At 44.7% G+C, this 226182-nt stretch carries 252 protein-coding genes, 2 tRNA genes and 1 pseudogene (2 of these 255 running past the window's edge); 90 read left to right on the top strand and 165 right to left on the bottom strand.

The window, feature by feature from the left end:
- The 3 genes from aceA to clpB all read right to left on the bottom strand — a co-directional run.
- On the bottom strand, positions 1-486 hold the 5' end (the start) of the coding sequence (gene aceA / locus ICE90_RS03735) for an isocitrate lyase (RefSeq protein WP_072583092.1). 813 nt of this gene lie to the left of the window's left edge; only the first 486 of its 1299 coding nucleotides appear in the window; its start codon is at positions 484-486; its stop codon lies beyond the left edge, outside the window.
- Between the two features lie 272 nt (positions 487-758).
- A complete protein-coding gene (locus ICE90_RS03730) occupies positions 759-1994 on the bottom strand; it encodes an MFS transporter (RefSeq protein WP_216190955.1) in 1236 nt (411 codons plus the stop codon).
- 62 nt (positions 1995-2056) lie between these two features.
- On the bottom strand, positions 2057-4660 hold the full coding sequence (gene clpB / locus ICE90_RS03725) for an ATP-dependent chaperone ClpB (protein ID WP_216190954.1): 2604 nt from the start codon (positions 4658-4660) through the stop codon (positions 2057-2059).
- A gap of 93 nt (positions 4661-4753) precedes the next feature.
- Between clpB and ICE90_RS03720 the strand changes: the two genes are divergently transcribed.
- Both ICE90_RS03720 and ggt read left to right on the top strand, forming a co-directional pair.
- A complete protein-coding gene (locus tag ICE90_RS03720; RefSeq protein WP_216122157.1) occupies positions 4754-5023 on the top strand; it encodes a GIY-YIG nuclease family protein in 270 nt (89 codons plus the stop codon).
- A gap of 70 nt (positions 5024-5093) precedes the next feature.
- Positions 5094-6692: a gamma-glutamyltransferase gene (gene ggt / locus ICE90_RS03715; RefSeq protein WP_216190953.1), complete on the top strand. Its 1599-nt coding sequence runs from the start codon at positions 5094-5096 to the stop codon at positions 6690-6692.
- 100 nt (positions 6693-6792) lie between these two features.
- Here the strand turns inward: ggt and oxlT are convergent, their stop codons facing one another.
- The 7 genes from oxlT to ICE90_RS03680 form a co-directional block, all read right to left on the bottom strand.
- Complete coding sequence (oxlT, locus tag ICE90_RS03710) at positions 6793-8061, bottom strand: oxalate/formate MFS antiporter (protein WP_215321624.1); 1269 nt, start codon at positions 8059-8061, stop codon at positions 6793-6795.
- 183 nt (positions 8062-8244) lie between these two features.
- The gene (gene moaE, locus ICE90_RS03705) at positions 8245-8700 is read right to left on the bottom strand and encodes a molybdopterin synthase catalytic subunit MoaE (RefSeq protein ID WP_215321623.1); all 456 of its coding nucleotides are present in this window, start codon (positions 8698-8700) and stop codon (positions 8245-8247) included.
- Between the two features lies 1 nt (position 8701).
- Positions 8702-8959, bottom strand: a complete 258-nt coding sequence (gene moaD / locus ICE90_RS03700; RefSeq protein WP_215321622.1) for a molybdopterin converting factor subunit 1 — start codon at positions 8957-8959, stop codon at positions 8702-8704.
- Positions 8960-8977: 18 nt separating this feature from the next.
- Positions 8978-10201 (bottom strand): gephyrin-like molybdotransferase Glp, encoded by a 1224-nt coding sequence (gene glp / locus ICE90_RS03695; RefSeq protein WP_215322261.1) that lies wholly within the window; start codon positions 10199-10201, stop codon positions 8978-8980.
- Positions 10202-10255: 54 nt separating this feature from the next.
- Complete coding sequence (gene thrC / locus ICE90_RS03690; protein ID WP_216190952.1) at positions 10256-11698, bottom strand: threonine synthase; 1443 nt, start codon at positions 11696-11698, stop codon at positions 10256-10258.
- 19 nt (positions 11699-11717) lie between these two features.
- Positions 11718-13028, bottom strand: coding sequence for a homoserine dehydrogenase (locus ICE90_RS03685; protein ID WP_216190951.1), 1311 nt, complete (start codon positions 13026-13028; stop codon positions 11718-11720).
- Entirely contained in the window at positions 13025-14281 is a 1257-nt protein-coding gene (locus ICE90_RS03680; protein ID WP_215321619.1) for a pyridoxal phosphate-dependent aminotransferase, read from the bottom strand. The genes ICE90_RS03685 and ICE90_RS03680 overlap by 4 nt, the downstream gene beginning before the upstream one ends.
- Before the next feature lie 79 nt (positions 14282-14360).
- On the opposite strand from ICE90_RS03680, the gene ICE90_RS03675 reads away from it, so the two are divergent.
- The 11 genes and pseudogenes from ICE90_RS03675 to ICE90_RS03625 all read left to right on the top strand — a co-directional run bounded on the left by ICE90_RS03675 (position 14361) and on the right by ICE90_RS03625 (position 24790).
- On the top strand, positions 14361-14738 hold the full coding sequence (locus tag ICE90_RS03675; protein ID WP_216190950.1) for an Mth938-like domain-containing protein: 378 nt from the start codon (positions 14361-14363) through the stop codon (positions 14736-14738).
- Complete coding sequence (locus ICE90_RS03670) at positions 14738-16420, top strand: glycosyltransferase family 39 protein (protein ID WP_216190948.1); 1683 nt, start codon at positions 14738-14740, stop codon at positions 16418-16420. The genes ICE90_RS03675 and ICE90_RS03670 overlap by 1 nt, the downstream gene beginning before the upstream one ends.
- An 11-nt stretch (positions 16421-16431) precedes the next feature.
- Positions 16432-17586: a DegT/DnrJ/EryC1/StrS aminotransferase family protein gene (locus tag ICE90_RS03665; RefSeq protein WP_216157474.1), complete on the top strand. Its 1155-nt coding sequence runs from the start codon at positions 16432-16434 to the stop codon at positions 17584-17586.
- Between the two features lie 41 nt (positions 17587-17627).
- Positions 17628-18590, top strand: a complete 963-nt coding sequence (locus ICE90_RS03660; protein ID WP_216157478.1) for a glycosyltransferase — start codon at positions 17628-17630, stop codon at positions 18588-18590.
- Positions 18591-19460, top strand: a complete 870-nt coding sequence (locus tag ICE90_RS03655) for a formyltransferase (protein WP_215321614.1) — start codon at positions 18591-18593, stop codon at positions 19458-19460.
- 47 nt (positions 19461-19507) lie between these two features.
- Positions 19508-20554: a bifunctional UDP-4-keto-pentose/UDP-xylose synthase gene (locus ICE90_RS03650; protein WP_215321613.1), complete on the top strand. Its 1047-nt coding sequence runs from the start codon at positions 19508-19510 to the stop codon at positions 20552-20554.
- 22 nt (positions 20555-20576) lie between these two features.
- The gene (locus ICE90_RS03645; RefSeq protein WP_215321612.1) at positions 20577-21494 is read left to right on the top strand and encodes a polysaccharide deacetylase family protein; all 918 of its coding nucleotides are present in this window, start codon (positions 20577-20579) and stop codon (positions 21492-21494) included.
- 41 nt (positions 21495-21535) lie between these two features.
- On the top strand, positions 21536-22003 hold the full coding sequence (locus ICE90_RS03640) for a peroxiredoxin (protein ID WP_215321611.1): 468 nt from the start codon (positions 21536-21538) through the stop codon (positions 22001-22003).
- 232 nt (positions 22004-22235) lie between these two features.
- Positions 22236-23897 carry a PhoH family protein gene (locus ICE90_RS03635; RefSeq protein WP_215321610.1) on the top strand — a complete coding sequence of 554 codons (1662 nt, stop codon included), beginning with the start codon at positions 22236-22238 and terminating at the stop codon, positions 23895-23897.
- A 124-nt stretch (positions 23898-24021) separates the two neighbouring features.
- Positions 24022-24405: pseudogene (locus tag ICE90_RS03630) on the top strand (C40 family peptidase); the annotation flags it as partial.
- Positions 24406-24523: 118 nt separating this feature from the next.
- A complete protein-coding gene (locus ICE90_RS03625) occupies positions 24524-24790 on the top strand; it encodes a hypothetical protein (RefSeq protein WP_215321608.1) in 267 nt (88 codons plus the stop codon).
- 110 nt (positions 24791-24900) lie between these two features.
- Here the strand turns inward: ICE90_RS03625 and dnaB are convergent, their stop codons facing one another.
- From dnaB to ICE90_RS03595, 6 genes are all read right to left on the bottom strand, one after another.
- Positions 24901-27351 (bottom strand): replicative DNA helicase, encoded by a 2451-nt coding sequence (gene dnaB, locus ICE90_RS03620; protein ID WP_370624646.1) that lies wholly within the window; start codon positions 27349-27351, stop codon positions 24901-24903.
- A 69-nt stretch (positions 27352-27420) separates the two neighbouring features.
- Positions 27421-27873, bottom strand: coding sequence for a 50S ribosomal protein L9 (rplI, locus tag ICE90_RS03615; RefSeq protein ID WP_072583119.1), 453 nt, complete (start codon positions 27871-27873; stop codon positions 27421-27423).
- Positions 27874-27886: 13 nt separating this feature from the next.
- A complete protein-coding gene (rpsR, locus tag ICE90_RS03610) occupies positions 27887-28159 on the bottom strand; it encodes a 30S ribosomal protein S18 (RefSeq protein ID WP_011902267.1) in 273 nt (90 codons plus the stop codon).
- Between the two features lie 13 nt (positions 28160-28172).
- Positions 28173-28466 (bottom strand): primosomal replication protein N, encoded by a 294-nt coding sequence (gene priB, locus ICE90_RS03605; RefSeq protein ID WP_215321607.1) that lies wholly within the window; start codon positions 28464-28466, stop codon positions 28173-28175.
- A gap of 59 nt (positions 28467-28525) precedes the next feature.
- Entirely contained in the window at positions 28526-28900 is a 375-nt protein-coding gene (gene rpsF, locus ICE90_RS03600; RefSeq protein WP_072583121.1) for a 30S ribosomal protein S6, read from the bottom strand.
- A 134-nt stretch (positions 28901-29034) separates the two neighbouring features.
- Positions 29035-30111 carry an asparaginase gene (locus ICE90_RS03595; RefSeq protein ID WP_216190946.1) on the bottom strand — a complete coding sequence of 359 codons (1077 nt, stop codon included), beginning with the start codon at positions 30109-30111 and terminating at the stop codon, positions 29035-29037.
- A gap of 59 nt (positions 30112-30170) precedes the next feature.
- Here ICE90_RS03595 and lexA point away from each other — a divergent pair, with 59 nt between their 5' ends.
- Positions 30171-30890, top strand: a complete 720-nt coding sequence (gene lexA / locus ICE90_RS03590) for a transcriptional repressor LexA (RefSeq protein WP_215362769.1) — start codon at positions 30171-30173, stop codon at positions 30888-30890.
- A 75-nt stretch (positions 30891-30965) separates the two neighbouring features.
- On the opposite strand, the gene ICE90_RS03585 is transcribed toward lexA, so the two are convergent.
- From ICE90_RS03585 to uvrC, 5 genes are all read right to left on the bottom strand, one after another.
- Positions 30966-31427, bottom strand: a complete 462-nt coding sequence (locus ICE90_RS03585; RefSeq protein ID WP_215321604.1) for a hypothetical protein — start codon at positions 31425-31427, stop codon at positions 30966-30968.
- Between the two features lie 85 nt (positions 31428-31512).
- Positions 31513-31586, bottom strand: a tRNA-Cys gene (locus ICE90_RS03580).
- A gap of 49 nt (positions 31587-31635) precedes the next feature.
- A tRNA-Gly gene (locus ICE90_RS03575) sits at positions 31636-31711 on the bottom strand.
- Between the two features lie 116 nt (positions 31712-31827).
- Positions 31828-32403 (bottom strand): CDP-diacylglycerol--glycerol-3-phosphate 3-phosphatidyltransferase, encoded by a 576-nt coding sequence (gene pgsA, locus ICE90_RS03570; protein ID WP_215321603.1) that lies wholly within the window; start codon positions 32401-32403, stop codon positions 31828-31830.
- A 33-nt stretch (positions 32404-32436) separates the two neighbouring features.
- Positions 32437-34347 (bottom strand): excinuclease ABC subunit UvrC, encoded by a 1911-nt coding sequence (gene uvrC / locus ICE90_RS03565; protein ID WP_215321602.1) that lies wholly within the window; start codon positions 34345-34347, stop codon positions 32437-32439.
- Here uvrC and earP point away from each other — a divergent pair.
- Together earP and efp are read left to right on the top strand one after the other, a co-directional pair.
- A complete protein-coding gene (gene earP / locus ICE90_RS03560; protein WP_215321601.1) occupies positions 34346-35416 on the top strand; it encodes an elongation factor P maturation arginine rhamnosyltransferase EarP in 1071 nt (356 codons plus the stop codon). The genes uvrC and earP overlap by 2 nt on opposite strands.
- Positions 35417-35503: 87 nt before the next feature.
- Positions 35504-36064 (top strand): elongation factor P, encoded by a 561-nt coding sequence (gene efp / locus ICE90_RS03555; RefSeq protein WP_072583128.1) that lies wholly within the window; start codon positions 35504-35506, stop codon positions 36062-36064.
- Between the two features lie 68 nt (positions 36065-36132).
- Here the strand turns inward: efp and nagZ are convergent, their stop codons facing one another.
- The 17 genes from nagZ to ICE90_RS03470 form a co-directional block, all read right to left on the bottom strand.
- Complete coding sequence (gene nagZ, locus ICE90_RS03550; protein ID WP_216190944.1) at positions 36133-37212, bottom strand: beta-N-acetylhexosaminidase; 1080 nt, start codon at positions 37210-37212, stop codon at positions 36133-36135.
- 30 nt (positions 37213-37242) lie between these two features.
- Positions 37243-37635, bottom strand: coding sequence for a holo-ACP synthase (gene acpS, locus ICE90_RS03545; protein WP_216190942.1), 393 nt, complete (start codon positions 37633-37635; stop codon positions 37243-37245).
- A gap of 41 nt (positions 37636-37676) precedes the next feature.
- Positions 37677-38420, bottom strand: coding sequence for a pyridoxine 5'-phosphate synthase (gene pdxJ / locus ICE90_RS03540; RefSeq protein ID WP_216190940.1), 744 nt, complete (start codon positions 38418-38420; stop codon positions 37677-37679).
- Between the two features lie 12 nt (positions 38421-38432).
- Positions 38433-39167 carry a DNA repair protein RecO gene (gene recO, locus ICE90_RS03535; protein ID WP_215321597.1) on the bottom strand — a complete coding sequence of 245 codons (735 nt, stop codon included), beginning with the start codon at positions 39165-39167 and terminating at the stop codon, positions 38433-38435.
- A 5-nt stretch (positions 39168-39172) separates the two neighbouring features.
- Positions 39173-40066, bottom strand: coding sequence for a GTPase Era (era, locus tag ICE90_RS03530; protein WP_216863838.1), 894 nt, complete (start codon positions 40064-40066; stop codon positions 39173-39175).
- Positions 40067-40110: 44 nt separating this feature from the next.
- Positions 40111-40902: a ribonuclease III gene (rnc, locus tag ICE90_RS03525; protein ID WP_215321595.1), complete on the bottom strand. Its 792-nt coding sequence runs from the start codon at positions 40900-40902 to the stop codon at positions 40111-40113.
- Between the two features lie 5 nt (positions 40903-40907).
- Positions 40908-41714: a signal peptidase I gene (gene lepB / locus ICE90_RS03520; RefSeq protein WP_216190938.1), complete on the bottom strand. Its 807-nt coding sequence runs from the start codon at positions 41712-41714 to the stop codon at positions 40908-40910.
- The gene (lepA, locus tag ICE90_RS03515) at positions 41714-43519 is read right to left on the bottom strand and encodes a translation elongation factor 4 (protein WP_215321593.1); all 1806 of its coding nucleotides are present in this window, start codon (positions 43517-43519) and stop codon (positions 41714-41716) included. Before lepA ends, lepB begins: the two co-directional genes overlap by 1 nt.
- A 136-nt stretch (positions 43520-43655) precedes the next feature.
- Positions 43656-45104: a DegQ family serine endoprotease gene (locus ICE90_RS03510; protein ID WP_255533283.1), complete on the bottom strand. Its 1449-nt coding sequence runs from the start codon at positions 45102-45104 to the stop codon at positions 43656-43658.
- A gap of 50 nt (positions 45105-45154) precedes the next feature.
- Positions 45155-46402 (bottom strand): beta-ketoacyl-ACP synthase II, encoded by a 1248-nt coding sequence (fabF, locus tag ICE90_RS03505; RefSeq protein ID WP_215321592.1) that lies wholly within the window; start codon positions 46400-46402, stop codon positions 45155-45157.
- 21 nt (positions 46403-46423) lie between these two features.
- On the bottom strand, positions 46424-46663 hold the full coding sequence (gene acpP / locus ICE90_RS03500; protein WP_011902246.1) for an acyl carrier protein: 240 nt from the start codon (positions 46661-46663) through the stop codon (positions 46424-46426).
- Positions 46664-46763: 100 nt separating this feature from the next.
- Positions 46764-47507, bottom strand: coding sequence for a 3-oxoacyl-ACP reductase FabG (gene fabG, locus ICE90_RS03495; protein ID WP_215321591.1), 744 nt, complete (start codon positions 47505-47507; stop codon positions 46764-46766).
- A 40-nt stretch (positions 47508-47547) separates the two neighbouring features.
- On the bottom strand, positions 47548-48483 hold the full coding sequence (fabD, locus tag ICE90_RS03490; RefSeq protein ID WP_215321590.1) for an ACP S-malonyltransferase: 936 nt from the start codon (positions 48481-48483) through the stop codon (positions 47548-47550).
- Between the two features lie 59 nt (positions 48484-48542).
- Complete coding sequence (locus tag ICE90_RS03485) at positions 48543-49529, bottom strand: beta-ketoacyl-ACP synthase III (RefSeq protein WP_215321589.1); 987 nt, start codon at positions 49527-49529, stop codon at positions 48543-48545.
- Entirely contained in the window at positions 49526-50539 is a 1014-nt protein-coding gene (plsX, locus tag ICE90_RS03480; RefSeq protein ID WP_215321588.1) for a phosphate acyltransferase PlsX, read from the bottom strand. The genes ICE90_RS03485 and plsX overlap by 4 nt, the downstream gene beginning before the upstream one ends.
- 83 nt (positions 50540-50622) lie before the next feature.
- Positions 50623-50802, bottom strand: a complete 180-nt coding sequence (gene rpmF / locus ICE90_RS03475; RefSeq protein WP_011902241.1) for a 50S ribosomal protein L32 — start codon at positions 50800-50802, stop codon at positions 50623-50625.
- Between the two features lie 105 nt (positions 50803-50907).
- Positions 50908-51372 (bottom strand): DUF177 domain-containing protein, encoded by a 465-nt coding sequence (locus ICE90_RS03470; RefSeq protein ID WP_255533282.1) that lies wholly within the window; start codon positions 51370-51372, stop codon positions 50908-50910.
- A 152-nt stretch (positions 51373-51524) separates the two neighbouring features.
- On the opposite strand from ICE90_RS03470, the gene ICE90_RS03465 reads away from it, so the two are divergent.
- Together ICE90_RS03465 and ICE90_RS03460 are read left to right on the top strand one after the other, a co-directional pair.
- Positions 51525-52133: a Maf family nucleotide pyrophosphatase gene (locus tag ICE90_RS03465; RefSeq protein WP_216190936.1), complete on the top strand. Its 609-nt coding sequence runs from the start codon at positions 51525-51527 to the stop codon at positions 52131-52133.
- Between the two features lie 40 nt (positions 52134-52173).
- A complete protein-coding gene (locus ICE90_RS03460; protein ID WP_216190935.1) occupies positions 52174-52944 on the top strand; it encodes an SAM-dependent methyltransferase in 771 nt (256 codons plus the stop codon).
- 35 nt (positions 52945-52979) lie between these two features.
- On the opposite strand, the gene sppA is transcribed toward ICE90_RS03460, so the two are convergent.
- Genes sppA through ICE90_RS03445 form a run of 3 tightly spaced genes read right to left on the bottom strand, consistent with a single transcriptional unit; the run spans position 52980 to position 55645 of the window.
- Positions 52980-53927, bottom strand: coding sequence for a signal peptide peptidase SppA (gene sppA, locus ICE90_RS03455; protein WP_215321584.1), 948 nt, complete (start codon positions 53925-53927; stop codon positions 52980-52982).
- Positions 53928-53939: 12 nt separating this feature from the next.
- Positions 53940-54620: an HAD-IA family hydrolase gene (locus ICE90_RS03450; RefSeq protein WP_216190933.1), complete on the bottom strand. Its 681-nt coding sequence runs from the start codon at positions 54618-54620 to the stop codon at positions 53940-53942.
- An 8-nt stretch (positions 54621-54628) separates the two neighbouring features.
- Entirely contained in the window at positions 54629-55645 is a 1017-nt protein-coding gene (locus ICE90_RS03445; protein WP_216190924.1) for an RluA family pseudouridine synthase, read from the bottom strand.
- A gap of 463 nt (positions 55646-56108) precedes the next feature.
- On the opposite strand from ICE90_RS03445, the gene ICE90_RS03440 reads away from it, so the two are divergent.
- The 5 genes from ICE90_RS03440 to ICE90_RS03420 all read left to right on the top strand — a co-directional run bounded on the left by ICE90_RS03440 (position 56109) and on the right by ICE90_RS03420 (position 62167).
- Positions 56109-58733 carry an Rne/Rng family ribonuclease gene (locus tag ICE90_RS03440; protein WP_216190922.1) on the top strand — a complete coding sequence of 875 codons (2625 nt, stop codon included), beginning with the start codon at positions 56109-56111 and terminating at the stop codon, positions 58731-58733.
- Positions 58734-58827: 94 nt separating this feature from the next.
- A complete protein-coding gene (gene moaA / locus ICE90_RS03435) occupies positions 58828-59943 on the top strand; it encodes a GTP 3',8-cyclase MoaA (RefSeq protein WP_215321580.1) in 1116 nt (371 codons plus the stop codon).
- Positions 59943-60548, top strand: a complete 606-nt coding sequence (gene mobA / locus ICE90_RS03430) for a molybdenum cofactor guanylyltransferase MobA (protein ID WP_215321579.1) — start codon at positions 59943-59945, stop codon at positions 60546-60548. The genes moaA and mobA overlap by 1 nt, the downstream gene beginning before the upstream one ends.
- On the top strand, positions 60545-61861 hold the full coding sequence (gene glp, locus ICE90_RS03425; RefSeq protein ID WP_215321578.1) for a gephyrin-like molybdotransferase Glp: 1317 nt from the start codon (positions 60545-60547) through the stop codon (positions 61859-61861). The genes mobA and glp (ICE90_RS03425) overlap by 4 nt, the downstream gene beginning before the upstream one ends.
- Before the next feature lie 12 nt (positions 61862-61873).
- Positions 61874-62167, top strand: coding sequence for a hypothetical protein (locus tag ICE90_RS03420; protein ID WP_072583151.1), 294 nt, complete (start codon positions 61874-61876; stop codon positions 62165-62167).
- A gap of 62 nt (positions 62168-62229) precedes the next feature.
- Here the strand turns inward: ICE90_RS03420 and ICE90_RS03415 are convergent, their stop codons facing one another.
- Positions 62230-63243 (bottom strand): D-glycerate dehydrogenase, encoded by a 1014-nt coding sequence (locus ICE90_RS03415; RefSeq protein ID WP_216190920.1) that lies wholly within the window; start codon positions 63241-63243, stop codon positions 62230-62232.
- A 118-nt stretch (positions 63244-63361) separates the two neighbouring features.
- Here ICE90_RS03415 and fdxA point away from each other — a divergent pair, with 118 nt between their 5' ends.
- Genes fdxA through ICE90_RS03395 form a run of 4 tightly spaced genes read left to right on the top strand, consistent with a single transcriptional unit; the run spans position 63362 to position 66092 of the window.
- Positions 63362-63685: a ferredoxin FdxA gene (gene fdxA / locus ICE90_RS03410; RefSeq protein WP_215322258.1), complete on the top strand. Its 324-nt coding sequence runs from the start codon at positions 63362-63364 to the stop codon at positions 63683-63685.
- Between the two features lie 20 nt (positions 63686-63705).
- Positions 63706-64752 carry an FAD-dependent oxidoreductase gene (locus ICE90_RS03405; RefSeq protein ID WP_216190918.1) on the top strand — a complete coding sequence of 349 codons (1047 nt, stop codon included), beginning with the start codon at positions 63706-63708 and terminating at the stop codon, positions 64750-64752.
- 45 nt (positions 64753-64797) lie between these two features.
- A complete protein-coding gene (locus ICE90_RS03400) occupies positions 64798-65592 on the top strand; it encodes a thymidylate synthase (protein WP_216190916.1) in 795 nt (264 codons plus the stop codon).
- A gap of 11 nt (positions 65593-65603) precedes the next feature.
- Positions 65604-66092 (top strand): dihydrofolate reductase, encoded by a 489-nt coding sequence (locus ICE90_RS03395; protein WP_216157540.1) that lies wholly within the window; start codon positions 65604-65606, stop codon positions 66090-66092.
- A gap of 37 nt (positions 66093-66129) precedes the next feature.
- On the opposite strand, the gene ICE90_RS03390 is transcribed toward ICE90_RS03395, so the two are convergent.
- Positions 66130-66972: a peptidylprolyl isomerase gene (locus ICE90_RS03390; RefSeq protein WP_216190915.1), complete on the bottom strand. Its 843-nt coding sequence runs from the start codon at positions 66970-66972 to the stop codon at positions 66130-66132.
- Between the two features lie 84 nt (positions 66973-67056).
- On the opposite strand from ICE90_RS03390, the gene ICE90_RS03385 reads away from it, so the two are divergent.
- A complete protein-coding gene (locus tag ICE90_RS03385; RefSeq protein WP_216190914.1) occupies positions 67057-67677 on the top strand; it encodes an SOS response-associated peptidase in 621 nt (206 codons plus the stop codon).
- Here the strand turns inward: ICE90_RS03385 and ICE90_RS10810 are convergent.
- On the bottom strand, positions 67674-67856 hold the full coding sequence (locus ICE90_RS10810) for a hypothetical protein (RefSeq protein ID WP_255533281.1): 183 nt from the start codon (positions 67854-67856) through the stop codon (positions 67674-67676). The genes ICE90_RS03385 and ICE90_RS10810 overlap by 4 nt on opposite strands.
- 174 nt (positions 67857-68030) lie before the next feature.
- Positions 68031-68666, bottom strand: coding sequence for a sulfite oxidase heme-binding subunit YedZ (locus ICE90_RS03375; RefSeq protein WP_255533280.1), 636 nt, complete (start codon positions 68664-68666; stop codon positions 68031-68033).
- A gap of 120 nt (positions 68667-68786) precedes the next feature.
- On the opposite strand from ICE90_RS03375, the gene ICE90_RS03370 reads away from it, so the two are divergent.
- Positions 68787-69002, top strand: coding sequence for a hypothetical protein (locus ICE90_RS03370; RefSeq protein WP_068322043.1), 216 nt, complete (start codon positions 68787-68789; stop codon positions 69000-69002).
- Here ICE90_RS03370 and ICE90_RS03365 read toward each other — a convergent pair whose 3' ends face one another.
- Positions 69003-69290 (bottom strand): 4a-hydroxytetrahydrobiopterin dehydratase, encoded by a 288-nt coding sequence (locus ICE90_RS03365; RefSeq protein WP_216863820.1) that lies wholly within the window; start codon positions 69288-69290, stop codon positions 69003-69005. It lies immediately after the preceding gene.
- Between the two features lie 13 nt (positions 69291-69303).
- Positions 69304-70029, bottom strand: a complete 726-nt coding sequence (locus ICE90_RS03360) for a pseudouridine synthase (RefSeq protein WP_216190912.1) — start codon at positions 70027-70029, stop codon at positions 69304-69306.
- A gap of 100 nt (positions 70030-70129) precedes the next feature.
- Here ICE90_RS03360 and ICE90_RS03355 point away from each other — a divergent pair, with 100 nt between their 5' ends.
- Positions 70130-70672: a DUF2889 domain-containing protein gene (locus ICE90_RS03355; RefSeq protein ID WP_216190911.1), complete on the top strand. Its 543-nt coding sequence runs from the start codon at positions 70130-70132 to the stop codon at positions 70670-70672.
- On the opposite strand, the gene ICE90_RS03350 is transcribed toward ICE90_RS03355, so the two are convergent.
- Positions 70669-71439 (bottom strand): SDR family oxidoreductase, encoded by a 771-nt coding sequence (locus ICE90_RS03350; RefSeq protein ID WP_215321568.1) that lies wholly within the window; start codon positions 71437-71439, stop codon positions 70669-70671. The two genes, ICE90_RS03355 and ICE90_RS03350, sit on opposite strands and share 4 nt — an antisense overlap.
- Positions 71440-71495: 56 nt before the next feature.
- Here ICE90_RS03350 and ICE90_RS03345 point away from each other — a divergent pair, with 56 nt between their 5' ends.
- Positions 71496-72293 (top strand): hypothetical protein, encoded by a 798-nt coding sequence (locus ICE90_RS03345; protein WP_255533279.1) that lies wholly within the window; start codon positions 71496-71498, stop codon positions 72291-72293.
- A gap of 29 nt (positions 72294-72322) precedes the next feature.
- Here ICE90_RS03345 and ICE90_RS03340 read toward each other — a convergent pair whose 3' ends face one another.
- From ICE90_RS03340 to ICE90_RS03320, 5 genes are all read right to left on the bottom strand, one after another.
- On the bottom strand, positions 72323-73246 hold the full coding sequence (locus ICE90_RS03340; RefSeq protein WP_216190910.1) for an MBL fold metallo-hydrolase: 924 nt from the start codon (positions 73244-73246) through the stop codon (positions 72323-72325).
- A gap of 18 nt (positions 73247-73264) precedes the next feature.
- Entirely contained in the window at positions 73265-73825 is a 561-nt protein-coding gene (locus ICE90_RS03335) for a lipocalin family protein (protein ID WP_216157570.1), read from the bottom strand.
- Between the two features lie 2 nt (positions 73826-73827).
- Entirely contained in the window at positions 73828-74790 is a 963-nt protein-coding gene (gene msrP, locus ICE90_RS03330; protein ID WP_216190908.1) for a protein-methionine-sulfoxide reductase catalytic subunit MsrP, read from the bottom strand.
- 55 nt (positions 74791-74845) lie between these two features.
- Entirely contained in the window at positions 74846-75253 is a 408-nt protein-coding gene (locus tag ICE90_RS03325) for a BLUF domain-containing protein (protein ID WP_216190906.1), read from the bottom strand.
- Between the two features lie 99 nt (positions 75254-75352).
- Complete coding sequence (locus ICE90_RS03320; protein ID WP_216157579.1) at positions 75353-77587, bottom strand: NADP-dependent isocitrate dehydrogenase; 2235 nt, start codon at positions 77585-77587, stop codon at positions 75353-75355.
- A gap of 236 nt (positions 77588-77823) precedes the next feature.
- Between ICE90_RS03320 and ICE90_RS03315 the strand changes: the two genes are divergently transcribed.
- On the top strand, positions 77824-79020 hold the full coding sequence (locus tag ICE90_RS03315; protein ID WP_216157582.1) for an MFS transporter: 1197 nt from the start codon (positions 77824-77826) through the stop codon (positions 79018-79020).
- Here ICE90_RS03315 and ICE90_RS03310 read toward each other — a convergent pair.
- Positions 79017-80033, bottom strand: coding sequence for a DUF6352 family protein (locus ICE90_RS03310; protein WP_216190904.1), 1017 nt, complete (start codon positions 80031-80033; stop codon positions 79017-79019). The two genes, ICE90_RS03315 and ICE90_RS03310, sit on opposite strands and share 4 nt — an antisense overlap.
- Before the next feature lie 87 nt (positions 80034-80120).
- Between ICE90_RS03310 and ICE90_RS03305 the strand changes: the two genes are divergently transcribed.
- Positions 80121-80468, top strand: a complete 348-nt coding sequence (locus ICE90_RS03305; RefSeq protein ID WP_215321560.1) for an FKBP-type peptidyl-prolyl cis-trans isomerase — start codon at positions 80121-80123, stop codon at positions 80466-80468.
- A gap of 80 nt (positions 80469-80548) precedes the next feature.
- Here ICE90_RS03305 and ICE90_RS03300 read toward each other — a convergent pair whose 3' ends face one another.
- Positions 80549-81541, bottom strand: a complete 993-nt coding sequence (locus ICE90_RS03300) for a transglycosylase SLT domain-containing protein (protein ID WP_216157586.1) — start codon at positions 81539-81541, stop codon at positions 80549-80551.
- Between the two features lie 506 nt (positions 81542-82047).
- Here ICE90_RS03300 and ICE90_RS03295 point away from each other — a divergent pair.
- Positions 82048-83070: a DNA/RNA non-specific endonuclease gene (locus ICE90_RS03295; RefSeq protein ID WP_216190902.1), complete on the top strand. Its 1023-nt coding sequence runs from the start codon at positions 82048-82050 to the stop codon at positions 83068-83070.
- On the opposite strand, the gene ICE90_RS03290 is transcribed toward ICE90_RS03295, so the two are convergent.
- Positions 83062-83304 carry a DUF3820 family protein gene (locus tag ICE90_RS03290; protein ID WP_215321557.1) on the bottom strand — a complete coding sequence of 81 codons (243 nt, stop codon included), beginning with the start codon at positions 83302-83304 and terminating at the stop codon, positions 83062-83064. The genes ICE90_RS03295 and ICE90_RS03290 overlap by 9 nt on opposite strands.
- A 152-nt stretch (positions 83305-83456) precedes the next feature.
- Between ICE90_RS03290 and ICE90_RS03285 the strand changes: the two genes are divergently transcribed.
- The 5 genes from ICE90_RS03285 to ICE90_RS03265 are packed head-to-tail and all read left to right on the top strand — an operon-like array spanning position 83457 to position 86390.
- A complete protein-coding gene (locus ICE90_RS03285; protein ID WP_216190900.1) occupies positions 83457-84371 on the top strand; it encodes a DUF6662 family protein in 915 nt (304 codons plus the stop codon).
- Positions 84372-84383: 12 nt separating this feature from the next.
- Complete coding sequence (locus ICE90_RS03280; protein WP_215321555.1) at positions 84384-84563, top strand: hypothetical protein; 180 nt, start codon at positions 84384-84386, stop codon at positions 84561-84563.
- Positions 84564-84586: 23 nt separating this feature from the next.
- The gene (locus ICE90_RS03275; protein WP_215359299.1) at positions 84587-85144 is read left to right on the top strand and encodes an FMN-binding protein; all 558 of its coding nucleotides are present in this window, start codon (positions 84587-84589) and stop codon (positions 85142-85144) included.
- A gap of 2 nt (positions 85145-85146) precedes the next feature.
- Entirely contained in the window at positions 85147-85968 is an 822-nt protein-coding gene (locus ICE90_RS03270) for an FAD:protein FMN transferase (RefSeq protein WP_216190898.1), read from the top strand.
- Complete coding sequence (locus ICE90_RS03265; RefSeq protein ID WP_216190896.1) at positions 85965-86390, top strand: hypothetical protein; 426 nt, start codon at positions 85965-85967, stop codon at positions 86388-86390. Before ICE90_RS03270 ends, ICE90_RS03265 begins: the two co-directional genes overlap by 4 nt.
- 24 nt (positions 86391-86414) lie before the next feature.
- Here ICE90_RS03265 and ICE90_RS03260 read toward each other — a convergent pair whose 3' ends face one another.
- Both ICE90_RS03260 and ICE90_RS03255 read right to left on the bottom strand, forming a co-directional pair.
- Complete coding sequence (locus tag ICE90_RS03260) at positions 86415-86696, bottom strand: metalloregulator ArsR/SmtB family transcription factor (RefSeq protein WP_369411868.1); 282 nt, start codon at positions 86694-86696, stop codon at positions 86415-86417.
- A 44-nt stretch (positions 86697-86740) separates the two neighbouring features.
- The gene (locus tag ICE90_RS03255; protein ID WP_215321550.1) at positions 86741-87601 is read right to left on the bottom strand and encodes an MBL fold metallo-hydrolase; all 861 of its coding nucleotides are present in this window, start codon (positions 87599-87601) and stop codon (positions 86741-86743) included.
- A gap of 146 nt (positions 87602-87747) precedes the next feature.
- Here ICE90_RS03255 and ICE90_RS03250 point away from each other — a divergent pair, with 146 nt between their 5' ends.
- The 3 genes from ICE90_RS03250 to ICE90_RS03240 all read left to right on the top strand — a co-directional run bounded on the left by ICE90_RS03250 (position 87748) and on the right by ICE90_RS03240 (position 90393).
- A complete protein-coding gene (locus ICE90_RS03250; RefSeq protein ID WP_216190895.1) occupies positions 87748-88992 on the top strand; it encodes an FAD/NAD(P)-binding oxidoreductase in 1245 nt (414 codons plus the stop codon).
- Between the two features lie 3 nt (positions 88993-88995).
- Positions 88996-89811: a sulfite exporter TauE/SafE family protein gene (locus ICE90_RS03245; protein WP_215321548.1), complete on the top strand. Its 816-nt coding sequence runs from the start codon at positions 88996-88998 to the stop codon at positions 89809-89811.
- 81 nt (positions 89812-89892) lie between these two features.
- Entirely contained in the window at positions 89893-90393 is a 501-nt protein-coding gene (locus ICE90_RS03240; protein WP_216190893.1) for a hypothetical protein, read from the top strand.
- A gap of 55 nt (positions 90394-90448) precedes the next feature.
- Here the strand turns inward: ICE90_RS03240 and ICE90_RS03235 are convergent, their stop codons facing one another.
- From ICE90_RS03235 to ICE90_RS03210, 6 genes are all read right to left on the bottom strand, one after another.
- A complete protein-coding gene (locus ICE90_RS03235) occupies positions 90449-91177 on the bottom strand; it encodes an ABC transporter ATP-binding protein (protein ID WP_215321546.1) in 729 nt (242 codons plus the stop codon).
- A 30-nt stretch (positions 91178-91207) separates the two neighbouring features.
- Positions 91208-93136 (bottom strand): ATP-binding cassette domain-containing protein, encoded by a 1929-nt coding sequence (locus ICE90_RS03230; protein ID WP_215321545.1) that lies wholly within the window; start codon positions 93134-93136, stop codon positions 91208-91210.
- Positions 93136-94014, bottom strand: coding sequence for a branched-chain amino acid ABC transporter permease (locus ICE90_RS03225; protein WP_072583996.1), 879 nt, complete (start codon positions 94012-94014; stop codon positions 93136-93138). Before ICE90_RS03225 ends, ICE90_RS03230 begins: the two co-directional genes overlap by 1 nt.
- 141 nt (positions 94015-94155) lie before the next feature.
- Positions 94156-95340, bottom strand: a complete 1185-nt coding sequence (locus tag ICE90_RS03220) for an ABC transporter substrate-binding protein (RefSeq protein WP_216157620.1) — start codon at positions 95338-95340, stop codon at positions 94156-94158.
- Positions 95341-95475: 135 nt separating this feature from the next.
- Positions 95476-96393: an EamA family transporter gene (locus tag ICE90_RS03215; RefSeq protein ID WP_216190891.1), complete on the bottom strand. Its 918-nt coding sequence runs from the start codon at positions 96391-96393 to the stop codon at positions 95476-95478.
- Positions 96386-98011 carry a GMC family oxidoreductase gene (locus tag ICE90_RS03210; RefSeq protein WP_216190889.1) on the bottom strand — a complete coding sequence of 542 codons (1626 nt, stop codon included), beginning with the start codon at positions 98009-98011 and terminating at the stop codon, positions 96386-96388. Before ICE90_RS03210 ends, ICE90_RS03215 begins: the two co-directional genes overlap by 8 nt.
- 114 nt (positions 98012-98125) lie before the next feature.
- Between ICE90_RS03210 and ICE90_RS10875 the strand changes: the two genes are divergently transcribed.
- The 3 genes from ICE90_RS10875 (at position 98126) to yjgA (ending at position 99343) form a co-directional block, all read left to right on the top strand.
- Complete coding sequence (locus tag ICE90_RS10875; RefSeq protein WP_216190887.1) at positions 98126-98290, top strand: type II toxin-antitoxin system RelE/ParE family toxin; 165 nt, start codon at positions 98126-98128, stop codon at positions 98288-98290.
- Positions 98291-98466: 176 nt separating this feature from the next.
- Positions 98467-98784 (top strand): helix-turn-helix domain-containing protein, encoded by a 318-nt coding sequence (locus ICE90_RS03200; RefSeq protein ID WP_216157632.1) that lies wholly within the window; start codon positions 98467-98469, stop codon positions 98782-98784.
- A gap of 31 nt (positions 98785-98815) precedes the next feature.
- Positions 98816-99343: a ribosome biogenesis factor YjgA gene (gene yjgA / locus ICE90_RS03195; protein WP_215321539.1), complete on the top strand. Its 528-nt coding sequence runs from the start codon at positions 98816-98818 to the stop codon at positions 99341-99343.
- Here the strand turns inward: yjgA and ICE90_RS03190 are convergent.
- The 3 genes from ICE90_RS03190 to ICE90_RS03180 are packed head-to-tail and all read right to left on the bottom strand — an operon-like array spanning position 99340 to position 101217.
- The gene (locus tag ICE90_RS03190; RefSeq protein WP_216190885.1) at positions 99340-100428 is read right to left on the bottom strand and encodes an acyltransferase family protein; all 1089 of its coding nucleotides are present in this window, start codon (positions 100426-100428) and stop codon (positions 99340-99342) included. The genes yjgA and ICE90_RS03190 overlap by 4 nt on opposite strands.
- On the bottom strand, positions 100428-100604 hold the full coding sequence (locus ICE90_RS03185; protein WP_215321537.1) for a hypothetical protein: 177 nt from the start codon (positions 100602-100604) through the stop codon (positions 100428-100430). The genes ICE90_RS03190 and ICE90_RS03185 overlap by 1 nt, the downstream gene beginning before the upstream one ends.
- A 34-nt stretch (positions 100605-100638) precedes the next feature.
- The gene (locus tag ICE90_RS03180; RefSeq protein WP_215321536.1) at positions 100639-101217 is read right to left on the bottom strand and encodes an HdeD family acid-resistance protein; all 579 of its coding nucleotides are present in this window, start codon (positions 101215-101217) and stop codon (positions 100639-100641) included.
- A 186-nt stretch (positions 101218-101403) separates the two neighbouring features.
- Here ICE90_RS03180 and ICE90_RS03175 point away from each other — a divergent pair, with 186 nt between their 5' ends.
- Positions 101404-101628: a hypothetical protein gene (locus tag ICE90_RS03175; RefSeq protein ID WP_216190883.1), complete on the top strand. Its 225-nt coding sequence runs from the start codon at positions 101404-101406 to the stop codon at positions 101626-101628.
- Positions 101629-101642: 14 nt separating this feature from the next.
- The gene (locus ICE90_RS03170) at positions 101643-102002 is read left to right on the top strand and encodes a hypothetical protein (RefSeq protein ID WP_255533278.1); all 360 of its coding nucleotides are present in this window, start codon (positions 101643-101645) and stop codon (positions 102000-102002) included.
- 27 nt (positions 102003-102029) lie between these two features.
- On the opposite strand, the gene ICE90_RS03165 is transcribed toward ICE90_RS03170, so the two are convergent.
- Together ICE90_RS03165 and ICE90_RS03160 are read right to left on the bottom strand one after the other, a co-directional pair.
- A complete protein-coding gene (locus ICE90_RS03165; RefSeq protein WP_216190879.1) occupies positions 102030-102410 on the bottom strand; it encodes a type II toxin-antitoxin system death-on-curing family toxin in 381 nt (126 codons plus the stop codon).
- A gap of 3 nt (positions 102411-102413) precedes the next feature.
- Positions 102414-102662: a hypothetical protein gene (locus tag ICE90_RS03160; RefSeq protein ID WP_216190877.1), complete on the bottom strand. Its 249-nt coding sequence runs from the start codon at positions 102660-102662 to the stop codon at positions 102414-102416.
- A gap of 134 nt (positions 102663-102796) precedes the next feature.
- On the opposite strand from ICE90_RS03160, the gene ICE90_RS03155 reads away from it, so the two are divergent.
- The 5 genes from ICE90_RS03155 to cobA all read left to right on the top strand — a co-directional run bounded on the left by ICE90_RS03155 (position 102797) and on the right by cobA (position 106686).
- Complete coding sequence (locus tag ICE90_RS03155) at positions 102797-103027, top strand: ribbon-helix-helix protein, CopG family (protein ID WP_370624634.1); 231 nt, start codon at positions 102797-102799, stop codon at positions 103025-103027.
- Positions 103011-103280: a type II toxin-antitoxin system RelE/ParE family toxin gene (locus tag ICE90_RS03150; RefSeq protein ID WP_215278261.1), complete on the top strand. Its 270-nt coding sequence runs from the start codon at positions 103011-103013 to the stop codon at positions 103278-103280. Before ICE90_RS03155 ends, ICE90_RS03150 begins: the two co-directional genes overlap by 17 nt.
- A gap of 260 nt (positions 103281-103540) precedes the next feature.
- On the top strand, positions 103541-105265 hold the full coding sequence (locus tag ICE90_RS03145) for a nitrite/sulfite reductase (protein WP_216190869.1): 1725 nt from the start codon (positions 103541-103543) through the stop codon (positions 105263-105265).
- Positions 105262-105840, top strand: coding sequence for a DUF934 domain-containing protein (locus ICE90_RS03140; protein ID WP_216190867.1), 579 nt, complete (start codon positions 105262-105264; stop codon positions 105838-105840). The genes ICE90_RS03145 and ICE90_RS03140 overlap by 4 nt, the downstream gene beginning before the upstream one ends.
- A 12-nt stretch (positions 105841-105852) precedes the next feature.
- Positions 105853-106686: a uroporphyrinogen-III C-methyltransferase gene (gene cobA, locus ICE90_RS03135; RefSeq protein ID WP_216190864.1), complete on the top strand. Its 834-nt coding sequence runs from the start codon at positions 105853-105855 to the stop codon at positions 106684-106686.
- Positions 106687-106696: 10 nt separating this feature from the next.
- Here cobA and ICE90_RS03130 read toward each other — a convergent pair whose 3' ends face one another.
- From ICE90_RS03130 to ICE90_RS03120, 3 genes are all read right to left on the bottom strand, one after another.
- Entirely contained in the window at positions 106697-107020 is a 324-nt protein-coding gene (locus ICE90_RS03130) for a HigA family addiction module antitoxin (RefSeq protein ID WP_215322255.1), read from the bottom strand.
- An 11-nt stretch (positions 107021-107031) separates the two neighbouring features.
- Complete coding sequence (locus ICE90_RS03125; RefSeq protein ID WP_216190862.1) at positions 107032-107310, bottom strand: type II toxin-antitoxin system RelE/ParE family toxin; 279 nt, start codon at positions 107308-107310, stop codon at positions 107032-107034.
- Between the two features lie 107 nt (positions 107311-107417).
- On the bottom strand, positions 107418-107780 hold the full coding sequence (locus ICE90_RS03120) for a sirohydrochlorin chelatase (protein ID WP_216190860.1): 363 nt from the start codon (positions 107778-107780) through the stop codon (positions 107418-107420).
- Between the two features lie 75 nt (positions 107781-107855).
- Here ICE90_RS03120 and ICE90_RS03115 point away from each other — a divergent pair, with 75 nt between their 5' ends.
- Both ICE90_RS03115 and ICE90_RS03110 read left to right on the top strand, forming a co-directional pair.
- Positions 107856-108875 (top strand): calcium:proton antiporter, encoded by a 1020-nt coding sequence (locus tag ICE90_RS03115; RefSeq protein WP_216190858.1) that lies wholly within the window; start codon positions 107856-107858, stop codon positions 108873-108875.
- A 502-nt stretch (positions 108876-109377) separates the two neighbouring features.
- Positions 109378-110466, top strand: a complete 1089-nt coding sequence (locus tag ICE90_RS03110) for a glycosyltransferase family 4 protein (protein WP_216190856.1) — start codon at positions 109378-109380, stop codon at positions 110464-110466.
- A gap of 88 nt (positions 110467-110554) precedes the next feature.
- On the opposite strand, the gene ICE90_RS03105 is transcribed toward ICE90_RS03110, so the two are convergent.
- The 22 genes from ICE90_RS03105 to ICE90_RS03000 form a co-directional block, all read right to left on the bottom strand.
- Complete coding sequence (locus ICE90_RS03105) at positions 110555-111283, bottom strand: sugar transferase (protein WP_216190854.1); 729 nt, start codon at positions 111281-111283, stop codon at positions 110555-110557.
- A gap of 193 nt (positions 111284-111476) precedes the next feature.
- Positions 111477-112607 (bottom strand): glycosyltransferase, encoded by a 1131-nt coding sequence (locus tag ICE90_RS03100; RefSeq protein WP_216190852.1) that lies wholly within the window; start codon positions 112605-112607, stop codon positions 111477-111479.
- 120 nt (positions 112608-112727) lie between these two features.
- On the bottom strand, positions 112728-113951 hold the full coding sequence (locus tag ICE90_RS03095; protein ID WP_216190850.1) for a glycosyltransferase family 4 protein: 1224 nt from the start codon (positions 113949-113951) through the stop codon (positions 112728-112730).
- A 45-nt stretch (positions 113952-113996) separates the two neighbouring features.
- Positions 113997-114929, bottom strand: coding sequence for an NAD-dependent epimerase/dehydratase family protein (locus tag ICE90_RS03090; RefSeq protein WP_216190848.1), 933 nt, complete (start codon positions 114927-114929; stop codon positions 113997-113999).
- Positions 114930-114939: 10 nt separating this feature from the next.
- On the bottom strand, positions 114940-116040 hold the full coding sequence (locus ICE90_RS03085) for a hypothetical protein (RefSeq protein WP_216190846.1): 1101 nt from the start codon (positions 116038-116040) through the stop codon (positions 114940-114942).
- Between the two features lie 38 nt (positions 116041-116078).
- Positions 116079-117149 (bottom strand): glycosyltransferase, encoded by a 1071-nt coding sequence (locus ICE90_RS03080; protein ID WP_216190844.1) that lies wholly within the window; start codon positions 117147-117149, stop codon positions 116079-116081.
- A 4-nt stretch (positions 117150-117153) separates the two neighbouring features.
- Complete coding sequence (locus ICE90_RS03075) at positions 117154-118059, bottom strand: NAD-dependent epimerase/dehydratase family protein (RefSeq protein ID WP_216190842.1); 906 nt, start codon at positions 118057-118059, stop codon at positions 117154-117156.
- Between the two features lie 23 nt (positions 118060-118082).
- Complete coding sequence (locus ICE90_RS03070; protein WP_216190840.1) at positions 118083-118922, bottom strand: alpha-1,2-fucosyltransferase; 840 nt, start codon at positions 118920-118922, stop codon at positions 118083-118085.
- A 129-nt stretch (positions 118923-119051) separates the two neighbouring features.
- On the bottom strand, positions 119052-120053 hold the full coding sequence (locus ICE90_RS03065; RefSeq protein ID WP_216190839.1) for a hypothetical protein: 1002 nt from the start codon (positions 120051-120053) through the stop codon (positions 119052-119054).
- 20 nt (positions 120054-120073) lie between these two features.
- Complete coding sequence (locus tag ICE90_RS03060; protein WP_216190837.1) at positions 120074-120937, bottom strand: DUF3431 domain-containing protein; 864 nt, start codon at positions 120935-120937, stop codon at positions 120074-120076.
- 51 nt (positions 120938-120988) lie between these two features.
- On the bottom strand, positions 120989-121756 hold the full coding sequence (locus ICE90_RS03055; RefSeq protein ID WP_216190835.1) for a bifunctional 2-polyprenyl-6-hydroxyphenol methylase/3-demethylubiquinol 3-O-methyltransferase UbiG: 768 nt from the start codon (positions 121754-121756) through the stop codon (positions 120989-120991).
- Positions 121757-121799: 43 nt separating this feature from the next.
- A complete protein-coding gene (locus ICE90_RS03050; RefSeq protein WP_216190833.1) occupies positions 121800-122777 on the bottom strand; it encodes a hypothetical protein in 978 nt (325 codons plus the stop codon).
- A complete protein-coding gene (locus ICE90_RS03045; RefSeq protein WP_216190831.1) occupies positions 122774-124393 on the bottom strand; it encodes a DUF5672 family protein in 1620 nt (539 codons plus the stop codon). Before ICE90_RS03045 ends, ICE90_RS03050 begins: the two co-directional genes overlap by 4 nt.
- Position 124394: 1 nt before the next feature.
- The gene (locus ICE90_RS03040; RefSeq protein WP_216190823.1) at positions 124395-126161 is read right to left on the bottom strand and encodes an ABC transporter ATP-binding protein; all 1767 of its coding nucleotides are present in this window, start codon (positions 126159-126161) and stop codon (positions 124395-124397) included.
- A gap of 34 nt (positions 126162-126195) precedes the next feature.
- Positions 126196-127113, bottom strand: coding sequence for an NAD(P)-dependent oxidoreductase (locus ICE90_RS03035; RefSeq protein WP_216190822.1), 918 nt, complete (start codon positions 127111-127113; stop codon positions 126196-126198).
- The gene (gene rfbC, locus ICE90_RS03030; RefSeq protein WP_216190820.1) at positions 127106-127651 is read right to left on the bottom strand and encodes a dTDP-4-dehydrorhamnose 3,5-epimerase; all 546 of its coding nucleotides are present in this window, start codon (positions 127649-127651) and stop codon (positions 127106-127108) included. The genes ICE90_RS03035 and rfbC (ICE90_RS03030) overlap by 8 nt, the downstream gene beginning before the upstream one ends.
- A 3-nt stretch (positions 127652-127654) precedes the next feature.
- Positions 127655-128998 (bottom strand): lipopolysaccharide biosynthesis protein RfbH, encoded by a 1344-nt coding sequence (rfbH, locus tag ICE90_RS03025; RefSeq protein ID WP_216190818.1) that lies wholly within the window; start codon positions 128996-128998, stop codon positions 127655-127657.
- A gap of 2 nt (positions 128999-129000) precedes the next feature.
- The gene (gene rfbG, locus ICE90_RS03020; RefSeq protein ID WP_370624645.1) at positions 129001-130083 is read right to left on the bottom strand and encodes a CDP-glucose 4,6-dehydratase; all 1083 of its coding nucleotides are present in this window, start codon (positions 130081-130083) and stop codon (positions 129001-129003) included.
- A complete protein-coding gene (rfbF, locus tag ICE90_RS03015; RefSeq protein ID WP_216190816.1) occupies positions 130077-130847 on the bottom strand; it encodes a glucose-1-phosphate cytidylyltransferase in 771 nt (256 codons plus the stop codon). Before rfbF ends, rfbG begins: the two co-directional genes overlap by 7 nt.
- 84 nt (positions 130848-130931) lie before the next feature.
- Positions 130932-131795, bottom strand: coding sequence for a Wzz/FepE/Etk N-terminal domain-containing protein (locus tag ICE90_RS03010; RefSeq protein ID WP_216190814.1), 864 nt, complete (start codon positions 131793-131795; stop codon positions 130932-130934).
- 105 nt (positions 131796-131900) lie between these two features.
- Entirely contained in the window at positions 131901-133355 is a 1455-nt protein-coding gene (locus ICE90_RS03005) for a hypothetical protein (RefSeq protein ID WP_216190812.1), read from the bottom strand.
- A gap of 61 nt (positions 133356-133416) precedes the next feature.
- On the bottom strand, positions 133417-134064 hold the full coding sequence (locus tag ICE90_RS03000) for a class I SAM-dependent methyltransferase (protein ID WP_216190810.1): 648 nt from the start codon (positions 134062-134064) through the stop codon (positions 133417-133419).
- A 111-nt stretch (positions 134065-134175) separates the two neighbouring features.
- On the opposite strand from ICE90_RS03000, the gene ICE90_RS02995 reads away from it, so the two are divergent.
- Complete coding sequence (locus ICE90_RS02995) at positions 134176-135237, top strand: glycosyltransferase 61 family protein (RefSeq protein ID WP_216190808.1); 1062 nt, start codon at positions 134176-134178, stop codon at positions 135235-135237.
- Here ICE90_RS02995 and ICE90_RS02990 read toward each other — a convergent pair.
- From ICE90_RS02990 to ICE90_RS02965, 6 genes are all read right to left on the bottom strand, one after another.
- Complete coding sequence (locus ICE90_RS02990; protein WP_216190806.1) at positions 135234-135782, bottom strand: hypothetical protein; 549 nt, start codon at positions 135780-135782, stop codon at positions 135234-135236. The genes ICE90_RS02995 and ICE90_RS02990 overlap by 4 nt on opposite strands.
- Before the next feature lie 206 nt (positions 135783-135988).
- The gene (locus ICE90_RS02985) at positions 135989-137821 is read right to left on the bottom strand and encodes a glycosyltransferase family 47 protein (protein WP_216190804.1); all 1833 of its coding nucleotides are present in this window, start codon (positions 137819-137821) and stop codon (positions 135989-135991) included.
- A 14-nt stretch (positions 137822-137835) separates the two neighbouring features.
- Entirely contained in the window at positions 137836-138717 is an 882-nt protein-coding gene (locus tag ICE90_RS02980) for a DUF6492 family protein (RefSeq protein ID WP_216190802.1), read from the bottom strand.
- Positions 138714-139682, bottom strand: a complete 969-nt coding sequence (locus ICE90_RS02975) for a GDP-L-fucose synthase (protein WP_216190800.1) — start codon at positions 139680-139682, stop codon at positions 138714-138716. The genes ICE90_RS02980 and ICE90_RS02975 overlap by 4 nt, the downstream gene beginning before the upstream one ends.
- A 15-nt stretch (positions 139683-139697) precedes the next feature.
- Positions 139698-140828: a GDP-mannose 4,6-dehydratase gene (gene gmd / locus ICE90_RS02970; protein WP_215362649.1), complete on the bottom strand. Its 1131-nt coding sequence runs from the start codon at positions 140826-140828 to the stop codon at positions 139698-139700.
- 65 nt (positions 140829-140893) lie between these two features.
- Entirely contained in the window at positions 140894-142378 is a 1485-nt protein-coding gene (locus ICE90_RS02965; RefSeq protein WP_216190798.1) for a mannose-1-phosphate guanylyltransferase/mannose-6-phosphate isomerase, read from the bottom strand.
- 150 nt (positions 142379-142528) lie between these two features.
- Between ICE90_RS02965 and ICE90_RS02960 the strand changes: the two genes are divergently transcribed.
- Positions 142529-142675: a hypothetical protein gene (locus ICE90_RS02960; RefSeq protein ID WP_216190797.1), complete on the top strand. Its 147-nt coding sequence runs from the start codon at positions 142529-142531 to the stop codon at positions 142673-142675.
- Positions 142676-142753: 78 nt separating this feature from the next.
- On the opposite strand, the gene ICE90_RS02955 is transcribed toward ICE90_RS02960, so the two are convergent.
- The 16 genes from ICE90_RS02955 to ICE90_RS02880 form a co-directional block, all read right to left on the bottom strand.
- Positions 142754-143269 carry an HPP family protein gene (locus ICE90_RS02955; protein WP_255533276.1) on the bottom strand — a complete coding sequence of 172 codons (516 nt, stop codon included), beginning with the start codon at positions 143267-143269 and terminating at the stop codon, positions 142754-142756.
- 184 nt (positions 143270-143453) lie between these two features.
- Positions 143454-143762 carry a high-potential iron-sulfur protein gene (locus tag ICE90_RS02950; RefSeq protein WP_215321486.1) on the bottom strand — a complete coding sequence of 103 codons (309 nt, stop codon included), beginning with the start codon at positions 143760-143762 and terminating at the stop codon, positions 143454-143456.
- A 184-nt stretch (positions 143763-143946) separates the two neighbouring features.
- A complete protein-coding gene (locus tag ICE90_RS02945; RefSeq protein WP_216190795.1) occupies positions 143947-144159 on the bottom strand; it encodes a hypothetical protein in 213 nt (70 codons plus the stop codon).
- An 11-nt stretch (positions 144160-144170) separates the two neighbouring features.
- The gene (locus tag ICE90_RS02940) at positions 144171-145109 is read right to left on the bottom strand and encodes a hypothetical protein (protein WP_216190794.1); all 939 of its coding nucleotides are present in this window, start codon (positions 145107-145109) and stop codon (positions 144171-144173) included.
- 4 nt (positions 145110-145113) lie between these two features.
- A complete protein-coding gene (gene folE / locus ICE90_RS02935; RefSeq protein WP_255533275.1) occupies positions 145114-145899 on the bottom strand; it encodes a GTP cyclohydrolase I in 786 nt (261 codons plus the stop codon).
- Between the two features lie 41 nt (positions 145900-145940).
- Positions 145941-146384: a type II toxin-antitoxin system VapC family toxin gene (locus ICE90_RS02930; RefSeq protein ID WP_215321483.1), complete on the bottom strand. Its 444-nt coding sequence runs from the start codon at positions 146382-146384 to the stop codon at positions 145941-145943.
- Positions 146350-146601, bottom strand: coding sequence for an antitoxin (locus tag ICE90_RS02925; protein WP_215321482.1), 252 nt, complete (start codon positions 146599-146601; stop codon positions 146350-146352). The genes ICE90_RS02930 and ICE90_RS02925 overlap by 35 nt, the downstream gene beginning before the upstream one ends.
- A gap of 83 nt (positions 146602-146684) precedes the next feature.
- Positions 146685-147056 (bottom strand): MAPEG family protein, encoded by a 372-nt coding sequence (locus ICE90_RS02920; protein WP_216154443.1) that lies wholly within the window; start codon positions 147054-147056, stop codon positions 146685-146687.
- 40 nt (positions 147057-147096) lie between these two features.
- Complete coding sequence (plsY, locus tag ICE90_RS02915) at positions 147097-147729, bottom strand: glycerol-3-phosphate 1-O-acyltransferase PlsY (protein WP_215321480.1); 633 nt, start codon at positions 147727-147729, stop codon at positions 147097-147099.
- Between the two features lie 82 nt (positions 147730-147811).
- Complete coding sequence (locus tag ICE90_RS02910) at positions 147812-148138, bottom strand: type II toxin-antitoxin system HicB family antitoxin (protein ID WP_216190793.1); 327 nt, start codon at positions 148136-148138, stop codon at positions 147812-147814.
- A complete protein-coding gene (locus tag ICE90_RS02905; RefSeq protein WP_255533274.1) occupies positions 148135-148305 on the bottom strand; it encodes a type II toxin-antitoxin system HicA family toxin in 171 nt (56 codons plus the stop codon). The genes ICE90_RS02910 and ICE90_RS02905 overlap by 4 nt, the downstream gene beginning before the upstream one ends.
- A gap of 122 nt (positions 148306-148427) precedes the next feature.
- Entirely contained in the window at positions 148428-149348 is a 921-nt protein-coding gene (xerD, locus tag ICE90_RS02900) for a site-specific tyrosine recombinase XerD (RefSeq protein ID WP_216190792.1), read from the bottom strand.
- Between the two features lies 1 nt (position 149349).
- Positions 149350-149763 carry a type II toxin-antitoxin system PemK/MazF family toxin gene (locus ICE90_RS02895; RefSeq protein ID WP_216190791.1) on the bottom strand — a complete coding sequence of 138 codons (414 nt, stop codon included), beginning with the start codon at positions 149761-149763 and terminating at the stop codon, positions 149350-149352.
- Positions 149760-150041, bottom strand: coding sequence for a hypothetical protein (locus ICE90_RS02890; protein ID WP_216191357.1), 282 nt, complete (start codon positions 150039-150041; stop codon positions 149760-149762). The genes ICE90_RS02895 and ICE90_RS02890 overlap by 4 nt, the downstream gene beginning before the upstream one ends.
- 156 nt (positions 150042-150197) lie before the next feature.
- Positions 150198-150380, bottom strand: coding sequence for a CopG family antitoxin (locus tag ICE90_RS10870; protein ID WP_370624644.1), 183 nt, complete (start codon positions 150378-150380; stop codon positions 150198-150200).
- A 16-nt stretch (positions 150381-150396) separates the two neighbouring features.
- Positions 150397-150882 carry a YajQ family cyclic di-GMP-binding protein gene (locus tag ICE90_RS02880; protein ID WP_215321476.1) on the bottom strand — a complete coding sequence of 162 codons (486 nt, stop codon included), beginning with the start codon at positions 150880-150882 and terminating at the stop codon, positions 150397-150399.
- 137 nt (positions 150883-151019) lie between these two features.
- Between ICE90_RS02880 and murB the strand changes: the two genes are divergently transcribed.
- Positions 151020-152057, top strand: coding sequence for a UDP-N-acetylmuramate dehydrogenase (murB, locus tag ICE90_RS02875; RefSeq protein ID WP_216190789.1), 1038 nt, complete (start codon positions 151020-151022; stop codon positions 152055-152057).
- A gap of 13 nt (positions 152058-152070) precedes the next feature.
- On the opposite strand, the gene ICE90_RS02870 is transcribed toward murB, so the two are convergent.
- Together ICE90_RS02870 and xseA are read right to left on the bottom strand one after the other, a co-directional pair.
- The gene (locus ICE90_RS02870) at positions 152071-153123 is read right to left on the bottom strand and encodes a GSU2403 family nucleotidyltransferase fold protein (protein WP_216154437.1); all 1053 of its coding nucleotides are present in this window, start codon (positions 153121-153123) and stop codon (positions 152071-152073) included.
- 98 nt (positions 153124-153221) lie between these two features.
- Complete coding sequence (gene xseA, locus ICE90_RS02865; protein ID WP_216154436.1) at positions 153222-154442, bottom strand: exodeoxyribonuclease VII large subunit; 1221 nt, start codon at positions 154440-154442, stop codon at positions 153222-153224.
- A 313-nt stretch (positions 154443-154755) separates the two neighbouring features.
- On the opposite strand from xseA, the gene ICE90_RS02860 reads away from it, so the two are divergent.
- From ICE90_RS02860 to adk, 6 genes are all read left to right on the top strand, one after another.
- A complete protein-coding gene (locus tag ICE90_RS02860; protein ID WP_216190788.1) occupies positions 154756-155406 on the top strand; it encodes a MotA/TolQ/ExbB proton channel family protein in 651 nt (216 codons plus the stop codon).
- Positions 155403-155867, top strand: a complete 465-nt coding sequence (locus ICE90_RS02855) for a biopolymer transporter ExbD (RefSeq protein ID WP_215321471.1) — start codon at positions 155403-155405, stop codon at positions 155865-155867. The genes ICE90_RS02860 and ICE90_RS02855 overlap by 4 nt, the downstream gene beginning before the upstream one ends.
- Before the next feature lie 26 nt (positions 155868-155893).
- Positions 155894-156985 (top strand): tetraacyldisaccharide 4'-kinase, encoded by a 1092-nt coding sequence (lpxK, locus tag ICE90_RS02850; protein WP_215321470.1) that lies wholly within the window; start codon positions 155894-155896, stop codon positions 156983-156985.
- A gap of 72 nt (positions 156986-157057) precedes the next feature.
- Positions 157058-157237, top strand: a complete 180-nt coding sequence (locus ICE90_RS02845; protein WP_215321469.1) for a Trm112 family protein — start codon at positions 157058-157060, stop codon at positions 157235-157237.
- Between the two features lie 21 nt (positions 157238-157258).
- Positions 157259-158023: a 3-deoxy-manno-octulosonate cytidylyltransferase gene (gene kdsB / locus ICE90_RS02840; RefSeq protein ID WP_216190787.1), complete on the top strand. Its 765-nt coding sequence runs from the start codon at positions 157259-157261 to the stop codon at positions 158021-158023.
- 124 nt (positions 158024-158147) lie between these two features.
- Positions 158148-158813 (top strand): adenylate kinase, encoded by a 666-nt coding sequence (gene adk / locus ICE90_RS02835; protein WP_216190786.1) that lies wholly within the window; start codon positions 158148-158150, stop codon positions 158811-158813.
- 59 nt (positions 158814-158872) lie between these two features.
- Here the strand turns inward: adk and ICE90_RS02830 are convergent, their stop codons facing one another.
- From ICE90_RS02830 to glyA, 3 genes are read right to left on the bottom strand one after another with little or no spacing between them, the layout of a single operon-like run.
- A complete protein-coding gene (locus ICE90_RS02830) occupies positions 158873-159028 on the bottom strand; it encodes a DNA-binding protein (RefSeq protein WP_216190785.1) in 156 nt (51 codons plus the stop codon).
- Positions 159029-159042: 14 nt separating this feature from the next.
- The gene (gene nrdR, locus ICE90_RS02825) at positions 159043-159489 is read right to left on the bottom strand and encodes a transcriptional regulator NrdR (RefSeq protein ID WP_215321463.1); all 447 of its coding nucleotides are present in this window, start codon (positions 159487-159489) and stop codon (positions 159043-159045) included.
- A gap of 39 nt (positions 159490-159528) precedes the next feature.
- Positions 159529-160773: a serine hydroxymethyltransferase gene (gene glyA, locus ICE90_RS02820; protein WP_216190784.1), complete on the bottom strand. Its 1245-nt coding sequence runs from the start codon at positions 160771-160773 to the stop codon at positions 159529-159531.
- Positions 160774-160849: 76 nt separating this feature from the next.
- Between glyA and tolQ the strand changes: the two genes are divergently transcribed.
- The 9 genes from tolQ (at position 160850) to ICE90_RS02775 (ending at position 166888) form a co-directional block, all read left to right on the top strand.
- A complete protein-coding gene (tolQ, locus tag ICE90_RS02815; RefSeq protein WP_215321461.1) occupies positions 160850-161506 on the top strand; it encodes a protein TolQ in 657 nt (218 codons plus the stop codon).
- A 23-nt stretch (positions 161507-161529) separates the two neighbouring features.
- Positions 161530-161949 carry a protein TolR gene (gene tolR, locus ICE90_RS02810; RefSeq protein WP_072583297.1) on the top strand — a complete coding sequence of 140 codons (420 nt, stop codon included), beginning with the start codon at positions 161530-161532 and terminating at the stop codon, positions 161947-161949.
- 23 nt (positions 161950-161972) lie between these two features.
- Entirely contained in the window at positions 161973-162794 is an 822-nt protein-coding gene (locus ICE90_RS02805; RefSeq protein ID WP_216190783.1) for an energy transducer TonB, read from the top strand.
- Between the two features lie 3 nt (positions 162795-162797).
- The gene (tolB, locus tag ICE90_RS02800; RefSeq protein WP_216190782.1) at positions 162798-164120 is read left to right on the top strand and encodes a Tol-Pal system beta propeller repeat protein TolB; all 1323 of its coding nucleotides are present in this window, start codon (positions 162798-162800) and stop codon (positions 164118-164120) included.
- Positions 164121-164272: 152 nt separating this feature from the next.
- On the top strand, positions 164273-164773 hold the full coding sequence (gene pal, locus ICE90_RS02795; RefSeq protein ID WP_216190781.1) for a peptidoglycan-associated lipoprotein Pal: 501 nt from the start codon (positions 164273-164275) through the stop codon (positions 164771-164773).
- Positions 164774-165505 (top strand): tol-pal system protein YbgF, encoded by a 732-nt coding sequence (gene ybgF, locus ICE90_RS02790; RefSeq protein ID WP_216190780.1) that lies wholly within the window; start codon positions 164774-164776, stop codon positions 165503-165505.
- A gap of 10 nt (positions 165506-165515) precedes the next feature.
- Entirely contained in the window at positions 165516-166250 is a 735-nt protein-coding gene (gene queC / locus ICE90_RS02785; RefSeq protein WP_216190779.1) for a 7-cyano-7-deazaguanine synthase QueC, read from the top strand.
- 148 nt (positions 166251-166398) lie between these two features.
- Positions 166399-166611 (top strand): type II toxin-antitoxin system prevent-host-death family antitoxin, encoded by a 213-nt coding sequence (locus ICE90_RS02780; protein WP_216190778.1) that lies wholly within the window; start codon positions 166399-166401, stop codon positions 166609-166611.
- A complete protein-coding gene (locus ICE90_RS02775) occupies positions 166598-166888 on the top strand; it encodes a type II toxin-antitoxin system RelE/ParE family toxin (RefSeq protein WP_216190777.1) in 291 nt (96 codons plus the stop codon). The genes ICE90_RS02780 and ICE90_RS02775 overlap by 14 nt, the downstream gene beginning before the upstream one ends.
- 10 nt (positions 166889-166898) lie before the next feature.
- Here ICE90_RS02775 and ICE90_RS02770 read toward each other — a convergent pair whose 3' ends face one another.
- The 6 genes from ICE90_RS02770 to ICE90_RS02745 all read right to left on the bottom strand — a co-directional run bounded on the left by ICE90_RS02770 (position 166899) and on the right by ICE90_RS02745 (position 170456).
- Positions 166899-167516 (bottom strand): riboflavin synthase, encoded by a 618-nt coding sequence (locus tag ICE90_RS02770; RefSeq protein ID WP_216190776.1) that lies wholly within the window; start codon positions 167514-167516, stop codon positions 166899-166901.
- A 9-nt stretch (positions 167517-167525) separates the two neighbouring features.
- Entirely contained in the window at positions 167526-168641 is a 1116-nt protein-coding gene (gene ribD / locus ICE90_RS02765; protein WP_216190775.1) for a bifunctional diaminohydroxyphosphoribosylaminopyrimidine deaminase/5-amino-6-(5-phosphoribosylamino)uracil reductase RibD, read from the bottom strand.
- Positions 168642-168658: 17 nt separating this feature from the next.
- Positions 168659-169207, bottom strand: coding sequence for a GspH/FimT family pseudopilin (locus ICE90_RS02760; RefSeq protein ID WP_216190774.1), 549 nt, complete (start codon positions 169205-169207; stop codon positions 168659-168661).
- A 4-nt stretch (positions 169208-169211) separates the two neighbouring features.
- Positions 169212-169442, bottom strand: a complete 231-nt coding sequence (locus ICE90_RS02755; protein ID WP_255533272.1) for a hypothetical protein — start codon at positions 169440-169442, stop codon at positions 169212-169214.
- 95 nt (positions 169443-169537) lie between these two features.
- Entirely contained in the window at positions 169538-170203 is a 666-nt protein-coding gene (locus ICE90_RS02750; protein ID WP_216190773.1) for a hypothetical protein, read from the bottom strand.
- The gene (locus ICE90_RS02745; RefSeq protein ID WP_216190772.1) at positions 170127-170456 is read right to left on the bottom strand and encodes a hypothetical protein; all 330 of its coding nucleotides are present in this window, start codon (positions 170454-170456) and stop codon (positions 170127-170129) included. Before ICE90_RS02745 ends, ICE90_RS02750 begins: the two co-directional genes overlap by 77 nt.
- 122 nt (positions 170457-170578) lie before the next feature.
- On the opposite strand from ICE90_RS02745, the gene ribBA reads away from it, so the two are divergent.
- The 4 genes from ribBA to ICE90_RS02725 all read left to right on the top strand — a co-directional run bounded on the left by ribBA (position 170579) and on the right by ICE90_RS02725 (position 174358).
- Positions 170579-171709, top strand: a complete 1131-nt coding sequence (gene ribBA, locus ICE90_RS02740) for a bifunctional 3,4-dihydroxy-2-butanone-4-phosphate synthase/GTP cyclohydrolase II (RefSeq protein WP_216190771.1) — start codon at positions 170579-170581, stop codon at positions 171707-171709.
- Positions 171710-171744: 35 nt separating this feature from the next.
- Positions 171745-172260: a 6,7-dimethyl-8-ribityllumazine synthase gene (ribH, locus tag ICE90_RS02735; RefSeq protein WP_216190770.1), complete on the top strand. Its 516-nt coding sequence runs from the start codon at positions 171745-171747 to the stop codon at positions 172258-172260.
- A gap of 5 nt (positions 172261-172265) precedes the next feature.
- A complete protein-coding gene (nusB, locus tag ICE90_RS02730) occupies positions 172266-172775 on the top strand; it encodes a transcription antitermination factor NusB (protein WP_215321446.1) in 510 nt (169 codons plus the stop codon).
- A gap of 110 nt (positions 172776-172885) precedes the next feature.
- Positions 172886-174358 (top strand): NAD-dependent succinate-semialdehyde dehydrogenase, encoded by a 1473-nt coding sequence (locus ICE90_RS02725; RefSeq protein ID WP_216190769.1) that lies wholly within the window; start codon positions 172886-172888, stop codon positions 174356-174358.
- Positions 174359-174382: 24 nt separating this feature from the next.
- Here the strand turns inward: ICE90_RS02725 and trmB are convergent, their stop codons facing one another.
- Genes trmB through ICE90_RS02705 form a run of 4 tightly spaced genes read right to left on the bottom strand, consistent with a single transcriptional unit; the run spans position 174383 to position 177512 of the window.
- Positions 174383-175189 (bottom strand): tRNA (guanosine(46)-N7)-methyltransferase TrmB, encoded by an 807-nt coding sequence (gene trmB, locus ICE90_RS02720; RefSeq protein WP_216190768.1) that lies wholly within the window; start codon positions 175187-175189, stop codon positions 174383-174385.
- A gap of 2 nt (positions 175190-175191) precedes the next feature.
- Positions 175192-176127, bottom strand: a complete 936-nt coding sequence (locus ICE90_RS02715) for a UDP-glucuronic acid decarboxylase family protein (protein ID WP_216190767.1) — start codon at positions 176125-176127, stop codon at positions 175192-175194.
- A 35-nt stretch (positions 176128-176162) separates the two neighbouring features.
- Positions 176163-176627, bottom strand: coding sequence for a DUF2721 domain-containing protein (locus tag ICE90_RS02710; RefSeq protein WP_216190766.1), 465 nt, complete (start codon positions 176625-176627; stop codon positions 176163-176165).
- Positions 176628-176666: 39 nt separating this feature from the next.
- Positions 176667-177512 (bottom strand): undecaprenyl-diphosphate phosphatase, encoded by an 846-nt coding sequence (locus tag ICE90_RS02705; RefSeq protein ID WP_215321441.1) that lies wholly within the window; start codon positions 177510-177512, stop codon positions 176667-176669.
- A 120-nt stretch (positions 177513-177632) separates the two neighbouring features.
- Here ICE90_RS02705 and ICE90_RS02700 point away from each other — a divergent pair, with 120 nt between their 5' ends.
- The gene (locus ICE90_RS02700; protein WP_216190765.1) at positions 177633-179258 is read left to right on the top strand and encodes a TolC family protein; all 1626 of its coding nucleotides are present in this window, start codon (positions 177633-177635) and stop codon (positions 179256-179258) included.
- Here ICE90_RS02700 and waaC read toward each other — a convergent pair.
- Genes waaC through rfbB form a run of 5 tightly spaced genes read right to left on the bottom strand, consistent with a single transcriptional unit; the run spans position 179255 to position 183959 of the window.
- On the bottom strand, positions 179255-180322 hold the full coding sequence (waaC, locus tag ICE90_RS02695; protein ID WP_216190764.1) for a lipopolysaccharide heptosyltransferase I: 1068 nt from the start codon (positions 180320-180322) through the stop codon (positions 179255-179257). The two genes, ICE90_RS02700 and waaC, sit on opposite strands and share 4 nt — an antisense overlap.
- Before the next feature lie 39 nt (positions 180323-180361).
- A complete protein-coding gene (gene rfbC, locus ICE90_RS02690; RefSeq protein ID WP_216190763.1) occupies positions 180362-180928 on the bottom strand; it encodes a dTDP-4-dehydrorhamnose 3,5-epimerase in 567 nt (188 codons plus the stop codon).
- On the bottom strand, positions 180925-181854 hold the full coding sequence (gene rfbA, locus ICE90_RS02685; protein WP_216190762.1) for a glucose-1-phosphate thymidylyltransferase RfbA: 930 nt from the start codon (positions 181852-181854) through the stop codon (positions 180925-180927). Before rfbA ends, rfbC (ICE90_RS02690) begins: the two co-directional genes overlap by 4 nt.
- Before the next feature lie 44 nt (positions 181855-181898).
- On the bottom strand, positions 181899-182873 hold the full coding sequence (rfbD, locus tag ICE90_RS02680) for a dTDP-4-dehydrorhamnose reductase (protein ID WP_216190761.1): 975 nt from the start codon (positions 182871-182873) through the stop codon (positions 181899-181901).
- A gap of 27 nt (positions 182874-182900) precedes the next feature.
- Positions 182901-183959: a dTDP-glucose 4,6-dehydratase gene (rfbB, locus tag ICE90_RS02675; protein WP_216190760.1), complete on the bottom strand. Its 1059-nt coding sequence runs from the start codon at positions 183957-183959 to the stop codon at positions 182901-182903.
- Between the two features lie 162 nt (positions 183960-184121).
- Between rfbB and ICE90_RS02670 the strand changes: the two genes are divergently transcribed.
- Entirely contained in the window at positions 184122-185078 is a 957-nt protein-coding gene (locus ICE90_RS02670) for a glycosyltransferase family 10 domain-containing protein (protein ID WP_216190759.1), read from the top strand.
- A gap of 28 nt (positions 185079-185106) precedes the next feature.
- Here the strand turns inward: ICE90_RS02670 and ICE90_RS02665 are convergent, their stop codons facing one another.
- From ICE90_RS02665 to ICE90_RS02630, 8 genes are all read right to left on the bottom strand, one after another.
- On the bottom strand, positions 185107-185835 hold the full coding sequence (locus ICE90_RS02665) for a glycosyltransferase family 25 protein (protein ID WP_216190758.1): 729 nt from the start codon (positions 185833-185835) through the stop codon (positions 185107-185109).
- 3 nt (positions 185836-185838) lie between these two features.
- A complete protein-coding gene (locus ICE90_RS02660) occupies positions 185839-186741 on the bottom strand; it encodes a DUF6492 family protein (RefSeq protein ID WP_216190757.1) in 903 nt (300 codons plus the stop codon).
- A complete protein-coding gene (locus ICE90_RS02655; RefSeq protein WP_216190756.1) occupies positions 186738-188081 on the bottom strand; it encodes a hypothetical protein in 1344 nt (447 codons plus the stop codon). The genes ICE90_RS02660 and ICE90_RS02655 overlap by 4 nt, the downstream gene beginning before the upstream one ends.
- Positions 188082-188091: 10 nt before the next feature.
- The gene (locus ICE90_RS02650; protein WP_216190755.1) at positions 188092-189051 is read right to left on the bottom strand and encodes an aspartate carbamoyltransferase catalytic subunit; all 960 of its coding nucleotides are present in this window, start codon (positions 189049-189051) and stop codon (positions 188092-188094) included.
- Positions 189051-189551 carry a bifunctional pyr operon transcriptional regulator/uracil phosphoribosyltransferase PyrR gene (gene pyrR, locus ICE90_RS02645; protein ID WP_215321429.1) on the bottom strand — a complete coding sequence of 167 codons (501 nt, stop codon included), beginning with the start codon at positions 189549-189551 and terminating at the stop codon, positions 189051-189053. Before pyrR ends, ICE90_RS02650 begins: the two co-directional genes overlap by 1 nt.
- Positions 189552-189595: 44 nt before the next feature.
- The gene (gene ruvX / locus ICE90_RS02640) at positions 189596-190009 is read right to left on the bottom strand and encodes a Holliday junction resolvase RuvX (RefSeq protein ID WP_216154407.1); all 414 of its coding nucleotides are present in this window, start codon (positions 190007-190009) and stop codon (positions 189596-189598) included.
- Entirely contained in the window at positions 190002-190601 is a 600-nt protein-coding gene (locus tag ICE90_RS02635) for a YqgE/AlgH family protein (RefSeq protein ID WP_216191315.1), read from the bottom strand. Before ICE90_RS02635 ends, ruvX begins: the two co-directional genes overlap by 8 nt.
- 66 nt (positions 190602-190667) lie before the next feature.
- Positions 190668-191477, bottom strand: coding sequence for a YdcF family protein (locus tag ICE90_RS02630; RefSeq protein ID WP_216190754.1), 810 nt, complete (start codon positions 191475-191477; stop codon positions 190668-190670).
- A gap of 76 nt (positions 191478-191553) precedes the next feature.
- Here ICE90_RS02630 and ICE90_RS02625 point away from each other — a divergent pair, with 76 nt between their 5' ends.
- Both ICE90_RS02625 and ICE90_RS02620 read left to right on the top strand, forming a co-directional pair.
- Entirely contained in the window at positions 191554-193026 is a 1473-nt protein-coding gene (locus ICE90_RS02625) for a deoxyribodipyrimidine photo-lyase (RefSeq protein WP_216190753.1), read from the top strand.
- Positions 193027-193075: 49 nt separating this feature from the next.
- Positions 193076-193915 (top strand): symmetrical bis(5'-nucleosyl)-tetraphosphatase, encoded by an 840-nt coding sequence (locus ICE90_RS02620; RefSeq protein WP_215321425.1) that lies wholly within the window; start codon positions 193076-193078, stop codon positions 193913-193915.
- A 25-nt stretch (positions 193916-193940) separates the two neighbouring features.
- Here the strand turns inward: ICE90_RS02620 and hemL are convergent, their stop codons facing one another.
- From hemL to ICE90_RS02570, 10 genes are all read right to left on the bottom strand, one after another.
- Positions 193941-195242 (bottom strand): glutamate-1-semialdehyde 2,1-aminomutase, encoded by a 1302-nt coding sequence (gene hemL / locus ICE90_RS02615; protein ID WP_215322247.1) that lies wholly within the window; start codon positions 195240-195242, stop codon positions 193941-193943.
- Between the two features lie 13 nt (positions 195243-195255).
- Positions 195256-195426: a rubredoxin gene (locus ICE90_RS02610; RefSeq protein ID WP_071464595.1), complete on the bottom strand. Its 171-nt coding sequence runs from the start codon at positions 195424-195426 to the stop codon at positions 195256-195258.
- An 81-nt stretch (positions 195427-195507) separates the two neighbouring features.
- Positions 195508-196944 (bottom strand): class I SAM-dependent RNA methyltransferase, encoded by a 1437-nt coding sequence (locus tag ICE90_RS02605; protein ID WP_215321424.1) that lies wholly within the window; start codon positions 196942-196944, stop codon positions 195508-195510.
- A 69-nt stretch (positions 196945-197013) separates the two neighbouring features.
- Complete coding sequence (locus tag ICE90_RS02600; RefSeq protein ID WP_215321423.1) at positions 197014-197439, bottom strand: CopD family protein; 426 nt, start codon at positions 197437-197439, stop codon at positions 197014-197016.
- A 29-nt stretch (positions 197440-197468) separates the two neighbouring features.
- Positions 197469-198746 carry a glutamate-5-semialdehyde dehydrogenase gene (locus ICE90_RS02595; RefSeq protein WP_216190752.1) on the bottom strand — a complete coding sequence of 426 codons (1278 nt, stop codon included), beginning with the start codon at positions 198744-198746 and terminating at the stop codon, positions 197469-197471.
- Positions 198747-198778: 32 nt separating this feature from the next.
- Positions 198779-199840, bottom strand: a complete 1062-nt coding sequence (gene holA / locus ICE90_RS02590) for a DNA polymerase III subunit delta (protein WP_216190751.1) — start codon at positions 199838-199840, stop codon at positions 198779-198781.
- 14 nt (positions 199841-199854) lie between these two features.
- Positions 199855-200382 carry an LPS assembly lipoprotein LptE gene (gene lptE, locus ICE90_RS02585; protein WP_215321420.1) on the bottom strand — a complete coding sequence of 176 codons (528 nt, stop codon included), beginning with the start codon at positions 200380-200382 and terminating at the stop codon, positions 199855-199857.
- A gap of 21 nt (positions 200383-200403) precedes the next feature.
- The gene (leuS, locus tag ICE90_RS02580) at positions 200404-203076 is read right to left on the bottom strand and encodes a leucine--tRNA ligase (protein WP_216190750.1); all 2673 of its coding nucleotides are present in this window, start codon (positions 203074-203076) and stop codon (positions 200404-200406) included.
- A gap of 42 nt (positions 203077-203118) precedes the next feature.
- Positions 203119-203919, bottom strand: coding sequence for a 4-hydroxy-tetrahydrodipicolinate reductase (gene dapB, locus ICE90_RS02575; protein WP_216154485.1), 801 nt, complete (start codon positions 203917-203919; stop codon positions 203119-203121).
- A gap of 69 nt (positions 203920-203988) precedes the next feature.
- Positions 203989-204624, bottom strand: coding sequence for an outer membrane protein assembly factor BamE (locus ICE90_RS02570; protein ID WP_370624633.1), 636 nt, complete (start codon positions 204622-204624; stop codon positions 203989-203991).
- A 130-nt stretch (positions 204625-204754) separates the two neighbouring features.
- Between ICE90_RS02570 and fur the strand changes: the two genes are divergently transcribed.
- Positions 204755-205207, top strand: coding sequence for a ferric iron uptake transcriptional regulator (gene fur / locus ICE90_RS02565; RefSeq protein ID WP_072583439.1), 453 nt, complete (start codon positions 204755-204757; stop codon positions 205205-205207).
- A gap of 146 nt (positions 205208-205353) precedes the next feature.
- Here the strand turns inward: fur and gap are convergent, their stop codons facing one another.
- Entirely contained in the window at positions 205354-206382 is a 1029-nt protein-coding gene (gap, locus tag ICE90_RS02560) for a type I glyceraldehyde-3-phosphate dehydrogenase (protein ID WP_216154397.1), read from the bottom strand.
- Between the two features lie 42 nt (positions 206383-206424).
- Positions 206425-208416, bottom strand: a complete 1992-nt coding sequence (gene tkt, locus ICE90_RS02555; RefSeq protein ID WP_216190749.1) for a transketolase — start codon at positions 208414-208416, stop codon at positions 206425-206427.
- A 43-nt stretch (positions 208417-208459) separates the two neighbouring features.
- Here tkt and ICE90_RS02550 point away from each other — a divergent pair, with 43 nt between their 5' ends.
- Positions 208460-209221: a 16S rRNA (uracil(1498)-N(3))-methyltransferase gene (locus tag ICE90_RS02550; RefSeq protein WP_216190748.1), complete on the top strand. Its 762-nt coding sequence runs from the start codon at positions 208460-208462 to the stop codon at positions 209219-209221.
- A 33-nt stretch (positions 209222-209254) separates the two neighbouring features.
- On the opposite strand, the gene ICE90_RS02545 is transcribed toward ICE90_RS02550, so the two are convergent.
- Positions 209255-209875: a barstar family protein gene (locus ICE90_RS02545; RefSeq protein WP_215321414.1), complete on the bottom strand. Its 621-nt coding sequence runs from the start codon at positions 209873-209875 to the stop codon at positions 209255-209257.
- 128 nt (positions 209876-210003) lie between these two features.
- Positions 210004-212325 (bottom strand): NADP-dependent malic enzyme, encoded by a 2322-nt coding sequence (locus tag ICE90_RS02540; RefSeq protein ID WP_215321413.1) that lies wholly within the window; start codon positions 212323-212325, stop codon positions 210004-210006.
- 105 nt (positions 212326-212430) lie between these two features.
- On the opposite strand from ICE90_RS02540, the gene thiL reads away from it, so the two are divergent.
- From thiL to ICE90_RS02525, 3 genes are read left to right on the top strand one after another with little or no spacing between them, the layout of a single operon-like run.
- Positions 212431-213456: a thiamine-phosphate kinase gene (thiL, locus tag ICE90_RS02535; RefSeq protein ID WP_215321412.1), complete on the top strand. Its 1026-nt coding sequence runs from the start codon at positions 212431-212433 to the stop codon at positions 213454-213456.
- Entirely contained in the window at positions 213453-214013 is a 561-nt protein-coding gene (locus ICE90_RS02530; protein WP_216190747.1) for a phosphatidylglycerophosphatase A, read from the top strand. Before thiL ends, ICE90_RS02530 begins: the two co-directional genes overlap by 4 nt.
- Positions 214013-214492 (top strand): CinA family protein, encoded by a 480-nt coding sequence (locus tag ICE90_RS02525; RefSeq protein ID WP_216190746.1) that lies wholly within the window; start codon positions 214013-214015, stop codon positions 214490-214492. The genes ICE90_RS02530 and ICE90_RS02525 overlap by 1 nt, the downstream gene beginning before the upstream one ends.
- A gap of 20 nt (positions 214493-214512) precedes the next feature.
- Here ICE90_RS02525 and corA read toward each other — a convergent pair whose 3' ends face one another.
- Entirely contained in the window at positions 214513-215478 is a 966-nt protein-coding gene (gene corA / locus ICE90_RS02520) for a magnesium/cobalt transporter CorA (protein WP_072583348.1), read from the bottom strand.
- A 73-nt stretch (positions 215479-215551) separates the two neighbouring features.
- Here corA and pyrF point away from each other — a divergent pair, with 73 nt between their 5' ends.
- Entirely contained in the window at positions 215552-216397 is an 846-nt protein-coding gene (gene pyrF / locus ICE90_RS02515; RefSeq protein WP_216190745.1) for an orotidine-5'-phosphate decarboxylase, read from the top strand.
- Between the two features lie 17 nt (positions 216398-216414).
- On the opposite strand, the gene mtgA is transcribed toward pyrF, so the two are convergent.
- Genes mtgA through mpl form a run of 6 tightly spaced genes read right to left on the bottom strand, consistent with a single transcriptional unit; the run spans position 216415 to position 223244 of the window.
- A complete protein-coding gene (gene mtgA, locus ICE90_RS02510) occupies positions 216415-217170 on the bottom strand; it encodes a monofunctional biosynthetic peptidoglycan transglycosylase (RefSeq protein WP_215321407.1) in 756 nt (251 codons plus the stop codon).
- Between the two features lie 9 nt (positions 217171-217179).
- Complete coding sequence (gene aroE / locus ICE90_RS02505) at positions 217180-218085, bottom strand: shikimate dehydrogenase (RefSeq protein WP_216190744.1); 906 nt, start codon at positions 218083-218085, stop codon at positions 217180-217182.
- A gap of 56 nt (positions 218086-218141) precedes the next feature.
- On the bottom strand, positions 218142-219029 hold the full coding sequence (locus ICE90_RS02500) for an energy transducer TonB (RefSeq protein ID WP_215321405.1): 888 nt from the start codon (positions 219027-219029) through the stop codon (positions 218142-218144).
- On the bottom strand, positions 219013-221064 hold the full coding sequence (locus ICE90_RS02495) for a ribonuclease catalytic domain-containing protein (protein ID WP_216190743.1): 2052 nt from the start codon (positions 221062-221064) through the stop codon (positions 219013-219015). Before ICE90_RS02495 ends, ICE90_RS02500 begins: the two co-directional genes overlap by 17 nt.
- A gap of 2 nt (positions 221065-221066) precedes the next feature.
- Positions 221067-221801, bottom strand: a complete 735-nt coding sequence (locus ICE90_RS02490; protein WP_216154388.1) for a beta-ketoacyl-ACP reductase — start codon at positions 221799-221801, stop codon at positions 221067-221069.
- A gap of 42 nt (positions 221802-221843) precedes the next feature.
- Positions 221844-223244, bottom strand: a complete 1401-nt coding sequence (gene mpl / locus ICE90_RS02485; RefSeq protein ID WP_216190742.1) for a UDP-N-acetylmuramate:L-alanyl-gamma-D-glutamyl-meso-diaminopimelate ligase — start codon at positions 223242-223244, stop codon at positions 221844-221846.
- Positions 223245-223270: 26 nt separating this feature from the next.
- Here mpl and ICE90_RS02480 point away from each other — a divergent pair, with 26 nt between their 5' ends.
- The 4 genes from ICE90_RS02480 to accC form a co-directional block, all read left to right on the top strand.
- Positions 223271-223798, top strand: coding sequence for a TlpA disulfide reductase family protein (locus tag ICE90_RS02480; protein WP_215321401.1), 528 nt, complete (start codon positions 223271-223273; stop codon positions 223796-223798).
- Positions 223799-224017: 219 nt separating this feature from the next.
- On the top strand, positions 224018-224467 hold the full coding sequence (gene aroQ, locus ICE90_RS02475; protein WP_215321400.1) for a type II 3-dehydroquinate dehydratase: 450 nt from the start codon (positions 224018-224020) through the stop codon (positions 224465-224467).
- Between the two features lie 36 nt (positions 224468-224503).
- Positions 224504-224965: an acetyl-CoA carboxylase biotin carboxyl carrier protein gene (accB, locus tag ICE90_RS02470; RefSeq protein ID WP_215321399.1), complete on the top strand. Its 462-nt coding sequence runs from the start codon at positions 224504-224506 to the stop codon at positions 224963-224965.
- A gap of 52 nt (positions 224966-225017) precedes the next feature.
- On the top strand, positions 225018-226182 hold the 5' portion of the coding sequence (gene accC / locus ICE90_RS02465) for an acetyl-CoA carboxylase biotin carboxylase subunit (RefSeq protein WP_215362568.1). The gene runs 200 nt beyond the window's last position; only the first 1165 of its 1365 coding nucleotides appear in the window; it begins with the start codon at positions 225018-225020; its stop codon lies beyond the right edge, outside the window.

Raw genomic sequence — 226182 nt, 5'->3', positions numbered from 1 at the left:
ACCACCGAAACCAGCTTCAGCGTCAGCAACGATTGGAGCGAAATACTCGATGTAACCTGCGTCGCCTTTGTTGATACCTTTAGCCGTTTGGATTTCATCAGCACGCTGAAATGAGTTATTGATACGCTCAACCATTTTAGGAACTGAATCTACTGGATATAAAGATTGGTCAGGGTACATTGCTGCGTAAGAGTTACCGTCAGCAGCAACTTGCCAACCTGACAAGTAAATAGCTTGTACGCCAGCTTTAACTTGTTGCATTGCTTGGCCACCAGTCAAAGCACCTAAACAGTTAACGTAAGCTTCATTGTTTACCAATTCCCAAAGACGCTCAGCGCCATGCTTAGCTAAAGTGTGCTCAATTTTCAATGAACCGCGAAGACGGACTACGTCCTCAGCCGTATAGCCACGAGTAATACCTTTCCAGCGTGGATTGGTATCCCAGTCCTTTTGTAGTGCTGCGATTTCTGCTTTGCGATCTGCCATGTTTTTCTCCCTAAGTTAAACAAGTACTTCAAAATTTGAGGACCTTTAAGACTCATTCAAGTCTTATGTCTTATATAAGAGTTTAGACAGTTCAAAAAAGCACGCAAGGGAAATTTAAGATATTTTTAAAATTATTTAGTTATTTAAATTCAATAACTTATATTTATATTTTTACAATGTGAAACGCTTATTCACTGTTTGGAATGCTACAGGGAACTACATGTTGCGCTGAATTTTACGCAGCGTAATGACGTTTCATATTATGAAAATACTTAACTACTCTTAGCGGCAGTGAAAGTGGAGACCTTAAAACCAGTCAAAATGATCATCAATTGAATTAAGGCGACACCTACGAACAACAGCTTTGGAAAGCCCCCATCCAAGAAAATGCCAAAGATCAATGGGCTAAGTGCAGCACCAAGATCAATCCCTGAGTAAACAATTCCATACACACGGCCAGATGAACCTGATGGTGTTGCTGAGCGAACCATCAAATCACGCGATGGCGCTGCAATCCCCAGACCAAGACCAATCACAACAAAAGTCAGCACGATGATTTCTTTTGGAACAAGTCCGGTAGCGAGCAGTAGGCCCATCAGGATGTTGACGGTAAAACACATCGTAATAATTCTTTCAGGAACCTTTAAGCGCGTAGCAAGATAACCACCCAATAACATTCCACCAGCACCGCCCATAGAGAGCAGTGTAAGGTAGTAATTTCCTGAGCTTACAGATATTTCGTAAATTTCAAATAGTGCAGTAGGCGCAAACGATTGCAGTCCGGTGGTAGCCGCCATACTAAAGAAGAAGAAAATCCAACACAACCAAACAGCTGGTAGCTTTAAAAAGCCAAAGGTGCTTAAGGGAGCAGCGCCGGGGTTACTTGCAGCATGACTAGCTTGAGATTCATCTCTTCTTGCTTGCACATCATCTATCAAGCGCTCACGACTCAGCCACAAGATCAATAGGATCAGGACTTCAAGCGTCGCCGCCGTAAGAAACGCAATACGCCAATCAAATAAGGTTGTCATGCCAACCATCAATGCTGGTGCCGCCGCCCATCCCAAATAACCAGTAACTCCATGAACAGAGTAGGCATAAGGGAGATTCGGGGGAGAAACTTTATGGTTAATGAGCGTGTAATCGACCGGATGAAATACACCATTACCGCATCCTGCAATCACTGCGCCAAGCACTAACATCGCATAGCCATTACTCTGTGAGTAAGTTAGCGCTGCGAGTGATAACAAGCCCACCCCAACAAATAAAACAGGACGCGCCCCTATGCGATCAACCAAAAAACCTGAGCTGGCCTGAACAATGCAAGAGACCACAAAAAAGATGGTCATCAGTAATCCGAGTTCAGCATAGTTAAAGCCGAACTCTGCCTTCAACCATGGGAACATGGGAGGTAGAATTAAATGAAAGAAATGAGAGCTGCCGTGAGCTAGGCTAATGAGACCAATAACCCGGACATCACTGGCACGCCTACTAAGCGCAACAGTCATGTACCGAGTGTACTGGCGCAGGAATATTCCTGCTGAACTACGTATTTGTTACTTAGGATTACTTAATGGACCTGACGGCTAAAGCTAAACTCACCTGATTTGTCCACATCGACAGGCACCACATCCATGGGTCCGAACTTACCTTCCAAAATCATCTTGGAAACTGGGTTCTCAATATGCTGCTGAATCGCGCGCTTCAGAGGCCTTGCTCCAAAGACTGGATCAAAGCCCACTTCGGCAATCTTATTCAAAGCGGCATCACTAACCTCAAGCTGCATATCCACTTTTGCCAAACGATCCGATAAGTTCTTGAGCAAGATCTTGGCGATACTGGCGATATTGCCTTTGTCCAAACCATGGAACACTACGATTTCGTCAATACGATTTAAAAACTCAGGGCGGAAATGATTCTTCAGCTCCTCAAATACCGCTTCTTTAATTTCCGCTTGCTTCTTATCAACCATCGACTGAATTAAATGCGATCCAATATTGCTGGTCATTACGATGACAGTGTTCTTAAAGTCCACAGTACGACCCTGGCCATCAGTTAGACGACCATCATCCAGAACCTGCAAGAGAACGTTAAATACATCTGGGTGAGCTTTCTCGATTTCATCAAACAAGATCACGCTATATGGATGACGACGGACTTGCTCAGTTAAATAACCGCCCTCTTCGTAACCAACATACCCTGGAGGCGCACCAATTAAACGTGCCACGCTATGTTTCTCCATAAACTCACTCATATCAATGCGAATCAGATGATCTTCGCTATCAAACAAGAAGCCAGCCAGGGCTTTGCAGAGCTCAGTCTTACCAACACCGGTAGGCCCAAGGAATAAGAAGGATCCATAAGGACGATTCTCTTCAGCCAAACCAGCGCGGGAACGACGAATAGCATCCGATACTGCGCGAATGGCCTCTTCTTGACCAACCACACGCTTATGCAGCAGCTCTTCCATCTTGAGTAACTTATCGCGCTCACCTTGCATCATCTTCGATACTGGAATACCCGTCGCACGAGAAACCACTTCCGCAATTTCTTCTGCGCCAACTTGAGTGCGAAGTAACCTGTTCTTCAATACGCCATCATTGTCACCCTTAGCTTCCGCCGCAGCAGCAGACTTCAACTTAGCCTCTAGCTCAGGCAACTTCCCATATTGCAACTCCGCAACCTTTTCTAACTTACCATCGCGTTGCAACTTTGCAATATCTACCCTTACTTTTTCAATTTCCTCTTTCAGCTGAGCTGCGCCCAATACAGCACCCTTCTCTGCCTTCCAAACCTCTTCTAAATCAGCATACTCAGCACCCAGACGTTTAATTTCATCCTCAATGAGACCTAAGCGTTTTTGCGAAGCATCATCCTTCTCCTTCTTAACAGCTTCGCGCTCAATCTTTAATTGAATCAAACGACGCTCCAGCCTATCCATCACTTCAGGCTTGGAATCAATCTCCATCCGAATACGCGAACCCGCTTCGTCAATTAGGTCGATCGCCTTATCTGGCAAGAAACGATCTGTAATGTAGCGATGCGATAACTCAGCAGCCGCAACAATCGCTGGATCAGTAATTTCAATGCCATGATGTAGTTCATAGCGCTCCTTAAGACCTCGCAAGATGGCAATAGTAGCCTCAACGGTAGGCTCTTCCACCATTACTTTTTGGAAACGACGCTCCAGCGCAGGATCCTTTTCGATGTACTTACGATATTCATCCAAGGTAGTTGCGCCGATACAATGCAATTCACCACGAGCTAATGCGGGTTTGAGCATATTGCCGGCATCCATCGCGCCCTCCCCCTTGCCTGCACCAACCATCGTGTGAATCTCATCGATAAAGATGATGGTTTGACCTTCATCTTTAGCGACATCGCTAAGAACAGCCTTCAGGCGCTCCTCAAATTCACCTCGGTACTTGGCACCAGCCAATAACAAGGCCATATCCAAGACCAAGACACGCTTATTTTTCAAAGTCTCAGGAACTTCGCCATTGACGATGCGCTGCGCCAAGCCTTCAACGATAGCAGTCTTACCCACGCCAGGCTCACCAATGAGTACAGGATTGTTCTTACCGCGACGTTGCAAAATTTGAATGGTGCGACGAATCTCATCGTCACGCCCAATGACTGGATCGAGCTTACCCATACGAGCACGCTCAGTTAAATCCACTGTGTATTTCTTTAAGGCTTCACGTTGGCCTTCAGCATCTGCACTATTCACTGATTCTCCTCCGCGCACTAAATCAATAGCCGCTTCTAACGATTTACGATTTAATCCATTTTCACGAGCCACTTTACCGAGCTCACCCTTGTCATCAGCCACCACTAGCAAGAACAATTCGCCAGCAATAAATTGATCATTGCGCTTATTGGCCTCTTTTTCACATAGGTTAAGCCAATTACTTAAATCACGACCGACTTGCACTTCTCCGCTGGTACCCTGCACTTCGGGGAGATTGCTGATGATTTTCTCTACGCCTTTTTCAAGTCCAGGGACATTGACCCCTGCTCGAGTCAATAAACTCTTGGCGCCACCATCGGAATCACGCAACATGGCCAGCAACACGTGGGCAGGCTCAATATATTGGTTATCTTTGGCTAAAGCGATACTTTGGGCCTCACTTAAGGCCTCCTGAAACTTGGTTGTTAATTTGTCTATTCTCATTTTTGCACTCCATATATCTATCTATAGAATATAAGGGCAATGTTACTAATTTCAAGGGTTTTACAGCCTTTTTTAATCCAAATTTGACCTATTTTGACCTGGCTTGTTTACCTCCTCGAATGCTCAGATGGCACCTACTATGCTGGCATTACCAACCGCTTAGAACATCGCTTAGAGGCACATAACTCAGGGCAAGGCGCTCGCTATACAAGATCGCGCGGACCAGTTGTCCTCTTAGCAACACAAAAGCACCCTGACCGTTCTGAAGCCTCAAAAGCAGAGCTCCGCTTAAAGCGTCTACCTAGGTCTGAAAAGCTGGCCTTTTTTGAGACTGAGATCACCACCAAAACTGGGCACAGTTAGCCAGAGCTATCTATAAGCCAGCAATACAATATAGCCACAACAAAACCAATTATCTAACCGGAAAACAATCATGCAACCAAAATGGGGAACCAGAGGAATGGCGGTAGCGCCACATTCTCTAGCATCAGAATCTGCTTTAGCTGTTTTACGAGAAGGTGGCAATGCCTTAGAGGCAATGGTTGCCGCTGCAGCAACTATTGCAGTGGTCTACCCTCATATGAACTCCATAGGCGGCGACTCATTCTGGGTGGTTCATTCTCCTGGAAAGGCTATGGGTGGAATTGATGCCTGTGGTGCAGCTGCTGGTTTAGCGACAAAGCAATGGTACGCAGAGCGCGGCATTGCTAAAGCCATTCCATTTCGTGGTGCAGTAGCGGCTAATACCGTTGCTGGAACTATCTCTGGCTGGGGCGCAGCGCACCAGCTTTCCAAACAAGGGTTAGGCGGCAAACTACCACTTTCACGCCTATTGGCTGATGCGATTCATTATGCAGAAGCTGGCACACCAGTTACTTTCAGCCAATCAAGCCTCACAGAAAAGAAGCGTCAAGAACTGAGCCCAATTCCAGGCTTCGCAGAGACTTTTTTAGTGAATGGCAAAGCACCTGTGGTTGGCAGCATCTTTAAGCAAGAGCGTCTTGCCAAAACGTTGCGTCAGATTGCCGAAAAAGGTACGGATGATTATTACCGTGGCGAACTAGCTCAATCACTAGCAAAAGAACTCGTTGAGTTAGGAAGTCCACTACGATTAGACGACCTACACCGTCATAAGGCAAAACTCATAGACCCTCTTGAGCTCAAACATAGCACGGGCAATGTCTACAACATGACTCCACCTACACAAGGTGTTGTCTCATTGATGATTATTGGCATCTTGGACCAATTGAACTTAAAACGCTTTAAGGTTGATAGCGCTGAGTATGTTCATCATTGTGTTGAGGCTACCAAACAAGCATTTAAAGTACGCGATCAATTTGTAACTGATCCTGCCTATATGACAAAGAATGCGCAATCTTTCTTATCACCTGCATTCCTGAAACAGTTAGCCAAGAATATTGATCCAGAAAAAGCGCTCCCTTGGGGTCAGGGTAAAGGTCCTGCAGATACTATTTGGATGGGCGTGATTGATGGCGACGGCAATTGCGTTTCCTTCATTCAAAGTATCTATCATGAGTTTGGCGCAGGCATTGTGCTTCCTACCTCAGGTGTCAACTGGCAAAACCGCGGTTGCAGCTTTTCTCTTGACCCAAATACACTCAATCACCTTGAGCCGTATCGCAAGCCTTTTCATACTCTTAACCCAGCGATGGCTTTATTTAAAGATGGTCGCTCAATGGTTTATGGAACGATGGGTGGAGATGGTCAGCCACAAACCCAGTGCGCAGTATTTACTCGTACAGCAACTTATGGCCTTGATCCACAGGATGCTATTAGTCGCCCACGCTGGCTGCTTGGTCGCACCTGGGGACAAACGAGTGATAGCTTAAAACTAGAATCACGCTTTGGTCCAGAAGTCGCGAAAGAACTTCATGCTTTAGGCCATGAAATTGAAATGCTAGACGCCTTTGATGAAACCGTTGGTCATGCGGGTTGCATTATTCGTGATCCGTCTGGAATATTGAAAGGGGGATGGGACCCTAGAAGCGATGGAGCTGTGAGCGCTTTCTAATACCTCTCAATGCAGTAACAATTAGACGACATTAAAAAAGGCTACCAAGTTGGTAGCCTTTTTTCTAACTTCGAATTTCAAATTGCCACTAAGTTGGCACTCATGCAGAACGCGTCTTCATATACTTAGCACGCATTGGACGTAGTACGAAAAATGCCAGGATAGCCGCAGTAGCATCCAATACGATCATGATGCCAAATACTGGCAACCAGCTTTCAGTCACGCCATGAATATAGGCTGCAACTGGGGCGCCGATAATAGAACCAACGCCTTGAGCCATGTACAAGAAACCATAGTTTGTAGTGGCATGCTTTTGGCCAAACGTATCAGTCAAAGTAGATGGGAATAAAGAGAAAATCTCACCCCAACCAAAGAACACGATACCTGAGAGCAATACGAACATGACAGGATCTGAGCGTGTCATTACCCATGCAAACATAGCAACTGCTTCTAAACCAAAAGCAATCGTCATGGTGTATTCACGTCCGATACGATCAGATACCCAACCAAATATTGGCCGGGTTAAACCATTGGTAACGCGATCAATTGTTAAGGCTAAAGGCAAGGCAGCCATACCAAAAACCATGGCCGATGTAACGCCAAAGTCTTTTGCAAATGCGCCCATCTGAGAGATCACCATCAAACCTGATGTAGACATCATGGACATCATCAAAAACATCAACCAAAATACTGGTGTCTTTAACATTGTCTTTGGAGCAACTCCTGTTGCAGCGGCCTCTATTTGATCAGCTGTTTGTACGCGATCAGCGTGAGGAACGCGAATGCCTTGAGCAGCCAATAGTCCAACGGCACCAATGATGTAGCCAAAGAACGTCAACGTGCCCTGAATCCCTGTCTCAGTCAAGCTAGTGGAGATTGGGAAGGTCGTCAGCAATGCACCGATACCATAGCCAGCAGCAACCATGCCTACTGCAAAGCCACGATTATTTGGGAACCAACGAACCATTAAGCCAACAACGCCGATGTAAACAATACCGGTACCCAAGCCACCTAACACACCATAGGTGAGGTAAAGATGAGATACGGTAGTCAGGTTAGCCGAAAGAACCCAGCTTGCACCGGTCAGAATAGTACCTATGGATAACAAAAGGCGAGGGCCAAACTTATCAACTAAGTAACCCTGAAACGGCGAGAAAAAAGTCTGTAAAACAATCAAGATCGAAAATGTAATTTGCAACTCTGTCAAAGTAACACCGAGCTGACCCATGATTGGCTTAGTAAATAAAGCCCAAACATATTGAGGGCTGGATATGGACATCATACAAATGACGCCTAAAGCCAGTTGCACCCATTTCGACTTTAGGGGGTTGCTACTAGTACTTTCCGTACTCAATGCTGCTGTTGTCATGTAAATCTCCTGAGCTTTGTTTAATCAAAATTTCTAAAAAACTTTTGTTAATGCATTTTGATCTAAATTTGCGGGTAATTACTAAGGAATTCCCCTGGATGGTGCAGAAATGTTTATTTTGATGCAGCTTGGTGCACCAATAAAACCTTTGAATAAGGGCCTAATCGGGCAAGGAAAATGGAATTAGCTCTGCTTCCAACGAGCCATTGCAGCCTCATCGGTGACGCGGGCATCAACCCAGCGAGAACCTTCAGGGGTATCTTCTTTTTTCCAGAAGGGGGCAGCGGTCTTAAGGTAGTCCATGATGAACTCACAGGCAGCAAATGCTTCGCCTCTGTGTGCGCTAGTAACCGCCACTAATACGATTTGATCTTCGGGCAGTAAAGGTCCAACACGATGAATCACTAATGTCTGATATATATCCCAGCGTGATTTAGCTTGATCAAGAATTTCTTGGAGTGCTTTTTCAGTCATGCCGGGGTAATGCTCAAGCGTCATACCTCTTACCTGGCTACCGTCATTCATATCTCGCACGGTGCCCAAGAAGGAAACTACCGCACCTACTCGCAGATCACCTTTACGTAATGCCAATATTTCTGCACTGACATCAAAATCGCTTTTTTGAATTTTGATTGGCATTTCAGCCCCCGGTTACCGGAGGAAAGAAAGCTACTTCAGCACCATCTTGCAATGCTGCATTTGCATCAACCATGTGCTGGTTCAAGGCACAACGCAAGACTTTGCCATTTGCTAAGACTTCAGACCATGGATTACCACGTTCAATGAGGTGCGCTCTGAGATCGGCAATGGTTTTTACTGTCGCCGGGATGGTGATACTCTCTTGCGAGATGCCAAGCGATTCACGTAGTGAGGCAAAGAATCGTAATTCGAGTTTCATGAGCTAATCGTAAACCGATTACTTGAGCAGTGCATCAAATGGGATGTACTTCACCAAATCGCCAGCTTTAATTGGCTGATTTGGCGCGCAATCAACCAGACCATCACCCCAAGAGACGCTAGTGAGCACGCCAGAACTTTGATTAGGAAATAAATCTAAGCCGCCATTGCTATTCAATTTGACACGCAGGAACTCATTGCGTCGATCGGCTTTCAACCAATCAAAATCTGCGCGCATTAAATACGACTGAGGAAGACTAGCTTCACGACCCTGCAACTTCAGAATAAAAGGACGTACAAACAATAGGAAAGTTACAAAACTAGATACCGGATTACCTGGCAAACCAATAAACCAAGCCTCACCATCCTTAGGTTCGTCTGATTTTCGGACCGCACCAAACGCTAATGGCTTACCTGGCTTAATCGCGATCTGCCACAGATCCAATCTTCCTTCAGCAGTAACTGCTGGCTTGATGTGATCTTCTTCGCCAACTGAGACACCACCAGAGGTAATAATTAAATCATGGTCCTTGCTGGCTTTACGCAATGCTGCACGGGTTGCATCTAAGCGATCTGGGACGATACCCAAATCAGTGGCATCACAACCCAAAGATTTAAGGCAGGCCAATAAAGTGTCGCGATTGGAGTTATAAATACCACCTGGTTTTAATGGCTCGCCAGGAAGAGCTAATTCATCGCCAGTAAAAAAGGCGGCGACCTTGACGCGGCGTTTAACACTTAAGTGAGTCAAGCCCGCTGAAGCAGCTACGCCCAACTCTTGTGGGCGCAAGAAAGTACCTGCAGTAAGAGCAGTTTTGCCAGCAGTTAGATCTTCGCCTCTACGACGAATCCACTGGCCTGCTGTTGGAGGAGTATTGATAGTCACTTGACCGCTTTCACCCTCTAGTGTGCAATCCTCTTGCATCACGACTGCATCCGCACCAGGAGGCACAGGGGCTCCTGTGAAAATTCTAGCGGCAGTGCCGGACTCTAATGGGGTTCCCATCGATCCAGCCGGAATACGTTGCGCAATCTTGAGTGATTTTCCTGAAGTAACAATATCAGCAGAGCGAACCGCATATCCATCCATCGCAGTGTTATCGAGTGGAGGGACATCAACAAGGCTGCTGACGTTTTCAGCAAGCACCCGGCCTAAAGCGGCCTGCATAGCAACATTCTCACTCTCACCAACAGTTTGAGAATGAGAAAGTAAGTGATCTAAAGCCTGCTGAGCAGTCAACATCGGTGGCTTTGTCATAGAGTGATTATTTATTGCTTAAATTTTCTAAGTTAAGAATTAACTTAGATGTGTAGTAATAAATGCTTTAACTTGATTCACGTCGGCATCGATATTTTCTACGCGCTGTGGCTTAGATTTAATGTCTTTAAATGCTGGCGGACATTCTGCTGGACGACCCAAAGCAATTTCAATTGTTTCCTCAAACTTAATGGGGAGCGCCGTCTCAAGGACGATCATCGGGATTCCAGCTTGCAAATGCTCACGAGCCACTTTCACGCCATCAGCGGTATGGGTATCAATCATGACGCCATAGCGTTGATCAATATCACGAATTGTTTCTAAACGATTCTCGTGAGTGCTACGCCCAGATTGGAAACCGTATTTACCCAGATCTTTAAAAACTGTCTCTTTTGAGATATCGAAACCACCCGCCTCATCCACTTGCTTGAACATGGTTGCAGTTGCTTTACCATCTTGACCCATGAAGTCAAAAACAAAGCGCTCGAAGTTGCTGGCCTTAGAGATATCCATCGAAGGACTGGAAGTATGCAACGTCTCAGCAGACTTACGTGCACGATAGATGCCTGTGGAAAAGAATTCATCCAATACATTGTTTTCATTGGTAGCAACGATGAGATGCTCGATAGGCAAACCCATCATGCGGGCGATATGGCCAGCGCAGACATTACCAAAATTGCCGGAAGGCACAGTGAATGAGACTTTTTCAGAGCTAGACGTAGTGGCCAATAGATAGCCCTGAAAGTAATACACCACCTGAGCCACTACACGACCCCAGTTAATGGAGTTCACGGTACCAATTTGGTTCTTCGCTTTAAAAGCATGGTCATTGCTGACTGCCTTAACAATATCCTGGCAGTCATCGAAGACACCAGCTACTGCTAAGTTAAAAATATTGGGGTCTTGTAAGGAATACATCTGTGCAGATTGAAACGCACTCATCTTGCCGCGGGGAGAAAGCATAAACACCTTCACACCCTCTTTACCGCGCATCGCATATTCAGCTGCGCTACCCGTATCACCAGATGTAGCGCCCAAAATATTGAGCTGCTGACCTTTCTTCTTGAGAGCGTACTCAAAAAGATTGCCAAGCAATTGCATGGCCATATCTTTGAAAGCCAAGGTTGGGCCATTTGAAAGACTCAATAGACCGATACGTGTTCCCTGCTCTTCCCCCAACCAATGCAAAGGCGTAATGTCTTTGGCATTGTCTTGAGCGCGACCATTACAGTAAACCTGCTCTGTATACGTTTTACGCAAGATTGCCCGTAAATCTGTCTCAGGAATATCGTCGCAATATAGGCTCAATACTTCATAAGCAAGGTCGGCGTATGACAAGCCGCGCCAAGCATCTAGCTGCGCTACAGTAACTTGTGGGTACTGAGTAGGCAAATACAAGCCGCCATCAGGCGCCAATCCACCCAACAAAATTTCTAAGAAGGATTGTTGTGGGCTATTGCCACGAGTAGATTGGTAACGCATATATTTTGCTGAGTTTTACTTAAGACAGATTTTCTAAACGGATCTTCACAACTTCGCCAGCAACTGTCTTGAGATTTTGAATCTCTTTGATCGCGGCAAGCATGTTCTTTTCTTTAGTCTCGTGAGTTAAAGCTACCAAATCAGTTTGACTTTCACCCTCATTAGCTTCTTTTTGCAAGAGCGCATCAATGGAAACACCATGCGATGCCAAAATCTTTGTGATGTCAGCCAATACACCAGCCTGATCAGCTACACGCAAGCGCAGATAGTAACTAGTCGTGATCTCACCAATAGGGAGCACTGGTGTGTCATGCACAGCATCTGGCTGGAAGGCCAGGTACGGCACGCGATGTTCGGCGTCAGCACTTAGCAAACGAGTGATATCCACTAAGTCAGCAATCACTGCGGAAGCGGTTGGCTCAGAACCTGCGCCCTTACCGTAATACAAAGTTGTTCCAACGGCATCGCCAAATACCTGAACGGCATTCATAGCACCTTCAACGTTAGCAATCAAACGTTTGGAAGGAATGAGTGTGGGGTGGACACGCAACTCAACACCAGTTGTCGTTTTCTTGGCAATGCCAAGCAACTTAATGCGATAGCCCAATTGCTCCGCATACTTAATATCAATTGCATCTAATTTAGTGATGCCTTCAATGTGTGCTTTTTCAAACTGCATTGGAATACCAAATGCAATCGCACTCATGATGGTCGCTTTATGAGCAGCATCAACACCTTCGATATCGAAAGTCGGATCCGCCTCTGCGTAACCTAAACGCTGCGCTTCTTCAAGTACAGTTGCAAAATCCAAACCTTTGTCACGCATCTCTGACAGGATGAAGTTCGTAGTGCCATTAATGATGCCGGCAATCCATTCGATGCGGTTAGCCGTTAAGCCTTCACGCAAGGCCTTAATAATCGGAATACCACCTGCAACAGCAGCTTCAAAGGCAACCATCACGCCTTTAGCATGTGCCGCCTTAAAGATCTCGTTACCGTGAACAGCGATCAATGCTTTATTGGCTGTAACCACATGCTTACCGGCAGCGATAGCCTCAAGAACCAAGTCTTTAGCAATGCCATAACCACCAATAAGCTCAACAACGATATCGATCTCTGGGTTATTGATTACGGTACGGGCATCACTCACCACTTGTGCGCGGTCTTTAACCAATGCTTTGGCACGCTCTACATTTAAATCAGCAACTGTATTAATGCGAATGCCGCGTCCAGCACGACGTGTAATTTCGTCTTGGTTACGCTCGAGAACGGTGAATACGCCACCACCAACAGTGCCAATACCTAACAGACCTACTTGAATCGGTTTCATGATGCCTTTGCTGCAGTTGAAGAAGCCTTACGGCTGTGCTTATTACGATAACGCTCCAGAAAACGGGCAAGGCGGCTAATAGCTTCCTTGAGCACATCTTCGTGAGGCAAGAACACTACACGGAAGTGATCAGGTTTGCCCCAGTTGAAACCAGAGCCCTGCACTAACAATACTTTTTCCTCTTTCAAAAGATCAGCTACAAATTGCTGATCATCTTCAATTGGATAAACCTCAGGATCTAGCTTTGGAAATAAATACAAAGCGGATTTTGGTTTCACGCAAGTCACACCTGGAATATCAGTTATGAGTTTCCATGCAAGATCACGTTGCTTCGCAAGGCGACCACCCTCACTAACTAAATCATTAATGCTTTGGTAACCGCCCAATGCAGTTTGAATCGCATACTGGCCTGGCACGTTCGCACACAAGCGCATTGAGGCCAGCATATTGAGACCTTCGATATAGTCTCGGACCATTTCTTTATCACCTGAAACCACCATCCAACCAGCGCGGTAGCCGCAGGAGCGGTAATTTTTAGAAAGGCCATTGAAGGTAATAATGACTACATCTGTAGACAAAGAAGCTAATGAGAGATGCTTCTCGCCGTCGTACAACATCTTGTCGTAAATCTCATCCGCAAACAAAATCAAACCATGCTCACGAGCAATTTGCGTTAACTCCAGCAGAACTTCTTTGGAATAAATTGCACCAGTAGGATTGTTTGGATTGATCACCACAATTGCTTTGGTACGCGGTGTAATTTTTTTACGGAGATCGTTTAAGTCTGGCGCCCACTCTTTGGATTCATCACAAAGATAGTGCACCGGTGTACCGCTCGATAAACTAACTGCAGCAGTCCAAAGCGGATAATCTGGAGTTGGGACTAAAACCTCATCGCCATCATTTAAAAGTGCGTTCATCGACAGAACAATGAGCTCGGATACGCCATTACCGGTATATACATCATCCAAGGTCACGCCTTGAATACCTTTTTCTTGGCAATACTGCATGATGGCTTTGCGAGCAGCAAAGATTCCCTTGGAATCAGAATAAGCTGAGGCATTGCTTAAATTGCGAATCATGTCCAACTGAATCTCTTCAGGCGGATCAAAACCGAAAACCCCTACGTTTCCGATGTTTAATTTGATGATTTTGTGGCCCTCTTCCTCCATGCGCTGAGCAAGCTCAAGCACCGGCCCACGTATGTCGTAACAGACGTTATTGAGCTTTTGGGACTTTAGGATCGGTTTCACAATAAATTTAAGGGTAAGTTCTTGAAATATGAGAAAAAACAGCTAGCTATAATCCACATAATTATGACAGAGAGTCCACTTGAAGCTTCAATCTGACCCCCATTCCGGAGCAAATACGATCACTGGCTATGGCGATGGCTACGTAGAGATCAATAAGATCTCTTATGACCATGCAGTCCTACTCAGCTCGGACGGCGCCATCTCTAACTGGTCTGCGCAAACATTTGATAGTTTAGAAGCCAGTCATTTCGCGCAAATGGTTGATTTAAAACCAGAATTAATCCTCATCGGAACTGGTAGCCGTCAGCGCTTTCCCAAGCCAGAACTCCTTAAATCCTTGATTGAAGCCAAAATTGGCTTTGAAATCATGGATTCCCAGGCTGCCTGCCGAACCTACAACATCCTAGTCGGCGAGGGTCGTCAGGTCGTGCTTGCCCTGATAGTGGAACCCACTTAATGCAATTTGGCCAAATTCGGCAGTCATCAGCCCTGCACCCAGGCAAGATTTTGCTGCTGGTCATTATTTACGGCTTGCTTTGGTTTGGCACCCTTAATTACCGCCACCTCATTCCATCCGATGAAGGCCGCTATGCAGAAATGGCCCGAGAAATGCTGGTTACCGGCGATTGGATTACCCCACGTTACAACGGTTATAAGTATTTTGAAAAACCCCCTCTTCAAGCTTGGGCAACTGCCGCTGCATTTCAGGCATTTGGTATTGGTGATTGGCAAGCACGCCTTTGGACAGCGCTAACGGGTTTCCTAACTATTCTTTTGGTCGGCTTTACTGGTGCGCGCATCTTCAACGCGAGAGCAGGATGGTTGGCTGCTGTTGTATTGGCATCGAGCCCAATCTGGATTATCAGTGGTCACTTCAACTCGCTCGACATGGGCTTATCCTCATTTTTAGTGGCAGCTCTCTGTAGCCTCTTACTTGCACAAACTTCCCATAACAAAAATTACTGTCGCAACTGGATGTGGGCTTGCTGGATTTTTATGGCACTAGCAACACTATCTAAAGGAGTTATTGGTGCAGCGATACCTGCAATGGTTTTTATTGCTTACTCCATAACTACGTGGGACTGGAAAATCTGGACTCGTTTACGTTTACTTAGCGGTAGCATATTGTTCTTAGCAATTACTGCGCCTTGGTTCGCACTAGTGGCCCAACGCAATCCCGAGTTCCTAGAGTTCTTCTTTATTCACGAACATCTACAACGCTTCACACAAGATGCTCACAGTAGAACAGGCCCTATTTATTATTTTGTACCGCTACTCCTGATTGGCTTACTCCCCTGGATTCTGCAGGTCCCGGGGGCTATTGCACAGGCATGGAACGAGCGCCGTCGCGAGTTCTCAGCAGGTTGGTTGTTAGTCTGTTGGTTTGCAGTGATCTTTGCATTTTTTAGCGTATCTCACTCCAAATTACCTGGCTACATCATTCCCGTTTTCCCAGCGCTCGCTTTAATTATTGGCAATCGTTTAGATCGCTTACTTGGTCACACCAACACCATGGCATTGCTATGGAAATTGCAGACACTAGCTTTTGCAATTCTTGGATGCATTGGATTCTTCTTTTTAGATGCTATTGGCAAACAAGCAAGACCAGATGAGATTGAAGCTTATGCGCAATATACCTATTGGGTGATTACTGCATTAGTGGCACTTGTCAGCTTTAGCGCTTATGCAGCATGGCAAAGCAAACGTAATGGCACTCAAAGTATTGTGAGTTTTGCTTATGGATTTTTTCTATGCGCCATCATCGCAGGAACAGGTCACGAAACTCTAGGTCGCGCAGTCTCTGGCATCGATCTAGTAGAGCGAGTCAAAGCCTCAATTCCAGAAAAAGTGAACTTCTATTCAGTGCGTCTTTTAGATCACACCATGCCTTTCTATTTAGGCAGAACGATGATCATGGTTGAATCACCCGATGAGCTTGAGTTTGGGGTTAATCAAGAGCCAGAACTTTGGATGCCGACTTTAGATACTTTTGTTAATCGCTGGAAAGAAGATCAAACGGCCTATGCCATCATGGTTCCAGAGCAATTTAATGCGCTAAAGGCTCAAGGCTTTCCAATGCAGGAGGTCGATCGTGATTCACGCAGGGTCATTGTCAAGCATCCAGATATCTCGCAGTAATATAGGACACCATGTCAAACTTCATCCCCTTCACGCGCCCGAGCTTCAATCAAGAAACCATTGATGCTGTTTCAGAGGTATTGCGTTCAGGATGGGTGACATCTGGACCGAAGTTAGCAGAGTTTGAGGCAACCCTAAGCCAATACTTTGGTGACCGTCCTGTGCGCTGTTTTGCAAATGGGACAGCAACCATGAAGATCGCTCTACAAGTTGCCGGCATTGGCAATGGCGATGAAGTGATCACCACCCCAATTTCTTGGGTCGCAACTTCTAATGTGATTTTAGGTGTTGGTGCCAAACCAGTATTTGTGGATATTGATCCTATTACACGCAACATTGATCTGAATAAAGTGGCGGCTGCAATCACGCCAAAGACACGCGCGATCATGCCGGTCTATTTAGCTGGATTACCTGTTGATATGGATCAACTCTATGCGCTAGCCAAACAACACAAGCTTCGCGTGATTGAGGATGCAGCTCAGGCCTTTGGCTCGCAGTGGCAAGGCAAGAAGATTGGCAGCTTTGGTGACCTGGTGAGCTTTAGCTTCCAGGCCAATAAGAACCTCACCACTATTGAGGGTGGCTGCCTTGTTCTCAATAATCTCGACGAAGCAAAGCTGGCTGAGAAATTCCGCCTACAAGGATTAACTCGTCAAGGCATGGACGGCATGGATGTTGATGTATTGGGCGGCAAAGATAACTTGACCGATGTGAATGCAGCCATCGGCCTTGAACAGCTCAAGCAACTTCCCCCTTATCAAACACGTCGTGCCGAACTCGCGCGCCAATACTTTGATATGCTTCGTGCCAAACTGAAATCTGCTGGATTGGAAGGCTTGAGATTAGAACTTCCAGTAGAAAATTTCACTGATAGTAACTGGCATATGTTTCAAGTTATTTTGCCACTTGATCAGCTCAATATTGATCGCGCTCAAGTGATGACGGAGTTAAAAGATTTGGGTATTGGCACTGGCGTTCATTACCCCGCAATTACTGGGTTCACTCTCTATAAAAACCAGGGCTACAAAACTTCAGACACTCCGGTTGCCGAACGCATTGGTCGATCTATTCTCACCCTCCCCTTATTTCCCGCAATGGCAGATGAAGATATTGCCCGTATAGCCAGTGGATTGGTCGGAATTTTGCAGAAATACCGCAAAAACTAGCGTTCCTGGGTTAAACCCAAAGAATCAGGCAAAATTGCAGCATGACTGCAAATTTAGTTGCCAACCCAATACTCAGCATCGTTATTCCCGTTTACAACGAGGAAGATGGTCTTCAGGCTCTATTTGATCGCCTTTATCCGGCATTGGATGTCCTGTCTGCCAAACGCAAGATCACCTATGAGATTGTATTTGTTAACGACGGTAGCAAAGATCGATCTGCTGGCATTCTTTCCAAGCAAGTCGAGTTACGTCCTGATGTAACCCGTGCCGTTTTATTTCACAGCAACTTTGGCCAACATATGGCCATCATGGCTGGCTTTGAATACGCCAAAGGCGAACACATCATTACTCTGGATGCAGACCTACAAAATCCTCCCGAAGAAATTGATGCTTTAACTGAGCAGCTATTAAAGGGTCATGATTACGTAGGCACTATTCGCGCCGATCGCCGCGATAGTTTCTTCAGAAAATTCGCTTCACGCGTTATGAATCGCTTGCGCGAAAATATTACGCGCATCACGATGACTGATCAAGGTTGTATGTTGCGTGGCTATAGCCGTCGCATTGTTGACTTAGTACGTCAATGCGATGAGAGTAATACATTTATCCCGGCACTGGCATATACCTTCTCTGCAAATCCAGTCGAAATTACTGTCAAACACGAAGAGCGTTTTGCGGGTGAATCCAAATACAGTTTGTACCAATTGATTCGCCTGAACTTTGACTTAGTCACTGGCTTCTCTGTCATGCCATTGCAGATTTTCTCAATACTCGGCATGCTTCTATCACTTGCGGCTGGTAGCTTGTTCGTCTACCTGCTAGTGCGTCGCTTCCTTCTGGGTGCTGAGGTTGAGGGGGTATTTACCCTATTCGCCCTAACCTTCTTCCTGATTGGTGTAATGCTCTTTGGGCTCGGTCTTTTAGGTGAATATATTGGCCGTATCTATCAGCAAATCCGCAAGCGTCCCCGCTATGTGGTGCAAACTGTTTTAGAGAAAAAATAATTGCACGCAGTCGTCTTTGCCTATCACGATGTTGGCGTCAACTGCCTCAAAGCACTTCTCAATGCTGGCATACAAGTTGATCTCGTAGTAACCCATCAGGATGATCCCAATGAGAATGTTTGGTTTGGGAGCGTTGCAAAACTTTGCCAAGAAAAAAATATTTCTTACATTACTCCAAGCGCTAATGAATTAATAGATTTAGTTCCCAAGCTCCAAGCGTTAGCTCCTGACTATATTTTTTCTTTCTACTATCGCTTCATGATTCCGGAGCAGATTTTGGATTGCGCCAAAATTGCCGCACTCAATATGCATGGCTCACTACTTCCAAAATATCGCGGACGCGCACCAGTTAATTGGGCAATTCTGCATGGCGAAACGGAGACCGGCGCAACTTTACACTTCATGGACGCAAAACCCGATGCCGGAGATATTGTTGGGCAAGCAGCCGTCAGCATCGACCCAGATGAGACCGCTACCGATGTATTTGCTAAGGTCAGTCAGGCTGCCGTCAGCGTGATCGATCAAGTCTTGCCCGGCCTTTTAAAGGGAACTGTTCCGCGCAAGGCAAATGAGCTCCAAAAAGGGAGCTATTTTGGAGGGCGAAAGCCTGCAGACGGGCAAATTCATTGGAATCAGACCGCCAAACAGGTTCACGACCTGGTTAGGGCTGTTGCACCCCCTTATCCAGGCGCCTTTACTGATCATGAGGGGAAGGCCATGATTGTGGCGCGTACCAGCCTAAATCGGCCATTTCCAGACAAGCTCAATCTTGGGGTTTGCGGCATCCAAGTGGTTGATAATCGGGTATTCGGTATTTGTGGCGACCATCAAGCGGTTGAAGTTTTGGAATGGTTCCCAGCAAGCAAATAAGTAGAAAATTTAGCAATAGCAAATTAGATTAAAACGAGGCAGTAAAGATGAAAAAAGTACTCATTCTTGGTGTTAACGGCTTTATTGGTCACCACCTTTCCAAGCGCATTCTCGAGACAACCGACTGGGATGTCTACGGCATGGATATGCAAAACGATCGCCTTGGTGATTTAATCAATCATCCACGCATGCATTTCTTTGAAGGTGACATCACCATCAATAAAGAATGGGTTGAATATCACATTCGCAAATGCGACGTCATCTTGCCTTTAGTGGCGATTGCAACGCCTGCAACTTATGTACAACAACCACTCAAAGTATTTGAACTCGACTTTGAAGCCAACTTACCGATCGTACGCTCTGCAGTCAAATACAAAAAGCATTTGGTATTCCCATCAACTTCTGAAGTGTATGGAATGTGTGAGGATGGTGAATTTGATCCTACCAAATCGAATATGGTTTATGGCCCAATTAACAAGCCGCGCTGGATCTACGCTTGTTCCAAACAATTGATGGATCGCGTGATCTGGGGTTATGGCATGGAAGGCTTGCGCTTTACTCTCTTCCGCCCATTTAACTGGATTGGCCCTGGTCTAGATAGTATCTACACACCAAAAGAAGGCTCATCCCGCGTTGTGACTCAGTTCTTAGGTCATATCGTTCGCGGCGAATCCATCAACGTTGTTGATGGTGGCGCACAGAAACGTGCCTTTACTTATATTGATGATGGTATCGATGCTTTGATGCATATTATCGATAACAAAGATGGTATTGCTAATGGCAAGATTTATAACATCGGCAATCCAAAGAACAATCACTCTATTCGTGAGCTAGCCAATCAAATGTTAGAAATTGCTCGCAGCATTCCTGAGTACGCAAAGAATGCGAATGAAGTGAAGATTGTAGAAACTACTTCGGGTGCTTACTACGGTGAAGGCTATCAAGATGTTCAAAATCGTGTTCCAGCAATTGACAATACGATGAGCGAATTGGGTTGGAAGCCAACCACTACGATGACTGATGCGCTCAAGAACATTTTTGAAGCCTATCGTGGAGACGTAGAAAAAGCACGTCACCTAGTCGACAAAGAATAAGCAAAAGTAAACTCAAAGGTACATGGCAAAGATAGCTCTCAAGGTTGATGTAGATACCTTACGCGGCACCAAAGAAGGCGTACCGAATCTAGCTCGTACTCTTGAGCGTTTTGGCCTGAAAGCCACCTTTCTATTTAGTCTTGGGCCTGACCACACCGGCTGGGCCTTAAAGCGCGTCTTTCGCCCAGGCTTTCTGAAAAAAGTTAGCCGTACCTCTGTTGTGGAGCACTATGGGATTAGGACCTTACTCTATGGCGTCCTCATTCCTGGCCCAGATATTGGCAAGAAAGCTGCCGCAGAAATGCGCGCCATTGATAAAGCAGGTCATGAGACGGGCATTCATACGTGGGATCACGTTGCCTGGCAAGATGCAGTTCGTAATCAAGATGCATCCTGGACAAAAGCGATGATGCAAAAAAGCTGGGATCGTTTTATAGAAATTTTTGGTCATGCACCAGTGACCTATGGTGCTGCAGGATGGCAAATGAACGCCGCCGCCTTTGAGCAACTCGATCAATGGGGCATTGCCTATTCCTCTGATGGCAGAGCTGAACCCAATCTCATGCCCTATCGCCTTGCACTTCCTTCAGGAAAAGCAAAGCATGTTCAGTACCCAACCACACTCCCCACCTTTGATGAACTTATTGGCATCGATGGCGCAGATGAATTTGGCGCAGTAAAAAAGTTACTAGAAATCACTCAAAGCAATCCAAATGACCAAGTATTCACATTGCACGCTGAACTAGAGGGGCAAAAGCTATTGCCTGCGTTCGAGCAGCTGCTAGCTGGATGGCTAAATCAAGGTCATGAGCTCGTCACTATGGGCGAGCTTCATAAATCCTGGGAAGCCACCAAGCAACTCGATAAAATAGCTGTACTACCGCTGACCTGGGGTGAAATACCCAATCGTAGCGGTGATTTAATCATTCAAAATAACTAATTAATTTAATCAGCATTAGAGACAACCAACGAAGGATCATCATGACAGTAGCTATCGGTAAACCCATGCCGCAGTGTGCGATTCCAGCAACTTCTGGATTGACGTTTTCACCAGATTCTACAAAAGGCAAAAAACTGGTGCTCTACTTCTACCCTAAAGATATGACGCCGGGCTGCACTGCTGAGTCTGGAGAATTTAGAGACAACATTGAAGCATTTACCAAAGCCAATACTCTGGTAGTAGGTGTTTCACGAGATAGCCTTAAGTCACATGACAATTTCCGCAGCAAACTAGAGCTCCCGTTTGAGCTAGTTGCTGACACGGAAGAAAAACTTTGCCAGATCTTTGGAGTTATGAAGATGAAGAATATGTATGGCAAACAAGTCCGTGGCGTTGAGCGCAGCACCTTCCTATTTGACTCTACTGGCAAGCTAGCAAAAGAGTGGCGCGGCCTGAAGGTTCCCGGTCATGTGACAGAGGTATTACAAGCTGCCCAAGCCACTAAATAATTTTTACAATAATTTGATCAGAGGTGCTTGCAAACCCCAAAATTTGGGGTAAAGTGATTCATATGCACCGTAAACGACGGGAAAGTCTGACAATCCGTTTGATTCAGAAACCTGAATATCTCAGATCAGGTACGGGGAGCAACCCCCTCCGTTTTTCAAGTATCACTTCAACTAGTTTCGTAATAAACCGTCAACGCACTCCGCTTGGCGGTTTTTTCTTTTAGGAGAGTCCATGCCACTGCCCCCAATCCCCACTCAAATTGCTGATCAAGTCAAACTCAGTCGCAAAGATACTCCCGACTTAAAGAAACGACCTGCTCTAGCAAAACCGGTGGTAGTGGAAGCCGTTGATTGGACTAATGACGCAGAGGAAGATTTATCTGCTGCAGAAGTAGCTCTCGAAAAGATCAAAGCGGATCATCGCCCTACCTCTAATGTGCGAAACGAAAGTAAGGCGTCTACACCCGCAAAACCTAAACGCGTGATTCGAACTGGACCACCAAGCTTATTTGTTCTCGATACCAACGTATTGATGCACGATCCAAGCTCCCTATTCCGCTTCTCAGAGCACGACCTTTATTTACCGATGACGACTCTAGAAGAGTTGGATAACCACAAGAAGGGCATGACCGAGGTAGCTCGTAATGCCCGCACTGTCAGCAGATCCTTGGACCAACTGATTGCCGGAACAAGCGGCACTCTAGATGAGGGCATTCCCCTGAACAAGTTGGGCAACCAAGATGTCACCGGTCGCCTCTTCTTCCAAACCAAATTCTCTACGCAAGCATTACCGGAGGGTTTGCCCGAAGGTAAAGGTGACAACCTGATTTTGGCAGTAGTCAGCGAGCTACAAAAAACTCGTAAGGGTCAAGAAGTGGTATTGGTATCCAAAGATATCAATATGCGCATCAAGGCACGCGCACTTGGGTTACCGGCTGAAGATTATTTCAATGACCAAGTTTTAGAAGATCGCGACTTGATGTATGCCGGAGTCATGCAACTGAATGCAGATTTCTGGCCTAAGCATGGCAAGGATATGGAAAGCTGGGCTGACTCCAAATCTGGCACCATGTTCTATAGAGTCACCGGACCATCCGTACAAAGCATGCTGGTCAATCAGTTTGTCTATCAAGAAAATCCAGATGGCTCTACGCCTTTCTACGCACAGGTTAGAGAAATTAATGGGAAGACCGCTCTCTTACAAACACTCAGAGACTTCTCTCATCAGAAAAATAATGTTTGGAGTGTGACTGCGCGTAACCGCGAGCAGAACTTTGCCATGAATTTACTCATGAACCCAGATGTAGACTTTGTGACCCTATTGGGACAGGCTGGTACCGGAAAAACTTTGCTTGCACTGGCTGCCGGCCTCGAGCAGGTCCTCGACAGCAAACGCTATAACGAGATCATCATTACACGTGCCACCGTCCCTGTGGGTGAGGATATTGGCTTCCTTCCAGGCACCGAAGAAGAAAAGATGCAACCTTGGATGGGTGCATTTGACGATAACCTTGAGGTATTACAGCGCAATGAAGATGGCGGCGCTGGTGAATGGGGTCGCGCCGCAACTCAAGAGTTAATTCGTTCGCGCATTAAAGTAAAGAGCATGAACTTTATGCGTGGTAGAACTTTTGTGAGTAAATTCGTCATTATTGATGAAGCGCAAAACCTCACCCCTAAACAAATGAAGACTTTGGTGACTCGTGCAGGTCCTGGAACCAAAATTATTTGCTTGGGTAATATCGCCCAGATTGATACACCTTACTTAACAGAAGGTTCTTCTGGTTTGACTTATGTAGTTGATCGCTTCAAAGGCTGGCGTCATGGTGGTCATGTGACATTGGCGCGTGGTGAGCGCTCACGTCTTGCGGATCATGCTGCTGACGCACTTTAAGCAATCTTTCTCATGCCGCACTCTCCTGGGGTGCGGCATTTTTATTTGTTGCTTACTCATCCTAAGTGGATGCAGCACATTCAGCGGTAAGCCAAACGCCGCAAAAGTTTCTCAATTCAAGCAAGACACCAGTGTTGGAACAGAGGACATTTCTATTGCAGCGGTAGGTCTAGTCGATGTTCCTTATCGATATGGTGGTAATACTCCCAAAGGCGGTTTTGACTGTAGCGGCCTCATTGTTTATGTCTATAACAAAGCGGCGGGGATCAAACTACCGCGCACAATTCAATTGATCAGCACTAAGGGTGTAAGTATTGAAGGTCAACCACCAGCTCCAGGAGACTTAGTGTTCTTCAACACTAACGGTGAAAAATATTCCCATGCAGGAATCTATGTTGGTCAAGGCAGATTTGTGCATGCCCCAAGTGCTGGAGGAACCGTGCGCCTAGATTACATTACGGCACCCTATTGGGCGGCTAAATTTACTGAAGCACGTCGTATGGTGCCCTGATATTGACATTCTTTAGGGTTAATAGCACTTTCCCCATGTTTCCTAATGGCTTAATTTAGATTACAGTATTTAATTAAGTAGTCCACGATAAGAAGTACTCATAATTGGAGATGTTATGAAAAAAATCATCATCGCTTTAAGTATTGCGTTTAGTTTTGCACTCCCTACTTCTGCTTTTGCTGACCAAGCGGCTTGCGAAGCCAAAGCAGTGAGCAAAGAAGGCAAACCCCTCTATGGCGCAGCTAAAGAGGCTTCCATTAAAAAATGCATGGGCGGAGCTCAAGCAAATGACTGTGAAGCTAAAGCAATTAGCAAAGATGGCAAGCCACTGTACGGTGCGGCTAAAGCAGCCTCAATCAAGAAATGTGAAGGCGGAAAATAAGGTTAGTTATTTAATCTGTTTTGATCAGACTAATTTTCTGTATTAAAAAAGCCTCACACTGTGAGGCTTTTCTTTATCTATTATTCCGTATTCTTTTTACTGCTTCAGCATTAGAAAGGCTCATAACCACCAGATGAGTAACCAACAGAGCCCATCGCCAAGTTATCAAACTTAGTATATGGACCTTGCCAACTTAAGCGCACAGTTCCAATCGGACCGTTACGTTGTTTACCAATGATGATCTCAGCCATACCTTTATCGGTGGTAGTGTCCGGGTGATAAACCTCATCACGATAGATGAACATAATTAAGTCGGCATCTTGCTCGATAGCGCCTGACTCACGCAAGTCTGACATGATTGGACGCTTATTAGGGCGTTGCTCAAGACCACGATTTAACTGTGAGAGCGCAACTACAGGACACTGCAGTTCTTTTGCAAGAGACTTGAGGGAGCGGGAGATTTCTGAAATCTCGGTTGCGCGGTTTTCAGAACCGGAGCCACTCATCAACTGCAAGTAATCAATCACTACCAAACCAAGAGTACCACCAAAGTTTCTGGCGATACGGCGTGCGCGTGCGCGCAACTCTAAGCTAGATAAAGAGCCGGTCTCATCAATCAAAATTTGGGTATTACTTAAACGTGCAATGGCATCAGTGACACGCGGCCACTCATCATCTTGCAACTTACCGGTACGCATGCGACTCTGGTCTACGCGCCCTACCGAACCCAATAAACGGGCAGCCAATTGTTCGCCCGACATCTCCATGGAGAAAACCACAACAGGCAAACCTTCTGCCAATGCAACGTTCTCAGCAATATTCAAGGCAAATGCAGTGTTGTGAGTAACGACATAATCATTCGTTACGTAAGTTCTTTGAGGATGGCTTACTGAAATACATTGCGCTTCAGACATCCTAGACGGCTCAATACTCTTGAATGAAAGTCTACGTTGGCGATCCCAACTTGCTCTTAATCTTTCAGTCTTTTCAGGCAGAGTAAACGCTTGAAAACCGGGGCCAAAACTCATATTTAAAACATAACTTAGGCGACCTTGCTTCTTTTCACCCTTGTAGGTGAAGCTTGTCTGCTTATGCGCTATTGAGCAAAAACCACCCAAAGATCTGGCTAAAGTTGCAACATCTTCAGATAATTGTTTGCTTGCTGTACAAAAGCGAATAGAGCCCCATTTCTCAATCCAACCATCGGTATCCATCAGACCTTGGAACAATGCAAGACGAGAATTCTTGTTCGCCTCAAGATAAGTTGCTGGAATGTGTTTATCAAAACTTCTGCAGCCAAGAACACCGATATCCTGCAATGCAGACCTGAAAAAATTTGTCTTTACGGCCGCTCTTTGACCATTAGCAGCAATTCTTTCTTTTGAGACTAATCTCCAGTCATAAGCATTAGCGTGAACTAACTCCATCTCGTAGTTTGCAAGTAAATTCATGCGCTCTACAAGCTCAGGGGACTTGGTTGAACACATCACCGAGCTGTGAGACAGAGCTAAAGTTCCATCTCCAAGCAACGCACCCAAAACCCACGGATGGACTGGCAATGCATTCGAATGACCGAAATCGCCTGAGACCGGATCAATCCACAATCTATTTTTATATCGAACACATTGCAGCATTTCCATTAATCGGGTGGTATTGATAATACGTGGCTCGGACCAATCGCGATACATCACACGCCATAAATGCTCGTCACAACACTCCGCTTGACGACCATCAGAAAAAGTTACTTTATATATCTGCTTCATGCCTTGCGGATAAATATCGGTGACCATTGAATGCTGACCATCGACAGAGGCGAGACGATCACCAAACTTCAGATCACCCATCAGCTTCCAGCCATCAACCGTTTTCACTTTTGCATCCAGTGGTTGCGCCTTACCCATAGAAGGACGACCCGCAACAATCACTAAGTCGCCTTTTTGCAGGCCACTAGTTTGCTTATCTAGATCAATAAAGCCCGTGGCAATACCAGTGATGTCGCTACCGCCTTGGCGGTTATAAAGCTCATCAATACGGGCAACAACAGCTTTGAGCAAAGGCTCAATCTCAAGATAGTCGGCCTTGCGACTACCCTCTTCACCAATCTGAAGAATGCGTGATTCAGCCTCATCCAACAAAGTTCTTACGGTGCGCCCCTCAGGAACGAATGCTGAATTAACAATGCTGTCTGAAACTTCGATCAAGCGACGCAAAATACTGCGGTCACGAACGATATCGGCATAGCCTTTAATATTCGCTGCACTGGGAGTGTTTTGCGCCAATGAATTTAGGTAATCAATACCAACCAAATCACCACCCTGCTCAGATTTAATTGCATCATGAACGGTAATGACGTCAGCAGGATGATTGTCGCCAACCAAACGAGCAATTGCTTTGTAGATCAAAGCATGTTCGGGGCGATAGAAATCTTTGTCGTTTAATACTCCACCCAGGTTATCCCAAGAGGAGTTATCGATCAGTAGACCGCCGAGCAAAGATTGCTCGGCCTCTACAGAATGCGGCGGAACTTTTAAAGCCTGCACGACTGCATCCCCAGAACCCATCATGCCGGGATTCAGCGTAACGGAACGTGAACGGGATTCAGCCATGAGGCTAGTTTACAGATCTAAAACTTAAGCTTGCTCGCCAACTACACGAATAGTGATATCTGCAACTACGTCGGTATGAACGGCAACCGCTACAGGATGATCACCAACCATTTTCAATGGGCCAGTAGGCATGCGTACTGAAGACTTCTCAATTGTGAAGCCTTTAGCCTTCAAAGCATCAGCGATGTCGTGATTGGTTACAGAACCAAACAAACGACCGTCAACACCCGCTTTTTGACCGATTTCGAGAACCAAGTCCTTGAGCTTTGCGCCAACTACTTCAGCAGCAGCCAATTTCTCAGCAGCTAATTTTTCCAACTCAGCACGACGAACTGCAAAGTCAGCAATCGCCGCTTCAGTTGCACGACGCGCTTTACGTTGTGGAATTAAAAAGTTACGAGCGAAACCGTCTTTAACGCGAACTACATCGCCAAGGTTGCCCAGGTTAGTTACTTTTTCTAAAAGAATGATTTGCATTGAGGGCTCCCAATTATTTCTTATGTTGATCGGAGAATGGCAATAAAGCCAAGTAACGAGCACGCTTAATAGCAGTGTCTAACTGACGCTGATATTTAGCTTTTGTGCCTGTCAAACGAGCAGGAGTGATCTTAGCGTTTTCGCCAATGAAGTCCTTCAATGTATCTACATCTTTGTAATCAATCTGTTCTACGCCAGCAACAGTGAAACGACAATAACGCTTACGCTTGAACAATGGGTTCTGAGCTGGTTTCTTTTTGAAATCGGGTTTCTTTCCAAACGCCATGATGATTTCCTCTTTAATTTTTCAATTGAATATGGGTAATATGGAAAACAAGTCTTTGATTACGTAGAGTCTTGGGTGCTAAGAATCCCTCAAACACTGCCTCAGCCCCTAAATCCATTCGCTCTAAGTCCTTTTGTATCGGACCGATTGTGATGGCTTCAACGTTCATCTGAATTTTCCTTGCCACTCCTACCTCGTTTGCTTGGCCGCTATGTTCTAGCTGGCAATGCATCACCGGTATTCCTGCTGGTGTAAATCGAATCGCGTCTTTAGATACCAAGATCGCAGTGAGGGTGAAATGATTCAACGCCGCTCCGCTTCTCTGATACGTTTTCTAGTCTGTGTATTCCTCTTCAAATTTCTAACTTAGGCTGTCGCTACAGGAGCGTCGGCTTGAGCAGATTTACGCGCTTCTTCACGTTGCACTTCTTTCATCATGATGGAAGGCTCTGTTTCAGCTTTCTTAGTCTTGATGATGAGGTGACGCAAAACAGCATCGTTAAATTTGAACGCATGCTCGAGCTCTTCCAGAGTTTTCTGGTCGCACTCAATGTTCATGCAAACGTAGTGGGCTTTAGCAAGCTTGTCGATCATGTAAGCCATCTGACGACGACCCCAGTCTTCCATACGATGAATTTTGCCGCCCGCAGCTGCTAATGTAGCTTTGTAACGATCGATCATCGCTGGCACTTGCTCGCTTTGGTCCGGATGGACGATAAAGACGATTTCATAATGACGCATCTAACACTCCTTAAGGATAGAGTCACCTGGGCGTCTTGCTAAGTTCTGATGGTTGTGAACTCAGCGCCAGTGTGACAAGGTAGTAACAAATTGTAGGTACTGCTAACAACACTTTTAAAACTGCTTTTCAGCACTTACCGTATTACTGGCAAGATCGCTATTCTAGCAAAAAAATCCTGCCAAGTCAGGGATTTACCTGTGGGCTGAGCTTGTTTTTCGGCATTCAGAGAAAGTTGAAGGGCAATCCTAGCTCTGGGTGCAGAAAGACTGCCTGCCGCCAGACATCCGGCAATGTCCTTTTCAGGAAGATCAGGCAAGGTTTCCCCTGCGCCAGTTCTGGTGGTTCGCACCAAAGCAATGCCATGTTTTACTGCCGCAACCAGCGAATCTCTCCAGGCATCATGAAAGCCTCCCATGCCAGATCCAGCAAGGACCAAGCCCCTTACCTTAGAGTTCAACCAATGGGTAATCGTCTCTGAACGGGCGCCAGCATGGCTAGTTAAGATTTCAACCCAAGGCCACTCGTTTTCCTTTGGAATCGGCAAATCTTCAGTCCAGAGAGCTTGAACAGCCTTCACGCCGGATAGCCAGGATGGATTAATCAACCCAACTGAGCTGCTAGGAGAGGCTTGGATAGGTGCATTGAGGGCACTACCGTGGCGTTTTGCCAGATCCATAGCCAAACAACCTCTGCCATCCATAACGGCATAAATACCGCCCGGGCAGTTATCTATCGGAGTAGATGCCCAACGAATGGCGTCCAGCAAGTTGGATGGGCCATCTGCCTTAGGGGCATTGGACGGCAACATAGCGCCAGTCAAGATGACTCTTTTGCCTAAATTTTGAGCATATTTTCCGCAAGTCAGCTGTAAAAAGACGCCTGCCTCTTCAATCGTGTCAGTTCCGTGAGTGACCACTATCCCTTTAACCAAGGTATTAGCCAGGGCCTCTCTTACAACCTCACCCAGTAAGGTCAATAAGGACTCTGTCAGATTGCGACTATTGATGTTGGCAATCTGCCTAGAAACCAAGCTGATGCCCTCAGGAACGGCAGACTGAATATGGGTAAGCAAGGAGGCGACTTCGACCTGGCCAGCTTCATATTGCATAGGATTGTCAGCTGGGCTCGGTGCCAAACCGGCAATCGTGCCACCCATACCCAAAACAAGGATTTGGGGGGCAGCTTCAGAGGTGTTTTGTAGTGAACTCATACCCCATTATCCCCCTGAAATAGCTTGATCTATCAAATACTGCTGTATACAATCCCAGTATGGACATAAACACAGTCGATTTTCCAGAGGAGCTGACTGCCCTCCCCAAGCTCACTCCACGTCAGAATGAGATTTTGGAGTTGATTACTAAGGCCATCGATGAAAGCGGCCTGCCGCCCACTCGTGCAGAAATAGCTACCCAACTCGGATTTGCTTCTGCCAATGCCGCTGAAGAACATTTGCGCGCGCTTGCTAAAAAAGGCTATATCGAATTAACGCCCGGTACTTCACGCGGCATTCGGATTCCGCAACGATTTAATCAATCGCACAACAGCAATAAATACCGCCAGCTTTCTTTACCGTCAGGCGCATTACAACAACTCACATTGCCATTAATTGGTCGCGTTGCAGCTGGATCCCCAATCATGGCTGTGGAACATATTGAAAAACATGTTCCAGTGGATCCAAATTTATTTAGTAAAGGCGCTGATTACCTATTAAAAGTAAAAGGTATGAGCATGCGCGATGCCGGCATCTTAGATGGCGATTACTTGGCAGTAAGAAAGACAACCGAAGTTCGTAATGGTGACATCGTTGTCGCTCGCTTAGATGATGAGGTGACTGTGAAGCGTTGGCAACAAAAGAAAACTGCGAATGGCATGGTCATCGAATTACAAGCAGAGAACCCAGACTTCAAAAACATTTTGGTAGATGATCGTCAGCCCAACTTTGCTATAGAAGGACAAGCGGTTGGCTTAATTAGGGCTGAAGGCCTGTAAGCAAAGTTGCATATAAGAAAAGGCCTCTGAGTAGAGGCCTTTTTATTTACTGCCGTGAAGAGCGGTATTTTTGATTTACTTCTTACTGGGCGCCACTACGTTAGCGTTCTTTGGTGAAGAAGTAATCGTGATCAATGTCTTTGGTCCAGTTAATGACCCTTCATTGAGTTCCACTGTAGCAGTACGATCACCTTTGGTGAATACCAAGATGCTCGTTTTTGTTTTCACTGCGCTCACAGTTGTCCAGCCAGCGCGTGGATATTCAGATTGGAAAAATGCATAAATATCAGTGGGCGTTTGAACACCAGATAAAACTACACGACCGACCCAGTTATCACCACGACCAATAATTAATGAATCCGCGCCAATAATTTTTGAGGCTGCCGGCAAAGGCATATCGCCCAACAACTGAGCCTGAACTTCTTGAACTTCCTGAGGGGTACCTGTTGGCGAATCGCCAGAGCTAGCGCATGCTCCTAACAATACCGACAGGAACAAAGTAAGAGCGCTGATTTTAAGGGTGTGAAGTTTGATCATTTTTCGCTTTACAGAATTGATGCGACTTTCTTATAGATGCTGAAAGTATTTTAGGTGCTCTACCTATTTCGTCAAGCGAAATTACTGGAGGCGCGTGAGGGAATCGAACCCCCGTACGAAGCTTTGCAGGCTCCTGCCTAACCACTCGGCCAACGCGCCATACTCTTGAATCAAAAATGGGAAGCTTTTGAGGGCTTCCCATCGAACTTGGAGCGGGAAAGGAGGTTCGAACTCCCGACCTATACCTTGGCAAGGTATCGCTCTACCAGCTGAGCTATTCCCGCATAACAGGGCAGTAGTTTAACAAACAATCTGCAAGAAAGCATTATTCCTCACAAAACCTTAAAGCCAGGGGAACTCAATCTCCCTGAAAGGCTTAACTGGCTGGGCTTTATAACGCTTAGTCGATTTTTCCAGCGAGCTGAGGCAAGGCCTTTTTCATGTAATAGAACATCGACCAAAGAGTTAAAAATGAGGCAATCCAAATTAACCAGGTACCCACTTGCGCACAATTTAACCAACCAAATAAGGTGTCATTCAGCAATAAAAAAGGAATGGCGATCAGTTGAGCAGTCGTTTTGAGCTTGCCAACCATATGAACTGCCACACTTTTTCCGGCCCCTAATAAAGCCATCCACTCTCTCAGGGCGGAGATTGTGATTTCACGACCAATAATGATGAGTGCAACCCAAACTTGGACGCGATCCATATTTAATAAAACCAATAAAGCGGCAGCAACAATAAGCTTATCTGCCACAGGATCCAAGAACTGACCAAATGCAGATTCTTGTTTTAAACGGCGCGCTAAGAAACCATCCAACCAATCGGTAATGGCGGCAGAGATAAAGATGATTGCAGCAATCAGATTCTTATCAAACGGAGTAAGCCAAGAATTGGGAAGATAAAAAATAGCTACCAACAGCGGAATCGCTGCAACACGCAACCAGGTCAGGGCGATCGGTAGATTAAAAGGCATTAGATAAGCATAAACCAAGAACGGTCAATGCTCCTAGTGAAGCTGACGATATATCTGTTCAGCGAGCGTTAAAGAGACGCCTTCAACACCGGCGATCTCTTCGATGCTGGCATTGGAGACGCCCTTTAAGCCACCAAAACGAGCCAACAACTTTTGACGACGCTTGGCGCCAATGCCCTCAATCTCCTCTAAACGGGAGATTGTCCTAGCCTTGGCACGCTTAGCGCGCATGCCAGTAATGGCAAACCGGTGGGCCTCATCTCGTATCTGGGCGACTAATAGCAATGCCGCGCTATCAATACCCAATTCCAAAGACTTGCGTCCATCCGCAAAAATGAGGGTTTCCAGTCCAACCTTACGACCTTCACCCTTAGCAACGCCCACAATTAAACCCACATCCATGCCAAATTCAGAAAGCACTTGTCTTGCCATCTCTACCTGGCCTTTGCCGCCATCAATCAAAATCACTTGAGGAATTTTTTCAACAGGTAACTCTTGAAAGTTAGCATAGCGTCTCTGCAAGACCTGGCGCATAGCTGCGTAATCATCACCTGGTGTAATGTCATTAATATTAAAGCGTCGATACTCACTCGACTGCATCGCGTTCTTGGTATACACCACACAAGATGCTTGGGTTGCTTCACCAGAGGTGTGGCTAATATCAAAACATTCGATGCGCAACTGCTCAAGACTCTCCAATTCGAGACTCAAGATATCAGCCAATGCACGTGCCCTAGCCAACTGCCCACCCGTCTCAACTAAGCGTTTAGTGAGTGCAATCTTCGCATTACCCTCTGCCATCCCAAGCCAGTGACGTCTTTGACCTTGGGGTTGATGCAAGAAAGTAATTTTTCTGCCAGCTTGTGCATTTAATAACTCGTGCAAATCTTCAGGGGGAGATTCATTGAGTTGAGTCAGGTCATCGCTTGCGGATTGAAGGGGATGATTTAAAACTAGTACTGGTGGAATTAAATTGGCGGCAGTTGCATCCACATGCTCTTCTAAATAATGCTGAGTAATAAAGGCTTCCAATATCTCCGCGGGGGATGGCAGCTCACCAGAGGTGGAGCGCAAACCTTTAGGGAAATAGGCTCTATCACCCAAGTGACGGCCGCCACGAATCATTGCTAAGTTCACGCAAACCATACCCTCCATTTGTGCTACAGCGATCACATCTACATCACCCTCACCCTCTGCAACGGTATCCATCGACTGTTGTTGTAGCACGCTAGATAAGTCAGCGATGCGATCTCGCAATACCGCAGCCATCTCAAACTCCATTGCTTCGCTATGCTTGTGCATTTCTTTTTCGAGTTCGGATAACACTCGGCTGTGATCACCCTCTAAAAATCGAGTTGCTTGGGCAACATCCTGCCCATACTGTTCAATACTCAGACGGCCAACGCAAGGAGCGCTGCAGCGATGAATCTGATGTAAGAGGCAAGGACGACTGCGATTCTTGAAAACAGAATCCTCACAAGTTCTTAAGCGGAATACTTTTTGAAGAATCTGCACACTATTGCGTACTGCCCAGCTATTCGGAAATGGTCCAAAGTAATGATTGCGCTTATCCACTTTTCCACGATACGAGGCCAGCCTTGGGAACTGATGCCCCGTTAACATCACATAGGGATAAGACTTGTCATCACGAAACAAAATATTGAATGGAGGAGCCAACTCTTTAATGAGATTGTTCTCTAAAATGAGGGCTTCCGTTTCAGTCCGTGTTACCGTTGTCTCATAGCGGGCAATTTTGCCCACCATTAGTTCGATACGCGGTGATAACTGGGTACGCTGGAAATAACTAGAGACACGCTTTTTGAGGTTGCGCGCTTTGCCTACATACAGAATATGTCCCGCTTCATCAAAAAAGCGATATACCCCCGGTAATCCGGGTAGCCGTTTAACATCCTGCTGAAGGGTTTCGAAAAGCGAATTACTCATGCGTTGGGATATTTTCTGCCAAATCGTCGATAACTATGGTGATGCCGGTGTTTGCTGGCGTCTAGCCCGAAGCTTATCCAGCATTCATAGGCAAGAGGTCCGTATTTTTTGCGATGATCTGCCAACCCTTAATTTACTCGCATCAGGAGTAGAGCCGTCCATTAAGCAAAAAATCGATATACAGCCATGGGAGGCCAGCCATGCTAATGCCCGTCATCCAGTACAAATACCCGACGTTGTGATTGAGGCTTTTGGTTGCGAACTGCCAGAACGTTACTTGGCGGGCCTTTTTATCGCCCCGGTCAAACCCATCATTATTAACTTGGAATACTTGAGCGCAGAGCCCTGGGTAATTGATTTTCATGGCAAAGCGTCACCTCAGTCACACGGTATTCCGAAATATTTTTTCTTTCCCGGCTTCCAGGATGAGGTGGGTGGGCTATTGCTAGACCCCATTCCGCCAGAAGGTCATATTGTGGCAAAAAATATTCCTGGCGATCTGAAGACCGTATGGTCTAAATTGCGTCCTGGCGCAAAACGAATCAGCATCTTTTGCTATCCCGGCGCTCCTCTGAAAAAATGGCTAGTTGACTTAGGACATCTTGGTGAAGATGTTGATGTCTTGCTTGCCCATGGTCATGCCGAACAATTAAGTCTTTATGGAGAGCACCCAATCTCTCTATCCACCAATATCCAACTGCTCTCGATGCCATTTGTATCTCAGGATGAATATGACTGGGTACTATCGCAATGCGACTTCAATATTGTGCGGGGAGAAGATTCTTTTGTTCGGGCGCAACTTGCTGGCAAACCATTTATTTGGCATATCTATCCCCAAGAAGACCGCGCCCATGAAGTGAAATTAGCAGCTTTTCTGGACCTCTATCTGGAAGAGGCTAGCCAAGGGTTGAGGCTAGCTACGATAGCCGCCATGACTTGGGCAACGCCCAGCGAATGGCTTAAGGACTTAAACAGCTGGAATGCGCATGCCGAGCATTGGCGCACCCATTTACTTGGAAAACAAGCAGATGGCGGCTTGCCAGCGCGTTTAATCCGCTTTGTCGCCTAATCCCAAGCAATAAAGGCTTGCGGGCGGTTACAATCTTGTTTTTGATAAAAACCGCAGAAAATTAGCTCTGCCCCCAGGAATAGCAAGATGAAAACAGCACAAGAACTCCGCGTTGGTAACGTAGTGATGATCGGCACCGATGCCCAGGTCGTTTTAAAGGCCGAATATAGCCGCTCTGGCCGCAACTCCTCTGTTGTAAAAATGAAATTTAAGAATTTGTTAACCGGCGCGCCAAACGAAGGTGTTTACAAAGCGGATGACAAATTTGATGTTGTGATTCTCGATAAGAAAGAATGCACTTATTCTTATTTCGCAGATCCAATGTATGTATTTATGGATACTGAATACAACCAGTACGAAGTTGAAGCTGAGTTCATGGGTGATGCATTGAACTACCTCGAAGAAAGCATGCCGTGTGAAGTAGTATTCTACGAAGGTAAAGCACTCTCAGTAGCAATGCCTAACTCATTGGTTCGTGAAATCATTTACACAGAGCCGGCAGTTAAAGGCGATACCAGCTCAGGCAAGGTATTGAAGAATGCAAAATTGGCAACTGGTTATGAATTACAAGTTCCTCTATTCTGCAATACCGGTGACAAGATCGAGATCGATACTCGCACCGGTGAATACCGTAGCCGCGCTAACTAATTAGCTAGCTACAGATGTTAAAAAGCCCGGCATGCCGGGCTTTTTTATTTCTACAGACCAATATTTACTTAATCAGCAATAAGTCCCAACTGTCCCAGCAAGCCTTTAGCGTGCTGGTACTGGGCCTCGTTCTGCAATTCACTCCATATTGGCGCTGGCGCTAAAGGCATCAGACGATTTAAACGTGTTGCAGATTCAGATTGCTTTGTTTTTGAGACTTTTAATTTTGAGAGTAGTTGATCAGCAAGGTCTGGACGATTACAGATCAATACCGCATCGCAACCAGCATCTAGAGCCATTTCTGCACCCTTGACTACCGACCCTGCAACACTTGCGCCTTCCATAGAGAGATCATCACTAAAGATCACACCTTCAAAGCCTAATTCTTGACGCAAGATGGAATGGAGCCAAATCTTTGAAAATCCTGCTGGGTTCTTATCCACTTTTGGATAAATCACATGGGCAGGCATGACTGATGCCAAACTCAAATCCAACCACTCATACGGCTTAGCATCATCATTCAAAATTTCCTTTAAGGGGCGCTCATCTACCGGGATAGCCACGTGTGAATCTGCCTCAGCCCAGCCATGTCCTGGAAAGTGTTTACCGCAGTTGGCCATGCCGGCAAGACGTAAGCCTTCATTCAGACTCTTCGACAAAGCAAAGACTATTTGTGGATCGCGACCAAAAGATCGATCACCAATCACACCGCTGCGACCAAAATCTAAATCGAGCACTGGTGTAAAACTGAAGTCAACGCCACAAGCACGCAACTCAGCAGCGAGCACATATCCGCAAGCTGTTGCTGCAGCCATTGCGATAGCAGCAGATTCTGCGGCATGAGTTGATTTATTTTTAGCGCTCCACAATTCACCCAATTTACGCATAGCTGGTAAGTGGGTAAAGCCGTCTGTTCTTGCGCGCTGTACTCGACCACCCTCATGATCAATGGATATAAGCACATCAGGGCGCAGCTTCTTAATAGCAGCAGTTAATTTAGTGAGCTGCTGGCGATTAGTAAAGTTTCTACCAAATAAAATAACGCCACCAGTCAAGGGATGCAAGATGCGTCGACGATCCTCGGCATTTAATTCCAGACCAACTACATCCAGAGTGACTGGGCCTGGGGCCATGGTTGACTTACTCATTTCTTCCTCTGATTAAACTGTATTTTTTATTTACATTTGAGTAACGATGACATGCGCAATTGCCATATCTTTTTCATCGCTAACAGTAACATGAGCTTCCCAATTTTTTTCCTGCATAAATTGTGCCAAAGCACCCAAGTACGAAGTGATTGGCTTGCCGCTAGGCTCATTTAGGGTTTGGAGTGAACGCCAAGTCATAGGCATTCTCATTCCCAAACCAATCGCTTTTGAGAAGGCTTCCTTGGCAGCAAAACGGGTAGCTAAGAACGCAATCCCGCGCTTATGGTTTCTGGCAAGGCGGTGCTTAAACACCAACATCTCATCTGGCCCCAGAATTTTTTCAGCCAGGCGGCCATTGGTGCGATCGTATGCCGCCTGTAAGCGCTCAATCTGCAGAATGTCTGTGCCGATGCCGATGATCATATTTACTGTAATGGGTTTTAGTTATTTGCTGTTATTAATACTTAAGCACTAGCTCTGCCCTGAGCCATCAAGACTTTCATGTCGGTGATCGCTTTTTGCCAGCCTTTAAACAAAGCCTCAGCCACAATGGCATGACCAATATTGAGTTCGGATAATTCAGCAATGGCAGCCACTAGTCTGACATTGCCCTCATGCAAACCATGACCAGCATTCACCCTCAGGCCGATACTTTTTCCAAATATCGCAGCCTTACGAATACGTTCCAACTCTTTTGCCTGCTCGGCTCCAGATAAATCAGCGTAACGACCGGTATGCAATTCCACTACGGTTGCGCCAACTTCTTTAGCTGCTTGGATTTGTTTTTCTTCTGGGTCAATAAATAGAGATACCCGAATACCAGCATCAACTAATTTCTTTGCAGCGGCTTTCACCGCCTCAAAATGCCCCAAGACATCCAAACCACCCTCCGTTGTGACTTCTTCACGCTTCTCCGGAACAAGGCATACATCGTGCGGTCTAACCTTGCATGCAATATCAATCATCTCGGGCGTTACCGCACACTCTAAATTCATGCGCGTTTTAATCAGTGGTCGCAGTGCTAATAAATCCGCATCTTTAATATGACGACGATCTTCCCGCAAGTGAAGGGTAATGAGATCTGCGCCAGCTTCCTCAGCCAAGGCTGCCGCCCTTAACGGATCGGGATAGACGGTGCCTCGTGCATTACGTAAAGTGGCGACGTGATCGATATTGATACCCAGTTCAAGGGTGTGGGGGCTACTCATCTGTGTAGATTACTAGATTTTCTTCAAATCAATCAAAATTTGGCGGGTCGTTAATACCTGATCCTGCAAATGCAAGCCCAGCAGAAAGCGCATTAACTGCTTACTCTCAGAAAGAGTCTCAGGGTCTGAGAAATCCCCCGCTGCAATCGCCAAAAGGGATTTACCAGTAAGAACAGGCCAGTGCCCAGGATCATCGGCCTGAACAGGGCGTACCCCTCGCTCTGGTTGATAGACATATTGCTCTTGAGCTAGAGGTACTTCATTTGTTTCAACGCAGCGATCTAAGGCGGCTGCATACCCCGTCTCCTGCAAGAGTGATAACTCAAACGGACGCAAAATCTCTTCTAAGCCTTTAGACTCAAACTCCAGATTCGATAAAGCATTAATAGTCTCAGAATAGCGATCGTAGAGTTTTTCATAATCATCTTCGCGCGCTAAAAACTTGACGAGCAATTCATTTAGATAGAAGCCGCAGAGCAAAGCATCGCCAACCAAAGAAGGCATACCCCCCACCCACTCTGACTTCGTTAAAGTGCGGAGCTCTGATTTACCACTCCAAGAAACTAATAATGGCTGGAAGCGCTGTAGAACAGGTCTTAAGGTTGAGTGTGGACGCTTGGCACCTTTAGCAATTAAAGCCATGCGGCCATATTGCCGAGTAAAGACATCCAGAATTAAGCTAGTCTCTTTATAGGGAATGCTATGCAATACAAAAGCAGGCTCGTCAGCAATGCGAATCGAGGCCATGAAACTTATTCCAGACCTTGAGCCCGCAATTCAGCTCGATCATCTGCCCAGCCACGTTTAACCTTCACCCAAGTCTCTAAAAAGACTTTGCCGTCAAAGAGCTTTTCCATATCGATGCGGGCATCAGTTGAAATCTTCTTGAGACGCTCACCCTTTTGACCAATGATCATTGCCTTGTGACTGTCACGATCAACCAAAATAGTTGCCGCAATCCGACGCATCTTGCCATCCATCTTGAACTGGTCTATTACTACCGTGCTGGTGTATGGCAGTTCTTCGCCAGTAAAGCGGAATACTTTTTCACGCAGAATCTCAGCAGCTAAGAAGCGCTCGCTGCGATCGGTAATAGTATCGCCATCATAGACAGCCTCAGCCTCAGGCAGGTAGCCCTCAAGGACATCTAACAATCTTTCAATATCGCCAGGACTCTTGGCGCTCATCGGTACTATCTCAGAAAACTCACACTTCTGGTCTTCATGGCCACCTAGTTCGCACCAAGGGCGAGCCATGTCTTTAATGAAGCTAAGGAGAGCTTGGTCACGCTCTGATGGAGTCTGAAAGCGACTGTTAAACAGATCTAATTTATTCAGAACCAGAACAACCGGTAAGTCATCTGGCAGCAGCTTCAATACCTTCTTATCGTCTTCACCAAAGTATCCAGCCTCAACCACAAAGCACGCTACGTTTACATCTTGCAAAGCTGTAGTGACAGTGCGGTTCAACGCTTTGTTTAAGGTATTCATTAAACGGGTCTGAAAGCCTGGGGTATCGATAAAGATAAACTGCGCTTCTTCGCGATTCTGAATACCCAATATACGGTGACGTGTCGTTTGCGCTTTACGAGAAGTAATGCTGATCTTCTGACCAACCAACGCATTCAGAAGAGTTGATTTACCCATATTAGGACGCCCAACAATGGCGATGGTGCCGCATCTAAACACGATTAGCCCTTCAGCTTAAGATTGAACTGCTCTTCGGTTGCTTCTTTTTTGGCCGCTTTCTTCTTGGCCGACCGAGTTTTCTTGGGTTTGCGAGATTCTTGCGGTAAAGCCTTAAGCATAGCAATCAAAGCTAACTTTGCTGCCGCTTGTTCAGCAGCACGACGCGAAGCACCCTCACCTTTGACCGCCACTTTATGACTAGGGATCAAGCACTCCACCTCAAACTGCTGGTTGTGTGCAGCACCAGTAGTGCCGGTAACGTTATAGGTCGGCAATGGCAATTGATAGCCTTGCAAGCATTCTTGCAATAAAGTTTTGTCATCCTTACCTAAGGTTTTAGGGTCTACGTTTGCCAAGATAATGGAATACAGCTTACGTAAGCTGGCCTTAGCCGCTTCAAAACCACCATCCATAAAGATTGCGCCAGTCACTGCCTCTAAGGTATCAGCAAGAATAGAGGGGCGACGGAAGCCACCGCTCTTCAACTCACCTTCGCCCAGGCGCAAGTAATCCGACAAGGATAATGTTTGGGCAATTTCATATAAAGCTTGTTGCTTTACTAAGTTTGCACGTACGCGAGAGAGATCGCCCTCATCTAAGTCCGAATAACGCTCATAGAGCATTTCAGCAACGACACAATTCAGAATAGAGTCGCCCAGAAACTCTAAGCGCTCGTTATTTTTCTTGCTATGACTGCGATGAGTCAAGGCTTGATTTAGTAGCTCTGGCTTCTTGAAGGTATAGCCGAGGCGCTCTTGTAGCGGCCCAGTTTCGATAACGGCGCGCGCATTCATGATATTTACTCGAATCCGCCTATACGGCCAAGATTACCCAGGTTCAACCAAACAAAGAAGGCTTTGCCTACGATATTTTTATCAGGTACAAATCCCCAGTAACGTGAGTCTGCGCTGTTGTCACGGTTATCGCCCATGGCGAAGTAATGTCCTGGAGGGACTTTGCAAGTCACACCAGACTGCTGGTACTGGCAGAACTCAGAACCCGGAAAACGCTCGGTTGGAAATACGGTAGCCGGACGATCTGGATCATTGAGGATGTCATGACGATTGCCGCCCAAGTCTACCGGGAAAGTCTCTGTGAAACGTTTGGCATAGCGCATATTCTCGGGATCGAGATACGGCTCGCCACCACTATATTGCAGAGGCTGACCATTAATAGTCAGACGCTTATTTTCATAGGTGATTTCGTCACCTGGCAAGGCCACTATGCGCTTGATGTAATCCACCGATTCATCACGTGGATAGCGAAACACTACAACATCACCGCGCTTGGGTGAGCCCAAGGCAACGACTTTTTGATTGAGCACCGGCAAACGTATTCCATAGGTAAATTTATTGACCAAAATAAAGTCGCCAATTTGTAATGTTGGAATCATTGAGCCAGAAGGAATCTTGAAAGGCTCAGCGATAAAAGAGCGCAATACAAATACCGCACAAATTACTGGGAAGAAACCTGCCGTGTATTCAAGCCACAAAGGCATACGGTCAATACCAGCCAAACGTCTTTGCGGGGCAAAGTGCAATTTGTCAGCAATCCAAGCGATTCCAGAAACAATCACCAGGATAAAAAGGACTAGAGCAAAGTTCATTAATCCTCCACCTGCAGAATAGCCAAGAAGGCTTCTTGTGGAATTTCCACGTTACCGACTTGCTTCATACGTTTCTTACCTTCTTTTTGCTTCTCTAATAACTTACGTTTACGGGAGATGTCACCGCCGTAGCACTTAGCCAATACGTTTTTACGCAACGCCTTGACGTTTTCACGCGCAACAATATTGCTGCCAATTGCCGCCTGAATAGCCACATCGAACATTTGACGAGGAATAATGCCGCGCATCTTAGCGACCACTTCCCGCCCACGGTGCTGACTATTACTGCGGTGAACAATCACAGAGAGGGCGTCAACCCGCTCACCATTAATGAGGATATCGACCTTCACTACATCTGCTGGGCGATATTCTTTGAACTCGTAATCCATCGAGGCATATCCACGTGAGATGGATTTCATTTTGTCAAAGAAGTCCAAAACAATCTCAGCCATTGGTAACTCATAAGTGAGTTTGACCTGACGACCTAGGTAATTCATATCCATCTGAATACCACGCTTACCAACACACAAGGTAATCATCGCTCCAACATACTCTTGCGGCATGTATAAATTAACGGTCACGATAGGCTCAAGAATGGTATTGATCTTGCTGGCCTCAGGCATCTTCGAAGGGTTATCCACCATCATGAGCGTGCCGTCAGATTGCTCTACTTGATACACCACCGTTGGAGCGGTCGTGATGAGATTCATGCCGTACTGACGCTCCAAACGCTCTTGCACAATCTCCATGTGGAGCAAACCTAAGAAGCCGCAGCGGAATCCAAAACCTAAAGCCTGAGATACCTCTGGCTCATACAAGAGTGAGGCGTCATTTAGCTTGAGCTTTTCAAGGGACTCGCGCAACTGATCGTATTCACTCGCTTCTACTGGATATAAGCCAGCAAAAACTTGGGGCTTCACTTCTTTAAAACCAGGAAGTGGCTCGGCCGCAGGAACGCGCCCTTGCTGCCCAGTAGTATGTGTCACGGTGTCGCCAACCTTGGCGGCCTTTAATTCTTTAATGCCAGCAATCACGAAGCCCACTTGACCGGCAGATAACTCTGGACGATCTACTGACTTTGGGCTAAAGACACCTACATGCTCGACTAAATGGCTTGAACCATTGGCCATCAAGGTAATTTTTTCTTTTGGTTTTAAAGTGCCATTCACAACACGCACCAACATGACTACGCCTACGTAGTTGTCAAACCAGGAGTCAATAATCAAGGCTTGCAATGGATCTTCTGCATTACCCTTTGGCGGCGGCACCCTGGCGATCATTTCTTCGATCACGTCCGCAACGCCCAAGCCAGTCTTGGCTGAGCAAGTAACCGCTTCAGAAGCATCAATACCAATGACATCTTCAATTTCTTTTTTAGCGCGCTCAGGATCAGCTTGCGGCAAGTCAATCTTATTCAGTACTGGTACAACCTCAACGCCCAACTCAAGCGCCATGTAACAGTTGGCAACGGTTTGCGCCTCAACACCTTGACTGGCATCTACGACTAACAAAGCACCTTCACAGGCAGACAAAGAGCGACTAACCTCATAAGAGAAGTCAACGTGTCCCGGTGTGTCAATCAGGTTGATGTGGTAAATTTTGCCGTCTTTGGCTTTGTAATTTAAAGCTGCGGTTTGCGCCTTAATGGTGATGCCGCGCTCACGCTCAATATCCATTGAGTCTAGAACTTGGGCTTCCATTTCACGGTCGGAGAGGCCGCCGCAGAGCTGAATAATGCGATCAGCAAGCGTCGATTTGCCGTGATCGATATGGGCGATGATAGAAAAATTGCGGATTAAATCCATAGCGTCTTAATAGGTCATTCAAAAAACGCCTTGTCAGAACGCACCACGATGATGCGCTGCAAAAAGTCGTCTTAAAGTGATTGTAATGGGTGGCGCCTAAAAGGCGCCAAACCCCTTTTTTAGGCCCAAAATGGGGTTATTTAGGCCTTACAGGAACAACTAAAGTGCTATCAGCGCGGCGGATAAAGACCGGTACAGCCTTATTGGCGTCCAAACCCTTAATTAGAGCCTCAAACTGCTTAACGCTCGTAATATCGGCATCTGCCACCCGAATAATGACGTCACCCGGTCGAATCCCCGCCTTTGCTAAAGGGCCGTCCCCTAAACCGGTCACTTCAACCCCACCCTTGATATTCAAATCCTTCTTTTTGTTATCCGATAGCTCACCAACAACAACCCCTAGGGTATTGGCGCCATTGCCATTTGCCGCAGGGGCATCTGCCTTTTTATTGGCTGCCTGAGTAGATTCGGTATCGGTTACGGTAACCGTTAAATCACGGGTTCCCCCTTTACGCCAAACTTGCACTGGCACCGAAGTGCCTGGCTTCGTTTCGCCAACTACTCTGGGTAAGTCGGTTGATTTAGAAATATCGCGCCCGTTGAAACCAAGAATCACATCCCCTGCTTCAATGCCACCAGCTGCTGCTGGTCCACCTGGCTCAACATTGCGTACATATGCTCCGCGAGGCTTACCTAAACCCAGACTCTCAGCAACTTCTTTTGTCATCTCGCCTAAAGCAACGCCAATTCGGCCGCGAGTCATCTTGCCATTAGTACGCAATTGATCTGCCACACGCATTGCCTCATCAATCGGAATTGCAAAAGAGATGCCCATATAGCCACCAGAGCGACTAAATATTTGTGAGTTGATACCAATCACTTGACCAGCAGTATTTAAAAGTGGGCCGCCAGAGTTTCCTGGATTCACGGCTACGTCAGTCTGAATAAAAGGTAAGTAGTCACCCGTATCGCGACTCTTGGCCGACACAATCCCTGCAGTTACCGTGTTCTCAAGGCCGAACGGGGAGCCGATTGCAAGCACCCATTCACCTACACGCACCCTAGATGAATCACCCAAAGGTAGCTTTGGTAAATCACGCGCTTCAATTTTGACGACTGCAACATCGGTACGCTTATCCATGCCGAGTAACTTTGCTTTGAACTCGCGCTTATCAGTCAGGGTCACATAGATAGTGGTGGCACCTTCAACAACGTGAGCGTTAGTCAAAATCAAACCATTAGATTCGATAATGAAACCGGAGCCTACGCCACGATCTGCTTCTTGCGGCTTGCCTGGATTAGGTTGCGCTGGTTTAGGTCCATTTGGAATTCCCGGAATAGGTACGCCAAAGAAACGGCGGAAGAATTCGGCTTGATCTTCTGGCATTCCCGGAATGCCACCTTGCGCTTGCTGCACTACCACTTTTTCAGTAGTGCGAATATTGACGACCGCAGGACTGGCGCGCTCAACCAAATCCGCAAAGTCAGGAATAATGACTCGAGGGGTTTGAGCTAACGCAGGCGGAATAAACGCGACTTGCCCTAGACCAAAAATAGCCAAGAGCGCAATTAAGTACTTTTTCATAAAGCTATAGACCTACTTGGTGAAAACCAACAATGAAGATATTAAGAATATTAGGTCAGTTTGCCAAAAATCAAGGTACCGTTAGTACCCCCAAAGCCAAAATTGTTTTTGACTGCATGGTCGATTTTCACGTCTCGAGCGGTATTGGCGCAGTAGTCCAGGTCGCACTCAGGATCTTGATTGAAGATATTGATAGTAGGTGGTGATTTTTGGTTATGAAGAGCCAAAATCGTGAAAACTGACTCCAAGCCACCTGCCCCACCCAATAGGTGACCAGTCATCGACTTGGTGGAGTTAATTAAAGTCTTCTTAGCGTGGTCACCAAGAGCAGCCTTAATAGCGCCAGTTTCGTTCTTATCACCCAACGGCGTGGAAGTACCGTGAGCATTGATATATTGAATCTGGTCAGCGTTGAGGCCAGCATCGCGCATTGCATTGACCATACAACGACGGGGACCATCCATATTTGGGGCAGTCATGTGATAAGCGTCACCGCTCATACCGAAGCCCAGTAATTCGCAATAAATTTTTGCGCCACGGGCTTTAGCGTGCTCATACTCTTCAATCACCACTACGCCTGCACCCTCACCCAGAACAAAACCATCACGGTCTCTATCCCAAGGGCGTGATGCAGTTGCAGGATCATCATTGCGTGTAGAAAGCGCTCTTGCAGAAGCAAAGCCACCAACCCCTAATGCGGAGATAGTGGATTCAGCACCGCCAGCAACCATGACATCAGCATCACCGTACTGAATTAAGCGTGCAGCCAATCCAATGCTGTGTAAACCCGTTGTACAGGCTGTTACTGCAGCCACGTTTGGACCTTTGAGGCCAAACAAAATGCTGAGGTGGCCAGAAATCATGTTGATGATGGAGCCTGGAACAAAGAAAGGCGAGATACGACGAGGGCCACGAGCCAATAACTCAGCGCCCGTTTCTTCAATCATTGGTAAACCACCGATACCGGAGCCCACCATGACGCCTACGCGCTCAGCGTTTTGTTCAGTGATCTCTAAACCACTGTCGCGAATAGCTTGCGTACCAGCAGCAATGCCGTAATGGATAAAGGTATCCATATGGCGTGCCTCTTTGGCAGAAACATATTCTTCGACATTGAAATCTTTCACCTCTCCAGCGAAATGAACGCTAAGCGGAGTGTGGTCGAACTTGGTGATAGTAGCAATGCCTGATTTGCCCGCGAGCAAATTAGACCAAGCTACATCAACCGAATTACCAACAGGTGATATAAGACCAAGGCCGGTAACTACTACCCGGCGTCGGCCATTTGATACTGACACAGTAATACCTAGGCTAGGGAATTAACCCTGAGCTTTTGATGTAGCGAAGTCGATCGCGAGCTGAACTGTGGTGATCTTTTCAGCTTCCTCATCAGGAATTTCGATGCCAAATTCGTCTTCCAAAGCCATAACCAGCTCAACAGTGTCAAGAGAGTCAGCGCCCAAGTCGTTCACGAAAGAAGATTCATTCTTGATGTCTCCTTCTGCGACGCCTAATTGCTCAGCGACGATTTTCTTAACGCGTTGTTCGATGTTGTCCATTAATTTCCCCAGGGGTTGTAAAAACGATGAAAGGATTTTATCAGTTTGGCGGACCGAATTAGCAAATTCGCCTAAAAATGACCAAATCCTGGCTTTGCCGTTAGGCTAAATAGAGTCCGCCATTGACGTGTAGGGTATTACCCGTAATGTAGCCAGCCGCTGGAGAAGCCAAAAAGGCTACCGCTTGAGCGACATCCTCTGGACTACCCAAACGCGCTAAGGGAATGTTCACTTTTAGGGTATTTTGCTGCTCTTCGCTCAAAGCGCGGGTCATATCAGTATCGATAAATCCAGGAGCTACGCAATTCACAGTGATATTGCGGCTACCAATTTCACGGGCTAAGGCACGGGTCATTCCAGAAACACCCGCTTTTGCAGCTGCGTAGTTTGCCTGACCAGGATTACCCATATGGCCAACAATCGAAGTGATATTAATAATGCGGCCACCACGGGCCTTCATCATGGGACGCATCACTGCTTGAGAAAGACGGAAGACTGAACTGAGGTTGGTATCAATCACATCAGTCCACTCATCAGACTTCATGCGCATTGCTAAATTGTCGCGAGTGATGCCAGCGTTATTCACCAAGATATTGATGCCGCCATACTCTTTGACGATCAGATCAATAATTTCTTCACAAGCATTTGGGGTGGTTACATCCAATACCTTGCCAGCACCGCCTGAAGCTTTTAAACGCTCATCAATCGCTTTAGCTCCACTCTCGGATGTAGCAGTTCCAATTACCTTGGCACCACACTTCACCAGCTCATCCACAATTGCCTGACCGATACCGCGTGAGGCGCCAGTTACTAGGGCAATTTGTCCGCTTAAGTCGAGATTCATATTTGTTTTCCGCTCAGTTCTATATTTCTTTAATCTTGTTTTATTTCAAGCTTGCCAGAACTTCATTCAAGCTAGCTTCGTCAAATACTGGCACACCAGTCACTTGATCATTAATGCGCTTGGTAAGGCCTGCTAATACTTTGCCAGGGCCACACTCCACTACCTGAGTAATACCTTGAGAAGCCATAGCCTGAATAGTTTCCTGCCAGCGCACAGGCTTGGCGGCTTGACGCACTAGGGCATCTTTAATTGCAATCGGATCATTCAAAATTTCAACATCAACGTTGTTGATCACAGAAATCGTGGGGGCTTTAAATTCGATATTGGCTAAATAGCCCTTGAGCTTTTCAGAAGCGGGTTGCAATAAAGAAGAGTGAAATGGTGCAGATACTGGCAATGGCAATGCACGTTTAGCACCAGCCACTTTTAATAGCTCACATGCTTTAGTAACAGCATCACTTGCACCAGCAATCACTACTTGACCGGGAGCATTGAAATTCACGGCCTCAACAACTCCGCCAGCAACAGCACTTGCTTCAGCGCAAATCTGAATCACCGCGGCATCATCCAAACCGAGGATCGCAGCCATGCCACCCGTACCAACCGGCACAGCAGTTTGCATTGCTTCAGCACGAAAGCGCACCAATGGAACAGCATCTTTAAAAGAAATAACGCCAGATGCAACCAAGGCAGAGTACTCACCAAGGCTATGACCCGCCATTACCTTGGGCGCAGATCCACCTACTGCTAACCAGGCTCGATAAAAAGCAACGCCTGCAGTCAACATCACAGGCTGAGTATTCGTGGTTAATGACAGTGCCTCAGCAGGGCCTTCAGAAATGAGCTTTGCAACGTCTTCACCCAATGCCTCAGAAGCCTCTTGCAATGTTGCGCGCACTTCTGGGCGCTCAGAAATGGAATTGAGCATGCCAACAGATTGAGAGCCTTGACCAGGAAATACAAATGCAAATGTCATGTGATTAATTCGCTAAAAAGAAATTAAAGAGATGAATGAATAAAAATAGTGTGCTGCCCTTAGTATTTAATCGCAACCGCACCCCAAGCAAACCCGCCGCCAACACCCTCTAGCAAGAGATGTTGTCCACGCTGAATCTGCCCAGAGCGTACGCCAGCATCTAATGCCAATGGAATGGATGCAGCCGAAGTATTGCCATGCTCATGCACGGTAACGATCACCTTATCCATGGACATACCCATCTTTTTAGCCGTGCCTTCCATAATGCGAATGTTGGCTTGATGCGGTACTAGCCAGTCGATTTGCTCAGCCTTAAGGTTCGCTTTTTCGAGTGCCTCGTGAGCTACCTGCTCCAAGACCTTCACAGCAAGCTTAAAGACCGCTGGACCATCCATGATCATAAATGGGGAACCATGCACTTCGCCATTACCAGCACGCCCAGGAACACACAAAATATCGCGTTGACTGCCGTCAGCATGTAATGCAGTAGAAAGAATACCCGCCTCTTTAGAAGCCTCAAGCACAATAGCTCCAGCACCATCACCAAACAAGACACAAGTGCCACGGTCTTGGAAATTCAGAATACGCGAGAAGGTCTCAGCACCGATCACCAATACTTTTTTGTATGAACCGGAACGAATAAACGCATCTGCAATAGCAAGCGCATAAGTAAAGCCAGCGCAGACTGCTTGCACATCGAAAGCAGCACAAGCAGTGTGCGCACCTAATTTGTCTTGCACTACGCAAGCAGTACTTGGAAAGCCGCCCAAATGATCTGGGGTTGAAGTGGCCAAAATGATGAGGTCCAAATCTTCAGAGGTAATACCAGCACTAATCAATGCAGCTTGTGCTGCCTTGACGGCCAGATCACTAGTCAACTCATTTTCAGCGGCAAAGTGACGTGCAGAAATACCGCTTCGCGTCTTAATCCACTCATCACTGGTCTCTAGGCCAGTTTTGGCAAGGCGCTCGACTAAATCTTGGTTAGTTAAGCGCAACTCAGGAAGATAGCTTCCGGTACCGGCTACTCTTGCAAAAATACTCATACTTTTGTCTCCACCACAAAGGCTGCAGCAATGCGCTCTACCATGCGGTTCTTAGCTGCCTCATAGGCGCGATCCAAGGCAAAGCCAAATGCAAAGCGATCAGCAGAACCATGACTCTTAATCACACAACCACGTAAACCCAACAATACTGCACCGTTATAACGGCGATGATCAACCCGCTTACGTACTCTTAGTAGTGGCACCATCGCACAGATCGCCATCAACTTAGTAAGCCATGAGCGATTAAATTCCGAGCGAATCAAACCGCTCATCATTTTTGCTAAACCTTCACTGGCTTTAAGAACTACGTTACCAACAAAGCCATCGCAGACCACAATATCAGTTGTGCCCTTAAAAATATCATTGCCCTCTACGTTGCCATAAAAGTTTAAAGAGGTTTTGCGCAGTAACTCGCCGGTTTGCTTAACAACCTCATTGCCTTTAATTACTTCCTCACCAATATTGAGAAGGCCAATTGAAGGGTTTTCTTTGCCATCCACCACTTGCACCATCACGTTTGCCATCTGGGCAAACTGCACCAAATGCATTGGCTCGCAGTCAGCATTTGCGCCAAGATCCAGCATAGTTGTACCGCGCCCTAATTCATTAGGGATGGCGGTAGCAATCGCAGGACGATCAACGCCATCAAGCGTTTTGAGAATGTAGCGAGAGATCGCCATGAGTGCACCAGTATTGCCAGAAGAAATCACTGCATCGGCGGCGCCCTCCTTCACTTGCATAATGGCAACGCGCATAGAGGAATCTTTTTTGCGACGCAGAGCAATCTCAATGGGATCATCCATCAAGACAACTTCACTAGCAGGAATAATTTGAATGCGCTCCATAGGAGCTTTGGGAGATTTACTCAAGGCTTGCTTGATTAAATCGGGATCGCCAACGAGGGCAATCTTCACATCAGCGTGTTTTTCTAAAAAATCGCAGGCAGCCGGAACCGTCACGACGACTCCATGATCTCCGCCCATGGCATCAATAGCAAGAGTAACGCTCATAAGCTCATTGATTGCTGCAAGTGATTTATCCAAGAAAAAAGCGGCTTTTACTGGAGCCGCTTCTATCTGTTTAGACTAAAAAATTAGTCGTTTTTAGTTTTAACAACTTTACGACCACGATAGTAGCCGTTAGGTGAAATGTGGTGGCGCAAATGAGCCTCACCAGTTGTGGCTTCAACAGCCGTAGCAGGTGCGGTCAAGAAGTCGTGTGCACGGTGCATGCCACGTTTGGAAGGTGATTTTTTGTTTTGTTGAACGGCCATATTGAACTCCTAAGCAAGGCAATATTCTAGCATGGAAATGCGCCTAAACGCTTGATTTATTGACAAAAGATACTTTAAACAACAACTGAAATCAGACCCCTAATTTCAGTTTTTCTTCATATTTTTCAATATGTTAAAGGGGTTTTCCCGCTCATTTGACGGCTCCTCATCAGCCTCATCCCCAAAGGTAGATTTATGAGGTTCACAAAACCCATCTGGATGCTTTGGAATCAGAGGTAAAGACAGCAAAACCTCATCCTCCATGGTTTCCAGGAGGTTGAAGTGCTGATTTACGACCAGAGGCTCTTGCTCCTCATCCTCAAGAGGGTATTCATCTGCCTCAGAATCTGTCAAAACTAGAATAAATCGACGTTTTTCATCCAACTCCACCGCGCAATCTTGTAAACAGCGCTGACAGACCAGATGCAGGCGCCCTTTTAGGGCTAATTCGAGGATTTGATGAGGCTCACTACCCGGTGAATCTTCAAAATAGGTCTCTGCTAACCAATTGAAGCCATCGGCCAGATTGACGGTTGAAGCCTCCTGAGCCACTCTTGGGATATCTGACATGCTTAAAAAACCAGCACCTTTATAGGACTGTGGAGCACAAAAATCCACCCTCTTTAAAGCGCTTGGCTCTGCAGATAGCTCAACTTGAGGTAAAACTTGATTACGATTCATGACATCAGTCTAAATGAAGGCGCCATAGAAAGCACAGCAAAATGAGCACCCCCACTAATACACCCCAAAATCCAAGACTCATCTTGGCATCCACTTCGGTATACCGCCGCGAACTTTTAGAGCGCCTACGCATCCCATTTGAAGTCATCTCACCAAAGGTAGATGAAACCCCACTTTCTGGAGAGAGCACTCTTGATTTAGCACTCCGACTTGCTCAAGCAAAAGCAGCTGCAGTTGCTAAAGAGTATCTTGAAGCTTGGGTCATTGGCTCTGATCAAGTTGCCGATCTTTGCGGTGCAGCGATTGGTAAGCCTGGTAATTTTGAAAGAGCCTTAGCGCAACTACAACTCATGCGTGGTCAAGCGGTGACTTTTCAAACAGCGCTATGTTTGATGAAGGGTGACACCCAAACCACGTTATGCGTTCCTACTGAAGTCACCTTTCGCAAACTTCCAGACAGCACCCTAGAGGCTTACCTAATAGCTGAAGAGCCTTATGATTGTGCGGGCAGCGCCAAGTCTGAAGGTCTTGGCATTAGCCTGTTAGAGTCCATTAAAAGTGATGACCCAACCGCTTTAATTGGCTTGCCACTGATCGCATTAACCAGCATGTTACGTGATGCTGGCTTTGCAATTCCATCAAAAACATAAAGCAAAAATTAATAACTGGCATCAATAGAAAAAATAATTCATGAGCAAACTCGGCACCCTGTATTTAGTTCCCAATACTTTGGGCGATGATGGTCGCGTTGAGCAATTACCCTGGGTACTTCCATCTGAAACGATTACACAAACAGCCACGCTAAGGCACTGGATTGTGGAAGATGCCAAGACAGCACGCGCATTATTAAAAGCGGTTGATTCTGTTTCTCCATTAGCATGCACGATTCAAGAAATGCAAATGAGTGAATGGCGTGGTGCTGCACGTAATGCCAAGTATGGCGATGTGGTCAAACCGGCTGATTTACTCAAGCCTTTGCTTGCTGGAAATAATATGGGCTTGATGTCTGAAGCAGGGGTCCCTGGCGTTGCAGACCCTGGTGCCGAGTTAGTGCTAGCGGCACATAAGCTAGGCGCCCAAGTGAAGCCACTTGTTGGACCGAGCTCTATCTTGTTAGGTCTGATGGCAAGCGGACTCAATGGCCAACGCTTTGCTTTTCAAGGGTACTTGCCTCATGACACCCATGAGCGCACTGCCAAACTTAAGCAACTCGAAGTTGAGTCTCGTAAATTACAACAAACTCAAATTTGGATTGAGACACCCTATCGCAATACTGCCATGCTCATGGCTTGTATCCATTCGTTGGCGCCGCAAAGTCTGCTATGCCTCGGTGTGGACCTTAGTCTGCCATCAGAAATGATTGCCACTCTTTCAATTACAGATTGGCGTAAACGGTATCCGAATGAAGCTGCTTGTGCTTCATTACAAAATAGGCCAACAGTATTTCTACTGCTGGCCTAAGTCTTCAATGCTTTAGTTTTACTTTTGTCTCATTTCTATTTAAGGTCAGGTGTTTTTACCAACACCTTGCCAGCAGCAGTTCCAGCTTCAGCACCAAAGCGTTTAGCAACACGCTCAGCAAAATTCTCTTTCATGGTGTAGTCCAGAATGTCGGGCGCCTTAAAGATGTCGCGGGCAACGGTATCTACCGTGCCATATCCATCAGCTAAACCAATCTTGACTGCTTGCTCGCCATTCCAAATACGACCAGAAAATAAATCTGGTACGTCTTTTAAGCGATCGCCACGGCCCTCTTTCACCACTGTAATAAATTGCTGGTGAATCTCATCAATCATGGTCTTAACCATTTCAACTTGCTTTGGATTCTCTTTGCTAAACGGATCCATCATGCCTTTATTAGAGCCCGAGGTAATCATGCGACGAGTAACGCCCAACTTATCCATGAGGCCTGTAAAACCAAAGCCCTCCATGATCACGCCAATGGATCCCACCAAGCTGGCTTTATCAACCAAGATTTGATCCGCAGCGACTGCCACGTAGTAACCACCAGATGCGCAGATATCCTCGACAACGACATAAAACGGTTTTTTGGGATAGAGCTTGCGCAAGCGGTGGATCTCATCATTGATCATGCCGGCTTGAACTGGCGAACCTCCAGGACTATTAATGCGCAACACAACCCCAGCACTGTGTTCATTCTCGAATGCAGCTAGTAAAGATGAATTGATATCCATCGCATTAGCCATCGAGCTGGAAGAAATTTCTCCTTCAAGTGTTACCAACGCAGTGTGCTTTTCTACCCCCATGCCCTTGCCTGGAAGGTGAAAGTCAAATATCGAAAGCAATGCGCCAACAATGACTAGCAAGGTAAGTACTCGCAGTACTGCTTTCCAACGACGTGCTTTACGAGTCTCTTTTAAATTCTCCAACAAGAGATGTTCGAGAGCTTGACGTTCCCAATTCGGGTTTGGGTTGTTTTCCATCTTTTTGCGTCCTTAGTGTTGCAGGTTATTTTTAAGCCATTGCGAGAGTTGCGCGACATCATCCACATGCGTTAATGATGGTGAAGCTTTTAAAGTATCGGGTGGGTGAGCGCCATAAGTCACAGCTACCGCATCGACCCCAGCATTCGCTGCCATATCAAGGTCGTGGGTTGTGTCCCCAATCATGAGCATGCGACGAGTCGGTACTTGAGTCACATCCGACAGCTCAAGCAACATTCCTGGATGTGGCTTAGAAAAAGATTCGTCAGCCGTACGAGTCTCATGAAAGAGATGGCCGATCTGATGATGCCCAAGCGAGCGATCTAGTCCGACGCGCGACTTTCCAGTGGCAACAGCTAGTAAATACTGTTTAGCATGCAGTTCTTCTAAAAGTTCTCGTATGCCAACAAACAAATCGAGCTCATGATCTTTGGCCAAGTAGTGATAACGAAAACGCTCTGTCAGCTTTGGAAAATGGGCCGGCTCTATCCAAGGAACCGCTCTGCGCAATGAATCCTGAATTCCCAAACCAATGACTGAACTCGCTAATGTGTCGTCAGGCTCTTTAAAACCCAAATCGCGACAGGCTTGCTGAATACAATGCACGATGGTTGGCGTGGAATCCATGATGGTCCCATCCCAATCCCACACAATCAGATCATAGGGTCGATTCGATTTATTTGCTTGAGACATTCTGATATTTACTGCTCAAAGGTTTTCATCATGGCGGTAAATTCTGCGGGCAATGGCGACTCAATCCGCATCTTTTCGCCAGTACGCGGATGAGTAAAACCAGCTAGATGAGCGTGTAGATATAAGCGTTTGGATTTAACTACCTTATCCAAATCTTCAAAGCCATATTTATCATCACCCAAAATTGCGTGGCCCAATTTTTGCAAGTGCACCCGAATCTGATGAGTGCGTCCCGTCTTCAGTTGCGCCTCAGCGAGAGTGATTGATGCACCCTCGCGCTTAAGCACTTTAGTCACTCTTAAAGAGGTATGGCTTGGTAATCCATCTGGATCTACCCGAACGCGGCGCTCGCCATTAGGCAGAAGATATTTATGCAGCGGATATTTGAGTTGCATGGTTTGGGCACCTTGTACGATTTCACCATGTGCAAGCAAGTAATAGCGCTTATCCGTTTGGCCCTCACGTATTTGACGATGCAGCTCCACCAAAGCGCTTCGCTTTTTAGCCAAGAGTAGAACGCCTGATGTGTCACGGTCTAAGCGATGGACTAATTCCAAAAACTTGAGTTCGGGGCGGGTAATGCGCAGGGTCTCAATGACACCAAGTGCGATGCCTGAGCCACCATGCACAGCTAAACCCGTTGGCTTATTTACTATTAAGAGTGCTTCGTCCTCAAAAAGGATGGGCATTTTGTCTGAGTAGCCGTGCGCCCGAGATTTAGTTTGAGCACTATTGACCGCAGCCATTTGGGCCGGTTCAGCAATTCGAACTGGGGGCAGTCGGACCACGTCCCCCTCAATCAGACGGGTAGTTGGCTCAGCCCGCTTTTTATTCACCCGGACCTCACCAGATCGAATAATTCGATAAACGTGGCTTTTGGGAACCCCTTTGGCCCAACGTAACAGATAGTTGTCCAGGCGTTGGCCGGCCTCTTCGGGACCAATGGTCTGAAGATGCACTGCAGCAGGCGCTGAAGTAGTGGGCGTTTTAACCTTTAAGGGCTTGGAAATGGGTTCGGATTTCATGATTTATCTTTCTTGTGACCCCACCAGGGGATGACAAGGGGCTCAACAATACCCCATTGTCACGCAACTTGTGCCGTATAATCAACGCTCTAGCCAATTTATTGGCCCGAGACCAACCTGAAGTCAGGTTTGAATCGTGGAGCTTGGAGTCGCCCTTTAAAAGACTCCCGGGGTTGCCCCTCCCCCGTTTAATGAGGCGCAGGGTTGGTGTGCCGTATGCCGCGACCCGCGATTAGAAGACAGTTTTCAGGCGCGCGCCTGCATTGATGACCTAAAGGAGGTCTCTGCGGCGATCGTCAGGTGTGGCACCATATTAACCAACAGTTAAGCTGGTGAACTAGGCAAAAAATGTCTAGATTTGCATGATCCACACTCATAAACCGCCTTGGGCTTAGTCCCAAGTGGTATCTAACTTGTCCCCTAACGCAGCGCGCAACGACGCCCTCCCCCATAGGAGAGTGTTATGAAACGCATGTTGTTTAATGCAACTCAACAAGAAGAGTTGCGAGTTGCCATCGTTGATGGTCAAAAACTCATTGATATCGATATCGAAGCTGCCGGCCGTGAACAACGCAAAGGCAACATCTACAAAGGTGTCATTACCCGTATTGAACCTTCCCTTGAGGCCTGCTTTGTCAATTACGGCGAAGAGCGTCATGGCTTTTTGCCATTTAAGGAAGTGGCCCGTACTTACTTTAAAGAAGGTATCGACGTTCGTAATGCCTCCATTAAGGATGCCTTACGCGAAGGTCAAGAAATCATTGTTCAAGTAGAAAAAGAAGAGCGCGGCCAAAAAGGTGCAGCCCTTACATCCTTTGTCTCCTTGGCAGGCCGTTATTTGGTTCTCATGCCGAATAACCCACGAGGGGGTGGCGTTTCCCGCCGTATTGAAGGTGAAGACCGTCAAGAACTCCGCGAAGCGATGGCTCAATTAGAAGTGGCAGATGGCATGAGCATCATTGCTCGTACCGCTGGTATTGGTCGTGACGCCACTGAATTGCAGTGGGACTTAAGTTACCTCATGCAATTGTGGAAAGCGATTGATGAAGCTGCCAAAGGCAACTCCGCCCCATTGCTGATCTACCTCGAATCTAGCTTAGTGATTCGCGCGATTCGTGATTACTTCCAGCCTGATATTGGTGAGATTCTCATCGATACCGATGACATCTACGAACAAGCTGCAGCATTTATGTCTGTAGTGATGCCTGACAATTTGCCACGAGTAAAGCGCTATCAAGACGATGTGCCTTTGTTCTCTCGTTTCCAGATTGAGCATCAAATCGAAACTGCTTACTCACGCACTGTGCCATTGCCATCTGGTGGCGCAATCGTGATCGACCACACTGAAGCCTTGGTTTCAGTAGATGTCAACTCAGCACGTGCAACCCGTGGCTCTGATATCGAAGAGACTGCTACTCGCACCAACTTAGAAGCTGCTGATGAAATCGCCCGTCAAGCGCGTTTGCGTGACTTGGGTGGCTTGATCGTGATCGACTTCATTGACATGGAATCGAGCAAAGCACAAAAAGATGTTGAGAACCGTTTACGCGATGCTCTGCGTCATGATCGTGCTCGCGTTCAGATGGGCAAAATCTCCAAGTTTGGCTTGATGGAAATGTCTCGTCAGCGTTTGCGTCCTGCACTGTCTGAAGGTAGCCATGTCACCTGCCCACGTTGCAATGGCACTGGCCACATTCGCGATACTGAATCTTCTGCATTGCAAGTTCTGCGAATTATTCAAGAAGAAGCGATGAAGGAAAACACAGCAGCGATTCATACACAGGTACCAGTCGAAGTGGCTGCCTTCCTCCTAAATGAAAAACGTGCTGAAGTCATCAAGATCGAGACTCGCTTCAAAGTGAACGTCTTAATGGTTCCTAATAAGCATTTAGAAACTCCGCATTACAAACTAGAGCGCTTGCGTCATGACGACCCACGTCTTGACGACCAAAAGGCTAGCTATGTGATGGCGGAAGAAGCTGCTCGCGAACTCGAGACGGACACAACAGTTAGCAAAAAAGATGCGGATGTAAAAGTACGTCCAGAAGCAGCAGTTAAAGGCATCACTCCAACACAACCTGCACCAGTTAGTCAGCCACGTCCTGCACGTACTGAAAAAGTAGCGACAGAAAGTTCTGGCGGTCTCTTTGGATTTATTAAGAAGCTTTTCTCTTCATCCCCAACAGTTGAAGAGAAGCCCGCTCCAAGCAACCCACGTGGCCGCAATCAAGGCCGTAATGGCAACGATCGCAATCGTGGTCGTAACCGTCGTGGCGAGCGTACTGAGCGCCCAGCAGCAGCTGTAGCTGAAGGTGCTCCAGCAGAAGGCGCTAACAATAATCGCAACCGCAACAACCGTAACGGCAATCGCAACCAGGGCAATCAAAATGGTCCGAAGCCAGAACGTCAAGATGCGAACCGCAATCAAGCTAATCCAGCAGCAGTAACACCTGCAACTGAAGCCGCTCCTGGTAGCGAGACTACTCCAGGCGCTGAGGGTGAAGAGCGACGCGGTCGTGGTCGCAACCGTCGTGGTCGTGGTCGTGGTCAGCGTGGCGAGCGTACTGAAGGTGGCAATGATGTTGCTAATACACCAGCAACTGCTGTGTCAGCAAACCCATTTACAGGCCCTCCAGTAGGCATGGCTGGCGCATCTGCAAGCATGCCCATTCAGAACATTACGAACAGCTTTGGTAACGTAAAACCTGTAGCAGAGAAACAAGAAAGGCAAGAGCGCGCACCACGCGCTCCACGTCAATCAAATCGTCCTGCACAAAACTCTGCTCCTGCGTCTACTCCAGCGCCAGTTGCTGTTGCGGCTGCCAAGCTAGAAGTAATTGCCAAGCCTGTACCAGAGCTTCCTAAGGTTGCCTTCCAGGCGCTTGAAGAGACTCCATTGCACAGCGTTGTGCAATCAGCCGGCATGATTTGGGTTGCTACCGACTCTTCAAAGCATGCTGATGCTCAAAGTCAGATTCAGGCAGAGCCTGTTGCTCATAACTTGGGCAGAGCACCTAAACCGGCTGTTAGTCTTCATGATGGCCCAATGGTTTTAGTAGAAACCGGCGGCCAAGAAAAAACGGTTTAACGCTTATTGAAGCTTTTTCTCCAGACCGCCATTTATCCCAAAAGGATATTTGGCGGTTTGGCAGAAACCCCGTTTCACAGCCATAATTGCGTATATGGTTGAAAAAGTAATCCCCATTCGAATAGACGAAGGCAAAGGCCTAACGCCACCCATTGGTGCCGAACTCGTCACTCCTCACGGCCATACGAAAGACACTCGGGGACGCACCCTAAGAGATCTCCGTATCTCAGTGACTGATCGCTGCAACTTCCGCTGTACCTATTGCATGCCTAAGGAAGTGTTTGACCAAAACTATCCTTACTTAGCTCATAAAGAATTGCTGAGTTTTGAAGAAATCACTCGCCTCACTTCTATCTTCGCCACATTAGGCGTTGAAAAAATTAGACTGACTGGTGGCGAGCCTTTGCTACGCAAGAATTTAGAAGTGCTGATTGAGATGTTGGCAAAAATTCAGACGACTGAAGGTAAGCCGCTTGATCTAACCTTAACGACTAACGGCAGCATCTTGCGCAAGAAAGCTACCGCTCTAAAAGCAGCCGGCCTCCAAAGATTGACAGTAAGTCTTGATGGGTTGGATGATGCGATCTTCAAGAAAATGAATGATGTCGATTTCCCAGTCGCCGATGTACTTGATGGAATTGCCGCAGCACAAGAAGCAGGCTTCCAGAACATCAAAGTCAATATGGTGGTGAAAAAAGGTACCAACGATCATGAGATTGTTGCAATGGCTAAGCACTTTAAAGGTAGTGGCGTCATTCTGCGTTTTATTGAATTTATGGATGTGGGTAGCTCTAATGGCTGGAATATGGAGCAGGTACTTCCATCCAAAGAAGTCATTGCCAGGATTCATGAAGCCTTTCCTCTGGAGCCTGTTGAAGCCAACTACACCGGCGAAGTTGCACAGCGTTGGCGCTATGTCGATGGCTCTGGCGAGATTGGCGTGATCTCCAGTGTTACTCAAACGTTCTGTCATGAATGCTCTAGAGCGCGCATCTCGACTGATGGGCAAATGTATCTCTGCCTTTTTGCCAATGAAGGTTTTGATTTTAAAACCCTATTACGCTCCAGCAAGAGTGATTTAGAAATCGCTAATGCAGTAATGAATACCTGGTCAACTCGCAACGATCACTATTCAGAAATTCGAGGTTCGCATACCGCGAATCTGTTATCTGGTAACCGCAAGGTTGAAATGTCTTACATTGGTGGTTAATGATTTCTACTGAAGACATTACTGGACTCATACTTGCTGGCGGGAGAGCACAACGCATGGGTGGCATTGATAAAGGCTTAATCCCTTTTCACGGTAAACCACTCATCGAGTCAGCTATCGTAAAACTCAAGCCCCAGGTACAAACCATTGTGATTAATGCCAACCGCAACATCACAAAGTATGCGAGCTATGGGTATCCAGTGATCATGGATGAAACGCCAGATTTTTCAGGGCCGTTAGCAGGCTTCTCTGTAGGCTTGAAGTCCTGCAAGACGGCTTATCTCCTAACTTCACCTTGCGACTCACCCTTGCTACCCAATAATCTCGCAGAGTTATTAATTACCGAGATGGAGCGAGGGGATTTTGAATTGGTGTACGCCTCTACCAAAGAAGCGGATGGTAAAGTATGGGCACAGCCTGTTTTTTGTCTTATGCGTAGTAACTTGCAAGATTCATTGAATCAATTTCTCCAAAAAGGGGATCTCAAAATTGATCGCTGGTTTAAAGGGTTGAGAAATAGCACTGTGGTTTTTAAAGATCCACAGGTATTTGCCAATATAAATACCCCTGATGAGCTAAAGTCACTAGAAGAAGTATCAGCATGAGTCATTCCCCAAACCAACCTATTCTCTTGACCTCGTCACTACATGTGGATGACGCACGCAAGGCAATTGCCGCGTTGGTAGAAGATCTCATTGAAGAAGCTAAGACGATTAATGATCCTGCAGATATTGAAAATATTGCATTGGATCAAGCGATTAATCGGATATTGGCAGCCGATTTACTTTCACCCATCGATGTTCCGGCTGCAGACAATTCGGCCATGGATGGTTTTGCATTTGATGGCAAATGTCTCGACACCAACAGCACGGCCATCACCTTAAGAGTGATTGGTACAGCGCTTGCCGGCAAACCCTTTGAGGGCAGCATTGGTCCTGGGGAATGCCTCAAGATCATGACGGGCGCACTAATGCCCACTGGCTGCGATACCGTCATTCCACAAGAATTCACAAGTGACAAAGATGAGAATGTAATTGAATTCAAGCAAGATCAATTAAAGCCTGGCGAGAACAGACGCCTACGTGGCGAGGACCTTCAAAAGGACAAACCCGCAATTGCTGCCGGCCGCTTACTGCGCCCTTCTGATCTAGGTCTAGCCGCATCACTTGGCATTGCCTCCTTACCTGTAAAGCGCAAACTCAAAGTAGCTATTCTGTCTTCCGGTGATGAATTGCGTGCGCTAGGCCAAGCATTGGATGCAGGCAGCATATATGACAGCAATCGCTACAGCCTTACTGGTTTACTTAATCGCCTGAATTTAGAGATCATTGACTGCGGCATTGTGCGCGATGATCCCACCCTTTTGAAGCAAGCCTTCATCGATGCCGCTAGCAAAGCAGATGTATTGATTTCTTCTGGGGGCGTTTCGGTTGGTGAAGCAGATTTCACAAAACAGATCATGCAAGAGTTAGGCGATGTCGGTTTCTGGAAAATCGCCATGCGCCCAGGACGCCCTATGGCGTTTGGAGTTCTCAAACCAGTCGCTGAAAAATCTCCTGCTCGCAAAACACTCTTCTTTGGCCTACCCGGTAATCCCGTAGCAGTCATGGTGACCTTCTATCAATTTGTCCGAGCAGCACTTCTACAGCTCAATGGTGCCAATCAGACTGAGCCACCTCTTACCCAGGCCATTGCCGAAGTTCCCATTCGAAAAAAACCAGGTCGTACAGAATTTCAACGCGCTATTCTAGGACGTGGAGTCGATGGCAAACCAGCAGTAAGGCTAACTGACAGCCAAGGTGCTGGAATTTTGCGCTCGATGAGTGAGGCCAACTGCTTTGTGATCCTAGGTCATGAGCAAGGAAATGTTGCCGCTGGAGACTGGGTAGATATAGCGCTTTTTGATGGACTGCTTTAAGATTGCGTCATCATGAAACTTAGCAAAAAAGAACTCGTCTTTCTAGACCCAATGCATACCGCCAAAACCTTAGTTTTGGTTTACCTCTGCTTCTCTGTACCAATCGTATTGTTGGCTTTGTTTGTAGCCTTCATTCGTGACGGTGCTATCCCAGGATTTACTGTGTTATCCGCACTCATTCTCAATGCCCTGCTCGGGTTTGGATTGTTGTGGATCGCCTGCAAAGTCTATAACTGGGTTGCTGGAAAATTCGGCGGTATTGAATTAGCGTTACGCGAATTGCCAGAAGAAATTGATGCTGAGTAAACATTGGATATTCGGAGTTATCTCCAATAAATAAAGCCGAGTAATGCTCGGCTTTATTTTTACTAAGTTTTATAAACTTCGGCGTTAATAAGGCTGGGTGGTTTTTTTCCTGCAAGCACTGCACGTAAGTTATCTACCGCCAAATCCACCATCGCTCTACGTGTTTTTTCTGTAGCACTCGCAATGTGCGGAGCAAGTACTACGTTAGCCAATTTCAATAGCTCGGGGTGCACTTTGGGCTCGCCTTCGAATACATCTAAGCCAGCTGCAAAGATTCTTTTTTCCTTTAGGGCTTGAGCCAGAGCTGCATCATCCACAATGCCACCACGAGCAATGTTTATCAGGGTTGCCGTTGGTTTCATGAGAGCAATTTCTTTGGCGCCAATCGTATGATGACTCTCGGCGCTATAAGGCAACACTAGAACTACGTGATCAGCGGTGCGAAGTAATTCTTCTTTAGAAACATACTTTGCGCCACAGGCTCTTTCATCAGCCTCTGATAAATGACTGCGATTGTGATAAATCACATTCACCCCAAAACCCAATGCGCGCTTGGCGATGCCTTGACCAATTCGGCCCATACCAATAATGCCTACTGTACTGTGATGCAAATCCATACCAAGGGGATTATTCACAATGGACCACTTGTCCCACTGTCCTGCCCGTACCCAGTGCTCAGATTCAGTTATACGCCTTGCGGTTGCCATCAATAAAGCAAAACCAAAGTCAGCTGTTGTATCAGTTAAAACATCTGGCGTATTGGTTGCAATTACACCAGCAGCAGTCATGGTCGGCACATCAAAATTGTTATATCCCACAGAAATATTGGCCACAACTTTCAGATCCTCGGCATGCATTAAGGCATTTGCATCAATTCTTTCACTACCTGCAACTAAAGCCCCTACAACCCCAGAGAGTTCTTTTTGCAACTCTTCAGGGCTAAAAATCCGATCCTCCTGATTGGATCTCACCTCAAAAGATTCCTCTAATTTGGCTAATGCCTCTGGAAAAATGGCTCTTGCCACCAAAATCTTGGGTTTTTGCTGATTAACTGGGCTATTGTGCTGTGTATTCATATTGGGAACTTTACCTCAACTAAATAGACCCTTTCGCCTGAAAAATAGGCTATTTCAGCTAAAATTGAGGTTTTATAACTAAGCACCCGGCTTTTTGGGGCTCTTGAAACAAAACACCATGACTTACGTTGTTACCGAAGCCTGTATCCGTTGCAAATACACTGACTGCGTTGATGTTTGCCCAGTTGACTGCTTTCGTGAAGGTCCTAATTTTTTAGTGATTGACCCAGATGAGTGTATCGATTGCGCAGTTTGTGTTCCAGAGTGTCCTGTTAACGCTATTTACGCTGAAGATGATGTTCCTGGTGATCAACAGTCATTCATCAAACTCAACGCTGAACTTTCCCCTTCTTGGACTTCGATTACTAAGTCCAAAGCAGCTCTCCCAGATGCTGAAGAATGGAAAGACGTTAAAAACAAACTTGATCAGCTAGTAAAGTAATTTTCTAGCCAAAGAAATTGGTGTCGAATAAACCTATAGAAACCGATGCCGTCATCATTGGCGCCGGTCCTGTGGGTCTCTTTCAGGTTTTTGAATTAGGCCTCTTAGAAATTAAAGCGCATGTGATTGATTCGCTACCAGAGGTAGGCGGTCAATGCATCGAGCTTTATCCAGATAAACCTATCTACGATATTCCTGCGATTCCAGTGTGTACTGGTCGCGAACTTACCAATAACTTACTCAAACAGATTGAACCCTTTAAGGCTCAATTTCATCTGGGTCAAGAGGTTAGTACGCTTGAACCCCAAGCCGATGGCCGCTTTCTGATTAGCACCTCGCAAGACAATCACTTTCTGAGTAGATCTGTATTTATTGCTGGTGGTGTTGGGGCTTTTCAGCCTCGCACCATTAACCTTGAAGGTATTAATGCCTTTGTAGGGAAACAACTTTTCTATCATGTTAAAAATCCTGAGCAATTCGCGGGAAAGCGAATTGTGATTTGCGGTGGTGGTGATGCAGCCCTAGATTGGGCAATTCATTTTTCCGAAATTGCTGCCAGCGTTACCCTAATCCATCGTCGTGATGATTTCAAGGCTGCGCCAAAATCGATTGCGAGAATGCGCGAGCTATGCGCCAGTAATCAGATGCAATTGTTAATTGGACAAGTTACTGCTTATGAAGCAAAAGATGGTCTGCTTTCTGAGATCACTTTCACCAATATTGATGGTGAGACAAAACAGCTTCCACTCGATGATCTTTTAGTGTTTTACGGACTCTCCCCTAAGTTGGGTCCGATTGTAGAGTGGGGCCTGAATATCGATCGCAAACAAATCTGTGTTGATACAGAAAATTTCCAAACCAGCATCCCCGGAATTTATGCCGTTGGTGACATCAATGTCTACCCTGGTAAGAAAAAATTGATTCTGTCTGGGTTCCATGAAGCAGCTCTTGCCGCCTTTGCTGCCGCAGCATACCTAAACCCCGAAAAACAGATTCAACTCCAGTACACAACAACCTCTCCCAAGCTTCACAAGGCCTTGGGAGTCAAGTCGCCCACATTCGAGTAAGCTATCCTTAATTCGTTAATACATAACCACTTTTAGCCAATCTATATGCATCAATATCACGATCTCATGAAAGAAGTCCTCGCCAAGGGGGCTCAAAAGTCCGACAGGACCGGAACTGGCACGGTCTCCGTATTTGGACACCAGATGCGCTTTAACTTGGCAGATGGCTTTCCTATGGTGACCACCAAGAAGCTTCATTTGAAGTCAATCATCTATGAATTACTCTGGTTCCTCAAAGGCAGTACAAACAATAACTGGCTGAAAGAGCGCGGCGTATCCATCTGGAATGAATGGGCAGCACCCGATGGTGATTTGGGTCCTATCTACGGTTATCAGTGGCGCTCATGGCCTGCGCCGAATGGTCAGCATATCGATCAAATCTCCGAAGTAGTAGAGACCATTAAAAAAAATCCAGACTCGCGTCGCATTATTGTTTCCGCTTGGAATGTAGCTGATATTCCTCGCATGGCTTTGGCTCCTTGTCATGCCTTCTTTCAATTTTATGTAGCCGATGGCAAGTTGTCATGCCAGCTCTACCAACGCAGTGCGGATATCTTCTTGGGCGTGCCCTTTAATATTGCCAGCTATGCATTACTAACGCACATGATGGCGCAACAATGTAACCTGGAAGTGGGTGACTTTGTTTGGACCGGTGGCGACTGTCATTTATATAGCAACCATCTAGAACAAGTGGAACTTCAGTTATCGAGGAACTTCTTCCCCTTGCCTAAGCTTAATATTTTGCGCAAGCCTGATTCAATCTTTGATTATGAGTTTGAAGACTTCGAAATCATCGGCTATGAATCTCATCCTCACATTAAAGCTCCTGTAGCCATTTAAGAATCGTACTTATGACTCAACCTGCTATTTCTATGATCGTTGCGCGTTCACGTAATCACGTCATTGGCCGTGACAATCAAATGCCATGGAAGATCTCGGCTGATTTACAGTTCTTTAAGCGCGTGACCATGGGACATCCTGTGATCATGGGTCGTAAAACTTGGGAGTCCATTGGACGTCCACTTCCCGGTCGTCGCAATATCATCGTAAGCCGCAATTCAGATTATGAAGCTACTGGTGGCGAATTAGTCGGATCACTCGATGAGGCCCTGAATAGCTTAAGTGAGTTCCCACGTGTTTTTGTCATTGGTGGCGAGCAACTCTTCACGCAGGCCTTTCCTAAAGCAGATCGACTCTACATTACTGAGATCGATATGGATGTTGAGGGTGGCGATACCTTTTTTGAAGTTCCCGATAAGTCGGACTGGAAAGAAGTAGAGCGCACCCCTGGATCCGAAGGTGATGTTACCTTTAACTTCATTACGCTAGAACGGAAATAAAAAAGGAGTCCTTTTTCACATTAAAGCATTGCCGCTTTTACTGAACCACAATCTTTGCATCTTTTGCAATCTGGCCCAAGAATTCGTACTGCTTTCTTTGTGTCATGCCGGCACGAATAGCTGCCTTAGCTTGCTCGAATGCTGGTGGCTTGCTTGATTTCTTATCTTCCAGCTTGATTAAATACCAACCTTGCTGCATCTGAATTGGCGCTGGTGAAACCTGGCCCTTAGAAAGGGTTGCCAATACAGAAGCTAACTGTGGAGCCACTTGACCAGGCTGAACCCAGCCCACTGCACCACCCTGTACTTTGTTTGGGGCCAATGAAACACTCTTGGCAACCTTATCAAATGGCTCGCCTTTCTTAATACGTGCCAAGGCAGCTTGAGCATCGGCTTCGCTAGCTACTGCAAGATCACTCACTTTATATTCGGTAATCATGCCTTGAGGGCCCAAGGAGGTAATCTCCTTGTTGTATTCAGCCTGAACATCTGCTTCGGTGATTGGGTTTTTAGCCATATAAGTTGATAGCTCTAGATCTGCCAAATAATTTTGACGAATCATCATCAGTTGTGTATTGGCTTTTTCTGAGTTTGCTAAACCCTCTTTTTCTGCTTGCTGCGAAAGTAGCAACACCTCAATGTACTTCTCAATAACTACTTTACGTAATTCTGGAGAATCCTTTTGCCCTTGTGAAAGCGCAACTTTAATTCCCTGCTCCACCATATCATTGGTAATGATGGTTCCATTAACAGAGGCTGCAGCATTAATGGGTAAACCACTCTGCTGGGCATAAGCACCGCCAACAAGCGCGCTGGTCAAAAAGCCTACGGCGATAAAACGAACGACTATTGGATTCAATGCAGAGACAAAAGGTTTCATAAGGAGGATATCTTTCTAAAATTTAGCCTCAATACTACCAGTAGGTATGGGATCAAGAGCAATAAGGCGCAGTAAAATAGCGCTATGTGCGTTCAATATCTCACTACCGTAAATATTGATTGGGTAAAAACCCACTTTGACCTCGATTTACCGATATCAACGGCTCATGATGTACTCCCAACCCATCCAGGGCCCATCATCCTCAAAAGTCATAATGTCGACCGTACCGCAATCGGCTTAGCACGCTTTGGCCTGTTGCCATCGTGGGCTAAAGAAGAAACCTTCGGCAGAAAAACTTATAACGCGAGAGTTGAAACGGTAGCTGAAAAGCCTTCTTATAAATTCGCCTGGGCTAAGCGACATTACGCCTTAGCCCTAGCGGATGCTTTTTATGAACCTTGTTATGAATCTGGTAAGGCAGTCCGTACTGCTATCAAGCAAGCCAATCACGAACCAATGGCCATTGCCTCTATCTGGGATACTTGGACTGAACCAGAAACCGGTGAACTGATCGTTTCATTTTCTATGCTCACTATCGATGCTAGCAATCACCCAGTGATGAAGCGTATGCATAAATCTGAGGATGAGAAACGTACCGTGGTTCCCTTGCGACCTGAACTTTTTAAAGCATGGCTCAATGCCACACCAGAGGAAGCACAAGCGCTATTGCAAATAGACTCTATTCCTGAGCTAACGCTAGCCTAGAAAGTGATCACAGGCCTTGTGGCTTGATAAGGATCGGCTGATTGGGTTTCTATAGACTCAGCCTCTTCCTCACCATTTGGTTGATTATAAAATTTTGAATCCATTGCGCGTTCTTTAGCTATACGAAGATCTTCTGCTCTTGGATCAACTGGACCAAATGGTCCTTCTACTGGCGACATGGGCTGCTGGTTAAATTCCTGAACCTGCCCGGGAGTATATGGGGAATAAGTGGTCGACCCAGGAGGCAAGGGAGGAGTTTGGGAACAAGCGAAAACACTCATCAACAACAGGAGTGGGCTCAGCTTCGAAAAGAATGTATTCATGAGACTCATTGTATGGCAGCAGCCATTACTTCATCTAAGCGAATTACTTCGGTAACTCTGGAGGATCTTTCTGACCGCTGGGATGCGACACATCAGCAATAGAAAAATAACTGCCGCATAAATCGAGACTGTTCCCAAATCATTTTTACCTGCCTTGTGCCACCAATAGTGAACTATTGCAGTGCATGCGATCAAGTACACAAGCTTGTGCAATAAAGTCCAACGTCTACCAAGCTGACGAACTGCCCAATGATTTGATGTCACTGCCAATGGGACAAGCAATACCAAAGTCAGAAAGCCCATCGTAATGAAGGGGCGCTTTACAACATCACTCCACATGGACTGAATATTTAAATTCTGATCCAACCAGAACCAAATCGAAAAGTGCATGCAGGCATAGAAGAAACAAAAGAGTCCCAACATGCGACGCAACTTAATCCAAGCAGACAAGCCCGTAATTAAGCGTAAGGGGGTCATCGCCAACGTAATACATAAAAAGACTAACGCCCAAGTACCAGTAGAGCGGGTGATGAATTCGATTGGATTAGCACCTAAACCCTCTTGATCACCAAGCCAAACTAAGCGGGCTAGCGGGAGCAGACATAGAAAGAAAATAGCTGATTTCAAGACCTTCATAGTTAACACTGTAAACCAATCTGTAATCATCTTAAGAGCATATTCAATACCATGGAATTCATGTAATTTAGGTCCCGGAAAGTAGAGGTCTTTTAGCCCTATCGATTTAAGCTGTAATTTGATATCCTGAAGGCTCAATTAAGGATAAATATGACTGAAGAGAACCAAACCCAGAATGATGAAGATTTTGACTATGGGTGCGAGTGCGCAATGACCTTGCTCAACGAGCCAACCGAGGATCGTCTAAATGACTTAATTGATGAGCTAGATGAAGACGGGATGATCTCCACCGAAGTAGTCTATGGCTTACTAGCCACCATTCTCATGAGCATGAATGAGGAAGAGCACGAAGGTGATGAACACTAATTAGTCGTGCTTCACTTGATAAGCAAAGGCATCCATTGCCTTTGCCAACTGAACATCTAATGCAGTCAACGCGCCAGCTGAATGAGTGGTGAGTTTGACTGAAACCTTGCTCCAAGAGTTGGGCCAATCAGGATGGTGATCTATTTTCTCAGCGTACTGAGCACATAGCGTCATAAAGTCAAAAGCTTGCTGAAAGTCTGCGAAAGTAAACACGCGTGCTATCGACTTACCCTCGATCCCTAAAGACCACATGGGGATTTCTTTTTTCAAATCAACGCCATCAACCATCACAAGACCCTTTTTAAACGGTAACGCTTTGCGAAAGCCGCTTCAAATCTTCTGGATAAAGCCAGCGCCACTCTCCCTCTGCCAAGTCTGCAGGCATTTGGTATGCGCCAATTTCAGTGCGGTGTAATTTAGCAACATGATTACCAACTGCCGCCATCATGCGCTTTACCTGATGGTAGCGCCCCTCAACAATTGTCATCGCTAAAACATGATCAGAAATTTGCTTGCATGCTGTGGCATAGCAAGGTTTTGGATCATCATCGAGCACAACGCCACTCATTAAATGATCGATTTGTTTTTGCGTAATGGGCTCTGGTGTAGTGATTTCATAGACCTTACCAATATTTTTCTTCGGGGTCGTCATCTTGTGAATAAACTGGCCGTCATCCGAGATCAAGAGCAATCCAGTGGTGTCATAGTCTAGGCGCCCTACGCATTGCAGCCCTCGTTCAACAAAAGGGCTGGGTAGCAAACTATAAACACTCGGATGGTGTGTCGTTTTATGCGAACACTCGTAATTCGCTGGCTTATTAAAAGCAAGGTAAGCCTTCTCGTGATACTCCCAGTCTTTACCCTCTACGTTCAGCATCAGATTTTCTGTGGCAATTCTTTCTTCTGGGTCTTCAGCCAACAAGCCATTTACTTTAACCCGCTCGGCATATACCAAATCACTGCAATAGCGACGGGTACCAAAGCCTTGGCTAAAAAGGATTTTTTCTAGGGAAATAGGTTTTGCCATATGCTGCAGAGGATACTACAGAGCAGGCCCCCATAAAGTTGAGCCTGTTTGTACTTCAATTCATTATCATTAGACAACCCTCATTAATAGCCCCATCCCCATGCTATCCACTCCAAAATCACGCTCCCTATTACACACTCGAGAAATTACTTTTCAAGGTTACGCGCGAGAAGATGGTTTATGGGATATCGAGGGTCATCTCAGAGATTTCAAGACAAACCCTTTCCAAACGAGTGCAAAAACCTGGCAGCCGGGTGAAGCCTTTCATGACATGTGGATTCGAGTTACGCTTGATAAAGAATTTGTTATCAAGGCAATTGAAGCGGTAATGGATGGACAGCCCCATGCAGAATGCACAGCAGCTATCCCGCCAATGGACTCATTGATTGGAGAGCGACTAGGTAAGGGTTGGCGCAAGACGATTGATACCCACCTTGGCGGAATCAAAGGCTGCACGCATTTGCGAGAGCTTCTCTTCAATCTTGCTACTGCAGCTTATCAATCCATTCCAGGAGCATTCTTTGATCCGGATAGTAATAAGCCACCACTGTACTTGGGTACCTGCAAATCTTGGGACTTTGATGGTCCCGTAGTGATGCGCGTGTATCCCAAGTTTTATCAGTGGAATAAAACTAAAACTTAAAATTCTCCGCGGTGCACATTAAACGCATTAAATGCCTGTTGAACTGGCATCACCTCTAAGACATTAATATTCATATGACTTGGTAGTGTGGCTGACCAATAAATTGTCTCAGCCACATCATCAGCACTTAAAGCCTGAACTCCGGTATAAACCTTTTCCGCCTTGTCATCGTCGCCCTTAAAGCGAACATTAGAGAATTCTGTGCCAGCGCACATACCAGGCTCTATACAAGTCACTCGCACTGGCGTACCAATCAAATCAGCGCGCAAATTTAAACTAAATTGCTTAACAAATGCTTTTGTGCCGCCATACACATTGCCACCTGGGTAAGGATAATTTGCAGCAACAGAGCCCAAATTAATCACATGACCACATTTACGCTCCACCATACCCGGCAAGAAGGCGCGACTCATATGAACGAGTCCTTTGATGTTGGTATCAATCATTTGATCCCAGTCACTCAAAAATGCTTTGTGGGCTGGCTCCAACCCCAAAGCGAGTCCGGCATTATTCACCAAAACAGTTACCTTTGAAAATTCTGCTGGTAGCGCACTCGCCAGAGAATCGACCTGATCGCTATCGCATACATCGACTACCATGGTGAGAAGTTTTTTCTGCTGCTCAGCAGGCAAGGAGTTCTTTAGAGCTTCTAAACGATCCGCCCTTCTGCCGACAGCCACAACTTTATTACCATGGGCTAAAAAACGTCGGGCAGTTGCCTCTCCAAATCCAGCGGTTGCTCCAGTAACTAATACGGTATGTTCCATACTTCCTCTTCAAATCTTTAGTAAATAGTGTTTTGTAATTTAATATTAATGCCTATATGGTATTTCTGCGTGCGCTCACCTTCTCCTTGCTATGCATTCCTGCCGTTATAGTGTGCGCCACGGAGCAACCCTCTTCTACGCCCATTTTAGGGCTTGTTAATGCATCCCAAGAAAGATCTCAAGATCACATACTGGAGTTCTGGGACTACCATGCTGCCCAGGGATCTGGAAATTATGCTGATACGCTTAAATTACGCTATTACAACCCCTTAAATCTTGGTAGCTGGCATGGCACGATGAGGTTGGATACCGCTTATACCGCCGTCTATGGACCAACGCTTGCTGCACAATCCACCGGTACTTACTCACCCAACAATGCAATGCTCACCATTTGGGGTGGTCAAGCTGATTGGTTAGCAAATGTTGGAGCCAGGATATTGGCCCCGCTCGGCAACACGGGTCAATGGCTAGCAGGGCCTCAGGTAAGCACCTCCTTTAAACCCTCAGGTGGTGGTCAAAATATTCTTTCGGATATTTCGCCTCTCGCGAGATACATGATGGGCTTCAATCGCAAGGCTCCCTCCAGCGCTAGTTTGCCTCCAGTTGATAATCATCTTGAGCTTTATCCAACGGTAGGTCTAAACCTGAGTCCCAATACACAGCTTCGCTTCTGGGATGAAAATGGCGCTGTATATAACTCAGCAGGTGGTGGCTGGTTTGTGCCAATCGACGCTATGGTGACTCACCGCATTAATAAAAACCTTCTAATCGCCATTGGTGGAGCTAAGCAAGTAGTGCAAACGTACCAACTCTACAACTGGACTGTGTACGGCAAAATTTCACTTAGCTTTTAAAGCAGATGATGAAAAAAGATTGGTTAAGATCAACCAAGGTCAACTAAGGTCTTATTCTCTATTTTTGCTGCGCCGGATTTGACCAAGGCCTTAGGTAACCACTGCGTAAATTCATCTATGTTCATATTTAGCAGTTTTGCTGCGCTCATTAATGCCGGCGTTTTCACAATCCATTCATTCACTTGCACAAGATCACGACTGCGCCATTCCAAGAGACGATATTTCAGCAATACTTTAGCCCCGTGGCGTGCATTTCGATCTGGATCGGAGGCCAAGTAATCCAATCTTGATCTTGCTGCGGCAAGAGATTTAGAAACATCTACAAAAGGTGCGCCATGCCCAGGAATCACCAGATTGACTGGCAAGGCCTCTATTAGATCCAAGGTTTGTGCTACCTCCTCAAAACCCGCCTCCCCCCAGAGCTCTGGGAAAATAACCCCAAAACCCTCTTCCCATAGGGCGTCTGCTGAAATCAAGATGCGATGATCCGCCTGATACAGCATGACAGAGTGTGGATCATGCCCTGGTGCCGCCAATATCTTCCAAAAATATCTTCCTAGCAATATTTCCTCGCCTGGAACTAATACACCCTGATACGGAAACTGTGGGCACTCCTGCCCCAAGTTGTCGTAGCTTAATAGAGTGCTATCCCAGTTTTTAACTGCTATCGCTTCAGCAGCTGGAATGTATACCTCGCAATGAAAAGACTCTACTAAGGCAGCATTGCCGCCACAGTGATCTGAATGTAGATGGGTATTCACCATCTTATTTAATTTCAGTAGGCGATGCTTTTGCATAGCATTCCGAACTAAACCGATAGTCAGATCTTGGTGAGCACAATATCCAGAATCCACTAAGGAAGCATCATTTTCACCAAAGTGAAAAATATTATTGGCGGAGAGCCAGCCTCTTTCAAAGACTTCAATTCCTGGGGGCAGAAAATGCGCAGTCATAACTTAGGAGCTTTGTGTTTACTTGGTAGTTGATTGTGGAGTTAACTCTAGCTTCCGCACATCAAACTGCTGCGCTTGTATGCGCACCAAGGTGTCTTCATAGACTTTTTTGTCTAACTGTGGCGTTCTGGACAGAATCCAAAGATATTCACGGCGAGGATCACTCACGACAGCCACTTGATACTGAGGATCTAGGTCAATCACCCAATAATCGCCCCATACCAAAGGGATAAAGGCCAGCCACTCAGGTGCAAATCGCACCTCCAGCCTGGGAGAGTCTTTTACCCCAATCTGCCTTGCCGTACCCTCGGCCTCTGATAAATCGCCTTCAGCCGTTTTGCAGCTATTAAGCACTTTTAGCGTGCTATCAGCCCTAGCTGAATAGACCGCCCTAGTATTACTGACGCACTTCCTCTGAAACCAATTGGGGTATTTGGCAATCTCATACCAAGTACCTAAATAACGCTGCACATCTAGAGAGGGAATCGTCTTTACCGGTGTATCACTTCCCTGCCCGTAAGCAGAAAAGTGAAACAACAAAATGCAGGCACTAAAAAGTAATGAGTAAATTTTGCTCATTACTAATAGTACTTCTTCAGATCCATGCCCGTATACATGCTAGCTACTTGGTCGCCATAGCCATTAAACATCTGGGTTTTAACTTTTGGCGCAAACATGCCCTTAGGGTCGCCAATGCGACGCTCAACCGCTTGACTCCAACGCGGGTGATCTACCTGAGGATTGACATTGGAATAGAAGCCATACTCACGTGCATCGAACTGATTCCAGCTAGTCTTAGGCATCTCTTCTGTAAAACGGATCTTGACAATCGACTTAGCGCTCTTAAAGCCGTATTTCCAGGGCACCACTATGCGGACTGGCGCACCATTTTGTTTTGGTAAAACTTCGCCATATAGACCAAAAGTCAGCAGCGTTAATGGATTCATGGCCTCGTCCATGCGCAAGCCTTCACGATAGGGCCAATCAATAATATTGCTCTTCACGCCCGGCATTTGCTTGTGATCAGCTAAGGAAATAAATTCCACATACTTTGCAGATCCCAGTGGCTCGACTTTATTAATGAGCTTAGAAAGTGAGTAACCATCCCAAGGGATGACCATAGACCAACCCTCAACACAGCGCATCCGATAAATTCGCTCTTCCATTGGAGCCAGCTTGAGAAAGGCATCAATATCAAGTGTCATTGGCTTTTTGACCAATCCCTCGATTGAGATAGTCCATGGTCTTGTCTGCAAAGAATCTGCATATGCCGCTGGATCAGCCTTATCAGTACCAAACTCATAAAAGTTGTTGTAGCTGGTGACGTACTTCAGGGCAGTCAAATCATCCTTATTCGCATAGGCGGGATTAAGGGTAGCTGCCAACTTTTCCGGACTGGCAGCAAGCGCTTCCCTAGAGAACCAGGGCGCCAGCGCCATTCCGAAACCCCCTGCAGCAGCAGTCTTAATAATATTACGGCGGTTTTCAAATACGGTTTTTGGAGTGATATCACCCGCAAGAATGGTCTTATCAGTAAAACGCATGTTGCACTCCCATGAATGTAATAAACCTATTTTGCTACCGATGGGAATTTCTTGCTTAAGATAGGCTCGCGCGCATTTTGTTCATCAAAGCCAGGCTATGCTTATCCATACCCCCAACCATATCAGTGAGAGCCGGATAGTCTCGAGTGAGGGTCTCTCCGCCGTAAAAGCGCAGCAACCAATCTGGAAAGTTACGTTCAGTAATTTCACGAATTTCTAACAGCTCAACACGATGATGGCGCTTATCTTCCTGAATGCGTTTCCAGACCTTCATGACATTAGCGTGCTCACCTTCTATGATTTGACCAAACTGCTGGTTGTCATACAAAAGAATGCCGGTAACACCATTTTTTTGATTAAACGCGCGTGCCGATTCTAGCAAGCGCATTAAGCCAAGAAAAGACATATCCGAGACCGCTTCACTCAGATAACTCAATTCAACCAGGTCTTTTGGTTTTGGCATGTCTCAAAATAAGATTTATAAATAAAAAAGGCAAACCCGAAGGTTTGCCTTTAAATACTAAAGCTATTTTAAAATTTAAATACTTATCGCTTATACCTATTATGCGTTTGCTGCCTTTAAGGCTGCATTCAAAGTAGCACTAGGACGCATTACCGCTTCAAACTTCTCAGAATCGGGCATAAAGTAACCGCCAATATCTGCTGGCTTACCTTGAACCGCTTTGAGTTCATCCGCAATCTTTTGCTCATTCTCAATCAAAGATTTTGCCAAAGGAGCGAAGTGCGCTTGCAATTCTTTATCTTCTGTTTGAGCAGCCAATGCTTCAGCCCAGTACATAGCAAGGTAGAACTGGCTACCGCGGTTATCTAACTCACCAGTTCGTGGTGAAGGTGACTTATTGTTATCCAATAACTTACCAGTCGCTTCATCCAAAGTGCGGGCTAAGATTTTTACCTTGTTGTTACCTGTCTTATCACCAATATCCTCAAGAGATACAGCTAAAGCCATGAACTCGCCAAGTGAATCCCAACGCAAATGATTTTCTTCTACCAGCTGTTGAACGTGCTTAGGAGCTGATCCACCAGCGCCAGTTTCAAACAAGCCGCCGCCAGCCATTAAAGGCACGATGGACAACATCTTTGCACTAGTACCTAATTCCATAATTGGGAATAAGTCGGTGAGATAGTCACGCAAAATATTACCAGTCACAGAAATCGTGTCCTTGCCACGAATCACTCGCTCTAAGGTATAACGCATTGCACGAGTCTGGGACATGATTTGAATATCTACACCAGTCAGATCGTAATCCTTAAGGTAGGTATTGACCTTCTTGATCAATTCAGCTTCATGTGGGCGGTATTCATCGAGCCAGAATACTGCTGGAGTATTAGAAAGACGCGCGCGATTTACGGCCAACTTGACCCAATCACGAATTGGCGCATCTTTAACCTGACACATACGCCAGATATCGCCCTCTTCCACATGTTGTTCAAGCAATACGGTGCCATCATCGGCAACGATGCGTGCCACACCAGCTTCAGGAATTTCAAAAGTCTTGTCGTGTGAACCGTACTCTTCAGCCTGTTGAGCCATCAAGCCGACGTTAGGCACTGTACCCATAGTCGTTGGATCAAAGTTACCGTGCGTCTTACAGAAATTAATCATTTCTTGATAGATACGGGCAAAGGTACTTTCTGGAATGACTGCCTTCGTATCATGCAAACGACCATCAGCACCCCACATTTTTCCACCAGCACGAATCATTGCAGGCATAGAAGCATCTACGATCACATCACTTGGGGAATGAAGATTAGTAATACCTTTAGCAGAGTCCACCATCGCCAATGCTGGACGATGCTCGTGGCAGGCATGCAAATCTTGAATGATTTCTTCGCGCTTAGATTCTGGCAAAGTCTTGATCTTTTCATACAGGCTGCTCATGCCGTTATTAGCATTTACGCCCAATTCTTCAAACAGCTTGGCATGCTTTTCAAAAGCATCTTTGTAGAAAATCTTTACCGCGTGACCAAACACGATTGGGTGAGAAACCTTCATCATGGTTGCCTTGACGTGCAAGGACAGCATCATGCCGGTCTTATAAGCGTCTTCGATTTCTTTCTCGTAGAACTCACATAACGCTTTTTTGCTCATGTACATGCTGTCGATTATTTCGCCAGCTAATAAAGAGACCTTTGGTTTAAGGACAATAGTCTTGCCGCTCTTTGTCACCAAGTCCATCTTCACATCACAAGCCTTAGTCAAGGTCATAGACTTCTCACCAGCATAAAAATCGCCGCCATGCATATGAGAAACGTGAGTACGTGACGCCTGACTCCACTCCCCCATCGAGTGTGGATTTTTACGAGCGTAACGTTTCACAGCAGGAGGTGCACGGCGGTCAGAGTTACCTTCGCGCAATACAGGATTTACTGAGCTACCCAAACATTTGGAATAGCGAGTGCGAATGGATTTTTCTTCATCCGTTTTTGGATCTTCAGGGAAATCAGGAATCTTGTAGCCTTTAGATTGCAACTCTTTAATGGCTGCAAGTAACTGAGGTACGGAAGCACTAATATTTGGCAGCTTAATAATGTTGGTATCAGGCAATAAAGTCATTTTACCTAGCTCAGCCAAGTTATTAGGAACTTGCTGTTCAGGGGTCAAGCATTCAGGAAACTCAGCCAAGATACGGGCGGCAACTGAAATATCACTCGTCACAATCTCCACACCAGCGGGAGCTGCAAAAGTACGAATAATTGGCAGAAATGCGCGAGTAGCCAAAAGTGGCGCCTCATCTGTCAGCGTATAAATAATCTTTGATTGCTCTGAAGCCATGAATGTTTCCTCAATATTGAAAAAATTACAGAGTCAGGTTTTTACCCTGTCGCTCTCAAATCCACATTTTGCAAGTCGCTTGTAGCGCATCTTTTGCCAATGAGGCGAGTTTTCCATTTTAAATCATCGGGTCTGTCAAAAATGCCGGTTTTGCACCTTAAAGCGTCTGATAAGGGGCAATTTAAGGGAATCCACCAAGACAACCGAAGCTTCAAATTCACCGTACACTGCATGCCATGACCAGCAAACATCCTTTACTCAACAAAAATCTGGTGCTGCTGATCATTTGTCAGGGGCTATTCCTCACCAATAATGTCACTTTTATAGCTATCAATGGGCTTGTGGGGTTAAGCCTTGCGCCAGCCAGCTGGATGGCCACCCTACCCGTTATGGGCTATGTTGTCGGGGGCGCCTTTTCTACCTCCATTGTGGCTAAATCTCAAAACTACTTTGGGCGCAGAGTTTCGTTCCAATTAGGCTTGCTAGTAGCAATGCTCTCAGCACTGCTATGCGCCTACGCCGCCATCACGAGAAACTTTTGGCTGTTGGTCTTGGGGACCTTTATTGCAGGCTATTACAGCGCTAATGGGCAGCTCTATCGCTTTGCTGCAGCAGAACTGACAGACCACAGTCAACGCGATAAGGCGATTTCTTGGGTATTAGCTGGTGGCATCCTTGGCGCAGTTATTGGACCCAATCTAGCCTCCTGGACGCGAGATCTTTTTGATACCGCCTTTCTGGGAGCCTATCTCACTCTATCCATTGCGGGGTTCATTGGCATCTTCGTGATGCAGTTCATTCGTTTTCCACAAGAGCTAAAGACCCAGCATGCCCTCACTGATGGACGCCCACTGAAAGTCATTCTCCAGCAGCCCGTCTTTATGGTTGCCATCATTGGTGCAGCATTGGGGTATGGGGTCATGAATCTACTCATGGCCGCCACACCTTTAGCAATGCAAATCTGTGGATTACCATTCTCGGACACCGCTTTAGTTCTGGAGTGGCATGTGATTGGCATGTTTGCCCCTGGATTTTTTACAGGATCACTTATCCAACGATTTGGGGTGTTAAAGATCATGGGGACTGGGGTGCTTCTGAACTTCATCTGCATTGCAATCGCCCTTACCGGAACCGATCTCCATCAATTCTTTATCGCTTTATTTTTACTCGGTGTTGGCTGGAACTTTTTATTTACTGGCGCCACCTCTTTAGCAATGACTGCCTATCGACCCAATGAGCGCGACAAAGCACAGGCTGCCATTAATTTCTTCGTCTTTGGAACTATGGCCTTCACTTCTTTTGGATCAGGCGCCCTTGTCACTTCACATGGTTGGAGCATCCTCAATTGGGGATCACTCATCCCTGTTGTAGTGAGCGGTCTGGCGATTTTCTGGCTTGCTGAGCAACGGAGAAAATCGCGAGTCACGGCCTAAGAGGCTTTAGCTAGCGGCAAGTTAAACAATAGATTTTGAGGCTTTAACTTCAGCTGCTGCTGGTTGTTCATGGCAATAGCCATATATACCGGCTTACCAGCCTGTGCCTTAGCTACGGCAGCTTCATCGATAAAGTCTAAACGAAATAAACAAATCACCTTTTGTAACTCATCTGCTTCTACCAACTCTTTTTTGTAAAGCTTATTAAGTATTTCAGTAGCGGCTGCATCTAGACCAACATGCCATGACCACTTAGGATCCGTGATTTGCTGCATGGGAGTAATGCGTACGCTAACCCCCAGAAAATGCTTTATCCATTTTTCTAAGACGCGACAAAAATAGTTAATAGGCTCATGCCCAAAATTGAGCTGAACCGCTAAATCAAAATCTTCGTTTCTAGTCCAATAGGTATCAGCATTGTCTTCATGTAGCACATCCAGATCGGCTGAACGCATCGTCATTGACTTGCCTTTAAGCAAATCCATGATGTTGCCCGTATCACTAGCCTGAGCATTGCGCGCAACTACCTCATCGTCTGCGCCCATCACAATGCCATCCTCGATAACAGTAATCTTCTGAGTTCTGAAAAAGAGCTCGCCCATACGGGCTTCCAGTGGATGTGCATCGTTACCCAGGATATGTCTAATAAAAATTTGGGCGAGTTGAGCAATAAATAAAGGCGGTACGTCTACTCCCTCACCCTTAAACAAACTCATATAAAAGTTCTCTAGGGAGCTTGCCCCTAATAAACGCTTCCGATAACGCAGCCAAACACGATAGTTCTCCTGAATATCCTCATCAGCCATCGCCGAAATTTCATCATCAGTAACATCTGTACGAGGGTTGTCAGTTAAACGTTGATGGAGCGAACGTTCGATAGCGCAAGATTCGGGAACTAGCTTGAGCTCCGGCCTCTCCATATAAGTACGCAAAAAGTCATCTGTCACCAACAACTGATCATCAGAACTGATGGTCAGGGTGCTATATGCAGAATTTGGCCAATAATTTGTCATACGTTTTCGCTATTGCATGATTACCGAAGGAATTTACAGAGCTCAGAATATACTAGCCAATCAATTTGTGTGAAATAGGAAAACATCATGAGTGAACTGAAAAAAATCGATACTGTTGTGGGCGAAGGCAAAGAGGCTGCAGCAGGTAATCATGTGGATGTACATTACACCGGCTGGCTTTATGACGAGAAGGCTACTGACCATAAAGGTCAAAAGTTTGATAGCTCCTTAGATCGTGGCCAACTCTTTAGCTTCCCTTTGGGTGCTGGTCATGTGATCAAAGGCTGGGATCAAGGCGTAGCTGGCATGAAAATTGGTGGCAAACGTACCCTCATCATTCCTTCCGAGATGGGCTATGGCCCTCGCGGCGCGGGTGGCGTTATTCCTCCAAATGCCACCCTGGTATTTGATGTGGAGCTCCACGGCGTTAACTAAGGCTCGCGTATTCGGCAGCTAAACAAAAGCCACCCTCGGGTGGCTTTTTAAATACTTTGATCTACTTAAGATCTAAAAACTTAAGAGCGCAGATCCTTGCCGTTCAGCGTCAAGCGATTAGACGAACGGTTTTGACATAAACCAATCAGGCGATTTCTTTCGGCCATCACTTTGTCTGCGTAGCCGCCATCATCCTCGGCATTCGCAGCACCAACGTAGTACTTCAGACCATTGCGCAATGAACCAGCTGTAGCGATCAGGTATTTCAAAATATAGGCACCAACACGAATATTGACTTCAGGCTTAGCAGCTTCAGAAGTCCCGCCAAAGATTGCATACTTGTCTTTATGCACTGAAGTCATCACTTGCATGAGGCCTTCAGCACCGGCGTGACTCTTAGTATTTGGGTTGAAGTTGGATTCCACCGAGATTACTGCCAACAAAAGCACTGGGTCGATATTGACCTCTTTTGCAATCAAAATCGTGTTTGAAACATACTCTTCAATCTTCAAACGATCGAGACTGTATTTCTTCTCAAAGAAGTCAGCTACAGCACGTTGATTCTGAATCGAACCCATTAAGTTGCTATCCAAAGCCTGGGGGTCCATCTTTGAAGTTGGGATGCGATCAGACAGATGGGAAATCGATTTCACCTGCATTTGCGCCACAGAGGGCATTAGCAAAGCTACGGTCTGCTGCTTGGCACCAGTCAAACCAGTTGAAGCAGGAATCTTAGACTTGCCATAGATCACAGCGGCGATCTCAGTATCAGTGGTCTGGGCGGCTGATACTTCATTGGACTCTTTATATTGATTGAGCATGCCAAAGCCGTTATTCCAAACCATGTGGCGCGCTTCTTCAGGAACAAGGATACGTGCAAGGTCAAAAGCGCCGGCATTAGTACCATTGCCTGAAAGCCAAAACCCAACCACCATGAACACAGTTAAAACGAGTAGGCCATTAATGACCCGATAGATCGGAGCCATGGCATGCGCTAGCAGCTCATTAGCAGTCAAAGTGTTTGACTGAGGATTCTGCATATCGCTCAAATTGTTAGCTAAACATTTACTCATTCATTGTTTGCAAGACCTCAAAAAACTAGACTACCGTTTTATGCTGCATTGCAATATCTAAAAAACATGGGTCATCCTAAGAAGTTTCTTATATCAAGTCAAGAATAAAGAAGTAGAAATCAATAACTTATTGATCTAGGAATCCGGGAGATCCCGCATATAGGTAGCTACAAACATATATAAATCAATAAAATCAATAGCTTATGTAGGTTAGGGAGTACTAATTTCACTCTATAAAAAAATCGCTTAAATGGGACTTTTTTGTGTTTTTGGCCAAAAATTCAACCCAAAAAATCATATATCTAGTGCTTTCATGCCTGTAATTTTCTAGGGGTAGTAGCAAGGCAGATGTTATTGCAAGGCAGTATTTTCAAGCCTTCTTCAAGAAAACATGCACTTTGATATACAGAAAAATATCAACAGAGTTCTGTTGCTTATTAGCTCTGGAGCTAGCCCAAGATTAAAAGATGCGTGCGCCTGAAGTGGAGGTCATACACTAAGAGCCCATGAAATTCCTTCGTCACCTTCTTGCCCTTGTAGCAATTGCCGCCTCATTAAACGCCCTTGCGGCTTTTGAAGACTGTAAAGATCTATTCCCAGCTCAGCAAATACCCATGAGTCCACAAGTGGGGCGCGACCTTTGCTTTGATAGCTTTGCCATCTACTACTCTCCTCAGGATAAAAAGCCAATCTATGCCGTTGAAAAGCTTAATCGGGAGCAGCTATCTGCCCCGCACCCGCGAAGAAGCAACCAGTTTTACGAAGAAGCCAGACTACCCTTCTCCGAACGGGCCCTGCTCTCGGATTACCGCGGAAGCGGCTTTGATAGGGGACATAATGCCCCAGCAGGTGACATGAGTAATGAACGCTCTATGGCTCAATCTTTCTCATTGGCCAATATGATGCCCCAAGCCAGGCAAAACAATCAGGGAATCTGGGCTAAGAATGTCGAGGAGCCGACTAGAGCTTATGTCAAAAGATCTTCAGGCGACATCTACGTTTACACAGGCTCCATTGGCAATAGCGGCAGTATTGGCAGAAGCCGAGTGACGATTCCTAGCCATTTATATAAGTTGGTGTATGACTCCAATAAAAATATTGCTTGGGCATATTGGATCAAAAACACCAATGAAGCATCTATGACTGCACCCATCTCTTATCCACAGTTGATACAAAAGACAGGAATTGACTTTCACTTACCCGTAGGTGAAGACGACAGTACGAACAATACGTCGGCGCAGACCCATGACATCAAGGGGCAAGGGGCTCTCGTTGGCGGATGGTATCCCATATTTTTTGACGATTACTCCTCAAGCAAGCTCAATGATGTCATCAACAATATCAAGTCGGGCAAGATAGCCAATATTCAGATTCAATATGACCGCAATGAAACTCTTGCAAAACAGATTTCTTCGCAAATTGAATCGCAGGCCAAGTTCAAGGCCAGCTTAATTCAAAGCAGTCCACCAGAATCAGCAACTGTGACTTACGAACGTAATCGCGTCACACTGATTATTCGCTCAAAGTAATTTAGATTTAGCGTGCAGGCCATGCGCCCGCTGGATTGGCGCCAAGAGTCCACGCAGACCATTGTGGTCTAGGGTATGCATTAATTCCAATAATTCACCAAGCTCGCCCTTAGGAAAACCTTCGCGGGCAAACCACGCCAAATAATTCCCCGGCAGATCAGCCAATGTACGCCCTGCGTGCTTACCAAAAGGCATCTTCATTAAAACCAGTTTTTCCAAGGACTCAGCGTTCATTTGTAGAAATCTTACAAGCAAAAAAGAATAGGCCCATAGATTTCGCCATTTTTTAGGTCATGGTTATTTTAATTAGTTGAGAATCATTCTCATCTAATGCTATATTGAGAACCATTCTCATTTAGATTGCTAACCACTAACCTCAAGGGACCATGAAATTGACCATCAATAGACTTCTTGCATTCAGCCTCTTCTTAGTTGCCACACTTCACTTTTCTTTGGCCCATGCAGGCGAGGGAGTGTTTGGCTGGATATACACCTTAGATTTACAACCCAAGGGCAAGCTGGAGTTTGAGCAGCGCCTGCAACTCAATCAACAGCAAGCAGCAGGAACTTACGATGCATTAACCGCTAGGACCGAACTGGAATATGGTTTAACTAACGACTTACAGGTTGCTGGCTATATCAACTCTTACTACACCAATGCAAATCAAAATTACACTAATCCAGAAGCTTGCGGAGATACTCCAACCTGTACCGGCGGTTACGGAGTACCTTCTTCGCATGACCCCTCAACAGCGTATAAGAAAAGTGGCATTGAAGGTGGCTCTCTAGAAGCAATTTATCGCATCACCAATCCAGTGACTTCGCCTGTAGGTGTAGGGCTTTATTTAGAGCCGACATGGGGAAGAAATAAAGATGAGCTCGAGGCGAGACTCTTGCTGCAATCTAACTTTATTGATGATCGATTAATTTTGGCGGGTAACGTTGTAGCTGCGAATGAGCGCTTAAAGTTTATTGAAAACGGCAACGTTCCTGAATCGATGCTCGATTTCCTGGTGGGCGCGAGCTATCGCTTTGCCCCCAAGTGGTCGGCTGGTGTGGAGGCACGTTTTCATAATGATTATTCAGAGCTAAATTTACGCAATCAAGTCCAAAGAGCCACTTTTGTAGGTCCCAATATGCATTACGCAGCCAAAGACTGGTGGGTTACTGGCGCTTGGCGCTATCAACTTGCAGGCGGCACCTGCATGGGTGGTGGAGAGGCCGAATGCTCAGATGCTCGCGTCTGGGATAGTCACTCAGTAAATGAATTCATTGTCAAAGTTGGCTTCCCACTTAATTAAGCGAAAGAAATTATGGAAATTCAGAATCTATTAGTTGCAGCTTTAGCTCATTTGCTGAAGTTTCAAGCCACCCAATGTCAAACAGCCAAGAAAAGAGCGTTGATGATGTTTGACAAACTCTCAAATGTCCAAGGCATCAACCCAGAAATTCAAGCACTTTGTAATGAAGCGAATGAATTACTTACTGCCTAAATTCATTACATAGATATCACCCCATGATCTGGAAACCTAACCCCTTAGCTCTTATTGGCATAGCAATGATGAGCGCACCAATCATTGCCCATGCAAAAATTTATGTTTCTGCAGAGCAAGCTCTAAAAATTCTTTTCCCCAACAAAATACTGACGAAGAATCCCGTCATCATTACGGATGATTTGCAAGAAAAGATGCGTATCGCATCCAGTATTCGTTACCCCTTTCAGGGCGAGCGCATCTGGAGGGCAGCTGATGGTAGCTGGTTTGTGGTTGACGAAGTCATAGGAAAACATGAAATGATTACTTATGCCGTTGCCATCAACCCAAATGGTGGCATCGCTGGTATCGAAGTTTTGGAATACATTGAATCTTATGGTTATGAAGTAGCAGAAGCGCAATGGCGTAAACAGTTTGTAGGTAAGACCGTAAATGACCCCATCAAGCTTAATCAAGATATTCAGAATATTGGTGGCGCAACACTTTCTTGCAAACACCTTACTGATGGAGTGAAGCGGGTAACGGTTTTATATGACCTAGCCCTGAAGAACACCCATTCAAAACCCAGCCTCGGAAAGTAACAATGCTTCGTTGCAAACCACTTCTTGGCACCTTTGTAGAGATCTCCATACATCAAGATGATGGGCCAGCGGCTGTTGATAATGCTTTTGCAGCCATTCAAAATATTCATGACCTCATGGGATTTCATGATCCTGAAAGTGAGCTAAGCCAAATCAATCGAAGTGCCCACATGGAAGCAGTTGAGATTCATCCATGGACTGCGCAAGTCATCCGAATTGCAAAAGAGGTTCACCTTGAATCCGATGGCCTATTTAATTGTGGAATAGGCCATCGTCTGGTTGCTGCGGGATTATTACCCCGCCATATCAACTTCTCCAATCATGATCTTGGTGGCGTTGAAGACATTCACTTCCTAGCGCCTGACTTGATACAGTCCCGCCGCCCGGTCTGCCTTGATCTGGGTGGAATCGCCAAAGGGTTTGCAGTAGATATGGCGGTGAGAGTCTTGATATCAGAGGGCATCACATCCGGCTCAGTGAATGCTGGTGGTGACCTACGGGTTTTTGGGAATACCTCCCTCCCAATTCAAGTTCGTCATCCTGAGAGATCTGAGGAGTTAATTCATATCGGATCTTTGAAAGATGGAGCTATTGCCACAAGCAGCCTTTACTTTGCAAAAAGAGATGGTCAGAGGAGTCATATCATCAACCCTCTAGCCCAGAATTTTTCCGAGGTTCATGTGGAGATTGCTGGGTCATTCTCTATTCTTGCAAAAGAGTGTGTTTATGCTGATGCACTCACCAAGGTTCTAGCCTTATCCAATAATGAGCATCACCCTTGCTTTAGTCATTTCTCAGCGCAAGCACTAAGGATAGTCGCATGAGCCGCCTTGGGAAGATGCCTCGCTGGCAAAGAACGTTTGTCATCTGCGGCATGATGGCCTGCTCAATCACTGGCCTGATGTATCTTCTAGGGCATCAATTTCAGATCCAAAGATCCACTCTTGGCACCCATAGCATTCTCACAGCTCATGGCATTGCTGCAATGCTGGCTACCTTAGCTCTTGGATCAGTAATGCCATTTCATATCAAGGTGGGCTATAAGTCCAGAAAGCAGTTGTGGAGTGGCTTTAGCCAACTGGGCTTTCTATTTGCACTTCTCATTACCGGCGGAATGCTTTATTACGGGCCAGAGGAAATCCGCGATACTGCAATTGACACCCATTGGATTATGGGGCTAATGTTCGCTGTCATCTTCTTATTGCACCTAACCGTCATTAGGAAGCCAAAAACAATGGTTAGCTAAATTGTGAGAGTGATATAAACAGATTTATTTTTTACAATAATGACTGTAGAGTAAGTTCATGACCGATAACGTTATGTCACTGGAAAGGGAATAATAAATTTGCTTACCGTCTCTACGTGTCTTAACCAACTTTTTAGTACGTAGTACTGTCAGCTGTTGCGATAAGGTTGGTTGATGTATTCCGGTTGATTCCTCCAGGTCCCCAACGCACCGCTCCTCAACAGCGATTTCACACAACAACATCAGTCGACTCGGGTTTGAAAGTACTTTTAAGAACTCACAAGCCTTTGTGGCAGAAGACTGCATCTTCTTAAGTTCTGCAATTCGTTTTTTTTCGTTCAACATGAAAATTACAGTGCGTTAAGAGGAATCTTTAAATATGAAATCCCGTTGCTTTCCTTCGGAGGCATATCACCTGCGCGAATGTTAATTTGAATCGAAGGCAAAATAAGTACCGGCATATCTAATGTGGCGTCACGCTTACTACGCATCTGAACAAACTCATCCTCAGTAATACCATCATGCATATGAATATTCGATTTCTTCTGTTCAGCTACTGTTGTTTCGTAATTTACTGGACGCCCATTTGGCGGATAGTCGTGGCACATAAATAATCTAGTCTCACCAGGAAAACTTAAAATCCTTTGCATCGACTGATAAAGCGTGTGTGCATCACCGCCTGGAAAATCACATCGGGCAGTTCCAACGTCAGGCATAAACATGGTGTCGCCTACAAAAATGGCATCACCTACTTGATAAGCCATACAGGCTGGCGTATGACCGGGAACAAAGAGGGACTTAAAGCTTAGATTTCCAAAGTGAATTTCTTCCCCATCTTTAAGCAAAGCATCAAACTGAGAGCCGTCCGCTTGAAATGCCTCTTCCAAATTAAACACTTTTTTAAATACCCCCTGTACCACCGAGATATGATCACCTATAGCAATCTTGCCGCCTAATTTTGATTTTAGATACGGTGCCGCTGAAACATGATCTGCATGTGCGTGGGTTTCTAAAATCCATTCTGTAGCCAGGTGATTGGCCTTGACGAACTCAATCACTTCATCGGCTGATTTCGTTTTAGTACGCCCTGACTTATGGTCATAATTAAGCACTGAATCAATGATTAAACATGGTGAACCCGGTTTCTCATAAACCACATAAGTTACGGTCCAGGTATCCGGGTCAAAAAAGCCCTTAACAATCGGTTTCATCTATTTATCCAATTTGCTGTAAATGATTTATTTTATGATAAATACTATATAAAAATGTAGACTAATCATAAACCCTGATAGCCAATCACTATAATTCAAGCTATTTTATTGACCTAGATCTAATAAAACATAGAGGTGGAGATAGTATGACTTCAGAAAAATCGAGTTCCAATGTATTTGACGTAGTAATTGCAGGCGGTGGCGCTGCTGGCATAGGCTTAGCTGCTAGCCTGAAATCCAGAGACCACTCTCTAATTATCGCAATCATTGAGCCCTCTGAAGAGCACTATTACCAACCCTCTTGGACGCTAGTGGGCGGCGGTGCATTTAACGTCAAAAATAGTCGTCGTCAAACTAAAGATCTCATTCCATCAGGAGTGCGCTGGATTAAAGAGAAGATTGTGGGCTTCAATCCAGAGGCCAATGAAGTTCTGGTTAGTAATGGTGCTGCAGTTAAATATAAGCAACTAGCAATTGCAACAGGCATTAAGACAAACTGGGATGCTATACCCGGGCTAAAGGAAACACTTGGTAAAAATGGGGTGACCTCTAACTATAGTTATATGTCCTCTCCTTATACCTGGGAACTTGTTCAAGGCCTGAAGTCTGGGAAAGCCATTTTTACTCAACCTCCTATGCCAATCAAATGCCCTGGCGCACCTCAGAAGGCAATGTATCTATCTTGCTATGAATGGCAGAAGCAAGGTCGCCTAAACAATATTGAGGTTGAGTTAGACAATGCGGGTGGCGCACTCTTTGGTGTAGCCGACTTTGTCCCGCCACTTATGGAATATGTCAAAAAATATCACGCCAAACTCAATTTCAATAGCAATCTCATTTCCGTGGATGGCCCAGCTAAAAAAGCGATTTTTGCAGTCAAGGATGCAGATGGAAATGTTACGCAGGTTGAAAAATCCTTTGACATGCTGCATGTAGTACCCCCGCAAGGCCCTCAAGACTGCCTCAAGGGAAGCCCTGTTTCCAATGCTGATGGCTTTGTAGATGTAGACCAATTCACCCTTCAACATACTCGCTACCCGAATATCTTCGGACTTGGTGATTGCTGTTCGTCGCCAAACTCTAAAACTGCTGCAGCAGCCAGAAAACAGATTGTGGTCGTCGCAGAGAACTTACTAGCAGCAAAACACAACAAACCCCTGCCAACTAAATATGATGGTTATGGCTCATGCCCACTGACGGTAGAGAACGGGAAAATTGTTTTGGCAGAGTTTGGCTTTGGTGGAAAACTCTTGCCCACTTTTCCTTGGCTCATTAATCCACTTAAGGCTACAAGACTCGCTTGGATTCTGAAGAAAGATGTTCTTCCTTGGCTTTACTGGAATGCGATGCTCAAGGGAAGAGAGTGGTTAGCGCGTCCATTTGAAAATTAATTGATGGACTTTTTGCCCTACCTAACCTTAGCAATTGGAGTATTTGTTGGCGTCTTAATGGGCCTGACGGGGGCTGGGGGCGGCATCTTATCAGTACCATTACTGGTGTTTCTTCTGCATCTGCCAATGTCAGAGGCAGGCCCGATAGCATTAACAGCAATTACTGTTTCGGCTTTTGCAGGCGCTGTAATTGGATTCAAGGCCAAAGCACTTCGCTATAAAGCAGCCATGTTAATGGCGATTTTTGGCCTGGTCCTATCCCCGGCTGGTTTATGGCTAGCTCAGAAGGTACCGAATACTCCGCTACTAATATTATTTAGCCTGGTGTTGATGTACGTTTCTATTCGGATGCTTTTACAGGTTGCCAGAAATCTTTCCGGAAAACCCCTTCCACAAATTAAAAGTCCACCCTGCCAACTAGACTCATCAATTGGAAAGCTGATTTGGACAGTGCCGTGTGCTCGTGCACTAATGTTCTCTGGCGCCATTGCTGGATTTTTATCGGGCCTATTAGGTGTTGGTGGCGGATTCATTCTAGTTCCCGCCTTAAATAAATTCACTGACCTGCCAATGAAATCAATTGTTGCCACCTCACTTGGTGTTCTCGCAATTGTTTCTGCTGGGGGTGCCTTTATCTCCCTTGCATCCGGAACTCTGAATACAGCCATTGCAATTCCTTTTGCCTGTGGTTCGCTATTGGGACTTCTGCTAGGAAAAGTATTGGAGCGAAAAATAAGCGGCCCTAGAATTCAGCAAATATTTGCAGTCTTTACGTTGATCATTGCCGTGAGCTTAATGATCAAAGCAATAAATCATTGACGCCATCTTTTAGTGCCCCCTAAAAGACCACTGTCCTCCCTCCTCTTTATACTCAGCTTTAGCCTTTTAGGAGTTCTGCTGATGTCCATTCCAAAGCCAAGCACCTTTCTATCCACTTCCATTAGCGCCGTCTCTGGCAAGGTAAGCAATCTCAATAATGAGCTACTGGAGTACGTAAACCCAGAAAAGCCTACTCACGACCACTCTTCGCAGTATTACAAACGCTTTTTTATTTCCAAATTTAATTTGGGCGATACAGCAGTCGAAGCAAAGTTTTCATCCCCCATGAAAATTACCGATGGTGATCAGATCACCGTATCGGGATACCCAAAGGGTGGTAGCTTTCAGGTTCTTGCCTATAACAATCAAACCCAGCAAGTAGCCAGCAATGAAAATTGGGTTGTATTGTGCTTGGGCGCAGCCTTCTTTCTTGCGGTAGCTATAGGCTTACTGAATAGTGAACTAGTAGCCGAAGGCGCATTGATTCCAAAGCTCTTCTTGGTTGGCTTTACCTTGGTTGCCCTTTACATGGGCTATCGCGCTTTGCTGATTCGAGAGGCTATAAAGCTCTTATCTAGCTAAAGAAAAAGCCCTTATTACTAAGGGCTTTTTTATTACTTTCAGCTTAGACAGCTACTTAGTGACTACCAGCACCACCCAGGTAAGCCGCTTTCACAGCAGGATCATCCTTGAGCTTTGCAGCAGGTCCGTGAGTAGCAATCTTGCCGTTCTCCAGCACATAACCGTAATCAGCTACGTTTAAAGCTGCAGCAGCAAACTGTTCAACCAACAACATGGTTACACCCTGTGATTTCAAGTTAGAGATGATTCTAAATACTTCTTCAACCAAGATTGGAGCAAGGCCCATGGATGGCTCATCCAAAAGAATGATCTCCGGGTTCAGCATCACAGCACGAGCCATTGCTAACATCTGCTGCTCACCGCCAGACAAGGTACCAGCCAATTGATTGCGACGCTCTTTAAGGCGCGGGAACATTTCAAGAGACTTTTCTAAGTCATGCTTGATGTCACCTTTTGGGCGGCTACCTGTGAAGCGTGGAAACGCACCGAGCAACAAGTTGTCAGTGACGGACATTGTTGTAAACACGCGGCGGCCTTCAGGACTATGAGCCAAACCTAGGCGGGCGATTTTATGAGAGTCGTAACCGTCAATTTTTTCGCCACCCAATGTAACTTCACCGGCCGTTGGCTTAATCATGCCAGTAATAGCGCGCATGGTGGTAGTTTTGCCAGCTCCGTTTGAGCCTATCAAAGTAATCACCTGTCCTTTAGGAACATCAATATTGATGCCATGGAGGACTTTTACTTTGCCGTAGCCTGCTTCAAGATTCTTAATAGATAACATGGTATTTACCGATTCAATATGTTCTAGTGATTAAGTACCCAAGTAGGCATGAATCACCTTCTCGTCTGCCTGAACTTCAGCTGGCTTACCTTCTGCAATCTTCTGACCAAAGTCCAATACAGAAACGGTATCGCAAACTGACATCACCACATCCATGTGATGTTCAATCAGGATGAAAGTAATACCGCTATCGCGGATCTTACGAATAATGCGCAAGAGTTCTTTGATGTCTGGCGCTGTTAAACCAGCAGCTGGCTCATCCAACAAGAGCAACTCAGGATCCAATGCCAAGGCACGAGCAATCTCCAGCAAACGTTGCTTACCGTATGGCAAGTTACGTGCTTCTTCATTGGCTAAATCATCTAGGCCAACGAATTTAAGCAATGCCATTGCACGTGCATGTGCTTCAGCTTCTTCTTTCTTGTAACGTGGCAGATGCAAAGCAATCTCCACCATGTTGGATTTGAAGGTGTGGTGCAAGCCAACCAAAATATTTTGGATAGCAGTCATCTCGCCGAAGAGCTGAACGTTTTGGAAGGTGCGTGCGATACCAGACAAAGCGATATCGGAAGAAGTCTTACCAACAACACTTTCGCCTGCGTACAACACATTACCGGCTGTAGGCACATAAATACCAGTCAACACGTTCATCATGGTGCTCTTACCGGAACCGTTAGGGCCGATCAAACCATGAATAGTGCCGCGCTTAATACTGAGATCAACATTGTTCAATGCCTTTAAGCCGCCGAACTGCATCAATACAGAGTCCACTTTCAGGAGCTCAGCACCCGTATTTTGATTGGCAACAGTACTAATGAAGTTAATGGAATCATCCACCTCTTCGTGATCGCCGCCGCGAGTAGTTTTAGCTTTGCCAACCATCGCCTGGTAGAAGCTTTTCGCGAAACCAACGATACCGCTTTGCAAGTAATACACCACTAGCAAAATCATGAAGCCGAAAATACTCAAACGCCAGTCAGAAATGCTATTTAACCAGAATGAAAATGCTGCTAAGCCCACCACACCAATAATAGGAAGAGCTACACGCTTTGGAGTGGTTATCTTCTTAGATAGAGCCATGCCAGCACCCACTACCACCACGACTGCAATGATTGAAGCGACGATACGGAATAGATTGATGTCATCTAACAATTTTGGCAACAGCACAATAATAGCTGCGCCAATAATCGCGCCTAAACGTGACTTACGACCGCCCATGATAATCCCGAGCAAAAACAAAACAGCCAGCTCATTGTTATAGGTGTTTGGTGAAATATATTGCTCAGAATAGGCATATAAACAACCAGCTAAACCAGCAAAGCCAGCGCTAATCACAAATGCAATCACCTTAAAGCGGTATACGGAAACACCCATACAGTCGCAAGCAACTGGACTATCCCGTAAAGCCTCAAATGCACGACCCATCTGTGACTTCACAAAACGATCCACCACAATTAAAGCCAAAATTGCGATTGCAGAAACTAGCCAAAAATACTCAGCGTTACTCATCGGCGTTCCCATTAACTCTGGGAGCGTTAGCTTTATCCCCAACGGACCTTCGGTTAACCAATCCATTTCATTAATAAGGATCTGCGCAATGGTTCCAAAGGCTAAAGTCACCATGGCCAAATAAGGACCAACTACCTTGAGAGCAGGCAATGCCAAAATGCCGCCAAAAATGGCTGTGACAATAATAGATGCAGGAATAGTGGCCCAAATTGGAAGCCCGAGATGGAAGAACAAAATGCCAGCTGTGTATGAGCCAATACCAAATAATCCAGCGTGGCCCAATGAAACCTGACCAACATAACCAACAACAATATCCAAACCAAATAATAAAATGGTGTAAATCAGAATTGTTTCAGCTAAGTGAATGTAATAAGGGTTATGAATTACCAACGGAAAAATAAATAATCCGGCAATAGCAATTAATAGTGGTAACAGAGACTTCTTCATCATTAAACTTTCTTAATCGCAGATTTACCGAAGAGACCAGATGGTTTGTACGCCAATACAAGCAATAACAAAATCAAACCAGGCACATCTTTGTAACCAGTAGAGATATAAAAACCAGTTGCCGTTTCTACAATACCAAGAATCAAGCCACCAACAATAATGCCGAGGCCGCTAGATAAGCCGCCAATAATCGCAACTGCGAAAGCCTTCAGGCCTAAAGCGCCGCCCATGGTTGCGCCAGTCAGGGTTAAGGGTGCAATCAATACGCCCGCGAACGCTGCAGTTAAAGAAGAAAGTGCATAAGAGAAGGTAATGACTACGCTGGTATTAATACCCATCAAGCCAGCTGCATCACGGTCGTTTGCTGTCGCAACAACCGCTTTACCGTAAATAGTTTTGCGGTTAAAGAACTCTACCAACAACATCATCACTAATGCGCCAACGACTACTAAAATTTCCATTGGGAGAATATTTGCACCCAAGAAGCTCATTGGCTCCATTGGTAACGGCGATGGAAATGGCAATGCATCACGACCCCAAATATTTTCAGCCACGTTCTTGAAAATAATACCGAGAGCGATGGTAGACATAATCCAACCAAACTCCGATTTAATCTTGATTGCAGGACGTACGCCGATGAGCTCTACAAAGCTACCTTGCAACATACCAAACAAGCAAACCACTGGAATCATCACCCAGTAATTCATGCCAAAGGTATCTACGCAAGTTAAACCTACAAGAGCACCTAACATCAGCGCTTCACCCTGACCGAAGTTCAAGGTGCCAGATGTGGCAAATGTGAGCTGAAAGCCGAAAGCGATGACCGCGTAGATCATCCCCACCGCTATGCCGCTCGAGAGGATTTGTGCAAACATGTCCATGTTATTGGCCTAAATATTCTTAAAACTGTTTTATTAACGAATCCGACATTGTAAGCAAAACGCCGCTTGTAGGCGGCGTTTTGCTTTATCTAATGCTGCAGTGCAAAATAATTATTTAGATTGCCTGCCTTAGAGCTTAAATTACTTCTTTTTCGCTGTAGCATCCTCAGCATTTAAGAACTCAACGCGGCCATTTTCAACTACACCCATCACCACGTCTTTTGCCTTGATAGCCTCATGGTCAGTCGCAGTAAATGGCTTGTTATAAGTCATTACAACGCCGTCAACTGGAGTCTTCAGATCTTGCAATGCCGCCAAAATCTTTGGTCCCTCTGTGCTGTTTGCCTGCTTGATAGCTGCAGCCAATAGGTATACAGAATCGTAACCTTGAGCTGCTGATACTGGAGAAGCAATGATGCCATTCTTTGGCTTGAACTCTTTTAGGTATGTATCTACGAATACCTTACGCTTTGGAGTAGTTGCAGGCTGCTGAATGAAAGTCTCAGGCATGGTTGCACCGTTACCGTTCTTACCGGCTGTATCAATGAAGCTAGCCATAGACAATGTCCAGCTACCAATGATTGGCTTTTTCCAACCCAACTTTGCCATACCGTTAGCAATTTGTGCCAACTCAGGTCCAATTGCGTATGTCAACACAACGTCGGCTCCAGCATTCTTTGCTTTGAGTAACTGTGAAGTCATGTCAACGTCACCGATGTTGAACTTTTCAGTTGCAACTGGGGTAACGCCGTAACCTTTCAATGCCTTCTCTAAGTCCTCACGGCCTAACTGGCCATAGTTTGTTGAGTCAGCCAAAATAGCCACCTTCTTCAAGCCACGCTTCTCAACGGCTTCTTTTGCAATCATAGGAGCCTGAATGACATCAGGAGCGGCATTGCGGAAAACATAGTTTTCAGCAGCATTAGGGAACTGATGAGTAATCAATGTGCCTGTAGCTACGTTGTTCATTACTGGGATCTTTGCTTCTTGATAAAAGCGCTGTGATGCCAATGCAACACCAGTGTTGATGTAACCCAAAGTAGCTACTACTTTTTCGTTGTTAATCAATTCTTGTGCAATTTGTACGCCACGCTCGTTTTTCGCTTCATCATCGCGCTCAACCAAAACGATTTTGTTGCCGTTGATACCACCAGCAGCATTAATTTCTTTTGCAGCCAGGCGAACGCCGTCACGCATACTGACACCCATTGAGGATGAACCACCAGTAAATGGACCTGCAACACCAAGTTTGATATCGGCAGCATATGCGCCGGTTGTAAGCATTGCAGCAGCGGCTACTGCAAAAATGTGATGACGAATGTTCATAAAGTCTCCATGACTAAAAATTGCTAATTAATAAATACTTTTTTATAGGTAAAACCAAAACGAACAGTAATCTTACTGTTAATACAAAGGCAAAAAAAGGACTTTGTATTAGGGTTTTACATTAGCTCTAGAGGCTTATGAAAATCGCTGCTTAAGGCTACGTTCAATATTTGGCCAAAAAAGGTTGATGATCAGTCCAAGGATTACCAGACCTGCTGCCAAAATTTTCCATGCCGGCAAAGACTCTCCTAAGAAATAGGCTGCAGCCCCCATGCCAAAAATAGGTACCAGCAAAGGCGCAGGTGCCACCACTGCCGCCGGATGCTTAGAAAGGAGCCAGGCCCAAGCCGAATAGCCAAAGATGGTATTCCCCCAGGACTGCCAAAGTACGCCGGCCCATGCCCCTACTGGAGCTGAGGTTAAGGAAGTATTCATATGCTCCCACCCGCCTTCAAAAAGGAAAGAAATCGCAAATAGAGGAGGAATCGCAAAAGCGCTCGCCCAAACCACATAGGCCAGCATATTAATAGAGCCTGCCCTGCGGCTAACCGTATTGGCAACCCCCCAAGAAAAGCCGGTAAATACCACCAAAGCAAGCCCCAAGAAGGTGGTTGTGGCATCGGTGTGCAGCGCAATAATTCCCAAGCCAGTCATGGCAACTAGCACCGCCAGCATTTGATAAGTACGTAAACGCTCTTTGGCAAAAAACATCGCAAAGCCAATAGTAAAAAATACCTGAGTCTGAATCACCAGAGAAGCGAGGCCCGGGGAGATACGACCATTGATCGCAAAGTACAGAACTCCGAACTGCCCCACGCCCACTGCCAAACCATAAATACAAAGATTGACCCAAGATGTTTTAGGTCTTGGCACAAAGAAGACCAGAGGAAGAAATGCAAAGGTATATCTCAGTGCGGCAAATAAAAATGGTGGAAAAGCTGTGAGTGACAATTTAATCACGACAAAGTTCGTGCCCCACACTGCCACAATGGCTAACGCCAGCAATAGATGACTAGCGGGTAATGAATAGCTTTTCTGTGAAGTCTTAGGCACGCGTCAGCAATTCCGCCACGCGCTCAGCGATCATCATGGTGGGGGCAGCAGTATTGCCTGAGGTAATCGTAGGCATCGCCGAAGCATCGACTACACGCAGATGATGAATGCCCCTCACGCGTAATTCAGAGTCGAGCACCGCCATCGGATCGTTATCGCGACCCATCTTGCAAGTGCCCACCGGATGGAAGATGGTTGTACCAATGTCCCCCGCCGCTTTAACCAGCTCATCATCCGTTTGATATTGCACGCCCGGTTTGTATTCCTCAGGAGCGTAAGGACCTAGGGCGGCCTGCTGGGCAATCTTACGAGTTAAGCGCAGAGATTCTGCTGCTACCTTGCGATCTTCATCAGTCGACAAATAATTTGGGCTAATGACTGGTGGCGCTTCGGGGTCGATCGAATTGATGTGAACGCAACCCCTCGAGGTAGGGCGTACATTGCAAACGCTTGCCGTAAAGGCATTAAATGAATGCAAGTCTTCACCAAACTTTTCTAATGACAAAGGTTGTACGTGATATTCCACATTGGCACGCTTTTGCTCTGGTGAACTATAGGCAAATGCACCGAGCTGTGATGGCGCCATTGACATTGGGCCAGATCGCTTGAAGAGATACTCCAAGCCAATCATCATCTTTCCTAACAGCGTATTGGCTTTGGTGTTCAAGGTCTTAATACCATTCACCTTGTACACCATGCGCAACTGTAAGTGATCTTGTAAGTTCTCGCCAACACCCGGGAGATCAGCGATCACGGGGATGCCCAATTGCTTTAAATGTGCAGCAGCGCCAACACCGGAGCGCTCCAGTATTTGTACACTACCAATCGCGCCTGCACTCAATAACACTTCGCCACCCTGCTCGATGGCACATAAGGCTTCGCGGGATTGGCCATCCTTGATGTATTCAACCCCAAGACAATTTTTAGTAGCGGGATCAATTTTGAGCTTAGTAACAATGGCTTGAGTTAATACCGTAAGATTGGGTCGCTTTGCTGCATCCCTTAAAAAAGCTTTGGAAGTATTTAAGCGCCAACCAGCACGTTGACTCACATCGAAGTAACCCACGCCAAAGTTATCACCACAATTGAAGTCCTCTGAGGCTGGTATACCTGCTTCAACTGCGGCCTCTTTGAAGCGATCCATGATGGGCCAACGTAAGCGCTGCCTTGAAACAGTCCACTCACCACCCTTACCATGCCACTCATTTGCAGCGCTGTGGTAATCCTCAAATGATTTGTAGCGCCTCAGTGCGTTTTCCCAAGACCAAGAATCGTCACCCGTTGCTTGCACCCAAGATTCGTAATCGCCCGCTTGGCCGCGCATATAAATCATGCCGTTAATAGATGAGCATCCGCCCAAAACACGCCCGCGGGGATACAACAATGAGCGGCCATTCAAGCCTTTTTCAGCAGCTGTTTTAAAACGCCAATCTGCCCTTGGGTTATCAATGCAATACAAGTACCCAACTGGAATGTGAATCCAGATGTAGTTATCGTTTTTGCCAGCCTCAATCAACAAGACCTTCTTGTTGGGATTTTCAGTTAAACGCTTAGCCAACATGCAGCCAGCACTACCCGCTCCGATGATGATGTAATCGTAAGTATTTGCTTGAGTCATATATTCGCTGCTTGAAACAAAGTTGATCCTATTATTTACCAATACAAAAATTCAGGTACTTGTTGGTATTTTTGTTGATTTGTTATAGAATCACATTTGATCTAATATTAGATCATGAGAACCACCTATAAAAAATCCTTTGCCCAATTTGTAAAAAAGGCCTCCAGGCCTCTGCAGTTAACAATTGAAATGAGGATCGCTGAAGTTTGCGATAACCCGAGGATAGGCCAACAAAAGCTTGGTGATCTGCAGGGGGTATTTGTTTACAAGTTTCGCTAATGCTCAGGAATATTTAATGGCTTACCAGTTTGATCATTTTGCCGATGAAATAAAAATAATCTGGATTGAGTTTTGCCAAATTGGATCTCATGAAAATTTTTATACCCAGTTAAAAAAATCTATTCGACTCAAATGACGACTTCAATCTACCTCAATAGAGAAAGTGAGTACCACATATGACTCAATCCATGACAGCAGAGGATCTATATGCTCACGTGCAAAAAATGTCCTCAAAAGAACGTATTAAATTTTTCTCATTAATTGCCGTCAATGCGTTTCAGGAGAATGACTATACGCATGAGCAAGTATTTGGACACCTCCGAAACGCGACTTTCTCAGCAGAAGAGGCAGCAGAATTTTTAGAAATCTCACTTCCCACCTTGCGAAGGTACGTTCAGGCTGGCAGATTAAAGCCTACATCATTCATTGGAAGAAGCCAGTTATTTTCTAGTGCCGATCTGAAACTACTAAAGCAGAAAATCAACAAAGAATAGTCAAAGTTCAATACCCGTCTAAAATAGCAATATGCATATTAATGAGAAGAATCGCACTCCCAAGCTAGTTGACCCTGATGATGGGCCCAGCAAGTCAGAACTAAAGCGCCAAATGACCGAACGCCAGAAGTTGGCTGAAGTTTTGGCAGCTTTGAGCAGTGATGCCTTAAAAACGATTCCCATGGATGAGGCCATTAAGGCTGCGGTTGCAGAGACCAATAAAATTAAAAGCTTTGAAGCGATTCGCCGTCATAAGCAATATCTTGGAAAACTCATGCGCTTCTTAGACGAAGAGGAATTAGACGCGATCCAGAAGCGCTTGGATGCGATTCAGGGTGTAAGTAAAGCTGAGACTGCCAAGCTACATTTTTTAGAAAGCTATCGCGATCGACTGATTGCGAATGATGAAGTCTTCACTAAGATGATTGAACAATATCCCGATATGGATATTCAGAATATGCGCACCTTAATTCGGAATGCGCGTCGCGAAAAAGAACAAAACAAACCACCTAAGGCCTACCGCGAAATTTTTCGCGTTCTTAAAGATATGGGCCTTTAAAGCTTGATCTTACGAGCTGGTACTTCTACCCAGCGATAAAGATAAGTTGCAGTCACCCAGGTAGCTACCACAGCAACCAATATCAAGGCAAGCGCCATGACGCCATCATGAAAGGCGCTCATTCCCCAAGCTATATATAGCGTATTTGCCAGCAAGACAAACGAGAAATGAATTAAGAAAGCACAGTACGATCTTCTGCTTCCCCTGAGAATGATATTGACCAGCTTGTGTTTTCTGGACTGATGTTGAGGGCGCTTCTGATCTTGTTTCTGATCTTTGTAAGCCGAGTCCCCCCAAAGGATGAGGGCAATCGCGACCATATAGGCCAATATATTTCTGAGCCAAATTTGGTGAAAGCTTGAAACAACAATGACTACACCCACCCCTACAAACATAATTCTGGCAAATCGATTTACTTTAGGGTCGGGATAGTTCTTGCAAAGTTGTGCCAGCACACCCAGTCCATAGGCTCCTATAAAGTAAATGAAGTAGTTTTCATAAGCGCCAGAGCGATTAAAAAATAGTAAGGATGCTACGCAGAGCACCAAAAGCATCCATATCAGGGAGCGTAAGCCGGGAAACATCCCCAACATGATTGCCAGAATGGCATAGAGCTGCCAATCAATCGCCACATACCAAACGCCAGCAGAAATCGAATCTAAACCTAAGATGCCTTGCAGAAAAAATAAATGGGCTAAGAATTGTCCTAGGGTTTCTGATTCGCCAACAAACTCATCTCGAACCCAGAAGCGCGCAATCCAAGCACAAACAATCGTGAGAATGAGCGCCACTACATAGGGAGCAAATAATCGCAAGTAACGATTAAAGATTACTTTCAACACATTACGAGCATTCTTCAGATCACTGGAGCGGGTCAATGATTGAGCAGCCAAATAGCCACCCATGACTAAAAAGATCTGTACTGCGTAACGACCATATTCAAACAACCAAGTCATCACTCCTGGAAGCAGCAGCCTTGCATCTTCTGCAATTTGCCCATAACTCGAGAAATGATGCAGGATGATGGTTAAGGCTGCAAAGGTCTTTAAAAAATCAACGAGAAGAAAGTGGTTTTTGGACTGCACTACTTAGATTTGGTCTTACCCATCAAAGAAGCTAGCAAGGGATTAGCGCTTGCTAGTTCTTTTTTGGATTTAGCCTTCTCAGCAACGCCGAGCTTAGGAGACTTGGCAGCGTTTTTCATTCCCTGCGCAGTTTTCAATGCCAGATTCTTATAGAGATCCGTTTTTTTCATGGTCATGATGCAGCTCTCTACACTAGTGAACGAATTTCAATTACTTAGTCAATGAACGAGCTGCTAAGCCCATGAAGAGCAATGACCAACCTTGCAGCAAAAGCTCAATAGCGATCAACATACCGGGCAGCCAAAGGCTAGACTCTGGATAACCATTCATGATCAGTACGCCCATCAAGATCGAGATTGCTGAAGATAGTACCAGCCAGAACCATTCGCGGAAGTGGCGATGCTGAAATGCCGAGATCAAACGCAATGCGCCAGTCACAAAAAAGATGGCCGCAAGCCACAATGTAATTGCCTCAAGCGCTGGAATTGGAAAAGCCCAAGTAAAGATTGCAGCCACAATGTAAAGGGTAGCTAAAACGAGCTGCACTCCAACGCTCTTCCAGCCTTGTGATTTCAAAGCATGAGCGCCTTGCAAGATGCCGCCAGCAAATAAGAAGATCCCTAAAATATTTACTGAGATAAAAGAAAACAATGTCTGACCTGCGATACCAATCATTCCGAGCACGATAAATAAAATTCCGAGTCCAATTAAGGCGCCAGGAACCTTGGCAGCTGCGCCCAATACTTTGGTACGAATTTCATTAATCTGTGCGGTGTTGAGTTCGGCCATATGAATGCTTTCTGTTGGAGTAATTACAAAAGTAGCCTCTACTGTATCAATAAACCCAGTTTGAGCTCGAATATTACTAATTTGCTCGCTAAACCTGAGTCCGGCAGGGCAAAAAATAAATAAGGGTATTCTTTATCCTTTTACACCCCCAGCAATGGGGATTGTTAGCAAAGAAAGTTATCCCTCATGAATAACACCCTTACCGTTATTTTAGGCATCGTTGCCATACTTCTGCCTCTAGTCGTAGGGCGTCTTTTCTGGAAACGCTTTGACCATTACTTTGGCCGAAACGATGAGGCCTATATGGATACCCTCGAGTACTTCCTAAAGAAAATCGGCTCCACTGTCTTGGTTGTCTTTGTCATCCTGTGGATTGGGATAAGTCTTGTATTTAACGGCAGTGCCTCATAAAAATGGGCGTCCAATTGAAAGAAGTCTTAGTTAAAGCGCAATTGAACTTTGCGATCTTGGCTTCTATTCTGATCATTGCAGTCTTGGGGAAATTTATCAACCCAGAGTTCACCAATAGTATTTTTGTAATTGCTGACCAGTTGGTATCTGAGCTCTACCTAGTGTTTGCCGCCATTACTTTGGGTGCCTTTATTCCCAATTTCAGACTTGTGGCTTTTGGATCGATTGCCGCCTTTATAGGTGCAGCGATCTTGATTCACCTGGAGATCTTTACTTATCTCACAACTGAATACTTATTTGCCGTACTGATTGTGGTGCTTGGCTTTGCATCTATCGCCAATCTTTACAGACACTATCGGGAATACGGGCTTTAATGCAAAAGCATTGAGTCGTTATATTGATTAAGCCGCCTGGCTTCTTAACCACTGCGCCAATTCAATTTCTGATTTTTTATCTGATGCAATATCAATGATCCAATCACCCAAAGCAAAGCCTGGGAAATTAATTTCAACTTTATTAGCATCGAGGATAAAAAATAAAGTCGCAGCTGCCGTTCTCTTATTGGCATCATTAAAACAATGGGCTTTAGCAAGAAATGTCGCATAGCATGCTGCCAAATCAAAAACATCCGAAATAAACCCATACTGCAAACGATTATGGATTCTCCCTATAGTCGCCTCCAAAGACTTATCTTTTGCCAAGCCTTGCAACTCTTTATCGCCGATCACTGCATCGTGGATCAATATGACATTGTCAAGATCAATTACAACAAATTGAGCCACTTATTATTTATCTTTCAGATAGTCAATAACATGATCTATCTTTGCTAGCTTAGTCTTAATGAATGCGGTCACTTGATCTTTGGAGGCAAACTCTAATTGAACATCAACAACTGCACTTTTAGGCACAAAATAACCAATAGCTTCATTCCGATTCAGAATGGCAACAGGTTGATTGCCCGCACGAGCGATCACCTTATTAGGCTCTCTTAACTCGGTAAGGGATGCGGTGAGAGATGTTAAGAGGTTTTCCATAATAACTCCATTTAATATATATTTAAATACACGTTTAATTATATGTTAATTATGGGTATATGCCAATGTATACCGGGGGGTTGGATTGCTTGTCTCCATGTGATACATTGAATACATATATTCACTTTGGAGCAATGATGGCTACCTCAATACGTTTAGATCCTGCTATTGAACAACGACTAGATCATTTAGCATCGGCCACAGGCAGAACAAAAGCCTACTATCTTCGAGAGCTGGTTATAAATGGCCTTGAGGATTTAGAAGATTTTTACCTAGCCGACGCGACCATGGAACGCATCCGTAAAGGCGAAGAAAGCACTTTTTCTTCTACAGAGGTAAGGGGCGATCTTGGTCTGGATCATTGAGTACTCCGATTCAGCTCGCAAACAGCTCAAAAAGCTGGATAAACAAAGTGCTATCCGTATCTTGGATTTTATGGACGAGAGAATTTCTGAAGGCGACAATCCGCGCTCAATTGGAAAAGTGCTCACCGGCCCTAAATTAGGTACATATTGGCGGTACCGGGTTGGCGATTACCGAATTATCTGCGATATTCAGGATGGTCAGCTTTGCGTTTTAGTGATCGAAATCGGAAATCGAAAAGAAATCTATCGGTAAATCCATAAGTCGCATCACACTTATGGAGAAAAGCTGCCGGATATCTCCGTTGAAAGCACCTTCATGAACTTGCAACTTATGCGGTAAAAACTTGCAGGTTATGCGGTAAAACTTGCAGGTTATGGGTGCCCACACACATTTATTGAAGCAGAGTTTTCACAAAATAAGTAATTTTGGAACTTTATATATGATTTTTGATATATAGAATCAATTTTTAATTATTTGTAGAAATATCTATCAAATATGACAATAGCAGTCTTATGTATAAATACGATGCCATTGACCAAACCCTGGTAGATCAACGGGTTGCCCAATTCCGCGACCAGGTTGCGAGGCGCTTAGACGGCACCCTTGCAGAAGAAGAATTCCGTCCGCTACGACTCCAAAATGGTTTGTATCACCAACGCCATGCCTATATGTTGCGCGTTGCCATTCCTTACGGTTTATTCAGTGCAAAGCAATTACGCACGCTAGCCCTCATCTCAGAAAAGTATGACCGGGGTTATGGTCATTTCACTACGCGTCAAAACATTCAATACAACTGGGTCACACTAGAAGATACTCCCGATATTTTGGCTGAGCTTGCCAAAGTAGAAATGCATGCCATCCAAACTTCGGGTAACTGTATTCGCAATATTACGAGTGATGCATTTGCTGGTGTAGCTGCCGATGAATATGTAGACACTCGTCCGATTTGCGAACTCTTGCGTCAGTGGTCAACCCTGCATCCAGAATTTGCACACTTGCCACGTAAGTTTAAGTTTGCAGTGAACGGTGCCAAAGAAGATCGCACTGTATTACTTTGCCATGATGTTGGCATCGAGCTTAAGAAAAGCCCTAATATTAATAATGGTGAATTGACTGCTGATATTTATGCCGGCGGCGGCATGGGTCGTACGCCAATATTAGGCTCACTCATTAAGCAAGGACTGCCTTGGAATGTACTGCCTAGCTACCTCACAGCCTTACTCCGTGTCTACAACCGCTTTGGCAGAAGAGATAACCTCTATAAGGCTCGCATTAAGATCTTAGTAAAAGCCTTAGGCCCAGAAGAATTTGCCCGTCAAGTTGAAGGCGAATGGGCTCACATTAAAAATAGTGACGACAACTTTACGCAAGCAGAGTGGGACCGCGTTGCCCAGCATTTCACAAAGCCGGCGTACAAAACATTGCCTGCATTAAGCAATGAAGAAATTATTCATACTGCCGCCCAAACCGAGCAAGCAGCATTTGCTCGTTGGTTAGAGCGCAATGTTAAACCGCACCAAGTGCCTGGTTATGCGAGCGTGATTCTGTCGCTCAAGCCACACGGTACAGTTGCGCCCGGTGATGCCACCACTGCGCAAATGATTGCCATTGCCGATCTTTCTGATCAATATAGTTTTGGTGAATTGCGCGTTACCCATGAGCAAAACTTGGTACTTGCTGATGTTGAGCAAGCTAAGTTATATGAGCTCTGGCAAGAGGCTAAGAAGCAGAAGGTTGCTTTACCCAACGTTGGTTTACTGACTGACATCATTGCCTGTCCTGGCGGTGATTTCTGCTCATTGGCAAATGCCAAATCCCTCCCGATTGCCAAAGCGATACAAGAGCGTTTTGATGATTTGGATTACTTATTTGACCTAGGTGACATTAGCCTGAACATCTCTGGCTGCATTAACTCTTGTGGCCATCACCACGTTGGCAATATCGGCGTACTTGGTGTCGATAAAGACGGTGAAGAGTGGTATCAAATCACTTTAGGGGGCGAGCAAGGTAATAACGCTTCTATTGGCAAGGTAATTGGCCCCTCCTTCTATGCCGATGAAATCCCAGATGTCATCACCAATGTGATCAATACCTATGTAGGTGAGCGCAATGGCGATGAGCCATTTATTGAAACCTATCGTCGCATTGGAGTAGCCCCATTTAAAGAAGCAGCTTACAAAGATAAAAACGAAAACGCCAAGAAAAAAGAGAAGGCAATTGAAGGGGGTGTTGCATGAGTCAACTCAATATCACCTCTCATCAAGAGATTTTGCATTTCCCTAAAGGCGGCAAACCTACCCTAGCTCCAAATGAATGGCAAGTATGGGGCGGCAGCCAGGATGAGGGTGGTCTGCCCGATCTGGACCATGGTGCCCACAAAGTATTAGTACCGTTTACTTGGTGGCGCAGTCAGATAAATTCGCATCATCATGATGCAGATATGATTAGTAAAACCCAGAATGGTCAGATTGGCGTGTGGTTTGCTACTGATGATGACATTCTGAAACATGCCGATGTGATTGAAGCAGGCAAACAAGTCTGGCCTTTAGTGGCTGCGCACTTCCCCATCTTTAGAGATGGTCGTAGCTTTAGTACCGCAGCCCTATTGCGCAACCGTTTTGCTTGGCAAGGTGAGATTCGCGCCATTGGTGATGTGTTGATCGACCAACTCCTACAGGGCGCTCGTGTTGGCTTTGATAGCTTTGCTTTGCGCCCTGATCAAAACTTAGATGTAGCTTTAAAACAGTTCGATTTGTATACAGTCGCTACCCAAAATAGCTGGCGGGATAAACGCGCCACCTTAAGCGCGTAGGCAACAGAGAACATGAATAAACCTTCTACCAATAACAACAATACACTTGGCAAAGTGTATTTAGTGGGCGCAGGTCCTGGTGCTGTAGATCTCATTACAGTTCGTGGCGCCAAACTATTGGAGCAAGCGGATATTGTTTTCTACGACGCTTTGGTGGATCCAGAGATGCTGACACTATGCCCGCAGGCTGAGAAGATCGAAGTCGGTAAACGTTGCGGCAAGCTGTCTTCAGCACAACAGTTTATTAATAAGCGCTTAGTAGATGCTGCACAGAAACATCAAGTGATTGTGCGTCTCAAAGGTGGCGACCCGATGCTCTTTGGTCGCGCTGATGAAGAAATCCAGACTCTTAAAGCTGCTGGGATTGAAGTTCAGGTTGTGCCTGGGATCACTGCCGCACTGGCTGGTGCAGCCAGTATTCAACAGTCGCTGACATTACGTGGAGTATCCCGTAGCGTGGCATTTATCACCTTAGCTCAGGGCGCCGAGAATGTCGCCTCAGGACAGCCCATTTCAAATCCTACTGCTGACACTCTGGTGTATTACATGGGTCGCAAAGATGCGGCGCGTATTGCGCAGCAATTGATTGAACAAAGCCCCAATCAGAAGGCCAGTACACCTGTACAAATATTGGAGGCCGTGAGCACTCCACGTGAGCGCCTATGGATAAGCACTTTGGAAGAGTTGGCTGCAGGTAAAGCAGATCAATGGTTTGATAGCAGCTCGCCTGCCCTGATCATGATTGGTGAGGCACTTGCAGCGCGCAAGATGAGTAATAAACAGGTGCCAAACGATTCAACCTTAACTGTTGTGGCCCCAACTATTCCAAAGAGCAAAGCAGCTTAATACAAGCTCTTTACGCCGCGAGTGCCAATAAGGTAATGGCAGTAGGTGCCGATTCTGGATGCTGCTGGAATTTTTGCTCCACCTCCCAAATATCAACTGCCTCTTGCATGTGCAGCCAACTCTGAGGTGTTCCGCCAATCACTCGCGCGATACGCACGGCCATTTCTGCGCTAATACCTCTTTTCTCATGCAGGATCTCTGAAACAGTAAGGCGACTCACCCCTAGGTGACTTGCAAGAACCGCTTGGGTAACGCCAAGAGCCGGCAATACATCTTCACGGAGAATTTCTCCGGGATGCGTAGGCCTACGATTTGTATTTCTTAAACTCTTCATTAATTTCTTCATTAGTGATAATCCTCCAAATCTACATATACTGCATTTTCACCATCAAATTTAAATGTCAGCCGCCAGTTACCAGAAACAAGTACAGCAAAAGTCTTTTTTCTTTTACCCTGCAGCTGATGAAAGCGATAACCCGGCAAATCCATATCCTCAGGAATAATTGCTGCATCCAGTCTATCCAGTATGCGAATGAGGCGAGCGGCATGCTGCGCTGGGATTGCCTTGTAACTTCCTTTTGAAAAAAAGAGTTCTAAACCTCGATGACTAAAAGATTGGATCATTAACACCTCTAACACTCAATCTCTTATTGTAATGTATTTAATTACACTGTAATGTATATCATTACATTTAGCAAGGTTTTAATTAAGGCCTAATGGCCTCAAACAAACTAAATGCTTCTTGCGCCAAATTCAATAATCGCTTGCAAGACAGCCAAATCCTCACCAACAGCAGGCGTCGCGCTTAATTGAACGTTGGGGAATTTACCCCGACACTCTTCCAGCAACACTGGGAAGTCATTTCGTAGGTGGCCGCCCTGCCCAAAGAAAACCGGCACTACGGTAATTTGGGTTGCGCCACCGCCAGCTAAAGAAGCTACCGTCTCCTCCAATGATGGCTGCATCATTTCCAAGAAAGCCAACTCTACAGGTGTGCTGGGATGCTGCTCTTGCCATAAAGCAGCCAGACGATCAAAAGGCTCGCGCCAGCGGCTATCACGGGCACCGTGCCCAAATAAGATCATGGCTTTCATGGATGGCTATACACTCTCATTAATATGCTTTAACCGATAGCTTAACCTTATTTTGAAGATCAGAACAGACGGCCTATGACTAACTTACTCAGCCAAACTTGGTTCATCGCGCTCATGAGCGTCACACTGATTGGAGCAGTTCTCTCAGCCGTTCACCATGCTGAAGTGATTGCACATAAAACTGGTGAGCCATTTGGCACCTTGATACTGTCTATTAGCGTCACCATTATTGAAGTGTCACTCATCATTTCGATGATGCTCACTGGTCATGAAGGATCTGAGTTCATTGCCAGGGATGCAGTGTTTGCGACGGTCATGATTGTGATCAACGGCGTGATTGGCCTCTGTATTTTTATGGGTGGCTTAACGCATCACGAGATGACTTTCCGCAATGAAGGCACGAATTCAGCATTAGCAGTACTAACTGCTCTTGCAACCTTTATCTTGGTCATGCCAATTGTTACTGTGAGTACGCCTGGGCCAGATTTCACCAAGAGCCAATTAGCATTTGCAGGCATCGCTTCATTTGCTCTTTATATTGCATTTCTCTTCTTCCAGACTGTCAGTCATCGTGACTACTACCTTCCTAAAACAGAAGATAAAAAAAAGGATAGTAATTTTCACGCTCTCAAACCTAGCAATATGAAGACTGCGGTTAGTGGAGCGCTACTAATACTCTCTCTGATTACCGTAGTAGGCCTTGCGGAGCTACTTAGTCCAGCCATTGAGCGCGGTGTTGCTGCTGCTGGTGCGCCCAAAACGATTGTGGGCATTGCCATTGCACTACTGGTATTAATGCCAGAAGGCTTTGCGGCTGTCAGAGCAGCCAAGGCCAATCGATTGCAAAGTAGTTTGAACTTGGCTCTGGGTTCTGCATTGGCCAGTATTGGTTTAACCATCCCCACTGTTGCCGCCATTGCGATCTTCTTTAATCTTCCGTTAAGCCTGGGAATTAGCGATCTCAATATGACGCTGATGTATTTGTCATTCTTTATTGGGGCACTAACACTAGCGATTGGTAGAACTACCCTCTTACAAGGTGTAGTTCACATCATCATCTTCTTGGAATATTTGTTCTTAAGCTTAGTACCGTAATTGGAAAGCAGCTATAGCAAAGGTAGCAATTTGCCACAAAACTTGTTTGGTCATCCACTCATCAGAATCGTTTATCTATTCTTAATGAGATACGCCTGGCAAAGATCATTTAATCATTCTCAAGAAACTGAGGAGTTGCCACAAGAGCATTACAAGTGCAAGAATAGCTAAAACCAAGGGGCTTAACTCTATTCGGAATAGGCGCACTCTTTTATTAACGTACTCAATTGATAGCATTGATGTTTTCCTTGGAATTTGCTCAGGTAATAAGCGTAAACCAAACTCAATGTCTCATTACCAGCCAATTACGTATTGTTTTGAAAGAAATAGATGATTCGCTAGTGACCAATATAAAAAATCAATGATCACAAAGCGCAATCTAAAGGCCACCTGTATTGCCAGTACCCTGTTTTTAATATTAATTGGCAATATTGCAAGATTACAGCAGCCGTATTAACGTCAATTATCTAAAAAAATTGATTTTAGAACTTATAATTAGCCCATGATCAGTTTACTGTCCGCCTTCTTTTCTTCCTTTATTGCGACCTTGCTCATTATTCGCTTTGAGCACCTTCATAGCCATCTTTCTGCAGACTCTGATTTATCAGGACCCCAAAAATTTCATAAGAATGCCGTTCCCAGAATTGGCGGAGTAAGCATAGCCCTAGGTGTGTTGATTGCCATACTTCTAAAACTGCAAGTACAGGCTAATTCCACTATTGAAATCACCCTACTTGTTTGTGCTATCCCAGTATTCGCCATTGGGCTAACGGAAGACCTCACTAAAAAGATTAGCGTGCGTATGAGGCTATTTTTTACAGCAATAGGCGCGCTCATGGCGATCAATCTTTTAGGCATTCAAATTACGAAGCTGGATATACCTGGAATAGATTACCTCTTGGGCTTTTCGCCAATCGCAACTGTATTTACTGTTTTTGCAGTCACTGGTCTATCGAATGCTTACAACATCATTGATGGCTTCAATGGCCTTTCTAGCATGGTGGGAATGATTACCCTGATGGCACTTGGATATATGAGCTATGTACTTGTAGATCCGCTCATGATTGCTTTAAGCTTCATGATGGCCGCTGCAATACTGGGCTTCTTTGTTTGGAACTACCCTAGAGGGCTTATCTTCTTGGGAGATGGCGGCGCTTATTTAATTGGTTTTTGGATTGCCATCATCAGCATCATGCTGGTATCAAGACATGACAACGTATCCCCATGGTTTGCATTGCTTGTCAATGGCTACCCTATTCTAGAAACTCTCTTTACGATCTATAGAAGAAAAGTTCACCAAGGCAAAAGTCCTGGGCAGCCTGATGGCATTCACTTTCATTCGTTGATTTTTAGACGCGTTCTGAACTCAAATCATAGCGGCACAAAAAAGGCAGACTGGTTTACTGATAACGCCAAAACATCCCCTTACCTTTGGGTCCTCACCAGCTTCGCTATTGTTCCAGCAATTCTTTGGTGGCAATCAACCCCTATTTTAATTGGATTCTTTGCTCTCTACATCTTGAGTTATGTATGGCTCTATAAGAGAATAGTGAGTTTTAGAACACCAAATTGGATGCATCCAATAAAGTAGCGCTAGTTTTCAATTTTGATTTCAGAAAAAATAGAACTCGATAAACTAGGACTCAAGACCAATATGCCAACAGGAAATTGAATGCTACCTAGTGACCACCCCCCTTAATAATCACATGAATCCCTTTCCAAATTACCCATAAATCCAAACAAAGTAGGCCAAAAGAAGATCGTTTGATGTACTGATCTACATATTCATATTCATATATGGGATTACCCATTTCAGACGTTCCTTTATTGATATGACCTAAACCCAATAAGCCACCACGCAATAAAAATCTAGTTACGTTACCTTGAGCGAGATCTCTCTCATAATGCAATACTGACAAGGGACGTGGCCCCACAATACTCATATCACCCTTAAGCACACTCCAGAACTGAGGCAATTCATCTAAATAAAACTTTTTCACAAATCGCCCCGCATAAGTTCGACTTTCAGGCGTCCATTCTGCAGAATAGGCAATCCAATCATGTCGCTTTGCACCTTCGGGATCTATATATTTTTCTTTGATTAATCGGATCTTGTATTTTCTAATAACCCTACCAGCACTAATTCCGTTGTAGTAAAAAAAAAGAGGGCCCTTATTTTCCGGAATAAGCCAGCCCTCGATCAGAAATACAAGCTTTAGAATCATAAAAATAGGGAGAGATAATGTTAACAGTGCAATGGAGACCAGCTTATCGAATGCAATTTTGAAAAACCGAGGTGGTAGCGTGCTTTTGATATGAAAAATATGCGCATATTTTTCAAGAATTTCGCTCGATGGAGGAGCGTATGGGAATGCCTCCTTAGGCTCGATATTTATAGCATTGCTCACTTATCAAAATCTTCCATAAATTAATTTATACATACTAATATTTTTTAAGCCCATATCTTCATTGCAAATTTCACTTCCTAAAAATTAATTCTTTAGGATAAATATAGCATCGCAATCAACTCCAACATATAACTACTGTAACTTTATCGACTAAGGAAGTTATCTTAAAAATGAACGTTACTTTTGGGCTTAATTAGTTAAAGCATATCTCCAAATATAATTTCTTGGTTTCCCTAACCATTCTACTAATTGAGTAGTCTATGACAAGATTTCTTGACGCTAAGCCCATTTGTCCGATTTTAGATTTACTGACAATCAAATCAGTCATTTTATTAACAAGAGCACTTAGATCGCCCTGCTCCACAATATATCCATTTTCCCCATCCCGAACCAAAATGTCAGCCCCACCAACGGGGGTGCTGACAATGGGAAGCCCGGCCAGTGCTGCATCGTACAAAACGTATGGCGACCCCTCATAACGACTCGGCAGGACAAAGACGTCAAAGGTTTTCATGGCAATACAAGAAGGAAAAACACCCGGAAATAAAATTCTTTCAGACAGTCCCATGCTATGGACTAAGTCTATAAGTTGAGAACGCAACACTCCATCTCCAACCATGATTAATTTTGAGTCAGGATAAGTCTTGATTAAATGAAAAAATGCATTGATGAGCAAATCCGGCGCTTTTTGATATTCGAGCCTCCCAACAAAACCAAAAATAAAATCAGGGTTTTCAATTTTACAGATTGATCGAAAATTCTCAATTTTATTTTCCTCGATCTCTTGAGGGTCTGAGCCGTTATAAATCAAGCTAGTAATGGACTTCGATATTCCCAACTCCAATGCGTGTAAATGCTCCTGCTTAGACGTAACAATAATCGCATCACTAATAAATCCAAATAAATATTCTATTTTTCTAAACAACCATAGCTTTAATGCACTCAAACCAGGGTTCATACTAAAAAAAGCATGCGGGGTATAGACAGATTTAGACCCGGTAAGAAAAGCGATAATTCTCGCCAAAGCGCCACCTTTCGAGCTATGGCCATGAATTATATCGAAAGGGCCACGGCTTACTGCAATTATTAATAAGCGTATCGCCACATAAAAATCGCATAAAGAAGGGCTTCTTTTCATCCTAATTTCTACTATAGATAACCCCAATGCTTCTAATTTTTTGATTGCAATTAGAAACTCTTTGTCCACTCTAGTTGGCGAAAAGATTAAAGTTACTTCATCACCCTCTTTTAATAAACCAGATATTAGATCAGCAAGATGCCTGCCGACCCCACCACCTGCCTCCACAAGAAAAAGTATTTTCATATACTCAACATTCTACGTGCTATATAAAACATAAAAAATTATCCACTTTTTTCGGCATGGCTAGCAGCAGAGGGGCTATCCTAAAATGTGAATAAAAATATAATGCATGAAGTGCTAATTTTAAAGAGTCGAGCTAAGGATTTTTTTGTAACACTTTATTAGATCTTTTACATGATTTTCTTGGGTTCTTGGAGAGGACCAATAGGCTTCGTAGGCAGCTTTACCAAGATTGGAAACTAACTCGGAGTTCCGCAATTGATCCAATTTGGCAATCAAATCAGATTCATCCCCGCCCCGAAACAATAGGCCCGTTTCACCATCGACCACCATATCCCTGGCAGCGCAATTATCAGCAACAATAGCAGGTATACCCAATGATGCAGCCTCCAAAATTGTAAGTGGGGAGCCCTCATAGAGCAATGATGGAAAAACTAATACCCTTGCACTATTCAAATGCTCAATGACCTGTTCACCAGAAATCCAGCCAGTAATTTGGGCTGCAGGAAGAATTTCTTGAATTTTGATCTTTGAATCACCATCTCCAATAAATTTGGTCTTCAAATTCAAAAATTTACTCGCATGCGCAAATAATTCAACGCCCTTTTCAGGAGACAATCTACCGACAAAAGTAAAATCGGCATTCAAACCAGCATTAATACATTCCGCGCGTTCAACAATAATTGGATTATTTATACGATGAACATGGGAGTCCACAGGTAAGAAATACTTTATAACCCCCATACTAAAATCAGAAATTGCAATAAAGTTTTTAATTCCATTAGGAATTAGGCCAATTTCTTTTTGAACAATTTGACGCATAACGCGCCATACTTTTTGTGGATAACTTCTAACATCGCAGTTCCGCACAACACATCCAAAGGAAAGCGGTTTTTCAGTACAAATCTCCTGGCGTTTATAGTCAAAAAAACCGCCATTGGGGCATGCTAAAAAATAATCATGAAGGGTACAAACTACTTTAAAATCCTTGCCAATTGCAGCTCGCACTACACTTGATGAAAGGGCTTTTGTCCAAGAGTGGACATGGATAATGGTATCTTTTGGATCTAAGGTTGCCAATAAATCATCCATGGCCTTCTGAGCTTTAATATTCCAGACCCCTTGAACAACGGCACGAATACGATTTTTATCTTTTGCTATTTCATGCTGTCCAGTGCAAATCAACTGTAAGCCTGAATTATTTATTTGTTTTGATGTTGGATGATCAACTGCAGAAAATATAATGACTTTTTCACCCGCCGCCTCTAAAGCTGCTGCACTAGATAGAGCAACTTGAGCAGCTCCACCATTGACGTATGAGAAATCATTAACAATAACTATATGCATAATTCTTGGAATACAACCAATTTTTCAGCGGAACAAATATAGACCTCAAACAGCATTAATTTCATTTACTGTTTCTTGAAGTCCTACCTGAATTGGGGTGAAAGAATAGTCTCCCGCAACCTCTTTCAACAAATCAATATTTGCAGATGAATTTCTAATGTCGCCAATGCGATTATGTTTATATTCAAAATTTACACTCTTTTTAAAAATATCACTTAAATAAGAGGCAATATCAATAAGGGAAACACTTTTTCCAGACCCAATATTAATAATCCTTCCAAACGTATTCCTATTACCTATGGAGTCAACCAGTATTCTTGCCAAATCTTTAACAAATATAAAATCCCTTGTTTGCTTTCCGTCCCCAAAAAAGGTTATCGAATTTCCATTTATGAAGTTTGATAAGAAAATACTTATAACCCCGGAATAGTGGGAAAGGGGATTTTGTCTTGGTCCATAGACATTAAAAAATCTATAGGATGTGGTCTTTAACTGATAAGTCGCACGATAGTAATCGAGATAATATTCACCAGATAGTTTATCGATCGCATATGGCGTCATTGGCGATAAAGTTTGTCCTTCAATTGCGGGCTCATCCAGCTTATCGCCATAAACTGCGGCTGATGATGCAAATATAAATCTTTCAACACTATTTTTTTTCACCATATTCAATAACATCAATAGTCCATCGAAGTTTATTTTGTGGGCTTCAACTGGGTTATCTATAGAAGCCTGTACTGAAGCAATGGCAGCAAGATGAATTACCCCACAACATCCAGATAAGGCCTCAGAAAGTTTTTGCTCATCCAGAATAGATCCGATAATGACCTTAAGACGCCTGGATGAGCTCGGTAAATTAAGCAGACTACCAGTGGATAGATCATCTAAAACAACAACCTCATAGCCCTGCTTATGAAGTTGTTCAACGATATGAGATCCAATAAAACCAGCCCCGCCAGTAACTAAAATTTTAGACATTTGAATTTAATTAACATTTATTTGGAGCCTTTAGCAAGCATTTAGAATTTGAGATCGAGGCAATTAGTAATACTAACCCAATCATAGGAAACAAATAGCGATGATGCACAAAGCTATTGAAAATAGGCATCATTAAAAATGAGAAGCTCATGCAAACAACAGTAAGAATATTTTGACTGACTTTTTTATAGTTTTTGAATGAGTAAAAAAAGACATGAAAATACTTGTACCAAATTACCAACATAATAATTGCTGTTATGGAATATGCCGATGAAATGATGTTTATATTTTGTTCATTTACAAAATCTATATTCGGCCATGGCTCTACTATCATTTGGAAAAATTTCACAACTGTAGCAAACATTGAAATACCATAGTAGTTAAACTGTAAGTAATCATTAATTTCACCAAGCCCGAAACCATTCTGCATCTGCCTATATAAGACAGCATTATCGAGCCCTAATGATGGGATATTATTCACCCAGAAGGGATAAGATGCAGCCAATGCCACCGAAAGATATATTAAAAATCTTAAAGCGCCTCCTTTAAATATAAAATGACTAAATAGAAATAGCCCAATTCCAGCAAGAAATTGATAGCGGAATAAAATTAGAAATATGCAACTGACAGAATACAGAATCCATCTTCTTTTTATAAAATAGTAAGTTGAAGCTGTTACTAAAAAAAGACTAGGGATTTCTTTTAATACCCCCGTCAGATATATAAAAGTTTCTGGCAAAAAAAATAGTATTAATATGTATATAATTTTTATTTCTATACTCAAATTATCTGCAATCTTTTTGATATATACGCCTGTTAAAAAGAGTAAAAAGACATTCAAGACTGTAGAAAAATACCAGTTCCCATTTAAAAACTTCCAAATAATAGTTGGCATAAAAGTATTGGCAACACCTGCGTCAAGGTATACAAAGATATTATCTTGACGATATATATTTAAATAGTTAATAGCGTCCGACTGAATAATTCCAACATAGCCAAATCCCTCCGTTTCACCAATATCTAGTATTTCGTGAAATTGAAATAAATAAAGCAAAGCTGCACATCCGACGATTAATATAGCGAATAATAAAAAACTTGAATTTTTTGACATTAAGATTTTATTCAAATTTTCACCAATAGATCTGTAGCTTATTTGTAAAATCTATTATAAAATTTTTTTATGCATTGGTGCCATTTTCCGCCTTGCTTCAATTGCATTAAGCCCACTATCCACAATTTCAGACGCATTGAATAATCATGCTTGATTTCAAATTTTGAGCTCAATTCACTCCAATACTTACCCACATTACGATACTCACCTGCATTTTTTAAATAAAGTCTTGCGAGGTTATTAATTAATGCGTGACAAGCCAACCCACAAGACTGCTCAAAAAGACTTATAAATGCGAGGTTTGCCGCTTCTAAATCTACATTTGGGCTTGATTTAATAAAATCTAGAGCCTGACCAACAGATATCTCATCTAATTGCTTAACTTTTGAGATATATGCCCAGTATTTTTCTTTAATCTTCCAATCTATTGCTAACTGGGCAAATGAGGATTTTGAAGTTATCTGAGCCTCATGCCTTCGGTACTTTAGCAATACCTTCGGTACATTTGTTAATTTATATCCAGCTTGTGTTGCCCGAACCCATAAATCGTAATCCTCCGCTTTTTCGCAATTTGAATCGTAACCTAACTTTTTAAGTGTGTTCGATCGCATCATCACGGATGGATGAACAAGCGGGGATCTAAAAAGCATATCCATTTTAATGGCCTCATCAGACTCATAAGTCTGCCATACATATCCACTCCCAATTGCAACCCCAAAAAATTTAACCCAACTGCCGCATATATCTGACTTTGTATTTTCGAGCCATTTAACCTGTTCTTCAAATCGATTGGGCATAGCAATATCATCCTGGTCCATTCTAGCAATCCACTTTCCTCGTGCAATTTCTATAGACTCGTTTAATGTTGCAACTAGATTTTTATTGGGGCGCGAAATTAAAACAATTCTTGGATCGATAGCCTTATATTGGTTTAATAATTCTAAAGACTGATCAGTAGATCCATCATCGATTATTATTAGCTCGAAGTTAGCTAAGGTTTGGTTTAGGATAGAATCAACTGCAGCAGTTAAATATTGTTCCCCGTTATAGACGGGTAGAATAACTGAGATTAGTGGAAATATTTCACAATCAGAAGGTATTGATTTCATCTAACTATACCAACATAGAATCAATGGTCCTCTTCAAACCAACCTCGAAACCTATTGAAGATTTCCAACCAGTGTCCATCATAATTTTGGATGAGTCCAGGCAATTTGCCCGTACATCAAATGGCCTTTCTGGTTGATAATTTACAAATAATTCAAAACCCAGAGGATGTATTAAGGACTGGAGAATCTCAATAATTTCCATGTTACTCAGCCCTTTACCCGACCCAATATTATAAGTTTCACCATCACCACCATCAAGTAAAGCTCTAACAATACCCTCAGCTAAGTCATCTATGTAAATATAATCACGAACTGCACCTTGCGTCCCAAAAATTGTTATTGGGGACCCACTAATCGCCGAGCCAATGGCAGTTGCAATAAACCCCTGGCCAGAAAAAGGGCGCTGACCTGGACCATAAGCATTAGACGGGCGAACGCAAACATACCTTAGGCCATGAATTTTGCCAAAGAGATACGCATAATTCTCAAGAGTGAGCTTTGTAACCCCATAAGGAGAAATTGGCATAGTGGGATGCATTTCATTAATGGGAATTGAGGTAGCTTCACCATAAACAGTACCTCCCGATGAGACTAGAAGCAACTTAACGCCCAAGCGCGCAGCCTCAGAAAATAAATACACAGCTGGCGGCAAGTTATCCAGTAGATCTGCAAGAGGATTATTGAATGAAGTGTTCGGAATCGAAGCGTAAGCTAAATGAATTACTTCCTGATTTTCTTCAAGAAGATTAGATATCAGATTTTTTTGAGAAAAATCACCCTGAATATATGTAACCCCTTCAGGCAAAGCATATTTGGGGTGAACATCCCGCCCTAACACAGTAACTTCACGTCCATTTTTCAGGAGAATTGGAACTACATTCGAACCAATATAGCCGCCTCCACCAATCACAAGCGTTCTAATTAGTTTTAGGCTCATAACCTTATCCAGCTATTAGGCAACAAATCGCGGGTATCGAAGTTATTTGAAAACCAATTTTGAGGTGCAATCACAATTTTATTCATATGTGAGTTAAGCCAGCCGCCCCACCAACTAAAAGAACTGTTAGCGATAATATTGTGCTTGCACATACTCATTAACCTCATGTCATTGTAACTATTCGAGCCCTGATTATGTTCAACATATTGATGTGGGAAGTCAATATTAAGGTTAGATTTAGCCCAATCAATATCATCAGAAAAAATATAAAAATAAGGGTTCGAAACTCTTTCAGATATATACCCAATTGCACTTTTATAATAATCTAGACTACAAAGAGTATGCGTTTCAGAGGCCTTAGAATTTGATAAATAATCGCCGCGCCTAATATGAATGCTGACTGATATAGTTTTATTCATTGCTTCCACTAGTTTATAATTAGGCCCATCTAGACTTCCCCTAAATTCAAAGTCCTTGCGAATTTGCTCCGAAACCTCTGAAAAATAATTTTCACTTTGCCAGTACCCTTTGAGGTAACAGGAGCTTGGCACATCCAAAATTTTAGAAGAATAGTGGAAATGGGGCTCAACAATTAACCCAGGAGGTCTAAAATTAACCATTACCTTTTTTGATAATATATTTCGTAGGTATTGAGGGTGTCTCCAACCTAATACATTGGATATATCAGACTTATTCGCTTCCGCTACATTAACTAAAAATATTTTTCCTAGCTCATATCCTTGATGAATTTTATATTTATTGAAAGCCATAATATCAACTTTAAATGGCTCACCCAGTCCAATAGATATAGCGCGACCTGCCGCGTATTGAAACATTTGATTACCGAGACCTCCGATAATTTTAGATATGACCATATTAGTTATTAGTAAATAATCCCACAAAAAAGTTCCCAGAATAAAGTGGATAGAAAAATTCTTAAGCGCATAAAGATCGATGGCTTAATATTACCCACGTATAGTATTGATGATTGAAATAGATCTGGATCTCAATTTCATAAAAAGTGAATGATAGAACCATTGAAAAATATTTTCTTTTAATATTGGTCCACCAATTAAATTTTGATAATTAGCGGCATGCTCAGTCAAATACTGCGGGAAAAATCTATCTGAGATTGATAGGCAGGTTAATCTGCCAAAATCAGGGCGGCGGAAAATATCATATCCATGCTTGACATTGTATTCAACCTCATTGAGCACAAGTGGAACATTTAACTCCTTGTGACCCCAGCTCTTAATTTTCTTCTTTATCGCCTCAAAACTTCCTAAGCTGGTGAAGTGCCAACCGCCATTTTCAATTATTTCAGGATTTAGCCCACTCTCATCCCTCTTTGTGGCAAAGCGAATGGAATTTAATGAAGTATTCTTATAGGGGCCATATAAAAAAGCACAGGGTCCAATCCATTCTGAATTATGGAAGTAGTTTAGGAAGTAACAAAATTCATGCTGCTTAAATGCAAAAATTGATCGATCTTTTATCGCATTCCTAGTTATTTCAATCGCCTTAGGATCGGGAATTTCATCTATATCCGATATTAATATTAAATCATTATCTTGAGGTTTTTCCATTGCTAACGCTCTTAATATGCATTCTCTCTGAAAAAAATCATTTCCCCACCAAAATTGAATTTTTTTATCAAAATGAGGACACTCATCTAAGAATCCATAGATCATATTCAAGATAGATTCATCCATGTTTTGTGGATTCTGGGTGTAGGGTAGACAAGAAAAATTAAGATCGTATTTCAAGACTTTTAGATGAATAATCTTATGGGCGAATTTTTTGAATCTAGCCTTGTTTAATTCAAAATATAATTCTTTAATATCACCCTGAAATGTTATTTCTGATTCAACAATTACAAAATAGTCTACATAATCATTAAGAATGTTAAAACGTAACTCTAGCAAGTCAAGTTCATTGAAGAATAAAAAACTATCGTAAACTTTCATTTATATTAAAACCTAGCTTTCTAGTTATTATTTTTTAAAATTAATTTATATAAAAATAAATTATATTTATACTTTAATGATGCCTTGAGTCGCCTCCAAAGAACGAAAATTGAATATTTCTCTGCACATGACCTCATTTGAAAAGCCTCGATTTTCTTCATCTCTATTTCAAAATCTGCTCGATTTAACATATACGGCTGTAATTTATAATATCCATTAAAGATTACCCCTAACATTCTCTCAATATGGTAAGCTTCAGCCGGGAAGAATTGGTAGCTAACTATGTATTTAAGATTTTCATAAAACTCTTTGGGATAATTTAATATCTGCTCTCTTGTAACAATATAACAAGCACCCGGGCTAAATAAAAGCCAATTGGGTATTATTGGATTAACAAAGATAAAGGATAATAGTTGGTTATAGGTTCTAAAATATTTATAAGATTTACTTCCAGCATACCAATTATTGTTTATTTCTAAAAATGCCCCATCATGAAGTTGGTAAGCAATGCCAGGCCTATCAACCCAATTTCTATCGCTATAAAGTGCTGTATAAAACTGATTATTAATTACATGATCAAAGCACTCTTCAGAGATATGCCTACCTATCATATTTGCCTTTAAAAGGGCAATGCAATCCGGTAAATTTGTATAATTTTCAATGAAATAACGGAAGTAATTTGTTATGCTATGTCCCGAATTTTCTACAAATGTAATTTTTGAGTATTTACTATTTAAATTAGATTTTATTTTTAAATCATCTGACTGGTCGTATATATGATAGTCCTTACAGTATTCTAGAAATTTTTCTGGGTCGGTATTGTAATTAGATATTACAAAAAAAATTTTTGATTTATTATTATATTTTTCTATTTTATTAATCATAATATTTTACTTACTGAATAACTTTATAATACCCATTATATTTAAATTATTCTAATTAAATTTTAATAATTTTTTAATATAAATTTTAGGTTGATACATTAACTTTGAGTACCAAATTATAAAATTTTGATAATTAATATCATTCATCAAATACATAGAAATCAAAATTGGCATTTTATAAATGTATGAAAAAGGAGTTTTAATTGTTAACGGGATCTTTTTTTGAATATTGTTAATTTCGGAAATTTCTTTTTCAAAATTATTGAAATCGAATTCTGCATTTTTTGAATTAGACTTCCATCTGATAAAATATAAATCTCTTGGTTTTGATGCATAGTAAAACTTATACTTTGAGAAAAGACTTGATAGATCAATCCTTCTCTTAAAATCAATAGCATTAAGATTTTGGTAGTAATTAATTCCAGCAGATTGGGTTCCTGGAGATTCATCAGGGTTGGTTCGAGATGTCCCATGCTCAGGCCTTCCGCGTGACGCACATGAAACAACCACTAAGCCGTCTTTTTTTGTCATGCGATGCATATTAATAAAGGTCTCATGCCAATATGGATTGTGTTCAAAACACTCACAAGAGATTGTTAAGTCAAAACTTTCTTCCGGAAAATCAATTAAATGACCAGAGCCGACAAAATCAACCCCCGGCCCTTTACACATATCTACGCCGATATAATCTGAATCATGAAAAAAACCTCTTATAGACCCATTAACATCGTATGAACCCACCTCTAGAATTTTAAGATGCCTATTTTTTAAAAAATAATTACGCACCAATTCAACAAATCTCAATTCTTCAAGATGCATTTTTTCTCCAACAAGTAATCATAGTTATCTTATTTCATCTTTTTTAAAGATTTATTAAATACTTCAAGACTAATAATTTAGTTTTTTCCAATTTACTTAATTTATTATATGTCGCAACCCTGCTAGTGAGACCATCAAAATTATGTTCTGCTTTGTATGATTCATATTCAATAACACAATCTTCATATGAAGTTAACCTTCCAAATCTATCCTGCCACATCCACCCCTTATATATATTGAAACTACAAGCCCAGAACCCATCCGAAATATTATGTCTTGCCCAGTATTTTGGTGCAATTACAAACTTCACTGTATCACTTGTCCATGCGGGAAAAAATGAAAAGCTTGAATTAGCAAGTATTAGATATTTGGCATTTTTCACGATAGCGTAATCTTTTCCTATGGAGAAATGAAATGATGGAATATCGGGGAGGATCTGTCTTGTATATTCAACATCATCGGTGATGATAATAAAATCTAATTTATCATTAATTAAACGCATGTTAGCCATTGCATCAATCCAGTACTTTTTGCGCAAAAGTAGACTTGGAAACGCCTTGTACTCCCCACCTCTGATGTTAAGAATACAAATTTTTTCATCAGAATAATCAAAACAATCAAAATCAGGATTAACTTGGAGCCATTTTTTAATAACTCCTTTCCTGTGCTCAATTAAATTTTCAGACTGAAAATACCCCTCAATCTTGGTGTGATCCTCTATGTTGAATAATCTAGGGTCTAAATCTCTTACATCGCATTGAAATTTTTTATACCAAATATCATTTTCTATAAAATAATTCTTAATATTTTTCGGTAAAAGCATGGGCGGACCACCCTCTGGACCTGAGCCACCGATAACCCTCTCTCCAAAATCTAGATTTAAAAATGATTTTCCTTTAAATTTATGTTGACCCATGATTCCAAAACTAAAACCCTTGTCCATAGAGATCACTCTCGCAACAACATAACTCCAAAGTTGATTGCCAAGCCCTTGCCCGTTATAAAGTTCGGTAACGATCATTTGTTTACTTGAAAATTAGGGTATTCAATATTTGAGCCGGCCCATTTATGAAATACAAAAGGCCTTATATTTTTAACTTCTGGAATCATTGCTTCATGTGAGAAAAACTTTGCTACCTCAATGTCAGCTATTTTCATACCATGAGCCTTGTAAATATGTCTATTTTTTACACATATAAAACCATCTTCATTAAAATAACCGCTATATGGTTCCCAAGGTAAATTTAATTTTATTGGCAAGTCGAGTAACCTTTTGCTTCTTAGTGATACGCTGTTACCAACTCTTACAATATCTCCATTAACGTCCCTATATGAAAAATTGTCCTTAGGCATTGGCCATGGTGCGCCAATATAGTCGTAGTCTAAAAACTCCTCCCTCCATGATGACGGATTTACAACATAGCCATCAGCATGGACAAGTAATGCAAATTTTGTTTCAATATACTGACTTAATTCATAGATAATTTTATATGACCATTCATCGATATTTTTAATCTTTGAAATTCGAATAAATTTAATATGGGCCGGCAATCCGTAAGGTTTAAAATGAGCTAGCAATTTTACTTGCCCAAACTCAATATCTTGGCAACTATATTTCAACGCTTGAAGCGTTTCATCTACATTTCTAGTTGCCATTGCTATGAGAGTAATATCGGGCAAACTTTTTTTTTGCCCATTTGGAGTATTCAATGGATATAAATCTCTATTTTTATGAATTTTTAATTTAAATTTTTTTTCAATAATTTTCCCTAATAAAAATAATATTTTTGGAATAAAGAGTAACTGAATAAAAAATTTTTCTCTTAAGTTTTGAGTATTTTTTAAATATAGGTTTTTATCTTTTTTTTGGGTAACAAAAAAGTGTAACAACTTAGTAAAAACTCTCTCCTTAGACGAGCTCGACTCAGACCTGCCTTCCAAATAGTGTTTTTTATTTCCACATGTCAAAGTGCACATTGCTTCTTCAAGGATGGTAACTGAACTTTTCTGTAATAAAGAAAATGTGATTAGGCAATCCATATTTAAATGTGTAAAATTACCAGATAGTTTCTTCAGATCTAAGCTAGATATAAATCTTCTTCTAAATAGTCCATAAAAAAGATTTGGTTTACCAAGTGATCCATCTTGCCAGTAGTACATTATCGTGCGAAATAATCTTGAGCTACTTTCAAATGGTTTGAATATTTTCAGGTGAGATAATGGGTAGCCCGGCACCCTATTTCCATTGGAATCAACCTCATAATAATCACAAAAAGCAAAACCAACTTCTGGTTTTGTGTTTAACTCATCAACTAAGAACTGAACAAACTCAGGGGAGCGCCAGTCATCATCCGAAAACCATGTAAAAAATTCGCCTCCTGACTTTTCTAAAACAAAATCTGCGTTGGCAAGCACTCCAATATTAACTTCTTGCTTGTAATACTTAATCCTTAAATCTCTGGACATATACTCTCTAGCAATAATCTCGACCTGTTCATTGGTAGATGCATTATCTGAAATAATAATTTCTAGGTTTGAATAAGTTTGACCGGTAATTATCTCCAATGCATTTTTTAATTGCTCCGGTCTGTTATAAGTGGGGATTCCGATGCTCACCAGCTGATTATTTATTTTCACTTTATAAGCCCAAACTTTCCATCTTAACTTCTTCTAATTTTCCATAACCTAATTTATACACACGATCACAATTCTTAATAGTTGAAAGTCTGTGAGCAATAATTAATATGGTTTTAATCCCGTGAAGAGACGATATTGCCTGCATTACATCGCTCTCAGTCTCATAATCCAGTGAGCTTGTTGCCTCATCAAGCATCAATACCGGAGGGTCGCAATAAAGCGCTCTAGCAATTCCGATGCGTTGACGTTGCCCCCCAGAAAGACGTATCCCCCTCTCCCCAACCTCAGTTTCAAGACCATCAGGAAGTTCTGCTACAAAAGATCCTAGTTGCGCCGCCTGTATTGCGCGATCAATTGCTAAGTCGTCAATTTCGTTACTTGGCAATCCAAAGGCAATATTTCTCCTTAAAGTGTCATCTATAAGATAAATATGTTGGGGAACGTATCCAATATGTTTCTGCCAAGACTTAATTGCATGCTGAATATTTACACCATCAACCTTAATATCACCACTTTTGGGATAAAGTAATCCTAGAAGAATATCTACCAATGTACTTTTTCCTGCTCCGCTTGATCCTATAAACCCTATTGTCTCCCCCCTTTGAATAACAAGGCAAATATCCTCTAACGAGTTAGCATCAACCCCGGGATAGTGATAAGAAAGATGTTTAATCTCTAGCGTCTTTTCAAATGATATCTTTCTTGCAATATCACCTGTAAATATATCTTCTTTTAAATTAAGCTCTCTATACAAAATATTAATTACTGGTAGTCCATATCGCAAAGATTGCAATGCTCCTAAGATACGATTAACGGAAGGCATTATTCTAAAAGCGGCGGCGGCGAATAACCCCATAGTCAGCATTATTTCTGCGAAGGAGCGCTGTTGTAATGTCATGCTAATTATTAATATAGCCAGACCTAAAACTGCAAGTAACTCCAGCCATAGCCTTGGTAGCTGCTGTAGTGTTGATTGGTTTTGTCCTGCCTGTGCACTTTGAAAATTATGTGAATTGTATTGCTGTAAAAACTCCATCTCCCTACCAAACAGCTTGACATCTTTAATGCCGCCCAATCCTTGTTGAAGATGTTGAAGGCGCTTTCCATCATGAAATTGGCGAGCCTCCCCCCATTGCCCTATATATTTTCTACTCACCGAATAAAAAACCCATGATGCAAGGAGAAATATACTTACAACGGCAACTGCACCTAAGGGCTCCACAAATAATAAAAGTCCGGAAAGCCCCACAACCACCATCAATTCAGCCAATAGGGTCATTCCGGGTTGTATACCATTACCGGTAAACATCCCCACCTCTGTAATTACATTGCGAATTAATTGAGATGAGTTATTTTTCAAATGGAATGTATATGGTTGAAAAAGATATACCGCAAATAATCTCTTGGAAAGTTCAGCGGATACATTAAAAGCAAATTTAGTTTGTTCCCATGCAAGAAGTGCTAGAAATATTGTTTTAATACAATACACAATAACTAAAAATATTGCGCCAAAAAAAATAATTTTTTCCAGTGGTTGACTGCCCGCTAACTCAAAAATTATCTGAAGCCCTGGATGATTCTGTGAAATATTTTTTTGTGCTAATAGGGTAAATGCTGGAATTATTATCCCGACACTTAGTGTTTCAAGAGCCATACCCACCAACATTAAGATGAATATTGCTAAAGCGCGCCTCCGCTCAAACCTTGTCAGTACGCCCCATAATTTTCTGAGGACTGAATTATTGAGATATGAAATATTTTCTTTCATTTTTACAATGTGATTATGGCAATAACAATCAACCCTAATCCATCCGATTAATGCCATCTTTCAAGCTAATGCTTGGCTGCCATCCGGTCATTTTTTTTTCTCGATCCCAAATACTCATCATCTCCCTCAAGCGATATGGTCTAGCACCCCAATTTAACTGTATATTTCTTCCGGTCACAGTAATGTATAGTTGCACCAAATTTTTTAATGTGATTGGATTTCCAGATGAGATTCTATAAATTTCGTGTCCCACTACTTCATTATTAAGCAACCTATTGACTGCAATTAAATATGCATTGATGACATCGTCTATGTACACCAAGTCAATCAATTGTTCACCAATAGACATGTCCAAGGGGGTGTTGGTCAATGAGGCCTTATATAGCAAAGAGAATAGCTTTGGTCGATGATCATTAGGCCCATAGGTATCGGATAACTTCAAGGTGATGACCTTAAAATTGCATGCTTGTATATAGAACTCAATGATGGCTTCAAATGCCTGCTTAGTAGCAGCATACAGGCATACAGGGTTGTAATCATTATTTTCATAATGCTGCCAAGAGGTACCGGTATTGATGAGATTGCGAACGTCATTTACCCTCATCGCCTCAAGCAATTGATTTCCAAATAGTAGATTGCTTTGAACTAGTGGCTCAACATCCTTTACTTCATGTTGCGAAAGAAAAAGGGATGCCAAATGAAACACAACATCGGGCTTAATTTCTGATACGCACTGCACAAGGCCATTTGTGCTGCCATCGTAAAGATGAAGATTTAATTCCTCATTCGCCAATAAACTTGGTAATTTTGATCCTTTTCGAATAATGGCATGAACTTTCCAGCCCTCATTAACCAATCGCTTAACAAGATGGGCCCCAATAAATCCGGTGACCCCAGTGACTAATGCGATTTTATGTTTTAGTGACACAGGAGATATATCTTGATCACTCATAATTAAATGGGCTATCAAATTCTTCAAGCGAAGAGAATTGCTGGTCTCGAGCAGAAAGCAATGGGTCGGAAATAGGCCACTTGATATCTCCTGAATTCCAAAGCAAGCCCGAATCGCACTCAGACGAGTAGACCGTACTAACGTTGTACATTAATATTGCCTCGTCACTTAAAGTACAAAATCCGTGCGCCATGCCCTTGGGTATGTAAATACTGTTAGCTTTGTCAGCAGCCAATTCAAAAGTAATAGATTTTCCATAGGTTGGAGAACCGACCCTTAAATCTATTACCGCATCAAAAACAGACCCCTGCAGACAACAAACTAACTTCACATGATCAAAAGGTGGCTTCTGAAAATGCATTCCTCTGACAACATTTTTTTTTGAAACGGAATAATACTGCTCTTTAAAGATGGTTTCCAATCCATTTTTCTTAAATTCGGCTTCATTGAATATTTTTACAAATCTTCCACGAGCATCATCAAAGATAAAGGGTTGCAATTCAAAACAACCATCAATTTGAGTTTTTATTAAATCCATTATTTAAAAGCTGACACCCAAATAGGTTTCAATTGTTGATGCAACGAACTCTAACATTTCCCTAGTTAATGCTGGCTGCACGCCAACCCAGAATGTATTGTCCATTACATTATCTGAGTTTGCCAAATCTCCACTAATCCGATATGTTGCATTTTCCATATAAGGCTGTCTTGTTAGGTTTCCAGCAAACAAAAGGCGCGTACCAATCTTATTTTGATCAAGATAGGCGGTTAACTCATTACGAGACACTGGGCCACCATCTTTGACGGTAATGGGAAATCCAAACCATGAAGGGTCTGAATCTTTAGTTGCTTCTGGCAATTGTAAAAATTCCTCACAAGAACTAAGACGCTCTTTTAAAAACTTGAAGTTATCTTTGCGGGCCTGAATAAATGTCGGCGCTTTTTCTAATTGCGCTAAAGCGCATGCAGCCTGCATATCGGTTATTTTTAAGTTATAGCCTAAGTGGCTATAGGTGTACTTATGATCATATCCCTCAGGCAAGTTGCCCAATTTCCAGCAAAAACGTTTGCCACAAGTGTTATCTTTTCCTGGCGGGCAGTAGCAATCGCGACCCCAATCCCTAAAACTCTCGGCAATTTGTTTTAATTCATAACTATTGGTAAAAACAGCCCCCCCTTCGCCCATCGTAATGTGGTGAGCGGGGTAAAAACTTAGGGTGCCAATATCACCAAAAGTACCGACCATCTGACCCTTATAAGTAGTTCCAAGGGCATCGCAACAATCTTCTACTAACCACAAGTTGTATTTCTTGCAAAGCGCAGTCACTACATCCAAATTAAATGGGTTACCTAAAGAATGAGCCAACATAATGGCTTTGGTTTTTGGACTAATCGCAGCCTCAATTTTTGATGCATCAATATTGTGCGTATGTTTATCTACATCTACAAAAACTGGAACAGCGCCAAATTGAATAATCGGATTTACCGTAGTTGGAAATCCAGCGGCTACACCAATCACCTCATCACCTTGCTTAATTGCACGATCGCCCAATTTAGGTGAGGTCAGAGTAGAAAACGCCACCAAATTAGCGGATGAGCCAGAGTTCACAGTAATGGCGTACTTCACTCCAATAAATTCAGCGAGCTTTTTTTCAAACTGCTCATTAAAACGACCTGTAGTGAGCCAGCCATCTAAAGAGGCATCAACCATATTTTTCAACTCTTCTGCGCCTATGACTTTTCCGGACGGAGGCACAATAGTCTGGCCTGGATCAAATGCCTTGGGCGCAAACTCAATGGCTGCGTATTGATCAACCAGTACGGCAATTTGCTTGCGTAATTTATCTTGCTCTAGTTTTCTAGTGTCGATGATTTGTGTATTCATTTTTAAGAGCTCATGTATTGATTAATTTGTAAAAGACTAACTTCTTGCATATTTTCTTTTGCTTGATGGGCTTTTTGCCATTGAACAATTTTTTTTGTGGCTAACTCCAGATTCCATTTAGGAATCCATCCCAATTGCGTTCGGGCTTTGGAACAATCTAGCTTCAAGAGATTCGCTTCATGAGGTTGTTCTGAGCCTTCTTTTTCCCAGCGAGCCGTTTCACCCCAGCCAGAAATTAGAAGATCAACCACTTCTTGGACCGCTCGATTATCTTCATCACCTGGACCGAAGTTCCAACCCGATGCAAAGGAAGAACCCTGCTCATAAAGTGCTTGCGCCAAAATTAAATAACCCGAAAGAGGCTCTAAAACATGCTGCCAAGGACGTGTTGCCAAAGGATTGCGAATTATCAATGGCTTGTTTGCCTCAAACGCTTTAATTGCATCCGGAATTAATCGATCCCCAGACCAATCTCCACCGCCAATAACATTTCCCGCTCTAGCGGAAGCCACCTTATTGATTGAGTCATTGATAGAGAAATAAGACTGACGGTAAGCAGAAGTCACTAACTCAGCGCACCCCTTGCTATTACTGTAGGGATCGTAGCCACCCATCGGTTCATTCTCACGATAGCCCCAAACCCACTCTTTATTCTCATAACACTTGTCCGTAGTCACCACTACCGTGGAACGCACTGAATCAATTGCACGCGTGCTCTCAAGAACATGTACTGTACCCATAACATTCGTGGCATAAGTCTCGACTGGATTGGCGTAGGAATAACGCACTAAAGGCTGGGCTGCCATATGAATCACTACATCAGGCTTTGCCTCTGCCATTGCTTTTTGCAAACCTGCTAAATCTCGAATATCAGCAATATGCGATTTCTCAATTAGAGAATCAATTGCCAATACATTAAACAAATTAGGCATTGTATTGGGTGCTAATGCATAACCCGTAACCTTTGCACCCATTGATGCAAGCCAAAGAGATAGCCAACCACCCTTAAATCCAGTGTGACCCGTTAGAAAGACTTTTTTGCCTTTCCAAAAAACGGGGTCAACATACGCCACTTTCATTACCAAGATTTCCAAGGGGGATTACCAGACGCCCAAAGCTCTTCAAGGTGATTTTTATCGCGCAGCGTATCCATAGGCTGCCAAAAACCAGTGTGCTCAAAAGCAGCAATCTGATGATCACGAGCTAAAGACTCAAGAGGGCCTTGCTCCCACACTGTTGAATCATCTTTTATGAGATTAATTACGCTGGGGGATAAGATAAAGAAACCTCCGTTAATCAAGCCGCCATCACCTTTTGGCTTTTCTTTAAAAGTAGTAACTTTATAATCAGCAATATCAAGCGCCCCAAATCGACCGGGAGGATATACAGCAGCCAAAGTAGCCTGCACTCCTTGCTTGCGGTGAAACTCAATAGAGGCGCCAATATCAATATCGGAAACACCGTCGCCGTAGGTAAAGCAAAAAGATTCTTCGTCTTTTACGTATTCAGCAACCCGCCTTAAGCGACCTCCTGTCATTGTATCTTCACCTGTATCTACCAAAGTTACCTTCCATGGCTCGGCAAAACCTTGATGCACTTCCATGCTATTTTTTTGCATGTCAAAAGTCACATCGGACATATGTAAAAAATAGTTTGCAAAATACTCCTTGATCATATAGCCCTTATAGCCACAACAAACGATGAAATCATTAATCCCATAATGAGAATAAATTTTCATGATGTGCCATAAGATAGGCTTACCACCTATCTCGATCATCGGCTTTGGTTTAGAGGAGCTCTCCTCGGAAATTCGTGTTCCTAAACCACCCGCCAGAATGACTGCCTTCATAGATATTCTTTGAAAATTAGTTAAATTTGATATTCAAGCTCGCTGATACCCTATCTCGGGTACTCACTTATAGATATCCCAACATCACAATACTCCACCCACTTTGTCCCTGATCTTTGAAATCACTTGCCTTGCCAGCGCAAGCAATAATCCCAAAAAAAGACCTCCAAAGAGACCCCCAGCTAAAGCCATGCGTTTTTTGGGTGAGATCGGCAAATCACTAGTGTAGATTGGGGCGACCAAATGGGTCATGCGGCTTTGATTACTTACAACCACATTTTTTAAAGCCGTTATCTCATCCAAGAGGTAGCGAATCTCGTCTCTTGTGGAGAGATAGGCAGCACTCATGACTGAGCCAGACCTGTCTGCCCTAGCCACCAAATCCTTGGCTTTAGCCAGGCGCGCCTCATCATCAAGCAGCTTGATCTTAGCCTCCTCAATATAGGGCATCAGAATTTGAGATTGGGTAGTTTTAATCAGTAGAAAAATCGCATTTGCACAGCTTGAGGCTGCCTCCTGAGAGGGGCCAAGCGTCTTTAATTCGATGACATTGACTACGCCCTTGACGGGGGCCAGCTTAATGCCTTTGGCTAGGGTTGTGGCTGAATTGCTAATGTCCTCCAACCCACAGGCAGCAATGGTCTGTGGCGGAAAACTGGTTGGCATAGACATTCTGGAGACAAGTAGGGCCGGCTCCTCGATATTAATCCCCAGGGGATTAAGGTTGTTGTTAGCAGTACCGATTTGAGCCATAACGATTTGGGCGGTGGCTTCATATTGCTTTGGGGTGATAGCTAGGTAGGCAATTGATAAGGCTATACCGGCGAGCCCAGCAATAGCAACCGTCCTCCACGCGTTTTTAAGAAAGCGCAGGATGTCATTCAGAGAGATTTCTGTATCACCCTCATAGTCAGAGTGTTGTTGAAGGTCGGTCGAGGGTTGATTCATTTACATCCGCAGTCAAGTTTAGGGCCTACGCCAGAAGAAATTAAATAACCTTAATTTTGCATACCAGAAGTATTTCCATTATCTCATTATAAAAAGTAGACTCATCTAATTGCGACCTCCCACCCTCAAGTGACTAAGATTTAGGCGCCTAAAGCGCGTGCCAGCGGCCAAACTTGAAGCTAAAGCAACCCAGAAAATCAGGCTGTCAAGAAAGACTTTTTGGCTAATCTCGGTGGTACACCACATTACCAGGCTAGCTAACAAAATCCACCAGCAACAGGATAGCCAAGGGGCTTTAAAAGGACTTTGAGCCCCATTAAGGGCTGATTTTGGGATATTTTCTGGTAAATCAAGTCGGTATAACTGCTTCATGGCTAGTGCCAGTGACCCCAAAACCAGAGCAATTCCAGGGATACCGATTCCCAAGGCCAGATCAAGCCAGCCGCTGTGGCTTTGATGCAAAAGGGACTCGGGCCAGACCTTTTTAGCTAAATGCCCAAAAGAGCGCTCAATCAAACCAAATCCCAGGGGATTTTGAGTTAATAACAAAAGGCCTTCCTTGCCCCAAGCAATGCGTTCGTAATTAGTAATTGACACCATCGCGCCAAACTCATTATTGGGATAGCCTTTGGCACCATTAAATTTCCAGTGATCGTAACGATCAGTATCGATCGCGATTTTTGCGTCTACAGCAAAAGTTTGCCATGATGTATTCTTTTGAATGTGATTGACTATAAATCCTGCCCCAGCAATCAATAGAATGGCGGCAAGAAGCGTCTTTTGAATCCAATGCTTTTTAAAGTCAACCAAAAATACCTGGGTTGAAAAGACCAACATCAGAAAGGCTCCGTATATCACTCCATTCTTAATATTCTCACCATAGAACACAAAGAACACCGCTGGGATAGTCACTCCATATATGACGTTATCCCAGCTAAGCCATATATGACTGCCAATGTTGCGCTTGAGCTGCCCAAGTGCCACAGCCAAGGTGGGCAAACAAAAACATACATAGGCAGTTTTAGGAACGTAGAAGGGAAGTGAGCCGTAATGCAACCTTAGATAATCTGGTGCATTGATTCCCCAGTTTGATCCATGGTGAGTCAAGCAATATTTCAGAATATAAATTAGGGTTGGAGCCAATAGTCCAAAATAAAAAACAGGCCAATAGATGCTTTGTTTTTTAGGGTCTTGGCCACTTAATGCAAGACCCAGGCCTAGAGCAAATATAGCTCCTAAGGCAGTACGTTTCCAAATGCTGGTGTATTCCTCAAGCTGCAGAGCAAAATCATGACTCAAAAATAATAGATGAAAGCTAGCCCACGCAAATAGCCCCAGAACAAGCCAAATTGGTAATGCGTATTTAGTAAAAAGCACTGCTCGATATTGGTAAATCTCGTAAGCCCCTAGGAGCGCTCCAACAATCAAACAAATATGTCGTATCAAAATAGTTTCAGGTAATGCCCAAACCGCATACAAGATCGCAAACATCAACACCTGCACCCAAATAATGAATGAAGGAATTATGCGGGGCTGTTGGATCAAGGATTGATTACTCATAGTTAAATGATTAATCGAGAAAGATTTTTATAGACCATAGAAATAGATGGGAAGTGAAGGGTTATGGATTTACCCTAAAGCCAATCTGAACATAGCGAATGTCATCACCAAGGATGAGATAAAGCAGCCTTGCAAATACTCTTGGGAAAAATGCCCTTGATGAAATATCGTTGATACCCGATATTTTGTCGATCCTAAAACCATGCCTTAAAAAGAGATTTTTCAAACTCTTTTGGGTAAAGAATTTCAAATGCGTTCTATCTAGAATTCCGGCATCTTCATACTGCCAATCCTTTTGAATAAGCAACCCTTTTAAATTAGAGATATGCCTTACGTTTGGTATAGACCCAACCAAAGAAGCGCCAGGACACATCTTTAGTTTTATTAGCTCCAAAAATTGGTCGGGATCAGCCATATGTTCAATAACATCATTGCAAATGACCAGATCAAAATATGCATCAGGAAGTTGATCTAAAACCTCCTCGAACAACCCCGAGAGCACCTTATCCAAGTGTTGGGAAGCCTCATTGGCAACTACTACATTAGGTTCAATACCCCAGTATTCATTAGCTTGTTCGAGATTCTTTCGAAATGTGCCATAGCTACAGCCCACCTCTAAAACCTTTTGATAGTTAGTTGGCAAAAATGCGCTTACCTCTGATCTGAGATTGGGAGAATACTGGTAATGAGGGTCGACTTCTTTAGGCATGATTTAAGGTGCGCATGGCTTTGTTACTATTATCTTATATTACCCCGCCTTTGCCGTGATGCTGAGTTTGGCAACTAAATTAATCTTGCTCCATACATTTTTAAGTACATCATGAATACCGAATCCGCCTTTCAGAATTTACTTACCGGACTAAAAAAGCGCCTAGGGGTATTTCAATTCAAAGAATCGATCACTGGGCTAGCAGAATGCCGCACCACCTACATACCAGTAGCTATTTTTGATTTACTAAATCTACAAATTGCCGATGCTGGTAAGCGGGTAGAGCTTCGCTCTTTTAACTTTGGCGATAGCACAGATCTAACAAACCCCTCGATTGCTACGGTTGCGCTTGAAGATAGTATGGGATTTCACAATACAGCTTCATTCCTCAAGGATATGAGGGGGAATGTGAAGCATCAACGGAATAAGCCATGCATCACGGTAGACGAACCCGCCGTACTTCTACCCTACTACACCACCCATTTTGGTCATTTTTCAGGAGATTGCCTAGGTGCCATCATCGCCCTATCAAAAGCAAAACTACCATCCAAGAGAAAATTATTTTATATAGCCCCAAACTCTTTTGATCATGTGATCACCAAATACGGCAATCCCGAACGCTTGCAAAAGATCGATTCCAAACTTGCTCTTGAAAATAATCTTATTTTTACAAATGCCTGCCAATTTCCCAGAATGAGTTCGTGGCAAAACCTATCGCTTTGCACGCAAATCTTTGGCGAAACCAAAGCATCCTTACCTGCTGACAATACTTCATTTAAAAAAGTGTTTTTAACAAGTGGGCGTTCAGAGCGCATTGCAAATATTGATGAGGTCATTGAATTTGTAAAGGGCGAAGGATTTTATATCTGCAGGCCAGATCAGATAACATTCGAGCAATGTCTAACGACTCTTCGGGAGGCCGATCTCGTCGTCTCTGAAAATGGCTCGATTACTCATAATATTTTAATTGCTAGAAATAAACCTTTTTACATACTCTCTTCAAAAGGTTGGGATCAACTAAGTCAAGAAGAGTTTGCTGGCGGTGGCATTTATAATGCCTTCAAAGCCTACCTAACAAAATATATTGAATGCAAAACCACTGGCTTGCCTAGTCACCATCATTTCTCAAGCCAAATTATTGTCGACTTAGGTGATATAAGGAACTTACTTTAATACTGGATCACCTGCCAAGGAAGGCGGCGAGTAAACTCCGTATTACTCTTACGCGCTAGATGGTAATAAAAAGGCTTCATGTACTGCTTGGAGCCTTCTTGCTGAAATAAGCCCTCTAAAAAATGTACAAATGAGGTGTCTATAGAGTGAATCTCATCGGCTAGCAAAGCCAGCTTAACCCAATCAAAGATGTTGTTTGTCGCAGGATGAACCCAAATAATGAGTTTATTTTCTGGATTAGAAATTTTCAAATCATGAAATATTTTTGTAGACTCTTGATTACATACCAAAAGGTAGGGCTCATGATTAGGATTAAGCCTTTCATAGAGCGCCTCTGATTGGGGTCCCGGCGATACCGCACAATCTAGCCAACGTTTTTCAAATGCAACATGGTGTTGCTCATAAAAATAAGCATCGAAGCGCTGGAGATCAACTCCTATCACTCCAATGGGTAAGTAGCGAGCCCTCAAAAAACCAGATAATTGCCTCGCCTCTCGACCATCATTAATGGGCACAACATAAACATTACTTAAATCTTGAAACATCCATGCCACCGAATGGTAGCAATAATGAAGGCAACAATAATAATATTTTTTTCTAGGATTTTTTCTGGATAACTCACGCACCAAAGCCAAGCAAACAATACTATCGCCTAGACCAAGATTGGGCTCGATCACTACTAAATTATTCCTGACAGATATAAATAAATTCTTAAGGGCTCTTCGAAAATTAGAGTGACGGAATTTTATTTTCATATATTGGCAAGCAATTGCTGACGATAATACTCAAGGGTTAGTGTTTTTCGGTCAAAGTTGCTAGTAGATCTTCGAATATAGTCTTCTTCCCAATTTAACCGCAAAAGATCTTCCCAAGCATCTACAAGCAAAACCGGTAAATTGGAGTAAGCCGAAGTCCAATCTTGCTTGAGCAAGACGGGAATCGTATCAACATACTGAGCCTCCCAAAAACGATGAGTATCAATACCATTACCCCTGGGGCATAAGCAAAAACGATGTTCGGCTACTTGAGTAATGTATTGTTCAAAACCCACTGACGCTCCCATGGTGACATCCGGGACATTTGAGACAACGTCAATAATTGATTGACGCGCAGAGTGAGTGCTCGCACTAAAGTTAACGTAAAGGTTTTTTGTTTTTTGATACACATGCCCAGCATCAAAGACCTCAGAAACTCGTGTTGGCCCCCACTGGCTATTCGCTAAACCAATTGGCAAAGCATGTAACTTTGTATGACTGGTTTCACAATTTTGCGCATACCATGCCACCAAGGATGGGTGATTTAATAAATCCAAATCCGCTAGACCTACACCATGGTCTGAATTATGCGTTAGCAATACAAATGGTTCATGCAGTCGTGGGGCAACAAAACTTTTAAAATAAGCTAGCAAATGGGTATAAACAAAAATAACCTTTGCGCCCTGACAGGCCTTTAAAAAATCCAAATTAGGTGGAAGCTCAAAGCATTTTTTCTTAAACCACTTCTTTTCTTCTTTTTCGGTAATTTCTAAAACCGTTGGCGTCTGAATCTTTTCTCGCCCATGAAAAGCAGTAACTCCAGCAGAGCTAATCGTCAGATCAGCCAACGCCTGAATTCTTTCCCCCGTTAACATCGACTTAATATTGCTCGGAACCCCTGAGTTAAAGGGAGATACCCCCAACAAATCCTTAGAGTGTGCATGCAGAGCTAGTACTTTGGTGCATACACCATCGAAACTAATGAATGGAGATCTATAAAACCGCTCATACTCCCATGAAAAACGGCAGTCTCTTAAATGAAAGTCGCTGCTTTCATTTTCAAAAAATCGTGTATCAGATGGGTCATTCATCCAGTGAACGCCACCAACATATTGACCAATTGCCGCACCATCAAAAATGCCGCCAAATACATCTATGCCCTGACAGTATCTATCAAGGTCCAAGTCTTTAGACTTGGCATATTCCAAAGGTATTGTAGGGAGCGGCTTAGCCCCTAGATCCCTTCGCATGGCAAACGCACCCAAGGAATCCATATCATTTGCATCCAAACGATCCGCAATAAATTGAACCAGCTCAGATGCAATCGATGCATCTTTTAGCCAAACAATCCCGGGAATCGCCCTCACTCTATCGACCGGCACCGCAAACGTAGCAAAGCTGATAAATTGCTCTAGCTTTTCACTAGGGTCAAAATACAAGACAACATCATTTTCAAGATGAATGCAGTTCTCCAGCCCCTTGAAGTGAATAAAGTCAGCCAGCACAAAGAAGCGGTATGAGGCAGAAAACCAGAATCCATTCCTAAAGCTACGATCTAGGGCAGCATTTTTGGCAAAATGCTTAGTTATATCGCTTTGCGGAATATCCTCAATTGCCACAAACTTAATATTTCGTAGCGGATTATCGGAATCTCCAAGATCAGCCTGCAGAGCTCGCTCCAAATCTCCAACATGAGATTTATTAACCAAGGCATAAACCTGGGATTGTGGCGCAACTTTTGCTGCAATCACAAGGGCATTTGTTAAATATTCTGGAGGTGGACTCTCACCCGAATGGACAAAAATAATGGAGGCGCATTTTTTCTGCATGGCTAAATAGGAGTTTATCTTTGGTTTTTGGATTTGAACAATGAAGGCAAGTAAACCCTAAAGAAATAAGGCAACGAAACCTTTAAAAAGTAAGGCTTAGCCTTATCCCACTTCTCAAAACTAGCATAGTCATAATCATTCAATTGGTCGGCAATAATATTGGGGCCCAAGAATGCGGGGTGTCCAATTGCAGAATTTCCCAAACGCAACCATTTTCTATCGGTATATACAATTTCTGAGCTATGTCGATGAGATATAAAGGTTCCTATAGTTTCATATTCAGAAAAGCTATTGCCCTCATCAAACCTTATGCTATTTAGCAAGGCTGGAACCCAAGGCATGCCGTGCCTCAATTCGATTTCACGAAAACACTCTTGTAACCAAGCCGCTTTTAGAACAAAGCACTGCGCAATAAATGAGAATCTAATTTTTTTGCTTAAGTGCAATAGACGCATCACTGTCTCAAAATAAGGGTGATGATATTCAGCCCCCTTGTAGTAAATCAAGCGCCCTTGGTGGTCGATAAAACTGAGGGGTTTTAAGGGAATAGTATCAGCATCCCATATTAAGACAATCTCATCTGGCAAGCAATCATTGACCGCTGATAGCTTAATAAACTGCTGTAAGTACCAGCCAAATTGCGATGCAATTTTTACATCGAGTCGCCGTTTTATTTCGGCGGCAAATTGCGATGTGTAAATTGACTCACCAATGACCTGAAAAGGTTTTGCAGAAATTTCTTGGAATAACTCAAGATCAGCATCGGGAACATAAACCTTGTAATGCCTGGCCTTTAGGTTGCGAACAATGTAAGAAGATGCAATCTCCCAGGCCTGCGCATCCCTTTTACAGCAGACACAAATAACTTGATCAATAATGACTGAAGTCGAATTCACCGCGATAAAAACTCTTGATAAGCTTCTTGCAAACCTTGCGTCAAATCTACCTTAGCCTTCCAACCTAAATTATTTAGCCGGGAAGAATCCATCCACTTCCTAGGCGACCCGTCAGGCTTTGTTATATCAAAGTTAATCTTTCCTTCGTAACCTACTGCATCTCCAACTGCTTTTGCCAATTCTGCAATAGTCACATCGCTACCAAAACCCACATTGATATGGTTTTGCATTGATTCTATTTGGCTATCGTAGGTCGCCTTATCCAGATCCATCACAAATACTGATGCAGCTGCCATATCATCAACATAAAGAAACTCGCGTCTCGGGGTTCCCGTTCCCCAGATCACAACTTCAGGAGCATTACCTACTTTAGCTTCATGAAATCGCCTAATCAGTGCAGGAATGACATGGCTATTTTCAGGATGATAGTTATCGCCTGGTCCATATAAATTAGTGGGCATCACTGAGCGGTAATCAATTCCATTGCTATCGCCATATTGACGGTTATAACTCTCACACATCTTGATACCAGCAATTTTGGCAATGGCATAGGGCTCATTCGTTGGTTCTAACTTACCAGTGAGAAGAGCATCTTCACTCATCGGTTGCGGTGCTAATTTAGGATAGATACAACTTGAACCCAAGAAAAGCAGCCTTTTTACACCGCTGACAAAGGCTTGATGAATGACATTTGCCTCCATCATGAGGTTTTGATAAATAAATTCTGCTGGAAAGGTATTGTTTGCATGAATACCGCCAACCTTTGCAGCAGCTAAATACACTTGATCAGGTTTCTCTTCTTTAAAGAAGGCCTGTACTGCAGCTTGATTAGTTAGATCAAGTTCAGCATGTGTTCTGGTGACTATATTGGTATAGCCCTTAGCTTGCAGATTACGGACGATGGCAGAACCCACCATGCCACGATGCCCAGCCACATAAATCTTTTGCTTTAAATCTGTTGGCATGTATTAATCTTCTTTTTAATTCTCTTTACCTACAGCAACTGAGTAACCATGCTTACTCAGCAGGGCATGTTGCTTGGCTTGATCTAAATCATTAGCCACCATTTCTACGATCATTTGATCGAGGGTAATTTCTGGCACCCAACCGAGTTTTGTTTTTGCCTTAGTAGGATCGCCTAAGAGTGTTTCTACTTCGGTAGGACGGTAATAGCGTGGGTCGATTTGAACAATGACATCGCCCACTTTTAAGGCTGGGGCTTTATCGCCTTCAATGCTAGCCACAATCGCCTTTTCGTTCTCAGCTTTGCCCTCGAACTTGAGAGTAATGCCTAATTGTTTAGCGCTACGGGTAATAAATTCACGAACAGTGAATTGCACCCCAGTAGCAATCACAAAGTCCTCTGGCTTATCTTGCTGAAGCATCAACCATTGCATACGAACATAGTCTTTAGCATGACCCCAGTCACGCAGGGCATCAATATTGCCCATATATAAACACTTCTCAAGACCTTGAGCAATATTGGCAAGGCCGCGAGTCACCTTACGAGTCACAAACGTTTCACCACGGCGTTTTGATTCATGATTAAACAAGATGCCGTTACACGCATATATGCCGTAAGCCTCACGATAGTTCACGGTAATCCAGTAGGCATACATCTTGGCAACTGCATATGGGCTTCTTGGATAGAACGGTGTTGTTTCTTTTTGCGGAATCTCTTGTACCAAACCATAGAGCTCAGAAGTAGAGGCCTGATAAAAACGGGTTTTCTTTTCTAGACCGAGAATACGTATAGCCTCAAGCATTCTAAGTGGACCCATGGCATCCACATCAGCAGTGTATTCGGGGGACTCAAAAGAAACGGCAACGTGAGATTGAGCGCCCAGGTTATAAATCTCATCAGGCTGACACTCTTGAATGATACGCACCAGATTGCTGGTGTCGGTTAAATCACCATAGTGAAGAATTAAATCTGGGTGATTGATGTGAGGATCTTGATAGATATGATCAATACGTTCGGTATTAAAAGAAGAGGCGCGACGCTTAATGCCGTGAACGATGTAGCCTTTTTCTAATAGAAACTCTGCTAGATAAGAACCATCTTGGCCCGTGATGCCTGTGATTAAGGCTACTTTTTGTGATGCACCCATGCTCTTCTCGCTTTTTTGCCGTTTATCTTAGAATCGCAATTTTACTTGTAGTTTCTAATAGAATTTTAATTACGCCCATAGGTATCTTCAAAGCGCACGATGTCATCTTCGCCCAGATAGCTACCAGACTGCACCTCAATAATTTCTAAAGGTGTTTCGCCAGGATTGGCTAATCGATGCGTTTGCCCTTGCGGGATGTAGGTACTTTGATTTTCAGTCAGGGTAATGACTTGATCACCATTGGTAATTTCAGCGGTGCCCTTCACCACGATCCAATGCTCTGCACGGTGGTGATGCATTTGTAACGAAAGGCTGGCTCCTGGCTTTACCTGAATGCGTTTTACTTTAAAGCGCTCACCTTCATCAACACTGTCATACCAGCCCCATGGTCTTGCTACTTTACGGTGTAGATTCTTTTCTTCTCTACCTTGAGACTCTAACTGCGTCACAATACTTTTAACATCTTGGCTATTTTTTCTGTCAGCAATTAATACTGCATCAGCTGTCTCGACAATCACCAGATTTTCCACACCAACAACACTGACTAATCTACTGCTAGCATGCACCAATGAGTTTTTAGAATTCGCAATCAATGTATCGCCGCTGGTCACATTGCCATCTTGATCTTGCTGACCCACTTGCCAGACTGCATCCCATGCACCTAGATCATTCCAGCCGGCATCGAGCTCAACCATTTTGATAGGAAAGTTCGACTGAGGGCATTTCTCAATCACGGCATAGTCAATAGACTCGCTTGGAATCGCTTTAAATTCTTCTTTGCCGGGACGAATGAAGCCTACACCACCAGAAGCATCTTCTGATTTTGTCTGCCAAGCATTTTGTGATGCCTCGCTAATATCAGGTCTAAATTCTGTTAAAGCAGCCAACCAAGTGCTCGCCTTTAAAACAAACATGCCGCTATTCCATAGATAGGAGCCCTCAGCTAAATAGGCCTGCGCAGTCTTGCTATCAGGCTTCTCCACGAAACGCTTAACCCCGTAAGCATTATTTAAATCTTTGCTCTCTGCACGCTGAATATAGCCATAGCCAGTTTCTGGCGCGGTTGGAGTAATGCCCAAAATAGCAATTGAGTTTGGTGTAGCTTCTACTGACTGAATGCAATCTTGCAAGGCTTTAGTAAAAGCCTTCTGATTTTGAATGGTTTGATCTGCAGGCGTAATAATCAAGATGGGATCTTCACCGTTAGATAATTGCTCTGCACAGAGTGCCGCCATACTTAAAGCAGGTGCTGTATTTCTTCCGACGGGCTCTAGTATTAATTTGGCTTTGATCAACTGCAGTTCGCGCAATTGATCCAAAACTAAGAATCGATGATCTTCATTCGTGACCACCAGGGTGTCACCTAATTTGATCTTGCTGCTGCTGTCATTGCCAACGGAGTTAATTCGCTCTACTGCTTGCTGAAATAAGCTCTGAGAAGAGCCATCGCCCGATAAAACTAAAAACTGCTTAGGGAACCCCGAGCGCGATAAAGGCCAAAGTCTGGTGCCTGACCCACCGCAAAGGATGACTGGGATAACTAAAGCCATTTGTCTATCGAAAGCCTTTTTATTTGAATAAGATTCATTTTATAGGCTTTAGCTACCTACAAAGTGCCAATTATTTATTAAAATTATTCAGGCGCACAATAGAAGACGCTATTACGCGCCAGCATTAAAAACTATAAATAAGGAGTCAAAATGACAACAGGCAATATTCCGAAGATTAACCTTCGCAACTCACTAACAGAGTGTGGTCAATCTATTCGCAAAGAAAATGCGGGTAAATACCAAAACTATGGCATTAAGGACTGCAAGGCCTCCATAGCAGCTGGACGTATCCAATAGATCTTCCTGCAGTTTAAAAAGGGGCTCTTGCCCCTTTTTTATTGCCCCTCGCTCTTGAAAATCCTGGTCACCGCGACCTTAGCCGGGTCTATTGGGATAGCGCTTACCCGTGAGATTGCTATAAGCCGCTCCGGCCAGCACCAACAGAATCGAATCGACCATTACCGGGAAAAAAGCATAGCGGAAGTGCAAAACATGGCCCAGCACCACAATTAAAGACACTGCGGCCGCTGGAGGATGCAAACACCTCAGAAAAAACATTCCCAAAATAGAAAGGCTGGCCGCTAAAGGCATAGCTATCAGAGGCTCCCCCACTAGATGGGCAATGCAAATGCCAACTAAGGCCGACAAGGTATTGCCGGCGATGACGGCCCAAGGCTGAGCCATTGGGCTGCCTGGCAAGACAAAGACCAATAAGGCGCTAGCCCCCAATGAAGCCATTAGCCATTCATCAACACCCCCAAGCTCTCCAAGATACTTGGCGGTAGTAAGCACCAACATAAGCCCAATAAAGGCCCCAAAACCAGAGCGCACTCGCTCCACCATGGCTACGGGAGGCTGGTCGCCACCCAAATAAAAAGTGTAGCGTTGCAAATTCTTTTTGATGTGGTCTTTCAGAGGAAATCTCCTAGGATGGTTTTTACCAAAAGGATACACCCCCCATTTTTTTAATCAGCAATTGACTGCAGGAATATAAAAAGCCACCCTAGGGTGGCCTTCCGTTGCCCTTAATTACACCAGAGCATCAATACAATTGATTAAAACTGCTTGTTTCTGCTTACGCTTTCTTAGCGTAAGCAGAGCACCAGCCTTTAGCAGCAACTTGCTTACCAGCAAACAATGAGCAAGGACCTGCAGCTGCGTCAGCTTTACCTTGGAACAATGCACAGCTGCTGCACTGTTGACCAGCAGCGTACTTAGCGTACTTTGCTTTATCCACTTTAGAGGCATCAGCCTTATAGCCCAATGCAGCGGCTTGTGGATCAGTTTCTGCAACCATTGCTTGAGCTTGAACTTTACCGTTCAATGCCAAAGTACAGGCACCAGCAGCAGACAAAATCATAAATTGGCGACGACTATTTTTCATGGATTCTCCAAAAATAAATCAGTGATTAACTTGCACGCGCATCTCAAAAGCATGCGCACCTTTGAAAACTAAGGGAGATCATAGTGGAGAAGATTTGCTGCTGCCACTCATGGCGTAAGTCAATGATTTATATAGAAATATAGATGAGAATTGTTCTCATAAAATCTCCTACTAAAAACGTCAATTAATTCCAGCCCTTAAGCTTCATGCAATTAATCCATTGACGGATGTGAACCCCCGAACCCACTTCGGGGTAATCCTCTTGGCATTCCTTGAGATCTCTGTTGTAAGTCGCTTTGTTATTTTTAGCGGGATTTTGGTTTTCAGAAGGGAATGTTGAGCAAGCAGCAACACTCAATACAAATACGAGCAGCGAAATTCGTAAGCTGAGCCGCATGATATTTGTAATCAATTTCTACCCTTATTAACTAACTTCATATATGCCCCATGATCACCACACGCTCTATTGAACGCAACTGCTGCGATTGAATCTTTTGCGCCAATCACACCGCTAGATTTTGTGCCCTGACCTTGGGTAGTTAAGGTGAAAGAATTTTCCTGGCAATTAGCAGTAAAACTGTACTCCGCCTGCTTGATTAAATCCTTACCCAATGTATAAGAACTCAGTCGTAGCTGGCGAACCTCTTTTTTGGTATCAACAATCGTCACTTCGTTATTAATAACTTCATAAAAGATTGGAGATTGAGCATTCACCAACTCTCGGTCTGCATCTTGCTTAGCAATCACCAGTTGCTTATTTTCTTTTTCATCAAAGATCTCAGCAGTCGGTTTTTGGGGTGTTGGCGCTGGTAGTGCGCCCTCTTGATAAAGGAAGTAATTGATATTTTGGTCGTCAATGAACTTTCTACCGCAAAGACGGGAGCGCACATAAGCCATTGCAGTTCTTGGGGCAATCTTTACCCAGCCAGAGCCATTCACGGGCTTGATATCGCCGACCAGAGGTCCCTTCGAGACAATATTCTGGGTATAAAAAGTTTCTGACCACTGATTGTTACTAAAGCAATCGATTTTTTGGCGGAACGGGCCAACCATAGTGGCGTTATAAGTTGCTAAATTACTTTTTTCTCTTGGTGCAATAAATGCATCGTAAGTAAGAAGACCATCCTCATCTTCCGTCAAGGTATAGGGATCGTAAAACCAGTTCTTGGTTTTAGATTCTGCAAGCAAAATCCAAGTGCGGTCTGTGTAATCTTTTTGATTTAAGGGTGGAACGTAGAAGAATGGAGATTCCACTTTTTCATCGGCAACAGATTGGTAACTCTGCAGCATCGGTCCTGCAGTGCAGCCCGCCATCAACAAAACAGTCAGAATAAGAAGCTTTTTCATTGCCCTACTTACGGTCAATCAAGGCTAAGAACTCTCTACGTAAATTAGAGTCTTTTAAGAAGGCTCCACGCATCACGCTGTTGATCATTTTCGAATCACGATCCTTGACACCGCGCCATTGCATACAAAAGTGATCCGCATCCATCACTACTGCCACACCAATTGGCCTAATCTTCTTCTCAAGCATATCTGCCAGCTCTACAACAGCTTCTTCCTGAATTTGTGGGCGACACATGACCCATTCGGTCAAGCGTGAGTACTTAGAAAGGCCAATCAGAGCAGACTCCTTACTAGGTAGAACACCGATCCAAATACGGCCCATGATTGGGCATAGATGATGAGAGCAAGCACTACGAACGGTAATGGGGCCAATAATCATGAGCTCATTTAAGCGGCTCACATTGGGGAACTTGGTTAAAGTGGGCTGATCAACATAACGCCCATTAAACACCTCCTGCACATACATCTTTGCTACACGACGACTCGTGTTTTGAGTGTTGTGATCATTTTCAGTATCGATGACGAGGCTTTCTAAAACAGCCTGCATTTTCTCCGCTACCTCATCTACCAAACCTTCTAATTCACCTGGCTTAATAAATGCTGAGATATTGTCATTCGCATGAAAGCGAGCCTTTTGGGCTTCGATACGACGACGAATGACTACCGATAAAGGTAAACCACCCTCTTCTTTTGTAGCATCCCTTGATTTAACGGTAGATTTTTTAATAGGAAGTTTGCTCACTATTTTTTTTGCAGGCATTTTCTGAATAGTTTTCTTAGGGGTTGGCATAAAAACTTTCTAGGGGAAAAATAGCGGCTATCGAACAGGGTCTAAATTGACCATTCTTCCACTTGAAGATTAGGAATACGATGAAACTCTCGTGCATTATTAGTGATCAAACCGCTGGATTCAGATAAGGCATGGGCTGCAATCATTAAATCCATGCCACCAATGGGTTGACCCATTCTCTCTAGCCCAGAACGAATTTGAGCGTAATGGTGCGTAGCCTCCACCGGCCATGGACGAATTTCAAAACCATCTATCCATGCTTCAATCGCCGCACTAAAACGTGGCGATGCTAATTTTGCCGCTCCAAACCTCAGCTCTGCAGCAACAATGGCAGATAACCATACTTCATCATGCTCCAGCCCAGCAAAGCGCTCCAACATCTTTTGCGGATGTCTGCGCAATATATAGCTACAAATATTGGTATCTAAGGTTTTTTGTTTTTTTACCAATCTAAGTCCAATCACGCTCTTGTGCTGGTGAATCATCCCGATCCTGTAAAAAGTTCTCTGGAAGAGGATCAGTCTGTTGATAAAAAGTACTGAGCCATTGACCCAGATTGTGCTCTTTCTCAACATCAGGCGTAACCCAAAGCGCATTACCCACTTGTTCTATGCGGACTTGCTTGGATTGAAAGCGTAACTTCGCGGGCAGACGAATCGCTTGACTGCGCCCGCTCATAAATAATTTGGCAATACTTGTCATTTGACCCTCCACATCTATGGGGATATTTTGTAATATAGCAATGATATATTACATCTAAAAATCAAGCAAATGCCTAAACACCTTTACATTTGAAAAAACAAGCCCACTACACAAATCATGCCAAACAGCCAAACGATGGATCTCGTGGTTGGCCAATTAGCGATATAGCAAATGAGATAGGCGATACGGGCAATTACAAAACCCATTGCCAGTAAGTCAATTCTGTCCTGTGGAGCATGAGCTACGGATGCAATGATCACGGCGGCAAAGAACAAAGGGAGCGACTCAAATAGATTGGCTTGAGCAGCATTAGCCCTGGCTCTAAACCCCGTTTGCTTTGCCAGCCATTGCCGTGGCATCGCATTGTCATAACCCTGAAAACCTTTTTTAGCAATACCTGCTGCGACATAAGGTAAAAGACCCATCAACAGAATGCAAGCGTAAGCAATAGTCATAAGAAGTACCGTTAGTTATTTTTTGGTTATGTTGGATGAATTATGTTGGAGTCTTTTTAGAGCCAATACGACTCTCTTTGCCATTGAGTAAATTCTGAATGTTGCTTCGATGGCGCCAGATAAGTAATGCACATACGGCCAAGAGAGCCAAGCCCATCGGCTGAAAGCCGAATAAGAAAACAAAATAGATGGGGCCAAAGATTGCAGCAGCCAATGCCGCTAAAGAAGAGTAGCGCATAAACATCGCCACAATAATCCAAGTGCTCAGCGTAGCTAACCCCAAAATCCAATTGATGCCAAACAAAATACCGCAAGCAGTAGCAACACCTTTGCCACCTTTAAAGCCATGGAATATAGGAAAGAGATGGCCTAAAAATACTGCGAGCACCACACCACACAAAAGCCATGAGTTCATCGTGGATGTCAGAGATTCATCTCCGAGCAATACTCGCGCCAGCATGACGGCAAAGTAACCCTTTAAAGCATCCCCAATCAGCGTTAAAACGGCAGCCAACTTATTACCAGTACGTAGCACATTGGTGGCGCCAGGATTGCCGGAGCCATAGGAGTGAGGATCGGGTAAGCGCATACACTTACTCACCACTACCGCGAATGAAATGGAGCCAATAAGATAGGCAAGTGGAATGAGCAAGAGGTCTAAGGTGAAATTCATGGTGATATCTTAAACACTTATCTTGATAGTGATTCTTGGGCTACCAAGCTCCGTTGGAGCAGAGGAGTCGGCAGACCCATACTCAGGCAGCCTGCAGTACATCAGAAACCCAAGCATTAATACTTTTTCCAGACGCCTGAGCAACTCTAGCCACTTTTGCATGGATTTCAGGAGAAATGCGCAACATCAATTTTCCAGAGTATGGTTTTTGTGGTTTTACGCCATGAGCTTCAGACATTGCGATATATCCATCAACAGCCGCTTCGAAGGCTTTAATTAACTCTGAAGCAGACTCGCCATGAAAAGACACAATATCAGTGATGCCCGTTAAGTGACCCACAAAAATACGGTCATCAACATCAAACTCAATGCTGGCAGAATAATTTTTATAACTCAATGGCTTGTTCATAACTTAACTCCTATTAAAACCAAAAAACTTTGAATATCTTTTACCTGATACCGTTTTGCTTCTTTGCCGGGATGTGGCCTATGCAAATCCAAGCGATGGTTATGCATCAAAAAACTTACCCTAGAACCTTCGCCCTCAACGCACTTACTGCCAACCGCTACTAACAATCATTCAATTTTTCTCCACTCTATTGTTGCTGAAGTGGGTTAAGCAAATATAGCCTGTAAGGTTTTTTGATGTTTGCTATTCATTTTTCATATGATATCATGAAATGATATCATTTTAAACATCACCCCCTTGGATGATGCTGCGAATGTATGGATTTCAGTCTTTCTCTGGCCACATGGGTATAAATCTGAGTAGTAGAGATATCGGCATGGCCTAAAAGGAGCTGCACCACCCTTAAATCCGCTCCATGGTTCAGTAAATGGGTTGCAAATGCATGACGCAGGGTATGGGGTGATAGAGCTACCGGAATATTGGCCAATGTGGCATAGCGTTTAATCAGCGCCCAGAATGCTTGACGAGTTAAACCGGTGCCGGTGTGGCGTCCTACAAATACAGCATCCGTTGTTTTACCTTCCAATAAAGGGGTTCGTGCTTCTGCTAAGTAACGCCTTAACCACTGCCCTGCTTCACCACCAAATGGCACTAAGCGTTCTTTACCGCCTTTACCATTCACTACTCTTACTACACCCTCATTCAAACCCAGGGCAACCGTTTTTAAAGAAACAATTTCGGATACGCGTAAACCGCTGGCGTACATTAATTCCAACATAGTGCGATCACGCAAACCTAAAGGGGTTTCAATATCGGGTGCATTGAGTAATGCAGTGACTTGATCTTCGCTCAGCGTCTTTGGAAACCGTAGCGCTTGTTTAGCAGCGCGCAAACCAATACAAGGATCGCTCTTTACTAAATTGATACGGAGTGCATGACGATAGAAGCGCTTGAATACCGTTAAGCGTCGATTAGCCGTAGTTGCTTTGTCGGCACGTCGGTGCGCTATGTAGGCGGTAAGATCTTTTTCAGTAACGCCGTACAGATCGGCACCAGAGTCCTTATATAACCACTGGGCCAATAACAACAAGTCTCTACGGTATGCAGACAAGCTATTTTGAGCTAACCCATCCTCTAGCCAGCAAGCATCGCAGAAGCGCTCAATGGCCTCTTGGCTTATCTGGGAGATTGGAGGTGTATTTTTTTTCATCCTATCGGTTTGATGCGGCACGATAAGCCGCTTCTACAGCGCGAAGAATAGTTGCGTGCAAGGTTCCTAGCTTAGGTGTATTGCCATGCGGGCTTCTAGCGGGCACTTTGAAATAGCGCTCAGACCACGGCAGATCCACAATCACCTTGAAATCAAACTTTGTGTCGTAAGCCAATCCAGCTAGTGCGTAAGCAGCTGGATTCTTGGTATGGGTTATCGCCACCTCGCCAGTTTTACGTCTTGTCAGATTTTGGGATGTTCCATATGCCACGCTAACCTGATTGCCATCATCCCTACGCTCGACACTCAGGACAATGGCTGGTCTGGGTTTGGGTCCTGGCTCACTATTAGGAACTTCTGGAAACAAACACCAAACGATATCGCCAGGTGCTGGCAACATCCAAGCCTGACTCATACAAACAATGCATCGCGTGCAAGCAGTTTTCCTTTTGGTAAGCGCTTGGCTGCATCCTTGCGTAATGCCAAGACTTGTTTTGCGGTCAACGGACCATCATCAGGGGCATATGAAGGTAAAACATCAGTAGCAAATTTTGACAAGGCCATATGGATAACCTGCGTTTCATTGACATCGAGCTCTTTAGCAATTGCCTTAACAGTAGTTCGAGTCACGCCAAATTGGGTGTCTTTAGAGCGGAATTTGACCAACAGGTTTTCGTTTGAAGATCTCATCATGGCACCCCCTTAATTTATATATATAAAATATATACCATATTGGATGCAATTGCAATCCTTACGCGCTCATTGAATAGATGGGATTTAACCCAAATCAACGAAAGATTATGGATACCTGATTTAGCTAATTTCTAGGTTCTTTCACCAAATAAAGTCCTATATCAATTTTCTAAATACCCCAACTTGAGACTTCATAGTCGCAGAGTGGGGTCTTAGATTTGGTGTTGCCACTCTAAATGCTTTATTTAAATCACAATAATCAGAAGCATCATTCATTTCCCAAAACCGTCTTTCATCAAGTTCTGATTGAAATACAGGAATGGGTTTAAGCGTCTTCATTGCACCAAGCTTCTTCTTAGTCACGGAAATTATTAAAGCCCAATGGCGCCTCTGTTACTTCTTTTTTAAGTAAGGCCATGGTTTCTTGTAAGTCATCACGCTTGGCGCCGGTGACACGCACCGCATCACCCTGAATACTGGCTTGCACTTTGAGCTTGCTATCTTTAATGATGCGCACCACTTTTTTTGCCAAGTCCGAAGTGATTCCTTTTTGAATCTTCATCGTTTGCTTACGCTTATCACTGCCAATGGTTTCTGTTTTCTCATCCTTAAGATAGCGCACATCCACATTGCGCTTGGCCATTTTATTAATCAGGACATCACGCACTTGACCCAATTTAAAGTCATCATCACCAAATAAGATTAATGCCTCATCTTTTTGTTCAACACGGCTATCAGAGCCCTTGAAGTCAAAACGATTGGTAATTTCTTTATTGGATTGCTCGATGGCATTTTTGAGCTCAACCATGTCTGGCTCACAAACTACGTCAAATGTTGGCATTTTTACTCCCTATGTTTTCTCGTAATTACTCTCGTAATCTTTACATTTTCTGGCTATTTTGGCGTCCATCGCAGATTTCTTGCTTCCTGTGCTACCAAAAAATAGGCTCTGGATTCTTTTACGAATAAGATTGTGGCATGAACCGTGCTCAAAATGCGCCCCAACCCGCAAAATTGATCCCAAATTTGGGTTTGAAGCACCGCAACACCTTTGGCTTTGACGCTAGCGCGGAACTGGCCTACGAAATTACCGCGCCCGAGCAAATTCCTGAAGTTATTGCAGAAGTTGCAGAAAAAAAACTGCCATGGCGGGTTTTAGGCGGAGGTAGCAATGTCATTCTCCCAAGCACCTTACCGGGAGCCACCCTCCTCATGAATATCGCTGGGCAAGAAATCATTTCCTCCGATGAAAAGGCAAGCTATTTAGCAGTTGGTGCTGGTGTTAACTGGCATGAACTCGTTGCTTGGACACTCGAGAAAGATTTGCCCGGCCTAGAAAACTTAGCACTCATTCCCGGCACAGTTGGGGCAGCACCCATTCAAAATATCGGCGCCTATGGTGTTGAAATTGCAGATTACATTGATAGCATTGAAGCATTTGATGCAAAAAACTATGCCTTTGTCACCCTCCAAAATGAGGCATGCCACTTTGCTTACCGCGATAGCTACTTCAAGCAAAATCCCCACCGCTTTATCGTGACAAAGGTCGTTTTTAAGCTGCCTAAAGCTTGGCAGGCTCGCATCCACTATGCAGATCTTACAAGGCAATTTTCTGAGAACGCCAACCCGAGTCCTGAAGATATCTTCTTAGCAGTATGTAAGGTGCGCACACATAAGCTGCCAGATCCCAAAGTAATTGGTAATGCTGGTAGTTTCTTTCAGAATCCTATAGTTCCTATTGAACAGTATGAAACTTTACTTAGAGCTCATGCGAATCTAGTGTCTTATCCAGATGCAGCTGGTAAACGTAAGCTCGCAGCAGGTTGGCTTATCGATCAATGCGGCTTCAAGGGTCAACGCATGGGCTCGGTTGGTGTTTATGAACATCAAGCGCTTGTACTGGTTAACCATGGCGGTGGTACCGCTCAAGATATTTTAGGTTTAGCCAAATGCATTCAGGAAAAAGTGCACGACAAATTTGGTGTTAGCTTACAGATTGAGCCCAATATTTTGTAAATCGTGCTTATTACTACCGTACATTAGCTAGATCCAATAATTCTGGGTATTGCTTCAGCAAAGCAGTCTTTCCTTGATTTAAACGCTTAAGCCAACCAGGTCCACGTGAAATTGCATCTATCCATGCTCGCCTAATTAACTCTCCATTACCCTCATCAAATAGAACTTTGAAAATTGCTGCGGCTTGACCTAAGTCTTTATTTGCTTTGACGCGCTCATTCATAGGCCGCTCCCCATAAACAATTAACTTATGTATTGCATAGCGCTCTGGGGCTGGGATATTCACAATGCAAGCACCCTCTTTAGATAAGAGCACAGTCTGTGTAGTATCTACCAGTGAAAACTCCATAAATTTAAGGCATTCCAGAGTCAAACCCAATTCAGGCAACACCACTGGCCCACCACTTCGAGTTTGGGGGGTAACAAAATCTAGCCGTAGTTCCGGATCCCTGGGATTGCGATATTGAGCACCTGTTTTTCCTGAAAATTCAGTAATGGGTAACAAGCCCATCTCCAACGAATTTAAGGCATCGTGCACTGAGATTTTGACATTTGCCCCTAATGCGATTGAAACATTTTTTCCTGCGTGAGCAAAATCTACATCCATTGTTGTATTGGAAGATAGCCATTTCACCCCCAACATATTTCCCATGGCAAGAAATGCATGTGTGCCAATCAATATTCCACCAGCGCTGAAAAATCCATAATGACGTAAGCGATTCACTACGCGAAAATGCTTGGTTAATGTTGACTCACAACCAAGCGCTTCCGCCGATAGCGCCAGCCTTTTGATCTTAGTCGATCGATCACTTACTTTCAGAGCTTGATGTTTTTTAATAAGCTGAGTAACGCGTTGATCCTCAGGACCCACATAAGCCATACGACCTACACCATCAATATCACGATAGCCGTAATAAATATAAGTCTTACCTTTTTGAACTTGCTTATGAAAGGATCCTGGCAATTCTTTAAATTGATTGATATTTTCAACGTGCAATTGATCCTGCAGTTCGGCATAAGCCGTTTGCGCGGACAATGAAAGTGATTCATATAGCTTGGTACTCATTTGGTTATTATACAAAAATTTATTTGTATAATAACCATTATTCTATATAGCTTATAACGGTAATTGGGGTTGATATCACACCCGAAAACACTACACTGTCAATTGCTTTCCACTGGATTTATTTCTGAAAATTGTACGTCTACTTGACCCTCAGCTAATTGCACTTGATATGTGTTTTCCACATTTAGCTCACTAGGCTTGCGTAACGCGTGTAGTTGATCTTTTTCTTTGCTCAGAATAACGGCATAACCACGCTCAAGCGTTCGCTGCGGATTGAGCATCTCCAACTGAGACTGGTAGTGCACTTGATTACGCTTCCAGTTTTCTATACGCACTGACCATGCTTGGTTTAATCGTTGCTGCCAGCCATGAATGTGTTCGCGCATGCGATCTGGGTTGGGCAAAGCATGGCTGAGCCTCAGAGCCAATTGATCTAAGGTTTGCGCCTCGCGCTCAACTCGTTGATTAATGCGCTGGAGAAGCGCTTGCATGATGGCATCGAGCTCCTGCAGCATTTGATCTCGGCGTGGTGCTGCAAGCTCTGCCGCGCCCGTCGGAGTTGGTGCACGGAGGTCGGCAACAAAGTCGGCAATGGTGAAATCCGTTTCATGTCCAACACCACTCACCACAGGGATGGATGAATCTGCAATCGCATAAGCCAGTTGTTCATCATTAAAAGCCCACAGATCTTCAATGCTGCCACCACCGCGCACTAGCAATATGACATCGACTGCTTTTTCTTTTTCCGCCGCTTTGAGTGCAGCAATAATTCCGGCAGGTGCATCAGGACCTTGAACTAAAGTTGGATAGATCACAATCGGGATATGCGGCGCTCTTCTTGCCAAAGTACTTAAGACATCTTTGAGTGCTGCTGCTTGTGGAGATGTAATGATGCCGATGGATCTGGGATGTGTTGGTATCTCGCGTTTGCGCTCATCATCAAACAAACCTTCTTTAGCAAGTTTGGCTTTGAGCTTTAAGAAGGCTTCATAAAGACCGCCCATACCAGCGCGACGTAAAGTCTGAATGGTGAGCTGTATATCCCCACGAGGGACATACATGCCTAGACTGGCGCTGACCTCAACCAAATCTCCGGATTGAGGCATAAATCCGACCTGACCATTACGACCACGGAACATGACGCAGCGAATCTGACCTTCTGCGTCCTTTAACGAGAAATACCAGTGCCCGCTGTCATAAGCCTTGAAGTTGGAAATCTCCCCGCTCACCCATACAGTGTCGAAACGGTCCTCTAAAGAGGCAGCAATGGCGCGGTTTAGATCGCCAACACTCAGAATTTCCCTTGATATTTCCGACATTTTTTCTCTTTAATCTCACAACCATCTGGCTTAGGCGCCAATAAATATCCACAGATGCAGATTCACTCTAGGTTTAATGCTCATAAGTAAGTAATTACTGACCCAAAACGTCTCATAAATCCAACATTAAAAATATAAGCCATTGATTTATATAGGAATTAATGCATCCAATAAATTCAATTGAATGCAATATAAAACCGAGTCAACCATGTATCAAGGACTTACAGAGCGAATTCAAAAAAGTTTTGCACAGAGTTATCCACAGGCTAGGTTTCCGAAACAGGCTTTTTAATTCAGCTAAAGTACTGAGCTTATGTACTCCATCTTACTATCCGCTGGCTGGCCTATTTGGCCCCTCCTCATCATTTCCATATTGGGCCTTGCAATCGCCATAGAGCGAGGCTGGTATCTGCGTCAAACGCATATCTTTCCCAAAAACTGTCTGGAAAGCGTCTTTTTTCTTGCAAATCAGTTGGTTGGAAACAAATCAACCGTTTCTGAGCAGCAGATTGCAGAATTGGCCAACCTTTCTCCTGCAAGTCCTTTATTGGCATGCGCACTAAAAGAGAAATTAGCCGACAGTAGTACTGATGCTGCGCTGGAGGAGCTGCAGGTGAGCGCACAAAGCACTTGGCTTAAGCTGGACCGCTACTTAGGTGCCCTTGCCACGATCGCCACGGTCGCTCCGCTACTGGGTTTATTTGGCACCGTAGTGGGCATGATTGAAATCTTTGGCAGCCAAGGGGCAATCAATGGTGCTGCCGGCAGTCCACAACAATTGGCACACGGTATATCAGTCGCTTTGTATAACACTGCATTTGGACTATTGATTGCTATTCCAGCTCTTGCTGCTTGGCGTGGTTTGCGCGCAATGGCAAATCAACGTCAACGTGAATGCGAAGAATTTACTCGTCAACTTTTCAAAAAGCTTTATCCAAACGACGCTGCTGACATTACAAAATGAGTTGGCTAGAAACGCACCCACGAGCTAAGAGACAATTTTCTCTTGGGAGCAGTACTCCATCTGTAGAACCAGAAATCAATCTGATTCCTTTTATTGATGTGCTATTGGTGGTGCTAATCTTTTTAATGATCTCTACAACCTTCACACGGTATCAAGAACTCGCCATTACCTTACCCACCGCCAATGGCAATGAGAGCCAAGCAGAGGTCAAGCAAATTCATATTGCAGTCAGTCGCGATGGCCGCTTCGCTGTTAATGGCAAAGTCACCGATCGATCACAGCTTAGTAATGCATTAACTCAGTTAAACGGACAAAGCAATCAGAAGGAAGGCGTCAGCTCTCTGCAGGTCAATATTGATGCGGATGCCAAGGCGCCCCACCAATCAGTGATGAGTGCACTGGAAGCGGCGCGTGATGCCAATCTCTCGAATATCGTGTTTAGCAGTCAAACTAAAAAATAACTTCAGAACAAAGAAAAATATTCTTCATGTCCTTTTCTTTTTCCCGTAAAGCACCTAAGTTCTGGGAAAGACGTGGTCCTACAAGCTTATTGCTATGGCCACTCTCTTGGCTTTATGGCCTAGTGGTGCGTATGCGTAAGTTAATTCTGGATACGGGCTTAGTAAAACAAAAGCCTGCTCCAGTACCGGTGATTATTGTGGGCAATATCCGCGTAGGCGGCACTGGCAAGACGCCTATCGTGATTGCTTTAGCAGAACGCTTACAGCAACTTGGATGGAGGCCCGGCATTATCAGTAGAGGCTATGGCTCCTCTTCACAAACAGCACCCTTACAAGTACACGGCAATTCTGATCCTGCTTTAGTTGGCGATGAACCAGTCTTGATTGCAAAACGTACGCACGATCAATTTCCGATTTGGGTTTTTCCAAAACGTCAAAGAACTATTGGGGCCTTGCTCAAGCATTCGCCCAATGTAAACGTCATCATTAGTGATGATGGCTTGCAACATAGCGGCTTAGCCCGCTGGCCTGCTCGCGAAGGTGGTCGTGATATCGAATTCGTAGTGCGTGATGGACGCGGCGAAGGCAATCGCTTTTTGCTGCCCGCCGGTCCTTTGCGTGAACCAGCGACACGCGAACGCGATGCTACCCTTTTTACTGGAAAAACAAAGGATATTGAAACTAAGCTTGGCCCCCAGGATGAATACTTTTTAGGGCGTCGCGCATTTTCACTCTTGGGTCATTTAGGTAATGCCTACCAATTAATCAATCCCACCAATACGCAGACGCTTGTTCAAATTGCGGATAGCTATCTACCAAACAAAATTACTGCTGTTGCTGCCTTGGGTAATCCACAACGCTTTTTTGACGATCTACTCAAACAGGGCATTGCCGCTAAATCGATTCCTTTGCCTGATCATGCGACCTATACCCCTGAGTTCTTTGAGAAGATCAACGCGCAATGCATCCTCATCACCGAAAAAGATGCCGTGAAATGCACCACGATTACAGATGAACGTATTTGGGTGGTGCCAATGACTCTTGCCCTTCCGGATAGCCTGGCTGACTGGCTCCAATCTATCCTGCAAAGACCTAATCCTTATCGCTATACCTTGTAGGTTTAGCGTACATAGCACTACACTGTGTCCTCATATATTTAAACTCTTCATTTAGATCACTGCAAAGAAATCATGGATAAACGACTGCTCGATATTTTGGTTTGCCCTTTATGCAAAAGCCAATTGCATTTAAATGCCGAGAAACATGAACTCATTTGCAAAGCTGACCGCTTGGCTTACCCCATTCGGGATGATGTGCCGGTAATGCTGGTGGAAGAAGCGCGCAGCCTTAGCGCTGATGAAATCGCTTAATTTAATAAAAATCATTTTTTAATGAACGCTGACTCAAAGGCTGCAGATTTTTTAGTAGTGATTCCCGCTAGATTGGGATCTACTCGCTTGCCTCGAAAACCTCTAGCTGACATTGGTGGCAAACCCATGGTCATTCGGGTTGCAGAGCGCGCCAAGCAATCACTTGCGCACAGCGTTGTAGTGGCAACTGATTCACCAGAAATACAAGCGGCTTGTGATGAGTACCGCATTGAGTGTTTACTGACTAGCGCAGATCATCCAACCGGAACCGATCGTATTGCAGAGGTTGCGCAGCTACTTAAATTACCCAGTAATGCATTGATTGTGAATGTGCAAGGTGATGAGCCACTCATTCCGCCGGAATTGATTAATCAAGTTGCTAGCACTTTGGCAGAGCATCAAGAGTGCGCCATCTCCACAGTTGCTGTACCCATTACCGATGCCACAGAGATCAATAATCCCAATGTTGTGAAAGTCGTTCTCAATCGCGCTGGCGAGGCGCTCTATTTTTCTAGAGCACCTATTCCATTTGTGAGGGATCCGCAAGTCGATCAAAAAACAGATCATTTACGCCATCTGGGGATCTATGCCTATAGAGCTGACTTTTTACAGGCCTATACCCGTCTAGAGCCAGCTCCTCCAGAGCAAGCTGAAGCCCTAGAGCAGCTGCGCGCCCTCTGGAATGGTTATCGCATAGCAGTTCATGTCGCCTCAGAAGCTCCACCAGCTGGCGTCGATACCCCAGAGGACCTGGAAAGAGTGCGGCAGATGCTAGCTCGCTCCTAGGCTAACCTAAGGCTAAAAGCCAAAACCTCAGTAGCTTGCAACTTCTCGGGGATAATCCTAGGCAATAGGTATCTAAGATCCCGACAAAATACGGGACAATGACAGCTCTTCTAAGGGGAAAACAATGCGGTTGATTCTGCTCGGTGCACCAGGTGCTGGAAAAGGCACACAAGCTCAGTTTATTTGCGAAAAATTTGCAATTCCACAAATCTCCACTGGCGATATGTTGCGCGCTGCTGTGAAAGCGGGAACTGAACTGGGTATTGCAGCCAAAAAGATTATGGATGCAGGCGGCCTTGTTTCTGATGACATCATCATTGGCCTCGTTAAAGATCGTCTGACACAACCTGATTGCAGCAAGGGTTACTTGTTTGACGGTTTTCCAAGAACCATTCCCCAAGCGCAAGCGATGAAAGATGCTGGCGTTCCGATTGATTACGTTTTAGAAATCGATGTGCCATTTGATGCCATCATCGATCGCATGGGCGGACGTCGTGTTCACCCTGCCTCTGGCCGTACTTATCACATCAAATACAACCCACCAAAAGTTGCAGGCAAAGATGATGTGACTGGCGATGATCTGATTCAACGTGATGATGATAAAGAAGAAACTGTTCGCAAACGCTTACAGGTTTATGACGATCAGACCCGTCCATTGGTGGAGTACTACTCCTCATGGGCTGCGCAGGCTAATTCAGCAGACAAGGTGAAAGCACCCGCCTATCGCAAGGTAAGCGGCACTGGAAGCGTTGAAGACATTACTGCTTCGATTTTTGCTCAATTGAAGTAATTCAAGCTCCATCAATAAAAAAAGACTGCATTGCAGTCTTTTTTTATTTGAAGCGTAGATTAAAGATTTGCTCGCGCCAGCTCTATATCTAACGATGCATACTTAATTAAAGCGGGATCTCCGTCTTCATTTACCGCCTGCAAATATCCAGCAATATCTTCTTCTGTTTTTAAATAATCCAGAATATTGAATGTGGAAAGCTGATTAATTTTCATAAGCTGAATATTTCCTATTTAAGCTCTTTTAGAGCACTCTCAAAGGACTCAATGTCAGCAAAGCTTCTGTAAACAGAGGCGAAGCGAATGTAGGCCACCTTATCAAGACGCTTGAGCTCGCGCATTACTAGCTCACCTACGCGCTCACTGGGAATCTCTTTTTCGCCAAGACTCAGAAGTTTCTCCTCAATGCGGGCAATGGATTCATCTACAGAATCAGAGGAGACCGGACGCTTACGTAGTGCCAGCTTGATTGAGCTAGCCAGCTTATCGTGACTATATTCAACCCGACTGCCATTTTTCTTAACGATAGCTGGTAGCACCAATTCAACACGCTCATAAGTTGTAAATCGCTTATCGCACTTGGCACAACGACGACGACGGCGAATGGTATCGCCTTCGTCAGATACCCGGGTATCTAGAACCTGGGTATCTTCGTTATGGCAAAAAGGGCAGCGCAATGAGCTCTTCTTTTCTTAGTTGGGTTGCTGATTGTTTGCTTAACCGTAAACTGGGAAACGCTTCGTGAGCTCAGAAACTTGAGCACGCACTTTAGCAATGTTCTCAGGATCAGTTGGATTATCTAAAACATCCGCAATAAAGTTTCCAACTTGTCTTGCTTCTGCTTCTTTAAATCCACGCGTAGTCATTGCTGGTGAACCCAAACGAATGCCGCTGGTCACCATTGGTTTTTCTGGATCATTTGGAATGCCGTTCTTATTGCAAGTGATGTGCGCTTCACCTAAAACACGCTCAGCCTCTTTACCGGTCATTTTCTTGGCACGCAGATCCACCAACATCACATGAGAATCTGTTCCGCCAGAAACGATACGTAAGCCACGTGCAATTAAAGTCTCAGCAAGTACTTTTGCATTCGCAACAACTTGTTTTTGGTAATCAATAAAACTCGGCTCCTGTGCCTCTTTAAATGCTGCCGCCTTACCGGCTATCACATGCATCAAAGGACCACCCTGTAAGCCTGGGAACACTGCAGAGTTAATCGCCTTCTCATGCTCAGCCTTCATCAAGATGATGCCGCCACGGGGGCCACGCAAGCTCTTGTGGGTTGTAGAAGTAACAATGTCGGCATGCGGCACTGGGTTTGGATAAACGCCAGCTGCAACTAAGCCAGCATAGTGCGCCATGTCGACCATAAAAATTGCGCCCACTTCTTTTGCCAATTTACCAATGCGCTCAAAATCAATTTTTAGAGAGTAGGCAGAGGCACCAGCAATAATGAGTTTTGGTTTGTGCTCACGCGCGAGACGTTCCATTTGCTCGTAATCGATCTCTTCGTTTTTATCAAGGCCGTAAGCGATCGGATTAAACCATTTGCCGCTCATGTTCAACGCCATGCCGTGCGTTAAGTGACCACCTTCAGCAAGACTCATACCCATGAAGGTATCGCCTGGTTTTAAGAAAGCCAAGAACACAGCTTGGTTGGCAGATGCGCCGCAATGCGGTTGTACGTTTGCTGCTTCAGCACCAAATAATGCTTTGACGCGATCGATCGCTAATTGCTCAGCCACGTCCACGAATTCACAACCGCCGTAATAGCGCTTGCCTGGATAGCCTTCAGCGTACTTATTGGTCAACTGAGAGCCTTGAGCCTCCATTACCGCTGGTGAGGTGTAGTTCTCAGAAGCAATCAGCTCAATATGGTCTTCCTGACGCTTATTTTCGTTCTGAATGGCTGCCCATAACTGGGGGTCGGTTTTGGCTAAGGTGTTTTGACGGTCAAACATGGTGATAATCCTGAAAAAGTTGGATTGCTGAGTGAATTAACTTAGTAAAATCAACCTACATCATACAAAATCCACCATGACCTCTACACAAGACCTCTCATTCCTCTCCTTAGTCCTCAATGCCAGCCTATTAGTACAGCTGGTAATGTTGTTATTACTCAGCATGTCCGTGGCCTCTTGGACCATTATTTTTAAGAAAACCGCTGTTTTACGTGGGGTCCGCCAGGATACCGAGCGCTTTGAGCGTGACTTTTGGGCCGGTGGAGACCTCAATACCCTCCTGGAGGCGGCCCAGCGCAATAACCGCAATGACGCGGTCCTAGAGCATATTTTCGAGGCTGGGATGCAAGAATTTGCAAAAGGTCGTGAGATTGACGCTGCCCGTCGCGCCATGAAAGCCACCTACCAACGTGAAATGGACCTCCTAGAAGCCAATCTACCCTTCTTGGCATCCGTAGGCTCAGTCTCTCCCTATATCGGCCTCTTTGGCACCGTTTGGGGCATCATGCACTCCTTCCGCGGTTTGGCTAACGTGCAAAACGCGACCCTTTCTGCAGTGGCTCCCGGTATCGCAGAAGCATTGATCGCTACAGCGATTGGTTTGTTTGCTGCGATTCCAGCAGTAGTTGCTTACAACCGCGCAGCAACTGATGTAGACCGCCTCTCCATTCGCTTTGAAACTTTCATTGAAGAGTTCACCAACATCTTGCAGCGTCAAACTGCTGGACGTTAATTGCATTCATAAGCGAAAAAATTATGGCTGGTTCTTCATTACGTAAAAACAAACGTCGGGCAATGTCTGACATTAACGTCGTTCCCTATATCGACGTCATGTTGGTATTGCTCGTGATTTTTATGGTCACCGCACCAATGGTCAACCCGGGCGTTGTCAACTTACCCACCGTTGGTGGCGCCAAAGTGCAATCACTACCGCCAGTCTTTCTAACGATTGATGCCAACGAGAATGTCATCGTGCGCAAAGATGGAGACCCCACGCAAACACTTAATAAATTTGAGCTTGGTGCTTTTGCCAGATCTCAGGCAGAAAAATCTGCCGATCAACCGATTGTGATTGCTGCGGATAAATCCATTAAGTATGAAACAGTGATGGAAGTGATGTCCAAGCTCAAAGAGAATGGCGTGAAGCGCGTTGGCCTTGCGGTCAAGACCCAGTAAGACTCTGGCCATCATAGCTGCTCATGAATAGCGCACACTCTTTTAAGTCACCCCTCTCGCAATTCAAGCGAGGACGTTTTACGAAAGAAGAAAGTACCAAGCGCGCCTTTACTTTTTCACTCATCGCGCATTTAGGTCTGCTTGCTTTTTTAATGATTGGGATTAGCTGGAACAACACCACCTCTTCTGGTGTTGAGGTTGAGCTCTGGGACTCCGCTCCACAAGTAGAATCTCCACCTGAGCCAGAACTCAAAACAGAAGTGAAAGAAGAGGCTGCTGATATCGCCATCAAGAAAAAGAAGGTGGATAAAGAACCTCCCAAAAAAGAAGTGGTGAAAGAGAAGCCAAAGCCAGTGAAACCTCCTCCACCGAAGGAGAAGGAAAAGCCGAAGAAGGAAGATCCACCGAAAAAAGTAGAAGCCCCTAAAGCCCAATCTCCTGCAGAAACTAAAGCCAATGCAGCAGCTGAGAAATCACGTGCTGATCAATTAGCGCGTTTACGTGCTGCAGCTGGTGCCGAAGGCGGTAGTGGTGGTACGGTTGGAAGTAGTGTTGGCGGCGGAGGCAATGCGCCCCCAGGCTGGACCGACAAAGTCATTAAGAAGGTCAAGCCATTGATTGTCTTTAACCCTGAATCCGTGAGTGGCAACCCTGCAGCAGTGATTCTGGTCAATCTTGCTCCAGACGGGGCTATTTTGAGTACCAGTATTCAATCCTCTAGCGGTAATACCGGCTGGGACCGTGCCGTACTCCTCGCACTTTCTCGCGCAGAGAGTTTGCCAAAAGACGACAATGGCAAAATTCCTCAACGCGAAGTAAAACTGACTTTTAAACCCAAGGATTAATGCATGTTGCAATTAGCAAAAAGACAGATACAGAAACTGACCTCAAAACTAAATTCTTTTAGCTTGATTGGTATTGCTTTATGTATCAGCTTTGCAACTCCTGCGCTTGCGCAGATGAATATTGAAATCACTGGCGTAGGTCAATCACTTTACCCAATCGCGGTAATGCGCTTTAAAGATGAGAACAAATTACCCACTAGCGTTACTGAAATCATTCGCCAAGATTTAGCTCGCAGCGGTTACTTTAAAAATACTGAGAACGGTAATGCTGTTGAGAGCGATGATGGTACCCCCAACTACAAATCTTGGGCAGCACGTGGCGCTGATGCATTAGTAGTTGGATCAGTCGTACAGACTGGCAACAATCAATTTGACATTCATTACAAATTATTTGATGTTCGCAAATCTCAAAGCCTGGGTGGTCTAAATCTCAGCTCAAGCACCGATAACTTGCGTGCAGTTGCCCATAAAATTGCTGATGACATCATCTTTAAGTTATTGGGTGAGCGTGGCGTGTTCTCCACCCGTCTCTCCTATGTCATTAAGGATGGTAAGCGCTATCGCCTGGTGATATCTGATGCAGACGGTCAGAACATTCGCAATGCTATGAACAGTGGTGAGCCGATTATTTCTCCATCATGGTCACCCGATGGCAAGAAAGTAGCGTACGTTTCTTTTGAAGATCGTAAGCCGGTGATTTATGTTCATGAACTAGCAACCGGTCGTCGCATTTCTCTTTCAAATCAAAAGGGTAATAACAGCGCACCAGCGTGGTCACCCGATGGCAAGAAATTAGCGATCTCATTGTCTAAAGATGGTAATACACAGATCTACGGCATCAATGCAGATGGCACGGGTTTGCATCGTTTAACTCGTGGCAACACGATTGATACCGAGCCGCAATATTCTGCTGATGGTCGCTACATCTACTTCACTAGCGATCGCGGTGGCAACCCACAAATCTATCGCATGAGTGCTGATGGCGAACAAGCTGAAGGCGTCAAACGCATTACCTTCAAACAAGGTTTTGTAACCTCACCTCGCATCTCACCAGATGGCAAATATTTAGCTTACATCGCCAATATTGGTGGCGCATATCGCCTCTACATTCTGAACTTAGCTACTGGCGATACTCAGGCGCTTACCGATGGCACTAGTGATGAATCCCCTTCCTTTGCTGCCAACGGCCGCTATGTTCTCTACTCCACCAAAGTCGGTGGCAAACGAGTGCTCGCCGCCGTTTCAGTAGACGGGAATTCCAAGCAGGTATTGAGCATTCCAGGATCTGACGTACGTCAGCCATCCTGGGGTCCATTCATGGACTGAGTCTTAGGTCAGCCCTAGTCAGTCTTTACCAAGCCTTCACTACGTCTAAACCCCTTTTTAGGGGTTGAAATAGTCACTTTTGATGTTCTTGGGGGCATAATATTGTCTATTGATTCATTTATAGATTTAGCTCGTAGGAAAAAGGAAAATTCATGAAGATTTCTATCGCACGTCGCGCAGCGACATTCGCCCTGATTGGTGCCGCGGCATTTTTGATGGCGGCATGCTCCAGCGTCAAGCTAGATGACACTGATGGTGCTAATGGTAGCGGCAGTGGCAAATTTGGCTCACAGCCATGGAATGACCCGAGCAGTCCACTCTTTGAAAAGAGTTTTTACTTTGGCTTTGATGAATACACCGTTCAAACTAAATACCAAAAAATGCTGTCTGCTCACGCAAGCTACTTAAAAGCCAATCCAAAGCAGAAAGTCATTATTCAGGGCAACACTGATGAACGCGGCACAGCTGAATACAACTTGGCACTTGGCCAACGTCGTTCTGATGCTGTACGTAAATCATTGAACTTGATGGGCGTTTCTGACGACCAAATGGAAGCAGTTAGCTTTGGTAAAGAAAAGCCAAAAGCAGAAGGTGACACTGAAGCAGCTTGGGCAGAAAATCGCCGCGCTGACATTGTTTACATCACTAACTAAATGAAGATGCTTTCATACTCAGTAAAACAAACGCTCTCACGAGCGTTTTGTTTAAGTGCTGCACTCATTTGTTTAGGCGCATCTAATAGCGCCTGGGCCCTCTTCTCCGATGACGAAGCACGTAAAGCCATCCTGGATCTGCGCAAGTCTCTAGCGACCACCCAGCTTGAGTTACAGGGTCAAATCGACAAACTCAAAACTGAGAATGCAGAGCTGCGTGGCAAGGTTGAAGAGCTTGAGAAGCAAGGCGAAGACATTAACAATAGTCAGAAAACTTACTACCAAGATCTCGATACTCGCTTGGGTAATTTTGAACCTCGCACCGTAACAATTGAAGGCGTCTCTGGAACAGTGCAACCTGGCGAGAAAAAAGCCTACGACGATGCATTAAAGGCGTTTCAGGCGGGTAATCTGAAGAAGGCTGACGATAGCTTTGCTGCATTCACTGCCAAGTATCCAAAAAGCCCTTACTTGCCGCTTGCCCTCTACTGGAGTGGTAATAGCAAATATGCCAATAAAGAATATGCTGGTGCCATCGCCCAATTACAAAGTTTAATTAAACGCTACCCAAATCATCCACGCGTTCCTGCGGCAATGGTGACTTTGGGTAACTCGCAATTAGAAAGCGGCAACAAGGCAGCGGCTAAAAAAACATTTAGCGAAATTATTGCTAAGTACCCAGACACTGATGCAGCTAAAGATGCGCAGCAACTCATTGCTAGCACCAAGTAACTGATCATCCATGTCTAAGCTTTCTGCCGCATTCGAATCTCTAGCGCCCCGTAAAGCCGGCGCTCCAGCAGTCATTCTGTTTTCGGGTGGGCTAGACTCAACAACTGTACTCGCCCTTGCGAAAGACCTTGGGTATACGCCGTATGCCCTATCCGTAGGATATGGTCAGCGTCATTCATCTGAATTGGCAGCGGCCAAACATATTGCCAAGCAAATTGGAGTAGCAAGACACGAAGTGGTTAATCTAGACCTCACTCGCTTTGGGGGCTCTGCTTTAACTGATGCCTCGATTGCAGTCCCAACCACTCCCGGCAAAGATCAAGAAATTCCCATTACCTACGTGCCAGCACGCAATACGATTTTGCTATCACTTGCATTGGGTTGGGCGGAGTCATTGGGTGGTCTTGATGTTTTCTACGGCGCTAATTCGGTGGATTACTCTGGTTATCCTGATTGCCGCCCTGAATATGTTGCCTCTTTTGAACATATGGCCAACCTAGCTACTAAAGCAGGTGTCGAAGCCATCAATGATGCAAATCGTTTTAGAGTACACGCACCTATCATCAGCCTGACTAAAGGTGAAATCATCCAACTAGGCAGCACTCTAGGCGTTGATTATTCGCAAACAGTCTCTTGCTATCAAGCAAATGATTTGGGTGAAGCCTGTGGAGAATGTGAGTCTTGCCGTTTAAGACAAGCGGGCTTTAAGCAAGCTAATCTGGTCGACCCAACCCGCTATAGGTAAGCCTACAACGAAGAAATAAACCCATAGGGCCATCAGGCCCTATATTTTTGCGTTTGACATTTGTAAAAAAGCACATAATAATGCACTAAATTATGGGTATTTTTATATGAGCCTTACACAGATAATCCACGCTAAAACCACAGTCAGCATGACTGACTTAAGACGCAACCCCAGCAAGATCATGGAGATTGCAGGGGATCTTCCTGTTGCCGTCTTAAACCACAATAAGCCAGAAGCCTATCTTTTGTCTGCTAAGGCTTATGAAGCATTGCTCGATCTTATTGATGATGTCTCGCTCATTAAAACTATTCAGGCTCGCAAGGGCGGCAAAACTGTGAAAGTGAAGCTTGAAGAGCTTTAGTCTTGAGTTTCATACTCTTGCACTAAAAGAATGGCAAAAATTAGATAACTCAGTAAAAAAGCAATTTAAAAAGCAACTGCAAAAACGTTTAGTTAACCCAAGAGCGCCCTCAGCAAAACTTCATGGTGACTTAGACAACTTTTATAAAATTAAATTGAGAACTGTTGGTTATAGGCTTGTTTATGAAGTTATTGATCATAAACTTGTAATTCTAGTGATTGCTGTAGGTAAGCGAAATCAAGATGCGGTATACAAAAATGCAGAAAACAGAAAATAAGTAATCAAACTTATTTAGCTTGGGTTTCTAGCATCCTCGCTACATAGCGCGCGATGAGGTCAACCTCAAGATTCACCGCATCACCTTGCTTGAGATTACCCAGCGTAGTGTTTTCCAAGGTGTGGGGAATGATGTTGATATCAATGACGCAAGAAGTTGCTGAGTCTTCGGTCTGATTGACTGTGAGCGATACACCATTCACAACAATAGATCCTTTGTAAGCCAAGTATTGCGCCAGTTCTTTTGGAGCTTCAATACGCAGCAACCAAGAACCATAAGCGTCATTAGCCACTTGAGAAAAGTGCGCAACCTTGCCAACACCATCTACGTGCCCACTCACTAAATGTCCGCCTAGGCGATCATTTAAACGCATGGCCTTTTCGAGGTTGACTGGACCGACCTTATCAAGACCAATCGTTTTATTCAGAGACTCACGAGAGATATCCAAGGCAAAAGAATTGCTGGTTAACTGGGTAGCTGTCATGCAAGCACCTTGAATGGCAATGCTGTCACCCAAGGCAACATCATCCAAATAGCCAGATGGAACCTCGATAATTAAATGCAAGCCATCGCCCTTTGCTTGAGCGCTCTTAATTTGACCAACAGCAGTAATGATTCCAGTAAACATAGGGTAATTTTAGTTCTTTATTAAGCGTAGTCGAAGATCGGAGCCAAAGAGACTGTGATCAATGACTTGCCACTGTTCTCTGTCATTCAAGGAATTTAGTGGCGCAACATTAGCCATACCAATACCCTCACCCATCAAGAATGGGGCGTAGTAGAGCAGCAGCTCGTCTACACAGTTTTCTCTGAGTAAAGATCCATTGAGCTTAAAGCCTGCCTCTATATGAATCTCATTCATCTCACGCTCTTTGGCTAAATACGAGAATAGCTTTGGCAGATCTACTTTGCCAGATGGATTAGCCATGGCAATAACTTCGATACCGCGCGCAGTAAATGCTTTGGCTTTTTGCTGCATCTCTGGGCCATCAAGACTTGCACAAACAATGATGACGCCTGATTGATCAATATTGTTGAGAATCTTTGCTGCCGGCGGCGTTTCTAATTTGGAATCAACGATGATGCGCCAAGGTTGACGCTCAGTTTGAACATCCCGCACATTCAGAATGGGATCGTCTTCTTTAATAGTTCCTACACCAGTCACAATGGCACATGCTTGTGCACGCCAATGATGGCCATCAGCTCTTGCAAGCGGTCCGGTGATCCACTGACTACGGCCATCCGGTAAAGCCGTCTTACCATCGAGACTTGCAGCAATTTTCATGCGCACCCAAGGCAAACCTCGAGTCATGCGTGAAATAAATCCAGGATTTAATGCATGTGCTTCGGCTTCCATTAATCCGCAATGTACTTCGATGCCTGCAGTTTTTAGTTTTTCTAAGCCCTTGCCACCAACCAAAGGATTGGAATCAGACATTGCCACAAATATGGCTTTCGGTTTTGCAGCAATCAATGCATCAACGCATGGGGGAGTTCGCCCAGTATGACTGCAGGGCTCCAGCGTTACATAGATGGTTGATCCCGCAGGATCATTTCCGAGTGATTTGGCATTCGCTAGGGCTTGTATCTCAGCATGAGCACTGCCTACCTTCTGAGTAAAGCCCTTACCAATAACTTTGTCATCTTTAACAATGACACAACCCACTCTAGGATTAGGGTTCGATAAATAAAGTGCTTTTTGAGCCTCGGCTAAAGCCTTACTCATAAACTGGTGGTCAACTGCGCTGTACATAGGGTCTATTAAACCATTCAATGGCAGCGCTTAGTATCTCTAGCGGGGTCGCAGATACGCCAGCGACCTCCACTTCCCAAAATCATTTGGCGCTCCAAGTCGGGAGCCCTGCTGTGACCCAGGATCAATCGATTGGCCACAAACCCGCCTTGAGCCGTTTTTGCCGCACCGGCGGCATTAAACAAAATGCTCTTCTTGCCAGAATTGGGATCAATAAATTGCTTACCTCCGCCCTTAAAGTAAATGGGGTCGATGCCTCCCTGCAAAAACCAGGGCTTTTCAATACAACCTGATTTGACTGCCTTACCGATGCAGCCGCTTTTAACTACCCACCCCGACTCCCATCGATCGTCAGCAATAGGCGCAAGGCGCACGGGTTGCCCTAAATACAAAGCTTGCTGACGAGCAAAGTGCGCATGAGCAATAAACCTTCGAGCGATAGTTTCGATTTCTCGTGCGGCAATTTGTTCTTGCAATAAAGGCATGGTCATCATCGCAACAATGGCAATGAGCAAAACCACAGCCATTAACTCCAAGAGACTAAATCCGGATTTTGAATCTAGCATTAAGTTATTCAAATATTTGTCGCCAGTTAATGCGAGTTACTGTGCCAGTTGTTTCATCAATCACAACACCAATCTGAATCGCTGGCTTTTCTTTACTGGAAATCAACCAACGATTTTTTCCTACTGATTGAATAAAACAAGTATTCTCTTCGAGATTAGCAAGAGCGGTTAAATTTTTCTCACAGTCTAAGACCGATTTTTCAGCAGCAATAAAATGTTTTTGAGATGCTTCCATTGTTTTTACTTCTACGATGCGTAATGCACTCAGCCTCTCCAAATACGCTATGAGAGATGAACAGAGCAATAGCAGCGATATCACCCAAGCCAAAATCATAAGAAATTCCTCGTCGCAAAAGTGCGCTCGATATCCAAGTTGAGCTTAGCCCCATCAGTCATTTGTAGCTTGACCTTAAAAAGCCTTAACACCGATGATTGCTGGGCTTCAGAGAGGCTCAACTCTTCTATCAGAAGACTATTGACTCCATTCATTAAGGTGGTATTTTGTATGCGGCCCTGGCGATCGAGTGACTGACAAATTAGCGAACCACCATTGACTTTTTTGCCTTTTGAAATACCTGCCTGACGATCCACCAAGAATCCTTGCATGGCCAAATTATTTTTGGTGCGATCTTGAGTCAGTACATTTCCAATGCAATCAAAATCTGTACTAGCGGATAATTCATGACGAATGATCAGTGAATCCGATCCTCGGAATCCCGATCTTTTTTCGACCTGAAGCAATGAGCTATCATTTTTTTGATGCCTTATTTTTTGTCTTGACTTCTGACTTAGGATTTGAGCGTCTTGAATATTTCGATAACCCGCTATACGAATAGCTCGGCCAATTAATTCAAATGCACGATCTGCTTCTGAAATTAGCGCTTGTGATTTTTCATACTCAATTTGCTTGATTACCAAATCAGCGCTTGTTTTTAATAGTGGGTTGAGTAGCAATGCGCACAGAGCGATCCCGACCAGACATTCGAGTAGACTCATAACTTAAAGCTTTATTGGGTAGATTGAGATTGATCCTGCTTTGCTCCTGCATTTCAAAAGCATCTGAATCCTTTCTAAGTTGCGCTCTTTTGCTCTCTTGTTGAGTCAGGGTTAAGGCTAGGCGCTGATAAACACCCGCCGATGCCATCCAGACCCCCAAAATCATGCTCATGGCCACCAAAACCTCTAACAAAATAAATCCCCGGCAATTCATAGGTCCGAATGCTGGGTTGGAGGTCTTTTTAGGAGGCATCGCCCATTTTCAAAGGCAGTCTTGTGAACTGAAACTCCCATCTAAGGCTCTTGCTGTCAGAAACACGGGATATTAAGGTGGGACAGCACTGTAAAGGGCTCCTGAGCTTAAAATAGAGGGCTATGCCAAATACCCTTGCCTCCACCGAAGAAATTATTGCTGAGCTTAGCGCCGGCAAAATGGTGATCCTCGTCGATGAAGAAGATCGTGAAAACGAGGGCGATTTAGTTCTGGCCGCCGATCACGTTACAGCTGAGGCCGTGAATTTCATGGCAAAACATGGCCGTGGATTGATTTGCTTAACCCTGACACGCGAGCGTTGCCAACAACTGAATCTTCCTTTGATGGTTCGTGATAACGGCACATCAATGGGAACGAATTTCACAGTCTCTATTGAAGCAGCCAGCGGAGTGACTACTGGTATTTCAGCAGCTGATCGCGCACTTACAATTAAAACTGCCGTGGCACCAAACGCCAAGCCCAGTGATTTAGTTCAGCCTGGCCATATTTTTCCATTGATGGCACAGCCTGGTGGTGTACTTATTCGCTCAGGACATACTGAAGCGGGCTGCGACTTAGCAGCAATGGCTGGATGCTCACCGACTTCCGTGATTTGTGAAATTATGAAAGACGATGGCAGCATGGCACGTCTTCCAGATCTTTTGGAATTTGCAAAAGAGCATCAATTAAAAATTGGCAGCATTGCAGATCTCATTCAATACCGTAGCCAACATGAAAGTATTGTGGTTCGTGAAGGTACTCGTGAATTCATTACCCCTTGGGGAAAATTCCAAGGGATTGTTTATCGCGATACTCCTAGCTCATGCATTCATATTGCATTAGTGCATGGCAAGCCTTCTGAAGCTCAAGAAACCTTAGTGCGCGTGCATGAGCCGGTCACTGTTTTGGATTTCCTGGACTCCAACGTCAGCACCCATTCATGGCCGCTAGCCAAAGCGTTGGAAGAACTTGCTTCTGCCCCTACTGGCGTTGCGGTACTCCTCAATGCCTCTGGGATCGCTGCTCCGAACGACCAAGATTGGTTGGCACAGTTCCAAAAACTGAATCAATCCCATGAAGAAGCCAAGAAACCGTTGACCAGAAAAACTGATTTCAGAAGCTACGGTATCGGCGCCCAAATCTTGAAAGATATCGGCGTTGGCAAAATGTGCTTGCTTGCAAATCCAAGCCCTGTGCCTAGCCTATCTGGTTATAAGCTCGAAGTTACGGGTTACAAGCCGTACACTTCTTAAATTCCATTAAAGCCTAAATATTTTTAAAGATTGATATGACGAGTTCCACTAATGATTTTGTAGGTGTATTAGAAGCTGATCTCAACGGTCAAGATCTCCGCATTGGTGTTGTGCAAGCCCGCTTTAATGAGGATCATTGTGTTGCCTTAACTAATGCCTGCATCAATGAATTGATTTCTCTTGGGGTTTCTCAAGCAGATATTAAATTGGTTACCGTTCCTGGCGCACTAGAAATTCCGTTTGCCCTCCAAAAAATGGCAGAGACTGGTGAGTTTGATGGCTTAGTGGCCCTAGGTGCTGTTATCCGCGGTGAGACCTATCACTTCGAATTAGTATCCAATGAATCCGCTGCCGGCATCACTCGTATCTCAATTGACTCTGGATTACCAATCGCCAATGGCGTACTCACTTGCGACACTGATGAGCAAGCTCAAGTCCGTGTTCAAGTAAAAGGCGCAGAATGTGCTCAAGCAGTAGTGGAGATGGCAAATTTAGCCTTGGCATTAACTCCTGATATTGATATCGAAATCAACTCGAGTGAAGAAGAATAATTCGCATGACCACATCTAGCCAAAACCCACTGAACCCACAAGCTAGTAAGGAAGTGAAGCCAGCTCCAAAGCGCTCATTAACACCACGTCGTCGCGCTCGTGAATATGCCCTCCAAGGCGTTTATCAAAGCCTAGTCATGCGTCGTGCTGGCAGCATTCCCAATGGTGCTGCCATTGCTAAGCAGCTTGCTGAAGATCCCGCGTTCCGTCGCTGCCAACTCGAGCTTTTTCAAGGTATTTTTGATGGTGTACTGGCTCGCACTGATGAGTTGGAGGCCATTATTACTCCGGCGCTAGATCGCCCAATTAATGAGCTCTCACCAGTTGAGCATGCCGCTTTACTGATTGGCGCCTATGAGCTAGCTGTCGACCTTTCCGTGCCTTATAAAGTAGCAATCAACGAAGCAGTCGAGCTTGCCAAAACCTTTGGCGGCACAGACGGCCATAAATATGTCAATGGCGTATTAGATCTACTCGCCCAGAAGCTCCGCGCTACCGAGACTCAGGCAGGCTAAACACTTCCTAACCAGTGGTAAAGCATCCAGCCTTCAGGCCCTTAAAGCTTGGAGGCTATTTTATTTATTGAGGGATAAAATGACCTACATCTATACCAAGGTCAGACAACATGCAAAAAGTAGACATTCGTAGTCAACTGAAAGATTCCAGTCTCTTTAGAGAAGAGGCTTTTATTGATGGTCAATGGATTGGCTCCGCAAATACCTTTGCCGTTTCCAATCCCGCCACCGATGAGACCATTGCAACGGTAGCCAATCTAGAAACCAAAGATGCCGAGCTCGCTATCTCCGCAGCTGAAAAAGCACTTCCAGCATGGCGCAGCAAATTAGCCAAAGAGCGGGCGCACATCATGCGCAAGTGGTTTGACCTCATTATTGAAAATACACAAGATCTTGCAAAGCTCATGACGCTTGAGCAAGGCAAGCCTCTCAGTGAAGCTGCTGGTGAAGTGGTTTATGGCGCCTCATTTGTAGAGTGGTTTGCTGAAGAAGCGAAACGTGTAGAAGGCTCCATTCTGGGAACGACCTGGAGTGACAAGCGCCTCATGGTCTTAAAGCAGCCGATTGGTGTATGCGTAGCTATTACGCCATGGAACTTTCCGATTGCGATGATCACGCGCAAGATTGCACCTGCATTAGCGGCAGGATGCACCATCGTGATTAAGCCCGCTGAATTAACACCACTATCTGCCTTAGCCCTAGCTGAACTTGCGAAGCGCGCCGGCATTCCGGATGGGGTAATTAATATCGTGACCGCTGATGCAACTCAATCTATTGTGGTTGGTAAAACACTTTGCTCCTCACCAACAGTGCGCCATTTATCTTTCACAGGATCCACAGAAGTGGGCCGAATCCTGATGGAGCAATGCGCCCCCACCGTTAAGAAGCTTGCCCTTGAGTTGGGTGGACACGCACCGTTTATCGTCTTTGAAGATGCAGATATCGATGCTGCAGTCAGTGGCGCTATGGCTTCTAAATTTAGAAACTCTGGGCAAACTTGTGTATGCGCAAACCGTTTTTATGTTCATAAAAAGGTGCATGATCAGTTTGTCGAAAAGTTTGCCAAGGCACTTTCCGCCATTAAAGTGGGCAATGGGATGGAGGCGGGCATTACTCAAGGCCCTTTAATTGAAACTGCCGCCCTTGAAAAAGTACAAAAGCATGTTGCTGATGCATTAAGTAAAGGCGCCAAGCTGATCACTGGTGGTAAGCAATCTATTGAAGGTAAGAACTTTTATGAGCCAACTATTTTAGCCAACGTAAATAGTCAAATGTTGATTACTTATGAAGAGACCTTTGGCCCGATAGCGCCGATCATTCCTTTTGAGAGTGATGAAGAAGTCATAAAGTTAGCCAATAGTAGTCAATTTGGCCTAGCATCGTATTTTTATAGTCGTGATATTGGTCGCGTGTGGAAAGTGGCTGAAGCCTTGGAATACGGCATGGTAGGCGTCAATACTGGATTAATCTCTAACGAGGTTGCTCCCTTTGGCGGTATCAAGCAATCCGGACTGGGACGTGAAGGCAGCGCCTACGGAATGGATGAATACCTTGAGATGAAATACGTCTGCGTAGGCTTATAAGCTTCAGTATTTAATGCTCTTGGTTTATTTTTTCCTGTAAACCAAGTCCCAAACACCGTGGCCCAGCTTGATGCCACGGTTTTCAAACTTCGTTACTGGGCGATAGTCTGGGCGCACAACATAACCCTGATGCTCGGCATTGAGCTGTTCAGGAGTGGGCTTGAATTCATTGTAAACCTCACCAGGCTTAGCAATATCGTCAGCGGTGAAAGTTTCTACTTTCATTAATTCGCGAGAAGTATTTTCTAAAGTAGTTTCAGCATTCAGAACCAAGAGCATTTGCTCAGCATAGTTGTGCCAATCGGTTGCTAGATGCAAATAAGCACCAGGCTTTAATCTGGAAACCAAAAGCTTTACGAACTCAGCCTGGATTAAACGACGTTTGTGATGACGCTTCTTATGCCAAGGATCAGCAAAGTAAATATGAATCCCATCCAAAGAATTTGGTGCAAGCATGTTCTCTAAAACCTCAACAGCATCATGACGTATTAGCCTGAGATTGGTAAGATTGTTTTCGCCAATGAGCTTAAGCAAGGCACCAACGCCAGGGGGATGAACTTCAATTGCTAAAAAATCATCTTCTGTTCTGAGATCTGCAATCTTGGCAGTCGTCTCACCCATGCCAAAACCAATTTCCAATATCTTTGGTTTAGTTGAGCCGTTAAATGCTTCGATCAAATTGAGATTAGACGCTTGATAAGGCAGTAAAAACTGAGGGCCTAATTCCTCAATTGCGCGTTGTTGACCAGCGGTAGTTCTTCCAGCCCTTAAAACAAAGGAGCGAATTCGCTCATCAAAGCGTTTCCCAGATACAGTGCTATTTTCAACCACTACTAGCCCACAACTTTCTTAAAGTAAGCAATCGTCTCTTTAAGACCATCTTCTAAGTTGACCTTAGGCTGCCAACCGAGCTTAGCTTTTGCTAATTCGATATTGGGCTGGCGCTGCTTAGGATCATCCGAAGGTAGTGACTGATAAACGATCTTAGATTTACTACCTGATAATTTCAGAATCGTCTCAGCTAATTGAAGCATAGTGAACTCACCTGGGTTGCCAATGTTTACGGGTCCCGTGAAGCCTTGTTCTGAGTTCATCATTTTGACCATGGCATCGATTAAGTCATCAACATAGCAAAAACTTCTGGTTTGCTGACCATCACCATAAATCGTGATGTCTTTGCCTTGCAATGCTTGAACAATGAAGTTACTCACTACACGGCCATCATTGGGGTGCATGCGTGGGCCATAGGTATTAAAGATGCGTACGACCTTGATGTCTAAGTTGTGCTGACGATAATAATCAAAGAACAGGGTTTCAGCACAGCGTTTGCCTTCGTCATAGCAAGAGCGAATACCAATCGGATTAACCTTACCCCAGTACTCTTCTGGCTGTGGATGGACTTCGGGGTCGCCATATACCTCACTAGTTGATGCTTGCAAGATACGGGCTCTGGTTCTTTTGGCAAGTCCGAGCATATTAATGGCGCCATGCACACTCGTTTTGGTGGTTTGTACTGGGTCGTATTGATAGTGCACCGGAGATGCTGGGCAAGCAAGGTTGTAGATTTGATCCGTTTCCACATAGAGCGGAAAGGTGACATCATGACGCATAAGTTCTAAACGAGAATTAGGTAATAAATGCGCTAAGTTCTCTTTAGTGCCTGTGAAATAGTTATCAACAACCAAAACATCATGACCCTCTTTGAGGAGTTTCTCAGTTAAGTGAGATCCCAAAAAGCCAGCGCCGCCGGTGATGAGGATTTTGTTCATAGTTAGTCTTTTTTAAAAAAGGATATTTAAATGCGTTAGCTATTAGTCTTTTTTGGGGTATTCCAACCCGCTGAGCGATAGGCATAAACAACCTCTGCCAGAACAATGGATAAAGATGTCATAAAAAAGATGAGGCCCAGTACAAATGTCCAAATGACATAAGACGTCTGTAAAGAACGCACCGCGCCCGCCTGAAAGAAGAATAATTCGAGCACTGTTAAGGAAATAAACACGCCACTGAGGACATCAAAAAAGATGGCAGCGGTACAAAGGCGGCCTCTAATTTGGGCCTCATCAGCCTCTTTATTCATGTGCCGCAGTATTGCCGCATCTTTTACCTCACCCAGATTAATGGAGTGTCGGATTGCACGCATACGGTCGACCGAGCGGGCTAAGCGTCCTGAAATCGCATTAATCAAAGTTGCTACAGCCGTTAGTAAAAATACAGGGGCAAGTGCCAGCTGAATATTATTAGTAATTGCGTCTATTGATACATCCATATTTAATTCCGTTTATTTTGATGAAGGACGTTGGTTAGATCAGTGAGACCAAGCAATCAACCCGCTGTAAGCAGTAAATAACACTAGCAATCCAAATGCGATGCGATACCAGGCAAACGGAATGAAGTTATGGTGAGCTACATAATGAATTAACCAACGCACACAAACAAATGCTGAAATAAACGCAGCAATAAAACCCACAATAGTAGCGAGAGTAAATTCTCCAGAGAAGGCTACCGGCGCTTTCCAGAGCTTAAGGAGCTCATAAGCAGTGGCACCGCCAATGACTGGGATGGCCAAGAAGAATGAAAACTCCGTTGCTACAGCACGAGGCAGTCCAAACAACATACCGCCAATAATGGTTGCACCCGAACGCGATGTCCCCGGAATCAATGCAGCACATTGCGCCAATCCGACTTTGAGTGCATCCAAAGGAGTGAGGTCATCTACTGATTTAATGTGACTAGATACATCGGCCCGGTTTTGTTGGCGACGTTCTGCCCAAAAAATAATGAGTGCCCCCACAATGAATGCGCCAGCTACTGGAATCGGGGAAAACAACACTGCCTTAATATGCTTGCCAAATAAGAATCCCAGACCCATAGCCGGAATTGAGGCAATCAAGAGATTGAATACAAAGCGTCGCGCAATAGCGCTACCGGTAAAAGAGGTAGCAACTTTGATGAGCTTTTGACGAAACTCCCAGCAAACCGCCAAAATGGCGCCAAACTGAATAATGACCTCAAAGGCTTTGCCTTGATCATTATTAAAGTCGAGCAAATCTCCGACCAATATCAGATGCCCGGTACTGGATATCGGCAAAAACTCCGTTAATCCCTCGACCACCCCCAGAATGACTGCTTTTAGTAACAAGATTAGATCCATAGACCAAATTTTATAGGTATATAGAGACAACTCAGAGGATTTGGCAAAATAGTGTCTAAATAAGCATTTTGAATAAATTAGCCTTAAACTGCATGGCACATTGAAAAGTATCTGAATTACATGACCCCATCCCGCTTTAGACTTTCTCGACTTACCGCCTTTGGTTTGATCCTAAGTCAATCACTCGGTCTTGGCACATGGTCATTTCAGGCATTAGCCCAAAGCCCCACTTCCGCCGCAAGACCTGCCTTGCCCACCCCCATGAGTGCATCTACCCTGATTGGGCTGGAGCAACCACCACAGATAGCCCCGCTACCCAATAAAACCGCATTACCGGATAACGCAACTCCATCCTACCTGGGAAATAGCAAGTCTAGCGATAACAAGACTCAATTTAACGACCTCATTCAACTCTATCAAGATGCTGCATTTAGTGATCCGGTGTTGAATGCTGCACGCTTTAACTATCAAGCCAGCAAAGAACTCTACTGGCAAGGCCTCTCTCTATTGCTCCCGCAAGCGAATGCAACGCCTGGTGGTACACGCTACTATCAACATGGAGCTGGGACAACAGTAGTCTCAACAGGTGCAGGCAACTCTCGTGTATTTGATCAAAAAAGCTATACCGTCACTCTCACACAGCCTGTTTTTAACGTAGCAGCCCTCGAGGCTTTTAAGCAAGGTGATCTGAATACCAAGATTGCTGATATGAATTTCTTTCAGGCGCAGCAAGATCTTATTCTGAGAGTTTCACAAGCTTACTTTGATGCACTGACAAGCCAAGACAATGTAGCGCTCTATCGCAATAAGAAGGATCTGATTAAGCAACAGCTAGATATTGCTCAAGCCAAGTTTGACGCAGGCCTTGCAACTATTGTGGATGTCAATACAGCCCAAGCTAGCTACGACCTTACTACCTCCCAAGAAATTGCTGCGCAAGCAGATTTAGTTGTAAAAAAGGGGGTTCTGGAGCAATTAGTAGGCCACCCAGTTGGTCCACTCAAACCCTTGGTTAAAGCAGCCAAAATTGATGGTGTACTGAAAGATCCGCGTAGCAAAAGCAAAGAAAACAAAAGTGCTCCGCTGGTGGATAACGTCAATCCGATACTGCCACCTGGCCAAACTTTAGATGACTGGATTAATCAAACAGAAGCTGCAAATTTCAAGGTATTAGCAAGCCAGTTATCAGTGACCTTATCCGAAAGTACTTATCGCGCCGCTCAGGCCTTGAACTATCCCTCAGTCAATTTAGTGGGCACCTCCGGCTATAACACCTCCAACGGCACGCCAAATAATTACTCGCCTTCACAGACCAATGTTTATAACAATACCCTTGCCTTACAGATGACCATTCCATTGGTGTCAGGCGGGTTCAATAGCTCCGTCATTCGACAGAATGCTGCATTAGTAGATACAGCAAAAGCCAATTATGACAATGCGAGACGTACTGCGGCTCAAAATACGCGTGCTGCGTTCACTGGCTTCTATGGTGGTTTAGCCAGCGTTAAAGCCTATGAAGCTGCTGAGAGATCTGCAGAATCTGCTGTGGAATCAAGCCGCCTAGGCTTTCAGGTTGGGACCTTAATTAATATCGACGTATTGATTGCGGTCGATACCTTATTTACCACACGCTCTCAGTTACAACAAGCGCGCTACAGCACAGTTTTAAATGCGCTCAAGCTTAAAGCAAGTGCCTCAACCTTGTCTGACGAGGATTTAATCGCAATTAATTCTTTATTGCGTTAATTCAGCAAACTTAAAGAAGCTTCAATGACTTCTGCCACCTGTGGCGGCGATTGAATATCACCCACATTGCGAATATTGTTAGACCAGTAACCTTCGGTCTTCCATCTTGGTGAATCACAATAAATTTCTACTGTAGGTTTACCTAAAACAGCTGCAAGATGTGTGAGGCCCGTATCAACACCCACTGTCAGTGCGGCACCTGCGATCACCGAAAAAGCTTCCTGAATTGAAAATGCTGGTGGCACCAAGGCATTCGGAACGTGCAAAGCAATTTCCTTGCTCACAGCTTGCTCGGCCGCATTGCCCCAGGGGAGCACAATCTGATAACCACTACTAGCTAGCTCATTGCCCAAAGAAATCCAATGTTCATTGGACCAACGCTTAGCTTGTCTAGCAGTCGAATGAAAACACAAAACATAAGGTGACTTTAATTCTTTTAAGACCTCACCTGAATTGACGCTCAGAGAATCAACGTAATCCTTTGGATAAAACTGAGGCGCAATAGTGCGATCAACCAAGGGCCAATCAAAAGCCGAGCACGTAACCCAGCGCGAACGATCTACTGCATGACATTGTGTTGGGACCTGCACAGCTTGGTTATAAAACAATCGGGCAATCGGCTCATACCCAGAAAATTCTGTTGCATTGGCGAGCCCTGAAATCACAGCGTTTGAACTCTTTTTAGCTAGAGCACAAACAATGGCTGATTTAAGCAGGCCCTGAGTCTCAATAATCACATCGTAAGAAGTTGCCTGAAGCTCTTTTTTGAATGCAAAAAACTGCTGCCAAGTAGAGAGCTTAAATAAATTCTTTTTCCAGCGACGTAAACCAAATGGAATGATGCGATCAATTCCGCTAAAGCCATTTTTACTGAGAAGTGGTTCAAGCAAATGAACATAACCCTCTTCAACTACCCAATCAATTTGCGCATGAGGCAAACGTCTACGAAGATCCCAAACAATCGGTAAGTTGTGCAGCACATCCCCTAAGGAGGAAAGCTTTACCAACAAAATCTTGGGATTGGACGGGAGACCCTTTGAGTAGGTCGAGAATAAATCGCTCATGTAACGATTATCTTATCTTTTTGAAATTGTCCAAGGTGACTAGAACTTGGGTGCTGCATCCCATGAAAGGCCAGCCGCATCCTTGGCATTCATATTAGGCTGAACACCGGTAGGCAATGGCCACTCGATTCCAACGCTTGCATCATTCCAATCAAGGCAGGCTTCGCTCTGTGGATGGTAATAATCCGTCGTTTTGTACAGAAATTGGGCTGTTGGTGAGAGTACCAAAAAGCCATGAGCCAATTGAGCAGGAATCCACAATTGCTTGTGGTTTTCTGCGCTCAATTCAACACCAACCCATTTACCGTAAGTTGGTGAATCCTTACGAATATCGACAGCCACATCAAATACGCTACCAGCCACGACTCGTACTAATTTACCTTGAGTCTTCTCTATTTGATAATGCAAGCCACGTAATGTCCACTGACGAGAAAAGGAATGGTTGTCTTGCACAAACTGAATATCCAGCCCAGTCGCTTTAGCGAAGTCCTCCGCATTAAATGACTCAGTAAACCATCCACGCTCATCACCAAATACTTTGGGCTCCACAATATAAACATCATGAATCGCAGTAGGTGTTAACTGCAACTTAGAAGAAATGCTCATTTAGGAACCTTCTTGGCAGAAAGTGAAATGGGTTGAGCTGAGTTATTGAGCTCGTTCAAAATCTTACCCAAGTAATGACCATAACTATTCTTGCTTAACTGTGCAGCAACCTTCTGTACCACTTCAGCGCTAATCCAACCTTGGCGATAAGCAATTTCTTCAGGACAGGCCACCATCAAGCCTTGACGCTTTTGTAGAGTGGCAATGAAACCTGCCGCATCTAACAGAGAATCATGCGTTCCAGTATCCAACCAAGCAAATCCACGACCCATAATCTCGACATTCAGCTCATTCTTTTCAAGATAGACACGGTTGACATCTGTAATCTCGAGTTCACCACGAGCGCTGGGCTTAATCGAGGCAGCAATATCGCAAACCTGATTGTCATAAAAATATAAGCCTGTTACTGCATAGTTACTGCGAGGCTTCAAAGGTTTTTCTTCAATCGACAGCGCTTTGTAGTCTTTATCAAACTCTACTACGCCATAACGCTCCGGATCATTCACGTGATACGCAAATACAGATGCACCCAAAGTGCGATCGTTTGCACTATTGAGTTGATCAACCAATTCATGGCCATAGAAAATATTGTCGCCCAGCACTAATGCGCTTGGATTATTTCCTACAAAGTTTTTGCCTAGCGTGAATGCTTGCGCCAAACCATCTGGTGAGGGTTGCACGCAATACTCTATATTGAGACCCCACTGCGAGCCATCGCCTAATAGTTCAGAAAATCGAGGAGTATCTTGCGGCGTAGAAATTAAGAGAATGTCGCGAATACCAGCCAACATTAGGGTGCTTAATGGGTAATACACCATTGGCTTGTCATAGACTGGCATTAATTGCTTTGACACTGCCTGAGTCACTGGATAGAGACGGGTACCAGACCCACCAGCCAAGATGATGCCTTTGCGATTTACAGCCATTTATTACCCCTGTTTCAGCACCCCAAGAAAGCCAATGAGGGTTTTTAAATCAAACCCTTTGAAGCTAGCTTGGATACATATTCTTGAACTATGCCATCCCAGGCTGGGAAATTCGGCATATTTTGAGGATCATTATAAGAGTTTGAGGCTTTAGAAGCCTGATTTTGCAGGGCGGAGCGTAGTTTGAGGGTATCCATGCGGGAATTCATTGGCCTTGGCGCTGGGAGGGGATATTCAACAGCCAGAATGGGTTTAATGGCGGCTGGCTTAGCCTTTAGTTCGATGCCAGCATCAAGAGCGGCCTGAATCACAAAAGAGGCCAAACCATGCCAAGTAGTCTCACCTGCCGGTACGGCATGATAAATACCCGATGGAAACTGTTTTAACTTCCATTCTGAATCTAGCGCCAAATCTAAGCTTACCTTTGCAAGCCACTCCGCGCTGGTGGGAACCCCACGCTGATCATGAATCACTTTTAACTCTTCACGCTCTTTTGCCAAACGCAAGATCGTGCGTATGAAATTGCCACCATCTCCATAAACCCAACTGGTTCTAAAAATAGCAAATTGACCTTTTGAAGAATTTGCAAATATTTTCTCAATTGCCTGTTCACCAGCAGCCTTACTCTTGCCATAAATACTGAGCGGATTACGAGGATCACTCTCAACGTAAAAACCATCTTTATTGCCATCAAATACATAGTCAGTTGAGTAGTGTAGAAGGGTAGCGTCATTATCCACAGCATACTGCGCCATAAGCTCTGGTGCCTTGGCATTTACCTCATAAGCCAAATCTATTTCAGTTTCAGCCTTATCGACTGCCGTGTAAGCAGAGGCGTTAATGATGAGGTCTGCCTGAATTGCATTAAGTTGTACAAGTACTTCCTCTTTTTTGCCGAGATCGCACTCTGCCCTACCGAGATAAGTTACGCGTAGATTTGCAGACACTGGAAGTTGGTCAAATAAAGCTTTGAATGCTTTACCCAGCTGACCATCTTTTCCGAAAACTAAAATATTCACGCAGTTATTTAATCTAAGTATTTATGGTTAGTTGTATTGTTTTTGTAACCAGTCGCGATAAGACCCACTCACCACACCATCAATCCAAACAGGGTTATCCAGATACCACTGGACCGTCTTTCGAATGCCCGTATCAAAGGTCTCAGCTGGCTTCCAGCCTAACTCGCGCTGTACCTTACTGGCATCAATCGCATAACGGCGATCATGGCCTGGACGATCTTTTACGTAGGTAATTTGATCAACATAGGGCTTGCCATCGGCACGAGGTTTGAGCTCATCCAAGATAGTGCAAATGGTTTTTACCACATCGATATTAGCCTTTTCATTCCATCCACCGATGTTGTAAGTCTCACCCAATTTACCCTTAGCTAACACTTCACGAATAGCGGAGCAATGGTCGCCCACATAGAGCCAATCGCGAATCTGTTGGCCATCACCATAAATAGGTAATGGCTTGCTATTGAGCGCATTTAATATCACCAAAGGAATTAATTTTTCTGGAAAGTGATAAGGGCCATAGTTATTAGAACAATTGGTGGTTACTGCTGGGAACCCATAGGTGTGAAACCAGGCACGTACCAAATGATCGGATGCTGCTTTAGATGCTGAGTACGGGCTATTGGGCTCATACGAATTTGTTTCCGTAAATGCTGGATCGGTTAAAGATAAGGATCCATAAACTTCATCAGTTGATACATGATGAAAACGGAACCCTTCTTTAGCCCCTCCTTCAAGACCGTTCCAATACTCACGAGCGCACTCTAGCAAATTAAAGGTACCAACGATATTGGTTTCTACGAAATCCGCCGGCCCATGAATAGAGCGATCCACATGACTCTCGGCAGCAAAATTCACAATGGCACGTGGCTTATGCTCTTTCAACAATTTGGTAACTAACTCTTTGTCACCAATATCACCATGCACAAATACGTGGCGAGCATCATTCTTAAGAGAATCCAGTGTCGCCAGATTACCGGCATAAGTTAACTTATCTAAATTAACAATTCCTTCTGCCTTCGGATCGGCCAGCCAATCCAAAACAAAGTTACCGCCGATAAATCCCGCGCCACCCGTCACTAAAATCATGCAACCCCCAAAGCCTAGAATGAAGTTATAGAGCCTTTAAATGCTCAACTGACCTCAATGATACCAACTCATCAATCTGGGATTTGAGCGTTTTCGAGACGTTTATCAAGGTAGTTATTACAATTGAATACTTCATTTAGGCATCTAGAAAGTAAGGTATTTATGACTGCAATCAGAGTATCCGCTGTAGGGGTGCCCAGCGACTATAAAACCAGCCTTGTACCTGCCATATGCCATAACCTCGGCTATCAAATTGAATGGGTTGAGCCCAAACAATGTGATTTGATGATCATCGGATCATTTCATCATTTAGGCAAAAAGAAGTTGGCCTGGTGCCCTAAACCCCTTAGACCTTTGGTTGCCGGCCTAAATAATGGGCTTCAATCCATTATCCCCACATCACATAAACCACCTTTAATCCTTTTCCAGACTGGCGAGAATCTTCGGCATGATTTTGTCTCCAATGACTATGCGCTCACTTTTGATCTAGGGATTTCTGGCCCCCATCACTTCCGCATGCCTTACTGGATGGAAGTTGCCGACTGGTCATCAGAGGGAGTAAATGGCAACACTAACCCCAGATATGGCAAGTTGCTAGATGTCAATCGCCTCCTTCAGCCGCTTGGTCATGACTTTCTGATGCGCCCGCAAAAGGCGGCGATATTTGCTTCACACCTCAGAGAGCCCAGGGGCACCCTATTAAATGCCGTTAAGAATCAAATCGAGGTGGTGGAGTTTGGAAAATCATTCAATCCAAATATTAAAAACCACTCTGAAAGTGGCTTGATTAAGTTTGATGAATTACAAGCATTCGCCTTTAACTTATGCCCCGAAAATGGCATGCACCCTGGTTACTACACCGAGAAAATTCCAGAAGCGTTTATGGCGGGATGCCTACCCATTACTTGGGCTGACGAAAATGTAAAGGTAGACTTTAATCCGCAAGCATTTATTAATTTAGCGCCAATGTCAGCAGATCACTTTGCTGAACTAGGTCAAATATTGCATTCGAAAAGTAAGCTTGCACAATATGCAGAGCAGCCTTTGCTATTACAAAAGCCATCACTTGATCCCCTGAAAGGCTACCTAAAGGATATTATTCAGACTGCTCTTAGTTAATCAAATGGGATGAATATTTCTGATTTAATTATTTTGGAAACCAGGGGTCTTTACTCAGCACCCGATCAAGCGCTCGGGCAACCGATCTCCATCGCTTGTGCAAACCTTTAACGGGAGAACGCTCAGAGCGATCAGCAATAGTCGATTTAGCGCGCGTAATATCCACTGGATATGGACGAATTGCCAAAAATTCCAAGCCATGCTTTTGATGATGTTCCAGAAAATGATCAACGGGCTCATAGATATCTACAGAATCCTGAATTAACTGCCTTGCTATCACTGGCTTTAATAGGTATGCGGTAGCACCGACAGCATCGCCTTCATTTCTAACGAATGCGACGCCTGATTTTTCAACTAAGGTCTTGTAAGGCACTTCATATAAACCCTGCAGCCTGAGGAAATCCCAGCAATCATCTGCCTCAAGAATGGTGCTGAGCACACTCTCAAAATTGGCCGCTAAAACAAAATCATCTTCTAAAACTAGGGTGGGTGCATTCTCACTTACACAACGCTTCCATGCCTCTTTATGAGAGAGATAGCAGCCAATCTCATTGGGGGTTAATTCATAACCCTGTAGTCTTTTCACTTTAGCTGGCTTGTACTCAATTGGCCTTGATGCCAAAGCAGAGCCATCAATCGCATCCAGAAAAGACCAGGGTAAAGAAATTTTTTGCATTTCTTTCTCAACCTGTTTTCTGCGATCAAGTGATCTTTGCAATGAAATAACAAAAATCTTGATATTTAAAGGTGCTGACATGAATTAAAGGTAACTTTGTAAATAGCGGCCGAAACGTTTGATGCGGCGAAGAGCAAGAGAGAGGAATGCCTTAGTAGACCCACCAAAGTCCATTCCAGAATCCCAGTTTGATTGATAGATCACGCCCAAGTAATTTGCTTTTAATTTACTCTCGGACTCACCCGTTCTGCGCAGCAGATAGTATTGCCAATCATAGTAGTAGATCCTAAATAATTGCTCAATTGGGTACAAAGGAATCGCGCGGTAGTTCAATAAAGCCTCGAGATACAACAGCGTCTCTGGATGTTCGTTATTCGAGATATCCCAGAAATGCAAACCTCTGGGTTCAAGATATTGGCTATCCAAAGACTGCCAAACCTTGGCCGACCAAATAAATGGTGGGCATGGGCAATAGTAGTTTGGACCTACCCTAGAAAATAAAGCCTTTACACAATCACCCTCTTTACGAAGATTGGCTTCAACCTTTGCATGCCCTCGATTAATCGATAGCTGAAAAAATTCTTTATTTTGATAGATGACTGTGTATGGAGTGCCATCTGCGCTTAAAAAATCAGCTCGATGGAAATCTTTAATAAAGACGCAATCCGAATCGAGACAAACATAATTCTCAGCTAAACCAAGACGCCAAAACTCAGATTTAATGACCTGCTGACTTAAGCTACCAGATCTCGTTTTTTCGATGCCAGCGGGTACTCGAGGATTAGAAGCAATAATCGACTCATCAGAAACCCACTGGTACCCAGTGCCTTCTCCCAAAACCGATTGCAACTCCTGATATTGATCTGCGGGAGTAGAAATATAAAAGGGGATTTGGTCGACGTTGTATAGATTAATTGAATCAAGCAAGCGCTTAAGACGCAAAAAGTCTCTGCGGTAAGATTTGCAATAGAGGACGATATCTTTCAAGCGCTTCTTTCAGTTTTAGCTTGCACTTCAGAAAGTATTCTATATGCAGCTTGATTTACGCCAATCGGAACGCCTTTGGGTACTGCCAACTGTTTACCTTCCCAGTCCAACCAAATTCTCTCTAAAGCAAGCTCGATAGCCTCTGGGTCATTTTGAGGGCTCAAGTAAGCCGAGCGCTCCAATAACATTTGATCCAATTGAGGGTTGCGATGGGTGATACCCCAAATTGGCCTACCCGTCCAAAGATACTCATAGAACTTAGAGGGAATGTATTCTGCGCACCACTCATCATTGCCATGCAAAAGAATTAAAACGTCCGCTGACTGCATTTTCTCAACCACGCGCTCACGTCCTGACTTACCGGTAGTGGGATCTTTTTCTAAACGTCCGTGGGCAAGTAAAACATCGTCAAACGCTAGTTTCTTGAGAGCATCCACAGTTAACGAATCTAGAGGCGCTCCATAGGCATGCACCCGAATATGCTTTCTTGCTTGAGGATATTTCTTAAATAGCGGGACTAAGGCATTCAGAATGGTGGAAAGAGAGCGATCATTTGCCAAGGAACCAAAGTGGCACAGATTCAAATATTCACAATACTGATGCATTTTCTCACCAGTTGAACCGCCAGGCGGTTCAGCGCCAGGCAGAACCATAAAACCATGAGCGTTATATAAGGTATTTAAATTGGGGTTGCGTACTTTCGCATAATGTACGGCACCATCGGTAAACCACCAGGCTAAATCCGCATATTTACAGATTTGCTTTTCTAAATATTGCCTAAAGCGAGCATCGCGATTACTGGGCTTTTCAAAACCGGAATCGTCTGGACTCTGACGAATGACCAATGGATCATGAATCTCTACGATCCATGGCGCGCCCGTTTTTTTCTTGAGCCATAAACCCGCCAAATGGGCTGACCACGCTCCCCCTGTTGAGTAAATCAGATCGACCTTGCCAGATCGAATTAAATACAGGCCATGAAGGTAGGCAGGAATCGACCAAGACCATTGACTGGAATAGCCAAGAATAAACTTTTCTAAGGCAATAAACGGGGCAAGCAACAAAGAAACAATGCCGGTTGAAACCTTATAGAAAAATCCTCTGCCGTATTGATTAGCAATCCAATGACGAAAATCAAACCGGAACGCTGCTGGTCCCCAAGCTAAAAATTGGCGATGGGGAAAGCGTTGATCTTTAATTCCAGTGATAGCGCTAAAGACAATCGGCTCAATGCCCGCTTCTAGAAAATAAGGAATCTTATCGGTAATCGTTTGGCTTGAGGCGCGACCATCCATATTGAAGCCATGCGACAGAATCAACCAACGTTTTTTGGACAGCATGCTTATGATCTTAGTTGCCAGCAACTATAGACATCACAGCCATGCGCACAGCAATACCAAAGGTGACTTGATTCAGAATGACTGATTGAGGACCATCAGCTACCACTGAGTCAATCTCTACGCCCCGATTCATGGGACCTGGGTGCATGACGATAGCATCTGGCTTAGCTAAGGCTAAACGAGTCGGTGTTAAACCATATTGCTTAAAGAAAGCATCGCCCTCAGGCACCTGCCCAGCTTCCATGCGCTCTTTTTGGATGCGCAATGTCATCACTACATCAACATCTTTTAAGCCTTCTTCCATATTGTGGAAGACTTTAACGCCGAGCATATCTAAATCACTTGGGAGCAAGCTTTCTGGACCAATGACACGGATGTCTTCACAACCTAATGTGGTCAACGCATGAATATTGGATTTGGCTACACGGCTGTGCACAATATCGCCCACAATCGCTACCTTTAGGCCCTTGAAGTTTTGTTTGAAGTGCCGCATGGTGTACATATCCAACAAACCTTGAGTTGGATGCTGATGGCTACCATCGCCAGCATTCACAACGTGTACATGCGCTGGTACGTGGTTTGCAATTTCAATAGGGGCTTTAGAAACACCATGTCGCACAACAAAAATATCCGCCTGCATTGCTACTAAATTATCAATCGTATCGAGAAGACTCTCGCCCTTAGCAGTGGAGGATGTAGAAATATCTAAATTAATCACATCTGCAGATAAACGTTTTGCAGCAATCTCAAAAGTAGTTCTAGTGCGAGTGGAGTTTTCAAAAAACAGGTTGAATACGCTCTTCCCTCTAAGTAGTGGGACTTTTTTCACCTCGCGCGCAGGATCAGTCACGCTTACAAACTGTTGGGCAGCATCCAAAATATGGAGAATCTGCTCTTTAGGTAAACCTTCAAGCGTTAGAAGATGCGTTAACTCGCCAGCGGAATTAAATTGATTGACTAGCTGACTCATTATTCACGCTCCTCTAACTGAAAGCTGAACTTACCAGCGGTATCTTTCTCTAAAACCAGAAGTTGATTCTCCGGAACTTCTATCTGTTCACCAACAAAGTTGGCAGCTACTGGAAGTTCGCGATTCCCTCGATCAGCCAGAACCATCAACTCCACTTGAGCGGGTCGGCCGAAATCAAATAACTCATTTAAAGCCGCGCGGACAGTTCTACCCGTTAACAAAACATCGTCAATCAAAATCACATTGGCGCCGTTTACATCAAACGGTAAATGGGTGGTCATAGTACTAGCAGTACGCAAAGCAGTCATACCCTTCTCGGCATAATCATCCCGATGAAAGGCCACATTAATTACACCAAAGTGTGGAAGCCCTAAATCGTGAGCCAAACGCTCAGTAATCCAAGCGCCTCCCATAGCGAGACCCGCAAGTTCAAAGGCACCCTCTTGCGCTCTCTTACGCAAGTTCTCTAGTAATTTTCCGTATAACTGTTCAGCGTTCATTCTTGGGTCCGGTGCTTATATCAATTCCATTTTTGTAACTATTTTTAATTTAAAGACTTCGTGCTTTGCTCTGCAAAATACTGCTCTAAGATCAAAACGGCAGAGTGGGCATCTAGATTGTCGTACATCTCTGGATCCCCCTCTAAAACGGCTGACGTATAACGCTCATCGACCCAAACAACCGGCAAATGAAAGCGTCCATGTAGCTGATTGCCAAAGCGGGTTGCTTTAGATGTCATCTCATGGGGCGTGCCATCTGGATGCATTGGCTTTCCAACCACCAATTGGTCTGGCTGCCACTCCTTTAATAGAGACTCAATCGCTTGAAAAAGAGCATCGCTAGTTGGCGCTGCAATCGTCTTTAAAGCTTGTCCCGACTTGGATATCGAGTTTCCAACTGCCACACCCACTCTGCGAGTTCCATAATCAAAAGACAGTATGGTCAATGCCTTAGGCATGCCCAGCCTCACCAGACAAATGAGACAAATCAAACCCTAGGTGACTCACTGCCTTCTCGTAACGCTGACTCGAAGGGGTATTAAAGATGATCTCAATCATCTGCTCACGTGCCAGCGGGACATTCATCCAACCATTAAGCGTAATTTCTTCTTCAAGCTGACCAGCACCCCATCCGGCATAACCCAAGGTCATCAAAAAATGTTGCGGTCCTTTACCTGCAGCAACTGCCTCAAGAACATCCTTTGAAGTAGTCATCGTCAAGCCGCCGGGAATAATTAAGGAAGAGCTATATGGACTTAGTGAATCAGACTCATGCAAGACAAAGCCCCGCTCTATCTGAACTGGACCGCCAAAATATACTGGTTGCTTTAATAATGGGGCAATTTCCAATTTCAACTCAATCTTGTCAAAAAGAGTTTCTAAATCAACCTCAGTAGGTCGATTAACAACCAAGCCCATTGCACCTCTTTCGGTATGCTCAAACAGATAAATAAGAGATCCAGCAAAATTAGGGTCCACCATGCCCGGCATAGCAATTAAAAACTGATTGGCGAGATGGTCTGCAGAAAAGAAAATTGATGACTCTGACATAGAAGCTCGTTCTGAAGCAGGGGGTGCTTTTTTAGCAGAAGTCATATGGCTTATTTTACAGAATATCTAGATTTTTCCGGTAATCCAGTAAGCAAAAAGACCAACTATTTCATGAACTAGGATGTTCCAGTTGTGAGCTCCATCCACCAAGTCAAACATCGTCCACTGAAGGCTATTGGCCGTTTGATAATCGACTAACATTGGAAGCACTTCTAAACCCTGTTTTTGAAAAATCTTGGTAGAGCGGTACATATGGCTGGCGGAGGTAATGAGAAGCCATGGCTTGGGCTCCCCCGATTCCGTTTTTAAGCCAAACTCCTCAATTATGGGCTTCATATGAAACACATTTTCATAGGTATTTCGAGATTGATTTTCGTAATGCGCGTTCTGCTCGCTTAAGCCCTGCTCTTGAATCAACCGCTTAAATGCATCCGCCTCTGTAATCCCCTTAGGTGTTATGCGCCCTGAATAACCGCTGAAGATGAATGGCACATTGGGGTTTTTGCGTATTAACTCGAATGCTTTAGTCACTCTCTCGGCAGATGAGCGTAGAGAAACCTCGCCGCGATCTCCAATTATTTCTCCATCCTCAATGGCGCCACCCAGAATAATGATGCCCCCCACTTCGTTATTGGATAATTTTGTAATCTCAGTTTTGGACACGGCATTCTCAAGTGCTCTAAGAAACACTTCAGACGCAGGAAGCCAACCCACTAGAGCAAGATCTACCAAAGCTAGCACTAAGAATCTCTTACAGAGGTGCGGCTTTCGCAAGGATAAAAAGAGAAGGGCCAGCAAAACGAAAATAGGCACCCAATTGAGTGGCTCAATGCAAAATTGCACTACCTTCGAGAGAATAAAAAAGATCGTATCCATCATTCCTTAGGATCTTAACCTGTCAGCCCCGCCTAGCCGCCTGCATTTACCGTAAATAAGCCCTAATATAGGGGCTATGCAAAAAGCTCTCGTTTGGCTCCGCCGTGACCTCCGCCTCTATGACAATGCCGCGCTTCACCACGCCCTGAAAGATAGTGGCCAGGTTTGGCTCACCTTTATCTTTGATACGGACATTCTCAAGCCCTTATTGAAGGGTGATTTAGATGCCAACGGACTAAAGCATGACCGCCGCGTGGATTTCATCTGGCAGGGCATAAAGCAAATGGATGATGAGCTGCGTAAGCAAGGTAGTGGACTCATCGTTCGCTTCGGAAAACCCGCTGAATGTATTCCTGCAATTGCCAAAGAGCTAGGTGTCGAAACCGTCTTCACAAACCATGACTACGAACCTTCAGCAATTGAGAGGGATGAAACTGTAAAAGCGTCCCTAGAAAAGTTGGGAATTCATTTTGAGAGCTTTAAAGATCAAGTTATTTTTGAGAAGAAAGAAATTCTTACAAACTCAAACACTGTCTTTTCAATCTTTACACCTTATAAAAATAACTGGCTCAAGACTCTCCAAGAAAAAGATCTTGCTGCCTATGAGTGCAATCCAAAGCCCAAGCAATTGGGAGTCTTACCAAAAAAATTAGATCAAAAACTGCCCTCTCTAGAGTCGATGGGATTTTGCCCAACCGGCATTGAAAGCTATCTATCACCTGGCTCAGAGGGTGGGCAAGCTTTCTTAGAAGACTTCTTGCCACGCATTGATCAATACCAAATTGGTAGAGACTTTCCTGCAATAAAAGGGGTGAGTTATCTTTCAACCCACTTACGTTTTGGCATGCTCTCCATCAGAGGCTTGGTGCGTGAGGCTCATCGACGTATGCTAGCCGGCAGCATGGGTGCAACCATCTGGTTAAGTGAATTGATTTGGCGTGATTTTTATTTCATGATTCTGGCTAATCATCCTCGTTTAGCCATAGGCGCATCTTTTAAACCAGACTACGACAACATCGCTTGGGAATCTGGCGCTAAAGCTAAAAAATTATTTGCCGCTTGGTGCGAAGGTAAAACAGGCTATCCATTAGTTGATGCGGCTATGCATCAACTGAATCAAAGCGGCTACATGCATAACCGCTTACGCATGGTGGTGGCAAGCTTTCTGACTAAAGATTTGGGAATAGATTGGCGCTGGGGCGAAGCCTACTTTGCAGAACATCTCAATGACTTTGAGCTTTCCTCTAATAACGGCGGATGGCAGTGGGCCTCCTCATCTGGGTGCGATGCCCAACCCTACTTCCGCATCTTTAACCCTATTACCCAATCTGAGAAGTTTGATCCGGAAGGTAAATTCATTAAACGCTACCTACCGCAACTGGAAAAGCTCTCTAAAAAGTCCATCCATGCCCCGTGGAAGGCCGGCCATATTGAGTTAGAAGCCGCTGGGGTAGTGATTGGACGCGACTACCCACTTCCGGTAGTAGATCATGATGAAGCGCGCAAAAATACCTTAGTGCGTTACAGCGTAGTCAAAAAAGTCACCTAATACACAGATTTATTAGAGCTCTATTCACAGTTCCGATTTAAGATAAGGTATGAGCAAGATCTACGCCATAGGCGATGTGCAGGGCTGCGCGCCCTCTCTGAAAGCCTTAGTCAAGAAACTCCCTAAAAAATCCAAGCTGATTTTTTTAGGGGATCTCGTTAATCGTGGTCCAGACTCACTTGGGGCATTGCGCCAACTAAAAGCCTTACAGGAATCAGGTCGCGCTGAATGCATCCTTGGCAATCATGACCTACACCTCCTAGCAATCGATGCAGGACTTCGCAAATCGAAAGGGCTAGATACCATAGAACCCATATTGTTGGCGCCCGATCGCAGAGAACTCATTCATTGGATTCGTAATCGACCTATGGCATTGAGCAATGGCAAAGTACTAACAGTTCATGCAGGAGTCTTGCCGCAATGGGACTTACAGCAAACGATTGAATGTGCTCAAGAAGTTGAAAAAACTTTACGTAGCAAATCGTATATAGATTTTCTAGCTAATATGTATGGCAATACACCAAACCAATGGAATAAATCTCTGAAAGGTTATGAACGCCTACGTGTGATTACCAATACTCTAACCAGAATGCGTTTCTGCACACCAACTGGAAAAATGGAATTTGAGAGCAAGGAAGGCCTAGAGCAAGGCCCTAAAGGCTATATCCCCTGGTTCAAAGTCCCAGGCAGGAAGACTCGAGATGTCCTCACCTATTTTGGCCACTGGTCTACATTGGGCTTATTGCGTCAAGACAATGTGATTGGACTCGATACCGGCTGCGTGTGGGGTGGGAAACTCACTGCTCTGGAGATTTCAAGTTCCAATAAAGACTCCAAAAATCTAGAAATTATTCAGGTGAGTGGCTATGACCACCCACTCCGAATGTAATTTTTCCCTGGAAGTAAAAACTTTTTTAAAGTTTTTTAAATGATTTCTCGGCAGCAGCAATGATGGCATCGACCACAGCATTGTCATGTGCAATGGATGTGAAGCCAGCCTCATAAGCTGAAGGCGCTAGATAAACACCTTCATCTAACATCAGATGAAAGAATTTCTTAAACGCTTCAATATTGGTTTTCGTAACCGCTTCAAAAGTAGTTGGCACTTGAGCGGCAAAGTAAAAGCCAAACATACCGCCAACGCTGTCCACAGCAAAAGGAATATTGGCCTTATCTGCAGCTTGTTTTAAGCCCGCCATCAACTTTTCTGTTTGGCCAGTCAAGCATTCGTAGAAACCTTCGCGAGAAATAATCTCTAAAGTTTTTAGGCCTGCAGCAACTGCTACTGGGTTGCCAGATAAAGTGCCCGCCTGATAAACATTACCCAAAGGGGCAAGCTTGTTCATAATCTCTTTCTTGCCGCCAAACGCCGCCATAGGCATGCCGCCGCCCATGACCTTACCAAGGCAAGTTAGATCAGGGGTTATGCCCTGCAAGGACTGAGCGCCACCTAAGGCGACTCTAAAACCAGTCATCACTTCGTCATAGATTAAAACGCTGCCATGCTTACTCGTCAAACTTCGAATAGCCGATAAAAATTCTTTTGAAGGCTGAATCAGATTCATATTTCCAGCAATAGGCTCAATGATGACGGCAGCAATTTGATCGCCTTGTTTTTTGAACACTTCTTCAATCGCAGCAATATCGTTATATGGCAGCACTAAAGTGTGCTTCACCAAATCCTGCGGAACGCCACCAGAAGAAGGCGCATTTTGGGTAGAGTCGGCAAAGGTAAGTAAGCCTGAGCCTGCTTTGACTAAGAGACTATCGGCATGGCCGTGATAGCAACCCTCAAACTTAATAATTAAGTCACGGCCAGTGTAACCGCGAGCCAGACGCAAAGCACTCATCGTCGCTTCAGTTCCGCTAGAAACCATCCGTACTTGTTCAACGCTCGACATAAGCGCGCAGATACGCTCAGCTAATTCAATCTCGCCTTCAGTCGGAGCGCCATAACTAAAGCTGGTCTCAGCGGCTTTCTGAACTGCAGAAACAACTTCGGGATTAGCATGGCCAGCAATCATCGGACCCCAAGACATAATTAAGTCGATATAGCGCTGACCGTTGGCATCCCAAAAATAAGGGCCCTGGGCTTTAGTAACAAAACGGGGAGTTCCGCCCACTTGACGAAATGCTCGCACTGGAGAGTTGACACCCCCAGGAATTGTCTTTTGTGCACGCTCAAATAAAACTTCGTTTTGATCTACTTTTACCATCATTACTTCCGAATTAAATTGCCATCATTTCAAAATCTTCTTTGCGTGCACCGCACTCTGGACAGGTCCAATTCATCGGCACATCTTTCCAGAGGGTTCCTGGTGCAATACCTTCATCAGGCAGTCCAGCGGCTTCGTCATAGACCCAACCGCAGATCAAACACATATACGTTTTAAATTCCATTACTTAACTCTCCGAGTATCAATTGCTGCTTGAATTTAGCTGCATTAAGCCTGCTCTTTTATTTTAAAGTTTTTGAGTGCTTTAAGCTGGTCGCTTAGCATGCATCTCAAACTTGAATAAACGGCACTCCAAAGGACCGTTAAATAAAGGGGTGCGCTTGGATTCTTTGATGCGTAGCTGACCTGGTAGAGCCATATCCGCAGTCAAAACAAAAATATTCCAGCCACCAAAATCGTCTTTGAGATGCTGTCCAAATTGACGCAAAAACTCGACAAACTTTGGATCCTGCTCTTCCTGGGCTTGAAGCTTCTTCAAGGATTCACGACTTGAACGTTTAGCACTTTGACGGCCAGTCTCTAAGTTCAATTCAAAACGATTATCAGGTTCATCATCGTAGTTAGCATCTTCAGGAGAAGCGCGATCCTGACCACGTCCACCTTTAATGACCAGACGCTCGCCATAAGGAGGGTTTAATAACATCACACCCTCACTCAGATTGCCAGGTGCTTTGGCAGCCAAGGCATCCACCTGACGTACCACCGGCTGATCGGGTAATTGGGCTCTTTGCCAATTGCCTTTGAACATTGATACTAATTTCTCGTTGATATCGCCACCGGATATTTTCAGAGCATCGACATTTGAATATTGCTTACGCTTTTCCAGCATCAAAGCAAGCGCCGCCTCTTTCAAATCTACCCAGCGCTTTTGCTCAGCAGCTTCATGAAACGGCTTGAGTCTTTGAAACCCAAAGCCATGGGCAGATGTCACCAAAGGGCGGTAAGCCAATCGACTTGGTTTGGCATCATCGCCATACATGCCTGCACGAATAGCGCCAGGAGGAACAGCCAATGCAATCTGCGCAGCCTCAATCAAGAAGGTGCCACTACCGCACATAGGATCAAATAAGGTTTGGCCTGGTTTCCAAGAGGTTATCGACAAAATACCGGCTGCTAAATTTTCCTTCAGGGGTGCATCACCCTTTTCGTCGCGCCAGCCCCGCTTAAACAATGCTTCGCCTGAAGTATCCAAATAAATCGTAACTTGGGTTGCTGTCAAATGCGCCTGCACTCGCACGTCCGGAAAAGCAGTATCGATACTAGGACGATCGCCAGTCACGTCACGTAAACGATCAACAATGGCATCTTTAATTTTGAGCGTTGCAAAATTTAAACTCTTTAATGGGGAGCGATGTGCCGTCACATCCACTCGTAAAGTTTGCTTTGAACTAAACCATTCCTCCCACGCCAAGCCGCTCGCTAATTTATATAAGTCCTCTTCTTGCCGATAAGGTGCTTGAGCCATTTGCAATAACACCCGACTCGCAATACGAGAATGCAAGTTCAGCGCCATTGCAGCAGAGATCGGAGCAGCAAGACCAACACCACCGGTAGGACTTGTAGGCGTAGGATCAATTACCCATGCTCCTAATGCCTTACATTCTGGGCGTCCAGCAATCTCGGCTAGCTCCTGGGCAAGCGGCACTTCCAAACCGCCTGGACAAACAACAAAAAATCTCATGGGGCTAACAGTCTTTAAGTAGGGGGATTAAAAAATTAAACGGTATTGAGTAGTATTAAAAAGCTGGTCTTAAGGCTTAAACAACACCAATGCAACAATAATGACCAACAAGATCACTGGGACTTCATTAAACCAACGAAACCAAACGCCAGATCGTTTATTGACTCCCGCACGAAACTTTTTGAGCAAACTTAAACAGGCATGGTGATACCCAATAACTAAAATCACAAAGAACAATTTGGCATGCATCCAGATATCGCCAGCACCAATGCCAAAGTAAAGCCATAGTGTCAAACCTAGTATTACGGCTGGCACAGCCAAGATAGTCATAAAGCGGAAGAGGCGATCTGCCATACCCAATAAACGGGCACAAGCATCAGAGTTTTTCTCTTCAGCCAAGTTCACAAAAATTCTAGGCAGGTAAAACAAACCGGCGAACCAAGAGGTGATGAAGACGATGTGAAAGGTTTTTACCCAGAGGTAGGCGTTGCTCATATATTTTTTGCTCTGTTTATCTTTTTACTTTAGGTCCGGATCTCGCCATGGCCCATAACCACATACTTCAATGAGGTCAAGCCATCTAACCCAACTGGGCCACGGGCATGCAGCTTGTCATTGGAGATACCGATTTCAGCCCCTAAGCCATATTCAAAGCCATCTGCAAAGCGAGTGCTGGCATTAACCATCACGCTAGCACTATCCACTTCACGCAAGAAGCGATCGGCCTGGGCTTTGTTATTAGTAATAATGGCATCAGTATGTTTGCTGCCATATTGCTCAATATGATTCATGGCTTCATCGATATTAGCCACTGTCTTAATGGACAAGATAGGAGCCAAGTACTCAGTTTGCCAATCTTCTTCTTTGGCATCGACCAGATTCTGAAAACCATTTGCTTCAAGCGTTTTGCGTGTCAAACCATCAACCCGCAACTCCACACCTTTAGCTTGATAAATCTTGCAAAGCGTTGGCAAGACTTTCTGTGCAATATCTTGATTGACTAACAAGGTCTCCATTGCATTGCAAGGGGCGTAGCGTTGAGTCTTAGCGTTATCACAGACCTTAACTGCCATAGCGACATCAGCATCTGCATCAATATAGGTATGACAAATACCATCCAAGTGCTTAATCATCGGTACTCGCGCTTCAGCCATAAGACGGGCAATCAAACTCTTACCGCCACGAGGCACGATCACATCAATATATTGGGTCATGGTAATCATCTCGCCGACTGCGCTACGATCGGTAGTAGTCACCACTTGCACTGCATCTTTAGGCAAGCCAGCAGAAGCCAGACCTTCTTGAATAATCTGAGCCAATAAAGTATTTGAATCAATTGCTTCGGAACCACCCCGTAAAATCACGGCATTGCCAGACTTTAAGCATAAGGCAGCAGCATCAATAGTGACGTTTGGGCGAGACTCATAAATGATGCCAATAACACCCAGGGGTACGCGCATCTGACCCAACTCAATACCAGAAGCCTGTTTTTGCAAAGCAGAAATTTTGCCAATCGGATCATCCAAAGAAACAATTTGCTCTAAACCTAAAGCCATGGTTTCAATCGTTTTAGGAGTCATGGTTAGGCGATCAATAAAAGCAGGATCTTGCCCATTGCCTTTTGCGCGCTCTACATCCACTTGATTAATCTTCTGAATTTCAGTGGCTTGCTGACGAACCACTTTAGCAATATGCAATAAAGCCTGGTTCTTTTGCTCACTTGATGCACGTGCCATTGCCCGTGATGCGACGCGGGCTCGCATTCCAATGTCTTGCATCATTTCTTGAATGGATGAACTCATTTCTTAATCTCTTATGTATTGTTTCGCACTTCTTAACGCAGCAAATTTCCAACTAAACGCAAACCATCCCATGGATCGGCAGGCAATTCAGCAGCATGCAAACCCTTTACTTGGCGGTCTAGTCCTGCAGCTACTTGCATTGCTCTTCGCAGCTTGAGGGGCTGAATCCTTCTCAATGCTACTGGGTATAAACGCTCTTTATTTCCCCAAATCCGGTTTGCACGCATCAAGTTCTGCACTGATTCACCCGCATCGCTTGCAGCCTTCAATTTAGATAGTATCCGAAGCTCTTCAGTTACGCTCCACAGAATCAATACCAGCGGCTCACCCTCACCTTTAAGGCCATCTAGCATGCGATTGAGCCTAGCCAGATCTCCAGCCAGCATTGCTTCAGTCAATTCAAAAACGTTGTAGCGCGCCACTTTCAGAATGGATGAGCGAATTTTCTCCTCGCTGAGTTTTCCTACGGGATATAACAAACCCAACTTCAAAATTTCTTGATGGGCAGCAATCAAATTGCCCTCTACCTGATCGGCAATAAACTCAAGTGCGCGCTGACCTTCCGGTCCTGCCTCTACCTCTTGATCTTGGCGCTTGAGTCGTCCAGCGATCCACTGTGGCAAATGGCTGCGGTCCAAAGAATCGATCTGAATAGCCATACCGGAATCGTCCAAAGCACTGAACCACGCAGAAGTCTTGGTCTTACCATCCAAGCGAGGCAACACAATACAGACAACGGTATCCGGGCCGTCAGAACCAGTTGACTGAGAGGCAATTTGCGCAGCGAACTGCTTTAAAGCATCCGCTCCATCGCGCCCAGGCTTACCCGTCGGAATGCGCAACTCGACCCAACGCTTGTCACCAAACAAAGACATGGTCTGACCAGCACTTAGAAGAGCACTCCAATCAAATCCACGCTCTTGTAACAAGACTTCGCGTTCAGTGAAATTTTGTTTCTTGGCTGCAGATCGCAATTGATCCATCGCTTCCATCATCAACAGCGGCTCATCGCCGCTAAAAACATACAGAGGCAACATAGCACCACCAGAACTCAAAGACTTGAGGTGCACTTGTAAGGCATCAACTTTAACCATGCCTTAATCTGCCTCTAGAAAGCTCTTGATTGCGGGGCTTTTGCAGCCGCTGCAACACGGCGCAAGATCTGGATAGCCAAATCTTTACGCATCAGAGTTAAGAATTGCTGAATTTGAACATCGGTAGCCAAAACAGTAGAAACCGTGAAGTCCATATCGCGAGTCATATAAATTTCCGCCTCAGGAACAATTTCTGCTCCAGCTAAATCAAAGGCTCTGAAGCCAACACGAATATTGAGGCGATAAGCTGATACTTGGCCATTGGAGTTGTAAGCCAAAATCTCACGACCATTAATATCGTTGGTGATTTCCAAGATGAGATCTGCATCTTTAGGATTAATCGCGACCTTGGCATCGGTGCCAGTCAAGATCGCTGCCTGCAAGTCTGCTCTCAGTGGTGGAGATGGGTTACCAGTAATCGCAATCACCTTAAAAGGTAAATCCACCATGCCTCGCAAGCGATATCCGCAAGCAATTAAGCCACTCAGAGGTGCTGTGACCATTAAACCCAACATTGCACGTCGCAGGTGATTTACGCTCATCGCTTTCGTTTCTATAAAAGGTTAGGCAACAATATTGACCAAACGACCGGGCACCACAATCACTTTTTTCGGTGAATTGCCATTCAAAGCCTTTTGTGCGGGCTCACTTTGTAAAGCCAATGCCTCAACCTGTTCTTTGCTGGCATCTGCTGGCACCTTAATATCGCCACGCAACTTGCCATTAATCTGAAGCATCAAAGTCAGCTCAGTCTGGACCAATGCCGCTTCATCTACCGAAGGCCATGGAGCATCAAGCAAAGGCCCGTAAGTCTTTGTATAAGCAAGATCTTTCCACAACACATGGGTCAGGTGTGGAACTACTGGATAGAGAACGCGCAATAAAATACTTAAGCATTCTCGCAAGACTGGCGCACTAATGGCAGAATTCTGCTCCAACTTGATAGGCTCAAGAATATTGAGCATCTTCATCGCCGCAGAAACCACCGTGTTGTATTGACGACGTTGATAATCAAAATTAGCTTGCTTCAAAATGGTATGCACTTCACGACGTAGTTCTTTTTCAGCATCACTCAAGTTGCTAGGCAAGCTATCAGAAGCATCACACAGTGGGCCTGCTTGACTGCTGGAATACATCCAGACCCGACGCAAGAAACGAGAGGCGCCATCCGCGCCAGCGCCAGACCACTCTAACTGTTGCTCAGGAGGAGCAGCAAACATTACAAATAGACGCGCAGTATCAGCACCATGTTGATCAATCAAAGCCTGGGGATCAACACCATTATTCTTGCTCTTAGACATCTTCTCAACACCGCCAATGATGACTGGCGTATTTGAAGCGTCACCTATCAACTTGGCGCCTTGCGGACGACCCTTCTCATCAAGATCTAATTCCACATCCAAGGGATTAAGCCAAGTCTTTTTACCCGAAGCATCTTCAGAATAGTAAGTCTCATTAAGAACCATGCCTTGGGTGAGTAAATTCTGGAATGGCTCATCAAAGGTAATGAGATGAAGGTCTCGCATGACCTTAGTCCAGAAACGCGCATAGAGTAAATGCAAAATCGCATGCTCAATGCCGCCAATGTACTGATCCATCGGCATCCAATATTCATTGCGCTCATCGACCATAGTCTTAGCATTAGGTCCGGTATAGCGCATGAAATACCAAGAGGAATCCACAAAGGTATCCATGGTGTCAGTTTCACGGCGCGCAGGTTTGCCACACTTCGGACACTTCACATTCAAGAAGTCAGCACGCTTATTGAGTGGATTACCGCTACCATCTGGTACGCAATCTTCCGGCAACACGACCGGTAGGTCTGCCTCAGGTACAGGTACGGCGCCACAACCTGGATTACTCTCATCGCCACAATGAATAATCGGAATCGGTGTACCCCAATAGCGCTGACGAGAAATTCCCCAATCACGCAATCGATAGGTAGTCTTGATTTCGCCAATGCCAAGCTTTTCAAATTCTTTCGCAACAGCGCTCACCGCCTCTTCATGGGATAAGCCATCAAACTGAGCACTGTTAAAACAAACTACACCTTCTTTTTGGGCATACCAATCTTCCCAATGGGTGGCATTAAACATTGGCGACTCGGCTTTGAGCGCAATTACTTGCTTAATTGGCAACTCGTACTTCAGCGCAAAAGCAAAGTCGCGCTCATCGTGAGCCGGCACACCCATCACTGCACCATCGCCATAAGACATTAATACGTAATTACCAACCCAGACAGGTACTGGCTCGTGCGTCAAAGGATGTGTGACATACAGGCCGGTGAACATTCCTTCTTTTTCTTGAGTAGCTAGATCAGCCTCGATCACGCTACCAGTTTTGCATTTCTCAATAAATGCTGCGAGCTCGGGATTGTTAGCGGCTGCCTTGGCAGCCAATGGATGCTCAGCCGCTACCGCGCAGAACGTAACACCCATGATGGTGTCTGCACGGGTAGTGAACACGTACAAGAGGCCGTCTTGAATAAAGTTACCGTGATCATCAGCAATGTCATGCTTAAAAGCAAAACGCACGCCACGACTTTTGCCGATCCAGTTTTGCTGCATAGTCTTGACGCGCTCTGGCCAGCCCAAGCCATCTAAACCAGAAAGTAATGGTTCTGCATACGTTGTGATATTGAAGTAATAACCAGGGATCTCGCGCTTCTCTACTAAAGCGCCAGAGCGCCAACCACGACCATCAATCACCTGCTCGTTCGCCAAAACTGTTTGATCAATTGGATCCCAATTCACCACTTGCGTTTTGCGATACGCGATACCTTTTTCGAGCATCTTTAAAAAGAGCCACTGGTTCCAACGATAGTAGTCAGGGCTACAGGTAGCCACTTCACGTGACCAATCAATCGCTAAACCCATCGCAGCCATTTGCTTTTTCATATAAGCAATGTTGTCGTAGGTCCATTTAGCGGGAGGAACTTTATTCTGAATCGCCGCATTTTCTGCAGGCATACCAAAGGCATCCCAACCCATAGGCATAAGAACGTTATAGCCTTGCATGCGTAGCTGGCGGGCCATTACATCGTTAATGGTGTAGTTGCGCACGTGCCCCATGTGGAGTTTGCCAGATGGATAAGGCAGCATTGAGCAGGCATAGTACTTTGGCTTCTGCTTACCCTGCGCATCTACTGCGTTCTCTGCTACTTGATAGACTTGCGCACTTTCCCAATCAGCTTGCGCTGCCGCCTCAATACTGCGGTAGTCATAATCCTTACTCATTCTTAGGCAACTCTTTTCTTCTATTTTTAATTAATTGACTAATTACTTGCGTAAGCCAAGAACATCTTGCATATCGAATAAACCGGCACTTTGGTTTTGCAAGAAACGACCCGCACGCAATGAACCTTGCGCATAGGACTGACGGCTTGAAGATTTATGACTGATTTCAATACGTTCACCATCACCTGCAAATAAGACAGTATGGTCGCCAACAATATCGCCACCACGAATCGTTGCAAAACCAATTGAACCTTCTTTACGTTCACCGGTATGACCTTCGCGGGCATACACAGCAACATCATCAAGCTTTTCACCTAAAGCATTCGCAATCACCTCACCCATCTTGAGTGCGGTACCAGAAGGGGCATCGACCTTATGCTTGTGATGCGCTTCAATAATCTCAATGTCATAACCTTGATTGAGCATCTTTGCCGCGATCTCCAGCAACTTAAAAGTGGCATTCACACCCACGCTCATGTTTGGAGCAAAAACAATCGCCAGCTTTGCAGATGCTTTTTTCAAGCTAGCAATTTGATCGGTAGTTAGGCCTGTTGTACCGATAATCATTTTGGTACCCGTCTTTTCAGCAACAGCCAAATGGGCCATAGTGCCTTCTGGCCTAGTGAAGTCGATTAAGAATTGTGCATGAGCCAAAACCTGAGCAACATCAGAAGAAATCACTACACCCGTCTTTTTGCCCAAGAAGGCGCCAGCGTCTTCACCCAGCTGTGGGCAAGCATTATGCTCAAGCGCACCCACCAGCTCTGCATCAGCTGTATTGAGGACAGTCTCAATCAACATCTTGCCCATACGGCCTGTTGCCCCAGCAATTGCAATCTTCATCATTTTTCTTCGCTTCTGATTAAAAGTTGCTGAAGCAACTTACTTCAGCATCAACACATAAGTAATTTTTTACTTGGCTTCACTGGCCTGCGGAACATTGAGAGCGCCAGGACCCAATGGCTCAGGCTGAGCATTTGGATCCTTTTTAGAAAAACTAAAAAAGTCCCAGAATGAACTGCTAGTACTAGCTGGTGGTACGGCCGCACCCGCTGCCAAATTATCCGTTTTACTTGGCACCATGAGTTCGGGTTGCTGCAATGGTGGCGTGACTGGTGGCTTATTGGTGCCTGTGATGACCTCCCAGAACGAGCGTTTGGTTTTAGCGTAGTTATCGATCTCGGCAACCATCTCAACTTCTGTTGGCAAAGCATCACCATCAAACTTCACTACTTTATCGCCATCAAAGAACACTGTGACATGACGATCTTTGCCCATAACCTGTCCAGCGCGCTTAAATTCAAAAATATAATCCCAGCGATTTGCGTGGAAGTAACTAGCTAACAATGGTGTACCCATAATTTGACGCACCTGTTCGCGTGTCATCCCTAGTTGCAATTTGGAATACTGCTCACTAGAGACGAAGTTACCTTGCACAACATCAGGAACATAGGGTCTAAAAACCTTATTCATCCATGCGCGTTGAGTTTCATCAACAGCAGAAGTGCACCCAACAACCCCCATCAATCCCAGCAGAGCCAAAGACACTAGCCCCAATCGAGCGGGGGAATAAACACCCTTCAAAAACGGGTTCAAAAAACGGATAAAAAGTTCAAGGCAATTTTGCATGGCTGGCCGTATCATTAAGACATTGATTTTAGCTCCCAATGCCATAAATATGACCCAAAACCCTAGCCCTGAAGATTTACGCGATATTGGCCTAAAAGCTACCGGCCCAAGGATGAAAATCCTCGATTTTTTTCATCAAAACGGGGGAACCCACTTTAGCGCCGAAGATGTCTTTATGGCCTTAGCCAAAGAAGACAAAGAGATCGGTCTGGCAACGGTTTATCGGGTACTCACCCAATTTGAGCGGGCTGGCCTTCTATTGCGCAGTCATTTTGAATCTAGCAAAGGGGATAGCAGGGCAATCTATGAATTGAATGAGGGTCAGCACCACGACCACCTGGTTTGTATTGATTGTGGCCATGTAGAGGAATTTGTAGACGAAGCTATTGAAAAAAGGCAACGTGATATTGCCAAAAACCTTGGTTTTAAGCTCCAAGAGCATTCTTTAGCCATGTATGGCCACTGCTTAAAGAAGAATTGCCGCAATAAACAAGCTAAATAAGACGGCCAAAGTAAGCCGTTTTTAGCACTGTAGAAGCAAAAAAGACCTCAATTTGAGGTCTTTTTTACACAATTAAGCCGAAAAATAGGATTTAAACGTTTTTTAACAACTTTTAGACGCTCTTAGCTACTCTTATCTATTTTTTCTTACTTTACAGCCATTAATGCTTCAGCGGCATTGAGCATCTGCACTGAATAACCCCATTCGTTGTCATACCAAGCCAATACCTTCACCAGCTTGCCATCCGCAGAAACGCGAGTTTGGGAGGCGTCATAAATACTTGGGCGTGGATCATGGTTAAAGTCGATGGATACCAAGGGCAATGTATTAAAGCCCAAAATGCCTTTGAGCTCACTTTCGCTAGCAGTCTTCAGAATGGCATTCACTTCGTCAACGCTGGTGGCGCGACTAGCAGCAAAAGTGAGGTCAACAACAGAAACATTAATGACAGGTACACGCATTGCGAAGCCATCAAAGCGACCTGCCAATGCCGGCAAAACCAAACCAACTGCCTTAGCAGCACCCGTCTTCGTTGGGATCATGCTGGTAACGGCTGAACGCGCACGACGCATATCCTTGTGATACACATCTGTTAACACTTGGTCATTAGTAAATGCATGAATCGTAGTCATCAAACCAGACTCGATACCAATCTTTTCTAAGAGCGGCTTTACCAATGGGGCTAAACAGTTGGTTGTGCAGCTAGCATTAGAGACAACAACATCGCTTGGCTTCAATACATTTTGATTTACGCCGTAGACAATAGTTGCGTCTACATCTTTTTCACCAGGAGCAGAAATCAGCACCTTCTTCGCACCCTGCTCAATATGAATCATGGCTTTTTCTTTGGAAGTGAACTTACCAGTACATTCCAAAACTAAATCAACGCCCAACTCACCCCATGGGGTTTCTGCAGGATTACGTGTGCAGAACATTTTGATGCGATCGCCATTGACCACCATGCAATCGCCATCAACGGATACATCTGCTGGGAAACGGCCATGAGCAGAGTCATACTTTGTAAGATGGGCGTTAATAGCAATATCACCCATCGCATTAATTGCGACGATCTTGATATCACGACGTGGCTTACCATTTACTTGATCTTCATATAAAGCACGCAATACCATACGACCAATGCGTCCATAACCATTAATTGCGATACGAATTGTCATTTATTTCCCCTTACTAATATTGAATTTATTCCGCACTTTGATTTATTTCTTTGCGATGCATTGTTTAACTGTTTTCGCAATCTGGTCAGCCGTTAATCCAAAATATTCATACAGCACTGGCGCAGGCGCAGACTCACCAAAGGTATCTACGCCATGAACTGCTGCGCAACCATACTTCCACCAGAAATCACTCACGCCCGCTTCAACTGCAATGCGCGGAATATTTTCAGGCAATACTTTTGCTTTGTAGGCAGCATCTTGTTGATCAAAGACAGTGGTTGATGGAATTGAAACCACTCGAATACCTAAACCTTCTTTTTCTAACTGTTGCGCAGTTTGTAATGCAAGCGCAATTTCAGAACCAGTTGCAATAATGACCGCATCAATCTTGCCGGAGGGATCACGCAAAACGTAACCACCACGTGCGATTTCTTTAATTTGTGCAGAATTACGAGATACAAATGGACAATTCTGACGACTAAAGATCAAGGCGCTAGGGCCGTTTTTACGCTCAATGGCTGAGCCCCAGGCTACAGCGCTCTCTGTGGTGTCACATGGACGCCAAACCATCAGGTTCGGTATGAGACGCAAGCTGGCTACATGCTCTACAGACTGATGGGTTGGGCCATCCTCACCCAAACCGATTGAGTCGTGGGTAAAGACAAAAATACTGCGCAACTTCATCAAAGCAGCCATACGCAAAGCGTTACGACTGTAATCGGAGAAGGTTAAGAATGTGCCGCCAAATGGGATGTAACCACCATGCAAGGCAATACCGTTCATGATGGCGCTCATACCAAATTCACGAACGCCATAATTGATGTGATTACCCCATTGATCAGCGCGCACAGGTTTGCATGAAGACCAATTAGTGAGGTTGGATCCTGTTAAGTCGGCAGAGCCGCCCATAAATTCTGGCAAAGCAGGTGCTAATGCTTCAATCGCATTCTGACTTGCTTTGCGAGTCGCAATGGTTTCTGCTTTAGTTTGGCAAGTTTTTAAGTATGCATTTAATGTGGATACAAAATCTTTAGATAAATCACCTGCCATACGACGTTGCAATTCAGCAGCAAGTTCTGGAAATTTGTTTTTGTATTTCTGAAATTCTTTATTCCACTCATGTTCGGCAGCTTGACCACGCTTTTTAAAATCCCATGCCGCATAAATATCTTTCGGAATTTCAAATGGGGCGTATGGCCAATTCAATGCAACACGAGTTTCAGCAATTTCTGCCGCCCCCAATGGGGAGCCATGTACCTTGTCGCTACCCGCCATATTCGGTGAGCCTTGACCTATCGCAGTCTTGCAGCAGATCAGGGTTGGCTTATCGCTCTTTTTGGCCTCAGCAATCGCGGCAGATACAGCCTCTGCATCGTGGCCATCAACGGCCCGAATCACATTCCAACCGTAAGCCTCAAAACGCTTAGGGGTATCTTCGTTAAACCAAGAAACCACTTTGCCATCAATCGAGATGCCGTTGTCATCCCATAATGCAATTAACTTATTCAACTTCAGTGTGCCGGCCAAAGAACACACTTCGTGACTAATACCTTCCATCAAACAACCATCACCTAAAAATACGTAGGTGTAGTGATCAACGATGTTAAGGCCAGGACGATTAAATTCTTCTGCTAATAATTTTTCAGCAAGTGCCATTCCTACTGCATTAGAAATTCCCTGTCCCAATGGACCCGTAGTTGTTTCTACGCCGGGAGTAATTCCATACTCAGGATGTCCTGGAGTTTTGCTGTGCAATTGACGAAAATTTTTCAACTCTTCAATCGGCAAGTCGTAACCAGAAAGATGCAAGAGTGAATACAACAACATAGATCCATGACCATTGGATAAAACAAAGCGATCACGATCAATCCAAAGTGGATCTGTTGGGTTATGTTTTAAATGTTCATTCCAAAGACCGACAGCAATATCTGCCATACCCATTGGCATACCAGGGTGACCTGAATTTGCCTGCTGCACAGCATCCATGGATAAGGCGCGAATGGCGTTAGCCATACGAATTTGAAGATTTGACATCGTAAAAGTGGTCTCTGGAAAATTAATTGGCTATATTTCAGTAATGCCTCAATTTTATCTTCCCGGACCATGGGAATCCCAAAAGCCGACCGCCCTCACCCCAGAGGTTGCCCACCATTTGCGCGTTAGGCGTGTCCAAGCCGGGGAATTCTTCCCTGTATTTGATGGAAAAGGCCAGGTAGCCAAAGGAGAACTACTCTCTTTGAGTGGAAAAACGGGTCAAGTTCAACTGACGGATATCCATACCGACACCCATCGTGAGACCCCATATGCCATTACCCTGGCTCAAGGACTGGCTGGCGGGGACAAAATGGACTGGATTGTTGAGAAAGCGGTAGAAACGGGCGCCCAAAATATTGCCCCCATGCAATGTGAACGCTCCATCCTCAAGTTAACCCGCTCCAGCGACCTTGAGCGCGCCCAAAAAAGACTTGCCCACTGGGAGGGCATCATTCAAGCAGCTTGCGAGCAATGCGATCGCACCGTCCTTGCCAGCCTGGAGCCCATTCAAACTTTTGAAAGTTATTTACAAGCGACTCCAAAACCCGCACTCAAACTACTACTCAGTCCTGATGCGACGAAAAGCCTGTATTCGGTGTTAATTGAAAATGATCCCCAAGATATCGTCTTAATGATCGGCCCCGAAGGTGGTCATTCCCCTGAAGAAGAGGCTCAAGCGCAAGCAGCAGGCTATCAATTGGTTTCACTGGGGGAGCGGGTACTCAGAACGGAAACAGCGGGCGTAGTGGCTATTACAGTCGTACACAGCGTATGGAATCCTGAAATGCAAAATCGCCTCAAGTAGAGGCGATTTATAGGGCTTACAAGACTTTAACGATTAAGCAAAAGAATAGAAGACGCGGTATGGAGTACGGCGCTCAGCCCAGAAATCAACAGCATCACGGAAAACATCCAACAATGTTTCACGGGCTTCTTTGTCAAACTTCTGAGTACAAGGCAAACCTTCAAGCACCACTACAAATCCAGGCTGTGGGCCAGACTTGTCTACCGTGGTAGTCAAAGCATCCAACAAAGGATCGTAATTTTTTGCCTGCTGCTTAGTAAATGAGTACGCAATCGCAATCGACTCCAAAACCTCACCTTTAGTCATTGCATTTGCGCAATTGGCATAAATGAAGTGTTGACCCAATTCAGTTGCCGCTTCCTGCAAATCAGGAGTACGGAAAGCACGAATAGATTGAACGATATTAGGGCGCACACTGCGCAACATTGCCGGCGGTCCGGCATCGCGAACGGCCAAAGCGGCACGCCAAGAAGCTGTCACTTTTTTCCCCGAAACTTGATTTGCTGCATAGGTTTGTAAACGAGATAAACCGCCTTCAGCATAAATGTTGGCAGCGGATGATTCGGTTTCCAGTCGATCATTGCTATCCCAACTTTCAGCACGGCTATGTTCATCGAAGCTTGCTGTATTGCTGTTTTCAGAGCGATTATTCATGATGGGTGCTAGGTTACCCTTAACACGCCATCAAATCAAGCCCAAATACAGTGCATTTTATGTAATGCACTGATTTATATAGAAATAATATATGTAAGTTATTACTAACTTACATATATTACTGATTCTTAAGAAATGCCTCTGGCGTTACTCGCTGCCTCTACAACCGCCAAAGTTGTCACATTCACAATACGACGCACAGTTGCGGCCGGAGTGAGGATGTGAATTGGCTTAGCAACACCTAACAACAATGGGCCGATTGCAATGCCATTGCCTGCTGCTGTTTTTAGCAAATTGTAAGAAATGTTTGCTGCATCAATGTTTGGCAGGACTAAGAGATTGGCATCGCCCTTCAGTGAGGATGAAGATACGGCACCTTCTCGAATGCTTGCATCTAAAGCGCTATCGCCATGCATCTCTCCATCAACCTCTAGAGTTGGATCTGCCTTTTGGAGTAATGCCAACACTTCACGCATCTTGACTGCGGAAGGGGCATTGCTAGAACCAAAATTCGAATGGGACAGTAAGGCAACTTTCGGAGCTAATCCTAGCTTTCTCATTTCACTTGCGGCCATGAGAGTGAGATCCGCTAACTGTTCGGCCGTAGGGTCTAGATTGATGTGGGTGTCCACTAAAAATACTTGGCGTCCTGGAAGAATCAAACCTGACATGGCACCATAAACATTCGCACCAGGCTCATGCCCAATCACTTCATCAATATATTTCAGGTGCGTAGCGATATTGCCGACTGTGCCGGAAATCATGCCATCAGCCATGCCTTTTTGAATCAACAGACTTCCAATCAAACTGTTGCGGCGGCGGACTTCTAACTTAGCAAACGACTGCGTTACACCCTTACGCTCTGTGAGTGCAAGGTAGGTTTGCCAGAAATCACGGAAGCGTGAATCATTCTCTGGATTCACAATCTCAAAATCATCGCCCGCCTTCATACGCAGGCCGAATTTCTCAATTCGATGCTCGATAACGGCTGGGCGACCAATCAGAATTGGGGTAGCAAGATGCTCATCAATGATGATCTGCACTGCACGCAATACACGCTCATCTTCACCCTCAGCGAACACAATGCGTTTTTGATTTGCTGGTACACGTTTAGCAATGCTAAAGAGTGGCTTCATCAAAGTGCCAGAGTGGTACACGAATTGCTGTAACTGATTGCGATAGGCATCGAAATCTTTGATTGGGCGTAGAGCTACACCATCATCCATCGCCGCCTTAGCAACTGCAGGAGCAATCACGGTAATGAGTCGAGGATCGAATGGCTTTGGAATTAAATACTCCGGGCCAAAGGATAAGTTATCGAGACCGTAAACAGAAGCAACCACTTCGCTCTGCTCTGCTTGAGCCAATTCCGCTACTGCCTTGACCGCTGCGACTTCCATGCCACGAGTAATCGTTGTTGCACCCACATCCAAAGCACCGCGGAAAATGAATGGGAAACATAAAACGTTGTTTACTTGATTTGGGTAGTCGGTACGACCAGTCGCCATGATTGCATCCGGACGAACTGCTTTCACTTCTTCAGGAAGAATTTCAGGGGTTGGATTTGCTAAGGCATAAACCAATGGCTTCGGTGCCATCTTCTTCACCATGTCTTGCTTGAGTACACCCCCAGCAGAAAGACCCAAGAAAATATCCGCACCTTCAATCGCTTGATCAAGTGTGCGCAAATCTGTGTCTTGGCAAAACGGCTCCTTTTCAGGATCCATCAACTCTTTACGGCCCTTGTATGCAACGCCAGCCAAGTCAGTAACCCAAATATTTTTACGCTGAATACCTAAGTCAACCAATAAATCTAAGCAGGCTAGCGCAGCAGCACCAGCTCCTGAGGTGACTAACTTAACCTCTTCTACTTTTTTACCAACCACCTTCAAACCATTGAGGATGGCGGCTGCAACCACAATCGCTGTACCGTGTTGGTCATCATGGAAGACTGGAATCTTCATGCGAGCTTGCAACTTGCGCTCAACGACAAAACAATCAGGCGCTTTAATATCTTCTAAATTAATACCGCCAAAAGTTGGCTCTAGTGCCGCAATAATTTCTACTAATTTATCGGGATCGTTTTCATTGACTTCGATATCGAAAACGTCAATGCCAGCAAACTTCTTAAAAAGAACTGCTTTACCTTCCATCACTGGCTTACTTGCCAGCGGTCCAATATTTCCTAAACCTAAAACGGCTGTGCCGTTCGTAATGACGCCAACTAAATTTCCACGGGCGGTGTACTTGAATGCATTTGCCGGATCTTTAACAATCTCTTCGCAAGGAGCTGCAACGCCAGGCGTGTATGCAAGGGCTAAGTCTCGTTGATTGGTTAATTGCTTTGTTGGGGCAATTTCAATTTTTCCCGGAGTCGGAAACTCGTGGTACTGAAGCGCTGCCTCTCTTAAGGCTGCAATTTGTTGCTCTTTATTATTTTCTTTGCTCATCCACTAACTCGCTAAGTTCTGTCTTATCTTCATTTAGCTAAGACTTATAAGACTTCAATTCTATTCCTCTCGGACATTCGCTTCATAACCACCATAAAATGGGGCATGTCTTCTCGCGCTACCCCCCTCGGTGAATTTGACCTGATTGAACGTTTTTTCAAAACGGGTGCGGATTCAATGCGCTCTAAAGCAGATCAAGGCGTTACCTTGGGGATTGGTGATGACTGCGCCCTGATCAAACCACCAGGGAATGAAGAAATAGCCATTACCAGCGATATGTTGGTTGAGGGCAGGCACTTTTTTGCTGGCGCCGATCCCACCCTATTGGCCCGCAAAGCCCTAGCAGTTAACCTTTCAGACCTAGCGGCCATGGGGGCAAGTCCGCTGGGTTTTACCTTGGCAATTGCCCTACCAAAAGTAGATGAAGTCTGGCTAGAAGCTTTCTCTAAAGGGCTTTTTGCCATTGCTAAGGAGTATTCCTGCCCCCTTATCGGCGGCGACACCACTGCAGGCCCCCTCACCATCTCGATCACTGCCTTTGGCAGCATCCCCGCCGGCAAAGCTATTCGCAGATCTGGCGCAAAGGCAGGCGATGACGTTTGGGTCTCGGGTGCGGTTGGAGATGCCAGACTTGCTCTTGCTGCACTGCGTCATGAAATAGATCTATCTAGCGAAGACTTACAACGAATTGAAGACCGCATGCATCAACCAATGCCGCGCATTGACTTAGGCATTCAATTGAGAGATGTGGCAAGCGCAGCTTTAGATGTCTCTGATGGGTTGTTGGGTGATTTACGCCATATTTTGAAGCAATCGCAAGTTGACGCACAAATTCAGTTGGATCAATTACCAAAATCGAGCATCTTGAAAAAACAGGAATCTTCCATTCAAAATTTATTTGCCGCATGCGGCGGTGATGATTACGAGCTTTGCTTTACTGCACCATCAAGCCAGCATGAAAAAATACAGGAAATTAGCAAAACACTTAACTTGCCACTAACACTCATTGGAAAAATACTTCCGCAAAAAGATCATCAAGCAAGGGTATATTTACTAGATGCATCAGGAGTCCTCTTAAGTGATTCACAAGCAGCTCCATTCCTCAACTCATTTGACCACTTCGCACAATGACTAATGTTGAGCATTCCGCAGAAGTAAAACCAAACCTTAAATGGGTTTTTCAAACTGCTAGTCGCACCATTGCATTTGGCTTTGGTAGTGGTCTAAGTCCTATAGCTCCAGGCACTGCCGGTACTCTTTGGGCGTGGGCTGCATTTCTTATAGGTGAATATTTTTTCAGTACGGCAGACTTTATCTGGATCATTGGTGGCGGCATTTTGCTCGGCTGCTGGATCTGCGGTCATGTCAGCGAAGAGCTTGGTAAAAAAGATTTTGGCGGTATTGTTTGGGATGAAATTGTCGCGTTCTGGCTGGTGCTTATCTTCATCATGCCAGCTAATATTTGGATGCAGTTGATTGCTTTTGCGCTATTTCGATTTTTTGATGCCATCAAACCAGGCCCTATTGGCATGATTGATCGTCACTTTAAAAATACAGCAAGTGATGGCGCTCAGCGATCAAGCTTCTTACAAATTATTTGGCGAGGGTTCGGAATTGTGGTGGATGATCTTGCTGCTGCATTTTTTACACTGCTCGCAGTAGCCTTGATACAGTTTCTCATTAGATAATGAACTCAACTGATCTCACCAAAACCTTAGCTGAGATTTTGCTTTCCAGAAACTGGCTGGTGTCACTTGCAGAGTCTTGTACTGGTGGTCTTGTATCTGCCACCCTGACTGAACTTGCAGGCTCAAGCGCGTGGTTCGAACGTGGCTACATCACTTACAGCAATGAAGCAAAAACGGAGTGCCTGGATGTCCCAGCCCGGTTAATTGAATCCCATGGAGCTGTTAGCGAGCCAGTAGCCAAGGCCATGGCCGAAGGTGCGCGGATCAATTCGGGAAGTAATGTGGCTATTTCTATTACTGGGATTGCCGGCCCGTCAGGCGGAACCACTGAGAAGCCCGTAGGCACCGTCTGTTTTGGCTGGGCGACTGAAAATCAAACCTTCACTAAAACCGTACATTTTGACGGTGATCGTCAAGCAGTAAGGAGGCAAGCAACCGAATTTGCGCTGACGGAGTTAATCGCCCTACTCAGAAATTAAGTGCAAATTCAGACTGCCAATTACTTCATCCAGCCTTTGCTGTGGAAATACCAGAGTGGAATGATTGCTGAAATTACCATTGCAACAATCGCCATTGGATAACCCCAAGTAGCATCTAACTCAGGCATGTGCTTGTAGTTCATTCCCCAAATACTGGCAAGCAAGGTTGGTGGCATTAAGGCTACCGATACCACCGAGAAGATCTTGATGATCTTGGATTGGTTTAAGTTAATGAAACCGACGGTAGCATCCATCAAGAAGTTAATCTTGTCGAATAAGAAAGCGGTATGGTTTTCCAGAGAGTCGATATCGCGCAAAATTTGACGTGCCTCCTCCTGTTGCTCATCAGAGAGTAACTTGCTGCGCATCAGGAAGGACAAGGCTCTACGGGTATCCATCACGTTACGACGAATGCGGCCGTTGGTATCTTCCTCTTTGGCAATAGTTTCGAGGACTTGCTCAGCATCTGCATCATTGATGTCATCTTGCAGAACTCGTTTACCAGCTTGCTCCAGGTTTTCATAAACCTCTTCCAAAGCATCAGCAGAATACTCAGCATCTGTTGAGTACAAATCTAGCAATACATCTTTTGCATTGCTCACTGAGCCAGGACGCAAACGCGCGCGCAAGCGAACTAAACGGAACACTGGCAAATCTTCGTCATGAATTGAGAACAACACTTGCTTGGTCAGAACAAACGCTACTCGAACGTTGCGAGAGGTCTCTTCTTCATCCAATAAGAAATCAGTACGGATGTGGAGGTGGCCATCATCTGCTTCAAAATAACGCGCAGACGCTTCTAAGTCACCCAAGTCATCCAACTCAGGCAAAAGTACGCCAAATGCCTCTTTAATCCAAATTAATTCCTCTTCTTCTGGATCAACCACGTCAATCCAGATAGGATTGGCATATTGCAACAATTCATTGCGATCTTCGACTTGCTCTTGAGAGAGGCGGCCATTTTGCAGGACGAACAAGTTGATCATGGTGAACTCCTAAGGAATGTGCGCTAGTTTATCCTATAGAACATGACAGTTTCACTAAAATAAGCCAAATCCAATGAACTCTCGCTTAAATACCTTTAACCAGCAACTCCAGTCCGCATGGGCCTCCCAAGGCAGCATGCTGTGTGTTGGTTTTGACCCGGACCCAAAGCGCTTGCCCCCCTCCCTAAAAGGGAATGCCGAGGGTATCTATGAGTTCTGCCGAGAAATCGCTGATGCGACCGCGGATTTGGTCTGCGCCTTCAAACCTCAATTCGCTTACTTTGCCTCCCAAAGAGCAGAGGCTCAATTAGAAAAACTCATCAAGCACCTCAAAGATAAATACCCCCACATCCCAGTCATCCTGGATTCCAAACGTGGAGATATTGGCAGCACTGCTGACCATTACGCCTTGGAGGCCTTTGATCGCTACAGCGCTGATGCTGTAACCGTAAATCCATACATGGGATTTGACACGATTGAGCCCTACCTAAAGCACACAGGCAAAGGAGTTATTGTCCTGTGCCGTACATCCAACCCTGGCGGGTCAGATTTGCAGTTCCTAAATGTGTCACCCAATGGCGAGCCTCTTTATCTGCATGTGGCGAAGCTAGCTGCACAACAGTGGAATAGTTCTGATCAGATCAGCCTGGTAGTCGGCGCTACTTTCCCAGAAGAAATTGCCAAGGTACGCGCCATTGTTGGTGATATGCCTTTATTGATTCCAGGGATCGGCGCTCAAGGCGGTGACGTTGATGCCACTGTCAGCGCAGGAAAAATAACCGGCAAACCAGGAGCAGGGATGATCATTAATTCTTCCCGAGCGATTCTGTATGCCAGTTCAGGCGCTGATTTTGCAGAAGCGGCTAGAGTCGTCGCCATGAGTACTCGGGATGCACTTCGAGCTGCTGCAAACAAATAGTTAAGTAAAACAAGGAATTATTTACCCGAACCACTCTTTGGGTAAGGCGCCAAGGCAACTCTATCCATGTTTTCCAAGACAAATTCTTGGCGAGCGGAGTAGTTAATGCTTCCTCGACGGCAATACTGTTGCTTGTCAAAACACTTGGGCGCCGGCAGTGCTGAAGCTAGAGCAGCAGCCTGCTCACGATCTAGGGTTGCTGGACTTGTAGCAAAATAATGCTGAGAGGCGGCGCCAATTCCAAAAATGCCCTCGCCCCACTCTACCGAATTCAGATAAATCTCAAACAATCTCTGCTTAGAAAGTATTAACTCTAAAAGCCCCGTAATGATGAGCTCCTGTCCCTTGCGCAAATAATGTTGCTCTGACGAAAGAAATAAATTTTTTGCTAATTGCTGGGTAATAGTAGATCCACCCCGTAACGCTATTTTGGATTTATTGCCTGCTTGGGCTTTTTGCTGATTCTGCTGTTGATTTTTCTGCCAGGCTTTTTGCATATCCTCAACTCGCACACCCTTGTGTTGAAAGAAGATATCGTCTTCACTGACTAAAACAGCACGCTTGAGATTATTCGAGATCTTGTCATAAGGCACCCAATGGGATTGCACTGGACAGGTCCAATGCCAAGTGCATAAGCGCCAACGCTCAGCCCTCTGAAACGCAGTACTACTGGGATCTAAGCTAATCCACAAAGCAATCTGCAAGGCGAAAAAGATTTGCATGGCGATAAACCCTGCGAGTAAACACTTCACTGGGTATAGAAGCCAGCGCATCAGGGCAAATTAACTGCGTAACTCTGCTAAGACTGCGCGGGAGTCAATTGCACTCGCCAATTGCGCGCCCCGCCATAGCAAGAATGCATCAGCCGCTTGCTCCACCAACATTCCAAGGCCATCACTCACGCGAGCACCTCGTTGTAAGGCCTGCTGCATGAATACAGTAGTTTTACCGTAGACCATGTCATAAGCGAAAGAGCTGGGCACAAAAATATTAGCTACCGCTTCGGGCATCAATGGGGACTCATCGGTTAAACCAGCAGCTGTGGCATTGATCACCAAATCAAATGGGTGCTGAGTTTTTGCAACATCCTCTAAATCAGCCAAAGTACGTGACTCCAGTGCTACCTCCTTAGAGCCGGCTAAATCTGCAAATAGCTTAACCAACTCATCCGCCTTTGCGCTGGAACGATTGGCAATGATGAGGGACTTAGGAGATTGCTCAAGCAATGGACCTATTACACCCCGGGCAGCCCCACCAGCACCGACCAATAAAATGCGAGCGCTATGCAGTGAAATACCTTGAGCCAGTAAATCACGCACTAGACCAGCACCGTCGGTGTTGTCACCAAAAATTTTGCCTTCCGTCTTCCACAAAGTGTTAACGGCACCAGCCAATTGAGCACGCGGCGTTAATACATCAGCCAGATTTTGAGCATCTAGCTTGAACGGCACAGTGACATTCATGCCTTTACCCCCCGCAGCAAAAAAAGATTGCGCTGCTTGGGCAAATGAATCTATATCCGGCTGAAGACGTCCATAGTGCATCCGTTGCTTTGCCTGTTCCGCAAAGCGTTGATGTATTACTGGGGACTTGCTATGAGCAATCGGATTACCCGCAACCACATAGACATCCACGCCAGCAAAAAGGCTTGGATCGGTATGTAGGGAGGAGGAATCGGTAGAGCTCATGATGACTACAGAATAAGCGAATTTGTAAATTGAGTTAGCAAACTTTTCAAATAATATTAATGGCGCAGCTCGAGGCGATCTACCCCATCACGTGTGAACTCAAAGGTAGAGATCCAATCTAAGACATCGATTTGATTGCGCATTTCTGAAGGAAAAGGACCAAATGGTGCAGAGGCTCTCACAATTGCCAGCGCTTGGCGATCTAACTCGGGATTACCAGAACTACGGCCAATCGAGAGCCCATCCTTGCCTTGAGCGTTTGTAGTGATTCTGCCTTGGTTATCAACGCTAACGACAATAACTAGACTGCCGTACAAGGGATGCCCACTCGCCCTTGGGAAAAAAGCGCTACCGTAAGCCTCAATCTTTTGACGCATCGCATCGTAATAATGCGCAAAGGTAACTGCTTTGGTATTGGCTCCAGTCAATACTTTACGTCTAGGCTCTTTGCCATCAATTTGTAAGCGTTTAGCTAACTCAGCCTCTAAAGAATTTAATTGAGGCGTAATTTTTTGCTCATCGCCACTCTTGCGACCGCCTGATCGACTGCGCTGCTCATCTAGCTTAGCGAGCATTTGTTTTTGCTGCTTTTCTAAAACCTCTAGTCGCGCCTCTGCACCCAATCTTGCGCGGTGCATTGCTGTGGCATCTTGAGTTTCTGTTTTACCGCCACCCTGCAAATCAGCCTGCGCCAACTTATTCGCTTTTTGAGGTGGCGTTTTATTGCTGGCGTTTACTAAAACCACGCTCAATGGCGTATTGAGTCTGCGGTTCTGAATCTCTCCAACGCCCCATCGGAAAGATAAGAAAACAATGTGGATCAGTATTGAAGCGCACAAGGCAAATCGGAATGGGTGGCGATTCCAGGCGCTGCGCAAGTAACGCAAGGCCCCAGCAAGCCTTTCAGGACATGGAAACTCCAGCGATTTAATCTGGGCTAGCATCTTCTTTGGGATTATCCGAAACCACTTGCTCTGGAGTCTGCTCGGTAGCCTGATCAGCCGAAGGCTTTTCAGGAGATTCAATTTTTGCCTCGATCTCCAACACACGAACGCCAGCACTTAGCTGCAGCAAATCTACATCTGCGATCACTACTTCCGCACGGGTCATGCGTGGATGGGTTGCCAATTCAGGGATAGGTAGATGTAGAGGTACTAACTCCACTCTGGACATACCCTCTTTTAAATGGCGCACATGCACTGTTTTCGAATCACCGTCTTGAGTAATCCAACGTAAACACCAATACTTTTCTAAGCGATCTTGGAACTCGCCATAAGCTTGATAGCAAGATTCAAAGTCAGCAGCAATACCCATCAAGGTAGCGTCTCTCGGCGGGAATGGGGCAACCATCTTGGCAGTAACGCCATGCTTTGCTAGCGCAATGAGTTGCCATTGATTTACCAAATCAGAATACCGACGTAAAGGAGATGTACACCAGGCGTAATAGTCCAAACCAAGGCCTTCATGAGGTCCGGGAGTGGTTTGCATCCGGGTACGCAATGGACCCCAACCCTTTTGAGTTCTGAATAACCCAGGAAGGCCATGATCTGCTAGAAGCTGTCCTGAGGCGCTATTACAGAAAATCATCCACTCGGCAACGATCGTATCCAAAATAGAGCCGCGTTGACGTGGGGTGATTTCTACACGCTGCACCCCATCAACGTCTTGAATCTGAAAATGAAAGTCTCTTGCTAGGGCATTTGGATCTGTGACACCTAACTGCTCAGCACGCAAACCATTTGCTACGCGCTTCTCTTGACGCCCTGCATGCAGATGTTTAGCAGCTTGCCATAGAGTAGCCAGCTCTTTGCGATACGGGTAGTTAGAACCCTCATCCAACAGACTTTCCTCACTCACGAGATGCTCAATATTTTCTAGGCGTAAATTAGCAGCCATCGGCACCATTTCAGCACGCATCTGCAAGCTCGCTCGATTAGCAATACCTTCAGCATCAATATCAACATAGATCGATAAGGCCGGTCTTGGCATACCCTCATCTAATGAGAATTGCTCAATGACTGAATCAGGCAACATCGTAATCTTGTCACCCGGAAAGTACACCGTGGACATTCGATTACGAGCGACTTGATCCAATGGATCATCTTTTGTAATTGCCAGTCCAGGAGCGGCGATATGAATACCCACCCGATGACCACCCTCAATTGGTGTAACTGATAGGGCATCGTCAATCTCGGTAGTACCGGAATCATCAATGGAAAATGCCTGGACCTGAGCAAGAGGTAGCTCAGCAACCGCTGATGCGTATGCCGATTGATCAATGCTAATAGCCGGGTTGTGATCCGCACCATTCGGGAAATGGGCTTTGAGAAACAATCCCTGGTGATACGCCAAAGGAGAGTCGATTGCGCCACAACGAATCATCAGTTGCGCCGGAGACTCCCCGGTTTCAGTACAGGCTGCGATCAATGTCTTATAGGCGGAGGTATTTTTATCGGGCGAGAAAAGTAATTGCTTGGCTGAAGACTTCAGTGACTCAGGGAAGATGCCAGTAACCAACTCTTGCTGCCAAACGGATTGCTGTTCAAGTTCTTTTTGCTTGCGCTCTAAAGCAGCCAATCCAGCCTGTAACTGCTCTAGTGGAGCTCTCTGAAACCGTCCGCGCCCTTTGCGACGAAAAAATACTGGCGCACCTTGCAAGGCAATCGCCAGAGCAACTTGCTGCGGAATGCTCGCTTGTGAGCCAAAGTACTCATGAGCCACATCAACCAAGCCAAACTCTTCATCAGGTGCGCAATCCCAAAGGAACTGTAAATCAATATCAGCAGTAAGTGTGTTGGCTTCATCCATGGCTATTTGAGCTTCTGGCTTTTCAAAACGCAGCCATACCTCTTTGGCCTTGAGCTTGATTTTTTTTCCAGAAAGGCTCGTGGCTTGCCAAGACTCTGTATCGCCAGCCCCTGAAGCAGACTGGACTGTGGCGATCTTAATATCGCCACCTTCTTCGTATAAAAGATTCATGCTTAGAGCGAGATCCCGCCGCTGGCCTCTAATGCCACTCCATTGACATAGCTTGCCTCATTGCTCGCTAAGAATAAATACACATTTGCCATTTCTGCTGGGGTGCCTAGGCGACCAAGCCAACTGCGCTTTTCAATATCTTGCACAATATTTTCTGGCATGGCCATGACCATTTCAGTGGCGATAAAACCTGGGCACACCGCATTGACTCGAATGCCTTTAGCTCCTAATTCACGCGCCCATGTTTTTGTAAAACCAATCACACCAAATTTAGTAGCCGAGTAATTGGTTTGGCCAAAATTACCGTAGAGACCCACAACGCTTGATGCATTAACCACTGCGCCAGAGCCAGCTTCCAGCATATGCGGTACGACTATCTGGGTGCAATTGAATACACCCTTCAGATTGACATCAATCACAGTATCAAACTGAGCTTCGGTCATCTTAATTAAGCGTGCATCTTGAGTAATGCCAGCATTGTTGATCAAGATATCAATCCGTCCGTGCTTTTGCATTACCTGATCTACAACAGACTGAATGCTAGCGCGATCCGTGACATTCATGGCATAGCCTTCGGCATTAGGCGTTTTTTCTGCCGCACTATTAACAGCCTCCTGACTGATATCAGTAATGATGACTTTTGCACCCTCTTCTGCAAAACGCTGAGCAGTAGCAAAACCAATACCCTTAGCGGCACCAGTAATGATGGCTACTTTGTCTTTTAATCTATCGCCCATGATTTGCTTTCTATTTTTGCTTTTGTTGTTGATTCTTATTTTTTACTGCGCCGAAATGGCTTTTAATATTTTCTGATGCACGCCACCAAACCCGCCATTACTCATCACCAAAATATGATCGCCAGGCTTAGCCTCATGCGCAACCGCCTTCACCAGAGCTTCAAGATCATCAAAGGCATGTGCTTTACCCCGTTCTTGCTTATTGAGTGGAGATAAGACTTCTGCCAAATCCCATCCCAATGATTCCTTGCCGGCATTAGCGCCATAGGCAAATACTTTGTCAGCAGCCTCTAGACTTCCAGGAAGTTGAGCTTTCATGACACCGAGCTTCATCGTATTTGAACGTGGCTCAAGCACCGCCAAGATGCGTGCTTTACCAACACGGCGATGAAGGCCATCAACTGTAGTCGTGATCGCGGTTGGATGGTGGGCAAAATCATCATAGACCGTGATGTCATTTGCAACACCAATCGTTTCCAAGCGACGCTTTACATTCTTAAATTCTGCCAATGCACGTGCAGAATCTGCTGGCGAGATACCAATATGATTTGCGCAAGCAATCGCACCAAGTGCATTGAGTTGATTGTGTCTACCCATCACACCAGAATCAGGCGCCCATTTCACAGTGGCTACTTCTTTACCTGCCTTGCGCACGATGAAGCTATCGGCCTCTTGAGCAATTAAAGACCATTCATTTTTGAGTTCTTGCCCGAACCGCTCTACAGGCGCCCAAGCGCCACGCGTAATCACGCTCGCCAATGCAGGCTCCTTGCCATTTACAACCAGTAAACCATCGCCAGGAACAGTGCGCACTAAATGATGAAATTGCGTTTCGATCGCCGCAAGATCAGCAAAAATATCGGCGTGATCAAACTCTAGGTTATTCAATAGGGCGGTACGTGGTCGATAGTGAACAAACTTACTACGCTTATCAAAGAAAGCTGTGTCATATTCATCAGCCTCAATGACAAAATATTTACTCTCACCTAAACGTGCAGACACCGTGAAATTCAGGGGCACGCCACCGATGAGATAGCCCGGCTTGTAACCATTGAATTCTAAAATCCAAGTCAGCATGGCTGAAGTAGTTGTCTTGCCATGCGTACCCGCTACGGCCAAGACATGTCGTCCATACAAAACTTGTTCGCCCAACCATTGCGGGCCAGAGATATAGGGTAGCCCTTGATTGAGAATTGCTTCCATCAATGGATTGCCGCGAGAAACCACATTGCCAATCACGAATAAATCAGGCATGGTCTCAAACTGAGATAATTGATCAGGGGAAAATCCCTCAATCAGTTCGATGCCTTGAGCTTCAAGCTGCGTACTCATTGGTGGATAGACGTTGGCATCGCAACCAGTAACGCGGTGTCCAGCCTGCCTCGCAATTGCGGCAATGCCGCCCATGAAAGTACCGCAAATGCCCAAGATATGTATATGCATTAGCGAATTTTAGCGAAGGAGTTGCAATGAACCGTAGACAATTGATCATCATCGTCGCAATTAGCCTTTTGGCGCTCCTTGGGGGCGTACTAACCTCCCAGTGGATTTATAAAACTGGTTTGGCCAGCGATCCTGCTGTTAAAGCATTTTTTGCCAATTCTTGGCAAACGCCGGATGGAAAAACCGTCAACACCCAAGAATGGCAGGGTAAAGTGCTGGTGGTGAACTTTTGGGCCTCCTGGTGCCCCCCATGTGTCGAAGAAATGCCTGCTTTAGATAAGCTTCAGCAAGAGTTCTTGCAGCAAAATGTCTTATTTGTTGGCATTGGCATCGATTCACCCTCCAATATTCGTGAATTTCTTTCAAAAACTCCAGTGAGCTATCCGATTGTGATTGGTGGTCTTGAAGGTAGCAATCTTTCTAAGCAACTGGGAAATTCCCAAGGCGCCCTTCCCTACACCATCATCATCAATGCCAAAGGTAAGGCCAGCTATAGCAAATTAGGTAAGATAAGCGAAGATGACATCAGAAATGCCATTAAATCAGCTTTATAAGTATTTATAAGCTGTGAATGGATTTTTCTATCGATCAATTTTTGCCTAATAATTAAGCATTAATTCTGATATCTGTCTTTAAAAGCAATGAAAATTCCTGTTTTTGTAGTGAGTTTTTAGTCTATTCCTTGCTTTAAAAAGGTATACTTCCCTTCATAAGCAATCGAGCATGATGTTATTTAGCAATTTACGCTTAACTGCCTCTAAAAACAGGGATCTATGTCGAAAAAAGCTTCAATTCTCGTAATTCAGGGCCCAAACCTAAATCTATTAGGTACTCGTGAACCTGATGTTTACGGAAAAACTACCCTGGAAGATATCCACCAAAGGCTCGGCGAACTGGCAAAAGCGCAGTCTGTTGACCTCGGCACTTTTCAAAGCAATCATGAAGGCGAGTTAATTGACCGCATTCAAAAGGCTAAACAAGATGGGGTTGATTTCATCATCATTAACCCGGGTGCCTTTACCCACACAAGCGTCGCATTACGCGATGTTTTGGCTGGGGTAGCCATCCCTTTTACCGAAGTCCATTTATCCAATATTCATCAGCGCGAAGAATTCCGTAAACATTCCTATTTGTCCGATATTGCAACCGGGGTGATTTGTGGCCTTGGCGCGATTGGCTATGAGTTAGCCCTGCAAGCAGCTATTGCTCGCTTGCAGAAATAAAACTATTTAAAGAATTAGAAGAGAGGAAGCACTCACATGGATCTGAGAAAACTAAAAACATTGATCGACCTAGTTTCTGAATCAGGCATTTCAGAGTTAGAAGTAAATGAAGGCGAAGATCGTGTTCGTATTGTGAACGCTGGATCTCCTGCGCCAGTTGGCCAAATGGTTTATGCCAATCCGGCCCCTGCGATGCAAGCCACACCAGCAGCTAGTGCACCTGTTGCAACAGCCCCTGCTGCAGAAGCTCCCGCGGTTGAAACTGGTTCTATTGCACGCTCACCAATGGTGGGGACCTTCTACCGCGCTCCAAACCCAGAGTCTCCCAACTTTGTCAACATTGGCGACACTGTAAAAGTAGGTCAAACGCTTTGCATTATTGAAGCAATGAAGTTGCTTAATGAAATCGAATCCGAGCATGCTGGTGTGATCAAAGAAATTCTTTGTGAGAATGGTCAAGGTGTTGAATTTGACCAGCCGCTTTTCATCATCGCTTAATTGACTACCTTTAGCTCAATTCCAATTCACTGCTATTTAACTCAGAGCCGACATGTTCGATAAGATTCTGATTGCCAATCGGGGAGAAATTGCTCTCCGTATCCAACGCGCATGCCGCGAGTTGGGAATTAAAACTGTGGTGGTGTACTCCACAGCAGATAAAGAAGCCAAGTATGTAAAACTTGCTGATGAAGCTGTTTGTATCGGGCCAGCGCCATCTCCGCTCAGCTATCTGAATATGCCAGCGATTATTTCTGCAGCGGAAGTTACTGATGCAGAAGCAATTCACCCTGGTTATGGCTTCCTTTCTGAAAACGCTGACTTTGCAGAGCGGGTTGAGAAATCTGGCTTTGCCTTTATTGGTCCTACAGCCGCTTCCATTCGCTTAATGGGTGACAAAGTTTCCGCAAAACGCGCCATGATTAAAGCTGGTGTCCCTTGCGTACCCGGATCAGAGGGCGCGCTTCCTGATAATCCAAAAGAGATTATTGCAACAGCAAAAAAGGTTGGTTATCCAGTAATCATTAAAGCTGCTGGCGGTGGTGGCGGTCGTGGCATGCGAGTGGTTCACACTGAAGCTGCGCTGATCAACGCTGTCAATATGACCCGAGAAGAAGCGGGCCGTGCTTTTGGTAACCCAGAAGTCTATATGGAGAAGTTTTTAGAAAAACCTCGCCACGTAGAAATTCAAATTTTGGCTGACACTCATGGCAATGCGATTTGGTTGGGTGAGCGCGATTGCTCTATGCAGCGTCGCCACCAAAAAGTGATTGAAGAAGCACCGGCACCAGGCATTGATCGTCGTCTTATCGCCAAAATTGGCGAGCGTTGCGCAGAAGCCTGTCGCAAGATTGGCTACCGTGGCGCCGGTACATTTGAATTTCTCTACGAAGATGGCGAATTCTTCTTCATTGAGATGAATACCCGTGTTCAAGTAGAGCATCCAGTGACAGAAATGATTACTGGTGTGGATATCGTTCAGGAACAAATTCGTATTGCCGCTGGCCTGAAACTCAGCTATCGCCAAAAAGACATTGTTTTCCGTGGTCATGCCATTGAGTGCCGTCTGAATGCTGAAGATCCATTCAAGTTCACCCCGAGCCCTGGCAAAATTGGTTCATTCCACATGCCTGGAGGCCCTGGTATTCGGGTTGATTCACATGCTTACAGTGGTTACGTGGTGCCATCAAACTACGACTCCATGATTGGTAAATTGA

The sequence above is a fragment of the Polynucleobacter sp. AP-RePozz3-80-G7 genome (assembly GCF_018882145.1).
Taxonomy (GTDB): Bacteria; Pseudomonadota; Gammaproteobacteria; order Burkholderiales; family Burkholderiaceae; genus Polynucleobacter.
This window is presented reverse-complemented; position numbering and strand designations above follow the sequence as displayed.

Excerpts from the sequence above, each read along its gene's own strand:
- ICE90_RS02495 (WP_216190743.1), bottom strand. The coding sequence starts at position 221,064 with ATGAATCTTTTATACGAAGAAGGTGGCGATATTAAGATCGCCACAGTC.
- ICE90_RS03100 (WP_216190852.1), bottom strand. The coding sequence starts at position 112,607 with ATGAAAATACTTTTTCTTGTGGAGGCAGGTGGTGGGGTCGGCAGGCAT.
- plsX (WP_215321588.1), bottom strand. The coding sequence starts at position 50,539 with ATGAGCGTTACTCTTGCTATTGATGCCATGGGCGGAGATCATGGAGTC.
- folE (WP_255533275.1), bottom strand. The coding sequence starts at position 145,899 with ATGCCAACCCCTAAGAAAACTATTCAGAAAATGCCTGCAAAAAAAATA.
- glyA (WP_216190784.1), bottom strand. The coding sequence starts at position 160,773 with ATGTTTGACCGTCAAAACACCTTAGCCAAAACCGACCCCCAGTTATGG.
- uvrC (WP_215321602.1), bottom strand. The coding sequence starts at position 34,347 with ATGAGTAATTCGCTTTTCGAAACCCTTCAGCAGGATGTTAAACGGCTA.
- ICE90_RS03625 (WP_215321608.1), top strand. The coding sequence starts at position 24,524 with ATGAAAAAAATCATCATCGCTTTAAGTATTGCGTTTAGTTTTGCACTC.
- ICE90_RS03660 (WP_216157478.1), top strand. The coding sequence starts at position 17,628 with ATGACTGCAAATTTAGTTGCCAACCCAATACTCAGCATCGTTATTCCC.
- ICE90_RS02710 (WP_216190766.1), bottom strand. The coding sequence starts at position 176,627 with ATGGATGTATCAATAGACGCAATTACTAATAATATTCAGCTGGCACTT.
- ICE90_RS02950 (WP_215321486.1), bottom strand. The coding sequence starts at position 143,762 with ATGAAAAATAGTCGTCGCCAATTTATGATTTTGTCTGCTGCTGGTGCC.
- ICE90_RS02920 (WP_216154443.1), bottom strand. The coding sequence starts at position 147,056 with ATGACTATTGCTTACGCTTGCATTCTGTTGATGGGTCTTTTACCTTAT.
- ICE90_RS10810 (WP_255533281.1), bottom strand. The coding sequence starts at position 67,856 with ATGTCGCCAGTAGAAGGACCATTTGGTCCAGTTGATCCAAGAGCAGAA.
- ICE90_RS03145 (WP_216190869.1), top strand. The coding sequence starts at position 103,541 with ATGTATAAATACGATGCCATTGACCAAACCCTGGTAGATCAACGGGTT.
- ICE90_RS03420 (WP_072583151.1), top strand. The coding sequence starts at position 61,874 with ATGAAACTTAGCAAAAAAGAACTCGTCTTTCTAGACCCAATGCATACC.
- ICE90_RS03280 (WP_215321555.1), top strand. The coding sequence starts at position 84,384 with ATGGAAATTCAGAATCTATTAGTTGCAGCTTTAGCTCATTTGCTGAAG.
- ICE90_RS03650 (WP_215321613.1), top strand. The coding sequence starts at position 19,508 with ATGAAAAAAGTACTCATTCTTGGTGTTAACGGCTTTATTGGTCACCAC.
- ICE90_RS02870 (WP_216154437.1), bottom strand. The coding sequence starts at position 153,123 with ATGAGTACCAAGCTATATGAATCACTTTCATTGTCCGCGCAAACGGCT.
- ICE90_RS03160 (WP_216190877.1), bottom strand. The coding sequence starts at position 102,662 with ATGGAAAACCTCTTAACATCTCTCACCGCATCCCTTACCGAGTTAAGA.
- ICE90_RS03340 (WP_216190910.1), bottom strand. The coding sequence starts at position 73,246 with ATGACTGCGCATTTTCTGCCCCCAGGAATTGAAGTCTTTGAAAGAGGC.
- rplI (WP_072583119.1), bottom strand. The coding sequence starts at position 27,873 with ATGCAAATCATTCTTTTAGAAAAAGTAACTAACCTGGGCAACCTTGGC.
- rfbB (WP_216190760.1), bottom strand. The coding sequence starts at position 183,959 with ATGATTTTAGTGACGGGTGGCGCGGGATTTATCGGCGGTAACTTTGTT.
- gmd (WP_215362649.1), bottom strand. The coding sequence starts at position 140,828 with ATGGGTGCATCACAAAAAGTAGCCTTAATCACAGGCATCACGGGCCAA.
- ICE90_RS02595 (WP_216190752.1), bottom strand. The coding sequence starts at position 198,746 with ATGAGTTCATCCATTCAAGAAATGATGCAAGACATTGGAATGCGAGCC.
- ICE90_RS03065 (WP_216190839.1), bottom strand. The coding sequence starts at position 120,053 with ATGAAAGTTTACGATAGTTTTTTATTCTTCAATGAACTTGACTTGCTA.
- ICE90_RS03060 (WP_216190837.1), bottom strand. The coding sequence starts at position 120,937 with ATGATTAATAAAATAGAAAAATATAATAATAAATCAAAAATTTTTTTT.
- ICE90_RS10875 (WP_216190887.1), top strand. The coding sequence starts at position 98,126 with ATGAGAACCACCTATAAAAAATCCTTTGCCCAATTTGTAAAAAAGGCC.
- lepA (WP_215321593.1), bottom strand. The coding sequence starts at position 43,519 with ATGGATTTAATCCGCAATTTTTCTATCATCGCCCATATCGATCACGGC.
- ICE90_RS03155 (WP_370624634.1), top strand. The coding sequence starts at position 102,797 with ATGATGGCTACCTCAATACGTTTAGATCCTGCTATTGAACAACGACTA.
- ICE90_RS02830 (WP_216190785.1), bottom strand. The coding sequence starts at position 159,028 with ATGAAAATTAATCAGCTTTCCACATTCAATATTCTGGATTATTTAAAA.
- ICE90_RS10870 (WP_370624644.1), bottom strand. The coding sequence starts at position 150,380 with ATGAAGACGCTTAAACCCATTCCTGTATTTCAATCAGAACTTGATGAA.
- holA (WP_216190751.1), bottom strand. The coding sequence starts at position 199,840 with ATGGTTAAAGTTGATGCCTTACAAGTGCACCTCAAGTCTTTGAGTTCT.
- ICE90_RS03055 (WP_216190835.1), bottom strand. The coding sequence starts at position 121,756 with ATGCATCTTGAAGAATTGAGATTTGTTGAATTGGTGCGTAATTATTTT.
- ICE90_RS03180 (WP_215321536.1), bottom strand. The coding sequence starts at position 101,217 with ATGGCCGAACTCAACACCGCACAGATTAATGAAATTCGTACCAAAGTA.
- ICE90_RS02525 (WP_216190746.1), top strand. The coding sequence starts at position 214,013 with ATGAACTCAACTGATCTCACCAAAACCTTAGCTGAGATTTTGCTTTCC.
- rfbC (WP_216190763.1), bottom strand. The coding sequence starts at position 180,928 with ATGAGCATTTCTTCTAAGTTGCAGTTAACACCTACTGCGATTCATGAT.
- ICE90_RS02930 (WP_215321483.1), bottom strand. The coding sequence starts at position 146,384 with ATGATTCACCAGCACAAGAGCGTGATTGGACTTAGATTGGTAAAAAAA.
- ICE90_RS03665 (WP_216157474.1), top strand. The coding sequence starts at position 16,432 with ATGTCAAACTTCATCCCCTTCACGCGCCCGAGCTTCAATCAAGAAACC.
- ICE90_RS02490 (WP_216154388.1), bottom strand. The coding sequence starts at position 221,801 with ATGGGCGATAGATTAAAAGACAAAGTAGCCATCATTACTGGTGCCGCT.
- fdxA (WP_215322258.1), top strand. The coding sequence starts at position 63,362 with ATGACTTACGTTGTTACCGAAGCCTGTATCCGTTGCAAATACACTGAC.
- lepB (WP_216190938.1), bottom strand. The coding sequence starts at position 41,714 with ATGAACTTTGCTCTAGTCCTTTTTATCCTGGTGATTGTTTCTGGAATC.
- ICE90_RS02860 (WP_216190788.1), top strand. The coding sequence starts at position 154,756 with ATGTACTCCATCTTACTATCCGCTGGCTGGCCTATTTGGCCCCTCCTC.
- ICE90_RS03120 (WP_216190860.1), bottom strand. The coding sequence starts at position 107,780 with ATGAAAGCCATGATCTTATTTGGGCACGGTGCCCGTGATAGCCGCTGG.
- ribD (WP_216190775.1), bottom strand. The coding sequence starts at position 168,641 with ATGTACAGCGCAGTTGACCACCAGTTTATGAGTAAGGCTTTAGCCGAG.
- pgsA (WP_215321603.1), bottom strand. The coding sequence starts at position 32,403 with ATGCCTTTTAATCTACCGATCGCCCTGACCTGGTTGCGTGTTGCAGCG.
- ICE90_RS03095 (WP_216190850.1), bottom strand. The coding sequence starts at position 113,951 with ATGCATATAGTTATTGTTAATGATTTCTCATACGTCAATGGTGGAGCT.
- ICE90_RS03270 (WP_216190898.1), top strand. The coding sequence starts at position 85,147 with ATGCTTCGTTGCAAACCACTTCTTGGCACCTTTGTAGAGATCTCCATA.
- ICE90_RS03260 (WP_369411868.1), bottom strand. The coding sequence starts at position 86,696 with ATGCAGTCTTCTGCCACAAAGGCTTGTGAGTTCTTAAAAGTACTTTCA.
- ICE90_RS03300 (WP_216157586.1), bottom strand. The coding sequence starts at position 81,541 with ATGAGTAAATGTTTAGCTAACAATTTGAGCGATATGCAGAATCCTCAG.
- ICE90_RS03220 (WP_216157620.1), bottom strand. The coding sequence starts at position 95,340 with ATGAACATTCGTCATCACATTTTTGCAGTAGCCGCTGCTGCAATGCTT.
- ICE90_RS03310 (WP_216190904.1), bottom strand. The coding sequence starts at position 80,033 with ATGACAAATTATTGGCCAAATTCTGCATATAGCACCCTGACCATCAGT.
- murB (WP_216190789.1), top strand. The coding sequence starts at position 151,020 with ATGAACCGTGCTCAAAATGCGCCCCAACCCGCAAAATTGATCCCAAAT.
- ICE90_RS03460 (WP_216190935.1), top strand. The coding sequence starts at position 52,174 with ATGAGCAAACTCGGCACCCTGTATTTAGTTCCCAATACTTTGGGCGAT.
- ICE90_RS02600 (WP_215321423.1), bottom strand. The coding sequence starts at position 197,439 with ATGAGCAACGCCTACCTCTGGGTAAAAACCTTTCACATCGTCTTCATC.
- ICE90_RS02975 (WP_216190800.1), bottom strand. The coding sequence starts at position 139,682 with ATGCCAACAGATTTAAAGCAAAAGATTTATGTGGCTGGGCATCGTGGC.
- moaD (WP_215321622.1), bottom strand. The coding sequence starts at position 8,959 with ATGAAACTCGAATTACGATTCTTTGCCTCACTACGTGAATCGCTTGGC.
- ICE90_RS02990 (WP_216190806.1), bottom strand. The coding sequence starts at position 135,782 with ATGTTTCAAGATTTAAGTAATGTTTATGTTGTGCCCATTAATGATGGT.
- ICE90_RS02770 (WP_216190776.1), bottom strand. The coding sequence starts at position 167,516 with ATGTTTACTGGAATCATTACTGCTGTTGGTCAAATTAAGAGCGCTCAA.
- ICE90_RS03635 (WP_215321610.1), top strand. The coding sequence starts at position 22,236 with ATGCCACTGCCCCCAATCCCCACTCAAATTGCTGATCAAGTCAAACTC.
- ICE90_RS03050 (WP_216190833.1), bottom strand. The coding sequence starts at position 122,777 with ATGATCGTTACCGAACTTTATAACGGGCAAGGGCTTGGCAATCAACTT.
- ribH (WP_216190770.1), top strand. The coding sequence starts at position 171,745 with ATGACGAGTTCCACTAATGATTTTGTAGGTGTATTAGAAGCTGATCTC.
- ICE90_RS02620 (WP_215321425.1), top strand. The coding sequence starts at position 193,076 with ATGAGCAAGATCTACGCCATAGGCGATGTGCAGGGCTGCGCGCCCTCT.
- ICE90_RS03440 (WP_216190922.1), top strand. The coding sequence starts at position 56,109 with ATGAAACGCATGTTGTTTAATGCAACTCAACAAGAAGAGTTGCGAGTT.
- dapB (WP_216154485.1), bottom strand. The coding sequence starts at position 203,919 with ATGAAGATTGCAATTGCTGGGGCAACAGGCCGTATGGGCAAGATGTTG.
- nusB (WP_215321446.1), top strand. The coding sequence starts at position 172,266 with ATGACCACATCTAGCCAAAACCCACTGAACCCACAAGCTAGTAAGGAA.
- ruvX (WP_216154407.1), bottom strand. The coding sequence starts at position 190,009 with ATGCCTAAGGCATTGACCATACTGTCTTTTGATTATGGAACTCGCAGA.
- ICE90_RS03320 (WP_216157579.1), bottom strand. The coding sequence starts at position 77,587 with ATGGCTTCAGAGCAATCAAAGATTATTTATACGCTGACAGATGAGGCG.
- tolQ (WP_215321461.1), top strand. The coding sequence starts at position 160,850 with ATGACCTCTACACAAGACCTCTCATTCCTCTCCTTAGTCCTCAATGCC.
- ICE90_RS03485 (WP_215321589.1), bottom strand. The coding sequence starts at position 49,529 with ATGAGTATTTTTGCAAGAGTAGCCGGTACCGGAAGCTATCTTCCTGAG.
- ICE90_RS02610 (WP_071464595.1), bottom strand. The coding sequence starts at position 195,426 with ATGGAATTTAAAACGTATATGTGTTTGATCTGCGGTTGGGTCTATGAC.
- ICE90_RS02630 (WP_216190754.1), bottom strand. The coding sequence starts at position 191,477 with ATGGATACGATCTTTTTTATTCTCTCGAAGGTAGTGCAATTTTGCATT.
- ICE90_RS02605 (WP_215321424.1), bottom strand. The coding sequence starts at position 196,944 with ATGAGATTTTTTGTTGTTTGTCCAGGCGGTTTGGAAGTGCCGCTTGCC.
- ICE90_RS02805 (WP_216190783.1), top strand. The coding sequence starts at position 161,973 with ATGAATAGCGCACACTCTTTTAAGTCACCCCTCTCGCAATTCAAGCGA.
- ICE90_RS02750 (WP_216190773.1), bottom strand. The coding sequence starts at position 170,203 with ATGAGTCTACTCGAATGTCTGGTCGGGATCGCTCTGTGCGCATTGCTA.
- ribBA (WP_216190771.1), top strand. The coding sequence starts at position 170,579 with ATGCCAAATACCCTTGCCTCCACCGAAGAAATTATTGCTGAGCTTAGC.
- plsY (WP_215321480.1), bottom strand. The coding sequence starts at position 147,729 with ATGAATTTCACCTTAGACCTCTTGCTCATTCCACTTGCCTATCTTATT.
- rfbF (WP_216190816.1), bottom strand. The coding sequence starts at position 130,847 with ATGAAGGCAGTCATTCTGGCGGGTGGTTTAGGAACACGAATTTCCGAG.
- leuS (WP_216190750.1), bottom strand. The coding sequence starts at position 203,076 with ATGAGTAAGGATTATGACTACCGCAGTATTGAGGCGGCAGCGCAAGCT.
- ICE90_RS02530 (WP_216190747.1), top strand. The coding sequence starts at position 213,453 with ATGACTAATGTTGAGCATTCCGCAGAAGTAAAACCAAACCTTAAATGG.
- ICE90_RS02755 (WP_255533272.1), bottom strand. The coding sequence starts at position 169,442 with ATGGAAGCATCTCAAAAACATTTTATTGCTGCTGAAAAATCGGTCTTA.
- ICE90_RS03250 (WP_216190895.1), top strand. The coding sequence starts at position 87,748 with ATGACTTCAGAAAAATCGAGTTCCAATGTATTTGACGTAGTAATTGCA.
- ICE90_RS03010 (WP_216190814.1), bottom strand. The coding sequence starts at position 131,795 with ATGAATCAACCCTCGACCGACCTTCAACAACACTCTGACTATGAGGGT.
- ICE90_RS02940 (WP_216190794.1), bottom strand. The coding sequence starts at position 145,109 with ATGAAAAAGCTTCTTATTCTGACTGTTTTGTTGATGGCGGGCTGCACT.
- ICE90_RS03115 (WP_216190858.1), top strand. The coding sequence starts at position 107,856 with ATGACTAACTTACTCAGCCAAACTTGGTTCATCGCGCTCATGAGCGTC.
- acpS (WP_216190942.1), bottom strand. The coding sequence starts at position 37,635 with ATGATCATCGGCATCGGCACAGACATTCTGCAGATTGAGCGCTTACAG.
- rfbH (WP_216190818.1), bottom strand. The coding sequence starts at position 128,998 with ATGAATACACAAATCATCGACACTAGAAAACTAGAGCAAGATAAATTA.
- ICE90_RS02855 (WP_215321471.1), top strand. The coding sequence starts at position 155,403 with ATGAGTTGGCTAGAAACGCACCCACGAGCTAAGAGACAATTTTCTCTT.
- ICE90_RS02925 (WP_215321482.1), bottom strand. The coding sequence starts at position 146,601 with ATGACAAGTATTGCCAAATTATTTATGAGCGGGCGCAGTCAAGCGATT.
- ICE90_RS02890 (WP_216191357.1), bottom strand. The coding sequence starts at position 150,041 with ATGATGAGATCTTCAAACGAAAACCTGTTGGTCAAATTCCGCTCTAAA.
- rpsR (WP_011902267.1), bottom strand. The coding sequence starts at position 28,159 with ATGGCGTTTGGAAAGAAACCCGATTTCAAAAAGAAACCAGCTCAGAAC.
- ICE90_RS03365 (WP_216863820.1), bottom strand. The coding sequence starts at position 69,290 with ATGGTTGATGGCGTTGATTTGAAAAAAGAAATCCCCATGTGGTCTTTA.
- ICE90_RS02880 (WP_215321476.1), bottom strand. The coding sequence starts at position 150,882 with ATGCCAACATTTGACGTAGTTTGTGAGCCAGACATGGTTGAGCTCAAA.
- fabD (WP_215321590.1), bottom strand. The coding sequence starts at position 48,483 with ATGACATTTGCATTTGTATTTCCTGGTCAAGGCTCTCAATCTGTTGGC.
- rpmF (WP_011902241.1), bottom strand. The coding sequence starts at position 50,802 with ATGGCCGTTCAACAAAACAAAAAATCACCTTCCAAACGTGGCATGCAC.
- ICE90_RS03450 (WP_216190933.1), bottom strand. The coding sequence starts at position 54,620 with ATGTCTCAAGCAAATAAATCGAATCGACCCTATGATCTGATTGTGTGG.
- glp (WP_215321578.1), top strand. The coding sequence starts at position 60,545 with ATGAGTCATTCCCCAAACCAACCTATTCTCTTGACCTCGTCACTACAT.
- ICE90_RS03175 (WP_216190883.1), top strand. The coding sequence starts at position 101,404 with ATGAATAACACCCTTACCGTTATTTTAGGCATCGTTGCCATACTTCTG.
- ICE90_RS03390 (WP_216190915.1), bottom strand. The coding sequence starts at position 66,972 with ATGAAACCTTTTGTCTCTGCATTGAATCCAATAGTCGTTCGTTTTATC.
- mobA (WP_215321579.1), top strand. The coding sequence starts at position 59,943 with ATGATTTCTACTGAAGACATTACTGGACTCATACTTGCTGGCGGGAGA.
- ICE90_RS03445 (WP_216190924.1), bottom strand. The coding sequence starts at position 55,645 with ATGAAATCCGAACCCATTTCCAAGCCCTTAAAGGTTAAAACGCCCACT.
- ICE90_RS03225 (WP_072583996.1), bottom strand. The coding sequence starts at position 94,014 with ATGGACATGTTTGCACAAATCCTCTCGAGCGGCATAGCGGTGGGGATG.
- ICE90_RS02995 (WP_216190808.1), top strand. The coding sequence starts at position 134,176 with ATGAATACCGAATCCGCCTTTCAGAATTTACTTACCGGACTAAAAAAG.
- ICE90_RS03285 (WP_216190900.1), top strand. The coding sequence starts at position 83,457 with ATGAAATTGACCATCAATAGACTTCTTGCATTCAGCCTCTTCTTAGTT.
- thrC (WP_216190952.1), bottom strand. The coding sequence starts at position 11,698 with ATGCGTTACCAATCTACTCGTGGCAATAGCCCACAACAATCCTTCTTA.
- ICE90_RS02500 (WP_215321405.1), bottom strand. The coding sequence starts at position 219,029 with ATGCTAGCCCAGATTAAATCGCTGGAGTTTCCATGTCCTGAAAGGCTT.
- ICE90_RS02665 (WP_216190758.1), bottom strand. The coding sequence starts at position 185,835 with ATGTCAGCACCTTTAAATATCAAGATTTTTGTTATTTCATTGCAAAGA.
- ICE90_RS03255 (WP_215321550.1), bottom strand. The coding sequence starts at position 87,601 with ATGAAACCGATTGTTAAGGGCTTTTTTGACCCGGATACCTGGACCGTA.
- ICE90_RS03005 (WP_216190812.1), bottom strand. The coding sequence starts at position 133,355 with ATGAGTAATCAATCCTTGATCCAACAGCCCCGCATAATTCCTTCATTC.
- corA (WP_072583348.1), bottom strand. The coding sequence starts at position 215,478 with ATGATCAACTTGTTCGTCCTGCAAAATGGCCGCCTCTCTCAAGAGCAA.
- ICE90_RS03110 (WP_216190856.1), top strand. The coding sequence starts at position 109,378 with ATGATCAGTTTACTGTCCGCCTTCTTTTCTTCCTTTATTGCGACCTTG.
- ICE90_RS03465 (WP_216190936.1), top strand. The coding sequence starts at position 51,525 with ATGAGCACCCCCACTAATACACCCCAAAATCCAAGACTCATCTTGGCA.
- ICE90_RS03275 (WP_215359299.1), top strand. The coding sequence starts at position 84,587 with ATGATCTGGAAACCTAACCCCTTAGCTCTTATTGGCATAGCAATGATG.
- tolR (WP_072583297.1), top strand. The coding sequence starts at position 161,530 with ATGGCTGGTTCTTCATTACGTAAAAACAAACGTCGGGCAATGTCTGAC.
- ICE90_RS03185 (WP_215321537.1), bottom strand. The coding sequence starts at position 100,604 with ATGACCATGAAAAAAACGGATCTCTATAAGAATCTGGCATTGAAAACT.
- ICE90_RS02985 (WP_216190804.1), bottom strand. The coding sequence starts at position 137,821 with ATGCAGAAAAAATGCGCCTCCATTATTTTTGTCCATTCGGGTGAGAGT.
- ICE90_RS02725 (WP_216190769.1), top strand. The coding sequence starts at position 172,886 with ATGCAAAAAGTAGACATTCGTAGTCAACTGAAAGATTCCAGTCTCTTT.
- ICE90_RS02960 (WP_216190797.1), top strand. The coding sequence starts at position 142,529 with ATGACAACAGGCAATATTCCGAAGATTAACCTTCGCAACTCACTAACA.
- ICE90_RS02945 (WP_216190795.1), bottom strand. The coding sequence starts at position 144,159 with ATGCGGCTCAGCTTACGAATTTCGCTGCTCGTATTTGTATTGAGTGTT.
- ICE90_RS03035 (WP_216190822.1), bottom strand. The coding sequence starts at position 127,113 with ATGAGTGATCAAGATATATCTCCTGTGTCACTAAAACATAAAATCGCA.
- cobA (WP_216190864.1), top strand. The coding sequence starts at position 105,853 with ATGAATAAACCTTCTACCAATAACAACAATACACTTGGCAAAGTGTAT.
- ICE90_RS03670 (WP_216190948.1), top strand. The coding sequence starts at position 14,738 with ATGCAATTTGGCCAAATTCGGCAGTCATCAGCCCTGCACCCAGGCAAG.
- ICE90_RS03125 (WP_216190862.1), bottom strand. The coding sequence starts at position 107,310 with ATGATCCAATCTTTTAGTCATCGAGGTTTAGAACTCTTTTTTTCAAAA.
- ICE90_RS03200 (WP_216157632.1), top strand. The coding sequence starts at position 98,467 with ATGACTCAATCCATGACAGCAGAGGATCTATATGCTCACGTGCAAAAA.
- ICE90_RS02480 (WP_215321401.1), top strand. The coding sequence starts at position 223,271 with ATGAACCGTAGACAATTGATCATCATCGTCGCAATTAGCCTTTTGGCG.
- rnc (WP_215321595.1), bottom strand. The coding sequence starts at position 40,902 with ATGAATGCGCGCGCCGTTATCGAAACTGGGCCGCTACAAGAGCGCCTC.
- queC (WP_216190779.1), top strand. The coding sequence starts at position 165,516 with ATGTCTAAGCTTTCTGCCGCATTCGAATCTCTAGCGCCCCGTAAAGCC.
- ICE90_RS03230 (WP_215321545.1), bottom strand. The coding sequence starts at position 93,136 with ATGATGAAGAAGTCTCTGTTACCACTATTAATTGCTATTGCCGGATTA.
- moaE (WP_215321623.1), bottom strand. The coding sequence starts at position 8,700 with ATGCCAATCAAAATTCAAAAAAGCGATTTTGATGTCAGTGCAGAAATA.
- ICE90_RS03325 (WP_216190906.1), bottom strand. The coding sequence starts at position 75,253 with ATGCCAAAACCAAAAGACCTGGTTGAATTGAGTTATCTGAGTGAAGCG.
- earP (WP_215321601.1), top strand. The coding sequence starts at position 34,346 with ATGCGTTGGGATATTTTCTGCCAAATCGTCGATAACTATGGTGATGCC.
- ICE90_RS02745 (WP_216190772.1), bottom strand. The coding sequence starts at position 170,456 with ATGCCTCCTAAAAAGACCTCCAACCCAGCATTCGGACCTATGAATTGC.
- ICE90_RS02635 (WP_216191315.1), bottom strand. The coding sequence starts at position 190,601 with ATGTCAGAGTCATCAATTTTCTTTTCTGCAGACCATCTCGCCAATCAG.
- ICE90_RS02895 (WP_216190791.1), bottom strand. The coding sequence starts at position 149,763 with ATGAGTCAGGCTTGGATGTTGCCAGCACCTGGCGATATCGTTTGGTGT.
- fabG (WP_215321591.1), bottom strand. The coding sequence starts at position 47,507 with ATGAATCTCGACTTAAGCGGACAAATTGCCCTAGTAACTGGCGCCTCA.
- mtgA (WP_215321407.1), bottom strand. The coding sequence starts at position 217,170 with ATGCGCTGGCTTCTATACCCAGTGAAGTGTTTACTCGCAGGGTTTATC.
- ICE90_RS02540 (WP_215321413.1), bottom strand. The coding sequence starts at position 212,325 with ATGAGCAAAGAAAATAATAAAGAGCAACAAATTGCAGCCTTAAGAGAG.
- ICE90_RS03355 (WP_216190911.1), top strand. The coding sequence starts at position 70,130 with ATGCTATCCACTCCAAAATCACGCTCCCTATTACACACTCGAGAAATT.
- ICE90_RS02965 (WP_216190798.1), bottom strand. The coding sequence starts at position 142,378 with ATGGCTTTAGTTATCCCAGTCATCCTTTGCGGTGGGTCAGGCACCAGA.
- ICE90_RS03640 (WP_215321611.1), top strand. The coding sequence starts at position 21,536 with ATGACAGTAGCTATCGGTAAACCCATGCCGCAGTGTGCGATTCCAGCA.
- ICE90_RS02705 (WP_215321441.1), bottom strand. The coding sequence starts at position 177,512 with ATGGATCTAATCTTGTTACTAAAAGCAGTCATTCTGGGGGTGGTCGAG.
- nagZ (WP_216190944.1), bottom strand. The coding sequence starts at position 37,212 with ATGAGTAAGTCAACCATGGCCCCAGGCCCAGTCACTCTGGATGTAGTT.
- glp (WP_215322261.1), bottom strand. The coding sequence starts at position 10,201 with ATGTTGACTGCTCAGCAGGCTTTAGATCACTTACTTTCTCATTCTCAA.
- adk (WP_216190786.1), top strand. The coding sequence starts at position 158,148 with ATGCGGTTGATTCTGCTCGGTGCACCAGGTGCTGGAAAAGGCACACAA.
- lptE (WP_215321420.1), bottom strand. The coding sequence starts at position 200,382 with ATGAGCGTAAATCACCTGCGACGTGCAATGTTGGGTTTAATGGTCACA.
- ICE90_RS03400 (WP_216190916.1), top strand. The coding sequence starts at position 64,798 with ATGCATCAATATCACGATCTCATGAAAGAAGTCCTCGCCAAGGGGGCT.
- ICE90_RS02845 (WP_215321469.1), top strand. The coding sequence starts at position 157,058 with ATGGATAAACGACTGCTCGATATTTTGGTTTGCCCTTTATGCAAAAGC.
- ICE90_RS02715 (WP_216190767.1), bottom strand. The coding sequence starts at position 176,127 with ATGAACAAAATCCTCATCACCGGCGGCGCTGGCTTTTTGGGATCTCAC.
- ICE90_RS02625 (WP_216190753.1), top strand. The coding sequence starts at position 191,554 with ATGCAAAAAGCTCTCGTTTGGCTCCGCCGTGACCTCCGCCTCTATGAC.
- ICE90_RS03685 (WP_216190951.1), bottom strand. The coding sequence starts at position 13,028 with ATGAAACCGATTCAAGTAGGTCTGTTAGGTATTGGCACTGTTGGTGGT.
- pdxJ (WP_216190940.1), bottom strand. The coding sequence starts at position 38,420 with ATGAGTAGCCCCCACACCCTTGAACTGGGTATCAATATCGATCACGTC.
- ICE90_RS02650 (WP_216190755.1), bottom strand. The coding sequence starts at position 189,051 with ATGAGTCAGCTAGTCAATCAATTTAATTCCGCTGGCGAGTTAACGCAT.
- aroE (WP_216190744.1), bottom strand. The coding sequence starts at position 218,085 with ATGAGCTCTACCGATTCCTCCTCCCTACATACCGATCCAAGCCTTTTT.
- ICE90_RS02910 (WP_216190793.1), bottom strand. The coding sequence starts at position 148,138 with ATGAACAAGCCATTGAGTTATAAAAATTATTCTGCCAGCATTGAGTTT.
- rpsF (WP_072583121.1), bottom strand. The coding sequence starts at position 28,900 with ATGCGTCATTATGAAATCGTCTTTATCGTCCATCCGGACCAAAGCGAG.
- lpxK (WP_215321470.1), top strand. The coding sequence starts at position 155,894 with ATGTCCTTTTCTTTTTCCCGTAAAGCACCTAAGTTCTGGGAAAGACGT.
- ICE90_RS03360 (WP_216190912.1), bottom strand. The coding sequence starts at position 70,029 with ATGGCAAAACCTATTTCCCTAGAAAAAATCCTTTTTAGCCAAGGCTTT.
- msrP (WP_216190908.1), bottom strand. The coding sequence starts at position 74,790 with ATGCGTTTTACTGATAAGACCATTCTTGCGGGTGATATCACTCCAAAA.
- ICE90_RS03085 (WP_216190846.1), bottom strand. The coding sequence starts at position 116,040 with ATGTCAAAAAATTCAAGTTTTTTATTATTCGCTATATTAATCGTCGGA.
- ICE90_RS03295 (WP_216190902.1), top strand. The coding sequence starts at position 82,048 with ATGAAATTCCTTCGTCACCTTCTTGCCCTTGTAGCAATTGCCGCCTCA.
- sppA (WP_215321584.1), bottom strand. The coding sequence starts at position 53,927 with ATGGAAAACAACCCAAACCCGAATTGGGAACGTCAAGCTCTCGAACAT.
- waaC (WP_216190764.1), bottom strand. The coding sequence starts at position 180,322 with ATGAGCGATTTATTCTCGACCTACTCAAAGGGTCTCCCGTCCAATCCC.
- fur (WP_072583439.1), top strand. The coding sequence starts at position 204,755 with ATGACCCAAAACCCTAGCCCTGAAGATTTACGCGATATTGGCCTAAAA.
- ybgF (WP_216190780.1), top strand. The coding sequence starts at position 164,774 with ATGAAGATGCTTTCATACTCAGTAAAACAAACGCTCTCACGAGCGTTT.
- ICE90_RS03290 (WP_215321557.1), bottom strand. The coding sequence starts at position 83,304 with ATGAACGCTGAGTCCTTGGAAAAACTGGTTTTAATGAAGATGCCTTTT.
- ICE90_RS03315 (WP_216157582.1), top strand. The coding sequence starts at position 77,824 with ATGACCAGCAAACATCCTTTACTCAACAAAAATCTGGTGCTGCTGATC.
- ICE90_RS03265 (WP_216190896.1), top strand. The coding sequence starts at position 85,965 with ATGAGCCGCCTTGGGAAGATGCCTCGCTGGCAAAGAACGTTTGTCATC.
- ICE90_RS03090 (WP_216190848.1), bottom strand. The coding sequence starts at position 114,929 with ATGTCTAAAATTTTAGTTACTGGCGGGGCTGGTTTTATTGGATCTCAT.
- oxlT (WP_215321624.1), bottom strand. The coding sequence starts at position 8,061 with ATGACAACAGCAGCATTGAGTACGGAAAGTACTAGTAGCAACCCCCTA.
- ICE90_RS03235 (WP_215321546.1), bottom strand. The coding sequence starts at position 91,177 with ATGTTATCTATTAAGAATCTTGAAGCAGGCTACGGCAAAGTAAAAGTC.
- ICE90_RS03350 (WP_215321568.1), bottom strand. The coding sequence starts at position 71,439 with ATGGAACATACCGTATTAGTTACTGGAGCAACCGCTGGATTTGGAGAG.
- xerD (WP_216190792.1), bottom strand. The coding sequence starts at position 149,348 with ATGAAAAAAAATACACCTCCAATCTCCCAGATAAGCCAAGAGGCCATT.
- efp (WP_072583128.1), top strand. The coding sequence starts at position 35,504 with ATGAAAACAGCACAAGAACTCCGCGTTGGTAACGTAGTGATGATCGGC.
- lexA (WP_215362769.1), top strand. The coding sequence starts at position 30,171 with ATGGACATAAACACAGTCGATTTTCCAGAGGAGCTGACTGCCCTCCCC.
- era (WP_216863838.1), bottom strand. The coding sequence starts at position 40,066 with ATGGGTAAATCAACTCTTCTGAATGCGTTGGTTGGTCAGAAGATCAGC.
- ICE90_RS03595 (WP_216190946.1), bottom strand. The coding sequence starts at position 30,111 with ATGAGTTCACTACAAAACACCTCTGAAGCTGCCCCCCAAATCCTTGTT.
- ICE90_RS03370 (WP_068322043.1), top strand. The coding sequence starts at position 68,787 with ATGACTGAAGAGAACCAAACCCAGAATGATGAAGATTTTGACTATGGG.
- ICE90_RS02670 (WP_216190759.1), top strand. The coding sequence starts at position 184,122 with ATGACTGCAATCAGAGTATCCGCTGTAGGGGTGCCCAGCGACTATAAA.
- ICE90_RS03585 (WP_215321604.1), bottom strand. The coding sequence starts at position 31,427 with ATGATCAAACTTCACACCCTTAAAATCAGCGCTCTTACTTTGTTCCTG.
- acpP (WP_011902246.1), bottom strand. The coding sequence starts at position 46,663 with ATGGACAACATCGAACAACGCGTTAAGAAAATCGTCGCTGAGCAATTA.
- ICE90_RS03040 (WP_216190823.1), bottom strand. The coding sequence starts at position 126,161 with ATGAAAGAAAATATTTCATATCTCAATAATTCAGTCCTCAGAAAATTA.
- ICE90_RS03000 (WP_216190810.1), bottom strand. The coding sequence starts at position 134,064 with ATGCCTAAAGAAGTCGACCCTCATTACCAGTATTCTCCCAATCTCAGA.
- ICE90_RS03470 (WP_255533282.1), bottom strand. The coding sequence starts at position 51,372 with ATGTCAGATATCCCAAGAGTGGCTCAGGAGGCTTCAACCGTCAATCTG.
- recO (WP_215321597.1), bottom strand. The coding sequence starts at position 39,167 with ATGGCCTCGATTCGCATTGCTGACGAGCCTGCTTTTGTATTGCATAGC.
- ICE90_RS02780 (WP_216190778.1), top strand. The coding sequence starts at position 166,399 with ATGACTGACTTAAGACGCAACCCCAGCAAGATCATGGAGATTGCAGGG.
- ICE90_RS03335 (WP_216157570.1), bottom strand. The coding sequence starts at position 73,825 with ATGAGCAAAATTTACTCATTACTTTTTAGTGCCTGCATTTTGTTGTTT.
- xseA (WP_216154436.1), bottom strand. The coding sequence starts at position 154,442 with ATGTCGGAAATATCAAGGGAAATTCTGAGTGTTGGCGATCTAAACCGC.
- ICE90_RS03415 (WP_216190920.1), bottom strand. The coding sequence starts at position 63,243 with ATGAATACACAGCACAATAGCCCAGTTAATCAGCAAAAACCCAAGATT.
- clpB (WP_216190954.1), bottom strand. The coding sequence starts at position 4,660 with ATGAGAATAGACAAATTAACAACCAAGTTTCAGGAGGCCTTAAGTGAG.
- tkt (WP_216190749.1), bottom strand. The coding sequence starts at position 208,416 with ATGTCAAATCTTCAAATTCGTATGGCTAACGCCATTCGCGCCTTATCC.
- dnaB (WP_370624646.1), bottom strand. The coding sequence starts at position 27,351 with ATGGGTTCTGGGGATGCAGTCGTGCAGGCTTTAAAAGTTCCGCCGCAT.
- ICE90_RS02700 (WP_216190765.1), top strand. The coding sequence starts at position 177,633 with ATGACCCCATCCCGCTTTAGACTTTCTCGACTTACCGCCTTTGGTTTG.
- rfbA (WP_216190762.1), bottom strand. The coding sequence starts at position 181,854 with ATGGCTGTAAATCGCAAAGGCATCATCTTGGCTGGTGGGTCTGGTACC.
- ICE90_RS03510 (WP_255533283.1), bottom strand. The coding sequence starts at position 45,104 with ATGAAAAAGTACTTAATTGCGCTCTTGGCTATTTTTGGTCTAGGGCAA.
- pyrF (WP_216190745.1), top strand. The coding sequence starts at position 215,552 with ATGAACTCTCGCTTAAATACCTTTAACCAGCAACTCCAGTCCGCATGG.
- hemL (WP_215322247.1), bottom strand. The coding sequence starts at position 195,242 with ATGGTAAAAGTAGATCAAAACGAAGTTTTATTTGAGCGTGCACAAAAG.
- ICE90_RS03245 (WP_215321548.1), top strand. The coding sequence starts at position 88,996 with ATGGACTTTTTGCCCTACCTAACCTTAGCAATTGGAGTATTTGTTGGC.
- tolB (WP_216190782.1), top strand. The coding sequence starts at position 162,798 with ATGTTGCAATTAGCAAAAAGACAGATACAGAAACTGACCTCAAAACTA.
- ICE90_RS03080 (WP_216190844.1), bottom strand. The coding sequence starts at position 117,149 with ATGAAATCAATACCTTCTGATTGTGAAATATTTCCACTAATCTCAGTT.
- ICE90_RS02550 (WP_216190748.1), top strand. The coding sequence starts at position 208,460 with ATGCCTCAATTTTATCTTCCCGGACCATGGGAATCCCAAAAGCCGACC.
- ICE90_RS03345 (WP_255533279.1), top strand. The coding sequence starts at position 71,496 with ATGGTATTTCTGCGTGCGCTCACCTTCTCCTTGCTATGCATTCCTGCC.
- pal (WP_216190781.1), top strand. The coding sequence starts at position 164,273 with ATGAAGATTTCTATCGCACGTCGCGCAGCGACATTCGCCCTGATTGGT.
- ICE90_RS03070 (WP_216190840.1), bottom strand. The coding sequence starts at position 118,922 with ATGTTTCAATACGCGGCAGGTCGCGCTATATCTATTGGACTGGGTGAG.
- ICE90_RS02760 (WP_216190774.1), bottom strand. The coding sequence starts at position 169,207 with ATGCTAGATTCAAAATCCGGATTTAGTCTCTTGGAGTTAATGGCTGTG.
- ICE90_RS03375 (WP_255533280.1), bottom strand. The coding sequence starts at position 68,666 with ATGATTACAGATTGGTTTACAGTGTTAACTATGAAGGTCTTGAAATCA.
- moaA (WP_215321580.1), top strand. The coding sequence starts at position 58,828 with ATGGTTGAAAAAGTAATCCCCATTCGAATAGACGAAGGCAAAGGCCTA.
- kdsB (WP_216190787.1), top strand. The coding sequence starts at position 157,259 with ATGAACGCTGACTCAAAGGCTGCAGATTTTTTAGTAGTGATTCCCGCT.
- ICE90_RS03140 (WP_216190867.1), top strand. The coding sequence starts at position 105,262 with ATGAGTCAACTCAATATCACCTCTCATCAAGAGATTTTGCATTTCCCT.
- ICE90_RS03385 (WP_216190914.1), top strand. The coding sequence starts at position 67,057 with ATGTGCGTTCAATATCTCACTACCGTAAATATTGATTGGGTAAAAACC.
- ICE90_RS03240 (WP_216190893.1), top strand. The coding sequence starts at position 89,893 with ATGTCCATTCCAAAGCCAAGCACCTTTCTATCCACTTCCATTAGCGCC.
- ICE90_RS03395 (WP_216157540.1), top strand. The coding sequence starts at position 65,604 with ATGACTCAACCTGCTATTTCTATGATCGTTGCGCGTTCACGTAATCAC.
- rfbC (WP_216190820.1), bottom strand. The coding sequence starts at position 127,651 with ATGGATTTAATAAAAACTCAAATTGATGGTTGTTTTGAATTGCAACCC.
- ICE90_RS02655 (WP_216190756.1), bottom strand. The coding sequence starts at position 188,081 with ATGCTGTCCAAAAAACGTTGGTTGATTCTGTCGCATGGCTTCAATATG.
- thiL (WP_215321412.1), top strand. The coding sequence starts at position 212,431 with ATGTCTTCTCGCGCTACCCCCCTCGGTGAATTTGACCTGATTGAACGT.
- ICE90_RS03730 (WP_216190955.1), bottom strand. The coding sequence starts at position 1,994 with ATGACTGTTGCGCTTAGTAGGCGTGCCAGTGATGTCCGGGTTATTGGT.
- mpl (WP_216190742.1), bottom strand. The coding sequence starts at position 223,244 with ATGCATATACATATCTTGGGCATTTGCGGTACTTTCATGGGCGGCATT.
- ICE90_RS03210 (WP_216190889.1), bottom strand. The coding sequence starts at position 98,011 with ATGACTCAAGCAAATACTTACGATTACATCATCATCGGAGCGGGTAGT.
- ICE90_RS02545 (WP_215321414.1), bottom strand. The coding sequence starts at position 209,875 with ATGAATAATCGCTCTGAAAACAGCAATACAGCAAGCTTCGATGAACAT.
- ggt (WP_216190953.1), top strand. The coding sequence starts at position 5,094 with ATGCAACCAAAATGGGGAACCAGAGGAATGGCGGTAGCGCCACATTCT.
- ICE90_RS03645 (WP_215321612.1), top strand. The coding sequence starts at position 20,577 with ATGGCAAAGATAGCTCTCAAGGTTGATGTAGATACCTTACGCGGCACC.
- gap (WP_216154397.1), bottom strand. The coding sequence starts at position 206,382 with ATGACAATTCGTATCGCAATTAATGGTTATGGACGCATTGGTCGTATG.
- pyrR (WP_215321429.1), bottom strand. The coding sequence starts at position 189,551 with ATGAACGCTGAACAGTTATACGGAAAATTACTAGAGAACTTGCGTAAG.
- yjgA (WP_215321539.1), top strand. The coding sequence starts at position 98,816 with ATGCATATTAATGAGAAGAATCGCACTCCCAAGCTAGTTGACCCTGAT.
- aroQ (WP_215321400.1), top strand. The coding sequence starts at position 224,018 with ATGTCGAAAAAAGCTTCAATTCTCGTAATTCAGGGCCCAAACCTAAAT.
- ICE90_RS03305 (WP_215321560.1), top strand. The coding sequence starts at position 80,121 with ATGAGTGAACTGAAAAAAATCGATACTGTTGTGGGCGAAGGCAAAGAG.
- accB (WP_215321399.1), top strand. The coding sequence starts at position 224,504 with ATGGATCTGAGAAAACTAAAAACATTGATCGACCTAGTTTCTGAATCA.
- ICE90_RS03130 (WP_215322255.1), bottom strand. The coding sequence starts at position 107,020 with ATGAAGAGTTTAAGAAATACAAATCGTAGGCCTACGCATCCCGGAGAA.